Source organism: Aquimarina spongiae, assembly GCF_900141785.1.
Lineage (GTDB): Bacteria > Bacteroidota > Bacteroidia > Flavobacteriales > Flavobacteriaceae > Aquimarina > Aquimarina spongiae.
Map to the genome: position 1 here is coordinate 863,630 of NZ_FQYP01000001.1, position 172,460 is coordinate 1,036,089.

A 172,460-nucleotide genomic window follows, 5' to 3' on the forward strand; every position below is an offset into this window, starting at 1 on the left:
AGATCTCAGTAGTTCCAGTTCTTTTTTCCAGGGATCTTTTTTTGAGATAAATTCCTCTACTGATTTATTTTTTTCCATAATTTCAAAATTACTTATTCGTCAAGGCTATGATACGTAACGGAGCACCAGTACCACCTTTTATTTTCATGGGTAAAGCGATGATTTCAAAACCTGATTCTGGTAATTGATCCAAATTAGTAAGATTCTCAAAAGCAGGAATATTTTTGGAAAATAAAAGCACATGACTTTTGAAATCTTGAGATTGTCCGTAATCTATACTAGGAGTATCGATCCCTATGGCATTAATTTTACGATTATCTATTAGCCATTGTACAGCTTCTGGTGATAATCCTGGAAAATGTAATTCCTTGACAGCCTCTTCTCCTCTATCTTCGGTACCTAAGTATTTTTTCTTATCTGGGTACAATGTAGAAAAACCAGTCTGAAGCAAAACAATACTGTTATCAGGAATGTTTGTGTTATGCTTTTTTTCCCAATTCAAAAAGTCTTCCGTTTGTATTAAATAATCCGAGTCACTAAGCGCTTTTTCTGAAACATCAACTTTAATAGCTGGGCCCACTAATCTTTCCAGAGGAATCTCATCAACCGTTTGTCCGGTTTTATAAAAATGAACAGGAGCATCAATATGTGTTCCTCCATGTTCTGCTGTTGCAAAATTATTAGCGGAGTAATAATAACCTTTCTCTGTATTTCCTGCAAAAACAGTATCCAACTCAAATTCTTTGGCTGTAACCCAATATATAGTCTCTTTAGAAAAGACATGGGTAAGATCAACTATTGTACGTACTGTCTCCTTATTTCCTTTTTCATCTAATTCTTCTGCTTTAGGTATTACAATATCTTGTTTACAACTCGATACGACCAAACAAATGACACTGAGTAAACCGAATATAGATTTCATAAATTTTGAGCTATTAGTGATCTAACTAATATAAACAAAATGTAGGTGTTTTTTACCTGAGCATATTTTTATCAAATATCTAAAGTCGATTTGAAAACCTTAAAACTGAATTTTCAAACTTTTAGAGGTTGAAGAATCCCATTGTACATCAACACTCAATGTATTATCCTCACTATTCCATACACCGGTTAATGAAGTACCATCCAAAGTGATAGATTTTGGATTCGAAGCTATATTATGAAGTATCATATGAATATTTCTTTCACTTGACGTATATCCAGTTCCTTTTTCTGCTTTGAAATCAATACTAAGGTTATCTCCAGAATAAGAACTAGTAAATTTTAAAAGCTCATACTTACCTTTTTCAAAAGCACCAGGAGTCACTCCATCATCGTCATAGAGCTTTCCTTTTGCGGTGCTCACCAAATCATCATGATAATAATGCAAAATTAGATTTTTGGTGCTGTATAGCTCTGTAGTTTGCACGGGCTTAATCATAGGAATAAATGCACCGGCCTTTACAAAAACAGGAATATGGTCTTCTGCCACTTCTGCTGTTTTATAGCTGCCTCCTTCATACTTTTTTCCTGTGAAAAAATCATACCAGTTGGTTCCCTTAGGAAACGGAACATCCATCGCTGCAATACCAGGTTTGATTACCGGGGAAACCAAAAAGTTATCTCCCCACATATAGGTAAAACTCAATTCACTAAACTCTTTGTTATCATCCTCAAAAAATAAAGGACGCATCAATGGGATTCCGGTTTGATTATTATCAAAAGCTATCGTATAGTTGTAAGGTAGCAAACTATAGCGTAGTTCTACGCTCTTTTTTGCCAAAGCCTTGGTTTTCTTGTCATGAAAAACAGGCTCTGGTGCAATATGCTCTTGTGCATGGGGTCTAAAAATAGGTTGAAACACCCCATATTGTAACCAACGTGTATATAACTCTGGATCGAAGACTTCTCCTCCTGCAAATCCTCCCAGATCAGAATGCATATACCCTAATCCTTGCATACCCATAGACAAAGCTATTTCGGTTTGCGGTTGCAACCCACCCCAGCTTCGGTTTACATCTCCAGACCAAGGAATCATTCCAAAACGTTGAGATCCCGAATACCCTGCTCGCATTAAAATAAATGGTCTTTGATCAGCAAAATCCTTTTGATACCCTTCCTGTATCAAACGTGCCCAATCGTGTCCATAGATATTATGTACTTCATCAGCACTTCCTGCAGCATGTTGAAGATCTGAAGGATGTACTTCTGGTTCTCCTAAATCTCCCCACCATCCGGCAATACCATATTCTTTAGTATACTCTTTATAGATATTCCAGAACCATTCTTTTCCTTTCGGATCATAGATATCTACAATTCCTGTATTTCCGAAGTAAAAATCATATCGATAAGGATTCCCTATAGAATCTTTCCCCAAAACTCCTTCTTTTACAGCTTCTTCCCACTTTTTTGAGGTCGATAATATAAATGGCTCTGTGATCAAAATAGTTTTTACTCCTTTTGATTTAAAATCATTAATCATTTGTTTAGGATCTGGGAATGAATCCGTTAGGAATTCTAAATTCCCCATATGACCTTTGATATCTTTTCCAAACCAATAAATATCCAAAATTACCGCATCCAAAGGAATACTATCCTTTTTAAATCTATCCACTGTGGTAGTTGTTTCTTCTTGTGAATGGTATCCAAAACGGCTCGCAAAATTACCAAATGCCCATCTTGGTGGTAGTGGTTGCTTACCTGTCAAATCGGTATACGCATCCATCATATCTTTCCAATCTTCACCTGCTATTACTTGGTATGTATTTCTACCACTTATAGTTTCGTACTGTAACGCATTGTCTTTCTTACTGTCAATATCCAAAAATCCAATTGGTGCATTATCAAAATGAACAGCATATACTTTTGAAGACAACACCAAAGGCATAGTATAATTCATTAACTCCGAATAGTTTTCATATCCGTAATGTGCTCTATTGTATAACTGCAGACGTTTCCCTCTTCTATTCATCCCCACAGCTCTGGATCCTGCACCATAAATCACTTCATCTTTATCCAATGTAAAATCCAGAATTTCTGTAGAATCCGTTTTTATATACCCTTCTCTCTCTGCGATTAGTGGTTTTCCTTTGTACAAATATGAAATTCCAAAAGGTTCTTTAGTAATTTCGACCACTATACCAGGCGTAGCATAAGTAATATTCTCCTTGGTTTCCTTAATACTTGCTTTGGTATTGGGAGTTAACACTACTGCATGAGACTCCTTATTAATCGACTCTCCCTCGGGGATAAAAGAAGTCTCTACAATCTTATCAGAATATGGAGTAATAATGTATTTGCCATTATCTTTATACACCTCGATATAAGTCCCTTTATCTTTAAAACCTCGATAAGGACCGTCATATGTCTTTTTACAAGAGGTTAGTACTACACCAAAAGATAGCGCGAATAGTAGAGAAAAATACGAAAGCTTCATTATAGATATATTTCTTGAATCGAATAGAAATCAAATATAACCGAATCCAGCAACAATCAAACTTCTCTTAACTATAAGGGCAGAAATTTATTGAATCTTCAGTCTTTTTTTGATAACGCCTAAAAAATCACAAAAGATCACTACAACGTTTGCGTAAGAATTTTTGGCAAAATGTAGGTCTTACGAAATGGTAAAATTGCTAACCTTCTCCTAAACATTTCTTTAAATACCTAAAACATTTCGGTAATACGATCCGTGTAATTTTAGAATGTTTTTAACCAATATAATTAAAACGTGTTACACATCATGAAACGTTATTACCAAATCATCGTTACCGCCAAACGTATGGTACTTGCAAGTACCATATACCTGGGATGCACTCAATCATTAATAGCTCAGGAACAGACCCCTATCTCCTCTCCAGATAAGGAAGAGAAATCAACTTTTAATATCCCTCTAGATAATTTTTATAGTAAGAAAATTTACCCAAAAGGAACTGGTAGGTCCTTTTTCAACTTTGGAGACATTTTGGTAGCCAGGGCTGTACTACCAGCTGCTAGTTTTTCTGAAGGCCCCACCTCAGGACAGTACATCGGTTCAGGATTAATCAATCAACAACCAGTTCCTTTTTTGAATAAACAACCCATTCAAGGTTTCTCCTCTGTATTAAACAACTACGATGGTACTTTCACAGCGCTATCCGATAATGGATTTGGAAGTATTGAGAACTCTGCAGACTATAATCTTCGTCTTTACAGAATTCAACCGAAATTCAAGGCTTTTGTAGGAGGTGGAGAAGGTACCGTAGATATTGTAGACTTTATTGAACTGAAGGATCCCAATGGTCTTATTCCTTTTGCTATTGTCAATCATTTCTCTGACACCAGAGTACTTACCGGAGCAGATTTTGATATTGAATCCATTCAAAGAACTACTAATGGTGATTATTGGATTGGTGATGAGTTTGGTCCTTTTCTACTCCACTTTGATCGCAACGGGGTGTTATTAGACCCTCCTTTTGCTCTTCCAGATTTTGAAAATCCAGGAAAAGAACTTCGTGCACCACAGACTCCTTTTAATGAAGAGTTTAGCGCCCTTAGAGTGATGAATGCCATGCGAGCGCATGCAGTTGCCAATGGAAGCAAAGCGCCAGTAATGTCACCATGGTTTGTTATGCTTGATGATCAAAATACGAACACAGTGGTAGGAAGCAGAACAAACCCTCCTTCAGGATTGCAGCAAGCATCTAGCGAATTATTCAATGTTTCTTCTCTAAACAGAGCCGGTCATGATGTAGTGGTGTATACCGTGAATGATCTGGAAAACATGAACCTTCTTCTGGAACTTGGTGTACAGGGAATCATCTCTGATCGACCCGATTTACTTTTGGAAGCTGTACAAAGCTTTGATAAAGACAATGACGGAAAAGCCGATTTCATGGATGAAGATGGACTCATCGATGTAACCCTATTCGACGCACAAGGTCATAGAGGTGCAAGAAACCTAAGGCCAGAAAATACAATCCCATCAATGGAAGCGGCACTCGATTACTTGATGCCTACTTTGGAAACAGATTGCGGAATTACATTAGATGGTGTACCTATCCTAGATCACGATCCACATATTGAAGCCGCAAAAACCAGAAAAGCAGATGGGACACCTTATGAATTTGAAGACGAAGTACTGGTAAAAGATCTTACCCTAAATGAAATCCAGACCACCTTTATCGCTGATAAAGTTCTATCAGGAAGACCAGCACAAACTAACGATCTTGCACTTTCTCCTGTATCGGTTGCATTTGCAAATCAAAACGGATTTATCGATCCTTATATCATGCCTTCTCTTCAGCAAATGTTTGATTTTGTTGAGTTTTACATCGAATATTATAAGAACGGACCCGGAGCATCAGATCCCGAAGCAGAGCAACGTTGGAAAAACGCTTCTAAGGTTCGTTTTAATATAGAAACCAAAATTAATCCAAGAACCGATACTGATGATCGTGGAGATGTATTTGCAGAAAGAACTGTAGATCCCGAAACCTTTACCAAAGCGGTTGCTGATGTCATCGTAGTCAACAATCTTACCGATCGTGCAGATATTCAAAGCTTTGATTTTAGAACATTATTGATTGCGCACAAATTGTATCCAGAAATTCGTACGGTGTGTCTACTTGGAGATTTCCCAAAAGTGGGAACTGCCGGAGACGGGACAAATTTACAGGATCAAAACGGACAAAACACTCCTTGGTTAGCTGGAATGTACTGGCCATACAGGAGTACACAACTTACTAATCCTATCCGTGTTAAAGGAAGCGGTGGTTTTGAAGGAATGGCATTAACCACAGATGGCCAAAAGTTATTACCATTATTAGAAAAAACCCTTGTTGGATCAGAAAACAACAACTTATTAATTCACGAATTTGATTTAAATAGTAAAAGCTATACTGGTAAACAATTTCAGTATCCACTAGATGAAAAAGCTTCTGCAATTGGAGATTTTGTTATGTTCAGCAACAATAGAGGGCTTATTATCGAAAGAGACGGTTCTCAAGGCGATCTTAATGGGTATAAAGCCATTTATGAAGTGCAAATTGATCAAGATGAAGAGTTAGCACAAAAAAGACTTAACGTAGATCTATTAGACATTAATGATATTCGCAGGTTATCACTACCTGGTCTAGAAGGAGACGTAGGTATTGGTAGAGATTTTGCTTTCCCTTTTGTAACTATAGAAAGTGTCGTGGTATTTAATCCTTTCCTGATTGGAGTTCTTAATGATAACAATTACCCATTTAGTATTGGACGCCACGTTGGGACTGGATTACCAGATGATAATGAGTTTATATTAGTATGGCTGGATCAACCTCTGGGAAGGCCATGGCGATCTTCTCGACCTAATAATAGGGTAACTCAAAATACCATCAAGGTATATCCAAATACTTTTAACAATCAGGTTACTTTTACAAACGTGGCTAACGAAAATAGTACTGTAACTATCAAGGTGTATGATATCTCCGGAAACTTAGTCAAAACCGTTGCCGACCATCAAAATAGTCAAGAAAATACAAATTTTATCTGGAACGGAAGATCAGAAAATGGTGCCGAACTATCCAGAGGATTCTATGTAGCTATAATCGAGGTAGATGGTAATCTGTTCAAAAAGAAATTATTAAAGAGATAAATTAACCAATACTTAAAACCAAATTAACCACAAAAAGCTGCCTAGAAAGGCAGCTTTTCTTATTCTATTTTGGATCTATTTTATTGTAATTGTTGGGTCAACAACTCAGCAACCAATTCTGCTGAAGCGGGATTTTGACCAGTAATCAACAAACCATCTTCCAAAGCAAATGGACTCCAATCTGCTGCTTTAGAATAAATCCCTCCGTTTTCTTTAAGCATATCTTCTACCAAAAACGGAACTACTTCGGTAAGCTCTACCGCTGCCTCTTCAGTATTCGTAAAACCAGTTACCTTCTTTCCTTTCACCAAAGGTTCTCCCTCCGCATTCTTTGTATTCTTAAATACGGCTGGTGCATGACAAACTGCAGCCACTGGTTTGTTATTTGCATAAAACGCTTCGATCAACTTGATCGAATTTTGGTCTTCAGACAGATCCCATAAAGGACCATGACCCCCTGGATAAAATATCGCATCAAAATCGTTCTGGTTCATTTCACTTAACACCAAAGTATTTGCCAATTGTTTCTTAGCATCCTCATCAGCACTAAAACGCTTTGTCGAAGGCGTCTGGAAATCCGGAAGTTCACTTTTAGGATCTATAGGAGGTTGTCCACCTTTTGGAGAAGCAAGTGTAATATCATACCCTTTATCTTTTAGTATATAATACGGAGTTGCAAACTCTTCTACCCAAAACCCGGTTTTTACACCGGTATCCCCAAGTTCTGAGTGACTGGTAAGTACAAATAGAATTTTCTTTGGAGCTTCAGTAGTATTCTTCTCTTCTGTAGCTTCCTCGGCTTTATCCGTTGTTTTTTTGGTTCCATTTTCATTTCCACAAGAAGAAAATACAACTATGGTAAGCACTAGGGCTAATTTTTTCATGATTTTTTATCTTTTGATTATCATTTGCAAAATTAAACCAGCACCAATCGAAAAAAATTGATCTATGGTAATTTTTCTCGATTTAAAATTTCTTAAGACTTGTTATTCTCGAAAGAAAATAAGCGAACAAACCTATTAACTTCGCGGGTATAGAAAAGACTTTTGCACTTCAAAATCTACTACTCCATCTTCTCTAACATCGTAGATAATAAACAACTGTCCCCAATATACTCCATCAGTAAAATCGGCAATGATCCACTTGTGATTTAGTAATCGAACTTTATTGATTGCCATTTTACCTTCCATCCCTACAAAAGGAACTATTGGATTATCCTTATCGGCTTTGTTCTGACCTATAATTTGATCGATTATGGTAAGTTCTAATTTTTTTGCATCATATCCTTGTTCTTCAAAGTACGCTATTGCCTCTTCATCGCTATCCAAACGGAAATACGTTAAATCCAGATTCGCATCTACCAAAGAGTCAATAACCGCTGTTTTCTCAGTCTCCTGTGTTTGTAACTGCTCTTCCAAATTTGCAATCTTTGCATCATAGGATTCTTTTGCTTTCTTAGCATTCATAAACTGAAAGAGAACAAACAAAGCGGTAAAAATGAACAAATACATAAATATTTTACTCTTCATATCAAATGGTAATTTTTAAATTATCGTAGGCTAAAAATATGTTTTCTGGTAATTGTTGTTGCACTTCTTCATGAAATCCTAACAGATGACTAATGTGAGTCAGATACGCTTTTTCGGGTTGTATATCTTCAATAAATGCTATCGCTTCTTCCAGGTTAAAATGAGAAGGATGAGGATCGATACGTAACGCGTTTACTACCAACACCTTGACCCCTTTTAATTTTTCACGTTCTTCTTGTTCTACAGTCTTTACATCGGTGAGATACGCAAAGTCTTTGAATCTAAACCCAAATACCTGCAAACGATTATGCATCAAATTAATAGGAACCACCTGTAGGCTATTCAAGTGAAAAGGTTCGTTTATCAATTCGTTTTCAATAACACTTGGAGCTCCAGGATACTTATTCTCTGAAGTAAAAATGTAATCAAAACGCTTTTTTAATGAAGACATCACTCTTTGATGTGCATAAATTGGGATATCCCCTTGTCGAAAGAAAAAAGGTCGAATATCATCTAATCCCATGGTATGATCCGCATGCTCGTGGGTAAAAAGAATACCATCAATATGCGAAACATTATTAGTCAACATTTGTTGTCTAAAATCAGGGCCACAATCAATTACATAAGTATAAGAATCCCATGAAATCAAAACAGAAACCCGAAGTCGTTTGTCTTTTGGATCTTCACTCAAACAAACAGGATGTGTGCTCCCTATTATTGGAATTCCTTGCGAAGTGCCAGTGCCAAGAAAAGTGATTTCCATAATGCGAATTATAAGAGCAAATGTAATTATATTTTTTGGTCAAAAACGGGCCTAATTGGCTAATTATATTTCAACCCAACCCTAAAGTGCAGAAATTTTGGTTATAGTTTTTTTAATATTGAAGGGATTGTTACCTTTACATTAAACAAAAAAAGCCCTTTTTACTATGCCTATCACGATAATGGGAGACAAAGAGTTTGAATCTGTCCCCTCTATAAAGAGCAAAGCGTTACGTATCAATTTGAACCAGAATATCTATGGTACTTTTGCAGAAATTGGTGCAGGACAAGAAACTGTGAGAAATTTTTTTAGAGCTGGTGGCGCGTCTGGTACGATAGCCAAAGCTATGAGTGCTTATGACAAGGATTTTAGTGATGCTATCTACGGTATTGAAAATGACAAGCGCTACGTAACCGAAGCCAGGCTAAAGAAAATGCTTAAGCACGAGGTAAAACTTATAGAGCAAAGAATAACGAGAGAGAAGCACCCCAATAAGTTATTTTTTAGTTACGCCAATACGGTTGCCACTATCGACTTTGCAAAAAAGTATAAAGGCCACGGATGGGTTGGTATTAGATATCAAACCAAACCTGACGAAGATTACAATGAGATCATTTTACACATTCGTTTTCATGAAAATGATGCCCGATTGCAACAGATTACCTTAGGTATTCTTGGTGTAAATCTGATTTATGGTGCCTACTATAAGTATGATAATCCAAAAAAGTTATTACGATACCTATACGATCACTTGGATAAGGATCAAATAGAAATAGACACTATCAATTTTTCGGGACCACGATTTACCAAAGTAGACAATCGCTTAATGAGTCTGCAACTGGTTAAAAATGGAATGACAGAAGCCGTAATGTTTGGTCCTGACGGGAACAATGTACTACCAGCAGCTATTCTATACAAGAAAAATATTCTTGCTCTTCGAGGAAGTTTTAGACCTGTGACCAAAGTAAATATGGACATTTACAAGACGTCATTAAATATGTTCCTCAATGAAAACAAGGTGAATAAGGACAAGACGGTTGTTATTTTTGAAATAACACTCTCTAACTTAAGAGCAGAAGGGGAAATAGATGAAGAAGACTTTATGGCTAGAGCGAGATTGCTTTGTTCTCTGGGACAAACTGTAATGATCTCTAATTTCAAAGAGTATTACAAAGTAGTTGAATATTTCTCTAACTACACCAAAGAGCGTATGGCACTTGCCATGGGAGTCAACAATCTTGTGGACATCTTTGACGAGAAATATTACCGCCATCTTAGTGGTGGGATTTTGGAAGCCTTTGGTAAACTATTCTTTAAAGATCTTAAAGTATACCTCTACCCGTTGCATAATCAAAAGACTGATGATTTCACCACTAGTGATAATCTAAAAGTACATCCTCGAATGAAAGAACTATATAAGTTCTTTAAATATAACGGTAAATTACAAGATATTACGGATTACGATCCGAATATTATGGATATTTTCTCTAGAGAAGTATTGCAAAAAATACAAGATGGAGAAACCGGTTGGGAAGATCAATTACCAGATCTAATTCCTGAAATGATTAAAGCGAATAACTTCTTTGGTTATAAAAATATTGAAGAAACTATTGAATAGAGATAATTTTAAATAAAAAAAGCACCTTTTCAGGTGCTTTTTTTATTTAAAGGATTTGCGCTGCATGATCCTTTGTTTTTACTTTTTGGATAACCTCTGATATGACTCCATTTTCATCAATAACAAAAGTAGTACGATGAATACCATCATACTCTTTACCCATAAATTTCTTAGGCCCCCAGACTTCAAAGGCCTCGATAACCTGCTTATCCTCGTCTGCAAGGAGGGGATAAGGTAATTCGTACTTATTTTTAAAGTTTTGCTGACGTTTAGCACTATCAGCGCTTACTCCCAAAATATCATAACCTTGAGCTTGGAAAGTCTGGTAATTATCTTTTAAGTTACAAGCTTCTGCAGTACAACCTGGAGTACTAGCTTTTGGATAGAAAAAAACTACCAATTTTTTTCCTTTATAATCTCCCAAAGAGATGGTATTCCCATCTTGATCTAGGGCCGAAAAATTTGGGGCCTTATCCCCTGCCTTTAGTGTTGTCATAATAGATGATATCTTATGATTTGTATTTTGTTTAAACTTTCTGAGTAAAAATATAACAAAAAAGACTTTTTTCTATGTTTTTATCAAAACTTTAATTCAAGAGAACCGTATAACTCCTTTTATAATTTAATATTTTAGCTTCAAAATTATGAGATAATGACAAAACAGGAAAAGGTAGATTTTACCATCAAAACATTACAAGAGTTATATCCTAAAATACCTATTCCTTTAGATCATAAAGATCCTTATACTTTGTTGATCGCAGTTTTAATGAGTGCACAAAGTACAGATGTACGGGTAAATCAAATCACACCCTTACTTTTTGATAGAGCCGACAATCCATTTGCTATGGTGCGTCTTTCTGTAGATGAAATTAGAGAAATCATCAAACCCGTTGGGCTTAGTCCTATGAAATCAAAAGGAATCCACGGTTTATCCCAGATTTTGATTGACAAATACAACGGAGAGGTTCCTCAAAGTTTTGAAGCCCTGGAAGAACTTCCAGCCGTTGGTCACAAAACTGCTAGTGTAGTCATGTCACAAGCATTTGGAGTTCCAGCTTTTCCTGTAGATACCCATATTCATCGTTTGATGTATAGATGGGGATTTACCAATGGTAAAAATGTGGTGCAAACTGAAAAGGACGCCAAACGTCTATTTCCAAAAGAATTGTGGAATGATCTTCATCTACAAATCATATGGTACGGTCGTGAATACTCTCCCGCTAGAGGTTGGGATCTGGAAAAAGATATTATCACCAAGACTATTGGTCGAAAAACCGTTTTACAAGAATACCACAAAAGTAAAAAGCCTGTCAAATGACAGGCTTTTTCTTGTTTTAATTTAAAATCGTTTCAAATTTGAAGTTGTTATATTCTACAACTTTCAATGATTTCGAGTAATTCAGAAGAAAATCTATTGTTCTTCTTGATGGTACTAAATGTTTTTCCTCTTTGTGTGAAGACTTAAAGTAAAATTTCGCCATATTTTATAATCTTAAATTAGGGTTATTTAAAACTATAACGGCGTTACTTATACTTTATTATATGAAAGAGTTACTAATTTGTTAAAACTATGTTATTTTTCTCGATTACCTTTCTTAGGTTAATCAGCGCGTATCTCATTCTTCCCAAGGCAGTATTGATACTCACACCAGTTTTATCAGATATTTCTTTAAAACTCATATCCCGGTACATACGCATGATCAATACTTCTTTTTGATCATCTGGTAATTCCTGGATCAAGTTACGTAAGTCTTCTTCTACTTGATCTTTAATGATTCTTCTTTCAGCATTTAAATCTCCATCACTAATCACAGAAAAAATGCTAAACTCACCATTATCTTCAAATTTTGGCATTCGATTTCCTTTTCTAAAGTGATCGATCACCAAATTGTGAGCAATACGCATTACCCAAGGAAGAAATTTTCCTTCCTCGTTATATTTTCCATTTTTTAAGGTACGTATTACTTTAATAAAGGTATCCTGAAAAATATCTTCAGAAACATCTCTATCAAATACCTTAGAATAGATAAAACTATAAATTCTTTGCTTATGACGTTCGATTAGAATCGAGAGAGCGCTTTCATCACCTTTGATGTAGTTGTTCACCAAAACTGCGTCTGTCAGGGTGTAATCCTTCATACCGTTTACTTTATTTTAGTACCAACAAGCTTGGGGCTCGGGCTATGTTAAACTTAAAAAGTAAAGGTTTGCTATAGGCAGTTTTGTTTTAAATTAGGTGTTATTACGAGGGCTAAGATAATAACTCTCAGCGAAAATCAAACTATTTTCTGTTAATTTTTTTAACTAAACTTTCATTATCAATTGGTTATTGTACTTCTTAAGTAATCATTATCTTTGCGCTCTTACCGCATATTTGCTATGATTCAAGACATTACAACCTTTGATCCTAAAGAGAATATTATCATTAAAGGGGCTAAGCTCCACAACCTAAAAGATTTAGATGCGATCATCCCTAGAAACAAGTTGGTGGTGATTACAGGGCTCTCGGGTTCTGGTAAATCTAGTCTCGCTTTTGATACCCTCTATGCCGAAGGACAAAGACGTTATGTCGAGAGTTTGTCTTCGTATGCAAGACAATTCTTGGGGCGATTAAACAAACCCAAAGTAGAATATATAAAAGGTATCGCTCCTGCTATCGCTATTGAGCAAAAAGTAAACTCAACCAATCCCAGATCAACGGTAGGAACTACTACTGAGATTTATGATTATCTCAAATTACTTTTTGCAAGAATCGGTAAGACCTTCTCTCCTATTTCTGGAAATGAAGTAAAAAAAGACAATGTCACTGATGTCATAGAGTATGTAAAATCGTTTGAAGAAGGTGAAAAATTATTACTCCTTGCCCCTATCGCAGTAGAAAATGGAAGGACCTTAGAAGGTAAGCTAAAAGTACTTCAACAACAAGGGTATGCTCGTATCAAAGTAAATGACAAAGTACTTCGTATAGATGAAGCCTCTGTTAAAGATGCTGATACTATTTATTTGGTAGTAGACCGAATCGTAAAAAGAGAGGAAGAGGATTTTTTTAATCGTTTGGCTGATGCGGTAGACTCTGCTTTTTTTGAAGGCAAAGGTACCTGTTATATAGAAAGATTAGCAGATAGTCAACAACGCCAGTTTAGCAATAAGTTCGAATTGGACGGAATGACTTTCCTGGAGCCGAACGTACATCTTTTTAGCTTCAACAATCCATATGGAGCTTGTCCAGATTGCGAAGGTTATGGAGATGTGATTGGGATCGATGAAGACCTAGTTATTCCTAATACGGCATTAAGTGTATATGAGGGAGCTGTATTTCCATGGAAAGGCGATAGCATGAGTTGGTATAAAGATCAGTTGGTCAATAGTGCCTATAAATTTGATTTTCCAATTCATAAACCTTATTTCGAGTTGTCTCAAGAGCAAAAAGAATTATTATGGAATGGTAATGAATATTTTGAAGGTATTCATAGTTTTTTTAGCGAGCTGGAGTCTAAAGCTTACAAAATTCAAAACCGTGTAATGTTATCCCGATATCGCGGTAAAACCAAATGTAATACCTGTAAAGGTCGACGTTTGCGTAAAGAAGCAGGTTATGTAAAAGTAGGAGGAGTTACCATTACCGATTTGGTAGAAATGCCACTCAACGAACTTGCCGATTTTTTTAAGACCTTGACACTAAATGAATATGATTCAAAAATTGCAAAACGATTATTAAAAGAGATTAATAGTCGCTTGTCTTTTTTACAGAATGTTGGGCTCGAATACCTTACGCTAAATCGTAAATCCAATACCCTTTCTGGTGGAGAATCCCAACGTATTAATTTGGCAACCTCTTTGGGTAGTAGTCTGGTAGGATCGATGTATATTTTGGATGAACCCAGCATTGGTTTGCATCCAAAAGATACCGAAAAGTTAATCAAGGTATTGCAATCCTTACGAGATTTGGGAAATACTGTTATAGTGGTAGAACACGATGAGGATATCATGAAGGCAGCCGACGAAATTATTGATATCGGTCCTGAGGCAGGAACTTTTGGAGGAAATGTGGTGGCTACAGGTACATATGATCAAATTTTGAAAGCAGATTCGCTAACCGCAAAATACCTCAATGGTGGTCTGGAAATTGAAGTTCCGGAGCAACGAAGAACATCAAAATACTATGTAGAAATTATTGGAGCCAGAGAAAATAATTTGAAAAACATTGATGTTAAAGTACCTTTAGGAGTATTTACAGCAATTACAGGAGTTTCAGGAAGTGGTAAAAGTACATTGGTCAAAAAGATCATCTATCCATCTGTATTAAAGCAGCTAGGAGGTTATGGAGAAAAAGCCGGAGAGTTTACTGAGATCAAAGGAAATTTCAGCAATATCAAACATGTAGAATTTGTTGATCAAAACCCTATTGGAAGATCATCTCGTTCTAATCCGGTAACTTACATCAAAGCATACGATGATATAAGGGCTTTATTTGCCGATCAAAAGTTATCAAAAATTCGGAATTATAAATCGAAGCACTTTTCATTTAATGTAGATGGTGGTCGCTGTGAGACTTGTAAAGGTGAAGGCGTAGTAACTATTGAAATGCAGTTTATGGCCGATGTTCATCTAGAATGTGAGACTTGCGGCGGAAAAAGATTTAAAAAAGATGTTTTGGAAGTTACTTTTCACGATAAAAACATCCATGATATCTTATCGATGACTATAGATAATGCTATAGATTTTTTTAAAGAACACAACCAAACTAAAATACAAAGAAAGTTACAACCTCTACAAGATGTAGGATTAGGGTATGTACAACTGGGACAAAGCTCTTCTACCCTATCTGGCGGAGAAGCACAACGTATAAAACTGGCCTCTTTTCTGGTAAAAGGAAATACAAAAGATAAAGCACTCTTTATTTTTGATGAGCCGACTACAGGTCTCCACTTTCACGATATCAAAAAATTATTAAAATCTTTTAATGAGCTTATTGCAAAAGGGCATTCTATATTGGTTATAGAGCATAATTTGGACTTGGTAAAATGTGCGGATCACGTAATCGATTTAGGTCTGGACGGTGGTAAAAATGGAGGAACTATAATCGTGCAAGGTACCCCTGAAGAAGTGGCAAAAGACAAAGATTCGTACACTGCTACATATCTCAAAGAAAAACTGTAAGCAAATACACTTTATGAAAATAACCACATGTACCCGTGATGAAGCACGGCAGATTGTTGATGGCATAAATCAATACAACCTTAATCATGTTCCGGCGGTCCTACAGGAAAACTGGACTCCAATAGACTATGTTTTAAAAAACAAAGAGGATCAAGTTATTGGAGGAATTTTGGCCGGTATTGGATACTGGGCAGGCTTAGAAATCAAAATTCTATGGGTACATGAGGATTACAGACAACAGGGGCTGGGAACCAAACTATTACAAAAAGCAGAACAAGAAGCAATCATACACGGAGCTACGCTCTCTTCTCTTGATACTTTTGATTTTCAGGCAGAACAATTTTACCTCAAAAATGGATATCAGGAATTTGGGAGATTAGCAAATTTCCCCGAAGGTCATCAACGAATTTATCTTTCTAAAAAATTGTCTAAATAGTCCTTCATTTCTTGTAATGTCCTACTGAAAATTTCGGCTAAGTGATTTTAAACTGATAAACAAAAATTTATGTCACTTACCACACAACTCAAAGAACGTGCAGATCAATCGGCACAAAAATATCCAGAAACCACTCATGCTATTATGAACAACGGCATTCAGATCCTAAGAGATGCCAATCTTGTAAATAATGCCTTAAAAACTGGAGACAAAATACCTGAGATTACATTACCCAATGCAGCCAACAAAAATGTTTCGGTACAAGAAGTATTATTGAACAAAAAAGTGGTGCTTTCTTTCTATCGAGGAGGTTGGTGCCCTTATTGCAACCTAGAACTTCAAGCATTACAACAGTCCCTTTCGGAATTTGAAAAATATGGTGCTACCCTTGTAGCAATTAGTCCAGAAACTCCTGACAATTCTCTGACAACTTCAGAAAAAAACAATTTGAGTTTTGAAGTCTTATCTGATACAGATAATGAAATTGCCAAAAAATTCAATTTAGCCTTTACACTTCCCGAAGATCTTATCGACATCTACAATGGTTTTGGAATCGATTTGGTAAAAAGCAATGGAAACACAAATCAACAGTTGCCGATATCTGCAACTTATGTCATTGATCAGGATGGAACTATCATTTATGATTTTATTAAAGAAGATTACAAAGAAAGAGCTGATCCAGAAGAAATAATTAACTTTTTGAAAAACAAATAATTAGACCTCTGTTTTCATAACTTATCATTTTTTGGCACGCCATTTGAAATACAACTAAGCAAATAGCGGAAGCCGAAATGCTAATGAGTAGGCATAAACCCAAAACAATTTAAGTTATGAAAAAAATGGTACTTTTTATGGCAGCTTTGTTACTAGTAGGAACAACTGCTGAAGCGACTGAAAACCAACTGTCGGATCACCATGGGAATGGGGTTGCAAAACGCTATAACCGCGCACAACCTATCACCTTTGTTGAAGGTGGTGTAAAGTTCTTTGTCTATCCGGAAGGAGAAATCGAATTCAAAATCTTAAGGAATAGAAACAGAACACGTCAGACGAATTGGGGATGGGACAATAATATCCAAAGTGCACCTGGTTCACAAAGATACCACAATACGTATAGAAGACCTGTGCGATACGATTATTACGGTAGACTAAAAAGAGTTGGTTCAAACCACATTTTCTATGATCGATATAATCGAGTGCGTAGAGTAGGAACTGTACAAATGAGATATAACAGAAGAGGTCTGTTACATCAGGTAGGAGGACTACATATTTTCTATACCAAACACGGTAGAATTAAATATTTTGATGGAACTGTACACTATACGAATTGTGCTGCTCCCCTATCTCCATACTTCGAGCAAAACAGAACAAATAGACATCACAATGATGATCATATCTATAAAAACAGAAAACGTAAAAAAAGGTATGATGATGACGATGATGATTAAAATATAGATTAGTTGTTGGTTAGTTGTTGAAAATCCCGTTACCATATTCTTCAGGTAGCGGGATTTTCTATTGATAAAGTGTTGTTAATAGGGCCTCATTAGAATACCTTTTATTTTATATTTAAGAGTTCACTTTCAATTTTATAAATATCATGAAAACATCAAAAGTCATTATATTACTATTGATTTTTAATAGTTTATCCATTTTTGGTCAAAACATGGATTTTGAAGATTATGACCCTCCCTCTACCCTGGTTGTTCCAGAAACAATGATTACAAAAGCAAAATTTCCTTTTATAGATGTACATAATCATCAATTTAGGATGCCGTCTCAAAACCTCAAAGATTTGGTGGACGAAATGGATAAATTAAACATGAAGGTAATGGTTAACCTGTCTGGAAGAGGTAGAGGTTCTGATGAACATTTAATGAAAGCTTTAGAAAATGTAAAAACAAATTACCCTAATCGTTTTATTGTTTTTACCAATATTAGTCTTACAGGGATTGATGAATCCGGATGGACCGAAAGAACTGTAGCGCAACTAGAAAAAGATGTTGCTTTGGGAGCTAATGGTCTTAAAATCTACAAGAGTCAAGGAATGGACAATAAAGATAGTAAGGGTAATCGTATTAAAATAGATGATCCTAGAATTGGTCCTGTTTGGGAGAAATGTGGAGAATTAGGCATTCCTGTTTTGATCCATGCTGCCGACCCCAAGCCGTTCTGGGATGCACATGATAACAAAAACGAACGATGGTTAGAACTAAAACTGCGTTCTAGAAGAAAACGAGATGCTAAGGTCACTGGTTCGTGGCAAACTATAATCAACGAGCAACATAATATTTTCAGAAAACATAAAAACACTAAGTTTATCAATGCGCACCTGGGTTGGTATGGAAATAATCTGGCGAAATTGGGAGAATTGATGGATGAGATACCTAATATGTATTCTGAAATTGGAGCGGTAATCGCAGAGTTAGGCAGACAACCTAGAAATGCTAAGGCCTTCTTAACCAAATACCAAGATCGGATAATGTTTGGTAAAGATTCCTGGAATCCAGAGGAATATCACACCTATTTTAGAGTATTAGAATCTAGTGATGAGTATTTCCCTTATTATAAAAGATATCATGCTTTTTGGAAAATGTATGGTCTGGATCTTGATGATGAAGTTTTAAAAAAGTTGTACTACAAAAATGCACTAAAAGTGATTCCAAACATTGATAAAAGCTTGTTTCCAAAATAAAAAACAGTCATCTACTTTATAAAACAAAAGCTCTGCAGATTGCAGAGCTTTTTTTATACCTAAAATTTGTTTTGACGTTCATCAATTGAGATTTAAGAGGTTAAAAACCCCTCACAATAATCCAATTACTCAAACATTTATCTCAAAATAAATTTCTCCTCTTGTAAAAAAGTTGGAGGAACGATGGTACTATTTTCAAAATTGAGGAACACTACTAAAAGTAAATAACAATTCACTCTTCAATATCAATAGTATTATTATGAAAAAAACAGCATTTATCTTTTTTGCACTTCTTGCTACATCTTTTGGGTATGCTCAATCAATACCAATCACAGGAGATGGTTATCACCTGTATGGCCCAAACACAACATGGGGAGAATATCTAAAGGTTGGCGGTAACGGTCGAGGTACTTCGAAAGCCTCTGTGGTAGCTACCAACGGAAATTTGCATTTAGATTCGAAGGATGGTAACGCTACCTATTTAAACCATTACAGTAAAGGAAATACTTTCTTGAATCTAAACGGTGGAAATGTTGGTATTGGTACTTCTGCACCTGCAGGTAAGCTCCACGTAAAAGGAGAAACTTATGTTGATGGAGGATGGTTAAGAGTGAAAGGATCAAAAGGAATTTTCTTTCAAGATTTTGGAGGAGGTTTTGTCATGACCGACAATTCATGGATTCGAACCTACGGAAACAAGAACTTTTATCACAATACAGGTGCCATGCGAACGGATGGAACGCTACAAGTAGGACCTTCGGGGAATCGATTTGTCGTAAACACCGCTGGAAAAGTAGGAATACGCACCACATCACCAGATGAAACTCTTCATGTAAACGGAACCACTACGATCACTGCCGATATTGGTGTTCCTACTTCAAATCACTGGCAAACGGGTAGCCATACTTTAGAGCTACAAAATAGTGATCAGGGAGAAGTAGTATTGTCATTTCACAGAGCTGGTTATAGCAACGCTGCTATCAAACATCCTGCAAGTGGCGGAATCGCATTCTCAGCCAATGGATTTTACAATCAAACCCATATGCACCTAAAAAGTAATGGGTATTTGGGAATCGGTACTTCAAACCCAGGTTCAAAAATGGAAATTAGCAACTCGAACAACCTTAGATTATGGTTAAACAAAAATGATCAATCCTCTATTTCTTTTGTTCCTAATAACGGGAATTCAATATTCCATATTAATCATGGTTTAAACAATGATCTTAAAATTTCACATGGTGCTACCGTTGGTGCGGTAAGCATAATGACTATCAAAAATAGTGGGTCAATAGGAATAGGTACGAATAACCCTGATGCCAAATTAGCTGTAAACGGCAATATCCATACTAAGGAAGTAAAAGTAGATTTGGTTGGGTGGCCGGATTATGTATTCGAAGATAGTTATCAACTTCCTACCCTATCCCAGGTAGAAAAACACATTAAAGAAAAAGGTCATCTGCAAAACATCCCTTCTGCTAAAGAGGTAGCAAAAAATGGAATAAAACTGGGAGAAATGAATAAGCTTCTACTCGAAAAAATTGAAGAGTTGACCCTATACACTATCGATCAGGAAAAGGAAATTAAAGCCTTACATCAAAAGATCAACGCTTTGGAACAGCAAAACTCAAAAATTCAAAAGTTAGAGGAAACACTAAAAATACTACAACAACAAATCAACAACTAAAATGAAAAAAACACTCACTCTCGCATTTTTTGGGGCACTATTGAGTTTCGGGATGCAAGCACAGGAATACGTACAAACTACTACAAATAGAGCCTATGAAAACAAAAGCTTTAGAACATCGGGTAAATTCTCTATAGGGCCTTCTGACACTCAAGTGGTCGGAGGTTCACCGCTTAACATTCAAACAAATTGGGGAAACTGGATGGCACTCGTAGATGGGTATAAAAAAGATGTATATGCTTTTCATAACCCTAATAACGGTGGTCGTATGGAACTATTTATCCATGATGGTGTAACCAATGCAAATAATTTTGGGGTATTCACCATTAGAAGAGATGGAAATATTGGTATAGGAACGGGAGCCCCAGCAGAAAAACTTCATGTTAATGGTGCCATACGAGGTAATATCTCCGGAGGTGCTTTACGAATTAAATCTGCTCACGGGTACATAGAAGTTGGGCCTCGAAATACTTCTTGGGCTCATATATATACAGACCGTCCTAAAATCATTTTTAATAAAGATGTGTATACTACAAGTAATGCTTTCTCTTCATACGATAATGATCTTATCTTCAAAACTAAAGGTACAGAACGCCTGCGCATAGATGACACCAACGGAAATATAGGAATTGGAACTAACGCTCCAAAATCTAAGCTACATGTAAACGGAGATATGTTTATGAATGCTGGAGAAGGTTTCAGAATCTATGGGGACAGTAACTACTTTGGACAATACCTTGATGGAATCATTTTCGAAATGCAAGATACCAATGCTACCAATGGAAATACAGATGGTGGTTTTGTGTTTAAAGGACATACCCCAAAAGATGGCATCTCCAAAGACTGGATGGTGATTAAAACCGGAGGGCTTGTTGGTATAGGTACCAATACTCCTGATGCTAAATTAGCGGTAAATGGAAACATTCATACCAAAGAGGTAAAAGTAGATCTTGTAGGTTGGGCAGATTATGTGTTTAATGCAGATTACCAATTACCAACACTTCAGCAGGTAGAAGATCATATCAAAACCAAAGGGCATCTTATCAATATTCCTTCTGAAGCAGAAGTAGTAAAAAATGGGATACATCTAGGAGAAATGAATGCAAAACTTCTGGAAAAAATAGAAGAACTTACCCTTTATACCATTTCCCAACAAAAAGAAATAGATCGATTAAAAATGGTTGAAGATCAAAACCAAAAGTTAGCACAAAGACTAGCTAAAATCGAAGCGCTCTTAGAAAATACAAATAACAATGATGCTCATGGACAAGAAAAATAACAACATCAAAAAAACAATACTCCTCCTGGGGCTATTTTTGATCGCTTTTATTGTGCGATCGCAAGATGAGAAAGAATATGATCCTTTTTATGTAAGCGAGCACATCCCATCTAGTCCTGAAACAGGGAATCTGGGAGAATATGGAAATTATGCGGCTAGTCCTTATAATGGAACCGCAAATGTGCATGTACCTATTTATACGATAAATTGGGAAGGATTACAGATTCCTATTCAAATTAATTATGATACAGGAGGTGTAAAAGTAGCCTCCGAAGCAAGTTGGGTTGGACTCAACTGGAGTCTTTCTACTTCATTCGGTATTCACCGCAGAGTATACGGACAAGATGACTTTAGCGAAAAAATTGCCGGAGGTTACGCCGGGGCTCCCAAAAGCGGATATATTTTCAATGATTTAGATCTGGAATGGCAAGAAGGCACGGCAAGACCCTTTTTGGATTACAGTGAAATCCTTGATGTACACCACAGCTTTGGATTACAAACTGCTGAAGGTCGCGCATCCCGTTATCTCGACACACAGCCTGATATTTTTACTGTTAATCTATTTGGGCAGAATTATAAATTCATGTTGAACAAAAAAGGATCTCATGAGTTTATTGATGCTATAGTCTTTAACAATAAGAATGTAAGAATTACTTTTAATCTTACCGCTAAAACATTTACCCTATTAGATGAACATGGATTTACATATTATTTCAACACCAAAGAAATCAATACGACATTCAACACTATCCAGGGCAATAATCCTCTCGATTCCAGCTCTTATCAAGGTGCTATTAGCAATATTTTTGCACTTTTTAATAGAGCAGACACTGCCTTAATTACCAATTGGTCGTTAGACCGAGTGGTTTCGCCAAGAGGAAGAGAATTGAATTTTGAGTATCAAAAGGGATTGTACTTTACCTTTCCTAATTATTCTATCATCGCAGATGGTAGGGACAAGGAACATTGGTCAAATTGGCCTCAAGAACAACATCAATCCGCGATACAGAAAAAAATCCATTCTGTATCTACCACCATTATCGAAAACAACTATTTGACCTCTATACAAGGGGACTTTGGAGAAATAAACTTTGATTTGGGACCTAGGCAGGACCTTAGTACAGGAAGCACTATCAATACACTTTCTAACAACTCATACGGTAGTCATGTATTGATTACAGCCCAAAGCCAAATACGTTCATGTCATGGAGCATCAAATTCCTGTGGGACGAGCACTTCTCTCCTACCTAAAAAGTTGAACAGTATTGAAGTAATAAACTCCAATGGGAAAAAAGTTATAGATGCACAGTTTCATCAAAGTTATTTCAATAGTAATAAAAGCACAGATGCAGTAAAAGAAAGAAATTTACGTCTCAAACTAGATGGTATTACTGTTAATGATCGCACCCACGAATTTAATTACCTGCAAGAAAACAGCCTTGCGCCAAAAGATAGTAATGGAGTTGATTTCTGGGGATATGACAATGGAGTATTTACCAACGACACCAAGATTCCACGTATAGGTCGTTTTATCACCTCTAGGGTAAACATGCCTGGAAATAGATTGGAAATTGCACAATCCTTTGTAAAATATAATGGAGCTATCCGTAAAAGTAATTTTACATTTGGAAAACGAGGAGCATTAACCGAAGTCATATTTCCAACCAAAGGAAAAACTATTTTCGAGTACGAACCTCATGAAGTCGTAATGGAAGCTCCTGCTCCTTTTACTGTAACCGATTATTTTCCTGCCCCTAATCAAGATAGGTTAAGATGGACAGATATGCGAGATGAATCCAAATTCAAACTCACTTATCAATATCTAAAGTATGCCAAAGACTCTAGGTACAATTATTTTGAAAAGAATGCCCCGGTCATTCAGGGCGATGCCATTGAGATAGAGCTAACCCTAGATAACAGGTTTGAAGTTGATTTCCCTTCTTTGGTAAAAATAGATGGGTATCTAAAAACGCATACAGGCTGGGAAGGATTAGGATTTTATGGTAGTCAAGCTGTAGTTGTAGTGGAAAATGTAAATACGGGTGTAGAAAAAGTGGTTTTTAGAGTTTCTGATGCACCAAATGATTTTGGGAACTCTTCTACCAGAAACGACGTATCCAAAATCGTTAGTTTGGCTCCTGGCGAATACCTTGTAAAAACAAAAGCAATCGTGCCTTCAGGAGATCCTAACACACGACCTCCTACTCCAGCTGTAGAGTATCAAAGCACAAAGATTTTATTACAAACTTTTGAGAGCATTGGTGATCAAGATATTTCTGATATTATAGAAACCTTTGAAATTGGTGGACTTAGAATCAAAAAAATCATTCACAAAGATTCAGATAATAGTTTCCTTAAAGCAACAGCATACAATTACAACAATCCAGATGCACTAGATGGTCTTGATTCTTCTGGGAAACTAATGGATGATCTGATTTTCCATTCAAAGGCATCAGGATTCCATTCATATAACCCCAGGGAATATGGTGATTTTAATCTCACTGAAACCAATATGGTTGGAGGCAATAACAGTGCTCAAGGATCACATATTGGATACTCTTTGGTAAGAGAGTTTAATGTTGATGAAGCAGGAAATACCTTAGGATGGATCGAACGAAAGTATCACAATCAAAAGAATGAATACTTTACGGATAGTTTTAATCTTCCCTATTCATATGATTACTTGACTGGAAATGGAGATCCTTATATCAGTATCTTAGGTACACAGATAAAGTGGACCTGTAGCGGCTTGGATTTTGGTAATAATTGTAGGGGTGATGTAAAATACCGATCAACTAAGGGATATGCAGAAATTACAAATACCGTATTATTAGGGTTACCCTTAAGACTCAGCTTTGCACATGCCAATGGTAATGTGCTGGAGGAACGTGTTTTTGCTAAAGATGAAACCTTAATCGAGAAAACAGAAAACACCTATCAGTACCTAAACGGTAATGTCCCCAATCAACATTTTGCAAGTTTCTTAAGTGTAGGCTTAAAAACATTGGGAACTACCAGTCAAGGTGCAATAGAATCAAGTTTATATGACACTTGGGATGAAGGTCCATGGGGTGCTAACCATCATACCTATTTTCCTTACTTATTCCCTATTCATCATGGGCAGGTTTCTAGATTACTAAATTCAAAGAATTATAAAATCTTTGACAGTGAAGAATTGGTTACACAACAAATCAACACCTACAACGAAGACACTCATCATGTAAAAGAGCAAAAGTCGATTCTGGATCAACAAAAAGAACAAATTACCAAGCTCTTTTACCCATACGATACCGAAGTCTACAACAATGCAAACATGAACTTACTACGGCAGGAAAATCGGGTGGCTACAGTGATCCAAAGTGAAAGCTATAAAAATAGCAGAAAACAAGGGACTGTACTTTATGAATATGCCAACAATGGAAATACCGGAGGTACCACATTGGTTCATAAAATTGCAGTAGGTAAAGCAGCACATCCAGTAGATGAAAGAACCGTTTTTGAATTATACGACGATCATGGAAATGTATTGCAGAAAAAGCTAACCGATGGGATCAGGACCACTTATATCTGGGGATACGATAAACAATATCCCGTAGCCAAGATCGAAAATGCTACGAGAGTACAGGTTGAAGCCTTATCAGGTTTTGGGGCTAATTTCCATACTGGTGCATCGGGACTAAGTGCTTCGCAAGAAAGTACATTAAGAAATGGACTGGCAAATGCACTCATTACCACATACACCTACGAACCTCTTATTGGTATTACATCAATGACCGATCCCAAAGGGTATACCATGACTTATCATTATGATGCATTCAATCGATTAGAGTTTGTAAAGGATCAGCAAGGTAATCTGGTTTCAGAAAATAAGTATAACTACAAAAACTAATAAAAATGATACAACATATTTCTAAATATATACTGGTTGCATTGCTTTTTGTAGTTGTTACACTACAAGGACAAACCCAAACCAACATTGTAAAAGACGGAAACTATACCGTGACAGGTAGCGAGACTCTGACTGCTACTCAAAGCATTACCTTAAAACCCAATAGCTGGATCAAGTCAGGAAGTACTTTTTCGGCAATAGTATCTGCAGATGCTTATATCGATGTTGCTTTTGATAGTAATGAAAACTATGTGTTTACAAGAGCTTATCAAAGAGCTATGTCATCTAGTACTGGTATTAGTAATAATAGCGATGTAATTGAAAGTATCACTTACTTTGATGGATTAGGAAGACCCAAACAACAAATAGGGATCAAAGCCACTCCAGATAAAGGTGACCTAGTAAATCATATTGGGTATGATCAATATGGAAGACAAGCTAAGCAGTACTTACCTTTTGAAGCCATTGGTAATGCTGGAGAGTATACCGCAGTAGATATCAACACTAATATCAATAGCTTTTACAAAAACAAATATCCTGAGGATTTCACAGGAGTATCTACAGCCAATGTAAATGCTTACTCTGAAAGCATCTTTGAGGATTCTCCTTTAAGTCGTGTTTTAGAACAGGGAGCACCAGGAAAAGACTGGAAAGCCAATCCAAATAGTGACGCTGATCATACTATTAAATTCGACTGGCAAACCAACACCGCTAATGAGGTATTCTACTTTTGGGTGAATTTTCATATGGATAATACCGAGGTTCCAATTCTGGTTAAAGATGGATACTATGGTGCTAATGAACTTTTGGTAACCACGACCAAAGATGAAAACTGGCAACCCAACCAACAACATCCCAATGATCATACCGTCAAAGAATACAAAGACAAACTGGGCCGTGTGATTCTAAAAAGAACTTATAACAACAATGTTGCCCATGACACCTATTATGTACATGATGACTTTGGAAATCTGACTTATGTGATTCCACCAAAAGTAACACTAAGTGCCACCGATGGTGTATCGGCTACAGAGCTTTCTGAACTGTGTTACCAATACATCTATGACTACCGTAATCGAATGGTAGAAAAAAAGATTCCGGGCAAGGATCGGGAGTATGTGATCTATAACAAACTGGATCAACCCGTAATGACTCAGGATGGGTTACAACGTCCTAAAAAAGAATGGCTCTTCACCAAATATGACGCCTTTGGAAGAGTGGCGTATACTGGATTACATGAGCATTCTTTTGTGACCACTAGAGCTGGATTGCAACAAAATGCGTTTAACAACAGTAATCTGGTACAATATGAAACCAAACAAAGCTCGGCTTCGAGTATTGCTGGTACCACCATTTACTATTCGGATAATGCATATCCAGACACCAAGTTGATCTATACCATCAACTATTATGACAATTACACTTTTGATCATAATGTATCTAATCCTGGTACCGTTATGGGGCAAACAGTAAATACTAATGTAGAAGGATTAGCTACTGGTACCAAAGTACGGGTATTAGGAACTAATGATTGGATTACAACAGTAACCTATTATGATGCAAAAGGGAGACCAATCTATGTACATAGCACCAATACCTATCTCAATACGGTAGATATAGTAGAGACCAAATTGGATTTTGCCGGTAAGATATTGGAAACCAAAACCACACATACCAAAGATAGTAATGTTGCTATAGTAACGGTTGACACATTTAGCTATGATCATATGGGAAGGCTGCTTACGCAAAATCAAACCATCAACAACCAGGCAGAAGAACAAATCGTAAGCAATACCTATGATGAGCTTGGGCAACTGGAAAACAAAGATGTTGGTGGTGGGCTACAAGCTGTAGTTTATGCGTATAACATTAGAGGATGGTTAACAGGAATTAATGATGTCAATACTTTAGGTAACAAACTTTTTAGTTTCAAGATCAATTACAATCAGATAGAAGGATTGCACAATGTAGACAAACTATATAATGGTAACATTGCGCAAACCATTTGGAAAACAGCAAATGATAATACCAAAAGATCATATGCCTATGAGTTTGATGCTTTAAATAGAATTACCAGAGCAAACAGCAATAAAGGTAATACCCTAATGACTGGGGATTCATTTAGTATCTGGGGAATCGCGTATGATAAGAATGGAAATATTGGTCGAATTACCAGAAACGGGAATCCAACCGGAGCTGCTACACAAAAAATCGATGAGCTCTATTATACCTATTCTAATAATAAATTAACCGACGTAAGAGAAGCAGTAACTTCTAGTTATAAGAATGAAGGTTTTAAAGATGGCACCAATGCTAACGATGATTTTGAATATGATATCAATGGAAACACGATCATAGATCGTAATAAAAATATTTCTAGCATTACCTATAATCATTTGAACTTACCCACTCAAGTATCTTTTACGAATAACTCGGGATTCTTCCCTACTTTGCTAGGCTCGATACGGTATACCTACGATGCCTTAGGAAATAAACTAAGTAAAAAAGTATCCGAAAATGGAGCCACAATCACTACAGATTATGCAGGCAACTACGTGTATAAATCCAACACTGGACCTGGTGGTTGTGCAGGATGCCCTTCATCTGCTTCTGGACCGGATTTACAATTCTTCAACCATGCAGAAGGATATAGCGAACCTCAAAATGATGGAGGTTTTGCCTATATTTATCAATACAAAGATCATCTAGGAAATATAAGACTATCTTTTGGCGATCAGGATAACAATGGAACTATCAATCCTTCTAATGAAATCTTAGAAGAGAAAAATTATTATCCTTTTGGGTTAACTCATAAAGGATATAATAACATTCAAATAGGAACCAAAAACAACTTCAAACAATTTCAAGGACAAGAATTTACGGAAGATTTAGGTATAAACGTTCACGAATGGAAATACCGAGTAAGTGATCCTACAATTGGTCGCTTTTGGCAAATTGATCCTCTTGCAGAGAAATATAACTGGATGACTACTTATCAATTTTCTTCAAATCAACCTATTCATGCTCCAGAATTGGAAGGTATGGAAAGTTCACATGACTTAAACACCAGGGATGTTGCTTTGGAGGGGGCTACAAAAGAAGAGCGGAAAGCTGTCTTAAAACATCAAACGACAGCTTTCGTTACTGGAGCGGCTGTTAGCGCCGATCTTTATTTTACGAGAGGTACATTTTCAAAAAATTTAATTGAACAGGCTGGTATTCAATTTTCGTTTAATCTGGCTGATCAAATGATAAAAGGTGAAGAAGTAAATTTAACCAAGGCCATAGGCGATGCCACTAGATCTGCCGATTTAGGGGATGCCGGAATCGAAATTGGGTTATCCAAACTTGTTCCAGGATCAACCCTTGCCACCAACATTGTGAATAAAGTTTCATCCTCAATGGTTGACATTACCCTAGAAGGAGGTTTTCAATTAGGAGGTGTTAACAAAGAGGTAAGTGATGTTGCAACTGATTTTACATTTTCAGTCATAACAGATAGAATCAAATCTACTGAGCTACCAAACACCAAATTTAGTGGTAATAATCTTGTCAAAAGCCTTAAAGATAGTCTTATAGATTTTGCATCAAGTGAATCTCAGAAGACCTCTGTAAGTAAGACCAAGATAAGTACTAGTCAGTCCACGGACGAAAGAGAAATCAATACAAAAAAAATCGACAATACTAGAGTAAGATTTTAATTTAAAAATTATTAGAAATATGGTACTTATAAAACAAAAAAAGATTCTCAGTTGCCCCTAGTTTACAACTGATGGTAACTGTTAACGGAAGAATTATGCTTCTCCGCTGGCTCATAGCATATGCTAGTTCGAGTTTGCAACTCGGACTTCCAAACAAGTGAGAAAACAAATATCAAAATACCAAGATCCCTCAGATGTATAATCCAAGGGGTCTTTTTTTATTCAACTCAAAACCCTAAAAAAGTTAACACGTTAATTTTTAGGGTTTTAATTTTTTGGCACGCTGCTTGATACTATAAAAGTGAGCATCAAAAACACAAATCTTTGATACTCCTTTAAAATCAAACATTATGAAAAAATTTGTTTTACTTTTTACAGGTCTTTTGCTAGCCACATTTACTGCTAGCGCATCAGAAACGAATACTAATCCATCCGCACGTTATTATAACTATGGGAAGTCGTTCATCTTTACCGAAGGTGGTGTTGAGTTCTCGGTATATGCAGATGGGCAATTCGACTTTTTCCTTAATGGTCGAAGAGGCGGAGTAAACGTTGGCGTAAATGCCCCTGGAGTAAACATAAGTTTTAATTCTGGATATAATTATGACCCATTCGTACAGTATGATGATTATGGGGCTGTTGTACAGATTGAAGATATTCCGATCTTTTATGATCACTATGGCAGAATCGTACAGGCCGGTGATATCTTTATCAACTATAATCGTTGGGGTCGTGTAGCAAGAGTAGGTGGATTATATGTACACTACAATAGCTATGGTAACTTCTTAAACTGTACTGGTTTTATCAACCGTTTTAACAGACACTATGTATACAGACCTTTCCACGCGTACTTTACCGTACCTGTAGTAAACAGATGTATCGTTTGGGATCGTCCTTATAGAAGATTTTATTCTCCGTTCAGATATTCATATACGGTATATAGAAACAACTATTATAATGGATACTACAGCAGACCTTATAGAAGTCGTAACTATTATAGACCGAATAACAGAGTACGAAGCTATAACAGAGGATATAGAGTATCTAATGCAAGAAATGTAGGATACAGATCTAGAGATAGCAGAACGGCAATGTACAAGAGAAACGATCGTAACTATACAAATAGAAGCAGATCTAGAGCAGTAAATAATGGAAACAGAAATGTAACCAGAAGTAGGTCTTATGACAACAACTCTAGAAATGTGACAAGAAGTAGATCGTATGACAATAACTCTAGAAGTGTAACCAGAAGCAGATCATATAATAATGGTTCAAAAAATGTAACTAGATCACGTACTGTGACCAGAAATACACAAAATGCAACCAGAGCAAGATCTGGTAACAGCACACCTTCTAGAAACAGAGTTCAAACTGCGGATAGAACTAGAAAAGCTGTAGCAGGTAGATCATATAGTAGTAAACCAAAATACAATAGATCTACAAGAACGACGCAAACGCAGAAACCAAAGAGTTATTCAAGAAATCGCTCTGGTAATGTAACAAAAAGATCTCAAAACAGTCAATATAAGAGTAGAGCGACAACGTCGAGATCAAACACAAAAACAAGTAGAAGCAATACGAATAGCAGATCAAGAGGAAACTCAGCACCTAGATCAAGATCCGCTAGAAGTAGAAGCTAGAAAAACATAAATGAATTTTATTTTTTTGGTTGGTTAGTTGGAAAATCCCTCTGAGATGAATGCCTAGGCACCTCGAGGGATTTTCTTTATCAAGTCGTTAATGTCTGGTGATATTTTTAATCCCAAAACCACTAGCCCATACCCTACTCCTATCAATATACTTTTGAGTACAATATTCAAAACTGGATGAAACGAAAAGTTCCAGAAATAAAATCCAAATACAAATACCAAAATCAGCATTAATGCTGTGAGCGTATTTTTAGAAAATGGATGCATTCCAAATTTTTGATAGACTACCCACAGCTTTGCTACATTATAGCAAAACACCGAAGAAAATGTAGCCATTGCAGCTCCGGTAACTTTGTAAATTGGAATCAACCATAGATTAAAACCAAAAGAAAGTATAGCCATGCCTACCCCAATATATAATACCAATCGATAATAATCAGAGTTATAGAGTATCGAATTATTGTTCCCTAAAAGGTTATCAAACAACTTCACGCTTCCTATCAGGATCACTATCCATATGAACAGCTCGTATTGATCGGGTATCATCCCAAAAAGTTCATGCACATTGCAGATGATCAATACCAAAAGTAATCCGCTTGCGATCAAGAGATTTAACGAGCTCTTTTTATATAGAGCTTGTAGTTGATCCATTGCTTTCTCATTAATCAGTTTTGCAGTTAATGGATAGGTGATTTGATGCATGGCCCTGGATGGGATGATAATGACACTAGCGATATAGGCGCAAATCCCATACTTTGCCACATTCTCGATTGGCAAGTATCGCTCAATCATTGTTTTGTCCAGATCGATCAATAAAGTAGCTACCGATCCCGCAATCAAAATCAAAAATGAGTATTTAAAAACACTTTTATAATTCGCAGGTAGGGATATTGTAAATTTTATAGGATGCAATCGGAATGCATAAACCATCATGATTCCTGTTCTAAGAATATATACCGCTACCAACGCATATATAAATTGTTGTACAGAAAGTATTTCATAATACACCAATAGCAACAACAAACAAATACAAATTCGCAAAAAAAGTTCTTTCATTCCATTCCCAAAAACACTTTTCAACTTGACTTTGGACCATGCAAAAAAGACTTCGAAATACGCCAAAGCATAGGCTAAGGCAAAAATCGTCCAGATATAAGGTTGTACGATGGTATTTCCTTCAGAGAAGTAACTTAATAACAAATCATAAAACAGTACTCCTATCCCTCCTAGCACTACAGCAATCGCCAGTGGCATTACCAACATAATGCTCAAAAAACGATCTTGTTCCTTTTGATTGCTATAGGAGGAAAAGAACTTGACCAAAGTGTTGTGCGTACCAAAAGCCATTAACGGCCATATCAAATTGGATACTGAGATAAGATAAGAAACCAAACCATAGTAAGTATCCTCCATAAAATTGGTAAACAAAAACAGCGTATTTACCGCACCGATACCAAAACCAAGGCAGGTAATGATTACATTTTTTATGGATTGATTTACTACTACTCCCATGTATTTGTATCGTACTTAAATTTAGGATTTAGCAATCAGCTATTGACTAGTTATTGCTTATTTTTTTCTTTTGATCAGCTTTGCCATCTCCTGGGTTAACGCTTTTCTACTATATTTTTCGAGATCTTCAGGCTGCGCCACTAAAGCTCCATCCTGATATGCTTTAAAATAGGAAAAAATTGTAGACTTGATATCGGCATACTCGTCATACTCAAAAAACTTTCCTGCTTGGGTGTCATTAATGATCTTTGCGATATCTGCTCCCTTTGGACCTATAGCAACTATAGGTCGCTTTGAAATCATATACTCAAACAATTTACCAGGTATGATACACCTTGTATCCTCACTATCAATTTCAATAAGCAATAAAATTTGCGATTGCCGTTGTAAACGAACCGCTTCACTATGTGAAACATATCCCACTACATCCAAAAAAGGGGACAATCCAGCATCTTTAATAGCAGACAGAACATCATCACTTACTGCTCCTATCAAACGCAACTCAAATTCCTTGGTAAATTCTTGGTCTTCCTCAGTTAACTGCTTCAACGCTTTCCATAAAAGTAATGGATTTCTACCCGACAAGAGTGACCCTATATGAGCAATAGTAAATTTAGTATCCAATGATCCCTCCTCCACTTTTTCTTCATCATAACCATTGGTTACTACAGCAATCGGTTTTTGCGTAATGCCAGAAAATTCATCTCTAGTAGTAAAACTAGTTACCGTAATTTGATCCGCTGTAGTTAGTACTTCTTTTTCAAGCACTTTATGCTTTTGAATGGATTTCTTTGTAAGCTTCAATTTATCATGATACCCAATGGTTGTCCATGGATCTCTAAAATCTGCTATCCAACGCACATTCAATCGTTCTTTAAGCGTTTTCCCTATCAAATGCACACTATGCGGTGGTCCAGTAGTAATAATCGTGTCGATTTCATGTTCTTTCAGATAACCACTAAGATAACTTACAGAAGGACGTACCCAATATTTCCGGGCATCAGGGATAAAAAAGTTTCCGCGTATATACAGCAATAAACGCTGTATAAAGGTTTGCTTTTTTGATCCCGAAATGATTCCTCGACTAATCGTTTTTGTCTCTTTTTTTGAAAATAGTTGTGCAAAACGATAGGGTTCAAAAATCGGACGTCGCAACACAGTAATATCCTCTGGTATTTCTGAAATCAATGTTTCGTCTAGTAAAGGATAGGTAGGATTACTTGGTGTATACACTATAGGTTCGATTCCAAAATCTCTGAAATATTTGACAAACTTCAGCCAGCGTTGTACTCCAGGTCCTCCGGCTGGTGGCCAATAATATGTTATGATCAGAACTTTCAAAATCAGGATTACTTATCTTCTGTGCTTAAAGATAATAAACTACCACTTTTCTTATATTGATAAAACAAACCTCCAAGAATCAACAGTATAAAAATAATCGTACTCGTTAATGTAATTGTACTTCCGGTTTGCACCACCTGTGGTTCGAATTTGAATTCGATTTTATGCTTCCCGGCAGGAACTTTAAGTCCTCTTAGCATATAATCCACTGGGTAAATAGGTTGCAGTTCATCATCGATATAGGCATTCCAGCCTTTTTCGTAATATGCCTCAGAAAACACCATAAAACCAGGGTTTACTGCATACATGTTATACGCCAGATGATCGGGCTCGGTTTTCGAAATAGAAACGGTAGATACACTATCTTTTAACGGAGTAAATCCTTCAAAATCTAACTTAAAATCATTTCTGATCACTGCCACTTTTTTGGTGTCAATCGATCCCAATGCTTCGAACTCTGCCTTATATCCATCAACAAACTTTAACTCTTCGACGAACCAAGCAGGTCCGTTGATTGAAGGATTTTGCTGAGCATCCAAACCTTTTTCACCATTTTGTATGATATACTTTACATTCAGCATGTTTAAGATCTCCAAATTACCTTTTGCCAATTGCCCGTAGTAGATGTCATCCATTTTTCTGGGTCTTACCGCAGAATATCCGTTGATGGTATTGAAAAAGTAATTGGTATGTGAATTGTTAAATCCTCTTGCCTGATCTAGCACACGATAATAGGAATCATCTTTCAGAATCTGTTGATCCACATCTGTAGCCTGAAAAAAGGATTTGTACTCTCTCTTTGATATAAAATTCTCTTCGTTTAAGCTTCGTCGATCTACAGATACCAAATCTACAAGGATTAACACAGCTATTCCTACTAAGGCTATATTTTCTGAAAATTTCTTTTTCAACAACAGCCAAAGTACTCCCGCAGTTAGCAGTATAAAGATTAGTGAGCGTAAACTATCACTCTTCAACAAACTGATTCGATCTTCTACGATAGCATCAAAGATGTCGGGTTGCTCTATGGCAAAACGGGTTTCTGAAGCCGATTTGAAATTAAACAAACTCCCTCCAAACAACCAGAAAATCAAACACAAACCTCCTAAAAATCCGAGAGAGATCAGGAATTTTTTCTGTTTTTCTTCTAAGGAAACTTTATCATTAAACCATCTATGCAATCCAAATACAGCCGCAATAGGGATCAGTAATTCTAAGATCACTTGTATACTAGATACCGCTCTAAATTTATTATACAGAGGAACATAGTCTACAAAAAATCGGGTAACAAACTCCAAATTCTTACCCCAACTTAGTGCCAGTGATAAAATCATGCCCCCTAATAACCACCATCTCAATCTTCCTTTAACCATCAAAATACCCAGCAGCGCCAAGAAGACAACAGTTACACCAAGATATGGAGGAGCTTCTACAAAAGGTTGATCTCCCCAATACAAACGAGTACCGCTAGCATAATAATTTGCTTGATCCCTGGGTTGCCCAAGGGATATTAACTTTTGATAAAATGCAGAATCAGATCCCAGATCTGCCGCAGTACCTAATCCCATAAGCTTTGGTACAAACAAATTGAGCGATTCTAGTTTCCCATAGCTATATTCAGTAATATATTCAAAATCAAGCCCATCATTTTGGGATCCATTGGCTACTGTAGGATCTGCTAGCAAATTCTTTCCGCGGATACTAGTCTTCGCATATTCTGAAGTTGATAATAAGGTGGTTGCATTGGTTGCGAGACCAAGTGCCACTGCTAACACTAAAACACCGATAGACTTAAAAAAATGCGGTACTTCTTTCTTTTTAAAAGCATCAATTAAATACGCTACTCCTAAGACACCTACCAACAAACCGAGGTAATAAGTCATTTGATAGTGATTCGCCTGTATTTCTAAGCCCATGGCCAAGGCAGTGAGTATAGCCCCCCATAAATATCGTTTTTGAAATACCAATAATATTCCGGCCAACACTAAGGGAAAATATGCAATAGCATGAGCTTTAGAATTATGTCCTACCCCTATGATAATAATTAGATATGTCGAAAAGCCAAAGGCTAAAGCTCCAACAATAGCGAGTTTCCATGGGATTCGCATCACCAACATTAACACATAAAAACTCAATAGGTATAGAAAAAGGTAATCGGCAGGTCTTGGTAAAAAACGAATTAATCGATCCAACTTATCCATGTAATCATGAGGAAACTTTGCTCCCATTTGATAGGTTGGCATTCCCCCATAGGCAGAGTTTGTCCAATAGGTTTCTTTGCCCGTTTTAGTTCTATGGTCATTTTGTTGTTTGGCCATACTCTCATAAAGTTTAATATCATTTTGATACAAAACCTTACCACTCATTACAGGGCTGAAATACAATAAGGAAATAACTACAAAACCAAGGATTACAAAAATATGAGGTAAGAATCTTTTTACTAAAGACATGATTTGTGTTTGTTTACTAAATGAAGCGCCAAATTAATCAATTTCCTCATAATCGATGTATTCTCCAACATCTTTGTTTGAAGATTTTGTTTTGGGCTTTTTATCTATAGTAACCTCTCCGTCTGCAGATTGTTGTGCGTGTTGATATTGGTTAAATTGCTGTTGAAATTTTTCTCCAGCTTTCTTTGTTACATATCTAAGCAATAGAGGACCAAATATTCGCGTTAATACCTTTAGGCCATAATATATAAGTAAAATAATGAGGATAACCTTTAATACCCCTACTAATGACGCTTGCTGCATATCATTTTTTTTCAAAAATAGGGAACTCTCTATACAAATACAGTCCTTCAATCCTAAAAAAATGATAAAATCTGCTATATTTGAAGCAAATCTAATGAATATGAGCCCTAGATCTATTCTGTTATTCTTTACCCTCTTGCTGTATGGGCTAACGGCTTCTGCCCAATATACAGATAAAATTAACTCCAATCGTCCTGGTACTTCTCAGGGTGCTTTTTCTGTTGGTAATAACGTACTACAATTGGAAGGAGGTTTTGGTTTTGGCAAAGAAAAACACGAAATTCTGGATACAAAATCAAACATTTTCAGATTTGATTATTCAGCGCGGTATGGGTTACTCATAGAACAATTAGAGATACGATTAAATGGTACATATCGATCAGATGGAATTACCCAAACGGTTGGTGCGAACCGTCAGAAGATAAATCAAAGTAATTTTGAAATCAATACTATTGGGGCCAAATACCTAATTTACGACCCTTATAAGCCAAAACCGGGTAAAAAAGATACGGTACCCGCGAATTATGATAGTTTAAAAAGTTGGAAAGAGCGATATCGTTTTAAATGGAAAACTTTGATCCCTGCAGTTTCTGCTTATGCAGGAGCAAATTTTGTGGCCAAAGATAATCCCTTTACTTTTCCGGGAGACGCTTCTATTAGTCCTAGATTTGTGGTTGCTACCCAAAATAATTGGACCACCACTTATGGAGGCGATTGGGCATTCGTGACTAATTTGATCGTTGACAAAATTACTACGGAAAGTCCCACCATTGGATGGATACTTACTGCAACGCATACGGTTAATAACAAATGGGCAGGTTTTATAGAGTTTCAAGGACAGAAAAGTGACTTTTATAGTGATAACCTCCTGAGGCTTGGTGGTGCCTATCTATTTGATCAGGATTTGCAGTTTGACGCAAATATTGCCTTTAATTTTAAAGACACCCCCTCTGTTTTCACTTGTAGTTTTGGAGCATCTTATCGATTTGACTGGCATAACAAGGATGAAATTATAGAACAACCAGGATTAGAAAAAGGAGTAAAAGAAGACGAATCTGAAAAAGATGAAGAAGGAGAAGATGAAGAAGGAGAAGATGGAGATCTTGATGAAATCGAAGGCACAGAAAACGATAGTTTGAAACTCGACAGAACTCCGTTTATTAATGACTTTGAAGATGATAGTTTTAGAGAAGCCATTGAAAAAGATCTGGACGAGCGCCGAACCGAAGAGCGTTTGGAACGTGAGCGTATCGAAAACGAAAAAATTGCCAAAAAAGAAGGTAAAAAGCTTAGAAAGGAAGAAGCCCGTCGTTTAAAACGCGAAGCAAAAGCTGCCAGAGAAGCAGAAAAAGCAGCTATTAAGGCCGAAAAAGAAAAGCAAAAGATGATTGATGATATCGATGCAGAACTTGATAAAATGGAACAGGAGCAAGGTGTCGATGATGAATTGGACGATATAGAAAAACAACTCCAGGAATTGGAGAAGATGGAAAAAGAGTTTGATGAAGAAGAAAAGAAAGAGCAAAAAGAAGAAGTTAAACCGAAGAAGCCTGAAAAAGAAGAAGTAGAAGATGATATTGATGTAGATGCCGAATATGAAAAGTATCAACGGGAACAGGAAAAAGCTCGAAAAGAAGAAGAAAAACGAAGAAAAAAGGAGGAAAAACGCAGACAAAAAGAAGAAAAGAAGCGTAAAAAAGAAGAAGAAAAGAACAAAAAAGACGAAAATAACGATGATCCCGAAGAGTAAAATAGCTCTTCTATGCTAAGAGAATATTCTGTGCTTGTCTAGCCTAAAGCTAGAAACCGAAAAATACTCCATACGAACTTTATCATGTATTCATGATATTTGATAAAAGGGTTATATATTTGCGAAGAATTTGAGATGACATATGATCTATGATTACCATTAAAGAAGCTACCTCAAAAGGAGATTTAACAACCTTTGTTAAGTTTCCTTTTGAATTATATAAAGATTCCCCCTACTACGTTCCCTCTATCATTAAGGAGGAGTTGGATGTAATGAATCCTAACAAAAACCCTGTTTTCAAAAATGCAGATGCTAAATATTTTCTTGCTTTCAAAGGAGAGCGGATTGTAGGTAGAATTGCAGCTATCATCAACTGGATTGAGGTCAATGAACAAAAAAAGCCTAAAGTTCGTTTTGGTTGGTTTGATGTAATCGATGATATCGAAGTAACCAAAGCCTTAATAAATAAGGTTAAAGAATTTGGAGCTCAACACTCCCTAGAATATATGGAAGGCCCTGTCGGCTTTTCAAATATGGATAAGGCAGGAATTCTTATTAAAGGATATGAAGAATTAAATACGATGATCACTTGGTATAATTATCCTTATTATGCAGATCATATGACGGAGTTAGGTTTTGAACAAGCAGCAACCTGGGTCGAATACAAAATAAAAGTTCCAAAAGAAACCAAAGAAAAGGTAGTCAAATTTGCAGAGGTAATTAAGAAACGCTATCAACTTAAACTTTTAAAATTTAAGAAAAGTAAAGAAATACTAGCATACGCTGATGATATGTTTGACCTACTGAACAAAACATACAGTAGTCTGCAAACTTTTGTTCCTATACAGCAGTATCAAATAGACATGTATAAGAAAAAGTACCTCCCCTATTTGAATCCCGATTACATTACCTGTATTGCAGACAAAACAGGAAAACTTATCGCTTTTGCTATTGTTATGCCTTCCTTTTCCAAAGCCTTGAAGAAAATGAATGGTAAAATTTATCCTTTACGATTTTTGCATATCTTAAGAGCGCAACGCAGAAATGACACCGCTGCATTTTATTTGATAGGAGTTGACCCTGAATATCAAAACAAAGGAGTTACTGCTTTGATTTTTAAAGAGATGAACGAAACTTTTATTCGTAATGGAATAGAAACTGTTGAAACCAACCCCGAACTAGAAGAGAACAAGGCGGTTCAAGCCCTATGGAATGGATATGAGCACGAACAACACAAAATGAGAAGAACATTTAGAAAAGCATTATAAATATAAAATTAACTTCATAAAAAAATCCACTTTTTATAAGTGGATTTTTTTATTGGTATATATTTTTAGATCTACTATTCTCCCATAGCTGCAGCTACCTCAGCAGATACTCTTTTGTACGTTCCATTTTCTAGTTGTTCTCTAATAGCAGAAAACGCATTCAAGGTTTCCTCAATATCTTCCATAGTATGCGAGGCTGTAGGAATCAATCTCAGTAAAATTAATCCTTTAGGTATCACCGGATACACTACTATAGAACAGAAAATTCCATGATTCTCTCTTAAATCTTTAACCAGAGCCATCGCTTCAGGAATACTTCCTTTTAAGTACACCGGAGTTACACAACTTTGGGTGGTACCAAGATCAAAACCTCGAGACCTTAATCCATTTTGAAGTGCATTTACATTCTCCCATAATTTTGCTTTAAGCTCAGGCATAGTTCTAAGCATATCCAAACGTTTTAGTGCACCAATCACTAACTGCATTTGTAGTGATTTCGCAAACATTTGTGATCTTAAATTATATTTTAAGTAATCAATGATTTCTTGATCCGCAGCGATAAAAGCACCGGTACTTGCCATTGATTTTGCAAAAGTTGCAAAGTATACATCTATTTGATCCTGAACCCCTTGCTCCTCACCTGTTCCTGCTCCAGTTGCACCCAGTGTTCCAAAACCATGAGCATCATCCACAAAAAGTCTGAAATTATACTTTTCTTTTAAGGCTACAATTTCCCTTAATTTACCTTGCTCACCACGCATACCAAAAACACCTTCAGAAATCAACAAAATACCTCCTCCGGTTTTTTCTGCCATTTTGGTAGCACGCATTAAGTTTTTCTCAATACTTTCAATATCGTTATGACGATACGTATATCTCTTACCCTGGTGCAAACGAACACCGTCAATAATACATGCATGAGCATCTACATCATAAACAATAATATCGTCTTTGTTAACAAGAGCATCCACGGTGGATACCATTCCTTGATATCCAAAATTCAATAAATATGCCGCTTCTTTACCTACAAATTCTGCTAGTTCCTCTTGTAGTTGTTCGTGAAGATCAGTATGACCACTCATCATTCTGGCCCCCATAGGATAAGCAGAACCATACATAGCGGCAGCTTCTGCATCTACCTTACGTATTTCTTCTCTATTGGCAAGCCCCAAATAATCATTAATACTCCAAGTAATTACCTCTCTTCCCTGAAACTTCATTCTATTTGATATAGGACCTTCTAACTTTGGAAAAACAAAATATCCCTCTGCCTGATCTGCCCATTTTCCTAACGGTCCTTTGTCTTTATAAATCTTATCAAATAAATCTCTCATCTATCAAAAATTTGTTTCTTTTAAGTCTGCGAAAATACGGAAAATTGATTTTATGACATAATAATATTCCAATTCCCTTACACAATATGCTATTTTCTCAATTTCTCTCAATCTAATGGTCTAAAATAACTGTTTTTCAGCGAATTTTAACCTAATTTTTCCTACAATATAAAAAATTAAGTATTGTCTAACTTTTTATTCAACTAGGGTAAATCGCACAAAAAAAGCATCCAACATAATAATTAGATGCCATTTTTATTATTTTATCTTTTATTATTTGACGAATTGCACCTTGATCGCATCAGCTTCATTCTTACTATCAAAAAAGCCTTGTTCTGTCATCCAATCGTCACTAAAAACTTTACTCATATATCTTGAACCGTGATCTGGAAGAATAACAATCACATTGCTATCTTCATCAAATTCTCCTTGTTCTGCTAATTGTTTTAATCCCTGAATGGCTGCTCCACTAGTATACCCAAGAAACATCCCTTCTGTTCTGGCCAATTCCCTAGCAGTATGCGCACTATCTTCGTCATTTACTTTTTCAAACTTATCTATTGCTTCAAAATCTGTAGCCGTGGGAATTAAGTTTTTTCCTAGTCCTTCAATACGGTAAGGATAAATCTCATTCTGATCGAATTCTTTAGTTTCATGGTATTTCTTCAATACCGAACCATAAGCATCAATTCCTAAGACACGGATGTCCTCATTTTGTTCTTTTAAATATCGTGCTGTACCAGAAATTGTTCCTCCTGTACCACAGCACGCTACAAAATGTGTTAACTGCCCGCTTGTTTGTTCCCAAATCTCCGGACCTGTAGAGTTATAATGTGCATCAATATTCGACTCATTGAAATATTGATTGATATATACCGAACCTTTAATTTCTTCATGTAATCTCTTGGCTACCTGATAATAAGATCTTGGATCGTCTGCACTTACATGAGCCGGGCATACATATACTTTAGCCCCCATGTTTTTAAGCATTGCAATTTTATCTTTAGAAGATTTAGAGCTTACTGCCAGAATACACTCATACCCTTTCACAATACTTACCATTGCCAGACTAAACCCAGTGTTCCCACTGGTGGTCTCAATGATAGTATCTCCTGGTTTAAGTATACCTTTTCTTTCTGCTTCTTCTATGATATATAATGCAATTCTATCTTTGGTAGAGTGTCCAGGGTTAAACGATTCTATTTTGGCATAGAAATTACCCGGATAACCTTGCATGATTTTATTCAGTTTTACAAGAGGGGTTTTACCTATAAGTTCTAAAACATTATTGTAAGCCTGTATCTTTTCTCTCATATAGTTGTATTTAACAGGTTGATGGAAATGGGGTTCCATGTACTGTTATAAAAACGGTACGAAGGTACATTAAATTTTTCAATTAATCTTTTATACCTTCTAAATCTAATAAAAATGCATATTCTTCTGCTACTTCCTTTAGCGCTTCAAATCTACCTGAAGCACCGCCATGACCAGCTTCCATATTAGTATGCAATAACAATAAATTATTATCAGTCTTTAGTTCTCTAAGCTTTGCTACCCATTTTGCAGGCTCCCAATACTGTACCTGAGAATCGTGCAGTCCTGTTGTTACCAGCATGTTTGGATACTCTTGTGCAATAACATTATCGTATGGTGAATACGATTTCATATAGAGATAATACTTTTTCTCATTAGGATTTCCCCATTCATCATATTCTCCAGTGGTAAGAGGAATACTTTCGTCAAGCATTGTTGTTACCACATCTACAAAAGGCACTGCTGCCACTACTCCATTATAAAGATGTGGTGCCATATTTACCACTGCTCCCATTAGTAATCCACCAGCTGATCCTCCCATAGCATACAAATGATCTTTTGAAGTGTAACCGTCTTTGATTAAAAACTTGGAACAATCTATAAAATCTGTGAAGGTATTTTTTTTCTCAAATAGCTTACCGCTTTCGTACCAATTACGACCTAGATATTCTCCTCCTCGCACATGAGCAATAGCAAAAATAAACCCTCTATCCAGAAGACTCAATCTCACAGTAGAAAAGTAAGGATCTACAGTAGAACCATAAGAACCATAAGCATATAATAATAAAGGATTACTACCATCTTTCTTTATGCCTTTTCTATACACCATAGAAATAGGAACCTTGGTTCCATCTGATGCTGTGGCCCAAACTCTTTCTGAAACGTAATTGTTTTTATCAAACTTTCCTCCAAGCACTTCTTGTTCTTTCTTAACATCTTTTTCCTTGGTTTCCATATCAAAATCGATAACAGAATTAGGAGTGGTTAAAGAGTTATAAGAATACCTTAAAATTTGAGTGTCAAAATCAGGATTTGTACTTACATAAGCCGTATAGGTTTCGTTGTCAAAAGGGAGATAATAATCAACGTTTCCATCCCAACGTTTGATATTAATTTTATTCAAACCATTATTACGTTCACTAATTACGTAATAATCCTTAAAAATTTCAATATCCTCCAGCAAGACGTCTTCCCTATGTGGTATTACCTCTTTCCAATTATCTTTTCCGGTATCACCTTCTTCGACCTTCATTAATTTGAAGTTCTTAGCATTATCTGCATTGGTTAATACGTAAAAATGATCATCATAATGTGCTATTCCGTATTCCAAACCTCTTACTCTAGGCTGAAACACCTTAAATTCTCCCATAGGATCATCCGCCTTAAGAATTCGATACTCTGATGTTAAGGTGCTACTAGAACCTATTACTAAATATTTTTTTGATTTTGTTTTGTACACAAAAGTGTAAAAGGTATCGTCTTCTTCATGAAATACTTCTACGTCTTCGGATACCGGCGTACCTAAAATATGTCGGTAGATTTTATCAGACCTTAGCGTCTCTTCATCCTTTTTAGTATAAAACAATGTTTTACTATCAGCTGCCCATGTACTACCACCAGTTGTAGTTTCTATGACCTCTGGGTATACTTCTCCCGTTTCCAGGTTTTTGATTCTAATATTATATTTTCTTCGGCTTACTGTATCTACTCCAAAAGCGATTAATTTATTATCTGGGCTTACATTAAGACCGCTCATTTTGAAATAGGGATGCCCCTCTGCCTCTTTGTTACAGTCAAATAGAATTTCCTCTGGTGCTTCTAATGAATCCTTCTTTCTAGCATAAATTGGATAATCCTTACCTTTCTCAAATCTTGTGATATACCAATACCCATTCAGTTTGTAAGGAACAGATGCATCATCCTCTTTAATACGGCCTTTCATTTCGGCAAAAAGATCTTTTTGAAAATCTTTGGTATGAGCCGTCATCTTGTCATTATAGTCATTCTCTCTTTCTAAATAATCAATAACCTCTGGATTTTCTCTTTCATTTAACCAAAAGTAATTATCGATTCTCACATCTCCGTGCTTTTCGAGATGTGTTTCTATTTTTTCGGCTGTTGGATATTGTGTCTTTGTTTCCAATGCGGTATTTGTATTTTTTTTACATGAAGTTGCAAAAATAATCGAAAGTAAGCAGATAACACTCAGACTTTTCATCTATTTCTAATATTTATGAGGAGATAATTACAAATTAGAAGACAAGAATCTATAATTATTCATTTGGTCATTATCTCTTGGTTTATTAACCGCCAAAGTACTAATTTTGTTTTTATAATTTTTAAAAATATACGATATGTTTGGAGATATGATGGGAATGATGGGCAAGTTAAAAGAAGCTCAAAAAAAAATTGAAGAAACCAAAAAGCGCTTGGATACTGTGATGGTCGATGAAAGTAGCTCGGATAACTTACTTAAAGTTACACTTACTGCCAACAGAGAGTTGAAAAGTATTAACATAGCAGATGAGTTATTAGAAGATAAAGAACAACTAGAGGACTATCTTATTCTTACCTTAAATAAGGCAATCCAAAAGGCTACAGAGGTAAATGAGAGTGAACTTGGAGCTGCTGCCAGAGAAGGCATGCCAAATATCCCGGGGCTTTAATTTTTTACGGAATAATTTTTGTTACTTAGTAATTGCAAATAAAATTATTATGGGATCAAAATACTTGTGTATATGTCTTTTTTTGGTAACACTTCTATCTTTTGGACAAAACAGCAAAAGCGATACATTTTGGGTGTACAACCTTGAAGAAGCTAAAGAAATTTCAAAAAAAGAAAATAAAAATATTGTTTTATATTTTGGAGGAAGCGACTGGTGTAGACCATGTATGATGTTACAAGAAGATTTCTTTGATGACTATAAGTTTACAACATATAAAAAAGCCTTTGTTTTTTTATATGTTGACATTCCAAGAAACCGAAATCTATTAACTGCAGAACAAAAAGAAGAAAATTATAAACTTTTGGAAGCGTATAACAAGAAAAAGACTTTCCCATTAGTTAGTATTCTAAATACAAAAGGGAAAGTTCTTGAAGAGCTGTCTGGATATAGTTCGCTACGAGATCCGAAATATCATTTTGAACTATTAGAAAAATATAATTAGAAAAAGCCTGGTAAAGATACCAGGCTTTTTTATTAGCATACTGCCCCCTTAGACTTACTGAATTAATCTAAATTCGGTTCTTCTATTCGCAGCATGTTCTCTTTCTGTACAGCTAACTCCATCTGCACATCTGTTTTTTAATCTTGTTTCTCCATATCCGTTAGCAACCAAACGACTTGCGTTTACTCCTTTTCCTATTAAATACGTAACTACGGACTGTGCTCTTCTTTCAGAGAGCTCTCTATTGCTAGACTTTGAACCTCTAGCATCTGTATGTGATGCGATTTCCATTTTTGCGCCAGGGTTATTAGCCAGAACAGGCATTAAACGTGTATCAATGATATTTTTTGCCTGAGTGGTTAATGTAGCACTTCCTAGGTTCCAATTAATTGGTAGTGCAGAATACTCTACCAGAGAACACTCAACTTCTCTCCAGGTAGTCAACCCTCCTTTTTGAGTTAAAACTTCTTTGGTTACTTCTTCATAAGTAGCAGGAACAATTACCTCTTCGGTATAAGCATCCTTAACCAAAACGGTTTTTTTGATTGTTCCATATTCTGCGGGAATCTCTACTTCTACCACTTTTGCCGGCTCTACCAAAACTCTTTTGGTATAAGTACCACTTTGTTCTGCAATGGCAGAGCTCGTAGTACTTGCATCTGAAGCTAATGTTTTGGTTGGAATTGTAGTATATTCTGCCGGATATCCTTTATAACACCAATAACGACAATCGTCTGGGTTACTAGATGCACAATCAGGCGCTGGAGCTCCTAGTTCCCATTGAGCATAGGCAGGTTTAATTTCGACAGTTTCAGAATCATTCCCTAATTTTGCAGGAATAATTCTCAACACATTAGCTCCTTGTTTCTTTACAAAGGTTACTGTTCTTGTTTCATACTTTGCAGGAACAACCGTAAGTTTTTTGGAAGCTTCCTTAATTACCACTCTCTCTGTTACCGTTTCGTAAGTAGCCGGAAATGTTTTTAATTTTTTGTACTCCGGTGTTATTTGAACTTTTACTGTTTGATTTTCGTATACATCTGGAGTAGTACAGCGTACATAACACTTACCCGGTTCTGGGTTTTGAGGTAAATCTTGTTGAGCTTGTATTAAACTCACTGAAAAAATAAAGCATACCCCTAAAATAATTTTTCTCATAGTTGATGGAATTTAAATTTATTTAGTTAAAAACTTTAACAAATTTAAGAGCAGGGCGAAGCTTTATCTTTTTTTGATCTTTTAATAAAACCAAGGATTTCGACAAGTTGTATTTTTTATCGATAAAATGTTAATTAAAAATCTCTGCTTCCTCAATTTTATATTTTTCTTTCTCCATTTTATTATATAATTTTAACGAAAGCTTAAAAATTAACTAAAAAACTGACAGTATGTTTGAACTCAAAAATAAGGAAGGGGCTTCATATCATTTTACCTTAAAAGCTAAGAATGGGCAAGTTATCTTAAGTAGTGAAGTATATAACAGCAAAGCCGCGGCTGAAAACGGAATCGCTTCTGTACAGAAAAATGCATCTGATGATGGTCGTTATGAGCGTAAAACTGCTAAGGATGGTAGATTTTTCTTCAACCTTAAAGCGGGAAATGGTCAAGTAATCGGAAGCAGCCAAATGTATTCTTCTGAATCTGGAATGGAAAATGGAATTAATTCTGTAAAAGAAAATGCTCCCGGAGCTGACACAAAGGAAGCATAATTTTTTAAGTGTTTTTTAAATAACAATTCATTAGAAAAAGCTGTTCATTATTGTTGAACAGCTTTTTTTATGCTATGATTAGCCAGTAATTCTAAAAAATATTCGTGCTGCTGTTGGGTATAGTCCAAATGGGTTACAAAACGTAATTTCCCTTGCCCCATTCCGTAAAAATAGACTCCTTTTGTCTCCATTTTAGAAACAAATTCATTCTCATCGCCATCTATTGTAAAAATAATGATATTAGTATCAATAGGCTCTACTTGCTTTACAAAAGGAAGTGTTTGAAGCACCCCTCCTATTTCTTTAGCTTTTTTATGATCTTCTGAAAGGCGGTTCAAATGATTATCTATGGCATATAAACCTGCTGCCGCCAGATACCCTAACTGTCGCATCCCGCCACCAAGAATCTTTCTCACCCGTATCGCATTATCCATGTACTTTGCGTCTCCAACCAAAACCGATCCAACAGGAGCACCCAAACCTTTACTTAAACAAACCGAAATAGTTTCAAAAACCTCACCATATTGCAATGGAGATTCATTCTTTGCGATCAATGCATTCCATAATCGAGCTCCATCCAAATGGTATCCAAGATTATTCTGAGCACATACCTCTTTTATTTTTCTGATTTCTTCAAAATCGTAACAAGCACCACCTCCTTTATTCGTTGTATTCTCGATACAAACCAAACTTGTTAATGGGCTATGATAAAAATCTGGTGGGTTGATAGAAGCTTGTACTTGATCAGCGGTGATCATCCCTCTATGTCCATCAATAAGTTTACAAGACACTCCACTATTAAATGAGACCCCTCCTCCTTCATAGTTGTAAACATGCGCATATTTGTCGGCGATAAGCTGTTCTCCTGGTTGTGTATGTAATTTAATCGCTGCTTGATTAGCCATACTCCCCGAAGGAAAGAACAATGCCTTTTCCTTACCAAACATCATGGCTATTCTTTCCTCAAGTTGGTTAATCGTAGGATCTTCTTTGTATACATCATCCCCTACTTCTGCATTCATCATCGCATCGAGCATACCGGCAGTTGGCTTGGTCACAGTATCACTTCTAAGGTCTATTTTCATATTTATGCTTTAGAAAAGTATATTTGAACTCAAATTTTGCGATTAAAAATAATGCTATTTTTGTAAAACAATATCAAAGACCATCTTAAATAATTTCTTTGTAAAGAAAATCATGCAAAAACTTCTTAAATGTCTACTTTTTCTCCCGCTGATACTATTTTCTTTTAAAGGAAATTCACAAAATGCAGTTGATAGTTTACAACAAAAAACATATGAAGAACTAAGAGCCCTTTTCTCAAATCTCAGAAGTGACACCTTAAAATCTGCATATATTGCCAACTACTACCTGATAAAAGCCAAAAGAGAAAGTAATATCCCAAAAATTGCTAAAGGATATCATTTACTTTATTATAGTTTTTCTGATCATACGGTAAAACAAAAATATGTTGATAGTATCATCGATATTACAAGATATAATCAGAGTAGAGAATTCCCAGCTCTTGCATATCTTCATAAAGCACAATTTCATCTATATCAAAATAGAGAAATCACAAAAACAATTAACAATCTTAACGCAGCAAGAAAATACGCCAATCAAAATGACAATATAGATCTAATATATAGAGTAGATTATATGATTGGTATTATTAAGAGTGAGCACTTAGATGAAAAAGAAGAAGCTCTTAATATTTATAAGAAATGTGCCAAATTTTACCAAACTAAAAAACAAGATATCTATAAATCCCGATACATTAATACGTTGCATGCTATTGCAGAAACATATATCGCCTTAAAAGAACATGATTCTTCATCTTATTATAATGAATTAGGATACCAGGAAGCCGAGAACCATGAAAATGTTTTTTTGCAAAGACAAAAGGTATACTTTACGTTATGCGAAGGAGTAAATCACTACTCTAAAAACAACTTTCGTAGAGCAATTGATAGTATCCATAAAGCATTACCCGAAATGATATCTATAAATGATGTTTCCAACACATTAGATTGCTATTACTACCTGGGAAAGAGTTATTTTGACTTAGGACAAAACAAAAAGGCTTTACCATATCTAATTAAAACAGATTCTATTTTAGAATCTTTAAATTCTATACCTCAATACAAACACGTAAAGATTTATCAGTATCTAAAAAATTACTACCGAAACATTAATGATCTAGAAAATCAAAATAAATATCTTGATAAATTGAACAAGATTCTTGCGAATTATCTAAGTGATCAAATACATATAAGTAAAAAGGTTAAGGAAGATTATGATATCGCTCTTTTGATAGAAGAGCAAGAGTCTGTGGTAAAAAAGTTAAATCGTAATACTGATGTGTACAAATCTGGTGTTTTACTATTGATTCTACTTTTATTGATTTCTAGTAGCGTTTTGTTATATCAATACAGAAAAAAACAAGTCTATAGAAAGCGTTTTCAAGAGATTCTTACAAAGCAAAAGACTTCAATTTCGAAAGAAGACGAAGAGTTCATAAAAAGTAAAGTTTCTGAAAGTAATATAAAAGTTCCTCAGAAGCATGTTGACTATATTTTGGAACGGCTTGATCAGTTTGAAAAGGAAAAAAAATATCTTGCAACTGGAATAAGCTCTCAATCATTAGCTGACGATTTTGATACGAATGTGAAATATCTTTCGAGAGTTATTAATCATTTCAAAAACAAAAGCTTTACCAATTATTTGAATGAACTCAGAATCTCATTTGCTATAGAAGAATTAAAAACAAATACTACCCTTCGTAAATTCACCATAAAAGCTATTGCAAATGAAATGGGGTACAACAGTGCAGAAACGTTCTCGAATGCATTTTATAAACAAACAAAAATAAAGCCTTCTTACTACATCAAAAACCTAAACAAACAATAACTAAGATTTTGATAATTTGATAATTACATTTAATAAATGGCACGAAATTCCAGAATTTCGTGTGCTTTTTATAGAAAACAACATACCCGTATGTCAATTTTATATAATTTGGCAATGAAATTTTTATAACAAAGTAAACCATGAAAAAGTCAACAAGCAAAAGAAAGTTGAACCTAGACAAAATCCGAGTATCAAGAATTTCCGATTTATCAAAAATAAACGGAGGGTATGATGATGGGACTCACTCTGGAGTCGTAACCGATTGTAGTCTGATAATAAGTTGTGACGCAACTACAAACTCTGATATTTGATTTTTCAATTTTATTTTAAATAATTGGAGTACATACATCATCAAATTTAAGATCATGAAAAATAAACATCTAACATCACGTAAAATCCCTTTTGCAAAACTCAAAGTCTCTATTTTGAATAATAAAAAAAGTATAGTTGGAGGAGACTATATAAAAATAGACGATGGTACGCACTCTTATTACAATTGTTATACAAATAGTTGTGTTAATTGCGGCGATGATAATGGCGAAATAGGAGAAGGATAATTATTTGCAGTTTTAATAATAATTTAGAGATCCTTAATGTTTAAAATGGACTATTAAGGAGGTTACTTGATACTTACATCTATAAGTTTTCATAAAAAACGCATTGCAAATCCCTTATCCATAGGCCTTTTTAGGTTCTAAAAAATGGAATTTAAAATTGTTGATACTTCATCTGTTTAGCAAATCATCTGACAATCTTATTCTTGAAAAACAGCACTTTTTCTGTATTTTTTGTAAAGGTTTTCAAAATCTATGAAGTAAATATTGGTTTGTGTACTTTCAAGACTATCACTACTCGAATAATAAAGCGTATTCGTATCTTCTATTAATTCTGGATAAAGATCGCTTCCTGTAGTGTTAATTTCTTGAATGTTCTGTGGTACAGACCATTGGTCATTTTTCTTAAAGCTTATATAAAGATCCCCATAGGAGGACAAGTTTTCTTTGCGTTGAGACGCTTCAAAAAGAATAAGATCACCCTTTTGGTTGACTTCTAAATTCCATTCACCAAATTCAGTATTCAAAGAATTGCCCAAATTTATAGGTGGATCGTACTGATCATTTGTTTTCTTTGCCATATACAAATCCCCTTGCCCGTACCCACTTTTACGGTCAGATGCAAAATATAAGTTTCCGTAGGTATCAGTTCGTAAACAATACTCATTAGCTGATGAATTAATGGGTTCATCCAGACGTATAGGCACTCCCCATTCCCCACTATCACTTCTTTCAACTTTCCAAATATCCATAGAAACTTCTACAATCCCTTCAGAAGGTCTTTTGGAAATAAAGTATAAGGTTTTTCCTTGGTTAGTTAGGTAAGGAGCACTATCATCATATTTTCCTGAGAAAGAAGCTAACTTCGGCTTAGACCATGTTGCTTTTTTGTAAACTGAATAGTAGATATAACTGACAACATCTCCCTTCCCCCATTGGTCATTACTTTTAGAAAAGTAGATTTCAGATCCCGAAGAAGAAAAAGTAAGCCCATATTCTATGGATGCTGTCGAAATATTCCCAGGTTCAAAAAGAGTAGGTTGATTTTCTTTTAATTCTTTATTACAACCAATGGTAAGAAGTATTACCACACTATATAATAGCATTGATAACAAATCAAGTATCGTTTTTGATTTCTTCATAGTATTCATTGTTTCGATGAAACACCGCTTGTAGCCAAAGGTTTCTTTATATTTCTCTACATCTTTTATCCACCCAGTCTATACCCGAAACCTCAAACGAAAACAATTATCAAAAACTACACTGGAAACTTCCTATTGGTGATCCATCCGGAATTTTAGGAGATGGTAATGCTTTAAAACTCTCAGGCTTATTCAAAAATTGGTTTATACTATTTACCTGATAAGCATTATAAGCTGTAATCGACTCATCACCTTTTTGAGTTTTCAGAAAAGTTGCTAATTCAACAAGCTTATGCTGGGCAATAGCATTTACCTGTTGATAAGTGTTTTCATTTTTACTCAGATTCATCAAATGTTTCAACACATTAGCTTTAACCGCTTGCATGATCTCTTTCTGATAGCTATCGTTTATTTTTGTCTTGAAAGTAAGATTGATTAATTGATCCAAAACTTCTTCAAAACCCAATTGTTTATTATCCAAACTCTTTTGTTGTATTAGCCTAGAGGCTCTTTCTGGATGCAATAATAACCCCAAAGTCATATCACTTGCTGTGGCTGCCACACTAATAGCATCAAAACCTACCCCCGTTTTTCCTTGAAATGATTCTCGGGTCCTCCCATATCCAAATGCTCTAGGCGGAAACAGTTGCAATTTATCTTCGGGTATCGCCAAATGTTCTGGGGATATAGTGAGTAACAATTGTTTCATCGCTGCTCGTTGTTTGGACGGAGTAACAGCTTCAACTATTACTTGCCCATCATCCTTGGTAGCATAATTATAGTTTAGTCCTCCTATAAGCTTAACAGCAGCTTCTGTTTGGTAGCGATGAAAGAAATATATAGGTACAAATACATCTTCTAGAACAGAATAAGGTTCGCCACTTTTAATATTGTCCTTAGAAAAGTTTTTGATAGCCACCCCCCTTATCTTAAGAACATTATCCAACTCTTCTACAGCGCTTTTTCCATTATCCCACAAATGTGCCAACTCGTGAGCACCGCCTTGAGGTCGTGCATCACTATCGGAGATAAATCGTAATCCAGATGCATAAGCGTTATTCAGTATATTGTCCAAGGTTTTCTTTTCATCCTTATCATCTGCCACTTCACTATAACTATAAGCTACGGTTACTTTATCCCAGTCTCCAATTTTGGTATCATAGGCATTAGAAAGATCAATTTTCCCATTTTTTAAGGTCACCGTGGGATGAGGGTAATCCATTACAGACGCTCTGCCATTGGTACTAGCCGCAAAATTATGGGCAAATCCAATCGTATGTCCTACTTCGTGAGCTGATAATTGCCGGATTCGCGCTAAGGCCATCTCCAACATGGGTTGGTAATTATCATCTCTTTCAGCAAATGGTTGATTAAGTAATGCCTGAGCAATCAAAAAGTCTTGTCTTATCCTTAAACTTCCTAAACTCACATGCCCTTTTAGTATTTCTCCAGTTCTAGGGTCTATAACACTAGCTCCATAACTCCAACCCCGGGTGGATCGGTGTACCCATTGTATTACATTATATCTCAAATCCATTGGATCTGCATCAGATGGTAGCATTTTTACTTGAAACGCGTTCTTAAATCCAATAGCTTCAAAAGCTTGATCCCACCATCGTGCTCCATCCAATAATGCCGAACGAACTGGTTCTGGAGTACCAGGATCTAAATAGTAAATGATAGGCTCTTTGGGTTCACTTACTGACTCGTTAAGGTTTTTCTTTTCCAAACGATGACGTCGTATATATCGTTTTGTGATTGATTCTTGAATGGGAGTCGCATAATCCTGATACGAAATAAACATGGCACCACTTCTGGGATCAAATATTCTTTTTTTGTATCCATTATCTGGTAGTTCTACAAACGAATGATGCTGAGTAACGGTAAGAAACTGCGTGTTAGGCGCTACAGTTTGTAAATGCTGTCCAGTCGGTTCTCCTTTATAGGTAAGCAATGCTTCAAATTCAACATTTTTTGGAAATGCTTTCGTTCTTTCCAAACTGAGTGCGCTTCTGCTTTTATCAACAGTATAATTCCCTTCTTTTTGTGCTTTAAGTCTATTGATTACTCCATGAGTGTCTTGCATCAGGAAAGGAGTAACATCAATAATAAATTTTCCTTCTTTAGCTGCTTTGATCGGAAAACCAAACAATACCGATTTTGCAAAAGCTTGTTGTACGCTTTTTTTCTCCAAAACATTGTCTGTTATGGCCCTATACTGTTGATTTGGTTGTACTAATAACAGCTTATTTCCAGCTTTTACAAACTTCACCACTACCCCATTACCTATTTGCCCCCTATCCAAACCGATGTCATTAGAGCCCAATCCTGTGGTTAATGAGTGTACATACAAAAATTCCTTATCCAATTTATCAACCTCTAGATAAATTTCGTCTTTATCCTCATTGTAATGGAAATCAAAATAGCCATTGTAATTTTTGAGATTTTTGTGCTTTTCCAAAAATTGTGCGGTAATAGAGCAACTAAAGCATAAGGTAAGAAACAAGAAAAATGACTTCATGAAATGAGTTTTGTGTGAAAGGTTCTGTCAAATTTTTAAAGCTATAAAATAATCGAAAAAATATTTCTTACTGAAGTGTTAAATCCTATTTTTGTCTAAAATTAGAAAAAGTAATGATTAATACGGAGACTTTACAGGATCTTAGAAAGCGCCTGGTTGCGTTAAGGAGGTATCTTTGACGTTGATGCCAAACTTATTGAAATAGCAAACGAGGAGGAGAAAACTTTCGCTCCTGATTTTTGGAACAATGCCCAAGAAGCCGAAAAACATATGAAAGCGCTCAATGCCCAAAAAAAATGGGTATCGGATTATGAAAAGAGTGAAGCTTTGGTTGATGATCTCGAAGTATTATTCGAATTCTTCAAAGAGGGTGATGCCAGTGAAGATGAAGTGAGCCAAAAACATGTAGAGGCTATGGATCTTATTGAAGATCTCGAATTCAAAAATATGCTTAGTGACGAAGGGGATAGCATGAGTGCTGTTCTGCAAATCACTGCTGGTGCTGGTGGTACCGAAAGCTGTGATTGGGCAAGCATGTTGATGCGTATGTATTTGATGTGGGCCGAAAAAAGAGGCTATAAAATAAAAGAACTCAACTATCAGGAAGGTGATGTTGCTGGTATTAAAACCGTAACTTTAGAAATTGACGGAGAGTTCGCTTTTGGTTGGCTGAAAGGAGAAAACGGAGTACATCGATTAGTACGTATCTCACCTTTTGATAGTAATGCCAAAAGACATACTTCTTTTGCTTCTATATATGTATACCCCCTTGCTGATGATAGCATTGAAATTGAAATCAATCCTTCAGACTATGAAATCATCACTTCGAGATCTAGTGGAGCTGGTGGACAAAATGTAAATAAGGTAGAAACCAAAGTACAGTTAACGCACTTTCCTACCGGGATACAAATCTCTTGTTCTGATTCAAGATCACAGCATGATAATCGAGAGAAAGCGTTACAAATGCTGAAATCTCAGTTGTTTGAATTAGAATTAAAAAAGCAACAAGCCCAACGGGATGAAATTGAAGCCTCCAAAATGAAAATCGAATGGGGCTCTCAAATCAGGAATTATGTAATGCATCCTTACAAATTGGTAAAAGATGTTAGAACCGCAGAAGAAACTGGAAATGTAGATGCGGTTATGGATGGGAATATCGATAAATTCCTAAAGGCATATCTGATGATGATGGGACAAAGAAACGACGATTAAACAAAAACGAATGAAAACAATAATTTATCATAACCCTAGATGCAGAAAATCTCGAGAAACACTTGCGATTCTTGAGGAAAAACAAGAAGAAATTGAGACTGTAAAGTATCTTGAAACTCCTCCGAGCAAGAAGGACCTTACAGAAATCATTGCTATGCTTGGGATATCACCTATTGATTTGGTTAGAAAAAATGAAGCTATTTGGAAAGAAAATTTTAAAGGTAAAGAATTAAGCAATCAAGAAGTTGTTGATATTCTTATCGAACATCCAAAGTTAATAGAGCGACCTATTGTTATAAAAAATGGAAAAGCTGTTATAGGAAGACCTCCAGAAAAAGTAATCGAAATACTTTAGTCTTTTTTTAACAACTTCTGATTAAACCTTTTTATTTTTTTGAAGTCCAAACTCTCTTAAACCCTTTACACATAAGGGCTAACGAATCTTAACATATTTACAATTAACAAATCATTAACCGTTTTACTAGGTTGCTTTGATACTTTTGAGGCGCATTTAAAAAACGATTCATGATAAAAAACCTTTGGATATACTTATTAGTATTCTCTACGCACATTTTTGCTCAACAACGAGGAGATTTTTCTAATACGCCAATCACCGTTTCCGGCATTGTAGTTGATCAGGACACCAATCAGCCTCTAGAATATGCCACGGTTTCTTTTTATAGCCCTAAGCTTAAAAAAATTGTAACAGGGGGAATAACGAATCAAAAGGGGGCCTTTTCTATAGTGGTCAATCGAGGAGTATACACTATAAATGTGGAATATATCTCATTTCAAACCAAAACAATTTCGCAAAAAAAATTATTCAAAAATACAGATTTAGGGGTCATTCCGCTTGGGCTTGATACTGAAACTCTGGATGATGTCGTAGTTATAGCAGAAAAAACAACTGTAGAGATCAAACTTGATAAAAAAATCTATAATGTTGGTAAAGATCTAACAGTAAGCGGAGGTACAGTGAGTGATGTCCTCGATAATGTTCCTTCTGTATCTGTTGATGTTGAAGGTAATGTAGCTTTGAGAGGAAATGACAATGTACAAATTCTAATCAACGGCAAACCTTCTGGACTGGTAGGATTAAATAGTACAGACGCGTTGAGGCAGCTTCCTGCAGAATCTATTGAAAGAGTTGAGGTGATTACCTCCCCTTCTGCTCGTTATGATGCAGAAGGTACTGCCGGAATTTTAAACATTATCCTGCGCAGAAGTAAGTTGCAAGGCATGAATGGTGCCATTACTATCAATGCTGGTTATCCCTGGCAAGCAGGGATCTCTGGAAATTTGAATTACAGAGTTGGGGATCTCAATTTTTTCACCACATCAGGATATCGATATAGAGAGGTTCCGGGAAATTCGTTAAATGAGACTAGATTTTTTGGAGGAGATGGAGTAATTTCTCTAGATGACACCTTCCTGGTAGAAGATCGTGATTTTGATAGAATCAGAAAAGGAATAAATACAAATGTAGGAGTAGAATGGTATATCAACAGAACTTCATCGGTTACCGCTTCGTATTTATATAGATCTGGTGATAATGAAAGTAATACCACAAATATTATCACAGAACCCGATCTTACCGGTAGTATTATAAGTCAAAATATTCGTTTTGATCCGGAAATAGAAGACGATCAAACAAAACAATACGCGATAAACTTTAGCAAGGACTTTAATGATAGCGGTCATAAACTAACTGCAGATTTTCAGATAGAAAATAGCACAGAAACAGAAAACTCTCGAATTACTCAAGATAATTCTACAAGAATCGAATTAGTAAATACAGACGAAGCTCAAGAACGTATTTTATTACAGGCAGATTATGTTTTACCAATAGGTAAAAACAGCCAATTTGAACTTGGATATAGAGGTAATTTTAATGAACTCAATACCGAATTTTTGGTACAAAACGATGATAATGGCCTTGTAGTAACAGATACAGATCTATCCAACAATTTGATTTTTACAGAAAGAATCAATGCGGCGTACTCACAATATGGGAGTAAAATAGATAACTTCTCTTTTTTACTTGGGCTTAGAATGGAGGACACCAGAATAATCATTGATCAACAAACCAGTGGGGATTTTGATAGAAAAAATTATACCGATCTTTTTCCCACGGTGAATTTGGCTTACGAAATTTCTAAAAAACAAAATATTACTTTAGGATATAATCGAAGAATAAGACGTCCTCGTTCACGATTTATCAATCCCTTCCCTTCCAGGTCTAGTGCTACCAATTTATTTCAGGGAAACCCAGATTTGGATCCTAGCTATACCAATGCGTTCGACTTAGGTTATCTCAATCGTATTGGAAAACTAACTATAAACAGTTCTATATACTACAATAGATCCACTCAAAATTTTACTTTTATTTCAGAAGACACTGGAAATACAGTAGTTATAGGCATAAGCGACGAAAATCCCCAAGGAACCGAGGTCCCTGTAATACGACGAACCCCTATTAATCTAGCCAGTTCTGATCGATATGGTTTTGAGTTTACCTTGATCTATAATCCTAGCAAAAAATGGAGAGTCAATGGGAATTTTAATGCATTTCAAAATACCGTACGCGGTACTGATCCTAGTGGAGAAAGTCTTGATGCGGAAAACTTCAGTTGGTTTGCCCGTATCAACAACAAAATAACATTACCTGCAAAAATTGATTGGCAAACAAGTATGTTCTACAGAGGACCTACAGAAAATGCACAAACCAAAAGCGATGGAATACTAAGTGTGAACTTAGCCTTCAGTAAAGATCTTTTTAAGGAGAAAGCGTCTATGACTTTTAATGTAAGTGATGTATTCAACTCCAGAAAACGGATCGGCACCTCTACTACTCCTACCTTTGTGTCAGATAGTGAATTTCAATGGAGAGAGCGAAGCTTCAATTTTGCTTTTACGTATCGATTTAACCAAAAGAAGAAAAGACAACGATCCAGAAGAGATTTTAACTCTGATGATGAAGAATTTGGAGGATAGCCTAGACTCCGTGATTATAAAGCATAAAAAAAGGAAGCCGATTGGCTTCCTTTTTTGTTGATATCGTAATACGTTATGCTTCTTTTGCTTGACGCTTAGCTTCTCTTCTCAATTTGAAGTTCTCAATATTCGCTCCAATAATCCAGTAAGGGATTACAAAAGTTAATAAAAAGATCATTAACCAAAATCCTATAGTAAGAATGGTTAAGAAAGCTAAAAATCCAAGGTACTGATCGAATTCAAACATAACGATAATCTAATTTTCAAATTTGTGCCAAAGATAGTAACTCTTATTAATTTGTCATAGCAGAAATACGATTTATTTTAAAAACTATTTTTATCATCTGCAAGTCACCAAAAAATAGCCCCTTTATTCAGAAAAAGTGAGGCAAATGCTTAAATTTGCACTCTTAAAAAAAACAAATCATCGTACCTATGGAATATAGAATAGAAAAAGATACAATGGGAGAGGTAAAGGTTCCTTCGGATAAACTTTGGGGAGCTCAAACCGAAAGATCAAGAAATAACTTCAAAATAGGTGCTCCGGCATCCATGCCTTTAGAAATCGTATACGGTTTTGCTTACCTTAAAAAAGCGGCAGCATATACGAATTGCGAATTAGGAGCACTTCCTATAGAAAAAAGAGACTTGATTGCTCAAGTATGTGATGAAATTTTGGAAGGAAAGCACGATGATCAATTTCCATTGGTAATATGGCAAACAGGTTCGGGTACGCAAAGTAACATGAACGTAAACGAAGTAATTGCCAACCGTGCACATCAAATTGCAGGAAAAACAATTGGAGAAGGTGATAAAACGTTACAACCAAATGACGATGTTAATAAATCTCAATCTTCAAACGATACATTCCCAACAGGAATGCATATCGCTGCATACAAGAAGATTCTGGAAGTGACTATCCCGGGGATTACTCAACTAAGAGATACCTTAAAGAAAAAATCCGAAGAGTTCAGGGATGTAGTGAAAATTGGTCGCACCCATTTTATGGATGCTACTCCATTAACTATCGGTCAGGAATTATCAGGTTATGTTTCTCAGTTGGATCACGGACTTAAAGCATTAGAAAATACCTTACCTCACCTTGCAGAATTAGCATTGGGTGGAACCGCAGTAGGAACAGGTTTAAATACACCAAAAGGTTATGCCAAAAGAGTTTCTGAGTTCATCGCTCAGTTTACGGGACTACCTTTTATCACTGCCGAAAATAAATTTGAAGCACTAGCTGCCCACGATGCTTTCGTAGAAACCCATGGGGCATTAAAACAACTTGCTGTTTCTTTGAACAAAATAGGAAACGATATCAGAATGTTGGCCTCTGGTCCAAGAAGTGGTATCGGAGAATTGATCATTCCAGCAAACGAGCCAGGAAGCTCTATCATGCCAGGAAAAGTAAACCCTACACAGTGTGAGGCGCTAACAATGGTCTGTGCACAGGTAATGGGTAATGATGTAGCTATCAATGTTGGTGGAATGCAAGGTCATTTTGAATTGAATGTATTCAAACCAGTTATGGCGGCAAACTTGCTACAAAGTGCACAACTTCTTGGTGATGCATGTGTATCTTTTGACGTACACTGTGCGCAAGGTATTGCACCAAATCAGGCAAGGATTACTGAGCTACTTAACAATTCTTTGATGCTGGTAACGGCTTTAAATACCAAAATAGGATATTACAAAGCTGCCGAAATCGCAAATACAGCACACAAGAATGGCACTACCCTAAGACAAGAAGCTGTAGCGCTTGGATATGTTACCGAAGAAGAATTTGAAGAATGGGTAAAACCAGAAGATATGGTTGGTAGTTTGAAATAAAACTCGTCCATTTATCATATAAATAAAGGCTATCTCTTACTATGGAGATAGCCTTTATTGGTGTACAACACGTTAATTCAGTTTGGGTTTTGCGTAATCTGATCCAAGTACAACTTAAGCCCCATTGTATTCGGAACATTCATTTTCTTTTTTATTCTACTTCTGGAAGTTTTTACAGTATCTGCTGTAACACCAAGAATATTTGCTGTTTCTTTTGTCGAAAGATTGAGCTTTGTAAATAAGCAGTACTTGATTTCTGTATCTGACAAATCTGGATGTTTGTTTTTTAAATTTGCCGCTATTCCTGGATATCTAGATTCTACTCGATCGCTTATTGCTGATAAGTTATTTCCCGATAGTAATAAGTTTTTCAGCATTACTTTAAGTCCTTTGATTTTTTTATCTCCAACATCAATTTTGTATATCTCGTTTTTTATGTCCAGTAATATTTTTTGTCGGTTAGAAATAGCAGTCAAAGTCATATTGAGTTCATTTTCTCGTAATTCAATTTTGTCCTCTAAAAGTCTCTTCTCTACTTTCTTTAACTCCTTCAGTTTTCTGTTTGATCGAACATACTTTATCAGTAAGAAAAAGCACAAAAGACCTACCAACACAAGAATTCCTCCCCCAAAAAGCAAATAAAACTGAACACGATTTTTTGACTGTAAGAGTTCATTTTCAGTTTCAAGTTGTTTATTCAACATCTCCTCTTCTATCAGTTTAAACCCCAATTCATTATTTTGAATGACATTCTTATTATTTTCCTTGATTATACTATCTTTTAACTCATGATAATAGTTTTTATTAAGAAACGCTTTTTTCCATTCTTCCTTTTGCTCATAAATTTCAGATAATTTTAGGTAAGAATTCATTCTTCTATCCACAACGTTTTCTTTCTTTAAACTTTCCAAAAGCAAATTTTCTGCTTCATCAAGATTGTTATTAGCCAGATTTATTGCTCCCAGATAATAATTTTTATCCCAATCATGATCTCTATCGATCCGATCATACGTTTGTTGTGCTTCAATATCTTTATTGAGAATTAAGTAAATATTACACAAGTCTACAAGAATATCATTTTTTACCGTTACAAATTCATTTTCAAGACAAATTGCTAAGCCCTCATTAAGCCATTGAATAGCAAGCTCGTACTTTTTTTGTCTTTTAAAATTTAAAGCCATATTTTGATATAACTGAGCACCATACCTAGACTGTTTGTTAAAAAGTGAATTGTTTAGGTGATTTGTATAATAGCTATGAGCAAGCTGATAATCTCCTAATACACTGTAAGTTGAAGCAATGTTTACAACCAAAACCTGTTGTACATTCTTATATCTAATACTATCCTTTTGATTTTTATAAAAGTCATACGCTTTTAAATAATACTCTAGGGACTTTCTATAATTTCTAAGGCTTCCATAAATATTACCTAACGATAGATATGAATAATTTAAGCCCGGTTTAAAATCATTATTCTTGCAGATCAACATAGTTTTATTTACGTGGTAAAAAGCACTATCCATCTTATTATGTTTCCTGAAATAAGCACTTAACTTTAAATGAACCTTCCCAACACCTTCATCATAATTAATTGCCTTACTTCTATTCATGAGTTTATATAATGATTCGGTATTTCCATTATATAAATCAACCAGATTTACTAAACTATCTATCTCTTTTTGAGATGATGTTTTTGTAGATTTTTGGGCTACCACCATAGAAGATATCAATGTCAAAAGACAAACCGTTATTCTTTTCATATATAAATCATGAGATTGTAGATATTAAAACTTAGATCTCTAATTCATCAACTATTTGTTTCCGCAATTATTAAGATCTATCTGCAGCTCTTAGTATACTTTATCAATTTTGAAAAAACAAGGCATACCATTCACAAAACATCAATTTCCATTTTAAAAGAAACAATATCAAGCACTTACATCACAACACCCATCAAATGTTTACCTTTTATCAACCTATCAATACAGGTTTGATTACCAAAAATCGACTTTAGTTACTCAGGATTCATCAAGTCTAAAATTATTTTTGTTCAGAACAAATATTTCGTTCTCACAAATTCTTATTAATAAAAAAACAAAAAATCAATGAAATAAACATTGCAGTAACCAGATTACAGTTCTTAAGAACTTACCCTTTCCCCCTAGTCGTTTATTGGTTGAATTGCGCAAGACTTATACCTCAAAATATTGTTTTTTGATTATAAAAAACACTGAGAAATAAGGCTTAAACTAAATGTAACAATTAACGTAAACAATTTAATCAACATGAAAAAAAGTAACACTATTAGGCTATTATATGTTTTCACAGCTGTTGTATGCTTTGCTTTCTCAGCAAAAGCACAAATGAGCGAACCAATGATTAACATAAGAGCTATTATACCCGACAATACAGCTACACACAAAGCTAAAGATTCTGGATATTGGAATGATCCAAATACCTGGGATTCAGGAACCGTTCCAGGTCAATCAGCAATTGTGGTTATACCCATGGGGTTTACAGTTACTTATAATGTAAATAGTAATGCTCATATATTCGCTATACGAAATGAGGGTAAAATGATTTTCAGAGCCCCGGCAGGTGCTAGAAGAAAACTAATTGTAGACACTTTTTTTTGTGGTATGATGTCAGAATTAGATATCAAAGCTGATCAACCAACAGACGGTACTATTGATATCCATTTTAAAGCATTTGATATAGAAAAAAAGAAAAGTGGTCAAATAGGTGGAAATCGATGGAACGCACAAGCTAGAAGTCATTATTCTGATGGGAAGCGAATGAACGATCATTTTGGAAATCGATTATTTTCTGATGGACCTGGAGTTTTAGGTAGATATGAATGGGACCCAACACAAGCTTCATTAGGATTGATGACTATGGGAACAGTGAATATTTTTGGTAAGGAAAAAACTCCCTTTTTACGAACTACCAGGCCAACGGCAAGAAGAAGAAATAAAACAACTCTTGAAGACACTCCTGCAAATTGGAATATTGGAGATGATGTGGTTTTATCAGGTACTCAAGGTATATTTAGAGTAAGAAATGATGGTATCAGAACACAGGATGAAGAATTCGTAATAGAAGCCATCAATGAAGCAACCAACGAAGTAACTTTTAATACGCAAACGAGAAATTCGCACCAAGGAATACCAGAAGCAAACCTTTTTTGCCACCTATCAAACTTAACCCGAAACGTTACTTTTAAATCCATAGATTTTACCGATAATAATAACAATGTAAATGATGACATTACTCGTCGTGGTCATACCATGTTTATGCGAACCACAGATGTTAAAATTCATTTTGCTGCCTTTAAGGACTTGGGAAGATCCAACAAAGCTAATATTCTAGATGATTTTAAATACAATTTAGTAAGAACTGGTCAAGTAGATGAAGATGGGAAACCATTTGTACAAATACAAAATTTTGTTGAAGAAAAAGCATTACCACAAAATATTGAGAATCAAAGAGGAAGATATGCAATGCATTTTCATAGAATGAACAATTCACAAACCAAAATGGCAGAAGCACATGGATTGGCTGTATGGGGTTCACCAGGATGGGGGATGGTGCATCACGACAGCCATGCTTCTTTTGCTAATAATGTAGTTTACTTTGTTGATGGTTCTGGTATGGTTGCAGAAAGTGGTTCTGAAACCGGAATCTGGGAAAACAACTTAGTCACTACAGCAAGACCAGATGGAAGAAACTACTACTTTGCTGACATGGATCGAGATGCTCCTTCAGCTCTAAACTCTATTGTATCTGATCTATTAGATGATGATTTCAGAATTGGTGAAGCCTATGGATTACAAGGTCGAGCAGTACGAATGGTAAATAATGTGGCTGCCTCATCAAGAGAAGCTTATGCCTATGATGGTGGAGGAACCGTTTTAAGTATTAGAGATAAAGTAAGAACCAATGTATATCCAGAAAACCTGTTCCCATTACAAGACTACATAGACCCTGCAGCCGCGCCATTATTAGAATTTGATAATAACGAAGCATATGGATGTAGCAGTGGCTTTAGATCTAAAGATAGAGCAGCTCAGGCATTTCATCATAAATTATCTATCATTGATAACCACACCACCTGGAATACAGGTAGAGCTATGTATATTACCACCAATTTTGGATATATGGTTCGTAACGGAAATTATTATAATGGGGACAGTGCTGGTCTTATAGGAGGCGACTTGGATAATCTATGTTTGGTTAATACTACATTTCATAATTGGAGAGGTGATGGATTTACCGATGGTCGTGGAACCGATACCAACCCTCAACATAAACTTAATTTTATAAATGTAAAAATCCCCGGATTCGATAGAAATAGAATCTATAGACAACTAGATCGAAGTAACGAAAATATATACAATGCTTCTGTATTAGATACTAATGTAGATGTAACTTTTACTAAAGGCAGTAATATGGATACCAAAATTAACACAAATACTGGAGATTACACTGCTGTGGTAAATGGAATGATAACCGATCGATTAGGAACATACCCTTTCGGACATGCATATGCTAGGAGATTCCCAACTATTAGAAATAGAACGTATGATTTCAAAAACAAAGAAACTCTTGAAAATTATGTAAGAGCTTACGGTATAGCAGAAGATAATAGGGGTACCTATACCACCCTTACTGAGTTTATAACAGATAGAGGATCTGGTGAAACTTTTGGTATAGATTTTAGAATAGATCTTGTTGGAATTGATGCAGACGATTTTAGCGACAATAGAGCTCCAGAATTAACGATGATCTATCCTGATGAAACCAAACCCTATTTTGAAGGCGACAATCTAATTGTACGAGCAGAAGCTAACGATCCGGATGGAGAAATTAGAGAAGTAAGATTATACCTAAATGGTGAATTGATACGTACCGATACCGAAGCTCCTTACGGTTGGGGAGGAAATCCACAACTCCAAAATCTAGCTGCCGGAAATTACCGAGTACGAGTAGTTGCTATAGATAATGAAGGATTAAGAACTAAAAAAGTTATGACAATCCAAGTGTTACCAGAGTCACTAAAAGGAGCTGGATTCGATAATGAAGATAATAAGGAAGCTACAATATTAATATCTCCTAATCCTGCAAGAGGTAGTTATGTGAATATTTATCAAAAAGAAAATTGGTATTTAAGACTATACGATATCACCGGAAACTTAATCATGGAATTAGATCCAAAAAGTACTGTGATTAGTATCGATGTTTCGCAATTACCAAGCGGTCTTTACATCCTTAAATCTAATAATTCAAGCAAAAAATTAGTAATTCATTGACAGGATACATTCTACATCAAAATTTGTTATAGCAACTATTACATATCAAAAAACCGCATTGTAGCTCAATGCGGTTTTTCTATTTTCCTTACTAATTCAGTGTTCCCCTTGCAAAATTTTTGTCCCCCAACAAAATCTTCACAAATTCTTCACTTATTCTTTTCTTATCTATGAATAGCGTGGCTGCAAGCTTTTGGCAATTCTTGCAAAAAATCCTGGATAAACTTAAAATTGATTTTAAAGAGTGTCATAAGTTCTAGTGTAATAATGTTCTATATTATATTGTTATAAATTGATACTGTAAAAGTACTATATGATCTAATCTGTTGAAATACGTGTACATACGTATATTTGATTTGGGATCAAACGACTATCTGTGGATAGCGTGGCTACTAGCTTTTGGTAATTCTTTTAAAAAATTTAAAACAAAGTCGAAGTTAATGTTGAATAAATTCATGATTTCTAAGTGTGTTTTAATTAATAAGAATGATTGGTTAAAATTTCTGATACAAAAGTATGCTCCATCTACATACTGCACAATGGGTAAAAACACGTATTTTTAGTAGGGGGAATTTCCCCTACTAAATACCCAAAACCTCTCAAAACGCCTGTAAATACAGTAAAAATAAAAAAGCACGGTTTTTCACCGTGCTTTCCAATTATTCTTATTTTACCTAATTTATGCTTTTTCTAATGCAATTTCATTAGGACTATTTACCTTTTCCAGAGCTTGATCCAAATCCCAAATCAAATCTTTGGCACTTTCTACTCCTATCGATAATCTTACCAATTGATCTGTAATGTTCATTTCTTTTCTTTGGCCATCATCAACTCCAGCATGTGTCATTGTTTTTGGATGCTCTGCCAAACTTTCTGTACTTCCTAAACTAACGGCTAGTTTCATTAGTTTTAAGTTGTTCAAAAACTCAAAGGCTTCTTTCTCCCCTCCTACGATATCAAAAGAAACCATAGCTCCCGGAGCAGAACACTGTTTCTTATAGGTAGCAAATGCTGATGTTCCTTCTTCTAACAGCCCTAGATAATATACCTTTTTTACTTTCGTATGACTATTAAGGTATTCTGCTACCATTTGAGCGTTCTTTGTCTGTTGATCCATTCTCACTTTCAAGGTCTCCAAACTTCTAAGCATCAGCCATGCAGTATGTGGGCTTACCATGTTCCCCAAAAATGTACGTAGGGTTTTTACACGTAACATCAATTCGGCATTTCCTAATACGGCTCCGGCAATCAAATCACTATGACCTCCTATATATTTGGTTGCAGAATATAGTACCAAATCTGCACCACATTGTAGTGGGTGTTGCCAAAGCGGCCCCATATATGTATTATCTACGGCAACCAATACTTCTTTATCCTCGGTATTGTATTGTTTAGCCAATTGACTGAACTTTTCGATATCTACAATATCGTTAGTAGGATTGGCCGGAGTTTCTAGATAAATCATTGATAATCTATCGGATTTTCCAGAATCTTCAATCATTTGTTGCACCTCCTCTATTGATTGATGAGGTAGCACTCCTATAGTATGTACTCCGATTTTATCCAAAAAGTGCTGAATAAAATGATCCGTACCTCCGTACAATGGATTACTATATACTAGCAAATCTCCTGGTTTCAAAAATTCCAGCAGTACTGTACTAATCGCAGACATACCACTTTCAAAAACTGCACAATCATCAGCTTTATCCCAAAGGCAAAGTCTATTTTCAAGAATCTCTAGATTAGGATTGTTTATTCTACTATAAATCAGTCCTAATTCTTCTTTTGGAGATTTCTCACGTAAACCGTAAGCCAATTCAAAAAAGGCTTTTCCCTCTTCTGCGGTTTTAAACACAAAAGTAGACGTTTGAAAAATTGGACATTTTATGGCTCCTTCAGACAACTCAGGTTTATAACCGTAAGTCATCATTAAACTCTCTGGGTTAAAATCGTGTTCTTTCATGCATTAAAAGTACATTCAAAAGAATTAAAAACTAAATAATGATGTTATTTTAGAATAAATATTTATAAAATGAAATATTAAAGAATTTTATTCTAATTTTGATCTTTCAGAATACTTCAAAAAGAAAAATATTATGGATGCCATAGACCGATCTATACTACTGTTATTGCAAAAAGATGGAAAGATTACCATTAAACAAATTGCAGAACGATTACACCTCACCACTACTCCTATTTTTGAACGAGTAAAAAAACTTGAGCGCGAAGGGCACATCAAATCATACAAAGCCATTTTGAACCGAAAGAAAATCGGACTACAACTAATGGCGTTTTGTAATATCACGCTCAACCAGCATCAAAAAGATTTTATAAAGAAATTCGAAAAGGACATTCAACAGTTTCCAGAGGTAGTAGAATGTTATCACGTTGCAGGTATGTTTGATTATCTGATCAAGATCTATGCTGAAGATATGGAATCCTACCAGGATTTTCTTTCTAACAAACTGGCTTCACTAGAAAATATTTCTAAAGTGCAGAGTTCTTTCGTCATGACAGAAGTTAAAGACTTCTCTTATCTTCCTATCCCATAAAAATTAGGAGTATACTTAACAAAAGATTTAGAACTCAAATGATACCTTTGATTTCTAAACAAAATTGCACCACAATGAATCTTAACACAGCCAAAGTATTGATCACAGGAGGTAATTCGGGTATTGGTAAAGCTACCGCCAAATTACTAAAAGAGAAAGGAGCCCAAGTCGTGATCTCCGGAAGAAATAAAAACACCTTACAGCAAGTTGCACAAGAACTTGGTGTGGAGTATATCAAAGCCGATGTCACTCAAGAAAACGAAGTGACAAATATGGTTGAGCAAGCAAAAGAAAAAATGAACGGTTTGAATGTATTAGTCAATAACGCTGGATATGGTTATATTGCCAAGCTCGTGGATATTGAAGCGGATAAATTTACCGATCAGTTTAAAACTAATATCCTGGGAGCTGCACTTTGTGCAAAAGCATCAGCAAAACATTTTGTAGATCAACAATATGGGAACATCATTAATATTGGATCTACATCATCGTTAAAAGGTTCGCCTACTGCTTCACCCTATGTAGCTACCAAATTTGCTCTAAGAGGAATGACCGAGAGTTGGAGAAATGAACTACGCCCCCATAATATTCGCGTAATGCAAGTCAATCCTAGTGAGGTGATGACTAGTTTTGCAGACAATCGAGTAGACAATAATCCTACAGAGAAAAAATATACCGAAGCCGAACAAAATACCAAATTAAGAGGAGAGGAAATAGCACATACCATTTCCAGTCTTTTGGAGATGGACGATCGTGGCTTTATTACCGAGGCGACTGTATTTGCTACAAATCCTAAAGTATAACCTTTAGGATTCTTTGATCAACACTTTTGGAGAGGTTTGGGGTTTTGTTTTTAGGTAATGAAAAAGCACCAAAACAAAAATGAGTAAAAAGATAACAGTCCCTATCCTGAATACGGCAGTTTGAATACTTTCAAACAGCGTCCCCCCTAGCACCAGACCAAAAATACTGGCCAAACTCCCCATGCTATTGCCATAGCCTTGTATCACTCCTTGTAGTTGATTGTTACCGGTTTTTGCCAATATGGATAAAAAATTGGGCCACATTAACCCATTCCCTAAAGAAAGCAGAGTGATGCCTACGTATAAGAGGATAATATCTTGATAGGTCAATAAATAAAAACTAGATCCCAATAACAAGGTTCCTATTAGAATACAACTTATACCTGAAACTTTACCGGATAAAAAAGACAATAATGGCCCTTGTACCAAAATCATAATAATACTGGAATAGGCCAAAAACACCCCCAGTTGTATGGATGACCACTCCAAAATAGATGAAGCATATATCGGTAAACCAGCATAGAAGAAACTAAATGCCAAAAAAGTAAGAAAGTATACCGCATACAGCAAAGGAATCTTTTCTATTCTCAATATGGTCCAAAATGATGTTGAAGCTGATGTATCCTCCTCCTCTCTCGAGATATTGTAGCACTCCTTATGCTCTACCTGAAAAAAACGTCGAAACGATCGCAAAGAAACAGACCCCGTATCTACTACACAGGGATTACTTTCTGGCAAACGAATAGCAATTACAAAAATAGCAATCAACGATATCAAGCTAGCCAATATGATTGGCAGAGCTTCTTCCAAAACCGTAGATGTCAAAATACCCGCTACCGCAGGACCTAGTACAAAACCCAAACTAGTTGATGCTCCCATCATACCAAAGTTTTTATCCCGATTCTCGTCTGTAGAAATATCTGATAAATACGCATTTGCCACCGAAACATTCCCCCCAGTAAATCCATCAAAAATCCTGGCAACAAAAAGCAATAGTAAAGGCAAGGTCATTGCATAGTCCCCAGTAATTTCTGAATCTACCTCCCATAAATTCATTTTAGGTAATACAAATGCGAGCAAAAACAAAGACCAGGCTATAAAAGTACCTGCCTGACTAATAATCAGTACTTTCTTTCTTCCTATTTTGTCTGACAATCTTCCTAGTATCGGAGCTCCTATAAACTGAAATAAGGGATACATCGCACCCAGAATTCCATAGATGAAACCGTTTCCTTCAAAATCAAGAACAATAAAAATCAGAATAGGAATTACGATACTGTATCCAAGTACTCCTATAAAGTTAACCAGAAGAATGGGAAAAATGGTTCTATTGAGAAAGCTGAAACGCACCATATAAAGATAGCATCATTTCTGAAAAAAGATGTTAAGCCGACGCTAATAATTATATCAACCCATGATCTTTACCAATAACTCTTTTAAGATATCTCCCTGGGACAAATTGGCTGCACCGACTCCCTTTCCTTTTACATCCGCATCTCTGAGTGTTGCGATTATGGCACTCACCCTTTTCATAGGATAATTATGAGCAGCTTCAGAATAGTCTTTTACAAAATATGGATTGATTCGAAGTGCACTAGCCACATTGCGCTGAGACTTATCCGACAGACCATGATACTGTAATACCTGAGAGAAAAAACTATACAACAAGGATATGGTAACTACAAGAGGATTGTCTTTAGGGTTTTGAGCAAAATAGTTGATGATTCTATGCGCCTTTACCACATTGCGAGATCCAATGGCTTTGCGCAATTCAAAATTATTAAAGTCCTTACTGATCCCTATATTTTCTTCAATTTGATCGGCAGTAATTTGTTGCCCTTTAGGAATGATCAGCTTTAATTTTTCCAGCTCATTGTTAATCTTACCCAAATCTGTCCCCAGAAATTCTACCAACATTTGAGCTGCTTTGGGTTCTATAGCGTATTTAGAACCCGATAATACTCTTCGGATCCAATCTGCTACTTGATTTTCATACAACTTTTTACTCTCAAAGAGTAATCCATTTTTCTGAATGGCTTTGTATAATTTCTTTCGCTTATCGATCGTTTTGTATTTGTAGCACATCACCAAAACTGTAGAAGGTTGCGGTTGTTCTACATAATTTACCAATTTTTCTATCGTACGAGAGAGATCCTGAGCCTCTTTAACAATAACCACTTGTCTCTCTGCCATCATTGGGAAACGCTTGGCATTCGAAACGATATCGTCGATACTTACATCTCTACCATACAGCACCATTTGATTGAATCCCTTCTCTTCTTCGGCCAATACATTTTTTTCGATAAACTCTGATATCTTATCAATATAATAGGATTCTTCACCCATCAAAAAGTAGATCGGTTTTATATTTCCGTTCTTGATATCAGTTACAATTTGTTTTACTTCATCCATTCAGAAAAAATCATCAAATTTGCATCATGCAAATGCCAAAATTAAATTTTCCGGCGTATCAATTTCGATTCAAAAGTAGCGAAAATAAAGTTTCTATTTTTGACCGAATTCGTAAAAAATTTATTGTACTCACCCCGGAAGAATGGGTAAGACAACATACAGTACATTATCTGATTGAAGACAAGAAATATCCAGAAAGTTTGATGAATGTCGAAAAATTGATCAAAATACATGATCTCAACAAACGATATGATATTATTATCTACAATCCGGATGGTTCTATTCTACTAATTGTAGAATGTAAATCTAATACCGTAAAGATCACCCAAGAGGTTTTTGATCAAATCGCAAGATATAATTTGGCCCTCAAAGCACAGTATTTAATGATCACCAATGGGATTCATCATTACTATTGCCAAATGGATTATGAAAATGAGCAGTACACTTTTCTAAAAGATATTCCGGATTATTAAAAATAAAACCTATTAATTTGCATCCGTGAATGTAGCAGTAGTCATATTAAATTGGAATGGAAGATCCTTGCTAGAACGCTTCTTACCTTCGGTAGTAACATATTCTAAAGAAGCAACCGTATATGTCGCTGATAATGCTTCCAGTGATGACTCAGTAGATTTTGTTTCTAAAGCATATCCAGAAGTAAAAATAGTTCAGAATACCGAAAATGGAGGATACGCAAAAGGGTATAATGATGCACTTAACAAAATTGATGCTGATGTATATTGTTTGCTAAACAGTGATGTAGAAGTTACTGCAAACTGGTTGACTCCTATTATTAGTGCTTTTGAACAATCTGAAGATATCGCTGCCATACAACCCAAAATTTTGGATTGTAAGAAGAAAACTCATTTTGAGTATGCGGGTGCTGCAGGAGGCTATATAGACAAGCTAGGGTATCCATATTGCCGTGGTCGAATATTTGACACCATCGAGAAAGATGAAGGCCAGTACGATCAAGATGTAGATATTTTTTGGGCCAGTGGAGCCTGTTTATTTATTCGAAAGACCGTTTTTGAAGAGGCGGGTAAGCTGGATGAAGACTTTTTTGCCCATCAGGAAGAAATTGATCTTTGTTGGAGAATACAAAATATGGGGTATCGCATCCGATATATCGCAGATTCAACAATTTACCATTTGGGAGGAGCAACTTTGGATACCATGAATCCAAAGAAAACGTATTTAAACTTTAGAAACAATTTGTACCTACTTTTGAAGAATGTGAGTACAAAAAGATTGCCGGGTATTTTACTTATTAGATTGATATTAGATGGATTAGCTGCATTGAAGTTTCTTATGGAAGGAAAACCATCACATCTGGTTTCCATTTTGAAGGCGCATATCAGCTTCTACCTGAATTTTAACACTTTTATTAAAAAAGGCAAAAAACTTTCCAAAACGGGGAAATATTATTCAATTTTTTCCGTTGTATGGCAGTATTTTATTTTAAAACGTAAACATTTCGACCAATTATAAGGTTATATAATAAATTATTGTTAACGATCTCGTAATACGTCACAATTTTAATAATTTTGAGTTTATATAACCAAGAACAAGACTAAAAACAGATTTTCTAATGAAAAAAGTAATGATTATTGGCGCCTCTATGGCAGTATTATTATCTTCTTGTGTATCACAAAAGAAATTTGCTGATTTAGAAGCCAAACAAAAAGAAACTGAAGACCTATTAAATACAGCAACTGTTAAGTTAAATAGTTGTCTTGAGGAAAAAGCGAGTTCATCTTCTCAGCTTAAAGTACTTCAAGATCAAGTATCCAACCTAAAGAACCAAAATTCTGCATTATTAAATAACGTTGGAAACTTGGCTACGCTTTCTACAAAAGAGGCTGAAAACCTTGAGAAGTCTTTAGAAAGTATCAAAGAAAAAGATCTTCAGATAAAAACAATGCGTGATGCGATCACTAAAAAGGATTCGGTAACACTAGCATTGGTAACTAGCCTGAAAGGAGCTCTAGGTAACTTAGCAGACGAGGATATAGAAGTTAATGTTGAAAAAGGAGTGGTATACGTTTCTATTTCTGACAAACTTTTATTCAAAAGCGGAAGCTACAATGTATCTAGCAGAGCTCGTGAAGTATTAGGTAAAGTGGCAAAGGTTGTTAATGACAAGCCAGACATCGAGTTCTTAGTAGAAGGACATACCGATAATGTGCCAATCAAAAACAAAGTACTTCTTGACAACTGGGATCTTAGTGTAAAACGTGCTACATCTGTAGTAAGAGTATTACAAAAAGATTTCAAAGTTGATCCAAAACGTATGACTGCTGCTGGACGTAGTTACTATGTTCCTGTTTCGGACAATGCTTCTGAAGCAAACAGAGCGAGAAACAGACGTACTAGAATTGTAGTACTTCCAAAACTTGATCAGTTCTATAACATGATCGAAGATGGAATGAAAAAAGCAACGCAAGGAGGTAACTAAAAAGTTAATTCCTAATAAATACAAAAAGATCATCCACTGGATGGTCTTTTTTTGTTAGTAAAGTTTCAAAATTTAGGTAACAATTCTAGGTTTCGAAACATATACTTTAAATACATCTAAAAAATGAAAAAAACTTTATTCCCTTTATTATTTATTGTCTTAGTACATTCAACAGTAATTAGCCAAAATCAAATCATTGATCAACCACTAATTGTTCAAAATGCTGGAGATGCTATTACTTCTTTTAAGACATTAGATAACACCTGGTTATATACACAATGGCTGAATAGTTCAAATCAACGAAAAGCGTATATGGGCCTCAACAACGATCTTTCACAATTCAGATTAAATTTGGAAAACGGAGCTAACAGTTTTGTTGTTAATGGTGGTAATGTTGGAATAGGAACATATAACCCATATGCTCCTTTGCATATTAGCAGTGCTTCTGATGGTATACTTACCTTACAAAGTACCGATGATACTTGGTTATACACACAATGGCTGAACAGCACCAATCAACGTAAAGCGTATATGGGATTCAATCCAGATCTCACACAATTTCGTCTAAATTTAGAAAATGGAGCAGATAGATTTGTTATTAATGGTGGAAATGTTGGAATAGGAACATATAACCCAGGTAATTGGAAGTTAGCAGTTAATGGCCCAATTAGAGCTAAGGAGATAAAAGTAGAAACAGGTTGGTCAGATTTTGTTTTTCATGATGATTATAATTTACCTTCTATAAAAGATGTAGAAAAACATATCAAAGAAAAAGGACATCTCAAAGATATTCCTAGTGCCAAAGAAGTTGAAAAGAATGGTATTTTTCTTGGGGAAATGGATTCCAAATTACTTCAAAAAATTGAAGAATTAACACTCTACACCATTCAACAGCAAAAAGAAATTGAAAAGTTAAAATTACAGAATCAAAAACTTATCGAATTACATAACAGATTGGAGAAATTAGAAAAAGGAAAATAAAACTATACCTAATAAAAAAGGCGCTACAATATTGCAGCGCCTCTTTTTGTGGTTATAAAACAATCAAATACTAATTTCTTTTACAAATGTTCTGTCTTTAAGTGAAAAGTAGATCACATATTTTCCTGCAGGCACACCTGCAAAGTTGTAAGCTCTCTGGAAGATACTTACATTTTCATCTACATTTTCTTCCATCAACATTACCCCTTCGTTGTCATAAATAGTTACCTGAAGCGGAGACTTGTCTGTTTTGGTAAGCAATACCTTTGCAATAGCATTTTCTACCTGAACCTTTGGTTTAAAAACCGTAACCGCAGAGTTGTGGATCAAAGCAATTCCTTTTTGGTTCTTTACTACAGGTGTTACTCTTACATCGTACTCTGTTTCGGTTTCTACAAAGTAGATTCCATTTTCTACAGCACCAAGGTTAAAGTATTTTCTGTAAGCTGGCATTGCATCCAAGGTTACATTAAAAAGTATAGTCCCAGAATAATCTTTAAGATATAGTTTCTGTCCTTTACTTATATTCACTAACGATACATTGATCGTAGAAGAGTTCTCAATTTTTACAGATAAAACATCTGAAGCTTTTACAGAAGCGCTGAAAAAAATAGCACTTACAAGCAGGCATACGTTAATTACTCTTTTCATAACTTTCTAGTTTATAGTTGTTAATAATTTCTGGTACAAATGTATGGTGAGGATTTCTTCTGAAACACAACTATATTTGCATATATATATGCTATTTTAACCATATGTAGTACTGAAAAACCGTAATCAAGTTAATTTAACATATTTTTTATGGTAACTTTGCAATACTTTAACAAAAAAAATATCATATTCGTTTAAAATTGGAGTTGCAAAACTATTGTCCCTAAAATAATACGCTCATGTTAGCCAAAAATGTAAAACCGTCTTTAGAAAAAATAGTTCCAGAATTTGGTAGCTCTTTATACTACCAGACTTTCTCTGAAAAAAACAAGAATAAAGCTCCCGTGTGGCACTACCATCCGGAAATTGAAGTAGTATACGTAAACGGCGGAACCGGAAAAATGCAAATAGGAAGTCATATGTCCTACTATAGAAACGGTGCTCTTATGCTTATAGGTGCTAATCTCCCTCATTGTGGTTTTACTGATGGAATGACTGGTAACCGAAGCGAAACCATTATACAAATGCTTCCAGATTTTTTGGGAAACTCCTTTTTCGAAGTACCAGAAATGAATGCCATTGGAAAACTTCTAGAGCAGGCCAAGAAAGGGATTATTTTTCATGGTAATACCAAACGGAGAATAGGAAACCAAATAGAAGGATTAAAACATCTTGCGCCTTTCGAAAAATTGATTGGATTTCTTCAGGTATTACGAGAAATGGAAAAAACAGATGATTATACCATACTCAATGCTGAAGGCTTTATGATAGAAACCGAATTACAGGATAACAATCGTATAAACCTCATTTTCAATTTTGTTCAAGAAGAATTTCGTAGACACATTACCTTAGAAGAAATTGCAGATAAAGTAAGTATGAGTGTTCCCGGATTTTGCAGATATTTCAAAAAAGTAACCGGAAAAACATTCACCCAATTTGTCAACGAGTATCGCTTGGTACATGCAGCAAAACTATTACATGAAAAACAAACTAGCATCACAGATATCTGCTATGAAAGTGGTTTTAGTAATTTTTCTCATTTCAGTAAGTTATTTAAGCAATTTTCTGGTAAGACTCCCAGTATGTATCGCAACGAATTGAAGTATGTGATTTCGTAAATTTAGATGATATCAATCACTCCTTTGCCTTCTCGTATCAAAACAGGCTCATCTGCTGTTAGATCAATAATGGTAGAAGGTATATTATCACCATACCCTCCATCGATAACCATATCCACCAATTGATCCCATTTTTCTAATATCAATTCTGGATCTGTAGTATATTCGATAACTTCATCTTCATCATATATTGAAGTAGAAACGATTGGATTACCTAATTCTTCTACAATTGTCGTACAGATATTATTATCAGGAATTCGTATTCCCACGGTTTTCTTTTTCTTAAAAACGGTAGGCAAATTATTACTACCTGGTAAAATAAAAGTATAGGGACCGGGTAAAGTACGTTTCAAAAGTTTAAAAGTAGTATTATCAATTTGACGCACATAATCCGATAGGTTACTCAAATCTTTACATATAAATGAAAAATTGGCCTTCTCGAGTTTCACTCCTTTAATTTTGGCGATCTTTTCCAGCGCTCTATTATTGGTAATATCGCATCCCAAACCATATACTGTATCTGTTGGATAGATGATTATTCCTCCATTACGTAAACAATCCACTACTTTTTGTATTTCTCGTGGATTCGGATTTTCATTATATAGTTTTACAAATTCAGCCATAAATAGAGTGATGTCTTCTGCAAGTTACGCAATAATACTACCAAAGCATTGTAGTCAGGACAGAAAAGCGTTAAAGTACTTTTAGTTTCGCGAAGCGAAGTAATAATTTCTTAATTCCTCCTTTTTCAAAATGAATTTCGGCTTTTTTATCCTGACCAACCCCTTCAATTTTCAGTATTTTTCCTCTTCCAAACCTCATATGTTCTACGGCAACTCCTGGGATAAGCTCCTCATTAAAGAGATTAGTCTTAGGTTCTTCATCAGCACCATTCGAAATAGGTTTCAGTTTCCTCAGTTTTCTTAACTGCTCTTCATTGGGTTTATGCGCCAAAGGTGGTGTTCCCGAAACAGGTTTCTTTAACCTTAGTTTACTTTTATCTACTTCTCCAAAAATATCAGCATCGATCAAAGGCTTATATCGATACCCCTCTACCGGAGTGATATAATCTATATATTGATCGTCGATCTCTTCGATAAATCTACTAGGTTCTGCATCTACCAATTTACCCCATCGATATCTGGATTGAGTATATGTCAGATAGGCTTGTTTCTCTGCTCTGGTTAGCGCTACATAAAACAGCCTTCTCTCCTCTTCCAACTCACTTCTGGTATTCATACTCATTCCGGAGGGGAACAAGTCTTCCTCCATCCCTACTATATATACATAGGGAAACTCTAATCCTTTGGCCAAATGGATCGTCATTAATGCTACCCGATCATCATCTCCCTTATCCTGATCCAAATCGGTAGCCAGGGCTACGTCTTCGAGAAATTCTGTAAGAGAACCTGTAGCATCTGCCAACTCTCTTTGTCCTTCTACAAAATCACGAATACCATTTAATAGTTCTTCGATGTTCTCTATCCTGGCAATTCCTTCTGGAGTCCCGTCTTTTTTCAGTTCTTGAAGTAAGCCGGTTTTTTTGGCTACCATCTCAGCAATGGTAAAAGCATCAGCGGTTTCATTGGTGATTTGAAAACTCTTGATCATGTTCATAAAGTTTTCTAATCGTGTTTTTGTTCCACTATTGATTTTAAGATTAATTCGATCTAGATTCTGTATGACTTCAAAGATAGTACGATCGTAGTGATTGGCAGCAACCACAAGTTTATCAACTGTGGTAGCCCCTATCCCTCTAGCTGGATAATTAATTACCCTTTTTAGCGCTTCTTCGTCTTTAGGATTAATTACCAAACGTAAATACGCCAATACATCCTTGATTTCCTTACGCTGATAAAACGACAAACCACCATAAATACGGTATTTGATATCTCGTTTTCTAAGTGCATCTTCTATCGCTCTGGATTGAGCATTGGTTCTATATAAAACCGCAAATTGACCATTAGATAGTTGATGCTGCATTTGATTTTCAAAAATAGAACTTGCCACATATCTACCCTCATCACCATCCGTTAACAATCGATTTACGATAATTTTAGGTCCCGGTTCATTGGCGGTCCAAACCACTTTATCTAGTTTGGTTTTATTCTTATCAATGATCGAGTTGGCTGCTTCTACAATATTACGAGAAGATCTATAATTTTGCTCTAATCGATATTGTTGCACATTATCGTAGTCTCTTTGGAAATTCAGGATATTATTAATATTGGCACCACGGAACGCATAAATACTCTGAGCGTCATCTCCTACTACACAAATATTCTGAAATTTATCCGAAAGGGCACGTACAATAAGGTACTGAGAGTGGTTTGTATCCTGGTACTCGTCTACCAATATGTATCTAAATCTGTTTTGATATTTGGCCAATACATCTGGATATCTATTTAACAGCTCATTGGTTTTCAATAATAAGTCATCAAAATCCATGGCACCAGCCTTAAAACATCTTTCCACATAGTTTTGATAGATCTCCCCCATCCTTGGTCTTTTTGCCATGGCGTCTGCTTCTACCAATTCCGGATTCTGAAAATATGCTTTAACGGTAATCAGACTGTTTTTGTAAGATGAGATCCTAGAATATACCTGTTTGTATTTATAGATATCTTTATCTAACCCCATTTCTTTTATGATAGAGGCTACCAATCGTTGCGAATCTTGCGTATCGTAGATTGTAAAATTTGAAGGGTACCCTAACTTATCGGCCTCAAATCGTAAAATTTTTGCAAAAATCGAATGGAAAGTCCCCATCCATAGGTTTTTGGCTTCACTCGTGCCAACAATATCAGCAATACGTTTTTTCATTTCACGCGCCGCCTTATTGGTAAATGTCAAAGACAATATGTTAAAGGAATCCACTCCCTGATACATCAAATATGCTATACGGTAAGTAAGCACACGTGTCTTTCCTGATCCAGCTCCTGCGATCACAATCATAGGTCCTTCTTTCTGAAGAACCGGAGCCCTTTGGGCATCATTCAATTCAGCTAAATACTCTTCCAATCCTAACTATTTTTTTAAAAGCGAAATTTAATCAAATGGGTACGTTTATCGAAGCACAACTCACTTTTTTTGTAAACAAAAGACAGTCAATAACTTTAGGTGTAATCCTAGCCAAACCAAATGATCTCTATAAAAATCAATCTGCTTTCTTTTTGTTTTTATAGAGTAACATCTCATCAGCAATGCCTTCAAAAGACATATTTTTCCTACATGTTAATAAGTTTTGAATTGATTTATTAGACAAAACGCAATTTTTTAAGATAAAAATTATATATTTAAGAACTTTTAGAAGTAAACACAAACTTAATCTAAACCTAATATTATGGCCCCAACTATGAATGTTCAGATTATTGAAAAAGAACAAATTAAATTTTTGAGATTCCCAAAAGAAGATGTACTCAACAAAAGAAAAGATCAAATTGATCGGTTTCTTGAACTGCAAAGAGCCCTTTCTTTAGGAAACTTGGAACATCAAAAGGTAAAAATCATTTTTGTAGATGACAAAGGATTCAAGAAAGTAGAAACTACTATCTGGGGAATAACAGATAAAGAAGTTATCTTAAAACAATCTACTATTATTCCTTTGGAAAGAATTATCAGCATTTCTTAACCCAGATATGATATACTCCCTTTCTACCAGAAATGTAGTCCATGAAAACATAAAGGTCCATTATTTTGTGACTTATAAAGACGTATTCTCATTCAGAATACGTCTTTGCTAATTAAAATCATACAAATACTAAAAGATAAATGAATATTTGCACACTAAAACTTTATTTATATAGTTTTGCTATAAAAAGTAATCTACACCCCTTTTACTAAATAACCTATGAAAAAGAATCTTCTAGCGCGTCTAATGCTATTGACCCTACTCGTCAATGTCTTCTTAACCTATGGACAATCAAATGATCCAATTCTTATTTCTGAAAATAAAGAAACGTTCATAAACAGTATTATAAATCAAAAAAGTGATGCGACCACTAGAATAAAGATTTCTAAGAATGAATTTCTTGACTTGAAATTGAATCTTAAGAATCAAAACGGAGATAATTTATCCCTGATTGGAATTGTAAACAACGATCGTTTGTCAACATTCTCTCTAGAAAAAACGAACAATCAACTGACCGGCGAACTTTTACTAAAAGGTTCAAAAAAAGCTTATAAATTTAGTACGGACAATCAAGGAAAGGTATTTTTAACCGAAACCGATATCCATGATGTACTTTGTGTTGACTTTGAAAGTCTTGTTGTTGATGAGAAAAAAACGACTGGAGCTAGTGTAAAGATGAATCTTCAACTTGAAAGTCTACCTGGCGCAGAAGGTATCATTTACCTCGATTTTGATGGTGAAGTTGTTACTGGTACCAGATGGGTAGGTGGAGATACGATCAATGCAGAAGCGGCTAATTTTACCGATCAGCAAATTATTGAGATCTGGAAGTTAATGGCTGAAGATTTCAGACCATTTAATCTTAATGTTACCACTCGAAGAGATCTATTTGATGCCTCTCCTATCAATAGGAGGATGATGGTTATATTTACACCTACCAAAGATGCATCTCCGGATGCAGGAGGTGTTGCATATCTTCGATCTTTTTCATCAAATACGTTTGATGATCCTTGTTGGGTTTACAATATAAGATCCGTAAGAGCTGCAGGAGAAACGGGATCTCACGAAGTTGGTCATACACTAGGTTTGTCTCACGACGGACAAGGAGGTACAGAATATTATAGAGGTCATGGAACTTGGAGCCCTATTATGGGATGGAGTGTAAATAGACAAATAGGACATTGGAGTTTAGGTGAATATGAAAACGCAACTCAAAATCAAGATGATATTGCCATTATGGCGGACAATAGGAATGGTGTTGGTTTTAGAAATGATGATCATGCTGACATTATCACCGAAGCTACGTTGATTCAAGTTACCACTGATGGTGCAGTAAATGCTGATCAAAATTTTGGTTTTATCGGACAAAGAACGGACAAAGATGTTTTTTCTTTTGTAATGGAGACCGGAGATGTATCTTTTAATTTTGAACCAGATCCTAATTATCCTAATTTAAATATTCAGGCTAGAATCTTAGATGCTTTAGGAGAACAAGTTGCTTTTTCTGATCCTTCTGGCCTAAGTGCATCAATAAGCACCAATTTACCTGGCGGAACATATTTTATAGAAATTGATGGAGTGGGCGAAGGAAACACTTTCGAAGGGTATTCTGACTATTCTTCTTTAGGAAGTTATTACATTTCAGGAAATTATATTCCTGGAGATAATAATCAACCACCTGTAGCTAATTTTGAAGGAACCAAAATGGGATGCTCTCTAGTAGAATTTAAAAATCTATCCATCAATAGAGTAAATTCGTATTTATGGGATTTTGGAGATGGAAATACTTCTAACGAACAAAATCCATCACACACCTATGAAACTGCAGGAAACTACACAGTCACTCTTACCGTTACCAATGATGTTGGGGCCAATACCAATGAAAAAAATAACTTTATTGAAATCAATATACCAGATGTACCAACAGGTGATGATCAAAATATTTGCCCTGGAGAATCGGTAACATTAAGTGTATCCGGAAATAGTGATTTCACTTGGTATAGTGAAGCTACGGGGGGAATAGCCCTTGGTTTTGGTGCCGAATTTAATACTCCAGAACTTGATGCTACACAAACCTATTATGTAGGTGGTTCTATTGGTCAATGTAATACTGAGACCCGAACAGAAATTAGAGCTGTAGTAGTACCATTACCTGAATCCCCAACAATCAGCGTTAATGAAGCACAACGTCTATCCGTACCGGCCCAGTATACTAACTATCAGTGGTATTTGGATGGTGAAGCCCAAGAAAGTAGTGATCAGGCCGAATACCTGCCGCAACAAATTGGTGAGTATACCGTAGAGGTATTCAACGAAGCCGGATGTAGTGTAGTTTCTGCTGCGTTTACAGTAGATCGATCGCAACTTAATTTAAGTTTAGATAATAGAGAATTTTCTTTCTTTCCTAATCCTCTTAAAGCAGATCAGTTATTCAATATTGAAGGAATAACTGCAAACGATTTTGATCTTCGTATTGTAGATGTTTTAGGGCAAATTGTGTATCAATCTGAGCCCAATGCTATTTTGGATCTTAACGATTTAACATCAGGCCTTTATTTTATATTAATTAATAATGAGTCTATAGGAAAATTCGTGAAACAATAGATAAACAAAACCTTATTTAAGAAAAGTCCGTTAACTCTTTTAGTTAATGGACTTTGTAATTTTAAAAACATTCTAAATTGGATTTTAACTTTGCTTTAATAGATTTTTGAATATCTTTAGAAATCAAAACACAAAACTTGAAAAACAGATTATCAACTTTCTTAATTTTCCTTTTTCCACTTCTAATGTTTGCTCAAAAAAAAGGACAGATTATAACGGATTTTGGAAAAACCTTTGAAGTAATAAACCCCGATTTTAAAACTGATCTCAAAAACGAATTGAAAGTCGTTTTTGATGTAGGAAGAAGTTTTAAGGATACCACAAAAGTAAATCCACTTATTAATACCGCTGCTAGGTATTTAAACATGCATGTTGATGCGGGAGTGCCTAAAGATAAATTAAGTGTAGCTATAGTAATTCATGGTGCTGCAGCTAATGACATCCTTAGGAATGAAAAATACAGAAGTCGTTTTGGTATCGAAAATCCGAATGCGAAATTAATTACAGATCTTCATAACAATGGTGTACAAATTATACTTTGTGGACAAACAGCAGCGTACCGAGGAATAGAAAGAAGTGATGTGCTTCCTGAAATACAACTTGCTTTATCTGCCATGACTGCTTTGGTACAATTACAAAACGAAAACTACAGACTTATTAATTTCTAATTATAATGAAAACAAACACACTCTCATTTTTAACTGCTCTTTTGTTAGGGTTCTGCTCTATGCAAGCGCAACAAATGGATGCCGACATAGAAGCCATGGCAGAAAAAATAGAATCGAAGGTAATTGAATGGCGGAGAGATTTTCATCAAAACCCCGAATTGTCTAATCGAGAATTCGAAACCGCAAAAAAAATAGCGGAACATTTAAAAAACTTAGGTCTAGAAGTATCTGAAAATATTGCAAAAACAGGAGTCGTTGCCGTATTAAAGGGAGACAACCAAGGTAAAACTATAGCGCTACGAGCTGATATTGACGCACTACCCGTTACTGAAAGAGCAGATGTTCCTTTTAAATCTACTGTAAAAACCACTTTTTTGGATACTGAGGTTGGTGTAAGTCATGCATGCGGCCATGATACTCATACTGCTATATTAATGGGAGTTGCAGAGATATTATCCAATCATAAGGACAAAATAAATGGAACAGTAAAATTCATTTTTCAACCTGCAGAAGAAGGCCCTCCTCCAGGTGAAGAAGGAGGTGCTAAGCTAATGATCAAAGAGGGTGTACTCAAAAATCCTGATGTCGATGCAATTTTTGGATTGCATATCAATTCAGGTACTCCTGTAGGCAAAATACGTTACAAATCGGGTGGAACAATGGCTGCAGTAGAACGTTTTGTAATTAATGTAAAAGGAAAACAAACTCATGGTTCGGCACCCTGGAGCGGAGTAGATCCTATTCTAATTTCTGCAAAAATTATAGATGGTTTGCAAACCATTATTAGTAGAGAATCCCCATTAGTAAATGAAGCAGCAGTGATCACCGTTGGAAAAATCACCAGTGGTGTACGTTTTAATATTATCCCTGAAAGTGCAGAGCTTATCGGTACGGTAAGAACATTAGCTCCTCCTATGAGGGCGTTAATCATCCGTAGAATGAAAGAAATGGTCCCTGCGATTGCTAAAGCATACGGAGGTGAAGCTACCATAAGCTTTCAAAATAACACTTCTATTACCTATAATGATCCAGATCTAGTAAAAAAAATGTTGCCTACCATTCAGAAAGTTGCAGGCAAAGAAAATGTCTTATTGTCAAAGGCAACGACAGGTGGCGAAGACTTCTCGTATTTTCAGGAAGTGGTACCTGGTTTTTATTTCTTCTTAGGGGGCATGAGTCCTGACACAGAAAAAGCTCCGGCACACCATACTCCAGATTTTTATATCGACGAAAGCGGGCTCGTACTTGGAGTAAAAGTAATGTCGCAATTAACTATAGATTATCTTAACGCTCAATAAATAACGCAACTACTTATGGAAAATATTCTTAATTTTTTAGGTTCGATATCGTGGTGGATATGGATTATTATCGCACTATTTCTTGTCGCCATAAGAGATATATTTTTCAATAAAAAACATACAATTAGTCATAACTTTCCTATTGTTGGTCACTTACGATATTTACTGGAAAGTATTGGCCCAGAAATCAGACAGTACTTTGTTGCCAACAATAGAGAGGAATTACCCTTTAATCGTATAGAAAGAGGCTGGGTTTATGCATCTTCAAAAAATGAAAACAACTACGAAGGCTTTGGTACAGATAGAGACATCTATTTACACCAACATCTATTTGTAAAAAACTGTATGATTCCTTTTAAAGCGGACAAAGAACATCCAAATGCAAAGGATAAAAGTTTTTTGCCATGCGCAAAGGTAATGGGACTTCATAATAAGCGTAGAAAACCATATCGACCAGGATCTGTGATTAATGTTTCTGCTATGAGTTTTGGTTCTTTATCGGCTAGAGCTGTCGAATCCCTAAACATTGGTGTTCAAAAAGCGAATGCATATCATAATACAGGTGAAGGAGGACTTTCTCCCTATCATAGTAATGGTGGAGATGTCGTTTTTCATTTTGGAACTGGATATTTTGGTGTAAGAGATAAGGATGGGAATTTTTCTATGAAAAAAATGAAAGAATTGATAGAGAAGAATCCTTTTATCAGAGCCATCGAAATCAAACTTTCTCAAGGAGCTAAACCGGGTAAAGGAGGTGTTCTGCCTGGTGCTAAAATTACTCCTGAAATTGCAAAAATCAGAGGTGTGGAACAAGGCAAAGATGTGCTCTCCCCCTCTACTCACACTGCTTTTTCGGATGTTCCAGAGCTTCTACAATTCATTGAAGATATTGCAGAAGAAACTGGTCTACCCGTAGGAATTAAGGCTGCAATTGGTAAAACTGAGCAATGGGAACTACTAGCACAACTGATGGTAGAAAGTGGAAAAGGCCCTGACTTTATTACTATTGATGGTGGTGAAGGAGGAACAGGAGCTGCTCCTCCAAGTTTTGCAGATCACGTATCCTTACCATGGGTGTATGGTTTTACGGCAATTTATAAGATTTTTCAGAAACATAAGCTTGACGAACGTATCGTATTTATTGGAAGTGGTAAGTTAGGATTTCCTGCAAAAGCTGCAATGGCATTCGCTATGGGGGTGGATTGTATAAATGTTGCCAGAGAAGCCATGCTAAGTATCGGATGTATCCAAGCCCAAATATGTCATACCAATAAATGCCCTAGCGGAGTGGCAACTCAAAGCAAATGGTTGCAAAAAGGAATTGATATTCCTTTAAAATCTGATCGTCTTGCGCAATATTTTAAAACATTTCGAAAAGAATTTATTGAAATCACACATGCCTCTGGCTATGAACACCCATGCCAATTCACTATGCAAGATGTTGATTTGAATGTAGATGACGGTGAACTAACCAAAACTCTGGAAGAATCGTTTCGATATACCAAAACACCGGTCGCATATACCTGTGCACAAGATTTAAAAGAATGTACGTATCTTGGCGGTCATTACCAAAAACTGATTCACGAATAACAATTAAAAAATATTTCTATTACCAATGGATTTTGATATCGTACCTTTACTTATATCTCTGATACCCGCCACACTAATTACTATTATAGCGCTGTATTTTTTCAAGTTACATACCAGTAATGAAGAGGGACGTCGTAGATTTTTATTACATCGAGAAAATCAAAAACAAGCACTACCTCTTCGTTTACAGGCTTATGAACGTATGGCTTTATTTCTTGAACGTATTTCTCCTGGTAAATTATTAACTAGAATGGCTCCTGTTGGAGATGAAAAAGAGCAATACATTTCGTTATTAGTACATACCATCGATCAAGAATTTGAGCATAATCTCACCCAGCAAATTTATGTTTCTGATGAATGCTGGAATACCATTAAAACTGCAAAAAATACTACCATAGCAATGATCCGAAAAGTTGGATTGAAACCCGAAGTAGATTCTGCAGATAAGCTTAGAGAAGTTCTTCTAACAGAAATTATAGAAAAAGGATCCCCTAGTGATGCTGCACTAACGGGCATCAAGACAGAAATTAGTGAATTGTTTTAATTTCTATAGTATCTGATATATCAATTAGAGACAAAAAATCAAAGAAGCCATCCCTTAAAAAGGATGGCTTCTTTTTATGTTATTAATTATACGTACAGCAAAAAATATTAATGAACATGTGATAAAACAGAATCATAGTATTCCTTAATTGAATCCCTATTATCAGTAATGGTTTTTAATGCTTCATCTTTTTGTTTAGTCGTTTTAATCGCTTGCCAGATTTCCATACTAGCTCCAAAAACTCCAGCGATAGCACCTACTCCAGCAGAAATCTTATCGCAAGTAGTCATTGTTTTAGTCCAACGACCTTCCATACCTTCAGGTATTGGATCTCCTTCAATTGCATTCCACGATGTTTTTATAGAATTGTAATTTTTATACACGTTGTACGATAACTTAGCTCCAAAAACTACAGTTCCGATAATAGCTCCTACCAACTGCGCGACTTCTTGACTTATTTCTGTCATTGCTTCGGTAGCTTGTTTAATTTCCGTAGGGTTTTCAGCAGATACAACGGCATATAACTTATCTCCCAAATTAGGTAATTTGGCAGCCAAATCGTTAGTGTCGATACATAGTTTTTTAACGGCATCAAACAATTGGTCATCTGTCAATCCAGGTGTTTTTACATCAATAACATAAATTAATGAGTACAGACTTGAGTCTCCTCTGTAACTAGCCATACCGGCATTTAAACGACCTAAAGTTAAGATTTCAGCAGATCTAGCATCATTCCAAACTTTAGCAGGCGCCAATTCTGGCTGTTGATCTATGGTTGTTTTAAGACTATTTGCTTCTGTAACAATTTTTGGTCCTTTCTTTTCCAGATCTATTTCTAATCCTAAGGCGGTTGCCATAGTTGCCAAGGCAGCTCCATCACAAATCACAGAAACCAAGGGGAAGAATGAAAAAATGGACCCAGCGGCCATTGCTGCTTGCGATGCTGCCATTAAACTTTGTTCTGCAATTTCTTCATCAAAGAAAGATGATACATCTGAGTACACTTTGTTATAAACCCGGTCAATTGCTGCATGCACTTGATCAAGAGATAAACTGTTTAAACTAGGTGTTTGTCGATATGCAGTAATTGCATTACGGATCATCGTTTCTGCTTCACTTTGTGTTACTTTGGTGATAATTGTGGATTGTCCGCTAAGCAAAACACCTAAGATTTCTAGCATATTTACCAAAGCATTTACAAGTATCCTTTTATCAGCATCACTAGCAGGTGGCAACACGCTTTTCGCAGTAGTTTTTACATTCTCTACTGTAATATTCTCCGTTTGATACTTTGCAAAACCAAAATACCCTTGAATAGGAATCGTATCATTGCTATAGGTTGCTTTGGCATATGGCTTCCCATTTATAGAATACGTTGCAGATGTACTATCAATACTACAAGAAACAGAGAATTTAGCCCCCACAGCAGGTTTAAACGGTGGTGACAGTCGATCTACTTTTGGAAAATCACGAAATAAATCGGTTCTAAAGGTAAAATCATCACGATGTGGCGATGCATACCAAGATAAAGCATCACAAGAGGCACTGTCCCATTCGGATCTAGTGAAGGAAAAGCATGGTAAAAACTCATCTGACTCACTACCGCAAATTACATCGTAGCTAATAGTTGCAGGAAGCGTGTACATGTCTGGCAACCAAACATATTGATCTGTAATCTTAAAAGACTCTGGAATTTTTGTTGGTAATACTTGCATAATATATTTGTTTTTGGTTATACACAAATATCCATATCACCAAAGCCTCATACCAGAGAGTAAATCACTATTTTAACAAAATTGGTATAATTACTGAGAACAAAATATTTAACCATTGAAAGAGCAGGTTTATCCCGCCATATCAATATCCTTAAGTTTATTTTCTTCGGCTTGCTTAGCCTTTTGTTCGGCATATTCAAAACCTTGACGCCACCAGCTACGCATTAATTTTTTATTGAAGACCAAAGAATTCTCGGTAAGTTTTGAAGGAGTGTAATATAAGTTGAGAGGAACGTCTTTGTTTACTGCTGCCAGCTTACCCAGAACGGTATCATGTCCTTCTACCTGATCCAACATATATCCAAACAAGTTGACCATCAAAGAAAATGGATTTTTACCTAATACTTTGTTATGCTCCATATTCTCGGATTCCAGAATAATAGCATCTACTTCTGTTGCCCCTCTCTTTATGGCTTCTCTAATAGGAACCATGCATCCAAATCCTCCATCGGCATACTCACAACCATTTTTGGTAGCTAAGCTCATAAAAGGAATATAATTGCAAGAAATCCAGATCCAATCACAAAAATCCTCATAAGAAAAATCGTTGATCGATTTGTATTCCGTTTTACTTTTGGTAAGATTAGAAACGGTGACTACTACATCCTCTACACGTTCCTGTGCCATTCTAAATTCTAATTCGGTAAAATTTCTTCGTATGGCCCGGCGTAGATTTTTACTTTCACCAAATGTTCTTTTCAACTTGATAAATTGCCACAACGAAGACAAAAAATTAATAGAAACGAATTCTCTGTTTCCTTTTCTACGTACTCGAAAAGGATTTACATTAAAAATCGTTCGTTGATTCACGTTAGTGTAAATATCATAGACCTTCTCGACATTGCCCAACGCCAATTGTGGAATTAATAAACTCCCGGTAGAAGTTCCCAAAAACAAATCGTATTTCTTTCCTTGTTCCTGAATTAAATATTGAGCAACGCCTCCTGCATAGGCTCCTTTACTTCCTCCTCCTGATATAACTAGGGCTTTCATATTACAGTCTATTAGATAGGTTCTTTTGTTTTGCAAATTTGTAGCCTCTTGTCCACCATTCTGTCATTTTTTCTTTATCAAAAATCAACGAATTTGTAGTTAACACTGTAGGCGTATAATACAAATCCATAGCTACATTGTATTCTTTTGCCTGAAATTTGCCAATTCTAATATTTTGATGTTCGATTTGGTCCATCATAAAATTTACCATATTGGTAATCAGAGAAAATGGGTTTTTGGTAGGCATACGATTGAGGTAATTCACTTCGGTCTCCAAAACAATTACATCCAGTTCTGTTGCTCCTCTACGGATGGCCTCTTCTATAGGTACCATAGATCCCAGTCCTCCATCTACATAATCACAATTATTTTTACGTACTAAACTCATAAAAGGTGGGTAATTGCATGAAATCCAGATCCAATCCAAAAAATCTTCATACTCACATTCTTTAACGGACTTATACTCTACTTTATTTGTAGAAAGGTTAGTAACTGTTACGATTACCTCTGGGTAATTGAACTTCAAAGTTTCAAAAAAGGTTTCCGAGATAGCAGATTCAATGAGATCCCTAAGGTTTCGGCTATCCCCAAAAGACTTTCGTTTCTTTAGTAAATTACGAAGTACATTAAAATGATTGATACTAATATTGGTATATCCCCTTTTCTTTTTAACGATAAATGGACAGTTTCTAAATATCGAAGATTGGTTTACTGAAGTGTAGAACTTTTTGATCTCTTCAATCTTGGAGAGTGCTAAATGAGATACCAACAAACTACCAGTAGAAGTACCTATAAAAAGATCGTACTTCCTTCCTAAATCGTTAATTAGGTACTGTGCAACTCCTCCGGCAAAGGCTCCTTTGCTTCCTCCACCAGAAATTACCAATGCTCGCATATTTTACATTATGGGGTTAATTTTTTTTGTAAAAAATCCTGTTGATTTTTTGGTAAACTATTCTTTAAATCTACATATTTCTTTCGATATTTTTCTTCTTTCAAGAGTTTATCTAAAATTTTTCGACACGAATTTCTAAAACGCCAATTGTGATGCGTAGCACCATCTACCAGATCTATCATAGAATGCTCTGAAAACGCCTGTAAACTCTCCAAATAGGCAAATGCATTTTCTCTTGTACTAAAATTATATTTGGATGAAGTGTAACCTGATAATTCTTGAAAAAAACCTTGATGATTTTGCGTTTGATACTCTTGGGTGCTTAATGCTAAAACCAACCATAGAATCCTCACATTTTTATCATTAAACCCTATAATCTCTTTGGTGCTTTCCAAATATTCACTTCGTTTTTCTGGGAAATTTGCCCACAAATGGTACAATGCAGGTTCTATGGTAGCATACGAATCATCTTTTAGTAATGACTCGTATTGTTCCTGTAACCCTTTGGGTATTTTGCTCAAGGTACTTGCTATAGCTTGTCTAACAAATATATTGTTCGTTTCGAATGCCTGATCGTATAGAGCGATTACTTCTGGAGAGGTATCTCCTGCCAGTTGATACACTACTTCCTGTCCGATATAATCATTAACCGGGAAATCAAGTGATTTTGCAAGCGTTCCCCATTTACCAGCTATAGGTTGTGTACGCTCTTGGGCTAAGCCGAGGTACTTTTTGATAAAAGCTGATTTGGTTAATATGTCCAAAGCGTGTTGGGATGGAAACTCAATGTTTTCTAACCATAAGGTCACAAAATCATCTAATTCTTTACCAGATACTTCTTCAGCAATATCAAAAAAGTTCTCCGTCTCGACATTCTTGAACTTATACTTTTCTAGAAAGTTATGTATTGTAATCTTAAAACTGGTATCTCCTATAAGATCCCGAAGCGCATATAACACCCAAGCTCCTCGTTGATAGAACGTCAATGAACTTGCTTTGGGGTCCAACAATGAAGTAGCTTGTTTTGACTTTGATAATTCTGTAAGCTGCTCTGCACTTTCATACAATTTGTATAAAAAATAATCTTCTCCAAAAATATCCTTCTCTATCAAAAGCGCATAATAGGTAGCAAAGCCTTCTTGCAACCAATGGTGTGTCCCTTCGGTTTCGGTAATCAAATCACCAAACCATTGATGTGCAAGTTCGTGAGCGTTTACATTGATGTAGTTTCTATCAACAAATGCGATCTCATCTACTAGAAAAGCATCAGAGAAAATGGTGGTTCCCGTATTTTCCATACCTGCATATAGAAAATCCTTAACAGGTATTTGTTTATAATTCTGCCATGGATAAGCATATCCTATTTCTTCTTCCAAGAAATCAAACATGCGCTTACTGTGCTTATACGTAGACTCAAATTTGTCTTTTACTTCAGGATAAAAGTACATTTCCAACGGGATACCACTGGCAGATGTTTCTACCACCTTTTCATATTTTCCAGCAGCAAACGCTAACAAATAACTACTCATTGGGGCTTTCATATCATACTGCCAACGATTAACTGAATCATTGATAGCTTCCATTTTTTCAAGCTTACCATTTGCTATTACCTCAAAACCTTTTTTATAATCGATAGTAAGATCAAATTCTACCTTTTCATTCATATCGTCAAAACTAGGTACCCAATTTGAAGAATATTTCCCTTGGCCCTGAGTCCAAATCTGATGATTTCCGGAATAATCCTTAACAAAATACAATGCTTTTGTGGGTGAAGCAGTATAACTCACCGATACTTTGTGGGTATTACCTTCTTTAAAATCTGATTGAACTAGGATTTTGGAATCATCGTAATCAAATTTGACTTCTTTGCCGTCTAAAGCAACTGAATTGATCGTCATTTTTTGAGCATCAATCCAAAAAGACGGTGTATTACTTACTACCTCAAAGTCGTATGTTACCATACCTTCAATTTGTTTCTGCTCTGGAAATAAGGAAATCCTAACTTTTGCATTGCTAAAATCTACAGAAGGTTGTGCCTTTGAACTTATTTTTTTGACACTTGTGCCCGTTTCTTGAGCAAAAAGGGACAGTGAAAAAATGGTACACAACGTATATATAAAAAGCCTCATAAAATTGGTAAATCAAATGTTTTGCCAAAATAACGAATTTACAGCAGCATTGTGACAATTTTGGCATTGAACAATATGCCAATAAGTACTATATTCGTCCTAATGAATACTAATATCTTACAAACACCAATAGATTACTTAAAAGGCGTTGGACCTTCTCGCGCGGATCTTTTGCGTTCAGAATTAGGAATTCATACCTATCAGGATTTGATCAATTTGTTTCCGAACCGATATATTGACAAAACTCATTATTACAAGATCAATCAATTGCAAAGAACTTCTGCCGAAGTACAAATAGTAGGTAAAATTGTTCATATCAAAACCGTAGAGCAAAAAAGAGGGAAACGTCTTGTTGCCAAATTTATTGATGATACTGGAGAGATGGAGCTGGTTTGGTTTAGAGGACACAAATGGATTCGAGAAAATCTGAAACTCAATACACCTTATGTAATTTTTGGTAAAACAAAATATTACAATGGGTATAGCATGCCTCATCCAGAAATGGAACTGCTCGCAGAACATGAGCAAAACCTGAGAACGGTTATGCAACCGGTATATCCTTCAACAGAAAAATTATCGAATAAAGGTATTACCAATCGGGTGATCATGAAGATGATGCAGCAATTGTTTGTAGAAACCAAAGTGCGTTTTTATGATACACTTTCTAAAGAAATTCTGGAGGAGTTAAAATTGATTTCAAAAAGTGAAGCCATTTTTAATGTGCATTTTCCAAAAAGTCAGGAATTGCTGTCCAAGGCTCAATACCGACTTAAATTTGAAGAGCTATTTTATATTCAACTTCAGTTAATCACCAAAAAACTGATTCGCAAACAGAAAATAAAAGGATATCCCTTTACAGAAGTGGGTACTTATTTTAACACGTTCTACAAAGAGCATTTACCTTTCGAATTGACCAATGCTCAAAAAAGAGTGATTAAAGAAATTCGAAATGATATTGGTAGTAGTGCACAAATGAATCGATTGCTACAAGGAGATGTGGGTTCGGGGAAAACGATTGTAGGACTAATGGCCATGTTATTGGCGATCGATAATGGTTTTCAGGCTTGTTTGATGGCTCCTACTGCTATTTTGGCAAACCAACACTATCAGGGGATTACAGAGCTTACCAAAGACATGGATATCAATGTAAAGCTGTTGATGGGGAGTTCTACTGCCAAAGAACGAAAAATAATACATCAAGAATTAGAAGACGGATCTCTACATATACTAATCGGCACTCATGCTGTTTTGGAAGATAAAGTACAATTCAAAAATTTAGGATTGGCCATTATCGATGAACAGCATCGATTTGGGGTAGCACAACGTTCAAAACTATGGCATAAAAATGATTATCCTCCTCATGTCTTAGTAATGACCGCTACACCCATACCCAGGACGTTGGCGATGAGTTTATATGGAGATTTGGATATTTCGGTTATTGATGAATTACCACCAGGTCGAAAAGCCATCAAAACAGTGCATCGATATGATAGTAACCGACTAAAGGTATTTAAATTTATTGCTGACGAAATCCAAAAAGGAAGACAGATCTATATAGTATATCCATTGATACAAGAGTCTGAAGCCATGGATTATAAAGATCTGATGGATGGATATGAGAGTATAGCCCGCTCCTTCCCTATGCCTAACTATCAGATTTCTATTGTACATGGTAAAATGAAACCTGCCGACAAAGACTATGAGATGGAACGTTTTGTAAAAGGTGAAACTCAAATTATGGTCGCAACAACAGTAATTGAAGTTGGCGTAAATGTGCCTAATGCAAGTGTTATGATTATCGAAAGTGCAGAGCGTTTTGGGCTGTCACAATTGCATCAATTGCGAGGAAGAGTGGGACGAGGTGCAGAACAAAGTTATTGTATCCTTATGACCAGTCACAAATTATCATCAGACAGCAAGACAAGACTGGAAACCATGGTAAGAACCAATGATGGATTTGATATTGCCGAAGTTGATCTTAAACTTAGAGGACCTGGAGATATTATGGGGACGCAGCAAAGCGGTGTTTTGAATCTGAAAATAGCAGATATTGTAAAGGACAACGAGATTTTAAAAACAGCTCGGTACTACGCCATGAAAGTGTTAAAAGAAGACCCTTCTTTGGCCTTGGACAAAAACAAAGTACTGCTCTACACCTATCAGCAAATGGCGAAACATAAGAATATCTGGAACTACATCAGTTAGTCTATCATAAATCACTTACTCTTCCGTTATTATACATAAATGAATTAGTATGCGATTTTTATTTGTTCTTACACTAGGTTGCCTTTTATATTCTACTCCTAATTTTGCACAACATCTTGACGAAAAGGATTGGTCTACCCTTTCAGATCTGGCATCATCAGGAAACATGTCTTCTTTTAATTCACATTTAAAACAAAGAAATTTCTTAGAAGTACAAGAACCGAATGAAAAGTATGTTTTTTACCAATGGAATCAGGAAAGTCCTTATTTTTATGGTGTTCGCATCAACAAGAAAACCAAACAAGTCGCGTATCTCACCAATGATAATAATTATGTACTTAAGTTGTTATCCAAATTTTTGACCAAGTATACCCTATCCAAATCTGATAAAAAAGACAACGCTACTACCCATGTTTTTCAGGCTCCAAATAAGGTATTGGCGATCAAACTAGACACAAAAGACAAAGCAGGGACACATTTATTAATTGCCTCTAATAATTAAAAATAAATTGATAAGAGAATTCTAAATGCTTCTTAGCCATATTTAATTCTTATTTTGGTCTTGGATTTTTTATATACAATTCCTGATATTTGAGGACATTGTTGACTTCCTTACCAACCATTACAAATAAGAAAACTTTGGATACTATTGAATCACAAAATGATTACGTTAAAAGAATAAATAATGTATTTGTTTATATCGATAACCATTTGGACTCTCCCCTTTCTTTAGAATCTATAGCCACTATTGCGCACTATTCTCCTTTTCATTTTCATAGAGTATTTAAATTGATTACAGGAGAACCCCTGAACGCGTACATCACTCGAAAACGAATCGAAAAAACGGCAGCCTTGCTCTCTCGTCGAAAAGACATTTCAATTACCGATATATATACTCGATATGGTTTTGGTAGCAGCTCTTCGTTTTCGAAAGCATTCAAGAAATTTTATGGAATAAGCCCTTCTCAATTCAGAGAACAAACACCTAGCAAATATAGCAAGATAAGGAAAGTCAAAAGCAAGAATGGACAACAAGAGCTTCTATTCGAAGAATACATTTGTAACACTATTAATCTTAAAAAATGGGTTACCATGAACGCAAAAATAGAAGTAAAAGAAATGCCACAAACCGAACTAGCCTATGTAACCGCTATAGGCGCTAAAAACTTAGGAAAAGCTTATGACAGTTTGATGAAATGGGCAATTCCCAAAGGGTTGTTAGATATTCAGGAAACAAAAGTGATCACTATTTATCATGATAGTTTTAAAATTACTGCTCCAGATAAAGTACGAATGAGTGCTTGTATTGCTATTGATGGTTCCGTAAAATTAGGTAATGAAATGGGACGCATACAGATCCCTAATAGCAGATGTATTGTTGGTAGTTATACCATTGGTGTAGAAGAGTTTGAGAAAGCATGGACGGGCTTATTTGTATGGATGAATGAAAATGGATACAAAAAGGCAGCGCAAGATCCTTATGAAATCTACCATAATAACTTTAATGAGCATCCAGAAAAAAAGTGTGTCGTAGACTTTTGTATTCCGGTGGAATAAGTACTACACGGGTAGTATAAAATTCTTTATAAAACGAACGATTCCATTTTTTGAGGGGCCTTTTACATCGGCATCGATAAGAATGAGATCGTTCTCTTTCTTTTTAAGATAAATCCCACTCATAAATACATCGACCAGATTTAATTCTGATTCTACATTAAAACGTGTATTTTTCTGCCAAGCCATTATCCTACTAGTAGCCACACTTGCATTGGCTGTAACATGATCTGCGGTGATCGGTTCTCCTTTGGTCAATAAAATTAGTTTCCCTGGTCCCTTGGCCGTAGTAAATATAATACGCCCAAAAAGCAATGAGGTTAAGCGTAAACTTACTAGAGCAGAGATCGTAATCCCTTCACTCATTCCCACAAAATTTTTGAAATGAAACACCACTTCTTCCCCTTCTCGTATATCCCACTCTACAAACTCATGACTTCCCATAGCTTTAAAATAGACTTCTTCTGGCCTGGATTTTAGAATGACCTTGTTCATAGCATAGTTTCGAGTTAAAATTCTGCCTATAATCGCTGATTTCCATTGAGGAATAGAAAATTTAGGAGCCCTACCACTAGGTTCAAAAGATCGGGATAAATAGTAGTCTTCATTTACTGTTTTTGGGTCTAAATGAAATTCGTTACCATGTTTTATCAACTTTCCTTTAGACTCAATATCATTAGATTCTAACAATGTAACATAGTTTTCATCATCCGAAGAGAATGCAACTCTCGAAAACACATACATAAAACTCTTTAGGATTAAAAAGCCAAAAGCAATATCCAAAAGTAGATTGATAAAAATAATCATGTCAAAACTAGATTGCACCGTAAATTTCATGTACCCAATCGCTCCATCTATCTCTTGGTTGATTGCTGCATTAATCTGTTCTGTAGATTGCTTGACTTCTTCTTCTGTACTATTTGCAGAGTTTCGTACCATTTCGGTGAGTCCCGATAGCATCAATCTGCGTTGTTCTGAATAGGTATCTCGTACTGTTTCTTTTGCACTGTTCTTTGCCTGACAAGGAAAATTGAGTTTCCCCCAAAACCCACAATCTTCATCTTTAAAGAAAGGAGCTATATCCGTAAGTTTTGGTTTAAAAACTCCCTTATATACGTCCCCAACTTCTTCATCCAGTTTTTCGGTTTTATTTTTGACAATGGTATACATTTTGCCTGTTCCATTCTCCACAGCTTCCTTCATACATATCATTTCTGCTTCCAAGGAATACTCTAAATCTTTTTCAAATTGATCCCGTTTGTACTTTCTACTTTGATCTGTAGATTCCATAAAAGTGTGATCATAAATTTGATCGATTGCAGCTTTATTTGCTTTTGAACTGATAATTGCCCCGGGAATAATAAAAATCAATAAAGGAGACCAATACAGAAATGATTTCGCCATAAGAAACAAGGTACGTTTCATTCCTGTTTCCTTAAAAATCGAGATGTTCTGTTTCAAAGCCAGGTATAAGAAGCGAACAAGAATTGTATACGTAAGAAAAAGTATAAGGTGCTGGATATCCAGTAATATCCAAATGACAATCAAAATCAATACAAATGGTAATGATCGTAGTTTTCCTTCTTTAATGAAGTATAAAAAGGCAATTTTATAGCAGGCAAAATGAAGAATCCCTATCAACGCTTCATACTGTTCCAAAGAGACATTTTCAGAAGTACCTATCAAATGTACATATCCCGCAAAAAAAGCCGGTAACAAACCCAAAATTCGGGAATAACTTTTACCATGCATTACCAATAACAATGCTATAGGAATAAGATATAAAGGTATCGAATACAACAACCGGAACTCTTCATGAACATGAAACTTGGTTATCGAAAACCCAAAAACAGCAAAAAGAGAAAAGTCTTCTATTGCCGGCAGAATGCCCAATAAAACAATAAATAAAAAGAGACCTTTTGGTCCATCGCTATACAGTCGTTGTTTAAGACGTGTGAAATCAATCATCCCCAAAGATAAAGTTGGTTATTTCCTTACAAGATAGGCAATTACCAATAAATCAAAATACATCAATAAAATTTAAAGATGATAAGGGGAAAAAGAATAATCCAAGTGATTAGTTTTGATAATTTAAAATGGGCTGGATATACCCTTCTTTTTGGAATTGATGTGTGCTCCAGGAAGGAACAAAATATCCAGATACATCGGCATTGGTAGTATAGTTTCTAAGGAAAGCTTTTTCTCGTAATCTATGAATTGCTTCTATATACTTTTTACTACTGCTCGTTGGAGTTACAATGCACAAAGATCGTAGCTTCGAGATAATTTTCTGTTTCTTGTCTTTGATAATAGCCACATCAATATCCTGATCATTAAAATCTCGAATCAACTCCTGTAGTTGTTGTTGTATGGTACTGGTAAACGAAGCAGATACTTTGTGCCTCAAAATGGTAGTAATATGATTTGTTTTTCTGTAAGCGAGGGTAATAATAAACACTGTAGTTGCCAACATAAACAACATAAAACCAATATTGAAATTCTCAAATAACTCCAAAGCTACCAGAGCCCCTGGTATCATTACCCCAGATAATATTTGAGCTACTATGACTATAAGTCGTTGTCTTTCTAATTTTTTAATCCACGCCTTTTGCGCCTTATTAACCTGTAAAACGTTGTTTTTCAATTCTTTAAGCTGTCTATTTACAGCAACGGTATCTGGAAAATCGTTCCCGAAAATCTCCTTCCATTTTTGCGCTGCCAACCAAGGTTCATTTCCTCTTGAAAAAATGATTGCGCTTTCTGCTTTATGATATGCCATGATTGCCTTGTATCTGAAATTTAATGCATTTGGAATCACAAGAAATCCACCGATATGATTCCATTCCTTTTTGAATGTCCTTTGATTAGTAAGAAATTCGAAGAAATCCTTACACATAATATCATAATAAGAATACGACTCTTTCTTATAGGACCAGGAATTCAAAAAGTTACAAACCAAAGTGTCTATTAGCGCATCTTCAATCGGAATTTCACAATGCCATTTCCATGCTTTTGCCATTTTACACAACTGCGTAAAATTATGATAAACCTCTTCATCTTCAATCTTTATGATTTCTTCCTCTTTTCGGAAATTCTTTTCCTTCCAACTCCCTCCTTTGCATAAATCTGCATAAAGATGATGGGTATTATCTTTATAAAACACTGGAGCAATAAAAAAGTACATCCCGTCAAAAAAACGAACTCTAATGCCAAAATCTCCATTCTCTATTGTTGTATTAGGATATACAGCTGCAATAGATTTACGAACAGATTCCAAAAACTTAAATTGTGCTTTGCCCTTCGCATTAGTGTATTTAGAAAGCAATTGAGATGGCATTTCAAATATCATTTCTACCGTATCGATGTTTCCACTTGCCGTTCCTCTGCCGTAACTACCGACGTAGATACCACCATCGTCGGTATTTAAATCCCAAAAGTCATTATTCAATTTTTTACAGATAGCGTTATAACGGAGTGTAATGATCGATTTTTTCTTTTCAGAAACTTGTAAACGATCACAAAACACATTAAAATTAGTAGATATGTTCATTCTTCAATTATATTTCCAATTACACAAAAATTGTTATTCATTTGATCAGCATTACAATTAGATCAATGAATTATACCAAACGGCATATACATTAAGTATACGTAACTAAAAACCTGGACTGACTTGTAAGAAAATTAGGCTTTGGGGAAGGCCTTACGAGATACTTAGAAATGAGAATAGATCATTGGGGGATGATCCAACCAAGACTCAGTAAAAATAATTCTTATTCATAGCTTTCTTTTAAGTAGGTTTTATACGAACAAAGATCAAATATTGATCTATTCTAAATTTACGATTTAAAAGAAAACTCTAGACGTGGTTTTTCCGCAAAATATTTAAGCCGAATGAATAAAACCTTTCAAAACCCGCGAAAAAACTGACAATTTGATAGGAAAAAAACTACAAGACAACTCGAAAAAATTCTAAAAACCTACATATTACTTCTAGAAAAGTGTATTTCATCGTAATATACTAGTAAATAAATACAAAAAACTAATTATTAAAATAGTATAAAGCGCATGTTCTGCCTCTTAAAAAGTCAGATTGCAAGATATTACCTACATTTTTTTATCAAAAAAAGGATATCTTTTCTTTCCAGGAAAACCACAAAAAAACACCTTTACAAAATGCAAAGGCGTTTTTTAATATTATTATGATAATTGTTCTCGTATCTACTTCACGATCACTTTTCTGGAAATTGTTCGATTTCCATCATTAACGTTGACCAGATATAAACCAGGTGCTACCCCATCTAGATGTACCTTATTATCGGTTACCTTTCCTTTTTTTATGATTTTTCCTTGAACAGTAACCAAAGTGAAAGTAGCCTCTCTTTGATCTGCAACCTTAATCTGCATAAAATTGGATGTAGGATTAGGTGTTACTTTTGCAGCGAATACTTTTCCTTCTTCCTGCAAAACACCATCAGTTTTTACAACTTCCGAAGCACGAGTCGAGGACGTTCCTATATTTACTGTATAATCCTCTACTTCTCCGTAACCAAAAGTCTCGCATGGTGTTGGTGCACCATTCCATTTCATCGCAACTCTCATTCTTGTGGTACCTGCTAGTGCAGAAGAAGGAACTATGAATGTATAGGATAAGTTTCCTGAGTTAGAAGTTGATCCAGTAACCACTTTCTCTGAAGAGTCGAAAGAACCATTCTTATTAAAATCAATCCATACACCCCAATGTTCTGTATACGACGCACTTCTGAATCCAATACTTAATACGATCGTATTCGAACCGTAAGGTAGGTTTCCTGTCTGACTGGTAAAGTCTCCATATCCACCATTTCCGGCCGTCGTATTGGCAATACCGCCAATCCCAACAAAATCAATAAACTCATAATTTACATTATTTCCTCTTGAGGCGCAGTACACCAACACTTCACCAATAGTGGTAGCGTTGATCGATGCACTATTTGAAGCATTATTGGCAGCATCGTAAGCAATTACTTCAAAAGTATAAGTTGTAGAAGCCGACAATCCTGAAACAGAAAAATTAGTTGAAGCAGTGGTTCCTAGCACTATTCCGTTTTGGATCACTTCATATTGAGTAACGTCAACATTGTCGGTAGAAGCATTCCAGCTTAGATCTAAAGTAGTTTGAGTAATATTGCTCGCACTAACTCCTGTTGGAGTTGTTGGAGCCTGGGTATCTGGACCAGAACCTCCTCCTCCATTAAAATTATGGTTTCCCAAATCATCAAAGGTATTCTGCGAAAAAGAATCCCATTCTGATACCGTATATGACGCAGAAGGAGAAGAAATATTCGATTTTCTTCTCAAAGTAGTGTCTTTAGCAAAATTCGAAGAACCTCCATTAAATGTACCTACAATATCAATCAGGGTTCCGTTTTTGAATAATCCAACAGGGTCATTTCCGTTAAACGTCATGCTAGAATCTCCTGTAGTAAGATCTGCAACATTTAATACTGTCGTACTTGCCGAGCTATTAGCCACTACAAACACATCGTTATTAGCAAGAGTTCCTGATAGTGCAACTCCCGAAGACCAAGAACCAGAACCATTGGTTTGTCTTCTTAGTTCGTATCCAGATAGATTTACTGATGAACCAGTATAATTGGCTATTTCTATAGCTTTATTATTCGAAGAACCTTCTACATATTCCGAAATAAAAAGTTCTGTAGCGCTTCCTCCTCCTGAGGAATTATCTTCGGTAGTAACATTAACTGTATTGCTATTACCAGAGATATTGCCTGCAGCATCTTTTGCTCTGACAAAGAAAGTGTATGATGTATTTGCAGATAAACCTGTTACTGAATAGTTATTTGACGTTGATGTTCCTAAAATCGTACTATTTCTATATACATCGTATCCCGTTACCCCTACATTATCAGTTGAAACATTCCAGGATAAATTTACCGAAGTTGTTGTAACACCGCTCGCAACCAAGCTTGTTGGAGTTGAAGGTGCTACGGTATCTTCTCCTCCACCTCCGCTATTCCCAAAACGGTCTTCGGCTTGTGGTCCTCCCCAAATTTGAGTTGCGAATGCCGGATTATCTATAAAAGGATTTCGATTCCCTTGGATATTTTCCAAAATTGGATTTCGTTGTAATTCTAATTGAGAAACTGGATCTTCGGCATTCCATTCCAAGAATAACTGAAGCATATTTGCATCACTGCTCGCCGCAGTTCCTACTCCTACATTGGTTGGTAAACAACGACTGCCATATCTGATATACATATACATCATCATTCTAGCTACATCTCCTTTCCATTCATCCCCAGGGTACCAATGTCCTTGCGCAGTTGCTCCAGAGTTACCACTACCATCTGCAAATTTTCTATTTCCTCTGGATGAGTTTCGTTGAACATCTGCTGGTCTAAGATGATGCGCATCCGATCCTGGTCCTTCGCTTCCTAAATTAGGTTGACCCAAAGATCTTGGGTATACGTGTTCCCTATTCCAATCGGTAGATCCTCCTCCGTTATTATTTACTCCTCTGGTTCTATCTGTAGTAGAGTTTCCATCGGTATCATTATAACCATAAATTAAAAATACTCTAGATGCATCATTAGGATCTAAGTCTGTTTGCTGCAAAGCATTCCACACACCAGGAGTATAGCTCAAAAAGTTGGTATGTGTATTAGTTACTTTTGCAGCTAGTTCATTTTGTAAAGCTGTGCCCGATAAAGTAAGATTTACATCATTATAGTATGATGGTACTTGGCCAGTTGCAATTGTGCAAATCGCCAACATTACCCAAAGTAATGTCTTTTTCATTGTGTTGAGAGTTAGTTTGTTAATCAATGCCGAAACTAAAATTATTTTGTTTAATCTGCTATTGATGTATGTTACCAAATCATTATGTAGTGTGTTGACAACCTGTATTTTACGCCTCTAAAATAACTTAAGACTCTAAATGTCAACAATTTACACTTTCAGCTTCTTGTTAATAAGTTATTTCTCACAATAGCTATAAGAAATTTACTTCAAACAGGATAATTGATACAAAAACCGCAAAAAGAATGTGGATTTGGAATATTTGATTTTCCTGTATTTAGTATACCTTTATTATGAATATTGATTATGAACACATCTGTAATTTTAGAATTAAACCAAGTTATACTTTTTGACTTAAATAGTTGAAAGATAATCATATCAGATCATACTCAATAAAACCTAATGACAGGCAAGCTTTAATCAGTTTGTCTGTCTTTCCCAAATAGCTACACTGTCCTGTAAGTTCTTTTACAATTTTAATCAATAGACTAACTCTTAAATATTTAAACCATGAAAAAAATTCTAAACCTTAAGGATGTACAAGTATTAAACAAAAAAGATCAGCAAGAAATTAATGGATCGTTTGGAGTACTAAGACCATACTGTAATGGTCCAAAAAGATGTTGTATCACCACTCCAAACGGCGCTGTTTTTTGTGACTACGGTTATTGTCAATCCAATGGAAGTTGCGTTTGGGCATAGGTTTCTGTATCCACTTCTTGCCAATGTATTTATTGCATGAAACACTAATTTCGAAATTCATGCTGGTAACAGATTGAAAGCTTACAAAATTGATAATAAATTTTGATCCGTAAGTAAAGAATGACGACAACCATCGTCATTCTTTTGTTTTATATAGGTCTGTTACTATTGTGAAAGTAGTTCAAATGACTGTTTAGCGATTTCTAATTCCTCATTAGTAGGTACTACCAGAATTTTCACTTTAGAAGTTGATTCCGAAATATCTCTTGCCATTTTGGACCGTTCTTTATTCTTCTCCTTATCCAAATGGATTCCTAAAAAGCCCATGTCTTCGCAAACCAGAGCTCTTACAGTATCGGAGTTTTCACCAATCCCTGCTGTAAATACGATAGCATCTAGTCCATTCATACTAGCGGCGTAAGCCCCTATAAATTTTTTAATTCGATAAGCACTCATCTTCAGTGCTAATCTACATGCTACATTTCCTTTTTCTGCTTCAGATTCAATATCTCTAAGATCGCTATATCCGGTTAATCCAAGCATGCCACTTTCTTTCTGTAGAAGTGCATTTACTTCATCCAAAGAATATCCTAACGCATTTACCATATGAAAAATAACTGCTGGATCGATATCCCCCGAACGAGTACCCATAATCAATCCATTCATTGGTGCAAACCCTAGTGTATGGTCAATACTTTTGCCATTTTCTATGGCAGTCATACTACATCCGTTCCCCAAGTGGATACTAATAATTTTGGATTCTTCTTGCCCTAAAAAATCAATTGCTTTTTCAGACACATATTTGTGACTGGTCCCATGAAACCCATATAATCTGATGTTATGCTCTTCCAAAAATGAATTAGGAATTGCATATTTATAGGCTTCTACTGGAATCGTTTGATGATAGGCGGTATCAAAAACTGCAATTTGTTTAGCAGAATGGAATATTTCTTCTGCCACCAAAATCCCTTGTAAATTTGCAGGATTATGCAAAGGAGCCAAAGTTGCCAACTTCTCAATCTTATTTTTTACTTCTTCAGTAATCGCTACTGTTTGAGTAAACGTACTTCCGCCATGTACGACCCTATGTCCAACAGCATTGATTTCTGAAGCAGATTTCAGCACACCTACTTTTGGGTCCATCAAATAATTGGCAACCAACTGTAGTCCTTCTTTATGATCTTTGATGTCTAGAACGTTTTCTATTTTATCGGCATCTGTCTTATAGCTTATTTTAGAATTCTGTAATCCTATTCGCTCTACCAATCCAGAACAAATTACTTTGGCTTCTGGCATATGAAACAATTGAAATTTGATAGAAGAACTTCCTGAATTGAGTACTAATATTTGCATGATTTTCTTTTTATAGTCCTTGTGCCTGAATAGCTGTTATGATAACTGTGTTGTATACATCATCTACCGTACAACCTCTACTTAAATCATTTACTGGTTTATTTAAGCCTTGCAACATTGGTCCAATAGCTAACGCTCCTGTTTCTCTTTGTACCGCTTTATATGTATTGTTTCCTGTATTTAAGTCAGGAAAAATTAATACGCTGGCTTGTCCCGCCACTTCTGAGTTTGGTAGTTTACTTTGCCCCACTCTCATATCTACAGCAGCATCATACTGAATTGGCCCTTCTATCTTAAGATCAGGCTTTCTTTCTTTAACGATAGCTGTAGCCGCTCTAACTGTTTCCACATCCTCACCTTTTCCAGAAGTTCCGGAAGAATACGACAACATGGCTACTTTGGGTTCAATTCCAAATGCAGCTGCAGATTCTGAAGAAGATATTGCAATCTCTGCCAATTGTTCTGCATTCGGGTTTGGATTAATCGCACAATCTCCAAATACAGATACTCTGTCTTCCAAACACATAAAAAACACAGATGACACTACCTTTACCCCTGGTCTTGTTTTAATGAACTGCAATGCAGGACGTATAGTGTGTTGGGTAGTATGCACTGCTCCAGAAACCATTCCGTCTGCATGGCCTTTATAAATCATCATTGTTCCAAAATAAGAAACGTCTGCCATCATATCCCTGGCCATATCCAGATTCACATTTTTATGTTTTCTCAATTCATAAAATGTCTGTACATAGTCCTCGTAATGAGGTGATTCTGTAGGGAAGACAACATTTACCTTATCAAAATCAATTGGAATATCAAGTTTGGTCGCTTTAGCTCTTAGTTTCTTTTCGTTACCGATCAAAGTGATATCTACAACATCTGAAGCTAATAACCTTGATGTAGCCCTAAGGATTCTTTCATCCGAGCCTTCTGGAAGAACAATGTGTTTTTTATGTTCTAAAGCACGTTTCAAAAGGTTGTATTGAAACATTCTCGGGGTTAAACCTTCAGATTTAAACGTAACTAGTTTTTCTGCCAAACGGTCTTCATTCACGTACTTTTCGAATGTACTGATTGAAGTGTTTATTTTCTGTAAGTTATCCAAATAAATTCTGGATCTAATCGCTCCTATTTTATTAGTAATCGAGAAGGTACCGCTGGGCACCGATACAATCGGGAAGGATATCGAAACTCCTTCTATAAGGTCTAAAATAGGTTTTTCAGGAACAATCCCTCCGGTAAGAATAATACCCGATATTTTTGGATAATTATCCGAGATATTCGCTTGTAACACTCCCAGTATGATATCGGCACGATCACCCGGCGTAATCACCAAGCTATTGTCTTTAATATGTGTTAGATAATTACGTAACTGCATCGCTCCCACTCCATAATTACCAGCTTGATTATTTAGGTATTCCTTACCAAACAAAACAGTTCCCTCCAGTTCATTTACAATTTCTTTTACTGTAGGATTAATAAGGGCATCTATTTTTGGTATTACTATATTATCTACTCCATTACCAAAACTCTTGTTGAAGGCAGACGGCAATTCATTTTTACAACCTGGAGTTACTTTGTTGGCTACCATAGCCAACACTTCAACATCTTTGCTATTGAATGTATCAAATGCCAATTTGAGATTACCAACGATTTCTTCATTTTTCTTATCTACACCACTAGCAACAATCACTGCTGGAATCCCAAGGTTTTTGGCGATGATTACATTGATATCGAACTCGATAATACTTCCTTCGTCTGAAAAATCAGTTCCTTCTACCAGAATGAAATCGAATCGTTCTTCGAGATTCTTATACTTTCGGATGATTTCGTCTATAATCTCTCCTGATTTTCCTTTATTGTATTTTTGCAGTACTTCACTTCTTGTAAAAGCGTATGCCTTTTTGAAGTTAATATCTAGTTCGAAGTGAGAAATTACGGTGTTGATATGATTATCTACTTCTCCTTCTTTAGGATCATCAATAATTGGTCTGAAGTACCCTACTCGGGCTACCTTTCCTAATAGCATACGCATCATTCCTAAAACCACAATAGATTTGCCACTATTAGGTTCGATGGTTGCTATATAAACAGCTTTACTCATGGTTATAAATTTGGTTGGTGCAAAGATAGTTCAAACAATAGATCTAACATCTCGTTCTACCTGAATGAACTCATTTATATTTTCCCTTCATAATATTAACAAAAGTAATTTGATATCCATAAAAAAAGGTTTAGAAATACTCTAAACCTTTTACTTTCTAAATAATATGTTGTGTCACCTAGTTGATATCTTCACCTTTTTTCAGCTTTTCTAATTCTCCAGTAAGACGTTGCTTAAATCTATCTGGTGCTTTTGTCATCGAAGTATTGATCGCTTTGATTGCATTTTTAAAGTCTCCCGTTGCTGCGTATCCTTTGGCCAATCCATAATTAGAAGGCCACGCTCCGTTAGAGTTTTTTACATTGTCCTTAAGAATTGCTAAAGCTTTATCCTTTTGACCTTGACCAATAAGTCCGGTTCCCAATCTAAAAACTTCGGTTGCATTACCTAATTTGGCTGCTTTATCAACAAAAGTCATCGCTTCAGCTGTTTTACCTTGCTTTGCCAATATATTAGATTTAAGTGACAGGTTACCAAAAGTTTCCTTACTAAAGAAATTACCGCTAATAGAAGCATTCACCCATTCTAATGCTTTATCTAATTTTCCTGCATTAAACGCATAATTGGCAGCATTATCCCAGTTTGTTTGCGTAAACCCAGGAGAGTTTCTTAGATCGCTTTCGATTCCTTTCATAACAATATCTGCTACATCTACTTCAATCTTAAAAGGAATTTCCTTTTTCTCCCAACGTAATGCAGCTACAGCACTGTTGGCTTCAAATTCTGGGAATGAAAATGTCAGTACTTCGGTATGAGGAACGTCTTTGGTTTGTACATCTACCCGTAAGGCATCATTCTTTTCATCATAAAAATAGCTTCCCCAGGCATTATTATCTTTTGAAAAAATAACGGTTGCTCCACCATCTTCTTTTACCGCAATGTGTAATCCATATTTCCCCGCACTAATGTTTTTACCCTCTACCTTTACATCGTGGGAAAATTCTATGATCGTGTTATTGTTAGCTCCGGCTCTCCAGGGAGCAGCTGTAGAAGTACCAAACCCAAGGTTGTTATATCCATAAGGAACCAATTTTCCCCAGATCTCTCTTTCTTTCACACTCGGTCTACCATAATCGATGGTGATATCTGTAATCCCAACACGTTGAGATACTTTTCCTCTTTGACTGCCTTCTGGTACATTAAGTTGGGCATTCGCTTGTGCACCCATTAACATTAATGCCCCAAACAGACATATAGAAAATTGTTTAAGTGATTTCATGACTGACATTTTTGAAATAAATATTATGATTAAAACTATAGGTTGCCAATTTAAATTGTTAAAACGAATCCAGATGTTACCTAAGTGTTAAACTCCAAATGAAAGTCATAATAGATTGTTAAAGCCTGCTACTCAGAAGCCAGCTCTGTCACAAATCGCTCAAATTCTGCTGTAAACTCTTCATACTTCTTTCCTGTAGCTGGTCCGTTGAATCCAGTATGAATACGTCTAACCTCTCCTTTTTTATCTACAAAAATTGTAGTAGGATAGGACAACACATGATTCAACATTGGTAGTTTTTCTTGTGCCTTTTTCTTATCGGATGTACCGTGCTGAGCTAATAAAATAGGATACGGAACATTTAACTTCTTTTGTAAACGATGTATCGACGCTACCGCTCTTTCCTTTGTTTTTGCATATTCAAAAGCAAGTGCTACAAAAGCGACATCTTTTTCTTTATGCTTATTATAAAAATCTACGTAATACTTAGTCTCGTCCATACAATTAGGACACCAGGTTCCCATGATCTGTACAATTACGGCCTTGTCTTTAAATCGTTCATCGTCTAATGAAACCATAGCACCTTCGGTATCCGGAAAACTAAATTCTAAACCATCATAACCTTCTTTGATAAATGTCAAGCTATCTTCTGAAGGTAATTCATACTCTTCATTTCTTTTGGCTACAAATGGTTCTTTCCAATGATTACCTGAATAGAAATTCCCACTTAGAGTACTATCGGTGACTTTACCAGTAAACAAAAACGCATGTGCTCCATCAAAGGTAGAGAGTTGTAGTTGATCTCCATTTACGACACCTTCTAGATAGCGATAATCTCCCGTAGTAGTTCTAAACGTACCCGAAACTATATTCCCGTTCTGATTAAAAATACCTTTTGCTATATACCGATCTTCTTCGTTATCCTGACTAAAAACCGTTTCCCAATTTCCTGTGATATTTGCAGAAGGAGGAGTAGCAATATCAAATCGATCTTGTTCTCCAAAAGTAGCTTTGAAAGGAACAGTCCGATCCAAACTTTCTTTTATAAAACTTCCAGAGATCGTAAGAGAATCTTCAAATTTGGCAGCAACATACCCTTCAAAAACTGGGAATTTTATCTTTATAGAATCTCCAAAAATTTCTACTTCATCTACATCTATAACTTCTTCTGCATTAAATATTTTTAGCGTTTCATCTTCCATTACCTCAAAAAGAAACGGAAGTTCCTCGTTATCCTGAACAGTAAGAGAAGCTCTCCAAGGTCCTTCTAAAAGATCTATAGGTTGTTTTTTATCCTCTTTCTTACAACTCACTAAAAAAATAGTAAGTAAAGCCCCAGTTATTATTCGTGTTTTCATATTCTTATGATTCTATATTTTAAGTATTGCTCCAGAACACTTGTCATTTATCCAATTGTAAATAAAACTTCTTTTTTCCAAGAATTCAAATAAAAAATGCCCAGAAAAAAATCTTCCAGACATTTTAATTTGTTTACGAGGAGCATTATGTATTAATTATCTCCTGAGTTTCTTCTTTTTTTCGATTCTGAAGACCGTTTTCGTCTTCTATCTTTCTCTGCAATGGCTCTTATACGTCTTGCACGATCTCTTTTTGCTTCCTTTCTAGAAGTTCTTTTTCTCTTAGCGACTGCTTCTTTCATTCCAGCCCCTTCTTCTTTACCAGTCTTTTTCCTAACCTTAGTAGTCGTCTCTTCTTTCTTCTTTCTATCTACCTTTCTTTGAGCAAATCCATCATGACCTGCGAAAAGCAGAAAGCTGAATAGCAATACAATTAGTTTTAATCCTTTCATATTTTAGTATTTAGGGCTTACTAGTTATCAAAAATAAGCATTTACTTTTGATATTTAATATTTTACACTCAATCCAATATGTAAGATCCCTAAAAATTTGTTGAACATCTATAATTCAAGAAACTAAAATTACCTTGTTGATAACCTCACATTCTTGTTTGTTTGCTCTGCTCAATATATTATCTTTACCGACTAAAATCAGAATAATCATCAATGAAAATTTCTTATAACTGGTTAAAACAGTTTATTCATATAGATTGGGACGCAGAGAAAACCGGAGAGTTACTAACCGATTTAGGTCTTGAAGTAGAAGGTATTGACACCTATCAGAGTGTAAAAGGAGGATTAGAAGGCGTAGTAGTAGGCCAGGTTTTGAGTTGTGAAAAACATCCAAATGCGGATAAACTTAAGGTTACAAAAGTAGATTTGGGGAACGGAGAACCAGTTCAAATCGTATGTGGTGCTCCAAATGTAGCCGCAGGTCAAAAAGTTCCTGTTGCAACTATTGGTACAAATCTATATGACGACAAGGGAGAAAAATGGACCATTAAGAAAGGAAAAATTCGTGGAGAAGAAAGCCACGGAATGATTTGTGCCGAAGACGAACTCGGTCTTGGAAACAGTCATGACGGAATTATGGTGTTGGATGCAGATATTTCTGTGGGTACAAAAGCATCTGAAGTTTTTGATATTGAAAATGATCATATTTTTGAAATCGGACTTACTCCAAACCGTGCGGATGCTATGAGTCATTGGGGTACTGCGCGTGATCTTAAAGCTGGACTTTTACAAAAAGACATCAATCTAGAACTTATTACACCTTCGGTTAGCAATTTTACTGTAGAAAATCGATTACATAAAATTGATATTGAAGTAGCTGATGCTGACTTAGCTCCAAGATACTGCGGTGTTACCATTTCGGATATCGAGGTGAAAGAATCTCCGACATGGTTACAACATCGATTGAAAGCCATTGGGATTACCCCAAAAAATAATGTGGTGGATATTACCAATTATGTACTGCATGAACTGGGACAGCCATTACACGCTTTTGATGCACAACATATTGAAGGAAATAAAATCGAAGTAAAAACTTTGCCTGCGGGAACTAAGTTTACTACTCTTGATGAAGTTGAACGAGAACTTCATGAAGAAGACTTGATGATTTGTGATGCCAAAAAACCACTGTGTATTGCAGGTGTTTTTGGAGGAATCAATTCTGGAGTAACCGAAAAAACGACTACCGTATTTCTAGAAAGTGCATATTTTAATCCGGTAAGTGTTAGAAAAACAGCAAAACGACATGGATTAAATACTGATGCTTCATTCAGATTTGAAAGAGGTATCGATCCAAATATTACAGAATATGCTCTAAAAAGAGCCGCTTTGCTTATTAAAGAATTGGCTGGTGGTACGATCTCTAGTGAAATCACCGACTTGTACCCAAAAAAAATTGAAGATTTTCAAGTCTTTTTGTCTTATGAAAATGCAACAAAATTGATTGGAGAAGAGATTCCACAGGATACCATCAAAAGTATTTTGTCTTCTTTGGATATCAAAATCAATAGTGTATCTGAATCAGGTACTGGACTTACCATTCCTGCGTACAGAAATGATGTACAAAGAGAGGCAGATGTGATTGAAGAAATCTTACGAGTATATGGATACAACAATATTGGATTCACTCAAAAGTTAAATGCCTCTATAGCTAACATAGATAAGTTTGCAGATCACACTGTTCAAAACACGATCTCTAATCAATTAATTGGACAAGGGTTTAATGAAATGATGGCCAATTCATTGACCTCTCCAGAATATATTCAACTTAGTGAGCAGCTTAATGAATCACATAATGTTGAAATGCTGAATCCATTAAGTAATGATCTTGCGGTATTACGTCAGTCGATGTTGTATTCAGGATTAGAAGCGGTATCATATAATATCAACAGAAAACGAGCTGACCTTAAGTTCTTTGAGTTTGGTAAGACGTACCACAATTATGATGATTCTCGAGTAGAAAACAAACATTTAAGTCTTATTGTTACTGGAAACAGAACTGTAGAAAGTTGGAAAAACAGTCTGCAACCTACTGATTTCTTTTATTTGAAAGGAGTTATCCTATCGATTTTAGAACGATTAGGATTAACCAGACTCAAAACTACTGCTGTAAAAAATGATCAGTTTGCCGAGGGGATTTCAATCAGCCTTGGAAAAGCAAAATTGGTAGACTTTGGTATCCTAAAAAGATCAGTTTTAAAACATTTCTCCATTTCTCAAGAAGTATTATATGCTGATTTTAATTGGGATAATGTTTTGGAATACGCAAAGCACACTAAAATTAAGTTTAAGGAAATTCCAAAATTCCCAGAAGTAAGAAGAGACTTTGCATTGCTGTTAGACAATACCGTTTCTTTTGAAGAGATTCAAACCATTGCCAAACAAACGGAAAAACAATTACTAAAGGAAATCAATTTGTTTGATGTTTATCAGGGAAAAAACCTTCCTAATGGTAAAAAATCATATGCGGTTAGTTTTATTTTTCAGGATGAGAAAAAAACACTTACGGATAAACAAGTAGATAAAGTAATGAAAAAGCTTCAAGGTAATTTTGAAAACAAACTTGGAGCAGAATTGAGATAAATGTTCTATTTATAAACGCTTTTAAAAGTTCTGATTTAATTTTGAATCAGGACTTTTTTTGTTTATCATATCATTAAATTTACCCTTTAGTCCCTATTATACCTTAAAATGACAGATAGGTGACACCTAAATGTCGTAACAAAAACGAGGCGCTATTGATAGCTTTGTTTCAACTAAAAATTAAAAATCATGAATGATCAATCAATAGCGAAAAATTTACTCTATCAACGAAAGAAAAAAGGATATACTCAAGAAGAACTCTCGGTAAAAACTACAGTCACCATACGAACCATACAACGTATTGAAAAAGGTGAAGTTCGACCTCACTTACAAACCATTAAGCTCCTAGCCAATGCTTTGGAAATAGAAGTTGAAGATCTTCTGGTCATAGAAAATCCAAAAGAAGAAGACATTCAAAAAAAATGGCTTTTATTAATGCATGGTGTTCCTATTTTGGGAATGGTCATCCCTCTTTGTAATATCCTCATTCCTCTATTCTTATGGATTCATAAACGTGAAGACAATAAAGTGTACGATCAACATGGGAGAGCTATTGTAAATTTTCAAATCACCATGACTATTTTGTTTGCATTATCATTCATTGCGCTGGTAACAATACAGAGAATTGGGTTTCTCCTATTCATTGCTGTTATACCCTACACTCTAATTGTTATGATTATCAATCTGGTATCGGCAATAAATTCACAAAAATGCTACTACCCACCATCTATCCCATTTCTAAGAAGGAAAACCAACAATTTAAAGAATTTAGGGATTCTGTTGGTTCTTACCACATTTTTGATCACAGGATGTAATGGCAAAAGCCCCATTACTGATAGCGTAACCAGGTTGGATGGATCTACGATATCCAAGGATTCTTTAACCATAAAAATCAATCAACTTTTACAAAAAGCGAATGTGCATGGTGCCGCTGTAACAGTACTAAATGACAATAAAATCAGTTATCGAAAGGTTTTTGGATACAAAAACTATGAGAAAAAGGAGTTTTTAACCGATTCATCAAATATATATGGAGCTTCTTTTAGCAAATCCGTTTTTGCTGTACTTGTCATGAAACTGGTAGAAGAAAACATAATTGATTTGGATACCCCTTTGGAGTCCTATCTTCCAAAAAAAATCTATGAATATAAACCCCTTACGAGATGGCATGATGATTTCTCAGATTTAAAAAACGACTCTTTATATCACAAAATAACAGCTCGAATGTGTCTTAATCACACCACTGGTTTTAATAACTATCGTTGGTTTGAGGAAGATCAGAAATTAAGAGTGAATTTTGAACCAGGGAGCAAATATGGATATTCAGGAGAAGGGTATATCTACTTACAGGTAGTTCTTGAAAAAATCTTAAACAGAAGTTTAGAAGATTTAGCTCAGGAAAAAATCTTCACCCCATTAGGCATGAATAATTCCAGCTATCAGTGGAATACCAAATTTGAAAAGGATTTTGCTTATGGACATTCCTCTTCTGGTGGAACACACCCAAAAGATATTGATAACGAACCAAGAGGAGGTGGTACATTGGAAACATCTGCTATAGATTATAGTTTATTCTTAGAAGCAGTATTACAACAAAAAATTATTAGCCAAGATTCATGGAATAAGATCTTTACACCTCAGATTAGAATACGATCAGAAAGACATTTTGGCCCATATTCTTCTAGAACAACCGATACCTATGATGCTATTCATCTAAGTTCAGGTTTAGGTTGGAATTTATTTACTACACCTTATGGCATCGGAGCTTTTAAGGGAGGGCATAGCGATGACGGGTTTCAGCATTATTCTATTGTATTTCCTTCATCCAAAAAAGGTATTATGATCATGACCAATAGCGATAATGGAAATACCATTTTTAAAGAACTTTTAGAAGTCGCTTTAGGCGACACCTTTACCCCTTGGAAATGGAATAATTATATTCCGTACGATGTGGATTAGCATACAATTGGACAATAAAAAAACCGAAAGCATGGCTTTCGGTTTTTTATATACTGTTTTGAAGGTTTTTTAGTTGCCTCCTTCTAAAGCCTTAAGCTTATTTTTCATTTCGTCAGCCTTAGGATCGTCTAACTGATAAAAGATATTCATTAAAGTACGAACAGCTTCTACGTTATCAGGATTGCTTTTTAAAGCTCCTTCCAAATAAGGAACAGCACTTCTATAAACGTCTTCTCTTTTCTGTTTCAATACATCATAACGCTTGTAATCTTTACTAGAAGTACCAAGATTATTCATCTCATCAACGATAGCCTTTTCTTTTCCAAGGATCAATGCTGCAACGTTGATTTGTGCTGCAGTATAGTCTGGCTTTAACTCTAAAGTTTTCTTATAGTAATCTAGTGCCTGGTCATTATCACCAAGACGAGAAGCACTAACCCCAAGGTTATATAATAAGTCTGGATTTTCAGGATCGTTTGCAACGATCTGCTCCATAATTTCCTTATACTTTTCGAGATTACCTAATTTATAGAATACATCTGCTTCAGCTTGTAATAAAGAAGTATCATTAGGATTCTCTACTTTAGCATCTTCAATTGCTTTCATTGCTTCTTCATCTTTACCTTGAGTGATATAGATCAAAGCAATATTCTTAGCAATTTCTCCTTTTTTAGAATCAGTAACACGCTCTTCTGGCTTGATATGAGTTCCTGACTTCACGATAAGATCTCTGGTCTGCTTAGAGTCGAATGGCTCTACTTCACCAGTTTCTTTGTTGGTCGCTACAAATTCTGTTGCAACACCGCTAAACCCAATCGTTTTTAATTCGTTGTAGTATTTAAGAGCAGTATCATAATCCTTACCATTCACAGCATTTCCTGCTGCATAATAAAGATAGATAGTATCTTGCTTGTTTGTTTTATAACTTACATACAATTTTTCAGAAGCGTTTTTATAATTCTTAGCATTCTGATCTTTGATAGCTCCTTCTACCAAAGCTTGACGTAAAGTTTGTAATTTTTGAGAAGCATCAGCTGTATACTTCGAACTTCCAGCTTCTTTCTCTATTTTCATTGCTTTTACATAAGCATTGGCAGCTCCTTCCATTTTTTCTACTGATTCTCCAGCAGTACCAGAAAGTACTTGAGCTTTTAAATAGTAAAACTGCGCTTTTAATTTAGCCTCAGCTCCATCGATTTGCGATTCTGCTGCATTCAATGCATCAGCAGCTGCATCCAAATTACCCGACTTTACATTTTTGTTGGCCGCTTTCAAAGCTTTTGCTGCTTCTTTTTGAGAAAATCCAATAGTACTAATCGCTAGGAATAATACTAAGATAAATTTAGTCTTCATTACTCGTCTTTTTTTTAATGGGATTTAATTATTCTTCAGTTTTCTTATCAATATTCGTGCCATCTCCGGCATCTTCAGTATCTATATTTGCTTCGGCGATTTCGTCGGCATTTTCTGCGTTCTCCAAATCATCTTCATCGTGCATTACTTTTGCCACCGCAGCAATAGAATCTTTACCTTTTAAGTTAATCAATCGAACCCCCTGAGTGGCACGACCCATAACTCTTAAATCTTCGACCGAAAGTCTTATCGCGATACCCGATTTATTGATGATCATCAAATCATCCAAATCAGTTACATTCTTTATCGCTACCAAGTTTCCAGTCTTATCAGTTACAGAAATGGTCTTAACTCCTTTACCTCCTCTGTTGGTAATCCTATAATCTTCTAGTTTTGAACGTTTTCCGTATCCGTTTTCTGACACCACTAAGATATTACTTTCCATGTCATTTACGGCAACCATACCAATTACTTCGTCTTTTTCATCTGCCAATCTAATTCCTCTAACTCCAGATGCTCCTCTACCCATAGGTCGAGTTTTCTCCTCTTCAAAGCGTATCGCTTTTCCAGATTTTACAGCGAGCATTACCTGACTTTTACCATCGGTAAGTTTAGCTTCTAGTAACTCATCCTCGTCCTTAATAGTAATGGCATTAATTCCATTAGTTCTTGGTCTGGAATATTGTTCCAAAGATGTCTTTTTGACCTGACCTTTTTTCGTTGCCATTATGACATAGTGTGAATTGATATACTCTTCGTCTTTTAAATCTTGAGTACATATAAATGCTTTCACTTTGTCATCCTGACTGATATTGATCAAATTCTGGATGGCTCTACCTTTCGAAGTTTTACTTCCTTCTGGTATTTCGTATACACGCATCCAGAAACATTTTCCTTTTTGAGTAAAAAACAACATGTATTGATGGTTAGTACCCACAAACAGGTGCTCCAAGAAGTCTTCATTACGAGTAGTACTTCCTTTTTGTCCAACTCCACCTCTATTTTGTTTCTTATACTCGTTTAGCGATGTTCTTTTGATATATCCTGCATGAGAAATGGTAATCACCACCTTTTCATCAGGGATCATATCCTCTATACTAAGATCACCACCTGCATATTCTATTTGAGAACGACGCTCATCTCCGTATTTTTCCTGTACTTCGATTAGCTCTTCTTTAATGATATCCATTCGACGTTCTTTTTTAGCAAGAATGTCTTTTAAATCTTCAATGGTTTTCATCAATTCTTCGTACTCAGCACGTAATTTATCCTGTTCAAGACCAGTAAGCTGTCTCAATCTCATTTCTACAATTGCCTTGGCTTGTATCTCAGACAATTTGAAACGCTCAATCAACTTTTCACGGGCCTCTTCCGCATTGGCAGAAGAACGAATCAATGCAATTACTTCATCAATATTATCCGAAGCTATGATTAATCCTTCTAATATGTGCGCTCTTTCTTCGGCTTTTCTTAATTCATATTTTGTGCGGCGCACGACCACATCATGTCTGTGCTCTACAAAATGGTGAATCATTTCTTTTACATTCAACAACTGCGGTCTTCCTTTTACTAGTGCAATATTATTTACACTAAAAGAAGATTGAAGCGCAGTGTACTTATATAAAAGGTTCAATACAATATTAGGTATTGCATCTCTTTTCAAGACATAAACGATACGCATTCCTTTACGATCTGATTCGTCCCGAATCGAAGAAATACCATCTATCTTCTTATCATTTACCAAATCGGCAGTCTTCTTAATCATATCTGCCTTATTGACCTGATAAGGTATTTCGGTAACGATAATACACTCTCTACCATTCACTTCTTCAAAACTGGCTTTACCTCGCATTACGATTCTACCGCGACCTGTTTTGAATGCTTCTCTTACGCCGTCATATCCATAAATGATCCCTCCCGTTGGAAAATCAGGAGCTTTGATATGAGTCATTAACTCGTCAATCTCGATATCATTGTTATCGATATAAGCAATAGTACCATCCACAACTTCGCTCAAGTTATGTGGTGGCATATTGGTTGCCATACCTACCGCAATTCCTGAAGCACCATTAATCAATAATCCCGGAACTCTTGTAGGAAGTACCGTTGGTTCTTGTAGTGTATCGTCAAAATTGAAGGTATGATCTACTGTATCTTTTTCTATATCCGCAAGCATGTCTTCGGATATCTTTCTCATTCTTGCCTCGGTATAACGCATTGCTGCCGGACTGTCCCCATCTACAGACCCAAAGTTACCCTGGCCATCTACCAACATATATCTCAAACTCCATTCCTGGGCCATACGAACCATAGTGTCGTATACCGAAGTATCCCCGTGTGGGTGATATTTACCTAGAACTTCCCCTACAATTCTAGCTGATTTTTTGTGGGCGCTACTAGCTCTTACTCCCAATTCATACATACCATATAATACACGTCGATGTACTGGCTTTAAGCCATCTCTAACATCTGGAAGTGCACGAGATACAATAACTGACATCGAATAATCGATGTAAGCAGATTTCATCTCATCCTCAATATTAATAGGTATAAGTTTTTCTCCTTCTGCCATAAAAACTTTTTTCTGAAATTGAATTATTAAACGCGCTAATTTAAGTAAATTAAGACGTTTTTAACACCCAATTACCTATGTAATATACGTAATTTATTAACAAAAATAGCACTTAGTATCGTTAATAAGTCTATAAACATAGGTTTTGATTATTACAGCTTTTTTTGTCTATTTACCAAGAAATGCAAAAAAAGAGAATCGATCCGGTTATCGATTTTAGTAAAAATTGGGCATAACTACATGACAAATTAGCCTTTTGGCATCATATATTTGTTAATCATCGATTAAAAGGAATAGTTTTTGCCATAGTAATTCCAAAAATTATTATTTTAGTTATATAGAAAAAGAAAGAGATTATATGGATGATAATTTTTCACCTAGAGTAAAAGATGTAATTGCCTATAGTAAGGAAGAAGCTCTTAGATTGGGGCATGACTTTATAGGTACAGAACATCTTATGTTAGGATTATTGCGTGATGGAAGTGGAAAAGCAATTAGTATCCTTGATGCGTTAGACATAGATTTAACTAACTTAAGAAGAAAAGTTGAAATTCTAAGCCCTGCAAATCCCAATGTAGCAGTTGCTTCAAACGAAAAAAAGAACTTACACTTAACCAGGCAAGCAGAAAGAGCTTTAAAAACGACCTTTCTGGAAGCCAAATTATTTCAAAGTTCCTCAATTAATACCGCACATTTATTGCTATGTATTTTGAGAAACGAAAATGACCCAACCACAAAACTTTTAAATCGTTTAAAAGTAGATTATGATAATGTTAAAGACCAATTTAAATATATGATCGCAAACGAAGAAGAATATCTAGACAACCCAAAAGCAGAATCCTTCTCTGAAGATGATGATGATTTAACAGGAGATGCTTCAAAAGAAAATCCGTTTAATTCTCCAGGTTCTGGTAGTAAAGCCGGCAAGAAATCTAAAACTCCTGTTTTGGATAATTTTGGTCGTGATCTTACCGCCATGGCAGAAGAAGGAAAGCTTGATCCTGTAGTAGGTCGATCCAAAGAAATTGAACGTGTATCTCAAATTTTGAGCCGTCGTAAAAAGAATAATCCTTTGCTAATTGGTGAACCTGGTGTTGGTAAATCCGCCATCGCCGAAGGTTTGGCACTTCGCATAGTGAAACGAAAAGTCTCTCGTATTCTTTTTGATAAACGAGTGGTTACACTGGATCTCGCTAGTTTGGTAGCCGGAACAAAATACCGTGGGCAATTCGAAGAACGAATGAAAGCGGTAATGAATGAACTGGAGAAAAATGATGACATCATCCTTTTTATTGATGAAATACATACGATTGTAGGTGCAGGTGGTGCTACCGGAAGCCTTGATGCTTCTAATATGTTCAAACCAGCATTGGCAAGAGGAGAAATTCAATGTATAGGAGCTACTACGCTGGACGAGTATCGTCAATACATCGAAAAAGATGGAGCACTTGAGCGTCGTTTCCAAAAAGTAATTGTAGAACCTACAAATATTGAAGAAACGATAGAAATCCTTAACAATATTAAGGAGAAGTATGAAGAACATCATAATGTAAGCTACACACCGGATGCTATAGAAGCTTGTGTTAAGCTTACCAACAGGTATATGACGGATCGTTTTTTACCAGACAAAGCTATCGATGCTTTGGATGAAGCTGGTTCTAGAGTGCACATCACTAATATAGATGTACCTAAGAAAGTTCTTGATCTCGAAAAGAAATTGGAAGAGGTTAGAGAATTAAAGAATAGCGTAGTCAAAAAACAGAAGTATGAAGAGGCTGCAAAGCTAAGGGATGATGAAAAAAATCTGGAAAAGGAATTGAGTGTAGCCCAAGAACAGTGGGAAAAAGAATCCAAACTTCATAAAGAAACTGTAGATGAGGAAAATGTAGCTGACGTAGTTTCTATGATGACAGGAATTCCCGTGAATCGTATCGCTCAGACGGAAAGCAACAAACTTGCAGAACTTCCCAATTTGATCAAAGGAAAGGTAATTGGGCAGGATGAGGCTGTAAATAAAGTAGTGAAAGCAATACAGCGTAATCGTGCAGGATTGAAAGATCCTAACAAACCTATTGGTTCCTTCATTTTCTTGGGACAAACAGGTGTTGGAAAAACACAGTTAGCAAAAGTATTAGCCAAAGAGCTGTTTGATAGTGAAGATACATTAATTCGTATCGACATGAGTGAATACATGGAAAAATTCGCCGTGTCTAGACTAATTGGTGCGCCTCCGGGATACGTAGGATACGAAGAAGGCGGGCAGCTTACCGAAAAGGTAAGAAGAAAGCCTTATTCTGTGATTCTATTAGACGAGATCGAAAAAGCACATCCTGATGTGTTCAATATGATGTTACAGGTACTTGATGATGGTTATCTTACAGATAGTTTGGGTCGTAAAATCGACTTTAGAAACACCATTATCATTATGACCTCTAATATTGGTGCTCGTAAACTTAAAGACTTTGGACAAGGTGTTGGTTTTGGAACGACTGCCAAAAAGTCTCAAGCCGAAGATTATGCCAAAGGTGTGATTGAAAACGCACTCAAAAAGGCATTTGCACCTGAGTTCCTGAATCGAGTTGATGATGTGATTGTGTTTAACGCTCTTGAAAGAGAAGATATTCACAAGATCATCGATATCGAACTTGATAAGTTATATGGAAGAATCAAAGGTCTTGGTTATGATCTTTCTTTAAGTGAAAAAGCGAAGGACTATATCACTGAAAAAGGATTTGACAAACAATATGGTGCCAGACCATTGAAAAGAGCTATTCAAAAATATATTGAGGATGCTCTTGCTGAAGAGATTATTAACGCTAAACTTCAAGAAGGAGATAGTATCTTTATGGATATAGATGATTCTGGAGAATTGACGATCAGCATCGAAAAAGCTGAAAAATCAACCGAATCGTAACATCCAAAAAAAGTAATATGTTTAAACCGCTGTTGATAAACGGCGGTTTTTTTTATCTCAAAGAATTTGATATTTATGATTTTCCTTTTACATTGATCGCGCTAAGCTAACTAACAATACATGATTAAATCTTATACCCTTGATTTCTGTACCCTGGAAATTCATGATGATTATGTACTTGCAGTAATGAATGAAGGCATTACTGTCGACAAACAGAACAATGCTGTCTTGATAGAAATAGCGGAAAGTCATTTTGATACCCCTTTTGTATATATTACACATAGAATTCACTCCTATTCGGTTGATCCTATAGTGTATATAAGAACAGCCCAGATCAAACAGTTAAAAGGATTTGCGGTGGTTTCTAAAGATCCCGTTCAAAAAACACAAACCACCTACGAGAAAACATTTTTCAACAAGGAATTCTGGCATTTTGAGACTATGGAAGATGCCTTGAAATGGAAAAACAAACTTCTAAAAAAAGGGTAACAAAAACACTTTATATACCTAAGGATTAATATTTTAACTTTTGTTTAATCTAGTTTTATCGTAAATTAAAGGCACATTAGCCATACTTAGATATAGTAATTCATTAGTGAAAATGATAAAATACTATGATTTAGGTTTTACTACGGTCGAAGTGCATCAAAATTACCTCACCAATACTATTTCTTCTGGTTTTTTGGTTTTACCCGAGCATAACAAGATTCTATTAGAGTTTGTAAATACGCATTTCAACAACCGAAACTTTGTGTACATCTCTAACCGAATACATTCATACTCGGTAAACCCAACAATATATCATGAAACCAAAAAAATTGATAACATGTTGGGTATCGCTGTAGTATCAAAGAACCCCCGGCAAAAATTACTCTCTGAACTAGAGGGTTCTTTCTATAAAAAAGACTTGAAGTACTTTTCTTCTATGATTGAAGCATTACGATGGAAAGATGCATTGCTCAAAAAGGCGGCATCAATCCAATAATACTTTTATAAAACTAAAATAGGCTTCTTTTTTCTCGAAAGAGGCATCGAATAAAAGTGGCCACTCTGGTCTGCCATTATTTTCTGGAATTAACCATGTATCATCATCTTTAAGCCCCCAAAGCGTAATCGCATACTTTTGTGCTTGTGGAATCGCGTTAAAAATTTCAACTATCTCTGCCACCCTTGCTGCCTGGGCCATTGAGCGCTCTGCAGTGAATTCAGTTAAATCATCAACAGCATTTACTTTTACGTCAAGTTCTGCAAAATGTATAAGCACATCTTTTGCAACCAATTCGTCGGTAGCATCCTGTATTTCTTGTCTGCTAGGAAAATTATAATCTATATGCATTTGATATCCTACTCCGTCGATTAAATTATTAGCCTTCAAATTGTCTACCATCATCAACACTTTACCTCTTTTGGTAGCATCAAAAGTCATATTGTAATCATTGTAAAACAGTTTTACATCCGGATCAGCGGCTCTTGCAAACTCAAAACACTTTTGAACATAGTTCTCCCCCATTCTTTGCAAAAACAAGGTGTTTCTCCATTGAACAGCAGGATCATCGTCAATAGCTTCGTTTACGACATCCCAAGAGTTGATTTTACCTTTATATCTGGTAAGCACCGCATTAATATATTGCCCGATCAAATCTTCAAATTCCTGATCTGTTCCTGCAAAATTTTCTAATGCTTCCGGTACACTACGATGCCAAATCAAAGTATGACCATGCACATTCATACCATTCGTTTCGGCATAGTTGATCAAAGCATCTACTTTACTCCAATCATAAATGATATTACCTGACCCATCAATGCCCGTAAATACAGAAGCCATTTTCATATCATTCTCGGCAGTAATGCTATTGAACTCTCTTTTATACACCTCATCATAGGCAGCGATTTGAGTTCTAGCGGCAGAAACGGCCACGCCTACTAGAAAATTATTTTCTGCTGCTTGCTTCAGCGTGACATCATCAGTAATTTCGGTATCCGTACTAACATCAATAATGTTTGAGTTACCAGAGCTTTCTCCATCAACCACAGCTCGTACTCTATAATAATATTGAGTATTTTGTGCTAACCCAGACACAGTTTCAAACAATTGATTCACCGATCTGTTTTCATATCCTTGCAAAAATGAAGAGAAACCAGCATTATCTGAGACATCCAACTGGTACTCTCCTGCTCTAAATACTGGATCCCAATTGGCTCTAAAACTGGTAAAAGCTATTTCTGAGGCTGCTGTTGCAACTGGCGATGATATTGTTCCCTGTCCTTGATCATCACTATCATCATTAGAGCATGAGACAAAAATTATAATGGCAAGAGACACCATTGCCAGGAAAAGTATTTTACTTATTTCTTTTATTCGTAACATATTTCTTTATGATTTACAAGGAGAAGATCACACAACAAAAGTCGCATTCCTTTCTCCCTGTTGGTATTACTCTCTTTATTAATCTACTACTTATTTATTCCAGTTCTAAAACTTCGAATTTGATATTATCATATTTGTATCCAGACGGAACCACTCCTGCTCCTCCTTCGTGGCTGATCTGCATTTTTACCGCTATAATGGTAGATGGATTTACATCACCATTACTCTGATTACCAGGATCAAAACTGAAACCAAAATCAGACATTCTTAATCGTAAGGTTTGCCATCCTGTCCCTTCCAATGGAACTTTGAATAGCCAATTACTTCGATCATCTTCCAGAACAAATTCCATCACTGTTCCTGGAAAACCATCTCCGTTAATATCAATGATCAAAAATGCATTCTCGGCATCTGTAGAAGTTGTCACCGAGGCTATACTTTGATGTGAGCTTCCCGTAAAAGGATCAGTACCCGTATCATCCCATACAATTTCGGCACCTGTACTTCCGTCCGCTCCAATTCCAGCTGCAATACGGAACATATTGTCTCCATAACTAAACCAATCCGAAGGATAATCATCATTGATACTAGGAATTCCGTTTCCTTCAAAATCTGTGATCAAAATTTCAACAATACCGCCTAGAATTGGTAAATCTTTTGAGACGGATCCGGCAGCAGTAACCAGAGTAAATTCTGTAGTTTCGGTTTTTCCCTCTGGAAATATAAAGGTGAGTTCCTGCGGAGAAACCACGGTAAATTCTCCCACCGATTCTCCATCGATCAAAACATCTTCAACATTAAAAAACCAATCTCCAAATACTCGAATTTCAACACCAGCTTCGGCTTTATCCGGAGCAAAAGTATCCTGAACAGTTAAAGTGGGTTCTGGTTGAATGATTTCAAATTCTGTAGACACCGTAGTTCCAAACTGATTTTTAAAGGTGACTTTTTGATTTCCAAAACGACTCCCAAGATCCACATCAAAAGGAACATTAAAAAAAAGTGCCACATCAGAATTCAAAGTAGTATTAAAGCCTACATTAATTTTATCGTCAAAAATGATCTCTTTCATATTACTTAGACCACTACCTTCTACTCTTACCAGTACATCTGGGAAACCAGAATTGATCCTTGGATCGTCTCCCAACGATAATATATTTGAGATTACAGGGTCTCCAAAGGTTTCTTCTTTACTATCGTTCTCACAAGAGGATAATACTATGAATGCCACCAATGGTAAACATAAAACCAGTAAGTTATAGATAGAAAATCTTGATTTATTATTTCTTATCATGATGTATTGTATTAATCATTAATTACATAATCTACCGCTGGACTTGTTGTGTCTATAAATGATAACTCTGCAGCTGGAATAGGAAAAAGAAAATTGGCGTTATCTATATCGGTCACAAACACGGGATCGGTATCTAATGGCACTAAGCTATTTGCCGTACCTCTGTTCTGTACTCTGATAATATCTCTTGCCATGGTTCTATCCAGTCGCAACAAATCCAACCAGAATTTACCGGCTTCCAAAGCCAATTCTATTCTTCTCTCATTCATAAGATCCTCTTTGCTGATCATCATTTTTTCCGAAAGACCTGCCCTTCTTCTCACCTGGTTAAAAGCGTCTATTGCTTGTGCATCTCCTGTAGATGCGCCGTTTCCTAAAATAGCTTCGGCGTATATCAATAAGATATCCGCGTACCTCATCAGCTGAGTACTCATTTCAGTTCTCATAAAAAATACGTTAGGATGTTCGTTTAGAGAACCTACCACATATTTCCGGTATCGAATTTTGGTGGCCGAATTATCACCATTTTCAGGAAAAGTATATCCCCCATCCACGGTTTTTAATTCATCATACTGTCGCCCGGGTTCCATAATGATCCATTTACGCCGTAAATCCTCTTCTCCGGGATCTGCTACTTTATCAAACGCCAAAAACAAATCTACACTGGGTGCTACAGAACCAAAAGCTCCGTTATTTCCCACCAAATCATCATCATCAATTAAGTACGCCTGATTGGTATTTTGTATGCCCCATAATCCATTGATCGAAGTCCAAACCCATCTGTAAATCCCTTCTCGGTTTACACTTAGCGATGGGTTTATAAACTGATCCTGGTAGTTGGATTGCAGGCTATGTAATCCGCTATCGATAACCATTTTTGCATATGCTCTGGCGTTTTCATAGTCTTTTAAGGTCAGGTGCATTTCTGCAAGAAATGCCCAGGGAGCTGTTTTCCCTACTCGACGTTGATCCGAAGGATTAAGCGGTAATAGATCCGCTGCCTTTTTCAAATCGCTTTCGATAAAGGCATAAATACTAGGAACTGTATTCAAACGATATCTTGTAGAGGTATCTGCTGTAATCTGATCAATCACAGGAATCTCTCCCCACAATCTGACCAAATAGAAGTAAGCAAAAGCTCTTACAAATCGAGCTTCTCCTTCTACCTGATTTTTAACTTCTTCAGAAATATCAGGACTTAAGCCTTGATCAATAATCTTTAATAGTTGATTGGCATCAGCAATCCCTTTGTAAAAACCTTCCCAGCCTTCTAAAAGTGTTCGGTTATTGACTCCCACCGCAAACAGTTTATAAGGCGCATCAGCTTCGAACCCTATAGAATTACCCGCCAACATATCCAAAGAATACATAAACTTGTCATTGGCAGTAAAAAATGCTTGACCATATAATGTATTTGCTCCAGCTAGTAATTGATCATCGGTCATATAAAAATTATCCTCGGTAATCGTATCTACTACCGGTACTTCTAAAAAATCGTCTCCGCAAGAAGCGAGAAAGATCAACATCAAAACGTGTGTAAAAATTTTATAACTATTTTTCATACCCATCATATTATTTTCCTTTTTCATAATTAAAATTGAACATTAAGTCCAAGAGTAATAGTTCTTGGAACTGGATATCTACCAAAATCAATTCCCTTCAGTAATGCACTTTGATTTAGAGAACCTACTTCTGGGTCATAACCGGAATAATTCGTTAGTGTATATATATTTTGGAGAATGGTATATACTCGTACCCGATCAAAAAAGTTGTTTTTACCAAATGTGTCTTTTGGCAATGTGCAGCCTAATGTTACACTTTGTATCCTGAGATAAGAACCATCTTCAATAAAACGATCCGATACTCTTGTGTTTCCATTTCTATCTCCATCAGAATATCTAGGTAAACTTCCATTAGGGTTTGTAGCGCTATATCTATCAATAACTGTAGTTGCTTGATTTGAATTGAAGCGATTGATCCCTTCTGTAAAAACTCTGGTATAATTGTAAATATCGTTACCATATGATCCCTGAAGAAAGATCGATAAGTCAAACATTCTGTATCTAAAGTTGTTGGTAATACTGAAGGTAAAGTCTGGATGCGGATTACCTATGAATGTCCTATCATTGGCATCAATAACGCCATCATCATTCAAATCTCTGAATCGAATATCTCCTAGCCACGTTCCATTGGCCTCACTAATAGAGCTTTCCGCAGGAATAGGACCATTGTTTAGTTCTTCCTGGGATCTAAACAAACCATCGGTAACAAAACCAAAGAACATTCCGATGGGTTGTCCTACTTGCGATCTGGTTAAATCGGCAATAACATCCTCATCTTGTATCGTACCTATAATAGCATCATCATCATTGGATAGTTCTCTGATTTCATTTCTATATAGAGAAAAAACAATATTGGAATCCCAGCTAAAATGCTCTTTATTAATATTCTTTGTCGACAAATTCACATCAATACCATCGTTGATCATTTCTCCAAAATTCAATACTGGAGGTTGAATACCGATAAAAGACAAGGAGTTCAAACTTCCTAAAAAGCCTGGTAAGGGTTGAATAGCCAAAAAGTCTTTTGACGTTTTTCTATATACATCTACATCTAATCGGATTTTACTATTCAAGAATCCTAATTCTACTCCCAGGTTAGGCGAAATCAACGATTCCCAAGCGACATCTGCATTTGGAAAGTTTGCGGCGCTAAACCCACTCCCTAAAGCTGTATTTACATTTCTAAGCAAGGTTCTGAAAAGATTATCACTGATCTGTTGGTTACCACTGGTACCGTATCCTACCCTTATCTTGAAGTAATCCCATACATTGGAAACGCTTTCCATAAAAGGTTCTTCACTCACTACCCATGCTGCAGAAGCTGATGGAAACACCCCCCAACGATTATTAGGTCCAAATTTTGAAGATCCATCATATCGCACCGAGGCAGATAGCAAATACTTGTCTAAATAATTGTAATTGATTCTACCAAAGTAAGACGCGATAGTACTAGATCCCTCAAAAGATTCTGCCAATGACTCTTCGGCATCACCCGTATTTAAGCCATCCACTTCATTACTTGGGAAATTTGATCGTTGTCCTGACAAACCTTGAAATTGGCTCTTCTGCGCCTCGGCCCCTAATAACAATCTAAATCTATGATCTCCAAATTGTGGTGAATAGGTCAAGTAATTTTTAAATAGATAATAAAAACCTTCGTTTGCTGACTTAAATGCTGTATTGGTATCATTTTTAATAGATCCAAAATCAAAGGTTGGAAAAAAACTTTCGGTCTTTGCAGTATTATAATCGTATCCAAGATCTGTTCTAAAACTTAAATTGTTTGCTAGTTGCAGATCCAAAAATAGGTTTCCATTGATTTTATATCGCTCTAGCGTACTACTCCTAATTTCTGCAGATGCTACCGGGTTTAATGCAGCGGTATTACCCAACACATTGTCTGGCGATCCGAAGGTTCCGTCTGGATTTCTGATAGGTATATCTGGAGTCTGTCTTAAAGCTGTAGTTATGGTACCATTTCGAGAATCGTTTAACCCCACTTCTTCAAGAGAATTACTCAAATTAATATTATGTCCAAATTTCAACCAGTCATTTACCTTGTAGTCCAAATTTAATCGAGCTCCAAATCTTCGTAGCCCAGAATTAATAACAATTCCTTCCTGGTCAAAATAATTGATCGATGCATAAAACTTTGCATTTTCTTTACCGCCTGACAATGACAGTTGATGATTTGTGATTGGTGCTGCTCGAAAAATAGCGCGCTGCCAATCTGTCCCTTCTCCCAAAATACTGGGATCCTCGAACTGAGGAAGCGGCGGGAGATTTACTGATGGTGTTTGTCTGGCTTCATTAGTATACGCAGCATACTCTCTAAGGTTCATCATATCAATCAAGTTTGGAGCAAACTGTACCCCTCCGTAGGTTTCATAACTGATTTTAGCCTTTCCTACCTTTCCTCGTTTTGTGGTAATCAGCACCACACCGTTCGATGCTTGAGCTCCATAAATGGCAGCTGCAGATGCATCTTTTAATACCGTTATAGATTCTATATCATTTGGATTTAACGCAGAAAGTGGACTTACCGCTGTTTGCCCTCCTGTACCTCCAAAACGAGAAAAATTGAAAGATTGCGTAGAAGCATTGGTTACGTTTACTCCATCAATGATATAAAGAGGTTCGTTGGTTCCTGTAACCGATGTGATCCCCCTAACCCGTATAGAAACTGCTCCTCCAGGTTGTCCAGAACTTCGGGTAACGGTAACACCGGAAACTAACCCCTGAATTCCCTGATCAATATTGGGGATAGTTTGCTTTGCTAGCGTTTCTGCACTGATGGTAGAAATTGCAGAGGTTAAGTCTTTTTTACTACTTTCTCCGTATCCTATTAATACGACTTCATCCAAATCGGTGGCATCCTGAGTCATGACGATGTTGATGCGTTTTGAATCGGTGTAAATTCTTTCTACGGTTTCCATTCCCAGATATGAGAATTGTATGGTGTTTCCTTTAGAAACCCCTTTTAACTCGTAGTTCCCGTCAAAATCTGTAGTTGTACCGTTGCTGGTTCCTTTTACCAACACAGTAACTCCTGGCAATGGCGAGTTGTTCTGATCTGTTACCATACCAGTTATACTATCTCCTTGCGACAAAACGGGTTGTATTCCAATTATGAGTATTGCAATAATTGCAAGTTTGAGTTTGATCATAAGTGTGATTTTTGATTATTAATAAACTGTTGTATAGCAATTTTTGTTTTCATATTTCTGTTTATTTAAGGGTGGTTGTTTTTGTAAGTACTTGTATCAATTCTGCTCCTTTAGGATTGGTTTTTAGGTTAGGTTGTTTTCCTCCTACATGAAATTGAATTGATCCGGGAGTGATATCAATTTTTCCTTCTGAAGTAATACGAGCATATTGCTTTGGGGTAATTTTGAAGCTTACTTTTTTGGTTTCACCTACACTCAGACTAATCCGTTCGAAACCTACTAGCGAGTGTACCGGAGCATCCTCATCATGGACGTTATGAGATATATAAAGCTGTACAACTTCGTCTCCTTCTCTCTTTCCTGTATTGGTAACCTCAACAGTAATTGGAATATCTTCATTAAGTTTGATCTCATTAGGCATTTCTAGATGATCATAGGTGAAATTGGTATAGGACAATCCATGTCCAAAAGGATACAGAGGTTCTCCTTTGAAGTACTTATAGGTACGATTGGTCATATCATAGGACTTAAAATCCGGGAGGTCTTCTGTGGATTTATAAAAAGTTACCGGTAAGCGACCAGCAGGATTGTAATCTCCAAATAATACATCTGCAATGGCTTTTCCTCCAAATTCTCCTGGATACCAAGATTCTACAATTGCGGGTATATGTTCATCAGCCCAATTTACAGCTAATGCACTTCCATTCATTAAAACCAAAACTATAGGCTTATCAAGAGCGGCTACCTCTTTCATAAGCCTTAGTTGTGATTTTGGTAAAGAAATCTCTGATCGATCCCCCTTATCAAATCCTTCTAGTACCACTGGCATTTCTTCTCCTTCAATGTCAGGAGACAGTCCTAAGCATAGTACTACTACTTCAGACTTTTTAGCCAGTTCTATAGCTGTTGATAGCAAATCTTCATCCATGTGTGCCCATACCAATTGCGCCTGTGGATCTGTATGATAGTTAAAAAACTCTATTCTTATATCTTTTGCTTCCCCCTGGACTAAATCAGTATCAAAGTATCTGGTTTTAGGTTCATGGTCATCACTGAACTCAAACTTTAAAGTGTCATTGACATAAAATTTCCCTCCACTGCTGGCTCGTAATCCAATTCGGTACTTCCCAGTTTTTGGAGCTATCAATTGTCCTGTCCATTTTACAGAGAACTCATCCGAAACCAAACCATCAATTGGTTTTTTGGGCATCCATATAAAGTCTATTACACTATCGTTTCTAGTGAATTTTGGAGTTCCTTCCCATTTTTGATTGTCAAAATATTCTCCTTTTAGTCCATGGTTACTTCCATTTTTAAGGGCATTTGATGGGATAGATTCTAATAAAGGCCATCCTTCTGCGATATTACTTCCTTTGGCATAATGTACTTGGGCGTTAGGTAGTTTTTCTTTAATCGCTTTTAAAGGAGTAATTCGGTTATGAGGAGTACCATGGTAATTCCCCAATAACACCTGTTTTGAGTTTGCATTAGGTCCTATAACTGCAATTGAAGAAATGTTTTTATCTAGCGGTAATGTTTGTTTTTCATCTTTCAAAAGCACTATGGATTCGCGTGCTGTTTTTTCTGATAACTTATAATGTTTTTCACTGCCTACAACTTCATAAGGAATATCCGACCAAGGCACCATTTGATCAGGATCAAACATTCCCAATTTAAATCTGGCTTCCATCAATCTGGACAATGCCCGATCTACTTTGGTTTCATCTACGATTCCTTTTAAAACAGCGTCAGTGAGGTTGGGATCAAATACATTTCCACAGTTTAGATCTGTTCCTCTTTCTACTGCCAAGGCAGAAGCCTCTGTTGCATCTTTGGATAACCCATGTTTATTTGGCTCCCAAAAATCATTGAGTGCCCAACAGTCTGAAACCACATACCCATCAAAACCCCATTCTTTTCTAAGAATGTCATTTAATAACAAGTTACTCCCGCAACATGCTTCATCTCTATATCTATTGTAGGCGCACATTACAGATTGTACATTGGCTTCTTTGATTGCTGCTTCAAAAGCTGGCAGATAAGTTTCTTTAAGATCTTTGTCTGAAGTATGGTAATTGTCTTCGTGTCTGGACTTTTCCGGCCCACTATGTACGGCAAAATGTTTTGCAGTAGCAATTACCTTAAAATATTTGGGATCGTCTCCTTGTAAACCTTTTATAAAGTTCACTCCCATTCTACCGGTGAGATATGGATCTTCTCCATAGGTTTCTTGTCCGCGCCCCCATCTGGGATCTCTAAAAATATTAATATTAGGAGTCCAAAAAGTAAGTCCCTGATATATCCCTCGTTTATTCTCTTTCACAAAGCGATGATGTTTTGCTCTAGCCTCGTCAGAAATCACCGTACCTATTTCAAACATCAATGATTTATCAAATGTAGCGCCCATCCCTATCGCCTGAGGAAAAACTGTGGCTTCTCCTGCTCTTGCTACTCCATGCAAACATTCATTCCACCAATTATATGCGGGGATACCCAAGCGATCAATCGCAGGAGCATCATAACGCATTTGAGAGACTTTTTCTGCAAGGGTCATCTGATCTATTAAATCATTTACTCGTTCAGTAACCTCTAATTTTGGATTTTGAAATTTGTATTCATATTCTTTTTTTGCCATACATCCCATATCCAATTGCAATAGCAATGCTAGGAGAATTACGTTACAAAGCTTCAAGAGTTTTTTCATTGCTTATTGTTTCCTATTTTATTGTTGTTTAATGATTTCATGACATAAAACTCAAGATCAAAACAAGGAGCCCGAATACGATTCCTATCAACATAATCTCTACTAAAATCTTTAGCCTCGAATATTTTTTCTTCATGCCATTATTTAGTCCTGAATTTTTTAACAATTTAGAAACGGATATGAAAAAATAATGCTACAAAAAGAGCATTAACTGCAAAATTTGTTGCATAACCCCAGATAAACAAAGGGATGCTTCAGAATGAGAATACAAGGCTACATAAATGCTATTGCTAAAGGAGCATAGGCAGTTAATTTACTTTAGCTACGGCTTTGTTAAGAAAATATGGGACTAGGATTGTTCCGTTTCGACCTCTGTCGGCAGGATTCCAAAATGATTTCTAAAACACTTTGTAAAGTATGATGGTGAAGAAAATCCAACCTGGTAGCAAACATCACTAATATTATTATGTCCTTTTTCAAGAATTTGTTTGGCTCTTTGTAAACGGATGTTTCTTAAAAATTGATTGGCAGTTTGCCCAGTCAGGGTCTTGATTTTTCGATAAAATTGGCTTCTGCTTAGATTTAATTGATAAGCTAATGATTCTACACCAAGATTGGGATCATTAATATTTTCGTTGATATAGTTCAACACCTTCTCAATAAAATCTTTATCCAAAGAAGTAGTGTTGGTTTCGATATCATTATCAACTATAGCACTGAAGTATTTATTAAACAGCAATTGTCTACTAGTCAATAATTGAGATAAACGTGACTTTAGCACTCTAAGATCAAATGGTTTACTCAGGTAAGCATCCGCTCCAGATTCTATCCCTTTTAAACGATCTTCATGCATAGTTTTGGCAGTGAGCATCAACAGAGGAATATGACTGGTTTGAATATCATTCTTTATTGCGGCACAAAAATCAAAACCATCCATTTCTGGCATAATTACATCGGTAATGATAATATCTGGGATTTCATTTTTAGCTTTTTCCAAACCTTCTGCACCATTTGAAGCGGTAAAAATTTTATATCTATCGGTCAATTCTCTTTTGAGATAATTACGTAGTTCGGTATTATCCTCGACGATAAGAAGTCTGTGTTCTTTGGATTCTTGTTTTTTCTCTTCCTCTATTTCCTTTGGAGCAGACAAAACTATATTTTCAATCTTGGGTTTTCCCTCTACCGATTTACTAAGGCTCATTTCATCTTCCTGAAAATGGGAATTCCCCAAGGGTAAAACTACTTTGAAAGTCGTGCCTTTACCCACTTCGCTATCCACCTGGATGTTTCCTTTGTGTAATTCTACTAATCCTCTCACCACTTCTAGCCCTATCCCTGTTCCCCCATAATACCACTTGTTAAGGTTATTTACCTGGTAAAATCGCTCAAAAATCTTATCCAACTGTTCCTTTTTGAGTCCTGGTCCTGTGTCGGAGATACAAATTTCAAAAGTATTCTGTGGGCTAGTATTCCCTTTTGATTCAAGTGTATTGCTGTAGATTTCTATTAAAATATTTCCACCTTCGGGAGTTACCTTAAAAGCATTGGATAAAAGATTAAAGATGATTTTCTCCATCATGCTTTTATCTACCCATCCTTCTAAGGTATCCAAGTTATGCTCTACACTTAAGCTAATATTTTTATGATATGCTTCTTGTTTAAAATAACTCACCACCTCGACTACAAAATCAATGATATCCAAACGCTGCGCTTTCACTCTCAATTTATTCATTTCCAATTTTCGGAAATCCATGAGCTCATTGATCAACCTGGAAAGTCGATCTGTATTTTTGTGAATAACAAGATGCTTTTCTCTTATTTCTTCTGGAAATTGATATTTCTTACTATTGATAATATCAATAATTGGATTGATGATTAAAGTTAGAGGTGTTCTAAACTCATGCGAGATATTGGTAAAGAATTGTAATTTTTTATTGTTTAACTCTTCTTCTTTTATTCTTTTCTCCCTTTCGTTTTCAATGAGCTGTTTTTCTTTGATCCTATTTTGAGTTAGGGCATTCAATAAATAAATGCCTAGTAAAAACAACAATGCATAAGCAGCAATTGCCCAATTTGTTTTCCACCAGGGAGGTAATATGGTGATTTTTAATTCTAATGGGGTTTCATTCCAAACACCATCGTTATTAGCCACCTTTACTTTAAACGTATAATTCCCATAATCCAAATTGGTATAGGTAGCACTTCTCATGTTACCTACATAATTCCAGGATTCTTCCAAACCTTCCAAATAATAGGCATATTGGTTCTTTTCTGGTCTCGTATAATTTACTCCTGCATATTCTATCGTAAAAACAGACTGTGTATGCGTTAGTGAAATGCTATCTGTTTCAGAAATCACCTGTTCTAACGGTGAGTCTTTTTCGCCGGGAATCACATTTTTGTTAAACAACTTAAAACCGGTGAGGTATAGATTAGGTGTACTTGTATTGATCTTGATATTTCTAGGATTGAAGTAATCGATTCCCTTATAATTCCCAAAATACAGATTGCCAGATTCGTCTCGATGTACCGCATTGAAATTATAATCATTAGATAACAAACCATCATTTACATTATACCCTGAAACTATATTGGTTTGAACATCCAACTTATGAATTCCCTGATTTCCACTTACCCAAATATGACCATCTCGATCTTCGATAATAGCAGAAACATTTTCTTCCTGCAAACCATTCTGTTGATTATACCATCTAAAAGTATTTTGATTTTCATCATATCTACACAATCCCTGTCCGCGGGTTCCGATCCAAATCATATGATCTGAACTTTCGTAAATAGATAAAATATGATTCGCATTTAGAGAGTTTTGGTTTTTTGGAGACATCTTTTGTCGAATAGAGACAATTGAATAGGTATTTTGCTCTTGCGGAACTACCTTAAACAAACCTGTAGTTGCTCCCACCCAAATATGATCATTATGATCTACAAGAACTCTTCTTATAGAACTTGTGTGTATATTTTGCTGCATGAATGTCTTACTATTATGATGTGTAATCTCATTACTATCATAATCATAGGATAATAACCCACCATAAAAGGTGCCTATCCAAATTTTACCATTAGAGTCTTCTGAAAAGCTCAAAATACTATTAGTAGTAAGTGCTCCATTGGTATTTGTTGGATTAAAATTGACAAATTGTTGTGACCCTTTTTTCAAAAGAAATATGCCACTGTTCCAACTCCCTACCCATAGGTTTTCTTTACTATCAAAGTAAATGGCCTGGATGTCATTACTAGTCAAACCCCCAAAATCTGTGCTTTTTGTATGGATATGTTTAAACTTTAAGGTTTGCGGATCATAGATATCTATTCCTCCTCCATCCATACTCATCCAAAACCTGTTCTTCTGATCCTGAACAATTCCCGTAACCGCGCTTGCTTCTAAAGAATTGGCAACACTTGGCAAGCTTTCTATTTGTTCAAACTTATCGTACAACTTATCATAGACTCCAATACCACTGTTGTAATATCCCATCCAAATTCTATCATTTTTATCCAGAAACAATGACCATATGGAATTAGAACGAATACTGCTATCATCTTTTTTATCAAACAAGTAGTTTTTGATTACGTTCCCTGCTTTGTCCATATGAAAAAGTCCGTCATTCTCTGTTCCACACAAAATAGTTCCATCGGATGCTACCGCTAATGATAATATTCTCTTTGAAGTTATGGGTAAATGCAATATTTCTATATCTTCCTCTTGTCTATTCACCTTATACAATCCTGAAGATAAACTCCCAATCCAGATGTTATTTTCTTCACTAATGAATAAGGATTGAATAGGTTCCTGAATGGTTTGAGAATCATTATTAGACAAAAACAACGAAGGTCTGAGCGTTTGTGTGTCGGGATCATACTCTTTAAGACCTACATTAGTTCCTGCATATACTTTACCCTTTCTATCTGTTTTCAGGGTATAAATATTTAAAATTCCATTTTTTGACGTTGTACTAAAACCAATATTAGGAATATGATGTGCTTCAAAATCCTCAGTATCGAGTTTAAATAATCCTTTTTCAAAAACACTGACAAATAGATTCCCCTCATGATCTTCGGTAATGCTACTCACCGCCATATGGTTATTAAAACCATTATCTGCATCTTTGGTTAGGCTTATATTTTTAAATCGATCCTGGCTTCTATCATATAGACTTAATCCACTTTCTGTTCCTGCCCACAACCTATTGTTCTTATCCAAATACGTACAAAAGATCATACTACTATTTATGGATACTGAATCTTTGGAGGTATCGGGATATGAGATATATTCGATACCATCATATCTATGAATCCCTGCTCCGTTGGTTCCTATCCAAATAAAACCATAGTGATCCTCTATAATGGTAGACACTGCTGTTTTTGAAATTCCATCTTTTGTGGACACAAAATTGAAATCTACAGTAGGCTCTTGTCCCCAAAGATTAATCATCAATAACAGGAAAGAGAAAATTGAAAATATGGTCCTTTTGATGCACATAAACGAGGGGTATTACAAAAACTAAAGTTACTATCTTTTTCTTTATCTATATTTTATTGTCCTTTTTATCCTCAAATTTGACATAAAGAGTAACTCAACAAAAAGCTATTTCTGACGATAATCTCCATCCAATTATCCTGTAAAATAAGTCAATACAGCAATTACAACTACTACTAATAAAACAGATAACACTACATCCAACCATGTAAAGCTAGCTTTGGCCTCTTCTTTTTGAGACTGGGAAAGTGTTCCAAATGCTAATCCTTTGATCGTATGATAATTTGGTGGAGCCGTTACCAGACTAGTAGTGATACAAACCAAAACGGAAAAAATAAACATAAAAATAGCCATATGTGCAAAGTTAATGGTGGCAAACTTATATAGTACTCCAGATAAATCGTCCTTGCTAATCTCTGCAGTAATACGTAAGCCGGCAATCAATAATCCGGAAAACAAGGTTACAATTGCCGCTTTTGAATTTACTCTCTTCCAAATAATCCCTAGGACAAAAACTGCAGTGATAGGAGGAGCAATATAAGATTGAACACTTTGTAGATATTGATACAATACTCCTCCTCCTATTTTATTCATAATCGGAATCCAAATAATTCCCAAAATCACTACCAAAGCGGTAGCTACCCGTCCGATATTTAATAACTTTTTTTCAGGAGTTTCTGGCTTCATTTTTTTATAAATATCTATGGTGAATATCGTAGAGCAAGAGTTAAATACTGAGGCCAAAGAGCTCATCAATGCAGCCATCAAACCACCAGCCACCAAACCTTTGATTCCAGTAGGCAATAATGTTTTTACCAGCACTGGAAATACTTCATCTGCTCTTTCATATTCAAGAACTCCTTGTTTTGCTAAGGCGAAAGCTATGATCCCAGGGATCAGGAAAATAAAGATCGGAAGTATCTTGAGATATGCCCCAAAAATGGCACCTCTCCTACCAATCTTAATATTATTTGCTGCCAAAGTTCGTTGTACTATATATTGATCAGTACACCAATACCATACCCCTACTATAGTTCCTCCTACTAATAAACCGGTCCAAGGAAAATCTGGATCAGACATTGGTCTCCACATATTAAAATGATCTGAACCCGCTGTTGCTCTTAGATTTTCCCATCCTCCAACTTCTTGAAGCCCTAGATAGGTAATAATAATCGATCCGGCTATTAACACAACTGTTTGTAGTGTTTCTGTATATATAACGGCTTTCATTCCTCCAATAATGGTATATGCACCAGTGAAAACAACTATCCCAATAGCTCCATACCAAAAAGGAATACCTAGCAATTCTGAAACTACAATTCCACCCGCGTAAATGGTCACCGAAACCTTAGTAATTACATATCCGGCTAATGAAAACACAGATAAAAACCATCTTGAACGGCTATCAAAACGTTTTTCTAAAAACTCGGGCATAGTAAATACCTTACTACGCATATAAAAAGGAAGAAACAGCCATCCTAAAAGCAATACTATCCATGCATGTAATTCGTAATGCGCCATTGGCATTCCTGATTCTGCTCCGGTTCCTGCCAAACCTACGACATGTTCTGATCCTATGTTGGAAGCAAAAATAGAAGCCCCGATTACGAACCATCCTACATTTCTCCCTGCCAAAAAATAATCCGCCGTATCCTTATTTTTTTGCAATATTACCCATACTGCAACTCCAATTAATGCTAAAAAGTAGGTGCCTAATACTACCCAATCTAATTGCCCCAAGACTGATTCCATATCCTATGATTACTGTTGTTTTATTACACGAGAATATATTTTTCTTAAAATGACAAAACATTTACTAACAAATACTCTCTTTTTAACTTAAAATCTTAATAAAAACCAAAACTATCATAAGAACATGCAACCGAATAACACATTTGAAGCAAATCCTATAAATCATGATGCATCAAAAGTTATGAGATTGTTAATATGATATGAGTAGTCTTTCTTTAATTATGAATATCCTAAAAAGTCCATTGCGATTTTGATGCGGTCCTTTTTCATAGTCATACGATTTATATCGTTTTTATGTCCCGAATTTCAAATTGACTCTTCTGCTTATATCACATTTGAAGCACTCTCTATAAATCATGTTGTATTTTAAAATTTAAACATTAATTAATGAGATAATGCTAATTAATTGGCGAAAAAATGATTTAAATTTCAATAAGAACTACTCAAAACTTTTAATTGCAAAAAGTTTTTGATAAAAAGTAATAGCAATAAGTATTGAAACTCATATTAGAAATTTGTCCGGTATGAAAAAGAATAGAATCACTCAAAAAGCAATAGCGAAAGAGTTCAATGTATCTATCGCTACAGTATCCAAAGCACTTAGTGACAGTTATGAAATTAGTATAGAAACCAAAACAAAAATTAGAGCATATGCCGAAGCTCATAGCTATAAATCATTCATTATAGATCCAAGGGTAGAGTTACAAAAAAACACCAAAACCATTGGAGTCATTATCCCAAATATGTTGAATCAATTTTTTACTAAAGTTTTTGTTGGTATCGAAAAAATAGCTACTGAAAAAGGATACAATCTTATCACCTGTATCTCTAACGAATCTCTGGAAAAGGAAGCTGGAGCTATTGAGCTTTTAAAAAACTCGTATTTGGACGGATTTATTTTATCCATTGCTGAAGAAACCCAGGTGAGAAAGGATTTTAGCCATTTTCAAAATACCATAAATCAAGGTATCCCAATGATGATGATCGATCGTATTACTGATGCTATTGATTGTGACAAGGTTGTTGTAAATGATAAAGAAGGAGCTTATAACGCCACCAAACATTTCATCAATACAGGATGCCGAAATATTGCTATTGTATCCAATATTCATCGTTTAAGCGTGGGTAAATTAAGATTAGAAGGATACAAACAAGCTCTTTTGGAAGCGAAACTACCTATTGATGATGCCTTAATTTTGAAAGTAGACGAATTTAATGACATCAATACTTTATTGAAGATCATGCTAGACTCTAAAAAAGTAGATGCTATCCTTTGTCTTGAAGAAGACGCAGCAGTCAACACCTTAAAACTAGTGAAATCTAGAGGATACCGAGTTCCTGAAGATATTTCAATCATTGGTTTCACCAATGGGATATTACCTCGCTATGTAAGTCCTTCTATTACAACAATAAGTCAGCATAGTACCTATTTGGGTGAAATTGCTGCCAAAATGCTAATTAATAGGATAGAACAAACGGATACTCCAATAACTTACACCACCAAAGTGATTAAAACCAACTTGATAGAAAGGGAGAGTACAAAGAGTATTGTTGAAGTCTTCTAACTTCTATGTACATCATGGTTATTTAAGATATTTTATCCTTTTGTGTTTAAAATATAGAAGGTTAGGTTCTAAACTCACGAAAATTATTCGTATCTTAAATTAAAATTCCAGCTTACTCATCTATGGCACAAATGATTACATCCTATAATCTAGACTTTTGCGACCTAGATGTTTATGAAAACTATGTAATTTCAAGAATACATGAGGGCGTAACAACCACCCCAGAGAATCTCAAAATATTTGCTAAGCTGATCGACATCCACTACAAAAACAAACCTTTTGTATACATATCGCATCGGGTACATTCTTTTTCTATTAACCCAATCATTCATGCAGAGTCTTCCAAAATACCTAATCTAATGGGATTCGCGGTAGTATCTCCAGACCCACAGCAAAAACAACAATTTGAAATGGAAAAGATGTTTTTCAAAAAAGATTTTAGGTTGTTCGAAACTTTGAAAGAAGCTATTGACTGGAAAGAAGAAATCCTAAAAAAACATCACGACTAGCCATAAAAAAAGTGAAGCCCAACGACTTCACTTTCCAAGTGTATATTATACAGAACCGTTTATTTTGCAATATTTACAGCCCTTGTTTCTCTAATCACAGTCACTTTTACCTGCCCTGGATATGTCATGTCTGTTTGAATCTTTTGTGAAATTTCAAAAGAAAGGCTTGATGCTCTTTCATCATTTACTTTTTCACTCTCTACAATTACACGAAGTTCACGCCCTGCTTGTATCGCATAGGCCTTTTTCACTCCGTCGAATGCAAACGCTATTTCTTCCAGATCTTTCAATCTTTGAATATAAGAATCCAACACCTGACGTCTGGCCCCTGGTCTGGCCCCACTAATAGCATCACAAACCTGAATAATTGGTGATATCAAAGAGGTCATTTCTACCTCGTCGTGGTGAGCTCCAATAGCGTTGCAAACCTCTGCTTTCTCTCCATATTTTTCTGCCCATTGCATTCCTAAAATCGCGTGAGGCACCTCTGTTTCAGTCTCCGGTACTTTACCAATATCATGCAGAAGTCCTGCTCTTTTGGCTAATTTAGGATTCAACCCCAGTTCTGCTGCCATTACTCCACAAAGTTTAGCTACTTCTCTGGAGTGTTGCAACAGGTTCTGACCATAAGAAGATCTATATTTCATTCTCCCTACTGTTTTAATCAACTCGGGATGTAAACCATGAATTCCTAGGTCAATTACTGTTCGTTTACCTACTTCTATAATTTCTTCTTCAATCTGTTTTTTGGTCTTCTTTACAATCTCTTCAATACGAGCTGGGTGAATTCTACCATCAGTTACCAGTTTGTGAAGCGATAATCTAGCAACCTCGCGACGCACAGAATCAAAACAGGATAAAATAATTGCTTCAGGGGTGTCATCTACAATAATCTCTACTCCTGTTGCTGCTTCTATTGCTCTAATGTTTCGTCCTTCTCGACCAATAATCCTACCTTTTACATCATCGCTCTCAATATTAAATACAGAAACACAATTATCTATAGCCTCTTCGGTCCCGATTCTTTGGATCGTATTGATAATAACTTTCTTTGCTTCTTGTTGAGCTGTAAGTTTTGCTTCTTCAATGGTATCCTGAATCAAAGCCATTGAATCTGTTTTGGCTTGTTCTTTTAAAGACTCTACCAGCTGTTCTTTAGCCTCCTCTGCAGACAAACCAGAAATTACCTCGAGTTGTTGCACTTGACTCTTATGTAGCTTTTTAAGTTCAGTCTGCTTTTTGTCTAGATACTCATTACGCTGATTATACGTCTTTATCTTATCTTCTAGCTCTACATTTAATTTTTTGTTTTTAGACAGCTCGTTAGACACCTGAGATTCTTTATCTCTAGTTCTTTTTTCAGCCTCGGCCATCTTCTTATCACGTGAGAGAATTACTTTCTCATGTTCAGACTTTAGTTCAATAAATTTTTCTTTTGCCTGTAGTATCTTGTCTTTCTTAATTGTTTCTCCTTCACTCTTAGCCTCTCTAACAATACTTGCCGACGTCTTTTTCGCATTTTTAATAATTTCTGATGCTTTACTGCGCTCCAAGACCTTAGCGATAATAAAACCTACCACTAACCCCACCACTGAAGCTACAATCAAAAATATAGTGTTATCCATAATTGTTGTTGATGTTTATATATAAAAAAAGCCTGCACTAGTAAAGGTTTCGTATAAACTCTGTAAAAACAGGTTTAGGGCTAACAAATTGCTCAAGAATCCGCTCAAGGCGGCGCGCTTTTACAACTTAAACTCACCCTTTTTAATTAATTCTTGTTGAGTTTATCAAAATACAACTAGTGCAGGCAGTAACCTTATTTATTTTAAAGAACGTTATGACAGATGATCATACAGCAATTCATTAAGCGCACTTAATCGGCTTGCTACATTAACCATATCGTCGTTTTTATCTATACTTTTTTGTTCAACCTGAGCCGCAAATTGCAATGCACACATTGCTAAAACGTCTTGCTTATCTCTTACCGCATAGCTCTGCTCAAACTGCTTTATCATAGCATCTATATTTTTTGCAGCTTTACGCAATCCTTCTTCCTGTTCAGGATTGATCGTAAGTGGGTATACTCGATCTGCTATTGATAGTTTGATTTTAAGCTTTTCTGCCATACATCTATTATTCTGAGAGTTGTGCAATACACATATCTATCTCTCTAATCAAGGCGTTTATTTTGAGCTTGGTCTCCCTTTTATATTCGTCACTGCCCAGTATTGCATTGGCATTTTTGAGTGCACTGAACTTTTCTTCCCAATGCTTTAATTCATCTTGTTGGAGTGAGGAATTAGCCTCTAATTCCTGAATTTTCTTCTTGAGATCTACATTCTGCCTTTTCATTAATTCATACTTATGAAGCAGTTTGCTTATCCTATTCTCAAGAGAATCAACAATATCAATTAAATCACTCATTATAAATTTTACACAATACTTCGTTACACAAAGTTAACATACCAATTGAAAAAACCCAATAGTTTTTCAACTAATTTTGTAGGCTTTATGTATTCGCTTCTAACTTAAGAACTTCTTGTACTTTGTTTAGCGAAGAAGCTATGATTTGGTGCATATCATAATATCGATATTCTGCTAACCGTCCGCCAAAAATGACACTATCCTCTTTCTCGGCTTCTTTTTTGTATTGTCTAAATATCTCTTGATTTTGATCATTGTTTATGGGATAATACGCTTCTTTGCTGCGGTCCCATTGTTCTGGGTACTCTTTGGTAACTATGGTTTTTTCCTGGTTTCCGAACTCAAAATGCTTATGCTCGATTATTCTGGTAAACGCATATTCGCTATCATTATAGTTTACCACTGCATTTCCTTGATAATTGGGCATATCATGCAATTCATGTTCGAAACGTAAGGAACGATACTCTAATTGTCCGTATTTGTACTCGTAGAACTCATCTATCTTACCCGTATACACTATATTATCTGCTAATGATAATAAGTGTTCTTTATCCTGAAAAAAGTCAACACCGGTTTTGGTTTCGACACCTTCTAGCAATCCTTCGATGATCGTGTTATATCCTCCCTCGGGAATTCCTTGATACTTATCATTAAAGTAATTGTTATTATACGTATAACGCACGGGTAGTCTTTTTATAATAAACGCAGGTAATTCTGTTGCCTTTTTACCCCATTGTTTCTCAGTGTACTCTTTGATTAAAGTTTCATAAATATCCTTCCCTACTAAAGATAAAGCCTGCTCCTCCAAATTTTTAGGGGATTTAGAACCGTACTCTTCAATTTGTTTATCGATTACTGCTTTAGCTTCTTCTGGAGTTTTGGTACCCCATAGCTGATAAAAAGTATTCATATTAAAAGGTAAATTGTATAATTTCCCTTTGGATAAAGATACTGGCGAATTGACATAATTATTAAAGGTGGCAAACTGATTTACATAATCCCAAATTCTTTTATCATTGGTATGAAAAATATGAGCCCCATATTTATGAACATTAATCCCTTCCTTTTCCTCACAATATACATTTCCTCCTAAATGATCTCGCTTGTCGATAACCAAACATTTCTTATTTCTCTTGGTCATCTCATGAGCAAAAACACTCCCAAAAAGTCCTGCCCCAACAATTAAATAATCATATTTCTTTTCTTTCACTAGTTCCATTTTTAAAATCTCTATATACTGAGAGATCAATATTTGCCAAAGCTAAGCTTTTATGGTGACTTAATTTTACATATTTCCTCTCAAAAGTTGAACGAATAAAATATCATTCCATTGTAGCACAAAAAAACAAAATGTATGTATCTTTCCTTCCTGAAATTAGAACACTATGAGGAGCTATTATATATCAAGAAATTACAAATCCCTTTTTAACGCCGCTGGCAAAGCGAAAACAGATTGCGAGTGGATATTGAAGGATATGGGCTTTAAAAATCTTGGTTTCAAACAATCATCCATCCCCAATTCTGCGATCGGAACCATCAAAAACTTTTTTGGTATTTCTATCGCCTTGTTAAGACTTCCTTTCAAAAGTACATTATGCACGCAGTATCCATTAAATAAGTTTAGAAATTATGTCATGTTTATGGCAAAACTAAAAGGGTGTAAAATCATTACCATTGTTCATGATGTGCGATTTTTGAAAGGTCGAACTGGTAATGTAGATAAGGATTTAAAAAAAATCAAAGGATCCGACGTTATCATCGTTCATAATGAAGCCATGAAAAAGTGGTTTTTGGAACAAAACATAAATATCCCAGTTGTTGTGCTAGGAATCTTTGATTATATACTTCAAAAAGGATTACCTACACAAAACAATGAAAACAAAGGAACAAAACCTTATGAAATTGTATATGCAGGAGGTTTTGGTGAAGGAAAAAATTCGTACATCTATGATTTAGACACTTTAGAAAAGAATGATTTCAAGATGAAGCTCTATGGCATTGGTTTTGATTATGAAAAGCTAAAAGCTTCTAAAGAAACATCGGTTTTATCCTATCAAGGAGCTTTCCCTTCAGATGTAGTAGCCTATCATATTGAAGGATCGTTTGGTTTGGTTTGGGATGGTATTTCTACCGAAGAATGTAGCGGACAATACGGTCGATATTTAATGTTTAATAATCCACATAAAACATCCTTGTATTTACTATGTGGTCTTCCTATCATTGTTTGGGATAAAGCTGCCATAAGTACTTTTGTTTTGGAAAATGGACTTGGTATTGCGATTAGCAACCTAGCCGATCTGAGCGATACACTAGCAGGACTAACTCAAGAAGATTATCTAGCCATGAAAGCTAATGTTGATAAAGCCAGAACAAAAATAATTAGTGGAGGATATCTTAAAGATGCCGTAAATGCTTCCTTAAAACAAATGTAACTCTAAAAAAATAAGTAGTTTTATAATCCGTAAACACCTATTCTATTTCGTCTATGCGTTTAAGTCTTTTGATATTCATATGTAGTATTTTCTTTTGTCAAGGTCAGGATGATCTCAAAACAGGATATTTTGCCCACCCTCTCGATATTGAATCTGTTGTTTCAGGTACCTTTGGGGAACTCCGATCGAATCACTTCCATTCGGGATTAGATCTTAAAACCAATGGTGAAGAAGGGCTGAATGTATACGCCAGCGCATCTGGAAGGGTGAGTAGAATAAAGGTTTCTCATGGTGGATATGGAAAAGCACTTTATATTGCTCATCCCAATGGATATACTTCAGTATATGCTCATCTTCAAAAGTTTGCTCCCGAAATTGAAGCCTATGTAAAGAAAAGACAATACGACAAGGAATCTTATGAAATAGAACTCTTTCCAAAATCCGGTACCCTAACAGTAAAAAAAGGAGACACCATTGCCTATAGTGGTAATACTGGAGGAAGCTCGGGACCTCATTTACATTTTGAAATAAGAGATAGCAGATCCAGACCAATGAACCCCATGATTTTTGGAATAGAGGCGCAAGATACCAAAAGACCAATTATCAATAGCCTTTGGGCCTATAGTTTGGAGAAAGAATCACATGTAAATGGAACGCAACTCCCCTACAGACTTACACTTACTCCACAAGAGAATGGAAACTATAAAGCAGAACCTATTACTGCTTTAGGAGAAATTGGGTTTGGAGTTTCTACCATAGACAAACTGGATCTAGCGGCTAATAGAAATGGTGTTTTTGAGATTACGACCGCCATTAATGGTCAGGAAAATCTTAAATTTCAAATGAATCGATTTTCATTTTCTGAAACTCGTTATGTGAATCGGCTAATCGATTATGGACACTATAAAAAACACCGTTCAAGGATCAGTAAATTGTATGTTGAACCCAACAATCCATTATCTGTTTATAAAAAGAAAGAAAACAACGGTATTTTGACCGTAAAAGATAGCCTATCTTATAGTTATTTGATTGAAATTAAAGATTTCAAAAACAATAGCACTACCATCGAGGTACCTATACAAGGTAAAAAAGAAGATCAGATCAAAATAAAAGAAACCATCGAAACTCCTGATCTTGCATTGGCTAACCAAAACTTCACTTATACTTCAGGTTTGTTTGATTTGCTAATTCCAAAAGGAAGTCTGTATGAAGATACTTATCTTGATATTTCGGTTAGTGGAGAAACTGCCAAAATTCATAATGATCAGACTCCATTACATAAAAATATGACTCTGGCCTTTGATGTGTCGAGATACAAGGATGAAGACTTAAAGAAAATGTATATCGGAAGAGTTATCAGCGATAAAAAATCCTCGTACTCCAGAACCAATAAAAAAGGAAAACGGTTTTCTACACGTACCAGAACATTTGGTACTTACTCGCTTTTTTCGGATACGCAAAAGCCTGTCATTGTTCCAATCAATGTGGCTAGTAAAAAGTGGATCTCGAGCGCTACCCATCTAAAAATTAAAATCAATGACTCTGGATCTGGGGTAAAAAGCTATCGTGGTACATTAAATGGGAAGTTTATTTTGATGGAATACGATTACAAAACCGGAATGCTGATTTATGATTTTAACGACAAAATTGTTACAGATTCAGAAAATAATTTTAAACTTGTAGTGTTAGATAATGTAGGCAATCGAGCTACATTTGAAACCACATTTTATAGAAAACCTTAAAACCAACTCACTTTTTTGAAAAATCGCTTACTCTTTCTCTTCACCTTTTTTACTCTTTTCATAAGCAGTAGCACGGTTGCACAAAAGGCACTGTTGAAAGGTATCATACTTGACGAAAATAACACGCCAGTACAAGGAGCAAATATCAGTTTTGAAAATTCTGGTACACAATCCGATCAAAACGGAGTATATGAGCTAAGCATTCCCGCAAATAAAGAGGTTACTATTAAAGTCTCTCATATTGCACTTAAAAGTTTAGAATTCACCATTAATCTTGAAGAAAATCAAGAGTATGAATTGAACCCGGTTCTAAAGACTAATGTAGAACAAATAAGTACTGTGGTTATATCGGGGCGAGAACGAAAGACAGTAGAAGGAATTACCACGCTAGATCCTGAAACCATTCGTACGACACCATCAGCTAACGCTGGTGTAGAAGCCTTATTAAAAAGTCTTCCTGGGGTGAGTTCAAATAATGAACTAAGTACACAATATGCAGTACGAGGGGGTAATTTTGATGAAAACTTAGTGTATATCAATGAAATTGAAGTATACCGACCTTTCCTAATCCGATCCGGGCAACAGGAAGGTCTCAGTTTTGTGAATAGTGATTTGGTGCGTAATGTAGATTTTTCTGCGGGAGGATTCCAGGCAAAATATGGAGATAAACTCTCTTCTGTTCTGGACATCACTTACAAAAGACCTACCCGGGCAAATGCTACTGCTAACTTGAGTTTACTTGGAGGAAGTGTAGCCGCAGGAGCTATTTCCAAAAACAAAAAACTATCCGGTATGGTGGGTGTACGATATAGAGACAATCGACTATTGGTAGATGCCCGAAATACCGAAACTAATTTTCAGCCATTATTTGCAGATATACAAACGTATTTATCATACAACATTTCCAACACCTTCGAACTGGGGTTCTTAGGTAACTTAGCTATTAACAAATACGATTACGAGCCCATAACCGAGCAAATTAACTTTGGGACTTTACAAACCGTTCAGGCCTTAAGAGTAAATTATCAAGGTCAGGAAGAAGATCGTTATGACACTTATTTTGGAGCTTTAAAAGGAACTTACAAACCAAACGAAAACCTAACATTAAGATTTATAGGATCTGCATATCAAACACAAGAGCAAGAACATTTTGATATTTTGGCATCTTACGCCCTGGGAACGGTTAATACTGATATCGGAAGTGAAGATTTGGGAGAAATAGAATTTGCCGAGGGTATTGGTTCACAGCTCACTCATGCGCGAAACGATCTTGATGCACTCATATTTAATGCAGAACATCGCGGTACTTATAAAAAAGACCAACACCAATTTGATTGGGGGATAAAATATACGCACGAAGATATCAAAGATCGTTTACAAGAATTCGAAATTGTGGACTCTGCTGGTTTTGCCATCAGACCACCATTTAATGACTTTGTCAACGATCAGCCTTTTACTCCTTTTGCAAGTCCAATTGTACCTTTTACCAGTGTAAGAGCAATTAATGAAACCAAAATAGATAGAATTTCGGGATATGCTCAATATAGCATCCGCTCCACGATCAAAGACAATGAAATATGGGCAAATATTGGTGTGCGTACACATAACTGGAATATCTCTGGAGCTACAGTAAATAGTTCAGACTCACAAATTGTCGTTAGCCCAAGAGCACAATTCGCTATTAAGCCCAATTGGGAAGCAGATATGCTTTTTAGAGTTTCGGGTGGGTTCTATCATCAACCACCATTCTACAGGGAACTAAGAGATTCTCTTGGAGTGGTACGACCAGAAGTAAAAGCACAACAATCCATCCATGTGGTGTTGGGTAATGATTATAGTTTTAAATTGTGGAATCGTCCATTCAAATTAACATCAGAAGTATTTTACAAAAAGCTGACTGATGTAAATCCATACACCATAGAAAATGTAAGAATTCGTTATCGAGCAAGAAACAATGCTGAAGCTTATGCCGCTGGAGCAGATGTTCGTTTAAACGGAGAATTTGTTCCCGGTACAGAAAGCTGGGTAAGTATTGGATATTTAAAAACCGAAGAAAATATTGATAATCGAGGGTATATCTCCAGACCAACAGATCAACGTTTGAAAGTGGGAATTCTGTTGCAGGATTATGTACCTTCGATACCAAGTTTAAAAGGGTATCTCAACCTTGTGTACCAGACTGGTGTACCTGGTGGATCACCAAGTTTTGCAGACCCATACGAATTTCAATCAAGACTACGAGATTATCGCCGTGCTGATCTGGGGGTATCGTATGTTGTGGTCGATGCTAACAAGCGTTTAAAAGAAGGGAACTTCTTTAATACATTTAGAGAACTAAGCCTTGGTGTAGAGATCTATAATATTTTTGATAACCAAAACTCGATTACCAATACTTTTGTAAGAGACGCTTCAAGCCAACGACAGTTTGCAGTTCCTAACTTCTTAACACCGCGAGTATTTAATGTAAGAATGGGAATGAAATTCTAGTCTTCAATAAACTTCTTTAGCACATCTACTACATAATCTACTTCCTCTTTTGTGTTGTATTTGGAAAATGAAAAACGAACAGAAGGCTTTTGTAGATCTTCATCAGTCAATATTTCTGAAAGCACGTGAGACCCTTTGCTACTTCCACTTTGACAAGCACTTCCCTTAGAACAGGCGATACCATTGATATCCAAATGAAATAACAGAATCCCTGCTTTTTCTGCAGGAACAGGCAAACATACATTAATTAGCGTATAGGTACTATGATCCGGTTGACAACACTTTGCATTAAACTTTACACCTTCTATTTCTTGTTTTAGAGTATCTACAAAGTATTGTTTCAGATCCTGGATATATGTTTTTTCTTCGGTAAGATGTTCAAAAGCTAATTTCAAAGCTTCATCCATACCGGCAATATTATGAACACTTTCAGTACCTGCTCTGTAACCGCGCTCCTGTTCTCCTCCAAAAATTAGAGGTTTCAAACCAGAATTCTTTCGAATGTAGGCAAACCCTACTCCTTTTGGACCATGAAATTTATGCGCACTCACCGCTGTAAAGTCTACATGAAGCTCAGCCAAATTTACTTCCAAATGACCGATAGACTGCACCATATCGCTATGAAAAAGAGCATCGTGCTCTTTGCATAACTCCCCCACTCTTTGGATATCCAGAATAGTTCCCACTTCGTTATTCACATGCATCAAACTAACCAAAGTTTTTTCTGTGGCATCTTGTAGTAGAGACCTTAGATGATCGTAGTCAACGCTTCCATCTTCTTTAATCTCCACATAGCTCACTCTAATACCACTTCTGGATTCGATTTCCTGAACAGTATGCAACACCGCATGATGTTCTATCTTTGAAGTAATAATATGTTGCACTCCCAAATCACGAACAGCACTATTCAGCGCCAAATTATCCGCCTCCGTACCTCCAGAGGTAAAAATGATTTCGGAAGCTTTCACCCCCAAATACCCAGCAATATTTTTACGAGCTTGCTCGATGTGATTCTTAGCAGAACGTCCAAACCCATGGGTAGAAGAAGGATTTCCAAAATCTTCTTCTAGTACTGATATCATTTTTTGTATAACTTCTGGTCTTACTCTTGTGGTTGCGGCACTATCAAAATAAACTTTTTGCATGAAAATCAATTGATTAGTTGTTTATTCTAGAATACTAAAAAAAACTATAAAAATTCCTTTAACATTTTAAGAAATTCATAATTTTTAGTACTACAAAACTACTCAAATAAAATTATTTTCAGCAAGACACGTTATAATCTTTCAATTCCTTTACTTTTGTCAAAAATCATGATTAAAATAACCGTGAATATTTACTTTTATTAACATCGATAATTAAAATAACAGTGAACATTTACTTTTTTTAATCGTCTTTAGTTGTGTAAATGTTTAAAAGTAAATATCACTAGTGTATATATCTATGAAAAGATTTGTTTTTCTTCTTTTTATAATCCTATTATGGTCCTGTGATGATGGTGACATCATCATTACAAGTTTCGAATTTGACGATGTTGATCTTCAATTGTGCAGTGGAGCTGCAGAAAACGAGTTTGTTTTCTTTAAAATCAATCAGGGGGTTAATGAGGCGATATCTTTCAATTTTGTAAGTGCTGATTTTTCTGAAACCGAAGAGACCGCCATGCCTATTACCATTAATTTGAATGACGGAAACAGTAGTTTGATCTATAGACAGTTTAATATTGCCATTACTGCCGATTACTATTGTTCCAACATCCCTCCTGGTGATGTTATCGTTACCGAAGAAATGGTGGGTATTGCTGGAACTGCAACGATTGAAACTCTTATAACTTTGGAGGATGATAATGATGGAATAGCTGCTGAAGATGAAGACTTAAATGGAAATAATGATTTAACTGATGACGATACGGATGGAGACGGAATTCCAAATTATTTGGATCAGGACGACGACAATGATAATATTTTAACCAGTGAGGAATTAGCAAACAGTATTCCTGACAATGATGACCCTAGGGATACAGATGAAGATGGAATCCCAGATTATTTGGAAGAAGATGATGATAACGACGGAATCTTAACACGAAATGAGGATGCAAACCAAAATGGTAATCCAAGGGATGATCGTGCTGCACCAGGGGAATTACCTTTTTATTTGGATCCAGAATCTACCAATGCAGAAGTAATCGTTGCTCCTTCAAGGAATAACACTATCCAAACCACATTTACCACTACTGTAAATATAACCGGAATACAGTTTGATGGGAATAATGGCAACTTTCAAGATGATAACTTCTCGTTTGGATCGAGAGAAACAACCATTTCTATTACCACAGAATTGTAAAACAAGCATATGAAATTTAGAATTTATTGCATATTAACAGCTGTCATTTTTATATTAGGATGTAGTGAGGGGGATGTAATCGAAGATAATTTTGATTTTACTGCAAGCGTAGAAAACTGTTCTAATGGAGACGATTTTGTTTTCTTTAAGATAGATCCGTCTATCAATCAAGCATTATCCTTAAGTTTTACTAGCACTACTTTTGAATTGAACACCGTTCCCACAGATCTAACTTTCTCGATTACCTTAAATAGCACATCCAACGTGTTAGTTTATCGACAGTTTGATAATAGTATTGACGGCAACACATACTTTTGTAGTAGCGTTCCTCCCGGTAACATACAAGTAACACAAGAACTAATAAGCTCAAACGGTACCGCAACTATTACCTATACCGAACTTAGTCAAACCGATACAGACATTACTTATACACGATCGATTGTGCTTGAAAATATTACCTTAATAGGTACTGAAATTGAGGTAAGACAGGAACGAATCAATTTTGGTTCTGATGAAATTACTATTCCCAAGTAGATGATTTAGGATTTTGAAGAATATATACCTCCATGGCTCCCAAGCCATATTTTCTATAATTCGCATCCGAAATCCTTACATTATCATATCGCCCAAAAAGGTACTTCAATTCCTCTTTTAAAACTCCTTGCCCTACTCCGTGAATAAATACAATTTTAGGAATCCGTTTCTGAATCGCAAAATCCAGCTGTCGCTTCGCGGTATCCAGCTGTAAAGTAACCATATCATGGTTAGTCATTCCTTTTGTAGATTTTATGAGTTTATCGATATGCAGGTCGACTTCCATAGGAGGCAAATGCCTTTCTTTGGATTTGATGCTACTCTTTCTTTTTGGTTTTTTCTTAAAAATCTCTTTATCCTGAAGATTCTCATGCACTTCTTCATATGAAGGAATGATCATTTCCTGAGATTCAATCTTAACCACTTCACTTTTCAAAAAAGTCATATCAAAGCCATCTTCAGAAGCAATAGTAACTTCTAAAGCATTTATTTCTATAACCTTACCAGTAATAGGCTCATCCAAAACAGATACAATATCCCCAATTTTCATCATTCTTCCTCTAAATATTCTTCTTGTTCTACCTCGGATTTTGATGACAATTTTGTATTTACCATAAACAATCCTAACATCAACAAAACTACCCCCACACTCTGTATATAGTAATTCTTTTGCACAGAAGCAATTTCACTTATAAGGGCAATTGCCCCCATGAGAATAAGCAACAGACTTAAAACTCTTTTCAACTTAGTTGTAATCATATTGCAAAAATATCAAATAATAGATTTTTGTGAAGGTTTATAGGACAAATAACATAATTATGTATATTGCAGTAAACAATAAAACCTTTTCTATTGGAAAAATACATGCTTCCTTGCCTTAATAAAAAGATTTTCGGGGTTGATTGTATGGGTTGTGGCATGCAAAGATCCATAGCTCTTTTATTCAAAGGTGAGTTTGCAGCAGCGTTTCAGATGTACCCTGCTATTTATCCTCTTTTATTATTACTTATTTTTTTAGGATTTAACTTATTTGTTAAGTTTAGATATGATCAGGTTATCAAAGCTGGTCTCATGATTACTACCATACTTACCATGATTATAAGTTATGTAATCAAAATGAAAATTATTTTTTAACTAATCAATTAATCAATATTATGGAAAAACAGACGTTACCCAATTCCACCCTGATTTTAGTATTTGGTATTCTATCTATAGTGGGATGCTGTTGTTACGGATTCGGAATTATTTTTGCTATTATCGCAATCATTATGGCGAAAAAAGCAACTGCTTTATATAATGAAAATCCAGAGTTATATACGGGTTATCAAAATGTAAAAACTGGTAAAATTTTAGCGATCATTGGTTTAATCGTTAGTGCTCTTTACCTAGCGTATGTAATTTTTATGTTTGCTACTGTAGGATACGATGGTATTCTAGAAATGCAAGAAGAAATCATGAAAAACTACGGTGGTTAATCCAACGTATTCTCATAAAAAAATCCCGCATCAGGCGGGATTTTTTGTTTATAATCTATTTGATATTTTACTCAAAGTCTTTTAAGGTTTTTGTGATAATAGAAACACACTCTAATAACTGCTCTTTGTTCATTACCAATGGTGGTGCAAAACGAATGATATTACCATGAGTAGGTTTTGCCAGAAGACCATTTTCTTTTAAAGCTGCACAAATGTTCCAGGCAGTATCACTATCTTCAGAATCATTAATTACGATAGCATTCAACAATCCTTTCCCTCGAACCAACTTAACAATATCAGAGTTCTCGATGTATTTGTTCATTTCTTCTCGGAATAAGGCTCCCAATTGAAATGCGTTTTCTGCAAGTTCCTCATCCCTCACCACTTCTAAAGCAGCCATAGCTACTGCAGCTGCTATCGGGTTTCCTCCAAAAGTACTTCCGTGACTTCCTGGAGTAATTACTTTCATGATATCATCATTTGCCAAAACAGCAGACACTGGATACGCTCCACCACTTAACGCTTTACCTAATATCAGAATATCAGGTTTTACCTGAGGAGTTCCCGAGCAATTTTTGTCTTTACAAGAACAGTTTCCACAAGTAGCCAACAATCTTCCCGTTCTGGCAATACCAGTTTGAACTTCATCCGCGATAAATAACACATTGTGTTTCTCACATAATGCCTTTGCTTTTTCCAGATAATCTTCAGATGGCACGTAAACTCCCGCTTCACCTTGTATAGGCTCTACCAAAAATCCTGCTACATTTTTGTTGTTAGACAACGCATCTTCTAATGCAGTAAGATTATCATATTCTATTTTAATAAAACCTTGGGTGTATGGCCCGAAGTTCTTTCTCGCTACAGGATCATTAGAAAATGATATGATGGTTGTAGTTCTTCCATGAAAATTGTTTTCACAAACGATAATCTGGGCATCATTTTCGGCAATACCTTTTTCTTGATACGCCCATCTTCTACATACCTTAAGCGCCGTTTCTACAGCTTCTGCTCCAGTATTCATAGGTAGCAGTTTGTCAAATCCAAAGTAGTCTGAGGCAAATTTCTCGTATTCGCCAAGTTTATCATTGTAAAATGCTCTAGAGGTAAGCGTTAAGGTCTTAGCCTGACTTGTCATTGCATCCACAATCTTTGGGTGACAATGTCCTTGGTTTACCGCAGAATATGCACTAAGAAAATCATAGTATTTGTTTCCTTCTACGTCCCAAACATACACTCCTTCTCCCTTACTCAAAACCACGGGTAGTGGATGGTAATTATGAGCTCCATACTTGTTCTCTAAATCAATTGCTTGTTGCGAAGTTAAATTTTCTAAAACAGCCATTTTTAATAATTTAAATTGATAAAATAACCATTCCTTCTATACCTTTATCCTTTCGAAAAGAATCGAAAATTCAGCGTGGGAGAGAAATCATCCCTAAAAGTGTCGCAAAATAATAAATCTTTATCGAATTATTAGTTTTAACCCCGATAACGCGCTTGTTTTTTTTAAATCTAAATAGAGGTGCCTAAATTTTGCGAATACCGTATCATGAGGATACTTTACTAGCCAAAGAAGATACCTGAAGTTCTAATCTTTTCATCTCTCTTAACAACGCATTTTTATCGATTTGCATCCATGAATATAGCTTCAACATTGAGGTGATCATTGCACAGAAAAAGCCTGCTCCTACCCATCTAATCAATTCATTGGTATCATCGGTATTAAACAACTGGATGATACAGTAAACAAAAAGACCAAATACGATTACATTCACAATGCTCATCATAATCATGATCCATCGGTTTTTGGTAGTATACAATCCACCAATCATTTCAAAAATATTTTGCTCATCTAACTCGTCATAAAACTTTGCTTCTTCTTCACTCAACGTTTCTTTGATTAACCTATCAATATCTTTTATCTCATTTTTCATAATTCTTATTTTTTAAAATTAGTTTTAATTGTTCTCTAGCCGTAAATAGCCTTGATTTTACAGTTCCAACAGAAACCTGGATGATATCGCTTATTTCTTTTACACTGTATTCTTCTACATAAAAAAGTCGAAGAACAATTTGTTGCTTTTCTGGTAGTTCTTTTATTGCTTTTCTTATAAGAACCACGGTCTCTTCTCTATTTGTAATTTCAACAGTGATTTTCTCATTATTTTGTTGATGTTGAAATTCCTTTTTAAAGTCAGACGTTTTTTTATGTTTTCTTTGCCAATCAATTGCCTTACGGGTAACTATGGTCAAAGCCCAGCTCCCAAAAGTATTTGGGTTCTTTAGTTCATTGATTTTCTGAAGAATTTTTGTCCAACTTTCCTGAACGATATCCTTAGAAATTTCTTCATTCTTGGTATACCAGCAAGCGTGTCGATATAATCTTGAGTTCCATCTTTTGATTAATAGTGTCGCTGCTTTATCATTTCCGGATTGATATTGCAACACCAATAAGGCATCAAAGATTTTATGTGTCTGTTTTGAACTCATCTCTATAGAATAGACGAAGAAAAAGTAATTAGGTTCATTTCTTTTGTAAGATATCCCGAATATTTAATAAGTATATGCTTTCTATTCTTATTTTTGCGCTATGGCAAGAAAGAACAGAAGACAGATTTTTGAGCATATTGAAGTTATTGATGCCGGGGCCAAAGGAAAAAGTATCGCCAAGGCACCCGATGGAAAAGTAGTTTTTCTTACTAATGCAGTACCAGGAGATGTAGTAAATATACAAACCACCAAAAAGCGCAAGGCGTATTACGAAGGTATCGCTACCCAATTTCATACCTATTCTGATAAACGTACCACACCAAAATGTAAACATTTTGGAACTTGTGGTGGCTGTAAGTGGCAGTTTATGGATTATCAGCATCAACTTGCTTATAAACAAAATGAAGTGGTAAACAACCTAACAAGATTGGGCAAAATAGAATTACCAGAGATTACTCCTATTTTGGGTTCAAAAGATCAATACTTCTATAGAAACAAAATGGAATTTTCTTTTAGTGATAGTCGATGGCTTACTCTAGAAGAAATCCAAAACAATCAGGAGATTGACAATAGAAACGCGCTTGGGTTTCATATGCCTGGAATGTGGGATAAGATTTTAGATATTGAGCATTGCCATCTTCAGGAAGATCCAAGTAATGCGATTCGAAATGAAGTAAAGGCATTTGCTACCAAACATCAGATCCCTTTTTACAACGCTAGAAAGCAAGAAGGTTTACTAAGGACACTAATGATTCGTATTGCTTCTACAGGTGAGATCATGGTGCTTGTTCAGTTCTTTTATGATGATGCTGAAAAAAGAACACTTCTCATGGATTTTATTGCTGATCGATTTCCTGAAGTTACTTCTTTACAATATGTTATTAACCCCAAAGGGAACGACACTATCTATGATCAAGAGGTAGTTTGTTACAAAGGAAAGGCATATATCGAAGAAGAAATGGAAGGTTTACGATTTAGAGTAAATGCCAAATCTTTCTATCAAACCAATTCAAAACAAGCTTACGAATTGTACAAAATCACCAGAGAATTTGCAGGTTTGACTGGAGAAGAATTGGTGTATGATTTATATACTGGTACTGGAACCATAGCACAATTTGTTGCCAAAAATGCAAAAAAAGTAATCGGTGTAGAGGCTGTGCCTGAAGCTATTGAAGATGCCAAAGAGAACGCACAAAGAAACAAGATTGATAACGCTGAGTTTTATGTGGGTGACATGAAAAAAGTTTTTACTTCAGACTTTATCGATCAACACGGTCAACCAGAAGTGGTAATCACCGATCCGCCAAGAGACGGAATGCATAAAGATGTTGTAGCCCAACTGTTACAAATTTCGCCTCAAAAAATTGTTTATGTAAGCTGTAATAGTGCAACACAAGCTAGAGATCTGGCGTTATTAGATAGGGATTACAAAGTAACCAAAGTACAACCTGTGGATATGTTTCCACAAACTTATCATGTAGAGAACGTTGTACTATTAGAAAAAAGATAACTCATGAGAATAAATAAATTTCCTTTATTTCTATTCCTATTGGCTGGTATAAGCCTTTCTTTTTGGGGTTGTGAGAGAGATGATATTTGTGCCGAGGGGACCCCTACTACTCCTATGCTTATTATTAAGTTTCTGGATTTTGATAACACCTCAGAAATTAAAAACCCGGTAGAGCTAGAAGTACGAGCGGTTGGTGTAGAAAACCCTTTTAATTTTGGAACCGTAACCGACTCTATTATGATTCCCTTGAGAACCAATGAGTCTATCACCGAATATCAATTAACCATCAATTCGGACACCACCAACGACGAAGTAGCTTCTAATACCGATACTATAAGTATTCAATATACTCCCGAAGAAGAGTATGTAAGTAGTGCTTGTGGCTTTAGAGTGACCTTTCAGGGGCTTTCGAACTCACCTGTAGAAGCTGGTGATGATGGAACTTGGATACAAGATATAAACGTAGAACGATTGAACGTAACAGATGAAACAACTGCGCACATATTTATTTTTCATTAGTATTATTTTTACCGGTTGCATTTTTGCACAGGATGAAGAACCTAAAAAAATCTCAGCTAGAGATACCTTACCTCCTGGCGAAAAATATGGATTAAGAGCAGGTGTCGATCTTGCTCGAATACTTAGAACTTCTGTAGATGACAACTATTCAGGTTTTGAAATAGAAGCCGATTACCGAGTTTATCGTAAACTATACATTGCTGGAGAGATAGGTAACGAATCATTGATCAGAGATGAAGAAAATGTAAATGTAGAAGGATCAGGCAGCTATATCAGAGCTGGAATAGATTATAACATTTATGACAATTGGTATGGGATGCAAAACAGTATCTATGTAGGAGTACGATATGGATTTTCAACCTTTGATCAAACCTTGAACGAATACAACATCTTTACAGGAACTAATTTCTTTGGAGAAAACACCATCACCGAACCAATAAGCGAAGATGGGTTAACTGCCAGTTGGGTAGAACTCGTTTTAGGACTCGAAGTAGAGCTTATCCATAATTTCTATCTGGGTGCGAGTATCTCTTTAAGAAATTTGGTAAGTGAAGAAACTCCTGATCGTTTTGACAATCTTTACATTCCTGGATTTGGAAGGACAAATGATTTCAGTGATATAGGAGTGGGATATAATTATACTATTAGCTATTTACTACCGCTTTTCAAGAAGAAAAAATAGATAGCCCTGCGAATTATTATCCGCAAGGCTATTATATGATCTTTTTTGACCTTTATTGTTACTCAAACGCTCGGTTCAGTAATTGTTGTAATTCTTGCCAAGACTTCTCATCTGCCTCTTTTTGATAAGCTAATGGCAAATTGAATTGCTTTCCAATAGAATCTGCCGCGTTGCTGGTAAAAGAATGGGTCGCATTTTCATAAGCAATATACTTATAATCTGCTTTTAGACTATCCATAGCTTTTTTATAGTTTTCTACACTCTCTGCCGGAATAAACGGATCTTCTGCACCATTACATACCAAAACCTTAGCTTTTAATTTATCACTAGGCATTACTGGTAATTGAACCCCACTGTGAAATGCAGCGACCGCATCCAGATCTAAACCAGCATTGGCCATGGTAAGCGCCACACTACCTCCAAAACAATATCCTATTGCTGCAATCTTATTTGGGTCTACAGATGGATGTGCTTTCAGCATTTCTAAAGCCGCATTAAATCTATTGGTTGCCGAATCTATATTTCCCATTACACTCATAGCAAACTTACCTGCATCATCTGGGTGAGCTGCAAGTTTACCATCTCCATACATGTCGACGGCCATTGCCACATAACCAAGCTCTGCAAGCATATCTGCTCTTTGACGAACATAATCATTATGCCCCCACCATTCGTGCACCACAATAATTCCAGGTCGTTTTTCTTCAGAATTTTCGTTAAAAGCGACGTATCCTTTCATTTTTAAACTATCAGAAGTATAGTCCACCTGTTCTCCTTTAACTTTAACTGGTTTTTCTACAACAGTTTCAGTTTGCTTCTCCTCTGCCGTGGTTTCTTTTTCTGATTGGTTTTGTTTACAACTCAAGATTAGTAATGAGCAAAATAATAATACAAAGTATTTCATGATGATTAATATTAACGTAGTTAGTTTAAAAATTACATTTCATTCTTTTAGTCAGCTACATAAGGGGCTCCTGCATCTTTCATTGCCTTTAATACTGAATTCATTTCATTTTGAACTCCATTGAATTGCGTAGTAATTGCAGCTAATTGATTCTTGATAATACTCATAGTTTCTATATGAGTAGCTGTAGGTCCGTAGGTAGAACGCTGTACTCCCTTAAAAATAGCAAACATACGAGATTGAATGGTAGGCTTACTTTTCTCCCCTACCTGACCTTTTGATGGACTGCCACTAAATTTCTTTTGAATGCCTAGCAAGTTCTTTCTTAAAGTAGCAATCCTAGAATCCAAATCACTAGGTGCAGCAGTTGCTCTTTTCAGGGCAGTATGCATAGCCTTTATCTTTTTGTTAGCCTTGCTTAGCTTTAACCCTGTAGCAGAAACTTCTCTAATCGTATTTTCGTAATCTCTCCAAAAAGAAGTTACCTCATTCATAGAAGCTCCTTCCAAAGCACCTTTTCTTAATTGTTTTACTTCAAAAGTAATGGACTCAGAAAGTGATGTCACCGTTCCATCTATTATTTTAGACAAGGTTGCAGTATATCTGCCTGGTGCTGCCATAAATCCTTCTGGCGCTCCAAACGGATATTGTTGTATCTCCAAAGAAACTGCATCAGGTGCAGGGTATTTTAAATCCCAGGATATACGATGAAACCCTGAAGTAACGGGACCATAAATACGTCGTACTGCTTTCCCTTGATCGTTGGTTATTGTGATCACCACAGCTGGTTTGGATGCAATACTTTCTTCATCCACTTTGTCCCACCCTGGAAATGCAATATCTTTTCCTTTATTCTTTTTCTCTGATTTTTTCCTCGTTTCTGTAGCTGATTCATAACCATCCTTTAAATAATAGGTAAAGACAGCTCCAAAATCCGGATTAGGTGCCACATAATGAGATGCTCCTAAACTTCCTTTTTCATCATCAAAATCAATATCTGGCTTAGCAATATACCACCAAGCATCTCTTGCAGGGAATAAAGTCGCTTCTTGGTTTAATTTTGCGGCCGAAATATTTCGCAATGCCGAGTAGTCATCAAAAACAAAGAATCCTCTACCAAAAGAAGCGGCTACCAAATCATTTTCTCTACGCTGAATCGTGATATCTCTAAATGATATGGTAGGTACATTGCCTTTTAACTGTACCCATCTATTTCCTCCATTATTACTGAAATAAATACCAAATTCTGTAGCAATAAACAATAAATTTGGATCTACATGATCTTGTACCAATCTCCATACCAATGTCTTACTTGGCAAATTCCCTTTTATAGATTTCCAGGTTCTCCCATTATCTGTACTCTTTAGCAAATAAGGACTAAAGTCACCATATTTATGATTGTCCAGAGCTACATATACGGTCCCTGCATCAAAAAGATCCGCCCTGATGTCATTTACAAATGCAGTGGCAGGAACACCTGGTAATGCGTTTACATTGATACGTCTCCAATTACTACCTCCATCTTCAGTGGCTTGAATAATCCCATCATCCGTTCCTATATATAGCACTCCATCTTTTTTTGGTGACTCGGCAATTGAAGTAATGGTATTATAATTAGACATTGCCAAAAAGTCCCAAGGAGCATCCCAAGATTGCTTTTTACCCATAATTGGTAATTCAATTCGTTCTTGGTTTTTGGTTAAATCTCCAGATAAAGCTGTCCATTTGTCTCCACGATTATCAGATCTCCATAAACGTTGCGAAGCAAAATAAATTCTTTTCGGATCGTGAGCACTAACCAAAATTGGAGCATCCCAATTGAACCTTTCAAAATTCTCATTAGCACCTGGTTGTGGTTGTATATCGATCACTTCTCCTGTAGTGAGATCCACTCTCGATAAATTCCCTTCCTGTCTTTCAGCATACATGATATCAGGATTTCCTGGTTCTGTAGCAGGTTGGTGACCGTCCCAATTCAGGACAATTTTCCAATCCGAATTTTGAATACCATGTACATTATCCGTTCTGGAAGGGCCTCCTTGTGTGCTATTATCCTGTGTACCTCCATAAATATTATAAAATGGTTGTGCATCATCTACCGCTAACTTGTAATATTGCGTTACTGGTAGATTATCTACAAACTTCCAATTATTAGTAAGGTCAAAAGATTCGTACAAACCTCCATCTGTACCTACTAACAGATAATTAGGATCGTTCTTTCTGAAAGCTATAGCATGGTTATCCGAATGTTTATGCTCTTCTTTCATTCTTTTGAATGTCTTTCCTCCATCTTCTGATATCTGCATACGTACATCTACCAAATACAATCGTTCAAAATGATGCGGTGAAGCATACAACTCTTGATAATAATGAGGTCCTGTTGCTCCTGAAACGGCATCAGATTGTTTGGTCCAGGTGGTTCCTCTATCTGATGATCGGTACACACCGCCAGTTCTTCGGTCTAGCTCGATAGCTGCATACAAGATATCAGGTTGTTGTGGTGAAATTGCCAATCCTATCTTACCCATCCACGATTTTGGTAATCCATTCTTTAATTCCTCCCAGGTTTCTCCTCCATCATTACTTCTATGAATCCCTGATCCTGGTCCTCCACCCATATAGGCGGCAACGGTACGATGTCTTTGCCATGTAGCGGCATACAAACGATCCGGATTCCTGGGGTCTATTTGTAGATCTGTAACTCCTACCCACTGGCTATCGCCAAGGGTTTTCTTCCATGTTTTTCCTCCATCGGTAGATTTATACAATCCTCGTTCTCCTCCTTTTTTCCAAAGAGGTCCCTGAACAGCTACCCAGATAATATTATTGTTTTCTGGGTGAATAATAATTTTAGAAATGTGCTCTGAGTTTTTTAGCCCCATGTTTTCCCATGTGGCTCCCCCGTCTTTACTTCTGTAAATTCCATCTCCAAAACCTACGTGTCGTCCTCCTACATTTTCCCCGGTTCCAACCCAAATGATATTGTGATTGGTAGGATCAATAGTTACACAACCAATAGAATAAGATGTTTGTTTGTCAAAAATAGGATTCCAGGTAGTTCCGGCGTTAACCGTTTTCCAAACCCCACCAGAACCAACGGCTACATACCAGATACTTTCGTTCTCTGGATGGATGGCAATATCTGCAATTCGACCAGACATAAATGCAGGTCCTATATTACGAAATTTGAGTCCGGTAAAAATGGAATCTGTAAGTACTGAATTTTGAGTATTGGTATTCTTGGATCGTTGTCCCATCACAGAACCAGAGGAAACCAATAAAAGAAAGCTAATAATGAAATGTGTGAATTTTCGATACATATCAATTACGGTGATTAGTTAATAGTTTAATTGATTCCAGAAAATTATCGCTATTTCAATAATTATCTCTTAACAAAAACATAAAACTATTCGAAAACTCTTAGAAAAATTAGCTCCTAATTGCTATTCTTCACGCTGATACTTTGCCTTTTTACTACCTGCGTACATTTCATACTTTAACAGACGAGACTCTAATTTACCATTGAAAACTTTAATTTTTCTAGACGGTCGAAGTCCTACATGTTTTAAAGCCTCAAGATTACCAGTTACAAACCAGGCATTGGTCCCCGGATAACCACGTTTCAAAGTATCCCCTATATTTCCATAAAATTCGGGGACATTAATCTCAAGTCGTTCATCATAAGGGGGGTTAAATAGAATATGAAGCGGCCCTTCGGTTTCCTTCTCACTTTCGAAAAAATTCTGCTCTTTTACTTTAATGAAATCCGAAAGGTTAGCATTTTCTATATTGGTTTTAGCCTTTCTCACCACAGATGGTGCTTTATCCATTCCGATAATAGAATGACTAAAATTTCGTGTTTTATTCAAGCATGCTTCTTCTATTTTTTCAAAAAGATCCATATCCCAATCCAGCCATCGTTCAAAAGCAAATTCTTTCCTATTCAAATTTGCTGGGATATTACAAGCGATCATAGCTGCTTCTATAGGAATGGTACCACTACCACACATGGGATCTAAAAAGTCAGATTGCCCTTCCCATCCAGAAAGCAGTAACAATCCGGCAGCCAATACTTCATTGATTGGAGCGATATTAGTATTTGTCCGATATCCACGTAAATGCAACGAACCACCGGAGCTATCCAAAGATACTGTGCACAAGTCTCTCTGTATATGAACATCTACAGAAAGGTCAGGAAAACTCAAATCTACATTAGGCCTTCTCCCTTTTTCTTTACGGAATCGATCGACAATAGCATCCTTGGTTTTGAGAGCTATAAATTTGGAATGATTAAACAGATCAGAATTTACTGTTGCATACACCGCAAAAGTATCATCTACTGTCATATAATCATTCCAACGGATACTTTGTATAAAATCATACAGTTCATTCTCATTTTTAATTTTTCGAGATGTTACAGGTTTTAATATTTTTATGGCTGTTCGAAGGCAGAGATTGGCCTTATACATAAACCCTGTATCCCCATAAAAACTAACCATTCTGTTACCAACAACTACCTTTTGCGCACCAAGGTCTCTTAATTCTTTCGCCAGAATTTCTTCGAAGCCAAAAAGCGTTTTGGCTACCATTTTGAATGAATTGCTCACTATCTTCGTATTCTCTTATAATTAAAAGGCAAAAATACACTAATTTTGCGCCCTATGCTAAAAGATTCTACAATGTGGTATGCATCATGGTTTGATACACCATACTATCATATTTTATATAAAGATAGAGATCAAACTGAAGCCAAAGACTTTATGGATAACCTAACCCGTTATCTCAGTTTGGAAAAAGGAGAAAAAATTTTGGATCTTGCTTGCGGCAAAGGTCGACATAGTATCTATTTAAATTCATTGGGTTTTGATGTTACTGGAGTGGATTTATCCAAAAACAGTATCGCTTATGCTTCTCAGTTTGAAAATGAGACTTTGAAATTCCGAGTACATGATATGTGCAAACCTTATCCCGAGCAATTTTCCGGAGTTTTTAATCTATTTACTAGTTTCGGTTATTTTGACAAAGAGGAAGATAATCTTAGCACTATAAAGGCTATTAAATCCAATTTGAATGCTTCTGGGTTTGGTGTTATTGATTTTTTGAATACCGATTATGTAATTAAACACCTGGTACCCGAAGAAGAAAAACAGGTTGAGGGAATCAACTTTCATATCCAAAGGTATGTAGAGAATGGGCATATCGTCAAAGAAATTCGTTTTAAAGATCAGGGAGAAGATTTCTTTTTTACAGAACGGGTAAAAGCAATTAGTCTGGAAGACTTTAAAGATTATTTTGATCAGGCCGAAGTACATCTTCTGGATGTCTTTGGAAACTACCAACTTCAAAAGTTCTATAAAGAAACTTCACCGAGACTTATCTTAATTTTTAAATAGTGAAGCATTACTTATTAACTATAGCTGCCATTTTTGTAGGAAGTCTTATTGTTTTCATATTCAGACCTTCTAATCAAAAGAACCTAAAACTGCTTCTAGCATTTAGTGGAGCTTTTTTATTGGCTATCACAGTGTTTGATTTGCTACCAGAAGTCTTTGAAGATAATCACTTCGGGAAACAAACAGGGATCTGGATTATGGTCGGTATTTTATTGCAAAAAATACTGGAATACTTTTCCAAAGGAGCAGAACACGGCCATATACATCTGGACAAAGATACCAAACAATTACCTAAATTGTTATTTATAAGTTTAGGTATTCATGCATTGTTAGAAGGTTTTCCAATTCATCAGGCCGAAGGAATCTTATTGGGTATTATTGTTCATAAGATACCTGTAGCGATGATTTTGACTACATTCTTGCTACATACCAAAATCAAACCAGTAACCATCGGGATTACTCTTTTTGTTTTTGCCTTAATGACTCCACTAGGTACTTTTTTGAGTGAACACTTAGAGATCGTTCAAGGATACTATAAAGAAATCACAGCCTTGGTCATTGGGATATTCCTTCATGTATCTACTACAATTCTTTTTGAGAGTAGCGAAGGTCATAAGTTCAACATCACAAAGTTGATGATTATTCTATTGGCAACAGTGACAGCATTTTTGATTTAACATGTTTAGTAAAGAAGAATCAAAACGTATACGACAAGAATTTTGGACCTCTTTTGGAAAAGCATATCCACGTAAATGGCTATTATATAACACCAAAATCAAAGATGTATCGCTTAAATTCACATTTACTACCAAAAAAGCAGAAGTCTCCATAGACATTGAGCCATGGGATGATCTGATTCGAGAATACTACTACGATAAATTAGTAAGTTTAAAAAACTTACTAACTACAGATTACATTGCTGATATCATATATGACCCTACATACGAATTGGATAATGGAAAGATAATCTCCAGAGTCTATTGCCAACTCCATGAAGTTAGCATTCATAACAAAAACTCCTGGCAGCAAACTATGGAGTTCTTGTATACCAAAATGGATCTTTTAGAAACATTTTTTATAGAATATAAAGATTTTATAAAAGATTAGATTCTAATTTGAGTATTCTTAAAAAAAACACCTGATAAATTACCAAAATCATAATTTGATTTGTTTTTTGTACATTGAGCTATAACATAAACTCACTATTATGAAAAACAAATTAAAATGCTCAGCATTGGTGCTGTTGATTGCTATTTGCTTTCAGTGTACCCAAGAAGAAACGACACCACAAGCACAAGAAATTGGCTTAGAAGCACAAGATGAAAATCATTTTAAAGGAATAGTAACTGTTGATAATGTTGCCGTAAAATACGCAGTAACCGCAACAGCAGATCTCATTTTTGATGTTCGTATCGCTATCGATAATAAAAGTATCAATGCTATAGTAAACTACAATGACGAAAGTATTGCCATTGACGGACATAACCATGTATTTAAGGAATCCCAAAAAGAGGCATTATTGAAAATGGGTAGCCTAATTGCAGATTACATACTGTCTAACAAAGAAGGAAATATTTCTATGACAGAATACACACTATTAACTTTGATAGAATACTGGGGTAAGTCTCCCATAGATTACGTATACACCAAAAGAAATGTAGTTACCGAAGTAAATACCACAAATCTTAAAAGTAGAAATGAAGGTATTACCTGTATCAGACGAAATACTTATGTAAACGCCGAATATGATGATGCTCGTGGAAATCAAAGAGATCGGGTACGGGTAGGCAGCAAGCCAAGAACCAACTACGGGTGCATGGGAAGATGCGGTGCAGATTGCGGTAGATGGTGGATTCCTAGTGCCTGGACAAAGGACTGTATGGATCATGATCAATGCAGTAATGTAAACAATGCAAGTGGAGGCGCAAGTGATAGGAATTGCGGTGATGAATTTAATGAAGCTGCAGATGATTATGTATTTGGAGTAATAAGAGGTTGCAGAGGATAACCCCAACTATAAAAAAATAAATTAAAAATGGCTATTGTTTTAAAGCAATAGCCATTTTTGGTATCAGCAAATGCATAAAGATGATATCTACTTTATTTTCAAAAACTTAACTATATACTGAGAAGGCAGATCACTTTTCAAGAATTTTTATCCAAAAAAGAAGCTTTATTCCTACAATTTTAACAACAAATATCTTTAATTATGGTTTTTCAACACATTATTTAGGCTTTTTAACCATCAAGTAACTTTTTTTTAATATATTTGAGCGCCCCAAAACTGGAATAATGAATAGCCTTAAAATATTTAGATATTTTATATGCCTTTTATTGACTTGTCTATTCTTCATAGATACTCATGCCCGAGAATATGAAGATATGTCTTTCTCAGAGCTCAAAAACACCCTATCTCATACTGAAAAACAGTTAAACACAGTAGGAAGAGCTAATAGCATACTGATTTCAGAGACTATTATAGATATTGCCGAAAAATTCAGTACCAAACAACAATACTATCTTAAAGCAAGTGCTTATAATCTATTAGGTAAAATATCCCTTTCTTCAAGAGATTATGAAGAAGCCCTTGAAAATTTTAAAATCGCAGACCTTTTCGCAAAAGAACTCAGTGGTTTTGATGAAGTGGCTATAGATATCAATAACAATATTGCTCTGGTCTATCTAGAAGGATTTAACAAACCAGGGCGAGCACTTAAAAGAATCAATTACATCAATAAGAATTTTTCAGATTTAGATGAATACACCAAACATCTTCTTCAACTGAATCTCGCGAATATTTATTTAAAGACGAAACGATACAATAAGTCAAAAAGATTATTACAGAAGTGTCTTAGCTTCTTTAAAACTAACGCAGAATACACCCCAAAATTAGTAATGACCTATACCAGTATTGCTGAATATTACTCATACATAAGGCAGTACAAAAAAGCAATACAAAATTTTGAATTAGCGGCATCTATTGCCGAAAAAAGCGAGCTTTACAGAGAAGCAATGATCATTTATCAGAAGTATGAAAGCTTACTGATTAAAATGGGAAATAAGGAAAAGGCATATGTAATTCTTAAAAAATATACCAAACACCATCAAACTGCACTTGAGAGCGAAAAACTAGAAGCAGATAGATATAAAAAACAACTTACAGTAAGTGAGGCAAAAAAAACTATAGAAACTCAAAAGGCACAGCAATCCAAAACCGTATCTATTTTTACCCTGTCCCTACTCCTTCTGTGTTTGACGTTGTTTTGCTTCTTTGTCTATAATCATAAAAAAACTAAAGTACTGGGAGAGTCTCTTGCTTTAAAAAACAAAGAATTAAAGATAGCTAAGGAAAAATCGGATCGTTTGGCTGCGGTTAAAACCAAGTTTATTTCTACTGTTAGTCACGAATTAAGAACACCTCTTTATGGAGTAATAGGGTTATCCTCTATATTAATGGAACGCATTAAGGATGAAGAAAATCATAACTTTATCAAGTTAATGAAGTTTTCTGCTGATCATTTATTAAACTTGATTAACGATGTTCTTCAGGTTACAAAAATGGAATCCTATGAAATTCAACTAGACGAATCCGTTTACAATATAAAGAATTTGGCAAACGATATTAAAAACTCGTTTGAATATCAGGCCGATAAAAATGGGAATACATTGCACCTTAATCTTGATCCTACTATTCCAAATCTGTTAATTGGTGACTCTGTACGATTATCACAGATTTTTATCAATCTTATTAGTAATGCAAACAAATTTACCAGAGAAGGAAACATTTGGTTAAATTTTAAAAACCCAAAAATAGAAAACGATACGGTTGAAATTACCTTCGAGGTAAAAGACGATGGAAGAGGTATTCCGTTGGATAAGCAAGAACTTATATTTGAGAAATTCTCTCAGGCTAACTCCTCTGATCATACTACCGGAACAGGTTTAGGATTAAATATCGTGAGAAAATTGGTAGAGCTACACGGCGGTGATATTAAGGTAGAAAGTATTCCTGGGGAAGGAGCTACTTTCTATTTCAGTATTCCATTTAAAATCCATGAAGCAAACGAGGAAGAACAAACAGAACGCCCTTCAGAAAATTTAATCACTTTAGATAATAGTCAAGATCACAGTATTCTTATTGTTGAGGACAATAAGATCAATCAAATTGTTACCCAGAATATTCTAAAAACCAAAGGGTATGTTTCTGATATTGCAGATGATGGTCTTATTGCTATTGATATGGTGAAACAAAAACATTATGATCTTATTTTGATGGATTTAAACATGCCAAATATGAATGGTATGGAAGCTACTAAGAAAATAAGAGAATTTAATTTAGATATTCCGATAATCGCTTTAACGGCTTCTGATACAAAAGACACAATTACCGAGATATTGAATACCGAATCAGGTTTCTGTGATTACATGAGAAAACCGTTTAAGAAAGAAGAGTTTTTCAAAAAAATAAACTCGTACTTAGTCAGTAAAATTTCTAAAGCTTCCTAATTAAGCTGTAATTATTCCTGTCCTATATAATAAAATGGAATATGAATAAGAAATGAAAAATACTTCCAGCCAAAACAAAAAGGTGCCAGATTACGTGACTAAACGGCATTTTTTTAAGAGCATAAAATATGATTCCAATAGTATAAGCTGCTCCACCCAGCATTAGATAATGAATTCCACGATCTCCTACTAATGCACTAAGCGTATCCATGTCCAACATAATTAGCCATCCCATAAGCAAGTAGAGTACAACTGATAACAGTTGAAATCGACCTGTAAAAAACAGTTTTAAAACCGAACCTACGATCGCCAAAGACCAAACCAAGATAAATAACAAAATCCCTTTACTATATAGCAGCGTAATCAAAGTAACAGGTGCGTAGGTCCCAGCGATCAAAAGATAAATACCTATATGATCCATTATTCTAAATTTACGTTTCAACTCTGGTGTTGATGAATAATGGTACGCTGTAGATGCAAAATATAATACTAATAAGGAAGCTGAATACAAAACAATCGTAAATGTACTATATGCTGTTTGATGCGTATCATAAAACAAAAGTAATACAAAGCCAATAATAGACATTACAAACCCAAGACCATGAGTAATCCAGTTCCATCTTTCTTCTACAGGAGATTGTTCTATCATAATGTTTTAAACTTGTAGCCTCAAATAGCTTCCAAAACTACAACTATTTTAGTGATTGGGGTAGTTTGTATTAGCCAATATTTGATGGATCTCCTCAAAGGATAGTTTTCCTAATAGTTTTCCTTCCGGGGAAATCAAAAACTTAGATGGTATTTCAGATACACCATATTTTCTGGCTATTGGAGATAACATTACAAATTTGTTTTGATGTACTATCTGATTCTTCCAGACAAATCCATCTTTTTCTGCTGCCTTTTTCCATGAAGTAGTATCTTTTTCTAGGCCTATGGTTACAACAGTAAGCTGATCAGGATAACTATTATGTAATTGTACTAATTTTGGGTTTTCCCTTCTACACGGAGGGCACCAGGATCCCCAAAAATCCAACAACACGTACTTCCCTTGTAATTTGGATAGCTGAAATGAAGATCCATCAACTAGAGTAGTTTCAAAATCTGGAGCCTGTTCTCCTTCTTGAGCTGCCGTAAACTTTGTGTATCCATAAAACAGGCCAAATACTAATACCAAAACAACTATAAAATAATTAGCTATCTTTTTCATTCTTCTTTTTTAAAGTACCAAATTACGGATTCTGTAAAAGTTATGAGGTCACTTTCACATTTCTATAGGACAGGTTTAGTTTGGATTTAGGGTATAAAAAAACCCTCATCGATTATGATGAGGGTTTTCAAAGAAGGCGGCGACCTACTCTCCCACGATTGTAGTACCATTGGCGCTAACGGGCTTAACTACTCTGTTCGGAATGGTAAGAGGTGAGCCCCGTTGCTATAACCACCTTAAGTTTTTAGCACTTTTAAGCTATAATAAGTTAACATATTGATTTAGAAAAACATAAACGATAAACTAATGCATCAAAGCAAACCGCCCTCCCGGTTTTGCAACCGGGAAGATCGCGACATAAGCCTACGGGTTATTAGTACTACTCGGCTATGACATTACTGCCTTTACACC

At 35.8% G+C, this 172,460-nt stretch carries 128 protein-coding genes, 1 rRNA gene and 1 other RNA gene (1 of these 130 cut by a window edge); 65 read left to right on the plus strand and 65 right to left on the minus strand.

The annotated features are described in order from the left end of the window. The 3 genes from BUE24_RS03965 to BUE24_RS03975 form a co-directional block, all read right to left on the minus strand. Positions 1 to 78, minus strand: the start of a protein-coding gene (locus BUE24_RS03965; RefSeq protein ID WP_073314108.1) for a YdeI/OmpD-associated family protein. 513 nt of this gene lie to the left of the window's left edge; the window shows 78 of its 591 coding nt (coding positions 1-78); it begins with the start codon at positions 76 to 78; its stop codon lies off the left edge, out of view. A gap of 10 nt (positions 79 to 88) precedes the next feature. Further along, positions 89 to 922: a cyclase family protein gene (locus BUE24_RS03970; RefSeq protein ID WP_084549384.1), complete on the minus strand. Its 834-nt coding sequence runs from the start codon at positions 920 to 922 to the stop codon at positions 89 to 91. 99 nt (positions 923 to 1,021) lie between these two features. Continuing rightward, the gene (locus BUE24_RS03975) at positions 1,022 to 3,415 is read right to left on the minus strand and encodes a glycoside hydrolase family 31 protein (RefSeq protein WP_073314110.1); all 2,394 of its coding nucleotides are present in this window, start codon (positions 3,413 to 3,415) and stop codon (positions 1,022 to 1,024) included. Between the two features lie 306 nt (positions 3,416 to 3,721). On the opposite strand from BUE24_RS03975, the gene BUE24_RS03980 reads away from it, so the two are divergent. Further along, a complete protein-coding gene (locus BUE24_RS03980) occupies positions 3,722 to 6,595 on the plus strand; it encodes an esterase-like activity of phytase family protein (protein ID WP_073314112.1) in 2,874 nt (957 codons plus the stop codon). 80 nt (positions 6,596 to 6,675) lie between these two features. Here the strand turns inward: BUE24_RS03980 and BUE24_RS03985 are convergent, their stop codons facing one another. The 3 genes from BUE24_RS03985 to BUE24_RS03995 form a co-directional block, all read right to left on the minus strand. After that, a complete protein-coding gene (locus BUE24_RS03985; protein ID WP_073314114.1) occupies positions 6,676 to 7,479 on the minus strand; it encodes a type 1 glutamine amidotransferase domain-containing protein in 804 nt (267 codons plus the stop codon). Between the two features lie 135 nt (positions 7,480 to 7,614). Beyond that, positions 7,615 to 8,124 (minus strand): hypothetical protein, encoded by a 510-nt coding sequence (locus BUE24_RS03990; RefSeq protein ID WP_073314116.1) that lies wholly within the window; start codon positions 8,122 to 8,124, stop codon positions 7,615 to 7,617. A gap of 1 nt (position 8,125) precedes the next feature. Continuing rightward, positions 8,126 to 8,887 (minus strand): MBL fold metallo-hydrolase, encoded by a 762-nt coding sequence (locus BUE24_RS03995; RefSeq protein WP_073314118.1) that lies wholly within the window; start codon positions 8,885 to 8,887, stop codon positions 8,126 to 8,128. 166 nt (positions 8,888 to 9,053) lie between these two features. On the opposite strand from BUE24_RS03995, the gene BUE24_RS04000 reads away from it, so the two are divergent. Further along, complete coding sequence (locus tag BUE24_RS04000; RefSeq protein WP_073314119.1) at positions 9,054 to 10,505, plus strand: nicotinate-nucleotide adenylyltransferase; 1,452 nt, start codon at positions 9,054 to 9,056, stop codon at positions 10,503 to 10,505. 46 nt (positions 10,506 to 10,551) lie between these two features. On the opposite strand, the gene bcp is transcribed toward BUE24_RS04000, so the two are convergent. Continuing rightward, positions 10,552 to 11,001, minus strand: a complete 450-nt coding sequence (bcp, locus tag BUE24_RS04005; protein ID WP_073314121.1) for a thioredoxin-dependent thiol peroxidase — start codon at positions 10,999 to 11,001, stop codon at positions 10,552 to 10,554. Positions 11,002 to 11,157: 156 nt separating this feature from the next. Between bcp and BUE24_RS04010 the strand changes: the two genes are divergently transcribed. Continuing rightward, positions 11,158 to 11,823, plus strand: a complete 666-nt coding sequence (locus BUE24_RS04010) for an endonuclease III domain-containing protein (RefSeq protein ID WP_073314123.1) — start codon at positions 11,158 to 11,160, stop codon at positions 11,821 to 11,823. Between the two features lie 236 nt (positions 11,824 to 12,059). Here BUE24_RS04010 and BUE24_RS04015 read toward each other — a convergent pair whose 3' ends face one another. Further along, on the minus strand, positions 12,060 to 12,644 hold the full coding sequence (locus BUE24_RS04015; protein WP_073314125.1) for an RNA polymerase sigma factor: 585 nt from the start codon (positions 12,642 to 12,644) through the stop codon (positions 12,060 to 12,062). A gap of 240 nt (positions 12,645 to 12,884) precedes the next feature. Between BUE24_RS04015 and uvrA the strand changes: the two genes are divergently transcribed. From uvrA to BUE24_RS04065, 10 genes are all read left to right on the plus strand, one after another. Next, positions 12,885 to 15,665 (plus strand): excinuclease ABC subunit UvrA, encoded by a 2,781-nt coding sequence (gene uvrA / locus BUE24_RS04020; protein ID WP_073314127.1) that lies wholly within the window; start codon positions 12,885 to 12,887, stop codon positions 15,663 to 15,665. 13 nt (positions 15,666 to 15,678) lie between these two features. Further along, positions 15,679 to 16,101, plus strand: a complete 423-nt coding sequence (locus BUE24_RS04025; RefSeq protein WP_073314129.1) for a GNAT family N-acetyltransferase — start codon at positions 15,679 to 15,681, stop codon at positions 16,099 to 16,101. A 69-nt stretch (positions 16,102 to 16,170) separates the two neighbouring features. After that, complete coding sequence (locus BUE24_RS04030; RefSeq protein ID WP_073314131.1) at positions 16,171 to 16,815, plus strand: peroxiredoxin-like family protein; 645 nt, start codon at positions 16,171 to 16,173, stop codon at positions 16,813 to 16,815. A 116-nt stretch (positions 16,816 to 16,931) separates the two neighbouring features. Continuing rightward, on the plus strand, positions 16,932 to 17,549 hold the full coding sequence (locus tag BUE24_RS04035; RefSeq protein ID WP_073314132.1) for a hypothetical protein: 618 nt from the start codon (positions 16,932 to 16,934) through the stop codon (positions 17,547 to 17,549). 152 nt (positions 17,550 to 17,701) lie between these two features. Then, complete coding sequence (locus tag BUE24_RS04040) at positions 17,702 to 18,796, plus strand: amidohydrolase family protein (protein WP_073314134.1); 1,095 nt, start codon at positions 17,702 to 17,704, stop codon at positions 18,794 to 18,796. A 259-nt stretch (positions 18,797 to 19,055) separates the two neighbouring features. Next, positions 19,056 to 20,480, plus strand: coding sequence for a shufflon system plasmid conjugative transfer pilus tip adhesin PilV (gene pilV, locus BUE24_RS04045; RefSeq protein WP_073314136.1), 1,425 nt, complete (start codon positions 19,056 to 19,058; stop codon positions 20,478 to 20,480). 1 nt (position 20,481) lies between these two features. Further along, complete coding sequence (locus tag BUE24_RS04050; RefSeq protein WP_073314137.1) at positions 20,482 to 21,759, plus strand: hypothetical protein; 1,278 nt, start codon at positions 20,482 to 20,484, stop codon at positions 21,757 to 21,759. Next, positions 21,743 to 25,648: an RHS repeat domain-containing protein gene (locus tag BUE24_RS04055; protein ID WP_073314139.1), complete on the plus strand. Its 3,906-nt coding sequence runs from the start codon at positions 21,743 to 21,745 to the stop codon at positions 25,646 to 25,648. The genes BUE24_RS04050 and BUE24_RS04055 overlap by 17 nt, the downstream gene beginning before the upstream one ends. Positions 25,649 to 25,653: 5 nt before the next feature. Beyond that, positions 25,654 to 29,349, plus strand: coding sequence for a DUF6443 domain-containing protein (locus BUE24_RS04060; RefSeq protein WP_073314141.1), 3,696 nt, complete (start codon positions 25,654 to 25,656; stop codon positions 29,347 to 29,349). A 350-nt stretch (positions 29,350 to 29,699) separates the two neighbouring features. After that, positions 29,700 to 30,989: a hypothetical protein gene (locus BUE24_RS04065; protein WP_073314143.1), complete on the plus strand. Its 1,290-nt coding sequence runs from the start codon at positions 29,700 to 29,702 to the stop codon at positions 30,987 to 30,989. Between the two features lie 63 nt (positions 30,990 to 31,052). Here the strand turns inward: BUE24_RS04065 and BUE24_RS04070 are convergent, their stop codons facing one another. The 4 genes from BUE24_RS04070 to BUE24_RS04085 are packed head-to-tail and all read right to left on the minus strand — an operon-like array spanning position 31,053 to position 36,604. Continuing rightward, positions 31,053 to 32,510 (minus strand): oligosaccharide flippase family protein, encoded by a 1,458-nt coding sequence (locus BUE24_RS04070; RefSeq protein WP_073314145.1) that lies wholly within the window; start codon positions 32,508 to 32,510, stop codon positions 31,053 to 31,055. A 57-nt stretch (positions 32,511 to 32,567) separates the two neighbouring features. Further along, complete coding sequence (locus BUE24_RS04075; protein ID WP_342039414.1) at positions 32,568 to 33,851, minus strand: glycosyltransferase family 4 protein; 1,284 nt, start codon at positions 33,849 to 33,851, stop codon at positions 32,568 to 32,570. An 8-nt stretch (positions 33,852 to 33,859) separates the two neighbouring features. Then, positions 33,860 to 36,301, minus strand: a complete 2,442-nt coding sequence (locus BUE24_RS04080; protein ID WP_073314149.1) for a YfhO family protein — start codon at positions 36,299 to 36,301, stop codon at positions 33,860 to 33,862. A 33-nt stretch (positions 36,302 to 36,334) separates the two neighbouring features. Then, positions 36,335 to 36,604, minus strand: a complete 270-nt coding sequence (locus BUE24_RS04085; RefSeq protein WP_073314151.1) for a DUF4834 family protein — start codon at positions 36,602 to 36,604, stop codon at positions 36,335 to 36,337. A 100-nt stretch (positions 36,605 to 36,704) separates the two neighbouring features. Between BUE24_RS04085 and BUE24_RS23585 the strand changes: the two genes are divergently transcribed. Together BUE24_RS23585 and BUE24_RS04100 are read left to right on the plus strand one after the other, a co-directional pair. After that, positions 36,705 to 38,354 (plus strand): transporter, encoded by a 1,650-nt coding sequence (locus BUE24_RS23585; protein ID WP_084549405.1) that lies wholly within the window; start codon positions 36,705 to 36,707, stop codon positions 38,352 to 38,354. A 149-nt stretch (positions 38,355 to 38,503) separates the two neighbouring features. Beyond that, positions 38,504 to 39,622, plus strand: coding sequence for a GNAT family N-acetyltransferase (locus BUE24_RS04100; RefSeq protein ID WP_073314153.1), 1,119 nt, complete (start codon positions 38,504 to 38,506; stop codon positions 39,620 to 39,622). A 74-nt stretch (positions 39,623 to 39,696) separates the two neighbouring features. Here the strand turns inward: BUE24_RS04100 and capB are convergent, their stop codons facing one another. From capB to BUE24_RS04115, 3 genes are all read right to left on the minus strand, one after another. Next, positions 39,697 to 40,956, minus strand: a complete 1,260-nt coding sequence (capB, locus tag BUE24_RS04105; RefSeq protein ID WP_073314155.1) for a cysteate-C-fatty acyltransferase — start codon at positions 40,954 to 40,956, stop codon at positions 39,697 to 39,699. A 273-nt stretch (positions 40,957 to 41,229) separates the two neighbouring features. Further along, on the minus strand, positions 41,230 to 42,270 hold the full coding sequence (capA, locus tag BUE24_RS04110) for a cysteate synthase (RefSeq protein WP_073314157.1): 1,041 nt from the start codon (positions 42,268 to 42,270) through the stop codon (positions 41,230 to 41,232). A gap of 82 nt (positions 42,271 to 42,352) precedes the next feature. Next, positions 42,353 to 44,488, minus strand: a complete 2,136-nt coding sequence (locus BUE24_RS04115) for a S9 family peptidase (protein ID WP_073314159.1) — start codon at positions 44,486 to 44,488, stop codon at positions 42,353 to 42,355. A 136-nt stretch (positions 44,489 to 44,624) separates the two neighbouring features. Here BUE24_RS04115 and BUE24_RS04120 point away from each other — a divergent pair, with 136 nt between their 5' ends. Next, complete coding sequence (locus tag BUE24_RS04120) at positions 44,625 to 44,936, plus strand: YbaB/EbfC family nucleoid-associated protein (RefSeq protein WP_073314161.1); 312 nt, start codon at positions 44,625 to 44,627, stop codon at positions 44,934 to 44,936. A gap of 49 nt (positions 44,937 to 44,985) precedes the next feature. Beyond that, on the plus strand, positions 44,986 to 45,438 hold the full coding sequence (locus BUE24_RS04125) for a thioredoxin family protein (RefSeq protein ID WP_073314163.1): 453 nt from the start codon (positions 44,986 to 44,988) through the stop codon (positions 45,436 to 45,438). Between the two features lie 54 nt (positions 45,439 to 45,492). On the opposite strand, the gene BUE24_RS04130 is transcribed toward BUE24_RS04125, so the two are convergent. After that, the gene (locus BUE24_RS04130) at positions 45,493 to 46,596 is read right to left on the minus strand and encodes an OmpA family protein (RefSeq protein ID WP_073314165.1); all 1,104 of its coding nucleotides are present in this window, start codon (positions 46,594 to 46,596) and stop codon (positions 45,493 to 45,495) included. 230 nt (positions 46,597 to 46,826) lie between these two features. Between BUE24_RS04130 and BUE24_RS04135 the strand changes: the two genes are divergently transcribed. Continuing rightward, complete coding sequence (locus tag BUE24_RS04135) at positions 46,827 to 47,147, plus strand: YegP family protein (protein WP_073314167.1); 321 nt, start codon at positions 46,827 to 46,829, stop codon at positions 47,145 to 47,147. A gap of 47 nt (positions 47,148 to 47,194) precedes the next feature. Here BUE24_RS04135 and BUE24_RS04140 read toward each other — a convergent pair whose 3' ends face one another. Then, on the minus strand, positions 47,195 to 48,232 hold the full coding sequence (locus tag BUE24_RS04140) for a threonine aldolase family protein (RefSeq protein WP_073314169.1): 1,038 nt from the start codon (positions 48,230 to 48,232) through the stop codon (positions 47,195 to 47,197). A gap of 112 nt (positions 48,233 to 48,344) precedes the next feature. On the opposite strand from BUE24_RS04140, the gene BUE24_RS04145 reads away from it, so the two are divergent. The 3 genes from BUE24_RS04145 (at position 48,345) to BUE24_RS04150 (ending at position 50,614) form a co-directional block, all read left to right on the plus strand. Further along, positions 48,345 to 50,057 (plus strand): helix-turn-helix domain-containing protein, encoded by a 1,713-nt coding sequence (locus tag BUE24_RS04145; RefSeq protein ID WP_073314171.1) that lies wholly within the window; start codon positions 48,345 to 48,347, stop codon positions 50,055 to 50,057. 140 nt (positions 50,058 to 50,197) lie between these two features. Beyond that, positions 50,198 to 50,368, plus strand: coding sequence for a hypothetical protein (locus BUE24_RS23835; protein ID WP_170864549.1), 171 nt, complete (start codon positions 50,198 to 50,200; stop codon positions 50,366 to 50,368). A gap of 54 nt (positions 50,369 to 50,422) precedes the next feature. Continuing rightward, positions 50,423 to 50,614, plus strand: a complete 192-nt coding sequence (locus BUE24_RS04150) for a hypothetical protein (RefSeq protein WP_073314173.1) — start codon at positions 50,423 to 50,425, stop codon at positions 50,612 to 50,614. 197 nt (positions 50,615 to 50,811) lie between these two features. Here BUE24_RS04150 and BUE24_RS04155 read toward each other — a convergent pair whose 3' ends face one another. Both BUE24_RS04155 and BUE24_RS04160 read right to left on the minus strand, forming a co-directional pair. Next, positions 50,812 to 51,753: a PD40 domain-containing protein gene (locus BUE24_RS04155; protein ID WP_170864550.1), complete on the minus strand. Its 942-nt coding sequence runs from the start codon at positions 51,751 to 51,753 to the stop codon at positions 50,812 to 50,814. Between the two features lie 109 nt (positions 51,754 to 51,862). Next, positions 51,863 to 54,274 (minus strand): zinc-dependent metalloprotease, encoded by a 2,412-nt coding sequence (locus BUE24_RS04160; RefSeq protein WP_073314177.1) that lies wholly within the window; start codon positions 54,272 to 54,274, stop codon positions 51,863 to 51,865. A 113-nt stretch (positions 54,275 to 54,387) separates the two neighbouring features. Here BUE24_RS04160 and prfB point away from each other — a divergent pair. From prfB to BUE24_RS04175, 3 genes are all read left to right on the plus strand, one after another. Next, positions 54,388 to 55,486, plus strand: a protein-coding gene (gene prfB, locus BUE24_RS04165) for a peptide chain release factor 2 (RefSeq protein WP_139241909.1) whose coding sequence is annotated in 2 segments (ribosomal slippage) — positions 54,388 to 54,450 and positions 54,452 to 55,486 — 1,098 coding nt in all. Because the reading frame shifts where the segments join, the coding sequence is not laid out codon by codon here. 10 nt (positions 55,487 to 55,496) lie between these two features. Beyond that, positions 55,497 to 55,841 (plus strand): arsenate reductase (glutaredoxin), encoded by a 345-nt coding sequence (gene arsC, locus BUE24_RS04170; protein WP_073314179.1) that lies wholly within the window; start codon positions 55,497 to 55,499, stop codon positions 55,839 to 55,841. Between the two features lie 170 nt (positions 55,842 to 56,011). Next, complete coding sequence (locus tag BUE24_RS04175) at positions 56,012 to 58,480, plus strand: TonB-dependent receptor (protein WP_073314181.1); 2,469 nt, start codon at positions 56,012 to 56,014, stop codon at positions 58,478 to 58,480. A gap of 73 nt (positions 58,481 to 58,553) precedes the next feature. On the opposite strand, the gene BUE24_RS23840 is transcribed toward BUE24_RS04175, so the two are convergent. Beyond that, positions 58,554 to 58,727: a hypothetical protein gene (locus BUE24_RS23840; protein ID WP_170864551.1), complete on the minus strand. Its 174-nt coding sequence runs from the start codon at positions 58,725 to 58,727 to the stop codon at positions 58,554 to 58,556. Positions 58,728 to 58,915: 188 nt separating this feature from the next. On the opposite strand from BUE24_RS23840, the gene fumC reads away from it, so the two are divergent. Further along, positions 58,916 to 60,313 carry a class II fumarate hydratase gene (fumC, locus tag BUE24_RS04180; protein WP_073314183.1) on the plus strand — a complete coding sequence of 466 codons (1,398 nt, stop codon included), beginning with the start codon at positions 58,916 to 58,918 and terminating at the stop codon, positions 60,311 to 60,313. Positions 60,314 to 60,390: 77 nt separating this feature from the next. Here fumC and BUE24_RS04185 read toward each other — a convergent pair whose 3' ends face one another. Next, a complete protein-coding gene (locus tag BUE24_RS04185; RefSeq protein ID WP_084549387.1) occupies positions 60,391 to 62,073 on the minus strand; it encodes a tetratricopeptide repeat protein in 1,683 nt (560 codons plus the stop codon). 615 nt (positions 62,074 to 62,688) lie between these two features. Here BUE24_RS04185 and BUE24_RS04190 point away from each other — a divergent pair. Continuing rightward, positions 62,689 to 65,622, plus strand: a complete 2,934-nt coding sequence (locus tag BUE24_RS04190; protein ID WP_170864552.1) for a T9SS type A sorting domain-containing protein — start codon at positions 62,689 to 62,691, stop codon at positions 65,620 to 65,622. 679 nt (positions 65,623 to 66,301) lie between these two features. On the opposite strand, the gene BUE24_RS04195 is transcribed toward BUE24_RS04190, so the two are convergent. Then, positions 66,302 to 67,585 (minus strand): cystathionine gamma-synthase family protein, encoded by a 1,284-nt coding sequence (locus BUE24_RS04195; RefSeq protein WP_073314189.1) that lies wholly within the window; start codon positions 67,583 to 67,585, stop codon positions 66,302 to 66,304. A 133-nt stretch (positions 67,586 to 67,718) separates the two neighbouring features. Here BUE24_RS04195 and BUE24_RS04200 point away from each other — a divergent pair, with 133 nt between their 5' ends. Together BUE24_RS04200 and BUE24_RS04205 are read left to right on the plus strand one after the other, a co-directional pair. Continuing rightward, positions 67,719 to 68,174, plus strand: a complete 456-nt coding sequence (locus BUE24_RS04200; protein WP_073314191.1) for an Lrp/AsnC family transcriptional regulator — start codon at positions 67,719 to 67,721, stop codon at positions 68,172 to 68,174. A 74-nt stretch (positions 68,175 to 68,248) separates the two neighbouring features. Then, positions 68,249 to 68,977: an SDR family oxidoreductase gene (locus BUE24_RS04205; RefSeq protein ID WP_073314466.1), complete on the plus strand. Its 729-nt coding sequence runs from the start codon at positions 68,249 to 68,251 to the stop codon at positions 68,975 to 68,977. A 3-nt stretch (positions 68,978 to 68,980) separates the two neighbouring features. On the opposite strand, the gene BUE24_RS04210 is transcribed toward BUE24_RS04205, so the two are convergent. Both BUE24_RS04210 and holA read right to left on the minus strand, forming a co-directional pair. Further along, positions 68,981 to 70,330 carry an MFS transporter gene (locus tag BUE24_RS04210; protein WP_073314193.1) on the minus strand — a complete coding sequence of 450 codons (1,350 nt, stop codon included), beginning with the start codon at positions 70,328 to 70,330 and terminating at the stop codon, positions 68,981 to 68,983. Between the two features lie 54 nt (positions 70,331 to 70,384). Further along, positions 70,385 to 71,389, minus strand: coding sequence for a DNA polymerase III subunit delta (holA, locus tag BUE24_RS04215; protein ID WP_073314195.1), 1,005 nt, complete (start codon positions 71,387 to 71,389; stop codon positions 70,385 to 70,387). 32 nt (positions 71,390 to 71,421) lie between these two features. On the opposite strand from holA, the gene BUE24_RS04220 reads away from it, so the two are divergent. The 4 genes from BUE24_RS04220 (at position 71,422) to BUE24_RS04235 (ending at position 74,828) form a co-directional block, all read left to right on the plus strand. Further along, positions 71,422 to 71,862, plus strand: coding sequence for a type I restriction enzyme HsdR N-terminal domain-containing protein (locus BUE24_RS04220; protein WP_073314468.1), 441 nt, complete (start codon positions 71,422 to 71,424; stop codon positions 71,860 to 71,862). A 25-nt stretch (positions 71,863 to 71,887) separates the two neighbouring features. Further along, positions 71,888 to 72,880: a glycosyltransferase family 2 protein gene (locus tag BUE24_RS04225; RefSeq protein ID WP_073314197.1), complete on the plus strand. Its 993-nt coding sequence runs from the start codon at positions 71,888 to 71,890 to the stop codon at positions 72,878 to 72,880. Between the two features lie 100 nt (positions 72,881 to 72,980). After that, positions 72,981 to 73,847: an OmpA/MotB family protein gene (locus BUE24_RS04230; protein WP_073314199.1), complete on the plus strand. Its 867-nt coding sequence runs from the start codon at positions 72,981 to 72,983 to the stop codon at positions 73,845 to 73,847. Between the two features lie 123 nt (positions 73,848 to 73,970). Continuing rightward, entirely contained in the window at positions 73,971 to 74,828 is an 858-nt protein-coding gene (locus BUE24_RS04235) for a hypothetical protein (RefSeq protein WP_073314201.1), read from the plus strand. 63 nt (positions 74,829 to 74,891) lie between these two features. Here BUE24_RS04235 and BUE24_RS04240 read toward each other — a convergent pair whose 3' ends face one another. After that, complete coding sequence (locus BUE24_RS04240; RefSeq protein ID WP_073314203.1) at positions 74,892 to 75,479, minus strand: hypothetical protein; 588 nt, start codon at positions 75,477 to 75,479, stop codon at positions 74,892 to 74,894. A 239-nt stretch (positions 75,480 to 75,718) separates the two neighbouring features. Between BUE24_RS04240 and BUE24_RS04245 the strand changes: the two genes are divergently transcribed. Further along, positions 75,719 to 76,597, plus strand: coding sequence for an AraC family transcriptional regulator (locus BUE24_RS04245; RefSeq protein ID WP_073314205.1), 879 nt, complete (start codon positions 75,719 to 75,721; stop codon positions 76,595 to 76,597). A 2-nt stretch (positions 76,598 to 76,599) separates the two neighbouring features. Here the strand turns inward: BUE24_RS04245 and BUE24_RS04250 are convergent, their stop codons facing one another. Together BUE24_RS04250 and BUE24_RS04255 are read right to left on the minus strand one after the other, a co-directional pair. Next, positions 76,600 to 77,220, minus strand: coding sequence for an L-threonylcarbamoyladenylate synthase (locus BUE24_RS04250; RefSeq protein ID WP_073314207.1), 621 nt, complete (start codon positions 77,218 to 77,220; stop codon positions 76,600 to 76,602). A 70-nt stretch (positions 77,221 to 77,290) separates the two neighbouring features. Further along, the gene (locus BUE24_RS04255; RefSeq protein ID WP_073314209.1) at positions 77,291 to 79,618 is read right to left on the minus strand and encodes an ATP-dependent helicase; all 2,328 of its coding nucleotides are present in this window, start codon (positions 79,616 to 79,618) and stop codon (positions 77,291 to 77,293) included. Between the two features lie 322 nt (positions 79,619 to 79,940). Between BUE24_RS04255 and BUE24_RS04260 the strand changes: the two genes are divergently transcribed. From BUE24_RS04260 to BUE24_RS04285, 6 genes are all read left to right on the plus strand, one after another. After that, complete coding sequence (locus tag BUE24_RS04260; protein WP_244548113.1) at positions 79,941 to 80,228, plus strand: hypothetical protein; 288 nt, start codon at positions 79,941 to 79,943, stop codon at positions 80,226 to 80,228. 219 nt (positions 80,229 to 80,447) lie between these two features. After that, positions 80,448 to 82,832 (plus strand): PKD domain-containing protein, encoded by a 2,385-nt coding sequence (locus tag BUE24_RS23845; RefSeq protein ID WP_084549388.1) that lies wholly within the window; start codon positions 80,448 to 80,450, stop codon positions 82,830 to 82,832. Between the two features lie 137 nt (positions 82,833 to 82,969). Beyond that, a complete protein-coding gene (locus BUE24_RS04270) occupies positions 82,970 to 83,500 on the plus strand; it encodes a DsrE family protein (protein ID WP_244548114.1) in 531 nt (176 codons plus the stop codon). 5 nt (positions 83,501 to 83,505) lie between these two features. Continuing rightward, complete coding sequence (locus tag BUE24_RS04275) at positions 83,506 to 84,798, plus strand: amidohydrolase (RefSeq protein ID WP_073314213.1); 1,293 nt, start codon at positions 83,506 to 83,508, stop codon at positions 84,796 to 84,798. A gap of 15 nt (positions 84,799 to 84,813) precedes the next feature. Further along, entirely contained in the window at positions 84,814 to 86,388 is a 1,575-nt protein-coding gene (locus tag BUE24_RS04280) for an FMN-binding glutamate synthase family protein (protein ID WP_073314214.1), read from the plus strand. Positions 86,389 to 86,413: 25 nt separating this feature from the next. After that, positions 86,414 to 86,932 carry a DUF7935 family protein gene (locus tag BUE24_RS04285; RefSeq protein WP_073314216.1) on the plus strand — a complete coding sequence of 173 codons (519 nt, stop codon included), beginning with the start codon at positions 86,414 to 86,416 and terminating at the stop codon, positions 86,930 to 86,932. A 107-nt stretch (positions 86,933 to 87,039) separates the two neighbouring features. Here the strand turns inward: BUE24_RS04285 and BUE24_RS04290 are convergent, their stop codons facing one another. From BUE24_RS04290 to BUE24_RS04305, 4 genes are all read right to left on the minus strand, one after another. Continuing rightward, positions 87,040 to 88,647 (minus strand): hypothetical protein, encoded by a 1,608-nt coding sequence (locus BUE24_RS04290; protein ID WP_073314218.1) that lies wholly within the window; start codon positions 88,645 to 88,647, stop codon positions 87,040 to 87,042. 129 nt (positions 88,648 to 88,776) lie between these two features. After that, on the minus strand, positions 88,777 to 89,700 hold the full coding sequence (locus BUE24_RS04295) for a patatin-like phospholipase family protein (protein ID WP_073314220.1): 924 nt from the start codon (positions 89,698 to 89,700) through the stop codon (positions 88,777 to 88,779). A gap of 1 nt (position 89,701) precedes the next feature. After that, positions 89,702 to 90,595 (minus strand): patatin-like phospholipase family protein, encoded by an 894-nt coding sequence (locus BUE24_RS04300; RefSeq protein ID WP_073314222.1) that lies wholly within the window; start codon positions 90,593 to 90,595, stop codon positions 89,702 to 89,704. Between the two features lie 8 nt (positions 90,596 to 90,603). After that, complete coding sequence (locus tag BUE24_RS04305) at positions 90,604 to 92,724, minus strand: M1 family metallopeptidase (protein ID WP_084549389.1); 2,121 nt, start codon at positions 92,722 to 92,724, stop codon at positions 90,604 to 90,606. Between the two features lie 102 nt (positions 92,725 to 92,826). Here BUE24_RS04305 and recG point away from each other — a divergent pair, with 102 nt between their 5' ends. The 3 genes from recG (at position 92,827) to BUE24_RS04320 (ending at position 96,486) form a co-directional block, all read left to right on the plus strand. After that, positions 92,827 to 94,929, plus strand: coding sequence for an ATP-dependent DNA helicase RecG (gene recG / locus BUE24_RS04310; protein WP_073314224.1), 2,103 nt, complete (start codon positions 92,827 to 92,829; stop codon positions 94,927 to 94,929). Between the two features lie 49 nt (positions 94,930 to 94,978). Next, complete coding sequence (locus BUE24_RS04315; protein WP_073314226.1) at positions 94,979 to 95,431, plus strand: hypothetical protein; 453 nt, start codon at positions 94,979 to 94,981, stop codon at positions 95,429 to 95,431. A gap of 137 nt (positions 95,432 to 95,568) precedes the next feature. Continuing rightward, entirely contained in the window at positions 95,569 to 96,486 is a 918-nt protein-coding gene (locus BUE24_RS04320) for an AraC family transcriptional regulator (protein ID WP_073314228.1), read from the plus strand. A 3-nt stretch (positions 96,487 to 96,489) separates the two neighbouring features. Here the strand turns inward: BUE24_RS04320 and BUE24_RS04325 are convergent, their stop codons facing one another. The 3 genes from BUE24_RS04325 to BUE24_RS04335 form a co-directional block, all read right to left on the minus strand. Next, positions 96,490 to 98,451, minus strand: a complete 1,962-nt coding sequence (locus BUE24_RS04325; RefSeq protein ID WP_073314230.1) for an AIM24 family protein — start codon at positions 98,449 to 98,451, stop codon at positions 96,490 to 96,492. A 109-nt stretch (positions 98,452 to 98,560) separates the two neighbouring features. Next, the gene (locus BUE24_RS04330) at positions 98,561 to 100,033 is read right to left on the minus strand and encodes an SMODS domain-containing nucleotidyltransferase (protein WP_073314231.1); all 1,473 of its coding nucleotides are present in this window, start codon (positions 100,031 to 100,033) and stop codon (positions 98,561 to 98,563) included. A gap of 671 nt (positions 100,034 to 100,704) precedes the next feature. Next, positions 100,705 to 103,284, minus strand: a complete 2,580-nt coding sequence (locus tag BUE24_RS04335) for an endonuclease (protein ID WP_084549390.1) — start codon at positions 103,282 to 103,284, stop codon at positions 100,705 to 100,707. Positions 103,285 to 103,794: 510 nt separating this feature from the next. On the opposite strand from BUE24_RS04335, the gene BUE24_RS04340 reads away from it, so the two are divergent. Next, a complete protein-coding gene (locus BUE24_RS04340; protein WP_073314235.1) occupies positions 103,795 to 103,986 on the plus strand; it encodes a hypothetical protein in 192 nt (63 codons plus the stop codon). A gap of 165 nt (positions 103,987 to 104,151) precedes the next feature. Here the strand turns inward: BUE24_RS04340 and BUE24_RS04345 are convergent, their stop codons facing one another. The 5 genes from BUE24_RS04345 to BUE24_RS04365 form a co-directional block, all read right to left on the minus strand. Continuing rightward, the gene (locus BUE24_RS04345; RefSeq protein WP_073314237.1) at positions 104,152 to 105,339 is read right to left on the minus strand and encodes an acetate/propionate family kinase; all 1,188 of its coding nucleotides are present in this window, start codon (positions 105,337 to 105,339) and stop codon (positions 104,152 to 104,154) included. Positions 105,340 to 105,349: 10 nt separating this feature from the next. Beyond that, entirely contained in the window at positions 105,350 to 107,443 is a 2,094-nt protein-coding gene (pta, locus tag BUE24_RS04350) for a phosphate acetyltransferase (RefSeq protein ID WP_073314239.1), read from the minus strand. A gap of 178 nt (positions 107,444 to 107,621) precedes the next feature. Next, on the minus strand, positions 107,622 to 108,722 hold the full coding sequence (locus tag BUE24_RS04355) for a DUF2911 domain-containing protein (RefSeq protein ID WP_073314241.1): 1,101 nt from the start codon (positions 108,720 to 108,722) through the stop codon (positions 107,622 to 107,624). Between the two features lie 128 nt (positions 108,723 to 108,850). Continuing rightward, positions 108,851 to 110,080, minus strand: coding sequence for a peroxiredoxin family protein (locus BUE24_RS04360; protein WP_073314243.1), 1,230 nt, complete (start codon positions 110,078 to 110,080; stop codon positions 108,851 to 108,853). 152 nt (positions 110,081 to 110,232) lie between these two features. Then, on the minus strand, positions 110,233 to 110,532 hold the full coding sequence (locus tag BUE24_RS04365) for a hypothetical protein (protein WP_073314245.1): 300 nt from the start codon (positions 110,530 to 110,532) through the stop codon (positions 110,233 to 110,235). Positions 110,533 to 110,745: 213 nt separating this feature from the next. Between BUE24_RS04365 and pheT the strand changes: the two genes are divergently transcribed. Continuing rightward, entirely contained in the window at positions 110,746 to 113,172 is a 2,427-nt protein-coding gene (gene pheT, locus BUE24_RS04370; RefSeq protein ID WP_073314247.1) for a phenylalanine--tRNA ligase subunit beta, read from the plus strand. Between the two features lie 189 nt (positions 113,173 to 113,361). Further along, the gene (locus BUE24_RS04375) at positions 113,362 to 115,131 is read left to right on the plus strand and encodes a serine hydrolase (protein ID WP_073314248.1); all 1,770 of its coding nucleotides are present in this window, start codon (positions 113,362 to 113,364) and stop codon (positions 115,129 to 115,131) included. A gap of 69 nt (positions 115,132 to 115,200) precedes the next feature. Here BUE24_RS04375 and BUE24_RS04380 read toward each other — a convergent pair whose 3' ends face one another. Together BUE24_RS04380 and gyrA are read right to left on the minus strand one after the other, a co-directional pair. Beyond that, the gene (locus tag BUE24_RS04380) at positions 115,201 to 116,484 is read right to left on the minus strand and encodes a tetratricopeptide repeat protein (protein WP_073314250.1); all 1,284 of its coding nucleotides are present in this window, start codon (positions 116,482 to 116,484) and stop codon (positions 115,201 to 115,203) included. Between the two features lie 28 nt (positions 116,485 to 116,512). Beyond that, on the minus strand, positions 116,513 to 119,056 hold the full coding sequence (gene gyrA, locus BUE24_RS04385) for a DNA gyrase subunit A (RefSeq protein ID WP_073314252.1): 2,544 nt from the start codon (positions 119,054 to 119,056) through the stop codon (positions 116,513 to 116,515). Between the two features lie 358 nt (positions 119,057 to 119,414). Here gyrA and BUE24_RS04390 point away from each other — a divergent pair, with 358 nt between their 5' ends. The 3 genes from BUE24_RS04390 (at position 119,415) to BUE24_RS04400 (ending at position 122,955) form a co-directional block, all read left to right on the plus strand. Continuing rightward, positions 119,415 to 121,970 carry an ATP-dependent Clp protease ATP-binding subunit gene (locus BUE24_RS04390; RefSeq protein ID WP_073314254.1) on the plus strand — a complete coding sequence of 852 codons (2,556 nt, stop codon included), beginning with the start codon at positions 119,415 to 119,417 and terminating at the stop codon, positions 121,968 to 121,970. Between the two features lie 120 nt (positions 121,971 to 122,090). Next, entirely contained in the window at positions 122,091 to 122,459 is a 369-nt protein-coding gene (locus BUE24_RS04395; RefSeq protein WP_073314256.1) for a hypothetical protein, read from the plus strand. 112 nt (positions 122,460 to 122,571) lie between these two features. Beyond that, the gene (locus BUE24_RS04400; protein ID WP_073314258.1) at positions 122,572 to 122,955 is read left to right on the plus strand and encodes a hypothetical protein; all 384 of its coding nucleotides are present in this window, start codon (positions 122,572 to 122,574) and stop codon (positions 122,953 to 122,955) included. Here the strand turns inward: BUE24_RS04400 and BUE24_RS04405 are convergent. The 7 genes from BUE24_RS04405 to BUE24_RS04435 all read right to left on the minus strand — a co-directional run bounded on the left by BUE24_RS04405 (position 122,944) and on the right by BUE24_RS04435 (position 139,318). Then, positions 122,944 to 124,338, minus strand: coding sequence for an endo-1,4-beta-xylanase (locus tag BUE24_RS04405; RefSeq protein ID WP_084549391.1), 1,395 nt, complete (start codon positions 124,336 to 124,338; stop codon positions 122,944 to 122,946). The two genes, BUE24_RS04400 and BUE24_RS04405, sit on opposite strands and share 12 nt — an antisense overlap. A gap of 94 nt (positions 124,339 to 124,432) precedes the next feature. After that, positions 124,433 to 125,632 carry a CIA30 family protein gene (locus BUE24_RS04410; protein WP_073314262.1) on the minus strand — a complete coding sequence of 400 codons (1,200 nt, stop codon included), beginning with the start codon at positions 125,630 to 125,632 and terminating at the stop codon, positions 124,433 to 124,435. Positions 125,633 to 125,643: 11 nt separating this feature from the next. Continuing rightward, the gene (locus BUE24_RS04415; RefSeq protein WP_073314264.1) at positions 125,644 to 127,221 is read right to left on the minus strand and encodes a RagB/SusD family nutrient uptake outer membrane protein; all 1,578 of its coding nucleotides are present in this window, start codon (positions 127,219 to 127,221) and stop codon (positions 125,644 to 125,646) included. A gap of 2 nt (positions 127,222 to 127,223) precedes the next feature. Next, complete coding sequence (locus tag BUE24_RS04420) at positions 127,224 to 130,361, minus strand: SusC/RagA family TonB-linked outer membrane protein (RefSeq protein WP_073314266.1); 3,138 nt, start codon at positions 130,359 to 130,361, stop codon at positions 127,224 to 127,226. Between the two features lie 61 nt (positions 130,362 to 130,422). Continuing rightward, positions 130,423 to 133,065, minus strand: coding sequence for a glycoside hydrolase family 3 protein (locus BUE24_RS04425; protein WP_073314268.1), 2,643 nt, complete (start codon positions 133,063 to 133,065; stop codon positions 130,423 to 130,425). Between the two features lie 349 nt (positions 133,066 to 133,414). Next, complete coding sequence (locus BUE24_RS04430) at positions 133,415 to 137,569, minus strand: hybrid sensor histidine kinase/response regulator transcription factor (protein WP_073314270.1); 4,155 nt, start codon at positions 137,567 to 137,569, stop codon at positions 133,415 to 133,417. Positions 137,570 to 137,701: 132 nt separating this feature from the next. Further along, positions 137,702 to 139,318 (minus strand): sodium:solute symporter, encoded by a 1,617-nt coding sequence (locus tag BUE24_RS04435; protein ID WP_073314272.1) that lies wholly within the window; start codon positions 139,316 to 139,318, stop codon positions 137,702 to 137,704. A gap of 524 nt (positions 139,319 to 139,842) precedes the next feature. Between BUE24_RS04435 and BUE24_RS04440 the strand changes: the two genes are divergently transcribed. Together BUE24_RS04440 and BUE24_RS04445 are read left to right on the plus strand one after the other, a co-directional pair. Continuing rightward, positions 139,843 to 140,883, plus strand: a complete 1,041-nt coding sequence (locus tag BUE24_RS04440) for a LacI family DNA-binding transcriptional regulator (protein ID WP_073314274.1) — start codon at positions 139,843 to 139,845, stop codon at positions 140,881 to 140,883. 122 nt (positions 140,884 to 141,005) lie between these two features. Next, entirely contained in the window at positions 141,006 to 141,392 is a 387-nt protein-coding gene (locus BUE24_RS04445) for a hypothetical protein (protein WP_084549392.1), read from the plus strand. Positions 141,393 to 141,451: 59 nt separating this feature from the next. Here the strand turns inward: BUE24_RS04445 and rny are convergent, their stop codons facing one another. From rny to glf, 5 genes are all read right to left on the minus strand, one after another. Further along, entirely contained in the window at positions 141,452 to 143,017 is a 1,566-nt protein-coding gene (gene rny, locus BUE24_RS04450; protein WP_073314276.1) for a ribonuclease Y, read from the minus strand. A gap of 55 nt (positions 143,018 to 143,072) precedes the next feature. Beyond that, positions 143,073 to 143,179, minus strand: a non-coding RNA gene (gene ssrS, locus BUE24_RS04455) — 6S RNA. 51 nt (positions 143,180 to 143,230) lie between these two features. Then, positions 143,231 to 143,521, minus strand: a complete 291-nt coding sequence (locus BUE24_RS04460) for a cell division protein ZapA (protein ID WP_073314278.1) — start codon at positions 143,519 to 143,521, stop codon at positions 143,231 to 143,233. A gap of 7 nt (positions 143,522 to 143,528) precedes the next feature. Next, positions 143,529 to 143,819 (minus strand): hypothetical protein, encoded by a 291-nt coding sequence (locus BUE24_RS04465; protein WP_073314280.1) that lies wholly within the window; start codon positions 143,817 to 143,819, stop codon positions 143,529 to 143,531. A gap of 85 nt (positions 143,820 to 143,904) precedes the next feature. Continuing rightward, complete coding sequence (gene glf / locus BUE24_RS04470) at positions 143,905 to 145,029, minus strand: UDP-galactopyranose mutase (protein WP_280174017.1); 1,125 nt, start codon at positions 145,027 to 145,029, stop codon at positions 143,905 to 143,907. A 175-nt stretch (positions 145,030 to 145,204) separates the two neighbouring features. On the opposite strand from glf, the gene BUE24_RS04475 reads away from it, so the two are divergent. Genes BUE24_RS04475 through BUE24_RS04485 form a run of 3 tightly spaced genes read left to right on the plus strand, consistent with a single transcriptional unit; the run spans position 145,205 to position 150,480 of the window. Further along, entirely contained in the window at positions 145,205 to 146,251 is a 1,047-nt protein-coding gene (locus BUE24_RS04475; protein WP_073314284.1) for a glycosyltransferase, read from the plus strand. Between the two features lie 53 nt (positions 146,252 to 146,304). Then, the gene (locus tag BUE24_RS04480) at positions 146,305 to 147,993 is read left to right on the plus strand and encodes a M23 family metallopeptidase (RefSeq protein ID WP_073314286.1); all 1,689 of its coding nucleotides are present in this window, start codon (positions 146,305 to 146,307) and stop codon (positions 147,991 to 147,993) included. A 15-nt stretch (positions 147,994 to 148,008) separates the two neighbouring features. After that, positions 148,009 to 150,480 carry a TonB-dependent receptor gene (locus tag BUE24_RS04485; protein WP_073314288.1) on the plus strand — a complete coding sequence of 824 codons (2,472 nt, stop codon included), beginning with the start codon at positions 148,009 to 148,011 and terminating at the stop codon, positions 150,478 to 150,480. Here the strand turns inward: BUE24_RS04485 and BUE24_RS04490 are convergent. Continuing rightward, positions 150,477 to 151,625, minus strand: coding sequence for a cysteine desulfurase family protein (locus BUE24_RS04490; protein ID WP_073314290.1), 1,149 nt, complete (start codon positions 151,623 to 151,625; stop codon positions 150,477 to 150,479). The genes BUE24_RS04485 and BUE24_RS04490 overlap by 4 nt on opposite strands. A 298-nt stretch (positions 151,626 to 151,923) precedes the next feature. On the opposite strand from BUE24_RS04490, the gene BUE24_RS04495 reads away from it, so the two are divergent. After that, complete coding sequence (locus tag BUE24_RS04495; RefSeq protein ID WP_073314292.1) at positions 151,924 to 152,823, plus strand: hypothetical protein; 900 nt, start codon at positions 151,924 to 151,926, stop codon at positions 152,821 to 152,823. Between the two features lie 9 nt (positions 152,824 to 152,832). After that, the gene (locus BUE24_RS04500; RefSeq protein ID WP_073314293.1) at positions 152,833 to 153,357 is read left to right on the plus strand and encodes a hypothetical protein; all 525 of its coding nucleotides are present in this window, start codon (positions 152,833 to 152,835) and stop codon (positions 153,355 to 153,357) included. Here BUE24_RS04500 and BUE24_RS04505 read toward each other — a convergent pair. Then, positions 153,344 to 153,907 carry a Smr/MutS family protein gene (locus BUE24_RS04505; RefSeq protein WP_084549394.1) on the minus strand — a complete coding sequence of 188 codons (564 nt, stop codon included), beginning with the start codon at positions 153,905 to 153,907 and terminating at the stop codon, positions 153,344 to 153,346. The two genes, BUE24_RS04500 and BUE24_RS04505, sit on opposite strands and share 14 nt — an antisense overlap. Further along, complete coding sequence (locus tag BUE24_RS04510; RefSeq protein WP_073314297.1) at positions 153,907 to 154,116, minus strand: hypothetical protein; 210 nt, start codon at positions 154,114 to 154,116, stop codon at positions 153,907 to 153,909. Before BUE24_RS04510 ends, BUE24_RS04505 begins: the two co-directional genes overlap by 1 nt. A gap of 93 nt (positions 154,117 to 154,209) precedes the next feature. Here BUE24_RS04510 and BUE24_RS04515 point away from each other — a divergent pair, with 93 nt between their 5' ends. Both BUE24_RS04515 and BUE24_RS04520 read left to right on the plus strand, forming a co-directional pair. Continuing rightward, the gene (locus tag BUE24_RS04515) at positions 154,210 to 154,491 is read left to right on the plus strand and encodes a DUF2752 domain-containing protein (RefSeq protein WP_073314299.1); all 282 of its coding nucleotides are present in this window, start codon (positions 154,210 to 154,212) and stop codon (positions 154,489 to 154,491) included. 20 nt (positions 154,492 to 154,511) lie between these two features. Further along, entirely contained in the window at positions 154,512 to 154,832 is a 321-nt protein-coding gene (locus BUE24_RS04520) for a CCC motif membrane protein (protein ID WP_073314301.1), read from the plus strand. Positions 154,833 to 154,899: 67 nt separating this feature from the next. On the opposite strand, the gene rocD is transcribed toward BUE24_RS04520, so the two are convergent. From rocD to BUE24_RS04535, 3 genes are all read right to left on the minus strand, one after another. Beyond that, a complete protein-coding gene (gene rocD, locus BUE24_RS04525; RefSeq protein WP_073314303.1) occupies positions 154,900 to 156,177 on the minus strand; it encodes an ornithine--oxo-acid transaminase in 1,278 nt (425 codons plus the stop codon). Positions 156,178 to 156,382: 205 nt separating this feature from the next. After that, positions 156,383 to 156,769: a DUF6768 family protein gene (locus tag BUE24_RS04530; RefSeq protein WP_073314305.1), complete on the minus strand. Its 387-nt coding sequence runs from the start codon at positions 156,767 to 156,769 to the stop codon at positions 156,383 to 156,385. Beyond that, positions 156,759 to 157,325 (minus strand): RNA polymerase sigma factor, encoded by a 567-nt coding sequence (locus BUE24_RS04535; RefSeq protein WP_073314307.1) that lies wholly within the window; start codon positions 157,323 to 157,325, stop codon positions 156,759 to 156,761. The genes BUE24_RS04530 and BUE24_RS04535 overlap by 11 nt, the downstream gene beginning before the upstream one ends. Positions 157,326 to 157,425: 100 nt before the next feature. Here BUE24_RS04535 and rlmD point away from each other — a divergent pair, with 100 nt between their 5' ends. Genes rlmD through BUE24_RS04550 form a run of 3 tightly spaced genes read left to right on the plus strand, consistent with a single transcriptional unit; the run spans position 157,426 to position 160,036 of the window. Further along, positions 157,426 to 158,835: a 23S rRNA (uracil(1939)-C(5))-methyltransferase RlmD gene (gene rlmD, locus BUE24_RS04540; protein WP_073314309.1), complete on the plus strand. Its 1,410-nt coding sequence runs from the start codon at positions 157,426 to 157,428 to the stop codon at positions 158,833 to 158,835. A gap of 3 nt (positions 158,836 to 158,838) precedes the next feature. Beyond that, positions 158,839 to 159,354 carry a DUF6452 family protein gene (locus tag BUE24_RS04545; RefSeq protein WP_073314310.1) on the plus strand — a complete coding sequence of 172 codons (516 nt, stop codon included), beginning with the start codon at positions 158,839 to 158,841 and terminating at the stop codon, positions 159,352 to 159,354. Continuing rightward, the gene (locus tag BUE24_RS04550; protein WP_073314312.1) at positions 159,320 to 160,036 is read left to right on the plus strand and encodes a DUF6048 family protein; all 717 of its coding nucleotides are present in this window, start codon (positions 159,320 to 159,322) and stop codon (positions 160,034 to 160,036) included. Before BUE24_RS04545 ends, BUE24_RS04550 begins: the two co-directional genes overlap by 35 nt. Positions 160,037 to 160,094: 58 nt before the next feature. Here the strand turns inward: BUE24_RS04550 and BUE24_RS04555 are convergent, their stop codons facing one another. The 3 genes from BUE24_RS04555 to BUE24_RS04565 all read right to left on the minus strand — a co-directional run bounded on the left by BUE24_RS04555 (position 160,095) and on the right by BUE24_RS04565 (position 165,547). Further along, a complete protein-coding gene (locus BUE24_RS04555; protein WP_073314314.1) occupies positions 160,095 to 160,940 on the minus strand; it encodes a dienelactone hydrolase family protein in 846 nt (281 codons plus the stop codon). Between the two features lie 47 nt (positions 160,941 to 160,987). Then, a complete protein-coding gene (locus BUE24_RS04560; protein WP_073314316.1) occupies positions 160,988 to 164,260 on the minus strand; it encodes a VPS10 domain-containing protein in 3,273 nt (1,090 codons plus the stop codon). A 123-nt stretch (positions 164,261 to 164,383) separates the two neighbouring features. Beyond that, entirely contained in the window at positions 164,384 to 165,547 is a 1,164-nt protein-coding gene (locus tag BUE24_RS04565) for a THUMP domain-containing class I SAM-dependent RNA methyltransferase (RefSeq protein ID WP_244548115.1), read from the minus strand. 54 nt (positions 165,548 to 165,601) lie between these two features. Here BUE24_RS04565 and BUE24_RS04570 point away from each other — a divergent pair, with 54 nt between their 5' ends. The 5 genes from BUE24_RS04570 to BUE24_RS04590 all read left to right on the plus strand — a co-directional run bounded on the left by BUE24_RS04570 (position 165,602) and on the right by BUE24_RS04590 (position 170,839). Continuing rightward, positions 165,602 to 166,333, plus strand: coding sequence for a class I SAM-dependent methyltransferase (locus BUE24_RS04570; RefSeq protein ID WP_073314334.1), 732 nt, complete (start codon positions 165,602 to 165,604; stop codon positions 166,331 to 166,333). Continuing rightward, on the plus strand, positions 166,333 to 167,010 hold the full coding sequence (locus tag BUE24_RS04575) for a ZIP family metal transporter (RefSeq protein ID WP_139241910.1): 678 nt from the start codon (positions 166,333 to 166,335) through the stop codon (positions 167,008 to 167,010). The genes BUE24_RS04570 and BUE24_RS04575 overlap by 1 nt, the downstream gene beginning before the upstream one ends. 1 nt (position 167,011) lies before the next feature. Next, entirely contained in the window at positions 167,012 to 167,440 is a 429-nt protein-coding gene (locus tag BUE24_RS04580) for a DUF4268 domain-containing protein (RefSeq protein WP_073314338.1), read from the plus strand. Between the two features lie 100 nt (positions 167,441 to 167,540). Then, on the plus strand, positions 167,541 to 168,341 hold the full coding sequence (locus tag BUE24_RS04585) for a DUF8213 domain-containing protein (protein ID WP_073314339.1): 801 nt from the start codon (positions 167,541 to 167,543) through the stop codon (positions 168,339 to 168,341). A 284-nt stretch (positions 168,342 to 168,625) separates the two neighbouring features. Continuing rightward, positions 168,626 to 170,839 carry an ATP-binding protein gene (locus tag BUE24_RS04590; protein ID WP_073314341.1) on the plus strand — a complete coding sequence of 738 codons (2,214 nt, stop codon included), beginning with the start codon at positions 168,626 to 168,628 and terminating at the stop codon, positions 170,837 to 170,839. Positions 170,840 to 170,861: 22 nt separating this feature from the next. On the opposite strand, the gene trhA is transcribed toward BUE24_RS04590, so the two are convergent. The 3 genes from trhA to rrf all read right to left on the minus strand — a co-directional run bounded on the left by trhA (position 170,862) and on the right by rrf (position 172,288). After that, positions 170,862 to 171,488 (minus strand): PAQR family membrane homeostasis protein TrhA, encoded by a 627-nt coding sequence (gene trhA, locus BUE24_RS04595; RefSeq protein WP_073314343.1) that lies wholly within the window; start codon positions 171,486 to 171,488, stop codon positions 170,862 to 170,864. A 48-nt stretch (positions 171,489 to 171,536) separates the two neighbouring features. After that, entirely contained in the window at positions 171,537 to 172,049 is a 513-nt protein-coding gene (locus BUE24_RS04600; RefSeq protein WP_073314345.1) for a TlpA family protein disulfide reductase, read from the minus strand. Positions 172,050 to 172,180: 131 nt separating this feature from the next. Beyond that, a 5S ribosomal RNA gene (gene rrf, locus BUE24_RS04605) occupies positions 172,181 to 172,288 on the minus strand. Positions 172,289 to 172,460 lie beyond the last annotated feature (172 nt).

Excerpts from the sequence above, each read along its gene's own strand:
- BUE24_RS03970 (WP_084549384.1), bottom strand. The coding sequence starts at position 922 with ATGAAATCTATATTCGGTTTACTCAGTGTCATTTGTTTGGTCGTATCG.
- BUE24_RS03975 (WP_073314110.1), bottom strand. The coding sequence starts at position 3,415 with ATGAAGCTTTCGTATTTTTCTCTACTATTCGCGCTATCTTTTGGTGTA.
- BUE24_RS03980 (WP_073314112.1), top strand. The coding sequence starts at position 3,722 with ATGAAACGTTATTACCAAATCATCGTTACCGCCAAACGTATGGTACTT.
- BUE24_RS03985 (WP_073314114.1), bottom strand. The coding sequence starts at position 7,479 with ATGAAAAAATTAGCCCTAGTGCTTACCATAGTTGTATTTTCTTCTTGT.
- BUE24_RS03990 (WP_073314116.1), bottom strand. The coding sequence starts at position 8,124 with ATGAAGAGTAAAATATTTATGTATTTGTTCATTTTTACCGCTTTGTTT.
- BUE24_RS03995 (WP_073314118.1), bottom strand. The coding sequence starts at position 8,887 with ATGGAAATCACTTTTCTTGGCACTGGCACTTCGCAAGGAATTCCAATA.
- BUE24_RS04000 (WP_073314119.1), top strand. The coding sequence starts at position 9,054 with ATGCCTATCACGATAATGGGAGACAAAGAGTTTGAATCTGTCCCCTCT.
- bcp (WP_073314121.1), bottom strand. The coding sequence starts at position 11,001 with ATGACAACACTAAAGGCAGGGGATAAGGCCCCAAATTTTTCGGCCCTA.
- BUE24_RS04010 (WP_073314123.1), top strand. The coding sequence starts at position 11,158 with ATGACAAAACAGGAAAAGGTAGATTTTACCATCAAAACATTACAAGAG.
- BUE24_RS04015 (WP_073314125.1), bottom strand. The coding sequence starts at position 12,644 with ATGAAGGATTACACCCTGACAGACGCAGTTTTGGTGAACAACTACATC.
- uvrA (WP_073314127.1), top strand. The coding sequence starts at position 12,885 with ATGATTCAAGACATTACAACCTTTGATCCTAAAGAGAATATTATCATT.
- BUE24_RS04025 (WP_073314129.1), top strand. The coding sequence starts at position 15,679 with ATGAAAATAACCACATGTACCCGTGATGAAGCACGGCAGATTGTTGAT.
- BUE24_RS04030 (WP_073314131.1), top strand. The coding sequence starts at position 16,171 with ATGTCACTTACCACACAACTCAAAGAACGTGCAGATCAATCGGCACAA.
- BUE24_RS04035 (WP_073314132.1), top strand. The coding sequence starts at position 16,932 with ATGAAAAAAATGGTACTTTTTATGGCAGCTTTGTTACTAGTAGGAACA.
- BUE24_RS04040 (WP_073314134.1), top strand. The coding sequence starts at position 17,702 with ATGAAAACATCAAAAGTCATTATATTACTATTGATTTTTAATAGTTTA.
- pilV (WP_073314136.1), top strand. The coding sequence starts at position 19,056 with ATGAAAAAAACAGCATTTATCTTTTTTGCACTTCTTGCTACATCTTTT.
- BUE24_RS04050 (WP_073314137.1), top strand. The coding sequence starts at position 20,482 with ATGAAAAAAACACTCACTCTCGCATTTTTTGGGGCACTATTGAGTTTC.
- BUE24_RS04055 (WP_073314139.1), top strand. The coding sequence starts at position 21,743 with ATGGACAAGAAAAATAACAACATCAAAAAAACAATACTCCTCCTGGGG.
- BUE24_RS04060 (WP_073314141.1), top strand. The coding sequence starts at position 25,654 with ATGATACAACATATTTCTAAATATATACTGGTTGCATTGCTTTTTGTA.
- BUE24_RS04065 (WP_073314143.1), top strand. The coding sequence starts at position 29,700 with ATGAAAAAATTTGTTTTACTTTTTACAGGTCTTTTGCTAGCCACATTT.
- BUE24_RS04070 (WP_073314145.1), bottom strand. The coding sequence starts at position 32,510 with ATGGGAGTAGTAGTAAATCAATCCATAAAAAATGTAATCATTACCTGC.
- BUE24_RS04080 (WP_073314149.1), bottom strand. The coding sequence starts at position 36,301 with ATGTCTTTAGTAAAAAGATTCTTACCTCATATTTTTGTAATCCTTGGT.
- BUE24_RS04085 (WP_073314151.1), bottom strand. The coding sequence starts at position 36,604 with ATGCAGCAAGCGTCATTAGTAGGGGTATTAAAGGTTATCCTCATTATT.
- BUE24_RS23585 (WP_084549405.1), top strand. The coding sequence starts at position 36,705 with ATGAGCCCTAGATCTATTCTGTTATTCTTTACCCTCTTGCTGTATGGG.
- BUE24_RS04100 (WP_073314153.1), top strand. The coding sequence starts at position 38,504 with ATGATTACCATTAAAGAAGCTACCTCAAAAGGAGATTTAACAACCTTT.
- capB (WP_073314155.1), bottom strand. The coding sequence starts at position 40,956 with ATGAGAGATTTATTTGATAAGATTTATAAAGACAAAGGACCGTTAGGA.
- capA (WP_073314157.1), bottom strand. The coding sequence starts at position 42,270 with ATGAGAGAAAAGATACAGGCTTACAATAATGTTTTAGAACTTATAGGT.
- BUE24_RS04115 (WP_073314159.1), bottom strand. The coding sequence starts at position 44,488 with ATGAAAAGTCTGAGTGTTATCTGCTTACTTTCGATTATTTTTGCAACT.
- BUE24_RS04120 (WP_073314161.1), top strand. The coding sequence starts at position 44,625 with ATGTTTGGAGATATGATGGGAATGATGGGCAAGTTAAAAGAAGCTCAA.
- BUE24_RS04125 (WP_073314163.1), top strand. The coding sequence starts at position 44,986 with ATGGGATCAAAATACTTGTGTATATGTCTTTTTTTGGTAACACTTCTA.
- BUE24_RS04130 (WP_073314165.1), bottom strand. The coding sequence starts at position 46,596 with ATGAGAAAAATTATTTTAGGGGTATGCTTTATTTTTTCAGTGAGTTTA.
- BUE24_RS04135 (WP_073314167.1), top strand. The coding sequence starts at position 46,827 with ATGTTTGAACTCAAAAATAAGGAAGGGGCTTCATATCATTTTACCTTA.
- BUE24_RS04140 (WP_073314169.1), bottom strand. The coding sequence starts at position 48,232 with ATGAAAATAGACCTTAGAAGTGATACTGTGACCAAGCCAACTGCCGGT.
- BUE24_RS04145 (WP_073314171.1), top strand. The coding sequence starts at position 48,345 with ATGCAAAAACTTCTTAAATGTCTACTTTTTCTCCCGCTGATACTATTT.
- BUE24_RS23835 (WP_170864549.1), top strand. The coding sequence starts at position 50,198 with ATGAAAAAGTCAACAAGCAAAAGAAAGTTGAACCTAGACAAAATCCGA.
- BUE24_RS04150 (WP_073314173.1), top strand. The coding sequence starts at position 50,423 with ATGAAAAATAAACATCTAACATCACGTAAAATCCCTTTTGCAAAACTC.
- BUE24_RS04155 (WP_170864550.1), bottom strand. The coding sequence starts at position 51,753 with ATGAAGAAATCAAAAACGATACTTGATTTGTTATCAATGCTATTATAT.
- BUE24_RS04160 (WP_073314177.1), bottom strand. The coding sequence starts at position 54,274 with ATGAAGTCATTTTTCTTGTTTCTTACCTTATGCTTTAGTTGCTCTATT.
- arsC (WP_073314179.1), top strand. The coding sequence starts at position 55,497 with ATGAAAACAATAATTTATCATAACCCTAGATGCAGAAAATCTCGAGAA.
- BUE24_RS04175 (WP_073314181.1), top strand. The coding sequence starts at position 56,012 with ATGATAAAAAACCTTTGGATATACTTATTAGTATTCTCTACGCACATT.
- BUE24_RS23840 (WP_170864551.1), bottom strand. The coding sequence starts at position 58,727 with ATGTTTGAATTCGATCAGTACCTTGGATTTTTAGCTTTCTTAACCATT.
- fumC (WP_073314183.1), top strand. The coding sequence starts at position 58,916 with ATGGAATATAGAATAGAAAAAGATACAATGGGAGAGGTAAAGGTTCCT.
- BUE24_RS04185 (WP_084549387.1), bottom strand. The coding sequence starts at position 62,073 with ATGAAAAGAATAACGGTTTGTCTTTTGACATTGATATCTTCTATGGTG.
- BUE24_RS04190 (WP_170864552.1), top strand. The coding sequence starts at position 62,689 with ATGATTAACATAAGAGCTATTATACCCGACAATACAGCTACACACAAA.
- BUE24_RS04195 (WP_073314189.1), bottom strand. The coding sequence starts at position 67,585 with ATGAAAGAACACGATTTTAACCCAGAGAGTTTAATGATGACTTACGGT.
- BUE24_RS04200 (WP_073314191.1), top strand. The coding sequence starts at position 67,719 with ATGGATGCCATAGACCGATCTATACTACTGTTATTGCAAAAAGATGGA.
- BUE24_RS04205 (WP_073314466.1), top strand. The coding sequence starts at position 68,249 with ATGAATCTTAACACAGCCAAAGTATTGATCACAGGAGGTAATTCGGGT.
- BUE24_RS04210 (WP_073314193.1), bottom strand. The coding sequence starts at position 70,330 with ATGGTGCGTTTCAGCTTTCTCAATAGAACCATTTTTCCCATTCTTCTG.
- holA (WP_073314195.1), bottom strand. The coding sequence starts at position 71,389 with ATGGATGAAGTAAAACAAATTGTAACTGATATCAAGAACGGAAATATA.
- BUE24_RS04220 (WP_073314468.1), top strand. The coding sequence starts at position 71,422 with ATGCCAAAATTAAATTTTCCGGCGTATCAATTTCGATTCAAAAGTAGC.
- BUE24_RS04230 (WP_073314199.1), top strand. The coding sequence starts at position 72,981 with ATGAAAAAAGTAATGATTATTGGCGCCTCTATGGCAGTATTATTATCT.
- BUE24_RS04235 (WP_073314201.1), top strand. The coding sequence starts at position 73,971 with ATGAAAAAAACTTTATTCCCTTTATTATTTATTGTCTTAGTACATTCA.
- BUE24_RS04240 (WP_073314203.1), bottom strand. The coding sequence starts at position 75,479 with ATGAAAAGAGTAATTAACGTATGCCTGCTTGTAAGTGCTATTTTTTTC.
- BUE24_RS04245 (WP_073314205.1), top strand. The coding sequence starts at position 75,719 with ATGTTAGCCAAAAATGTAAAACCGTCTTTAGAAAAAATAGTTCCAGAA.
- BUE24_RS04250 (WP_073314207.1), bottom strand. The coding sequence starts at position 77,220 with ATGGCTGAATTTGTAAAACTATATAATGAAAATCCGAATCCACGAGAA.
- BUE24_RS04260 (WP_244548113.1), top strand. The coding sequence starts at position 79,941 with ATGGCCCCAACTATGAATGTTCAGATTATTGAAAAAGAACAAATTAAA.
- BUE24_RS23845 (WP_084549388.1), top strand. The coding sequence starts at position 80,448 with ATGAAAAAGAATCTTCTAGCGCGTCTAATGCTATTGACCCTACTCGTC.
- BUE24_RS04275 (WP_073314213.1), top strand. The coding sequence starts at position 83,506 with ATGAAAACAAACACACTCTCATTTTTAACTGCTCTTTTGTTAGGGTTC.
- BUE24_RS04280 (WP_073314214.1), top strand. The coding sequence starts at position 84,814 with ATGGAAAATATTCTTAATTTTTTAGGTTCGATATCGTGGTGGATATGG.
- BUE24_RS04285 (WP_073314216.1), top strand. The coding sequence starts at position 86,414 with ATGGATTTTGATATCGTACCTTTACTTATATCTCTGATACCCGCCACA.
- BUE24_RS04290 (WP_073314218.1), bottom strand. The coding sequence starts at position 88,647 with ATGCAAGTATTACCAACAAAAATTCCAGAGTCTTTTAAGATTACAGAT.
- BUE24_RS04295 (WP_073314220.1), bottom strand. The coding sequence starts at position 89,700 with ATGAAAGCCCTAGTTATATCAGGAGGAGGAAGTAAAGGAGCCTATGCA.
- BUE24_RS04300 (WP_073314222.1), bottom strand. The coding sequence starts at position 90,595 with ATGCGAGCATTGGTAATTTCTGGTGGAGGAAGCAAAGGAGCCTTTGCC.
- BUE24_RS04305 (WP_084549389.1), bottom strand. The coding sequence starts at position 92,724 with ATGAGGCTTTTTATATATACGTTGTGTACCATTTTTTCACTGTCCCTT.
- recG (WP_073314224.1), top strand. The coding sequence starts at position 92,827 with ATGAATACTAATATCTTACAAACACCAATAGATTACTTAAAAGGCGTT.
- BUE24_RS04315 (WP_073314226.1), top strand. The coding sequence starts at position 94,979 with ATGCGATTTTTATTTGTTCTTACACTAGGTTGCCTTTTATATTCTACT.
- BUE24_RS04325 (WP_073314230.1), bottom strand. The coding sequence starts at position 98,451 with ATGATTGATTTCACACGTCTTAAACAACGACTGTATAGCGATGGACCA.
- BUE24_RS04330 (WP_073314231.1), bottom strand. The coding sequence starts at position 100,033 with ATGAACATATCTACTAATTTTAATGTGTTTTGTGATCGTTTACAAGTT.
- BUE24_RS04335 (WP_084549390.1), bottom strand. The coding sequence starts at position 103,284 with ATGAAAAAGACATTACTTTGGGTAATGTTGGCGATTTGCACAATTGCA.
- BUE24_RS04340 (WP_073314235.1), top strand. The coding sequence starts at position 103,795 with ATGAAAAAAATTCTAAACCTTAAGGATGTACAAGTATTAAACAAAAAA.
- BUE24_RS04345 (WP_073314237.1), bottom strand. The coding sequence starts at position 105,339 with ATGCAAATATTAGTACTCAATTCAGGAAGTTCTTCTATCAAATTTCAA.
- pta (WP_073314239.1), bottom strand. The coding sequence starts at position 107,443 with ATGAGTAAAGCTGTTTATATAGCAACCATCGAACCTAATAGTGGCAAA.
- BUE24_RS04355 (WP_073314241.1), bottom strand. The coding sequence starts at position 108,722 with ATGAAATCACTTAAACAATTTTCTATATGTCTGTTTGGGGCATTAATG.
- BUE24_RS04360 (WP_073314243.1), bottom strand. The coding sequence starts at position 110,080 with ATGAAAACACGAATAATAACTGGGGCTTTACTTACTATTTTTTTAGTG.
- BUE24_RS04365 (WP_073314245.1), bottom strand. The coding sequence starts at position 110,532 with ATGAAAGGATTAAAACTAATTGTATTGCTATTCAGCTTTCTGCTTTTC.
- pheT (WP_073314247.1), top strand. The coding sequence starts at position 110,746 with ATGAAAATTTCTTATAACTGGTTAAAACAGTTTATTCATATAGATTGG.
- BUE24_RS04375 (WP_073314248.1), top strand. The coding sequence starts at position 113,362 with ATGAATGATCAATCAATAGCGAAAAATTTACTCTATCAACGAAAGAAA.
- BUE24_RS04380 (WP_073314250.1), bottom strand. The coding sequence starts at position 116,484 with ATGAAGACTAAATTTATCTTAGTATTATTCCTAGCGATTAGTACTATT.
- gyrA (WP_073314252.1), bottom strand. The coding sequence starts at position 119,056 with ATGGCAGAAGGAGAAAAACTTATACCTATTAATATTGAGGATGAGATG.
- BUE24_RS04390 (WP_073314254.1), top strand. The coding sequence starts at position 119,415 with ATGGATGATAATTTTTCACCTAGAGTAAAAGATGTAATTGCCTATAGT.
- BUE24_RS04395 (WP_073314256.1), top strand. The coding sequence starts at position 122,091 with ATGATTAAATCTTATACCCTTGATTTCTGTACCCTGGAAATTCATGAT.
- BUE24_RS04400 (WP_073314258.1), top strand. The coding sequence starts at position 122,572 with ATGATAAAATACTATGATTTAGGTTTTACTACGGTCGAAGTGCATCAA.
- BUE24_RS04405 (WP_084549391.1), bottom strand. The coding sequence starts at position 124,338 with ATGTTACGAATAAAAGAAATAAGTAAAATACTTTTCCTGGCAATGGTG.
- BUE24_RS04410 (WP_073314262.1), bottom strand. The coding sequence starts at position 125,632 with ATGATAAGAAATAATAAATCAAGATTTTCTATCTATAACTTACTGGTT.
- BUE24_RS04415 (WP_073314264.1), bottom strand. The coding sequence starts at position 127,221 with ATGAAAAAGGAAAATAATATGATGGGTATGAAAAATAGTTATAAAATT.
- BUE24_RS04420 (WP_073314266.1), bottom strand. The coding sequence starts at position 130,361 with ATGATCAAACTCAAACTTGCAATTATTGCAATACTCATAATTGGAATA.
- BUE24_RS04425 (WP_073314268.1), bottom strand. The coding sequence starts at position 133,065 with ATGAAAAAACTCTTGAAGCTTTGTAACGTAATTCTCCTAGCATTGCTA.
- BUE24_RS04430 (WP_073314270.1), bottom strand. The coding sequence starts at position 137,569 with ATGTGCATCAAAAGGACCATATTTTCAATTTTCTCTTTCCTGTTATTG.
- BUE24_RS04435 (WP_073314272.1), bottom strand. The coding sequence starts at position 139,318 with ATGGAATCAGTCTTGGGGCAATTAGATTGGGTAGTATTAGGCACCTAC.
- BUE24_RS04440 (WP_073314274.1), top strand. The coding sequence starts at position 139,843 with ATGAAAAAGAATAGAATCACTCAAAAAGCAATAGCGAAAGAGTTCAAT.
- BUE24_RS04445 (WP_084549392.1), top strand. The coding sequence starts at position 141,006 with ATGGCACAAATGATTACATCCTATAATCTAGACTTTTGCGACCTAGAT.
- rny (WP_073314276.1), bottom strand. The coding sequence starts at position 143,017 with ATGGATAACACTATATTTTTGATTGTAGCTTCAGTGGTGGGGTTAGTG.
- BUE24_RS04460 (WP_073314278.1), bottom strand. The coding sequence starts at position 143,521 with ATGGCAGAAAAGCTTAAAATCAAACTATCAATAGCAGATCGAGTATAC.
- BUE24_RS04465 (WP_073314280.1), bottom strand. The coding sequence starts at position 143,819 with ATGAGTGATTTAATTGATATTGTTGATTCTCTTGAGAATAGGATAAGC.
- BUE24_RS04475 (WP_073314284.1), top strand. The coding sequence starts at position 145,205 with ATGAGGAGCTATTATATATCAAGAAATTACAAATCCCTTTTTAACGCC.
- BUE24_RS04480 (WP_073314286.1), top strand. The coding sequence starts at position 146,305 with ATGCGTTTAAGTCTTTTGATATTCATATGTAGTATTTTCTTTTGTCAA.
- BUE24_RS04490 (WP_073314290.1), bottom strand. The coding sequence starts at position 151,625 with ATGCAAAAAGTTTATTTTGATAGTGCCGCAACCACAAGAGTAAGACCA.
- BUE24_RS04495 (WP_073314292.1), top strand. The coding sequence starts at position 151,924 with ATGAAAAGATTTGTTTTTCTTCTTTTTATAATCCTATTATGGTCCTGT.
- BUE24_RS04500 (WP_073314293.1), top strand. The coding sequence starts at position 152,833 with ATGAAATTTAGAATTTATTGCATATTAACAGCTGTCATTTTTATATTA.
- BUE24_RS04505 (WP_084549394.1), bottom strand. The coding sequence starts at position 153,907 with ATGAAAATTGGGGATATTGTATCTGTTTTGGATGAGCCTATTACTGGT.
- BUE24_RS04510 (WP_073314297.1), bottom strand. The coding sequence starts at position 154,116 with ATGATTACAACTAAGTTGAAAAGAGTTTTAAGTCTGTTGCTTATTCTC.
- BUE24_RS04520 (WP_073314301.1), top strand. The coding sequence starts at position 154,512 with ATGGAAAAACAGACGTTACCCAATTCCACCCTGATTTTAGTATTTGGT.
- rocD (WP_073314303.1), bottom strand. The coding sequence starts at position 156,177 with ATGGCTGTTTTAGAAAATTTAACTTCGCAACAAGCAATTGATTTAGAG.
- BUE24_RS04530 (WP_073314305.1), bottom strand. The coding sequence starts at position 156,769 with ATGAAAAATGAGATAAAAGATATTGATAGGTTAATCAAAGAAACGTTG.
- BUE24_RS04535 (WP_073314307.1), bottom strand. The coding sequence starts at position 157,325 with ATGAGTTCAAAACAGACACATAAAATCTTTGATGCCTTATTGGTGTTG.
- rlmD (WP_073314309.1), top strand. The coding sequence starts at position 157,426 with ATGGCAAGAAAGAACAGAAGACAGATTTTTGAGCATATTGAAGTTATT.
- BUE24_RS04545 (WP_073314310.1), top strand. The coding sequence starts at position 158,839 with ATGAGAATAAATAAATTTCCTTTATTTCTATTCCTATTGGCTGGTATA.
- BUE24_RS04550 (WP_073314312.1), top strand. The coding sequence starts at position 159,320 with ATGAAACAACTGCGCACATATTTATTTTTCATTAGTATTATTTTTACC.
- BUE24_RS04555 (WP_073314314.1), bottom strand. The coding sequence starts at position 160,940 with ATGAAATACTTTGTATTATTATTTTGCTCATTACTAATCTTGAGTTGT.
- BUE24_RS04560 (WP_073314316.1), bottom strand. The coding sequence starts at position 164,260 with ATGTATCGAAAATTCACACATTTCATTATTAGCTTTCTTTTATTGGTT.
- BUE24_RS04570 (WP_073314334.1), top strand. The coding sequence starts at position 165,602 with ATGCTAAAAGATTCTACAATGTGGTATGCATCATGGTTTGATACACCA.
- BUE24_RS04580 (WP_073314338.1), top strand. The coding sequence starts at position 167,012 with ATGTTTAGTAAAGAAGAATCAAAACGTATACGACAAGAATTTTGGACC.
- BUE24_RS04585 (WP_073314339.1), top strand. The coding sequence starts at position 167,541 with ATGAAAAACAAATTAAAATGCTCAGCATTGGTGCTGTTGATTGCTATT.
- BUE24_RS04590 (WP_073314341.1), top strand. The coding sequence starts at position 168,626 with ATGAATAGCCTTAAAATATTTAGATATTTTATATGCCTTTTATTGACT.
- trhA (WP_073314343.1), bottom strand. The coding sequence starts at position 171,488 with ATGATAGAACAATCTCCTGTAGAAGAAAGATGGAACTGGATTACTCAT.
- BUE24_RS04600 (WP_073314345.1), bottom strand. The coding sequence starts at position 172,049 with ATGAAAAAGATAGCTAATTATTTTATAGTTGTTTTGGTATTAGTATTT.